At 71.3% G+C, this 188,213-nt stretch carries 166 protein-coding genes and 1 rRNA gene; 105 read left to right on the top strand and 62 right to left on the bottom strand.

Annotated elements, in window-relative coordinates; genetic code table 11:
• Positions 1 to 208: 208 nt before the first annotated feature.
• The 5 genes from J5Y10_RS18990 to J5Y10_RS18970 all read left to right on the top strand — a co-directional run bounded on the left by J5Y10_RS18990 (position 209) and on the right by J5Y10_RS18970 (position 3,666).
• Positions 209 to 793 (top strand): TetR/AcrR family transcriptional regulator, encoded by a 585-nt coding sequence (locus J5Y10_RS18990; protein ID WP_342452967.1) that lies wholly within the window; start codon positions 209 to 211, stop codon positions 791 to 793.
• Complete coding sequence (locus J5Y10_RS18985) at positions 790 to 1,491, top strand: SDR family NAD(P)-dependent oxidoreductase (protein WP_209375663.1); 702 nt, start codon at positions 790 to 792, stop codon at positions 1,489 to 1,491. Before J5Y10_RS18990 ends, J5Y10_RS18985 begins: the two co-directional genes overlap by 4 nt.
• Positions 1,473 to 2,024: a DUF1993 domain-containing protein gene (locus tag J5Y10_RS18980; protein WP_342452964.1), complete on the top strand. Its 552-nt coding sequence runs from the start codon at positions 1,473 to 1,475 to the stop codon at positions 2,022 to 2,024. Before J5Y10_RS18985 ends, J5Y10_RS18980 begins: the two co-directional genes overlap by 19 nt.
• Positions 2,025 to 2,089: 65 nt before the next feature.
• Positions 2,090 to 3,262, top strand: coding sequence for a thiolase family protein (locus J5Y10_RS18975; RefSeq protein WP_209375662.1), 1,173 nt, complete (start codon positions 2,090 to 2,092; stop codon positions 3,260 to 3,262).
• Between the two features lie 5 nt (positions 3,263 to 3,267).
• Positions 3,268 to 3,666, top strand: a complete 399-nt coding sequence (locus tag J5Y10_RS18970) for a Zn-ribbon domain-containing OB-fold protein (protein WP_209375661.1) — start codon at positions 3,268 to 3,270, stop codon at positions 3,664 to 3,666.
• A gap of 27 nt (positions 3,667 to 3,693) precedes the next feature.
• Here J5Y10_RS18970 and J5Y10_RS18965 read toward each other — a convergent pair whose 3' ends face one another.
• Positions 3,694 to 4,575: a LysR family transcriptional regulator gene (locus J5Y10_RS18965; protein WP_209375660.1), complete on the bottom strand. Its 882-nt coding sequence runs from the start codon at positions 4,573 to 4,575 to the stop codon at positions 3,694 to 3,696.
• A gap of 137 nt (positions 4,576 to 4,712) precedes the next feature.
• Between J5Y10_RS18965 and J5Y10_RS18960 the strand changes: the two genes are divergently transcribed.
• From J5Y10_RS18960 to J5Y10_RS18940, 5 genes are read left to right on the top strand one after another with little or no spacing between them, the layout of a single operon-like run.
• Positions 4,713 to 5,552 (top strand): amidohydrolase family protein, encoded by an 840-nt coding sequence (locus J5Y10_RS18960; protein ID WP_209375659.1) that lies wholly within the window; start codon positions 4,713 to 4,715, stop codon positions 5,550 to 5,552.
• 11 nt (positions 5,553 to 5,563) lie between these two features.
• A complete protein-coding gene (locus tag J5Y10_RS18955; RefSeq protein WP_209375658.1) occupies positions 5,564 to 6,457 on the top strand; it encodes an HpcH/HpaI aldolase/citrate lyase family protein in 894 nt (297 codons plus the stop codon).
• A 24-nt stretch (positions 6,458 to 6,481) separates the two neighbouring features.
• Complete coding sequence (locus tag J5Y10_RS18950) at positions 6,482 to 7,462, top strand: Bug family tripartite tricarboxylate transporter substrate binding protein (protein WP_209375657.1); 981 nt, start codon at positions 6,482 to 6,484, stop codon at positions 7,460 to 7,462.
• 2 nt (positions 7,463 to 7,464) lie between these two features.
• Complete coding sequence (locus tag J5Y10_RS18945; protein WP_209375656.1) at positions 7,465 to 8,703, top strand: CaiB/BaiF CoA transferase family protein; 1,239 nt, start codon at positions 7,465 to 7,467, stop codon at positions 8,701 to 8,703.
• Between the two features lie 25 nt (positions 8,704 to 8,728).
• A complete protein-coding gene (locus J5Y10_RS18940; RefSeq protein WP_209375655.1) occupies positions 8,729 to 9,697 on the top strand; it encodes a Bug family tripartite tricarboxylate transporter substrate binding protein in 969 nt (322 codons plus the stop codon).
• A 48-nt stretch (positions 9,698 to 9,745) separates the two neighbouring features.
• Here the strand turns inward: J5Y10_RS18940 and J5Y10_RS18935 are convergent, their stop codons facing one another.
• The 4 genes from J5Y10_RS18935 to leuC form a co-directional block, all read right to left on the bottom strand.
• Positions 9,746 to 10,519, bottom strand: coding sequence for an enoyl-CoA hydratase/isomerase family protein (locus J5Y10_RS18935; protein ID WP_209375654.1), 774 nt, complete (start codon positions 10,517 to 10,519; stop codon positions 9,746 to 9,748).
• Between the two features lie 75 nt (positions 10,520 to 10,594).
• Complete coding sequence (locus J5Y10_RS18930) at positions 10,595 to 11,839, bottom strand: NAD(P)/FAD-dependent oxidoreductase (RefSeq protein ID WP_209375653.1); 1,245 nt, start codon at positions 11,837 to 11,839, stop codon at positions 10,595 to 10,597.
• A gap of 179 nt (positions 11,840 to 12,018) precedes the next feature.
• On the bottom strand, positions 12,019 to 12,654 hold the full coding sequence (gene leuD / locus J5Y10_RS18925; protein WP_209375679.1) for a 3-isopropylmalate dehydratase small subunit: 636 nt from the start codon (positions 12,652 to 12,654) through the stop codon (positions 12,019 to 12,021).
• Positions 12,654 to 14,069: a 3-isopropylmalate dehydratase large subunit gene (leuC, locus tag J5Y10_RS18920; RefSeq protein WP_209375652.1), complete on the bottom strand. Its 1,416-nt coding sequence runs from the start codon at positions 14,067 to 14,069 to the stop codon at positions 12,654 to 12,656. Before leuC ends, leuD begins: the two co-directional genes overlap by 1 nt.
• Positions 14,070 to 14,201: 132 nt before the next feature.
• Between leuC and J5Y10_RS18915 the strand changes: the two genes are divergently transcribed.
• The 13 genes from J5Y10_RS18915 to J5Y10_RS18855 are packed head-to-tail and all read left to right on the top strand — an operon-like array spanning position 14,202 to position 28,418.
• Entirely contained in the window at positions 14,202 to 15,056 is an 855-nt protein-coding gene (locus J5Y10_RS18915; protein WP_209375651.1) for a GntR family transcriptional regulator, read from the top strand.
• Entirely contained in the window at positions 15,053 to 16,270 is a 1,218-nt protein-coding gene (locus J5Y10_RS18910; protein ID WP_209375650.1) for an ABC transporter substrate-binding protein, read from the top strand. The genes J5Y10_RS18915 and J5Y10_RS18910 overlap by 4 nt, the downstream gene beginning before the upstream one ends.
• Positions 16,271 to 16,272: 2 nt before the next feature.
• Positions 16,273 to 17,142, top strand: coding sequence for a branched-chain amino acid ABC transporter permease (locus J5Y10_RS18905; protein WP_342452963.1), 870 nt, complete (start codon positions 16,273 to 16,275; stop codon positions 17,140 to 17,142).
• On the top strand, positions 17,139 to 18,104 hold the full coding sequence (locus tag J5Y10_RS18900) for a branched-chain amino acid ABC transporter permease (RefSeq protein WP_209375649.1): 966 nt from the start codon (positions 17,139 to 17,141) through the stop codon (positions 18,102 to 18,104). Before J5Y10_RS18905 ends, J5Y10_RS18900 begins: the two co-directional genes overlap by 4 nt.
• Positions 18,101 to 18,850, top strand: coding sequence for an ABC transporter ATP-binding protein (locus J5Y10_RS18895; protein ID WP_209375648.1), 750 nt, complete (start codon positions 18,101 to 18,103; stop codon positions 18,848 to 18,850). The genes J5Y10_RS18900 and J5Y10_RS18895 overlap by 4 nt, the downstream gene beginning before the upstream one ends.
• Positions 18,843 to 19,544, top strand: a complete 702-nt coding sequence (locus J5Y10_RS18890) for an ABC transporter ATP-binding protein (RefSeq protein WP_408901590.1) — start codon at positions 18,843 to 18,845, stop codon at positions 19,542 to 19,544. The genes J5Y10_RS18895 and J5Y10_RS18890 overlap by 8 nt, the downstream gene beginning before the upstream one ends.
• 7 nt (positions 19,545 to 19,551) lie before the next feature.
• Positions 19,552 to 20,445, top strand: coding sequence for an isocitrate lyase/PEP mutase family protein (locus J5Y10_RS18885; RefSeq protein ID WP_209375646.1), 894 nt, complete (start codon positions 19,552 to 19,554; stop codon positions 20,443 to 20,445).
• Complete coding sequence (locus tag J5Y10_RS18880) at positions 20,442 to 22,091, top strand: hydantoinase B/oxoprolinase family protein (RefSeq protein WP_209375645.1); 1,650 nt, start codon at positions 20,442 to 20,444, stop codon at positions 22,089 to 22,091. The genes J5Y10_RS18885 and J5Y10_RS18880 overlap by 4 nt, the downstream gene beginning before the upstream one ends.
• Complete coding sequence (locus tag J5Y10_RS18875; RefSeq protein WP_209375644.1) at positions 22,088 to 24,148, top strand: hydantoinase/oxoprolinase family protein; 2,061 nt, start codon at positions 22,088 to 22,090, stop codon at positions 24,146 to 24,148. Before J5Y10_RS18880 ends, J5Y10_RS18875 begins: the two co-directional genes overlap by 4 nt.
• Entirely contained in the window at positions 24,145 to 24,750 is a 606-nt protein-coding gene (locus tag J5Y10_RS18870) for a cysteine hydrolase family protein (RefSeq protein WP_209375643.1), read from the top strand. The genes J5Y10_RS18875 and J5Y10_RS18870 overlap by 4 nt, the downstream gene beginning before the upstream one ends.
• Positions 24,747 to 26,147, top strand: a complete 1,401-nt coding sequence (locus J5Y10_RS18865) for an FAD-dependent oxidoreductase (RefSeq protein WP_342452962.1) — start codon at positions 24,747 to 24,749, stop codon at positions 26,145 to 26,147. The genes J5Y10_RS18870 and J5Y10_RS18865 overlap by 4 nt, the downstream gene beginning before the upstream one ends.
• Complete coding sequence (locus J5Y10_RS18860) at positions 26,144 to 27,130, top strand: Bug family tripartite tricarboxylate transporter substrate binding protein (RefSeq protein WP_209375642.1); 987 nt, start codon at positions 26,144 to 26,146, stop codon at positions 27,128 to 27,130. Before J5Y10_RS18865 ends, J5Y10_RS18860 begins: the two co-directional genes overlap by 4 nt.
• A 1-nt stretch (position 27,131) precedes the next feature.
• Positions 27,132 to 28,418 carry an MmgE/PrpD family protein gene (locus tag J5Y10_RS18855; RefSeq protein ID WP_209375641.1) on the top strand — a complete coding sequence of 429 codons (1,287 nt, stop codon included), beginning with the start codon at positions 27,132 to 27,134 and terminating at the stop codon, positions 28,416 to 28,418.
• A 101-nt stretch (positions 28,419 to 28,519) separates the two neighbouring features.
• Here the strand turns inward: J5Y10_RS18855 and J5Y10_RS18850 are convergent, their stop codons facing one another.
• Positions 28,520 to 30,319, bottom strand: a complete 1,800-nt coding sequence (locus J5Y10_RS18850; RefSeq protein ID WP_209375640.1) for a thiamine pyrophosphate-requiring protein — start codon at positions 30,317 to 30,319, stop codon at positions 28,520 to 28,522.
• A gap of 192 nt (positions 30,320 to 30,511) precedes the next feature.
• Between J5Y10_RS18850 and J5Y10_RS18845 the strand changes: the two genes are divergently transcribed.
• The 10 genes from J5Y10_RS18845 (at position 30,512) to J5Y10_RS18800 (ending at position 44,613) form a co-directional block, all read left to right on the top strand.
• Positions 30,512 to 31,819, top strand: coding sequence for an erythromycin esterase family protein (locus tag J5Y10_RS18845; protein ID WP_209375639.1), 1,308 nt, complete (start codon positions 30,512 to 30,514; stop codon positions 31,817 to 31,819).
• Positions 31,820 to 31,826: 7 nt separating this feature from the next.
• On the top strand, positions 31,827 to 32,876 hold the full coding sequence (locus J5Y10_RS18840) for an MBL fold metallo-hydrolase (RefSeq protein WP_209375638.1): 1,050 nt from the start codon (positions 31,827 to 31,829) through the stop codon (positions 32,874 to 32,876).
• A 122-nt stretch (positions 32,877 to 32,998) separates the two neighbouring features.
• Positions 32,999 to 34,171, top strand: coding sequence for an MFS transporter (locus J5Y10_RS18835; RefSeq protein ID WP_209375637.1), 1,173 nt, complete (start codon positions 32,999 to 33,001; stop codon positions 34,169 to 34,171).
• A gap of 75 nt (positions 34,172 to 34,246) precedes the next feature.
• On the top strand, positions 34,247 to 35,161 hold the full coding sequence (gene cysK, locus J5Y10_RS18830) for a cysteine synthase A (protein ID WP_209375636.1): 915 nt from the start codon (positions 34,247 to 34,249) through the stop codon (positions 35,159 to 35,161).
• A 125-nt stretch (positions 35,162 to 35,286) separates the two neighbouring features.
• Complete coding sequence (locus tag J5Y10_RS18825) at positions 35,287 to 36,522, top strand: MFS transporter (protein ID WP_209375635.1); 1,236 nt, start codon at positions 35,287 to 35,289, stop codon at positions 36,520 to 36,522.
• 32 nt (positions 36,523 to 36,554) lie between these two features.
• Positions 36,555 to 37,763 (top strand): M20 aminoacylase family protein, encoded by a 1,209-nt coding sequence (locus J5Y10_RS18820; protein ID WP_209375634.1) that lies wholly within the window; start codon positions 36,555 to 36,557, stop codon positions 37,761 to 37,763.
• 54 nt (positions 37,764 to 37,817) lie between these two features.
• On the top strand, positions 37,818 to 38,720 hold the full coding sequence (locus J5Y10_RS18815) for an alpha/beta hydrolase (RefSeq protein WP_209375633.1): 903 nt from the start codon (positions 37,818 to 37,820) through the stop codon (positions 38,718 to 38,720).
• A 127-nt stretch (positions 38,721 to 38,847) separates the two neighbouring features.
• A complete protein-coding gene (locus J5Y10_RS18810) occupies positions 38,848 to 40,476 on the top strand; it encodes a (2,3-dihydroxybenzoyl)adenylate synthase (protein WP_209375632.1) in 1,629 nt (542 codons plus the stop codon).
• An 11-nt stretch (positions 40,477 to 40,487) separates the two neighbouring features.
• Positions 40,488 to 40,751 carry a phosphopantetheine-binding protein gene (locus tag J5Y10_RS18805; RefSeq protein ID WP_209375631.1) on the top strand — a complete coding sequence of 88 codons (264 nt, stop codon included), beginning with the start codon at positions 40,488 to 40,490 and terminating at the stop codon, positions 40,749 to 40,751.
• Positions 40,744 to 44,613, top strand: a complete 3,870-nt coding sequence (locus tag J5Y10_RS18800) for a non-ribosomal peptide synthetase (RefSeq protein WP_209375630.1) — start codon at positions 40,744 to 40,746, stop codon at positions 44,611 to 44,613. The genes J5Y10_RS18805 and J5Y10_RS18800 overlap by 8 nt, the downstream gene beginning before the upstream one ends.
• Here the strand turns inward: J5Y10_RS18800 and J5Y10_RS28530 are convergent.
• The gene (locus tag J5Y10_RS28530; protein ID WP_209375629.1) at positions 44,541 to 45,230 is read right to left on the bottom strand and encodes an SdrD B-like domain-containing protein; all 690 of its coding nucleotides are present in this window, start codon (positions 45,228 to 45,230) and stop codon (positions 44,541 to 44,543) included. The genes J5Y10_RS18800 and J5Y10_RS28530 overlap by 73 nt on opposite strands.
• Positions 45,231 to 45,599: 369 nt before the next feature.
• Positions 45,600 to 46,682: a YncE family protein gene (locus tag J5Y10_RS18790; RefSeq protein ID WP_209375628.1), complete on the bottom strand. Its 1,083-nt coding sequence runs from the start codon at positions 46,680 to 46,682 to the stop codon at positions 45,600 to 45,602.
• 149 nt (positions 46,683 to 46,831) lie between these two features.
• Here J5Y10_RS18790 and J5Y10_RS18785 point away from each other — a divergent pair, with 149 nt between their 5' ends.
• The 8 genes from J5Y10_RS18785 to J5Y10_RS18750 all read left to right on the top strand — a co-directional run bounded on the left by J5Y10_RS18785 (position 46,832) and on the right by J5Y10_RS18750 (position 55,028).
• Complete coding sequence (locus J5Y10_RS18785) at positions 46,832 to 48,142, top strand: FAD-dependent oxidoreductase (protein WP_209375627.1); 1,311 nt, start codon at positions 46,832 to 46,834, stop codon at positions 48,140 to 48,142.
• A gap of 104 nt (positions 48,143 to 48,246) precedes the next feature.
• Positions 48,247 to 48,558 (top strand): hypothetical protein, encoded by a 312-nt coding sequence (locus J5Y10_RS18780; RefSeq protein WP_209375626.1) that lies wholly within the window; start codon positions 48,247 to 48,249, stop codon positions 48,556 to 48,558.
• Between the two features lie 148 nt (positions 48,559 to 48,706).
• Entirely contained in the window at positions 48,707 to 49,903 is a 1,197-nt protein-coding gene (locus J5Y10_RS18775; RefSeq protein ID WP_209375625.1) for a DUF1501 domain-containing protein, read from the top strand.
• 122 nt (positions 49,904 to 50,025) lie between these two features.
• Complete coding sequence (gene kdsA / locus J5Y10_RS18770) at positions 50,026 to 50,889, top strand: 3-deoxy-8-phosphooctulonate synthase (protein ID WP_209375624.1); 864 nt, start codon at positions 50,026 to 50,028, stop codon at positions 50,887 to 50,889.
• Positions 50,886 to 51,632 (top strand): 3-deoxy-manno-octulosonate cytidylyltransferase, encoded by a 747-nt coding sequence (locus J5Y10_RS18765; RefSeq protein ID WP_209375623.1) that lies wholly within the window; start codon positions 50,886 to 50,888, stop codon positions 51,630 to 51,632. The genes kdsA and J5Y10_RS18765 overlap by 4 nt, the downstream gene beginning before the upstream one ends.
• Positions 51,633 to 51,666: 34 nt before the next feature.
• A complete protein-coding gene (locus J5Y10_RS18760; RefSeq protein ID WP_209375622.1) occupies positions 51,667 to 52,662 on the top strand; it encodes a KpsF/GutQ family sugar-phosphate isomerase in 996 nt (331 codons plus the stop codon).
• Positions 52,663 to 52,786: 124 nt separating this feature from the next.
• Positions 52,787 to 54,736: an AsmA family protein gene (locus tag J5Y10_RS18755; protein ID WP_245214861.1), complete on the top strand. Its 1,950-nt coding sequence runs from the start codon at positions 52,787 to 52,789 to the stop codon at positions 54,734 to 54,736.
• A gap of 91 nt (positions 54,737 to 54,827) precedes the next feature.
• On the top strand, positions 54,828 to 55,028 hold the full coding sequence (locus J5Y10_RS18750) for a hypothetical protein (protein ID WP_209375620.1): 201 nt from the start codon (positions 54,828 to 54,830) through the stop codon (positions 55,026 to 55,028).
• 99 nt (positions 55,029 to 55,127) lie between these two features.
• Here J5Y10_RS18750 and J5Y10_RS18745 read toward each other — a convergent pair whose 3' ends face one another.
• The 7 genes from J5Y10_RS18745 to J5Y10_RS18715 all read right to left on the bottom strand — a co-directional run bounded on the left by J5Y10_RS18745 (position 55,128) and on the right by J5Y10_RS18715 (position 64,424).
• Positions 55,128 to 56,297, bottom strand: coding sequence for an isovaleryl-CoA dehydrogenase (locus tag J5Y10_RS18745; RefSeq protein ID WP_209375619.1), 1,170 nt, complete (start codon positions 56,295 to 56,297; stop codon positions 55,128 to 55,130).
• A 103-nt stretch (positions 56,298 to 56,400) separates the two neighbouring features.
• On the bottom strand, positions 56,401 to 58,686 hold the full coding sequence (gene xdhB / locus J5Y10_RS18740; protein WP_209375618.1) for a xanthine dehydrogenase molybdopterin binding subunit: 2,286 nt from the start codon (positions 58,684 to 58,686) through the stop codon (positions 56,401 to 56,403).
• Positions 58,686 to 60,059 (bottom strand): xanthine dehydrogenase small subunit, encoded by a 1,374-nt coding sequence (locus tag J5Y10_RS18735; RefSeq protein WP_209375617.1) that lies wholly within the window; start codon positions 60,057 to 60,059, stop codon positions 58,686 to 58,688. The genes xdhB and J5Y10_RS18735 overlap by 1 nt, the downstream gene beginning before the upstream one ends.
• A 66-nt stretch (positions 60,060 to 60,125) precedes the next feature.
• The gene (locus J5Y10_RS18730) at positions 60,126 to 60,488 is read right to left on the bottom strand and encodes a response regulator (protein ID WP_209375616.1); all 363 of its coding nucleotides are present in this window, start codon (positions 60,486 to 60,488) and stop codon (positions 60,126 to 60,128) included.
• A gap of 134 nt (positions 60,489 to 60,622) precedes the next feature.
• Complete coding sequence (locus tag J5Y10_RS18725; RefSeq protein ID WP_342452961.1) at positions 60,623 to 61,618, bottom strand: tripartite tricarboxylate transporter substrate binding protein BugD; 996 nt, start codon at positions 61,616 to 61,618, stop codon at positions 60,623 to 60,625.
• A gap of 94 nt (positions 61,619 to 61,712) precedes the next feature.
• Positions 61,713 to 63,518 (bottom strand): translation elongation factor 4, encoded by a 1,806-nt coding sequence (gene lepA / locus J5Y10_RS18720; protein WP_209375615.1) that lies wholly within the window; start codon positions 63,516 to 63,518, stop codon positions 61,713 to 61,715.
• A 102-nt stretch (positions 63,519 to 63,620) separates the two neighbouring features.
• A complete protein-coding gene (locus J5Y10_RS18715) occupies positions 63,621 to 64,424 on the bottom strand; it encodes a potassium channel family protein (RefSeq protein WP_209375614.1) in 804 nt (267 codons plus the stop codon).
• A gap of 187 nt (positions 64,425 to 64,611) precedes the next feature.
• Here J5Y10_RS18715 and J5Y10_RS18710 point away from each other — a divergent pair, with 187 nt between their 5' ends.
• Together J5Y10_RS18710 and J5Y10_RS18705 are read left to right on the top strand one after the other, a co-directional pair.
• A complete protein-coding gene (locus J5Y10_RS18710) occupies positions 64,612 to 65,175 on the top strand; it encodes a PadR family transcriptional regulator (protein WP_245214860.1) in 564 nt (187 codons plus the stop codon).
• Positions 65,175 to 65,993 carry a siderophore-interacting protein gene (locus J5Y10_RS18705; protein WP_209375613.1) on the top strand — a complete coding sequence of 273 codons (819 nt, stop codon included), beginning with the start codon at positions 65,175 to 65,177 and terminating at the stop codon, positions 65,991 to 65,993. Before J5Y10_RS18710 ends, J5Y10_RS18705 begins: the two co-directional genes overlap by 1 nt.
• 4 nt (positions 65,994 to 65,997) lie before the next feature.
• Here the strand turns inward: J5Y10_RS18705 and J5Y10_RS18700 are convergent, their stop codons facing one another.
• The 5 genes from J5Y10_RS18700 to rpmI form a co-directional block, all read right to left on the bottom strand.
• A complete protein-coding gene (locus tag J5Y10_RS18700) occupies positions 65,998 to 66,573 on the bottom strand; it encodes a peroxidase-related enzyme (protein ID WP_209375612.1) in 576 nt (191 codons plus the stop codon).
• 58 nt (positions 66,574 to 66,631) lie between these two features.
• Positions 66,632 to 69,127 (bottom strand): phenylalanine--tRNA ligase subunit beta, encoded by a 2,496-nt coding sequence (gene pheT, locus J5Y10_RS18695; protein ID WP_209375611.1) that lies wholly within the window; start codon positions 69,125 to 69,127, stop codon positions 66,632 to 66,634.
• A gap of 6 nt (positions 69,128 to 69,133) precedes the next feature.
• Positions 69,134 to 70,219 (bottom strand): phenylalanine--tRNA ligase subunit alpha, encoded by a 1,086-nt coding sequence (gene pheS / locus J5Y10_RS18690; protein ID WP_209375610.1) that lies wholly within the window; start codon positions 70,217 to 70,219, stop codon positions 69,134 to 69,136.
• Positions 70,220 to 70,336: 117 nt separating this feature from the next.
• Complete coding sequence (rplT, locus tag J5Y10_RS18685) at positions 70,337 to 70,711, bottom strand: 50S ribosomal protein L20 (RefSeq protein WP_209375609.1); 375 nt, start codon at positions 70,709 to 70,711, stop codon at positions 70,337 to 70,339.
• A gap of 20 nt (positions 70,712 to 70,731) precedes the next feature.
• Positions 70,732 to 70,932, bottom strand: coding sequence for a 50S ribosomal protein L35 (rpmI, locus tag J5Y10_RS18680; protein WP_209375608.1), 201 nt, complete (start codon positions 70,930 to 70,932; stop codon positions 70,732 to 70,734).
• Between the two features lie 157 nt (positions 70,933 to 71,089).
• Here rpmI and J5Y10_RS18675 point away from each other — a divergent pair, with 157 nt between their 5' ends.
• Genes J5Y10_RS18675 through J5Y10_RS18660 form a run of 4 tightly spaced genes read left to right on the top strand, consistent with a single transcriptional unit; the run spans position 71,090 to position 73,846 of the window.
• Entirely contained in the window at positions 71,090 to 71,878 is a 789-nt protein-coding gene (locus J5Y10_RS18675) for a metallophosphoesterase family protein (RefSeq protein WP_209375607.1), read from the top strand.
• A gap of 2 nt (positions 71,879 to 71,880) precedes the next feature.
• Complete coding sequence (locus J5Y10_RS18670; RefSeq protein ID WP_209375606.1) at positions 71,881 to 72,438, top strand: protein kinase domain-containing protein; 558 nt, start codon at positions 71,881 to 71,883, stop codon at positions 72,436 to 72,438.
• Complete coding sequence (locus tag J5Y10_RS18665) at positions 72,439 to 73,296, top strand: serine/threonine protein kinase (RefSeq protein ID WP_209375605.1); 858 nt, start codon at positions 72,439 to 72,441, stop codon at positions 73,294 to 73,296.
• A gap of 10 nt (positions 73,297 to 73,306) precedes the next feature.
• Positions 73,307 to 73,846: a deaminase gene (locus J5Y10_RS18660; RefSeq protein ID WP_209375604.1), complete on the top strand. Its 540-nt coding sequence runs from the start codon at positions 73,307 to 73,309 to the stop codon at positions 73,844 to 73,846.
• Positions 73,847 to 73,856: 10 nt separating this feature from the next.
• Here J5Y10_RS18660 and feoB read toward each other — a convergent pair whose 3' ends face one another.
• The 3 genes from feoB to J5Y10_RS18645 all read right to left on the bottom strand — a co-directional run bounded on the left by feoB (position 73,857) and on the right by J5Y10_RS18645 (position 76,686).
• Entirely contained in the window at positions 73,857 to 75,785 is a 1,929-nt protein-coding gene (feoB, locus tag J5Y10_RS18655) for a ferrous iron transporter B (RefSeq protein ID WP_209375603.1), read from the bottom strand.
• A gap of 7 nt (positions 75,786 to 75,792) precedes the next feature.
• Complete coding sequence (locus tag J5Y10_RS18650) at positions 75,793 to 76,074, bottom strand: FeoA family protein (protein WP_209375602.1); 282 nt, start codon at positions 76,072 to 76,074, stop codon at positions 75,793 to 75,795.
• A gap of 72 nt (positions 76,075 to 76,146) precedes the next feature.
• Positions 76,147 to 76,686, bottom strand: a complete 540-nt coding sequence (locus tag J5Y10_RS18645; protein WP_245214859.1) for a gluconokinase — start codon at positions 76,684 to 76,686, stop codon at positions 76,147 to 76,149.
• 126 nt (positions 76,687 to 76,812) lie between these two features.
• On the opposite strand from J5Y10_RS18645, the gene dapF reads away from it, so the two are divergent.
• From dapF to J5Y10_RS18630, 3 genes are all read left to right on the top strand, one after another.
• Positions 76,813 to 77,643, top strand: a complete 831-nt coding sequence (gene dapF, locus J5Y10_RS18640) for a diaminopimelate epimerase (protein WP_209375601.1) — start codon at positions 76,813 to 76,815, stop codon at positions 77,641 to 77,643.
• Positions 77,644 to 78,097: 454 nt separating this feature from the next.
• On the top strand, positions 78,098 to 79,123 hold the full coding sequence (ftsY, locus tag J5Y10_RS18635) for a signal recognition particle-docking protein FtsY (RefSeq protein ID WP_408901591.1): 1,026 nt from the start codon (positions 78,098 to 78,100) through the stop codon (positions 79,121 to 79,123).
• Positions 79,123 to 79,926 (top strand): creatininase family protein, encoded by an 804-nt coding sequence (locus tag J5Y10_RS18630; RefSeq protein WP_209375600.1) that lies wholly within the window; start codon positions 79,123 to 79,125, stop codon positions 79,924 to 79,926. The genes ftsY and J5Y10_RS18630 overlap by 1 nt, the downstream gene beginning before the upstream one ends.
• Here J5Y10_RS18630 and J5Y10_RS18625 read toward each other — a convergent pair.
• The 8 genes from J5Y10_RS18625 to ugpB all read right to left on the bottom strand — a co-directional run bounded on the left by J5Y10_RS18625 (position 79,920) and on the right by ugpB (position 87,922).
• Positions 79,920 to 80,174 (bottom strand): hypothetical protein, encoded by a 255-nt coding sequence (locus J5Y10_RS18625; RefSeq protein ID WP_209375599.1) that lies wholly within the window; start codon positions 80,172 to 80,174, stop codon positions 79,920 to 79,922. The two genes, J5Y10_RS18630 and J5Y10_RS18625, sit on opposite strands and share 7 nt — an antisense overlap.
• Positions 80,175 to 80,371: 197 nt before the next feature.
• Positions 80,372 to 80,947, bottom strand: coding sequence for an NUDIX hydrolase (locus J5Y10_RS18620; protein WP_209375598.1), 576 nt, complete (start codon positions 80,945 to 80,947; stop codon positions 80,372 to 80,374).
• A 65-nt stretch (positions 80,948 to 81,012) separates the two neighbouring features.
• Complete coding sequence (locus J5Y10_RS18615) at positions 81,013 to 81,210, bottom strand: hypothetical protein (RefSeq protein ID WP_209375597.1); 198 nt, start codon at positions 81,208 to 81,210, stop codon at positions 81,013 to 81,015.
• 116 nt (positions 81,211 to 81,326) lie between these two features.
• A complete protein-coding gene (locus J5Y10_RS18610) occupies positions 81,327 to 83,639 on the bottom strand; it encodes a glycosyltransferase family 4 protein (protein ID WP_209375596.1) in 2,313 nt (770 codons plus the stop codon).
• 43 nt (positions 83,640 to 83,682) lie between these two features.
• The gene (gene ugpC / locus J5Y10_RS18605) at positions 83,683 to 84,750 is read right to left on the bottom strand and encodes a sn-glycerol-3-phosphate ABC transporter ATP-binding protein UgpC (protein ID WP_209375595.1); all 1,068 of its coding nucleotides are present in this window, start codon (positions 84,748 to 84,750) and stop codon (positions 83,683 to 83,685) included.
• A 5-nt stretch (positions 84,751 to 84,755) separates the two neighbouring features.
• Positions 84,756 to 85,649 (bottom strand): sn-glycerol-3-phosphate ABC transporter permease UgpE, encoded by an 894-nt coding sequence (gene ugpE, locus J5Y10_RS18600; protein ID WP_209375594.1) that lies wholly within the window; start codon positions 85,647 to 85,649, stop codon positions 84,756 to 84,758.
• Positions 85,649 to 86,530 (bottom strand): sn-glycerol-3-phosphate ABC transporter permease UgpA, encoded by an 882-nt coding sequence (gene ugpA, locus J5Y10_RS18595; protein WP_209375593.1) that lies wholly within the window; start codon positions 86,528 to 86,530, stop codon positions 85,649 to 85,651. The genes ugpE and ugpA overlap by 1 nt, the downstream gene beginning before the upstream one ends.
• A 48-nt stretch (positions 86,531 to 86,578) precedes the next feature.
• Complete coding sequence (gene ugpB / locus J5Y10_RS18590; protein WP_209375592.1) at positions 86,579 to 87,922, bottom strand: sn-glycerol-3-phosphate ABC transporter substrate-binding protein UgpB; 1,344 nt, start codon at positions 87,920 to 87,922, stop codon at positions 86,579 to 86,581.
• Between the two features lie 166 nt (positions 87,923 to 88,088).
• Between ugpB and J5Y10_RS18585 the strand changes: the two genes are divergently transcribed.
• Both J5Y10_RS18585 and pcaF read left to right on the top strand, forming a co-directional pair.
• Entirely contained in the window at positions 88,089 to 88,304 is a 216-nt protein-coding gene (locus J5Y10_RS18585; protein ID WP_209375591.1) for a hypothetical protein, read from the top strand.
• An 84-nt stretch (positions 88,305 to 88,388) separates the two neighbouring features.
• Positions 88,389 to 89,597, top strand: a complete 1,209-nt coding sequence (pcaF, locus tag J5Y10_RS18580; protein ID WP_209375590.1) for a 3-oxoadipyl-CoA thiolase — start codon at positions 88,389 to 88,391, stop codon at positions 89,595 to 89,597.
• 22 nt (positions 89,598 to 89,619) lie between these two features.
• Here the strand turns inward: pcaF and J5Y10_RS18575 are convergent, their stop codons facing one another.
• Genes J5Y10_RS18575 through J5Y10_RS18565 form a run of 3 tightly spaced genes read right to left on the bottom strand, consistent with a single transcriptional unit; the run spans position 89,620 to position 95,857 of the window.
• The gene (locus J5Y10_RS18575; RefSeq protein ID WP_209375589.1) at positions 89,620 to 92,124 is read right to left on the bottom strand and encodes a DUF6212 domain-containing protein; all 2,505 of its coding nucleotides are present in this window, start codon (positions 92,122 to 92,124) and stop codon (positions 89,620 to 89,622) included.
• Positions 92,124 to 94,709: a glycosyltransferase gene (locus J5Y10_RS18570; protein ID WP_209375588.1), complete on the bottom strand. Its 2,586-nt coding sequence runs from the start codon at positions 94,707 to 94,709 to the stop codon at positions 92,124 to 92,126. The genes J5Y10_RS18575 and J5Y10_RS18570 overlap by 1 nt, the downstream gene beginning before the upstream one ends.
• Positions 94,706 to 95,857 (bottom strand): glycosyltransferase, encoded by a 1,152-nt coding sequence (locus J5Y10_RS18565; protein WP_209375587.1) that lies wholly within the window; start codon positions 95,855 to 95,857, stop codon positions 94,706 to 94,708. Before J5Y10_RS18565 ends, J5Y10_RS18570 begins: the two co-directional genes overlap by 4 nt.
• A gap of 170 nt (positions 95,858 to 96,027) precedes the next feature.
• Between J5Y10_RS18565 and galE the strand changes: the two genes are divergently transcribed.
• From galE to J5Y10_RS18550, 3 genes are read left to right on the top strand one after another with little or no spacing between them, the layout of a single operon-like run.
• Positions 96,028 to 97,047 (top strand): UDP-glucose 4-epimerase GalE, encoded by a 1,020-nt coding sequence (galE, locus tag J5Y10_RS18560; RefSeq protein ID WP_209375586.1) that lies wholly within the window; start codon positions 96,028 to 96,030, stop codon positions 97,045 to 97,047.
• 20 nt (positions 97,048 to 97,067) lie between these two features.
• Positions 97,068 to 98,117 (top strand): glycosyltransferase, encoded by a 1,050-nt coding sequence (locus tag J5Y10_RS18555; protein WP_209375585.1) that lies wholly within the window; start codon positions 97,068 to 97,070, stop codon positions 98,115 to 98,117.
• Between the two features lie 5 nt (positions 98,118 to 98,122).
• Positions 98,123 to 99,223 carry a hypothetical protein gene (locus tag J5Y10_RS18550; protein ID WP_209375584.1) on the top strand — a complete coding sequence of 367 codons (1,101 nt, stop codon included), beginning with the start codon at positions 98,123 to 98,125 and terminating at the stop codon, positions 99,221 to 99,223.
• Here the strand turns inward: J5Y10_RS18550 and J5Y10_RS18545 are convergent, their stop codons facing one another.
• Both J5Y10_RS18545 and J5Y10_RS18540 read right to left on the bottom strand, forming a co-directional pair.
• Positions 99,224 to 99,964: a hypothetical protein gene (locus J5Y10_RS18545; protein WP_209375583.1), complete on the bottom strand. Its 741-nt coding sequence runs from the start codon at positions 99,962 to 99,964 to the stop codon at positions 99,224 to 99,226.
• Positions 99,965 to 99,977: 13 nt separating this feature from the next.
• Complete coding sequence (locus tag J5Y10_RS18540; RefSeq protein ID WP_209375582.1) at positions 99,978 to 102,278, bottom strand: glycosyltransferase family 4 protein; 2,301 nt, start codon at positions 102,276 to 102,278, stop codon at positions 99,978 to 99,980.
• Positions 102,279 to 102,404: 126 nt separating this feature from the next.
• On the opposite strand from J5Y10_RS18540, the gene J5Y10_RS18535 reads away from it, so the two are divergent.
• From J5Y10_RS18535 to J5Y10_RS18515, 5 genes are all read left to right on the top strand, one after another.
• Positions 102,405 to 103,958 (top strand): hypothetical protein, encoded by a 1,554-nt coding sequence (locus J5Y10_RS18535; protein ID WP_209375581.1) that lies wholly within the window; start codon positions 102,405 to 102,407, stop codon positions 103,956 to 103,958.
• Positions 103,955 to 105,274, top strand: coding sequence for a glycosyltransferase (locus J5Y10_RS28780; protein ID WP_209375580.1), 1,320 nt, complete (start codon positions 103,955 to 103,957; stop codon positions 105,272 to 105,274). Before J5Y10_RS18535 ends, J5Y10_RS28780 begins: the two co-directional genes overlap by 4 nt.
• A 57-nt stretch (positions 105,275 to 105,331) precedes the next feature.
• Complete coding sequence (locus tag J5Y10_RS18525; protein ID WP_245214858.1) at positions 105,332 to 106,114, top strand: GDSL-type esterase/lipase family protein; 783 nt, start codon at positions 105,332 to 105,334, stop codon at positions 106,112 to 106,114.
• A 344-nt stretch (positions 106,115 to 106,458) separates the two neighbouring features.
• Entirely contained in the window at positions 106,459 to 107,442 is a 984-nt protein-coding gene (locus J5Y10_RS18520; protein WP_209375578.1) for an alginate O-acetyltransferase AlgX-related protein, read from the top strand.
• Positions 107,442 to 108,155: an alginate O-acetyltransferase AlgF gene (locus tag J5Y10_RS18515; protein WP_209375576.1), complete on the top strand. Its 714-nt coding sequence runs from the start codon at positions 107,442 to 107,444 to the stop codon at positions 108,153 to 108,155. Before J5Y10_RS18520 ends, J5Y10_RS18515 begins: the two co-directional genes overlap by 1 nt.
• A gap of 213 nt (positions 108,156 to 108,368) precedes the next feature.
• On the opposite strand, the gene J5Y10_RS18510 is transcribed toward J5Y10_RS18515, so the two are convergent.
• The 5 genes from J5Y10_RS18510 to J5Y10_RS18490 all read right to left on the bottom strand — a co-directional run bounded on the left by J5Y10_RS18510 (position 108,369) and on the right by J5Y10_RS18490 (position 117,360).
• Positions 108,369 to 111,059 carry a tetratricopeptide repeat protein gene (locus J5Y10_RS18510; RefSeq protein ID WP_209375574.1) on the bottom strand — a complete coding sequence of 897 codons (2,691 nt, stop codon included), beginning with the start codon at positions 111,057 to 111,059 and terminating at the stop codon, positions 108,369 to 108,371.
• Positions 111,060 to 111,188: 129 nt separating this feature from the next.
• Complete coding sequence (locus J5Y10_RS18505) at positions 111,189 to 112,316, bottom strand: alginate O-acetyltransferase AlgX-related protein (protein ID WP_209375573.1); 1,128 nt, start codon at positions 112,314 to 112,316, stop codon at positions 111,189 to 111,191.
• Between the two features lie 10 nt (positions 112,317 to 112,326).
• Complete coding sequence (locus J5Y10_RS18500) at positions 112,327 to 113,748, bottom strand: MBOAT family O-acyltransferase (RefSeq protein ID WP_209375571.1); 1,422 nt, start codon at positions 113,746 to 113,748, stop codon at positions 112,327 to 112,329.
• A gap of 247 nt (positions 113,749 to 113,995) precedes the next feature.
• The gene (locus tag J5Y10_RS18495; protein ID WP_209375569.1) at positions 113,996 to 115,795 is read right to left on the bottom strand and encodes an adenine deaminase; all 1,800 of its coding nucleotides are present in this window, start codon (positions 115,793 to 115,795) and stop codon (positions 113,996 to 113,998) included.
• Complete coding sequence (locus tag J5Y10_RS18490) at positions 115,792 to 117,360, bottom strand: ABC transporter substrate-binding protein (RefSeq protein WP_209375567.1); 1,569 nt, start codon at positions 117,358 to 117,360, stop codon at positions 115,792 to 115,794. The genes J5Y10_RS18495 and J5Y10_RS18490 overlap by 4 nt, the downstream gene beginning before the upstream one ends.
• Before the next feature lie 90 nt (positions 117,361 to 117,450).
• On the opposite strand from J5Y10_RS18490, the gene J5Y10_RS18485 reads away from it, so the two are divergent.
• Together J5Y10_RS18485 and J5Y10_RS18480 are read left to right on the top strand one after the other, a co-directional pair.
• Positions 117,451 to 118,632: a M20 aminoacylase family protein gene (locus J5Y10_RS18485; RefSeq protein ID WP_245214857.1), complete on the top strand. Its 1,182-nt coding sequence runs from the start codon at positions 117,451 to 117,453 to the stop codon at positions 118,630 to 118,632.
• Positions 118,629 to 119,561: a nucleoside hydrolase gene (locus J5Y10_RS18480; RefSeq protein WP_209375565.1), complete on the top strand. Its 933-nt coding sequence runs from the start codon at positions 118,629 to 118,631 to the stop codon at positions 119,559 to 119,561. The genes J5Y10_RS18485 and J5Y10_RS18480 overlap by 4 nt, the downstream gene beginning before the upstream one ends.
• Here J5Y10_RS18480 and J5Y10_RS18475 read toward each other — a convergent pair.
• The gene (locus tag J5Y10_RS18475) at positions 119,558 to 119,845 is read right to left on the bottom strand and encodes a hypothetical protein (RefSeq protein WP_209375563.1); all 288 of its coding nucleotides are present in this window, start codon (positions 119,843 to 119,845) and stop codon (positions 119,558 to 119,560) included. The two genes, J5Y10_RS18480 and J5Y10_RS18475, sit on opposite strands and share 4 nt — an antisense overlap.
• Before the next feature lie 194 nt (positions 119,846 to 120,039).
• On the opposite strand from J5Y10_RS18475, the gene J5Y10_RS18470 reads away from it, so the two are divergent.
• The 5 genes from J5Y10_RS18470 (at position 120,040) to J5Y10_RS18450 (ending at position 125,319) form a co-directional block, all read left to right on the top strand.
• A complete protein-coding gene (locus J5Y10_RS18470) occupies positions 120,040 to 120,780 on the top strand; it encodes a glycerophosphodiester phosphodiesterase (protein ID WP_209375562.1) in 741 nt (246 codons plus the stop codon).
• Positions 120,781 to 120,838: 58 nt separating this feature from the next.
• On the top strand, positions 120,839 to 122,023 hold the full coding sequence (locus J5Y10_RS18465; RefSeq protein ID WP_209375560.1) for a class I SAM-dependent rRNA methyltransferase: 1,185 nt from the start codon (positions 120,839 to 120,841) through the stop codon (positions 122,021 to 122,023).
• Positions 122,024 to 122,124: 101 nt separating this feature from the next.
• Entirely contained in the window at positions 122,125 to 122,580 is a 456-nt protein-coding gene (locus J5Y10_RS18460; RefSeq protein WP_209375558.1) for a MarR family winged helix-turn-helix transcriptional regulator, read from the top strand.
• The gene (locus J5Y10_RS18455; protein ID WP_209375557.1) at positions 122,577 to 124,232 is read left to right on the top strand and encodes an MFS transporter; all 1,656 of its coding nucleotides are present in this window, start codon (positions 122,577 to 122,579) and stop codon (positions 124,230 to 124,232) included. Before J5Y10_RS18460 ends, J5Y10_RS18455 begins: the two co-directional genes overlap by 4 nt.
• Positions 124,233 to 124,245: 13 nt before the next feature.
• Positions 124,246 to 125,319, top strand: coding sequence for an HlyD family secretion protein (locus tag J5Y10_RS18450; protein ID WP_209375555.1), 1,074 nt, complete (start codon positions 124,246 to 124,248; stop codon positions 125,317 to 125,319).
• Positions 125,320 to 125,359: 40 nt separating this feature from the next.
• Here the strand turns inward: J5Y10_RS18450 and J5Y10_RS18445 are convergent, their stop codons facing one another.
• The 4 genes from J5Y10_RS18445 to J5Y10_RS18430 are packed head-to-tail and all read right to left on the bottom strand — an operon-like array spanning position 125,360 to position 129,759.
• Positions 125,360 to 126,436, bottom strand: coding sequence for a sensor histidine kinase (locus J5Y10_RS18445; RefSeq protein WP_209375554.1), 1,077 nt, complete (start codon positions 126,434 to 126,436; stop codon positions 125,360 to 125,362).
• Positions 126,437 to 126,470: 34 nt separating this feature from the next.
• Positions 126,471 to 127,577, bottom strand: a complete 1,107-nt coding sequence (locus J5Y10_RS18440) for a patatin-like phospholipase family protein (protein ID WP_342452958.1) — start codon at positions 127,575 to 127,577, stop codon at positions 126,471 to 126,473.
• The gene (locus tag J5Y10_RS18435; protein ID WP_209375552.1) at positions 127,574 to 128,365 is read right to left on the bottom strand and encodes a 3-hydroxybutyrate dehydrogenase; all 792 of its coding nucleotides are present in this window, start codon (positions 128,363 to 128,365) and stop codon (positions 127,574 to 127,576) included. The genes J5Y10_RS18440 and J5Y10_RS18435 overlap by 4 nt, the downstream gene beginning before the upstream one ends.
• Positions 128,366 to 128,400: 35 nt before the next feature.
• Positions 128,401 to 129,759: an FAD-dependent oxidoreductase gene (locus J5Y10_RS18430; RefSeq protein WP_209375550.1), complete on the bottom strand. Its 1,359-nt coding sequence runs from the start codon at positions 129,757 to 129,759 to the stop codon at positions 128,401 to 128,403.
• A 317-nt stretch (positions 129,760 to 130,076) separates the two neighbouring features.
• On the opposite strand from J5Y10_RS18430, the gene rpmH reads away from it, so the two are divergent.
• The 6 genes from rpmH to argB all read left to right on the top strand — a co-directional run bounded on the left by rpmH (position 130,077) and on the right by argB (position 134,305).
• On the top strand, positions 130,077 to 130,211 hold the full coding sequence (rpmH, locus tag J5Y10_RS18425; protein ID WP_209375548.1) for a 50S ribosomal protein L34: 135 nt from the start codon (positions 130,077 to 130,079) through the stop codon (positions 130,209 to 130,211).
• A 50-nt stretch (positions 130,212 to 130,261) separates the two neighbouring features.
• Positions 130,262 to 130,597: a ribonuclease P protein component gene (gene rnpA / locus J5Y10_RS18420; protein WP_209375546.1), complete on the top strand. Its 336-nt coding sequence runs from the start codon at positions 130,262 to 130,264 to the stop codon at positions 130,595 to 130,597.
• Complete coding sequence (yidD, locus tag J5Y10_RS18415; protein ID WP_209375545.1) at positions 130,594 to 130,836, top strand: membrane protein insertion efficiency factor YidD; 243 nt, start codon at positions 130,594 to 130,596, stop codon at positions 130,834 to 130,836. Before rnpA ends, yidD begins: the two co-directional genes overlap by 4 nt.
• An 11-nt stretch (positions 130,837 to 130,847) precedes the next feature.
• Positions 130,848 to 132,605, top strand: a complete 1,758-nt coding sequence (yidC, locus tag J5Y10_RS18410; RefSeq protein ID WP_209375543.1) for a membrane protein insertase YidC — start codon at positions 130,848 to 130,850, stop codon at positions 132,603 to 132,605.
• Positions 132,602 to 133,273, top strand: a complete 672-nt coding sequence (yihA, locus tag J5Y10_RS18405) for a ribosome biogenesis GTP-binding protein YihA/YsxC (protein WP_209375542.1) — start codon at positions 132,602 to 132,604, stop codon at positions 133,271 to 133,273. Before yidC ends, yihA begins: the two co-directional genes overlap by 4 nt.
• A gap of 150 nt (positions 133,274 to 133,423) precedes the next feature.
• Positions 133,424 to 134,305, top strand: a complete 882-nt coding sequence (argB, locus tag J5Y10_RS18400; protein WP_209375540.1) for an acetylglutamate kinase — start codon at positions 133,424 to 133,426, stop codon at positions 134,303 to 134,305.
• An 8-nt stretch (positions 134,306 to 134,313) separates the two neighbouring features.
• Here argB and J5Y10_RS18395 read toward each other — a convergent pair whose 3' ends face one another.
• Complete coding sequence (locus J5Y10_RS18395; RefSeq protein WP_209375538.1) at positions 134,314 to 135,474, bottom strand: DUF2336 domain-containing protein; 1,161 nt, start codon at positions 135,472 to 135,474, stop codon at positions 134,314 to 134,316.
• Positions 135,475 to 135,647: 173 nt separating this feature from the next.
• Here J5Y10_RS18395 and dapD point away from each other — a divergent pair, with 173 nt between their 5' ends.
• From dapD to J5Y10_RS18380, 3 genes are read left to right on the top strand one after another with little or no spacing between them, the layout of a single operon-like run.
• Positions 135,648 to 136,484: a 2,3,4,5-tetrahydropyridine-2,6-dicarboxylate N-succinyltransferase gene (gene dapD, locus J5Y10_RS18390; protein ID WP_209375537.1), complete on the top strand. Its 837-nt coding sequence runs from the start codon at positions 135,648 to 135,650 to the stop codon at positions 136,482 to 136,484.
• On the top strand, positions 136,484 to 137,611 hold the full coding sequence (gene dapE / locus J5Y10_RS18385) for a succinyl-diaminopimelate desuccinylase (protein ID WP_209375536.1): 1,128 nt from the start codon (positions 136,484 to 136,486) through the stop codon (positions 137,609 to 137,611). Before dapD ends, dapE begins: the two co-directional genes overlap by 1 nt.
• Positions 137,599 to 138,165 (top strand): hypothetical protein, encoded by a 567-nt coding sequence (locus J5Y10_RS18380; protein ID WP_209375534.1) that lies wholly within the window; start codon positions 137,599 to 137,601, stop codon positions 138,163 to 138,165. Before dapE ends, J5Y10_RS18380 begins: the two co-directional genes overlap by 13 nt.
• A gap of 4 nt (positions 138,166 to 138,169) precedes the next feature.
• Here J5Y10_RS18380 and J5Y10_RS18375 read toward each other — a convergent pair whose 3' ends face one another.
• Positions 138,170 to 139,432 (bottom strand): DNA polymerase IV, encoded by a 1,263-nt coding sequence (locus J5Y10_RS18375; protein ID WP_209375532.1) that lies wholly within the window; start codon positions 139,430 to 139,432, stop codon positions 138,170 to 138,172.
• 41 nt (positions 139,433 to 139,473) lie between these two features.
• Entirely contained in the window at positions 139,474 to 140,370 is an 897-nt protein-coding gene (locus tag J5Y10_RS18370) for an ROK family protein (protein WP_209375530.1), read from the bottom strand.
• Between the two features lie 108 nt (positions 140,371 to 140,478).
• Here J5Y10_RS18370 and J5Y10_RS18365 point away from each other — a divergent pair, with 108 nt between their 5' ends.
• Genes J5Y10_RS18365 through dxs form a run of 5 tightly spaced genes read left to right on the top strand, consistent with a single transcriptional unit; the run spans position 140,479 to position 144,858 of the window.
• Positions 140,479 to 140,772: a sulfurtransferase TusA family protein gene (locus J5Y10_RS18365; protein ID WP_209375529.1), complete on the top strand. Its 294-nt coding sequence runs from the start codon at positions 140,479 to 140,481 to the stop codon at positions 140,770 to 140,772.
• Positions 140,772 to 141,695, top strand: a complete 924-nt coding sequence (locus tag J5Y10_RS18360) for a histone deacetylase family protein (RefSeq protein WP_209375527.1) — start codon at positions 140,772 to 140,774, stop codon at positions 141,693 to 141,695. Before J5Y10_RS18365 ends, J5Y10_RS18360 begins: the two co-directional genes overlap by 1 nt.
• 29 nt (positions 141,696 to 141,724) lie before the next feature.
• Positions 141,725 to 141,958, top strand: coding sequence for an exodeoxyribonuclease VII small subunit (gene xseB, locus J5Y10_RS18355; RefSeq protein ID WP_209375669.1), 234 nt, complete (start codon positions 141,725 to 141,727; stop codon positions 141,956 to 141,958).
• Positions 141,959 to 141,978: 20 nt separating this feature from the next.
• Positions 141,979 to 142,890 (top strand): polyprenyl synthetase family protein, encoded by a 912-nt coding sequence (locus J5Y10_RS18350; protein WP_209375668.1) that lies wholly within the window; start codon positions 141,979 to 141,981, stop codon positions 142,888 to 142,890.
• Positions 142,891 to 142,914: 24 nt separating this feature from the next.
• A complete protein-coding gene (gene dxs, locus J5Y10_RS18345) occupies positions 142,915 to 144,858 on the top strand; it encodes a 1-deoxy-D-xylulose-5-phosphate synthase (protein WP_209375525.1) in 1,944 nt (647 codons plus the stop codon).
• Positions 144,859 to 144,924: 66 nt separating this feature from the next.
• Here dxs and J5Y10_RS18340 read toward each other — a convergent pair whose 3' ends face one another.
• Both J5Y10_RS18340 and J5Y10_RS18335 read right to left on the bottom strand, forming a co-directional pair.
• Positions 144,925 to 145,893: a hydroxyacid dehydrogenase gene (locus J5Y10_RS18340; protein WP_209375523.1), complete on the bottom strand. Its 969-nt coding sequence runs from the start codon at positions 145,891 to 145,893 to the stop codon at positions 144,925 to 144,927.
• 10 nt (positions 145,894 to 145,903) lie between these two features.
• A complete protein-coding gene (locus J5Y10_RS18335; protein ID WP_209375522.1) occupies positions 145,904 to 146,908 on the bottom strand; it encodes a Bug family tripartite tricarboxylate transporter substrate binding protein in 1,005 nt (334 codons plus the stop codon).
• A 125-nt stretch (positions 146,909 to 147,033) separates the two neighbouring features.
• Here J5Y10_RS18335 and J5Y10_RS18330 point away from each other — a divergent pair, with 125 nt between their 5' ends.
• The gene (locus J5Y10_RS18330; protein ID WP_209375520.1) at positions 147,034 to 147,789 is read left to right on the top strand and encodes a TlyA family RNA methyltransferase; all 756 of its coding nucleotides are present in this window, start codon (positions 147,034 to 147,036) and stop codon (positions 147,787 to 147,789) included.
• Here the strand turns inward: J5Y10_RS18330 and J5Y10_RS18325 are convergent.
• The 4 genes from J5Y10_RS18325 to fabI form a co-directional block, all read right to left on the bottom strand.
• Positions 147,786 to 147,929: a peptide chain release factor 1 gene (locus J5Y10_RS18325; RefSeq protein ID WP_209375519.1), complete on the bottom strand. Its 144-nt coding sequence runs from the start codon at positions 147,927 to 147,929 to the stop codon at positions 147,786 to 147,788. The genes J5Y10_RS18330 and J5Y10_RS18325 overlap by 4 nt on opposite strands.
• A gap of 98 nt (positions 147,930 to 148,027) precedes the next feature.
• The gene (locus J5Y10_RS18320) at positions 148,028 to 149,137 is read right to left on the bottom strand and encodes a hypothetical protein (protein ID WP_209375518.1); all 1,110 of its coding nucleotides are present in this window, start codon (positions 149,135 to 149,137) and stop codon (positions 148,028 to 148,030) included.
• 161 nt (positions 149,138 to 149,298) lie between these two features.
• Entirely contained in the window at positions 149,299 to 150,405 is a 1,107-nt protein-coding gene (aroC, locus tag J5Y10_RS18315) for a chorismate synthase (RefSeq protein WP_209375517.1), read from the bottom strand.
• Positions 150,405 to 151,259 (bottom strand): enoyl-ACP reductase FabI, encoded by an 855-nt coding sequence (fabI, locus tag J5Y10_RS18310; protein ID WP_245214856.1) that lies wholly within the window; start codon positions 151,257 to 151,259, stop codon positions 150,405 to 150,407. Before fabI ends, aroC begins: the two co-directional genes overlap by 1 nt.
• 86 nt (positions 151,260 to 151,345) lie before the next feature.
• Between fabI and pdxH the strand changes: the two genes are divergently transcribed.
• The 3 genes from pdxH (at position 151,346) to J5Y10_RS18295 (ending at position 154,431) form a co-directional block, all read left to right on the top strand.
• The gene (gene pdxH, locus J5Y10_RS18305) at positions 151,346 to 151,978 is read left to right on the top strand and encodes a pyridoxamine 5'-phosphate oxidase (protein WP_209375516.1); all 633 of its coding nucleotides are present in this window, start codon (positions 151,346 to 151,348) and stop codon (positions 151,976 to 151,978) included.
• 10 nt (positions 151,979 to 151,988) lie between these two features.
• Positions 151,989 to 153,473, top strand: a complete 1,485-nt coding sequence (locus J5Y10_RS18300; protein WP_209375514.1) for a bifunctional aminoglycoside phosphotransferase/ATP-binding protein — start codon at positions 151,989 to 151,991, stop codon at positions 153,471 to 153,473.
• A gap of 82 nt (positions 153,474 to 153,555) precedes the next feature.
• Positions 153,556 to 154,431, top strand: a complete 876-nt coding sequence (locus J5Y10_RS18295) for a universal stress protein (protein ID WP_209375512.1) — start codon at positions 153,556 to 153,558, stop codon at positions 154,429 to 154,431.
• 25 nt (positions 154,432 to 154,456) lie between these two features.
• On the opposite strand, the gene J5Y10_RS18290 is transcribed toward J5Y10_RS18295, so the two are convergent.
• Positions 154,457 to 156,274, bottom strand: coding sequence for an ABC-F family ATP-binding cassette domain-containing protein (locus J5Y10_RS18290; protein WP_209375511.1), 1,818 nt, complete (start codon positions 156,272 to 156,274; stop codon positions 154,457 to 154,459).
• 173 nt (positions 156,275 to 156,447) lie between these two features.
• Between J5Y10_RS18290 and J5Y10_RS18285 the strand changes: the two genes are divergently transcribed.
• The 6 genes from J5Y10_RS18285 (at position 156,448) to bcsD (ending at position 167,815) form a co-directional block, all read left to right on the top strand.
• Positions 156,448 to 157,509 (top strand): family 8 glycosyl hydrolase, encoded by a 1,062-nt coding sequence (locus J5Y10_RS18285; protein ID WP_209375510.1) that lies wholly within the window; start codon positions 156,448 to 156,450, stop codon positions 157,507 to 157,509.
• An 85-nt stretch (positions 157,510 to 157,594) separates the two neighbouring features.
• Positions 157,595 to 158,578 (top strand): hypothetical protein, encoded by a 984-nt coding sequence (locus J5Y10_RS18280; RefSeq protein WP_209375508.1) that lies wholly within the window; start codon positions 157,595 to 157,597, stop codon positions 158,576 to 158,578.
• A gap of 16 nt (positions 158,579 to 158,594) precedes the next feature.
• The gene (locus J5Y10_RS18275) at positions 158,595 to 159,452 is read left to right on the top strand and encodes a cellulose synthase operon protein YhjQ/BcsQ (protein WP_209375506.1); all 858 of its coding nucleotides are present in this window, start codon (positions 158,595 to 158,597) and stop codon (positions 159,450 to 159,452) included.
• Positions 159,449 to 164,116 (top strand): UDP-forming cellulose synthase catalytic subunit, encoded by a 4,668-nt coding sequence (gene bcsA, locus J5Y10_RS18270; RefSeq protein WP_209375505.1) that lies wholly within the window; start codon positions 159,449 to 159,451, stop codon positions 164,114 to 164,116. Before J5Y10_RS18275 ends, bcsA begins: the two co-directional genes overlap by 4 nt.
• Positions 164,113 to 167,361, top strand: coding sequence for a cellulose synthase subunit BcsC-related outer membrane protein (locus J5Y10_RS18265; RefSeq protein WP_209375503.1), 3,249 nt, complete (start codon positions 164,113 to 164,115; stop codon positions 167,359 to 167,361). Before bcsA ends, J5Y10_RS18265 begins: the two co-directional genes overlap by 4 nt.
• Before the next feature lie 16 nt (positions 167,362 to 167,377).
• Positions 167,378 to 167,815, top strand: a complete 438-nt coding sequence (gene bcsD / locus J5Y10_RS18260; protein WP_209375493.1) for a cellulose biosynthesis protein BcsD — start codon at positions 167,378 to 167,380, stop codon at positions 167,813 to 167,815.
• A gap of 15 nt (positions 167,816 to 167,830) precedes the next feature.
• On the opposite strand, the gene J5Y10_RS18255 is transcribed toward bcsD, so the two are convergent.
• On the bottom strand, positions 167,831 to 168,718 hold the full coding sequence (locus tag J5Y10_RS18255) for a methyltransferase domain-containing protein (protein WP_209375490.1): 888 nt from the start codon (positions 168,716 to 168,718) through the stop codon (positions 167,831 to 167,833).
• A 98-nt stretch (positions 168,719 to 168,816) separates the two neighbouring features.
• Between J5Y10_RS18255 and J5Y10_RS18250 the strand changes: the two genes are divergently transcribed.
• The 3 genes from J5Y10_RS18250 (at position 168,817) to J5Y10_RS18240 (ending at position 170,431) form a co-directional block, all read left to right on the top strand.
• Positions 168,817 to 169,587, top strand: a complete 771-nt coding sequence (locus J5Y10_RS18250) for a ComF family protein (protein WP_209375488.1) — start codon at positions 168,817 to 168,819, stop codon at positions 169,585 to 169,587.
• A 31-nt stretch (positions 169,588 to 169,618) separates the two neighbouring features.
• A complete protein-coding gene (grxC, locus tag J5Y10_RS18245) occupies positions 169,619 to 169,876 on the top strand; it encodes a glutaredoxin 3 (RefSeq protein WP_209375486.1) in 258 nt (85 codons plus the stop codon).
• Between the two features lie 90 nt (positions 169,877 to 169,966).
• The gene (locus J5Y10_RS18240; protein WP_209375484.1) at positions 169,967 to 170,431 is read left to right on the top strand and encodes a DUF1178 family protein; all 465 of its coding nucleotides are present in this window, start codon (positions 169,967 to 169,969) and stop codon (positions 170,429 to 170,431) included.
• 44 nt (positions 170,432 to 170,475) lie between these two features.
• On the opposite strand, the gene ubiG is transcribed toward J5Y10_RS18240, so the two are convergent.
• Positions 170,476 to 171,192: a bifunctional 2-polyprenyl-6-hydroxyphenol methylase/3-demethylubiquinol 3-O-methyltransferase UbiG gene (ubiG, locus tag J5Y10_RS18235; protein WP_209375483.1), complete on the bottom strand. Its 717-nt coding sequence runs from the start codon at positions 171,190 to 171,192 to the stop codon at positions 170,476 to 170,478.
• Positions 171,193 to 171,322: 130 nt separating this feature from the next.
• On the opposite strand from ubiG, the gene J5Y10_RS18230 reads away from it, so the two are divergent.
• The 5 genes from J5Y10_RS18230 (at position 171,323) to J5Y10_RS18210 (ending at position 176,389) form a co-directional block, all read left to right on the top strand.
• A complete protein-coding gene (locus J5Y10_RS18230; protein ID WP_209375481.1) occupies positions 171,323 to 172,543 on the top strand; it encodes an aspartate kinase in 1,221 nt (406 codons plus the stop codon).
• Positions 172,544 to 172,617: 74 nt separating this feature from the next.
• The gene (locus J5Y10_RS18225; RefSeq protein ID WP_209375666.1) at positions 172,618 to 173,679 is read left to right on the top strand and encodes an NAD(P)H-dependent flavin oxidoreductase; all 1,062 of its coding nucleotides are present in this window, start codon (positions 172,618 to 172,620) and stop codon (positions 173,677 to 173,679) included.
• Between the two features lie 156 nt (positions 173,680 to 173,835).
• Positions 173,836 to 174,936: a helix-turn-helix domain-containing protein gene (locus J5Y10_RS18220; protein WP_209375480.1), complete on the top strand. Its 1,101-nt coding sequence runs from the start codon at positions 173,836 to 173,838 to the stop codon at positions 174,934 to 174,936.
• A gap of 110 nt (positions 174,937 to 175,046) precedes the next feature.
• Positions 175,047 to 176,210 carry a flavodoxin-dependent (E)-4-hydroxy-3-methylbut-2-enyl-diphosphate synthase gene (ispG, locus tag J5Y10_RS18215; protein ID WP_209375479.1) on the top strand — a complete coding sequence of 388 codons (1,164 nt, stop codon included), beginning with the start codon at positions 175,047 to 175,049 and terminating at the stop codon, positions 176,208 to 176,210.
• Positions 176,210 to 176,389 (top strand): hypothetical protein, encoded by a 180-nt coding sequence (locus tag J5Y10_RS18210; RefSeq protein WP_209375478.1) that lies wholly within the window; start codon positions 176,210 to 176,212, stop codon positions 176,387 to 176,389. The genes ispG and J5Y10_RS18210 overlap by 1 nt, the downstream gene beginning before the upstream one ends.
• 8 nt (positions 176,390 to 176,397) lie before the next feature.
• Here J5Y10_RS18210 and J5Y10_RS18205 read toward each other — a convergent pair whose 3' ends face one another.
• Entirely contained in the window at positions 176,398 to 176,670 is a 273-nt protein-coding gene (locus J5Y10_RS18205) for a hypothetical protein (protein WP_209375476.1), read from the bottom strand.
• Positions 176,671 to 176,753: 83 nt separating this feature from the next.
• Here J5Y10_RS18205 and hisS point away from each other — a divergent pair, with 83 nt between their 5' ends.
• The 4 genes from hisS to J5Y10_RS18185 all read left to right on the top strand — a co-directional run bounded on the left by hisS (position 176,754) and on the right by J5Y10_RS18185 (position 180,625).
• Positions 176,754 to 177,998, top strand: a complete 1,245-nt coding sequence (gene hisS / locus J5Y10_RS18200; RefSeq protein ID WP_209375475.1) for a histidine--tRNA ligase — start codon at positions 176,754 to 176,756, stop codon at positions 177,996 to 177,998.
• Positions 177,998 to 179,053 (top strand): peptide chain release factor 1, encoded by a 1,056-nt coding sequence (prfA, locus tag J5Y10_RS18195; RefSeq protein ID WP_209375473.1) that lies wholly within the window; start codon positions 177,998 to 178,000, stop codon positions 179,051 to 179,053. The genes hisS and prfA overlap by 1 nt, the downstream gene beginning before the upstream one ends.
• Complete coding sequence (prmC, locus tag J5Y10_RS18190; protein ID WP_209375471.1) at positions 179,050 to 179,916, top strand: peptide chain release factor N(5)-glutamine methyltransferase; 867 nt, start codon at positions 179,050 to 179,052, stop codon at positions 179,914 to 179,916. The genes prfA and prmC overlap by 4 nt, the downstream gene beginning before the upstream one ends.
• Positions 179,917 to 180,157: 241 nt before the next feature.
• Complete coding sequence (locus tag J5Y10_RS18185; protein ID WP_209375470.1) at positions 180,158 to 180,625, top strand: DUF4167 domain-containing protein; 468 nt, start codon at positions 180,158 to 180,160, stop codon at positions 180,623 to 180,625.
• A 44-nt stretch (positions 180,626 to 180,669) separates the two neighbouring features.
• Here the strand turns inward: J5Y10_RS18185 and J5Y10_RS18180 are convergent, their stop codons facing one another.
• From J5Y10_RS18180 to J5Y10_RS18170, 3 genes are all read right to left on the bottom strand, one after another.
• Complete coding sequence (locus tag J5Y10_RS18180) at positions 180,670 to 182,877, bottom strand: amylo-alpha-1,6-glucosidase (protein ID WP_209375468.1); 2,208 nt, start codon at positions 182,875 to 182,877, stop codon at positions 180,670 to 180,672.
• Positions 182,878 to 182,989: 112 nt separating this feature from the next.
• Positions 182,990 to 184,048 (bottom strand): glycosyltransferase family 4 protein, encoded by a 1,059-nt coding sequence (locus J5Y10_RS18175; RefSeq protein ID WP_209375466.1) that lies wholly within the window; start codon positions 184,046 to 184,048, stop codon positions 182,990 to 182,992.
• A gap of 126 nt (positions 184,049 to 184,174) precedes the next feature.
• Positions 184,175 to 184,954 carry an MOSC domain-containing protein gene (locus tag J5Y10_RS18170; RefSeq protein WP_209375465.1) on the bottom strand — a complete coding sequence of 260 codons (780 nt, stop codon included), beginning with the start codon at positions 184,952 to 184,954 and terminating at the stop codon, positions 184,175 to 184,177.
• Positions 184,955 to 185,080: 126 nt separating this feature from the next.
• Between J5Y10_RS18170 and clpB the strand changes: the two genes are divergently transcribed.
• Together clpB and J5Y10_RS18160 are read left to right on the top strand one after the other, a co-directional pair.
• Positions 185,081 to 187,672, top strand: coding sequence for an ATP-dependent chaperone ClpB (gene clpB / locus J5Y10_RS18165; protein ID WP_209375665.1), 2,592 nt, complete (start codon positions 185,081 to 185,083; stop codon positions 187,670 to 187,672).
• Between the two features lie 421 nt (positions 187,673 to 188,093).
• Positions 188,094 to 188,213: ribosomal RNA gene (locus J5Y10_RS18160) — 16S ribosomal RNA — on the top strand; the annotation flags it as partial.

Genomic DNA, 188,213 nt, shown 5'->3' with positions numbered 1-188,213 from the left:
GGCCGCCCAGGCCTCATCAGACAGCCAGAACAAACGCGCCATGTCCACCTCCTGATCAGCCAAACCCGATCAGGAGACAAAAACGCCAACGAACGTAGAGAGTTGTTTGGGTTCCCTACCTAGCGCCTCACACCCGCCGGTGGCGCCTCGGCTTGACAATGATGACGGTCGAAATCTTAATTCGTGGTGCAGGAGGTGCCGCTTGAGGGTGACCAGGGCACAGGCGGCCGAGAACCGGGCACGGGTGGTGGAGACGGCCGCCCGCCTGTTCCGCGAGCACGGCTTCGACGGCATCGGCGTGGACTCGCTGATGCGGGAGGCCGGGCTGACCCATGGCGGCTTCTACAAGAACTTCGAGTCGAAGGATGCCCTTGCCGCCGAGGCCTGCACGCAGGCGATGGACGCGGCGGCCGAGCGATGGGCGGCGCTGATCGAGGCCTCCGGGCCGGACGCGCTGGCCCGCCTGGCGGACCAGTACCTCTCCCCGGCACACCGGGACCGGCCGGGCGGCGGTTGCACCGTTGCGGCGCTGGCCGCCGAGGCCGGACGCCGCCCCGGCCCGCTCCGGGCCACCTTCGGCCGCGGCCTGCGCGCCACCCTGGAACGCCTGTCCCGCATCATGCCCGGCCGCTCCGAGGCAGCGAGGCGCGAGAGGGCCGTCGCGGCCTATGCGGGCCTTGTCGGCACGCTGGTGCTGGCCCGCGCCGCAGCCGACCACCCCGAGCTGTCCGATGAGATCCTGGCCGCCGGGCGCCGCGCCTTCGGCGGCGCCGCACCGAAGGCCGCTCCATGACCGCCATCCCCTATGCGAGCGCGTTGATCATCGGCGCCGGGCCGGGCATCAGCGCCTCCCTCGCGCGGCAGCTGGGCCGGGCGGGGCTCACGGTCGCCCTCGCCGCCCGCAACACGGAGAAGCTGGCGCCCCTGGCTGAGGAGACGGGCGCCGTGCCCTTCCCGGCGGACGCCGCCGATCCGGCTTCCGTGGAGGCGCTGTTCTCCGCCGTCGAGGCGCGGCTCGGTGCGCCAGAGGTCGTCGTCTACAATGCCAGCGCCCGCGCGCCGGGGCCGCTGGCCGAATTGGATCCTGAAGCGGTCCGCAAGGCGATCGAGATCACCGCCTTCGGCGCCTTCCTTGCGGTGCGCCAGGCGGCGCGGCGCATGGTGCCGCGCGGGCACGGCGCCATCCTGCTCACCGGCGCCACGGCGAGCGTGAAGGGCTTCGCCGGCTCCGCCGCCTTCGCAATGGGCAAGTTTGCCCTGCGTGGGCTTGCCCAGAGCGCGGCGCGCGAGCTGGGGCCGAAGGGCATTCACGTCGCCCATGTCGTGGTGGATGGTGGCGTGCGGAGCGAACGCCGGCCGGAGTCGCCCGGGAAGCCGGATAGCCTGCTGGACCCGGACGCGATCGCCGCGACCTATCTCGACCTACTCCGCCAGCCGCGCAGCGCCTGGTCGCTGGAAGCGGAGCTACGCCCGTGGACCGAGACCTTCTGAAGGACCGCAAGACCATGCCGCTCTCGATGTACCAGGCCTCCGTTCCCGTCTTGCTGCGCGGCCTCGGCGTGCTGTCCACCCTGCTCGAGAAGGGTGCCGCTCATGCGGCCGCTTCGGGCATCGATCCCGCGGAACTCGTGCAGGCGCGGCTCGCGCCCGACATGCTGACCCTGGCTGGTCAGGTTCAGCGCGCGAGCGACACCTCCAAGTTCGCGGCGGCCCGGTTGTCGGGGCTTCCCGCTCCCTCCTTTCCTGACGAGGAGGCCAGCGTCGACGACCTACTCCAGCGTGTCGCGGCAACGGTGGAGTTCCTGCAATCCGTCCCGGCGGAGGCTTTCGAGGGCAGCGAGGGCCGCAGCATCACCTACGGCCCGCAGAGCCGCCCGACCACGCTGCCGGGGGCGGACTACCTGCTCGGCTTCGCCCTGCCGAACTTCTACTTCCACGTGACTACCGCCTACGACATCCTCCGGCATCTCGGTGCGCCGATCGGCAAGCGCGACTACCTCGGGCCGCTCGGCACCAAGGGCTGAGGCGACTCCGGCGACAACACGGCAGGCCGCCCGGAATCCAGGGCGGGTGAGGAAGGAGAGTGCGCTTGAGCATCCGAGGGAAGGCCTGCATCGCCGGCGCTTATGAGCACCCGACGCGCAAGGCCGGGGACAAGAGCACGGCCCAGCTTCATGCCGAGGTCGCCCTCGGCGCACTGCGCGACGCCGGCCTGACCCGCGCCGATGTGGACGGCTACTTCTGCGCCGGGGACGCCCCCGGCATGGGGCCGCTCAGCATGGCCGACTATCTCGGGCTGGACCGGCTGCGCCATGTCGATTCCACGGATATCGGGGGAAGCTCCTACCTCGCTCACGTGGCCCATGCAGCGGGGGCGATCGCGCTCGGCCGCTGCGACGTGGCGCTGATAACCCTCGCCGGGCGCCCGCGATCGGAAGGCCAAGCCACCGGCACGGCGCCGCGCGCCGGCAACCCCGCGCAGCCCGACGTGCAGTTCGAATACCCCTACGGCGCCGCCATCGCGAACATGTACGCGATGTGCGCGCGGCGCCACATGCACGAGTACGGGACGACGAGCGAGCAACTGGCCTGGATCAAGGTGGCGGCCAGCCACCACGCGCAGCACAATGAGCACGCGATGCTCCGCAACGTCGTGACGGTGGAGGAGGTGCTGGCCTCACCCCTGGTCGCGGACCCGCTGCACCGGCTGGACTGCTGCGTCATCTCCGATGGCGGCGGCGCGCTCGTGGTCGTGCGGCCGGAGATCGCCCGCTCCCTCGGGCGCCCTGTCGTCTCGGTGCGCGGCGCGGGAGAGGCGGTGAAGCACCAGATGGGCGGGCGGCTGGACCTGACCTACACCGGCGCCCGCTCCTCCGGCCCCCGCGCCTTCGAGGAGGCGGGGGTCACGCCGGCCGACATCAAATATGCCAGCATCTACGACAGCTTCACCATCACCATGCTGATGCAGCTGGAGGATCTCGGCTTCTGCGAGAAGGGCAGGGGCGGCGCCTTCGTGGCGGACGGCAACCTGATCAGCGGCATCGGCCGGCTGCCCTTCAACACGGATGGCGGCGGGCTCTGCAACAACCACCCTGCGAACCGCGGCGGCATCACCAAGGTGATCGAGGCGGTGCGGCAGCTGCGCGGGGAAGCCCATCCCGCCGTCCAGGTGCCGAACTGCGATCTCGCGCTCGCCCACGGGACGGGCGGCTCGCTCGGGACCCGCCACGGCAGCGCGACCCTAGTCCTGGAAAGGGAATGACGGCGATGAGCGACAGCATCGCGCAGCGTGTGCCGCCGAGCCCCACCCCGGACCCCTCCACCCGCCCCTTCTGGGAGGCGGCGAAGCAGGGCCGGCTGCTGATCGGCCGCAACACCGCGACAGGCGCCTTCCACTACCCGCCACGCCCGGTCGACCCCTTCGACGATGAGGGCGAGGTTGAACTCGTGCCCGCCAGCGGTCGGGGCACGATCTACACCTTCAGCATCATGCGGGCGAAAACCCCCTACGCGATCGCCTATGTGGAACTGGAAGAGGGGCCGCGCATCATGACGAACATCGTCGATTGCGACTTCGCGACACTGAAGGTGGGCCAGCCCGTCCGCCTCGTCTTCGTCAAGAGCGAGGACGGCCAGCCCATTCCCATGTTCACGCCCGCCGGCTGAAGCGGAGCCACCGGCCGGCGCAGGACGTCATCCCGGCAGCAACATCCGGTAGAGCGCCGCCGATGCGGGGGTCAGCGCCTCTCGCCGTCGCCGGACGAGCCCCAGCCGGCGGTGGAGCACGGGTTCAACCAGCGGCACCTCGACCAGCACCCCTGGCAGCAGGCCGCGCCCGGCCGAGGAGGGCAGGATGGCGGCCGCCACCCCCGTCGCGGCCAGGGCCATGGCGCTCGGCGTGTTCTCCACCACGAAGCGGCCGCGCCCGGGCAGGCCGACATGGGAGAGCTGCATCTCCACCAGCGCGCGGTTGCCGCTGCTGCCGCCAAGGGTGATGAGTTCGTCGGCCCGCAGTTCCGCCCAGACCACCGAAGCGCGGGAGGCGAGGGCATGGCCGGGGTGGCAGACCAGAACCAGCGGATCGGCCGAGAGTAGGTCCTCCGCGAGATCCTCCTGCGGATCCCCCACGATGTGGATGCCGAACTCGGCGTCGCCCCGCCGCACCGCCTCCGTCACCAGCGCGCCGGACCGCTCCAGCAGCATCACCCGGTTGCCGGGATGCCGGCGGGCATAGGCCTCCAGCACGCCGGGCAGACGCTGGTAGGCAACGGCCGGCATGGTGGCCAGGGTGACATCGCCGGCGCTCAGCCGGGCGGTGGTCCGCAGCCGCTCCAGCCCGTGCGTCAGGTCTTCAACGACACGCTTCGCGAGCGGCAGGAACTCCCGGCCGGCGGCGGTCAGGCTCGTCCGCCGGCTGGTCCGGTCCAGCAGGGAGAGGCCGACGAAGCCTTCCAGCCGCTGAATCCGCCGGGTCAGCCCAGTCTGCGTCAGCGCCAGCCGCTCTGCCGCACGGGTGAAGCTGCCCAACTCGGCCACCATTACGAAGGCCTGCACGTCGTCCATGGGCAGGTGCATGACTGCGCCTCATCAATCGATGCCAGCATTGCATTATACGTGGCCGGCATTTGCCGCCATCCTGCGCGGGAAGGCGCGGCACAGCGCCGGAATGGGAAGGGACAATCCATGCGCGCCGGCCATACCGGTTCCATGCCATGACCGCCGTGCCGAACTCCACCGGCACGGCGCCTCCGCGCCACCCCGTGCCGCCGGGAGCCTGCGATTCCCACCTGCACGTCCTGGACGCCCGCTTTCCCGGCGCGGCGCTCACCTCGGGCATGACGCTGGCCGATTACCGGCTGCTCCAGCACCGCCTCGGCACCAGCCGCGCCGTGCTGGTGCAGGCCAAGCACCACGGCACCGACCCAGCCGCGCTGCTGGACGCGCTGGCGCAGCTCGGCCCGGACGGTCGCGGCATCGCCGTGCTGCCGCCCGACACGCCGGAGGCCGAGTTCCGCCGCCTGGACACGGGCGGCGTGCGCGGGCTGCGGCTAAGCCTCTGGAATCCGGCCGATGCGCCGCTCGCCATGGCCGACATCCCCGCGCTCGCCGCCCGCGTCGCGCCGCTGGGCTGGCACCTGCAACTGCACCTCATGGCGGATCAGATCGCGGCGGCCGCGGGCATGCTGGCGGACCTCCCATGTCCTCTGGTCTTCGACCACATGGCCCGGCTGCCGCCCGATGCGGGACCGGATCACCCGGCCTTCGCCGTCGTGGCACGGCTGCTGCAGGCCGGGCGGGCCTGGGTGAAGCTCTCCGGCGCCTATCTGAACACCCGCGCCGGCCCGCCCTATTCGGATGCCGGGCGCATCGCCCACGCCTTCGTCGCGGAGGCGCCGGAACGCCTGGTCTGGGGCAGCGACTGGCCGCACGTGACCAAGGTCCACAAGCCCGACGACGCCGAGCTGCTGGACCTGCTGGCCGAATGGGCCGGGCCGCGCCTGGCGGACCGCATCCTGGCGGACAATCCCGCCACCCTCTACGGCTTCGCCTGAACAGGAGCGCCATGACCCCCGCTTCCCTCGACGCCATGCGCAGCAAGCTGTTCCTGCCGGGCACGCGGCCGGAACTCTTCGCCAAGGGTGCCGCCTCGGCCGCCGATGCGCTGAGCTTCGACCTGGAGGATTCCGTTGCGCCGGAGCGCAAGGCCGAGGCCCGCGCCAATGTCGCCGCCGCGCTGCGCGATCCGGCCCTCCGCGCGGCGGGCAAGCTGCACATCGTGCGCGTGAACGCGCCGGGCACCCCGCACTTCGCGGACGACGTGGCTGCCCTGGTCGGCCCCGGTCTGGACGCCATCAACCTGCCCATGGTCGAGGACGCGGCCATGGTGCGGGAGGCCGTGGCCGCGATCGCTCGCGCGGAGGCTGCCACCGGCGCCGCGCCCTGCGGCATCCTGGCGAATATCGAGACGCCTCGCGGCCTGCGCCTGGCCGCCGAGATCGCCTGCGCCGATCCGCGCGTGACCGGCCTGCAGATCGGCTACGGCGACCTGTTCGAGCCCTTCGGCATTGCGCGGGACGACGAAACGGCGCTGCACCACGTGCGCCTGCAGGTGCGGATGGCGGCGGCGGAGGCGCGGGTGCCGGCTTTCGATGGTGCCCTGGCCGCTTTCGCGTCCCTCGATCGCTGCCGCACGGAGGCCGAAGCGTCGCGCCGGCTCGGCTTTGCCGGGAAGTCCTGCATCCATCCCAGCCAGATCGCCGTGGTGAACGCCGCCTTCCAGCCAAGCGAGGCCGAGATCGCCCGCGCGGCCCGTGTGGTGGCGGCGGCGGAGGAGGCTGAGGCGAAGGGGATCGGCGCCTACACCGTGGACGGGCAGATGGTGGACGCGCCCTTCGCCGCCAGTGCCCGCGCGGTGCTGGCCCTGGCGAGTCGTCTTGGTCTCCCAACTGCGGCCTGAGCAAGAACACGGAAGGAAACGACGATGGAGTTCACGATCCGGCGCCGCGGCGTCCTGGCCAGCGCCTTGGCCGCACCGCTCGTGCTGCCGGGGCTCGCCCGCGCGCAGGGCAGCTGGCCCAGCCGAAGCGTGCGCGTGGTGGTGCCTTTCACCCCCGGCGGTTCCAACGACGCCGTGGCGCGCCCGCTGGCCGAGCACTTCCAGCGCCGCCTGGGCCAGCCCTTCGTTGTGGAGAACAAGCCAGGCGCCGGCAGCACGGTGGGCTCGGGCGAGATCGCCCGCGCGCCCGCGGATGGCTACACGCTGCTCGTCACCTCCTCGACCTTCTCCACCAGCGCGGCGACGCAGAACACGCCCTACGACGCCGTCAACGACTTCGAAGGCGTGGCGCTGGCGGCCACGGCGCCGCTGCTGGTGCTGGCCACGAAGTCCTTCCCGGCGAACAATCTTCGGGAACTGGCGGAATACGTCCGCGCGAATCCCGGCAAGGTGGATTACGGCTCCGCCGGCCCTGGCAGCATCAACCAGCTCTCCGCCGAGCTCTTCGCGCAGAAGGCCGGCGGGCTGAAGCTGGTGCACATCCCCTATCGCGGCATGGGGCCGGCGACGACGGACCTCGTGGCCGGCACCATCCAGCTCCTGTTCACCACGGTCCCCTCCGCCGCCGGGCTGGTGAAGGACGGCAGCGTGAAGATCCTCGGCTGGACGTCGGAAGCGCGCCCGGCCAGCGGGCCGCAGGCGCCCACCCCGAAGGAGAGCGGGCTCGACTACAGTGCCGAGATCTGGTGGGGCCTGCTGGCCCGCCGCGGCACCCCGCGCGAGATCGTGGAGAAGCTGAACGCCACGGCCAACGAGGCGCTCGGGGAAGGCAGGCTGGCAAACTACCTGCGCGGCGAGGGCGCCGAGCCTTCCCCGCGCCCGCCCGGCGAGTTCGACGCCTTCCTGAAGGGGGACATCGCCCGCTGGAAGCAGGTTGCCACCGCCGCCAACATCCGGATCGATTGAGCATGGACGAGCACGCGCCTTCCCGCCTGCACCGCAAGGCGTTCGACCCGACAGCGTGCGGCCCGCTGGACGGGGTGCGCGTGCTGGACCTCGCGAGATTGGTGGCCGGCAACACGCTGACCATGGTGCTGGCGGACCACGGCGCCGAGGTGGTGAAGGTGGAGCCACCGGAAGGCGACACGCTCCGCGCCTGGAAGGTGCAGGGCGTGGAGACCTCCTGGAAGAGCTGGTGCCGCAACAAGAAGAGCATCTGCCTGGACCTGCGGAGCCCCGAGGCGCAGGGCGTGGTGCGCGCCCTGGTGCGCGACGCCGCCATGCTGGTTGAGAGCTTCCGCCCCGGCGTGCTGGAGGCCATGGGCCTCTCCCCGGAGTCCCTGCTGGCGATCAACCCGGCCCTCGTCATCATCCGCATCAGCGGCTGGGGACAGGACGGGCCCTACCGCCACAAGCCGGGCTTCGGCACCCTGGTGGAAGGTTATTCCGGCTTTGCCGCCGTCAACGGCTTCGCGGACCGTGAGCCGGTGCTGCCGCCGATGTTCATGGGGGATTGCTATGCCGGCATCTACGGCGCGGCCTCCGCCACCATCGCGCTGCGACACGCCGAGCGGACAGGGCAGGGGCAGGTCATCGACCTCTCGCTGATCGATCCGATGCTGGCGGTAATGGATCCGCAGACCGCCAACTACCGCCTGACTGGCCGCACGAAACAGCGCACGGGCAGCCGCAGCACCAACACCGCCCCCCGCAACGCCTATCAGGCCCGCGACGGCGGCTGGGTCTGCCTTTCCTCCTCCACCCAGGGCATGACGGAGAAGCTGCTGCGCTCCATCGGGCGGCCGGAGCTGATCGAGGACCCGCGCTTCCGCACTAACCCGGATCGGCTGCGGAACTGGCAGGAGCTGGACGGCATCATCGGCGCCTTCATCGGCGAGCGCGACAAGGCGGAGGTGCTGGAGCACTTCGACCGGGCTGGCGTCACCATCGGCCCGATCATGGACGCCGCCGACCTGCTGGAGGACGGTTTCGTCGCGGAGCGCGAGGCGCTGATCGAGGTGCCGGACGAAGACATGCCCGGCGGCTTCGTGCCAATGCACGGGATGGTGCCGCGGCTCTCCGCCACGCCCGGCGTGCTGGCCCGCCCTGCGCCGCGCCTCGGTGAGCACAACGACGAGATCCTCAACCCAGCCTTGGGCGAGGAGGAACTAGCACGGCTGCGCGCGGCCGGCATCGTGCGCGGCTGAGCCGGCGAAACGGGAGGAGACGGTGATGACAATGTCGCGCAGGCATACCCTCGTCGCAACGGTGGCCGGGCTGCTTCCGCTGCCACTGCGGGCGCAGGAGGCCTGGCCGGCGCGGCCGGTGCGGATGATCGTCTCCTACGGTGCCGGCGGTGCGGTGGACACGGTGGCGCGGCTGGTCTTTCCCCGGGTGACGGAAGTGCTCGGCCAGCCCGTGGTGATTGAGAACCGGGCGGGCGCGGGCGGTACCATCGCGGCCAATGCCGTCGCGCAGTCCAGGCCCGACGGCTACACCCTGCTCGACGATGCCAGCGGCTTCGCGATCAACCCGGCGCTGATGCCGCGCCTGCCCTACGATCCGCGGCGGGATTTCCTGCCAGTGGCGCGCATCGTCACCGTGCCCAACGTGCTGCTACTCGGCCCAAGCTGCCCGGCGCGGACAGTGCCGGAGTTGATAGCGCTGGCGAAGTCGAAGCCTGGCGAGATCGCCTGCGCGAGCACCGGCACCGGCTCCTCCCAGCATCTGGCGCTGGAGCTGTTCAATCGAACGGCCGGGGTCGAGATTACCCACGTGCCCTACCGCGACACCCCGGCCGCGCAGAACGACCTGCGCGGCGGGCGGATCGGCATGATCGTCTCCACCGCCACCTCCGCCCTCCCGCTGCACGGGCAGGAGGGGCTGCGCGTCATCGCCCATACCGGCCGGGATCCGGTGGCACGCCTGCCCGGCGTGCCGGCTGTGGCCGAGACCCTGCCGGGCTACGAGAGCCTGGAGTGGCATGGCCTGTTTGCGCCCGCCGGCACACCGCCGGACGTCGCCGCGCGCGTGGCGGTGGCCGTGGAAGGCGCGCTGAAGGACCCGGCCCTGGGCGAGAGGCTCGCGACACTCGGCGCCAGCCCGGGCCTCCTACGCTCCGACGACTTCCGCACCTTCCTGGAGGGCGAGATCGGCAAGTGGGGTCAGCTTATCCGCGCCGCGGGCATCCAGGCCGGGTAAGGGCAAGGCACCCCGGCCGAATGCATCGGCTCCGGCCTTTCCCGGTCCTCAGCGGCCGGTGAAAACCGGCGCGCGCTTCTCCGCCCAGGCTGCCTTTCCTTCCTGCAGGTCTTGCGAGTCACGGACCTGCCGGATCGTCGCCGCGACGGCCTCGGCATCCATGTTCCCACGGGCGATGCCGTTGAGCGCGGCCTTCATGCCCTGCACCGCGAGGGGCGCATTCGCACAGAGGGCGGCGGCCAGCGCTGAGGCGCGCGCCTCCAGCACATCCGGCGGTACGAGTTCCGTCAGGAAACCGATACGCAGCAGTTCCTCGGCCTCCAGCTTCTCCGCGGTGAGAAAGAGGCGCTTGGCCGCGTTCAGGCCGAGCCGGCTGACATAGCGTCCCAGGCCGCTCGGGTAGTAGTGCAGGCCGAGCCGCGCGGCGGGCATGAACATGGCCATGCCCGTCACGCCGATGCGGAAGTCGCAGGCCAGGGCGAGGTCGGTGGAACCGCCATAGACGCCGCCGTTCATCGCGCAGATCGTCGGCTGGCGCAGCGCCTCCAACCGGTCCGCGAGGCGCCCAAAGGAGGATTCGTCCGTGCCCTCGCCGGGCTTCAACTCCCCAATATGGAAACCGGAGCTGAAGGAACGGCCACTGGCGGTGAGGATGACCGCCCGCACCGCACGATCCGCCCCGATCGTGTCGAGAATTTCCGCCAGCGCCACCAGGTCACCCGGCTCAATCCGGTTGTGCACTGCCGGCCTGTGCAGGCGGATGGTGGCGACGGCACCGTTGATGCTCAGGCTCGGTGCCCGGGCTTCCCGTCCATCACTCAACGCGGTGCCTCCCGTTCAGCAGACCAGCTCTCGCCAGGGTGGATCCGCGCCCACCATCCCGCCACTGGCGCGGCATCAGGCGAAGCGCTCCGCCCGGTACGGGTTCGGGTCGATGAAGGGGGTCTGGCCGCCTATCATCTCCGCCAGCAGGCGGCCAGTCGTTGGGCCGAGGGTCAGCCCCTGATGGGCGTGTCCGAAGGCACCCCAAAGCCCGTCCTGCCCGGGGATGCGGCCGATCACGGGCAGCATGTCCGGCGTGCAGGGCCGCACGCCCATCCAGGGCTTCTGTTCCACGCTCTCCTCCAGCGGAAGGAGCGACCGGGCCACCGGCTCGGCCCGCTCCATCTGGATCGGCGTCTCCGGCGCGTCGGGCCGGGCGAACTCTGCGCCGGTTGTCAGGCGGATGCCGGCCCGCATGGGCACGAGACAGAAGCCGCTGGCCTCGTCGATGAAGGGGTGGTTCAGCACCGCGTTGCCCTTCATCCCGTAGTGAAGGTGGTAGCCGCGCTTCCCGAAGAGGGGAGGGGCGTAGCCGAAGCGCCGCGTCACATCGCCGGCCGCGGCGCCCAGGGCTACCACGGCCTGCGCGGCCTCCATTGGTCCGTCCTGCGTCATGACGCGCCAGCCCGAGCCGGCGCGGGCCAGGGTGGCCGCATCGCCCGTGGCAAAGCGGCCGCCCTCCCCCTCGAACAGGCGCGCGTAGGATGTGGTGAGGGCGTGCGGGTCGCTGACGGAATAGGGATCGGTCCAGTGCACCGCCCCGGCGCGGCGCACCAGCAGGTGCGGCTCGGCCTCGGCCAGGGCATCCCCGTCCAGGACACGGTAGCCGACGTTGTGCTCCCGGTGCGCCGCCTCCGCCTCCCGCCTCGCGGCGTCCAACTGCGCCTCCGTGCTGAACAGGCGCATCCAGCCGATGGGGCGCAGCAGCTCGGTGGAGCCGGCCTGCCGCGCCACCGCCATGTGCTCATCCAGGCAGGTGACGATCAGCTGCGCATAGGCCCGCGCCATCGCCTCGTACCGCTCCGGCGCGGAGTTCCACCAGTAGCGCAGCAGGGGATAGGCCAGGCCGGGCAGGGCATCCGCGTGGTACACCGCGTCCACCGAGCGGTTGCGGGCGATGCGCGCGATCTCCGACACGCTGCGCGGGAAGGGGTGGGGGAACACCGCCTCGCGCTGGATCAGCCCGGCATTGCCGAAGGAGGCACCCTCGCCCGGGGCGCGGCGGTCCACCAGCACCACGTCCCACCCGCGCTGGCGCAGGTGGAGGGCGGTGGAGACGCCCACCATCCCCGCGCCCAGCACGATCACCGATTGCGCCATGCCCTATCCCTCAGCCGCCCCGGTGCGGGGCCGATCTTGCGTGGTTCCGGTGTGCCGCGCCATCCGCGCCGCGTCCCTCCCGTTCCCGGGAATGGATCTCGGCGCGCGTTCCTCGTGCATTCGGGATTAGAGCCGCGCCGGGCGGCTGTCGAGGCCGGGGCTCCGGTCTGGCGGCGCCTTCAGCCCAGGGCGGCGGGACCGGCGGGACCGTCGAGCCAGGCCCAGGGGCGGCGGGCATGGTCGGCCTCCATAAAGGCATCGATGGCCGTGCGGTGGCTGAGGGTGAGGTCCAGGTCCGTCCAGCCGTTCAGCAGCTTCGTGCGCCAGACCGGATCGATGGCGAAATCCCAGCGCGTGCCGCCCGCGGCCAGGACGCGGGATTCGAGGTCCACCGTCACCTCCGCATTCCCCGCGTCCAGCCAGGCGAGGAGGGCTTCCACCGCATCCTCCTCCATTCGCGCAGGAAGCAGGCCGTTGTTCACGGCGTTGCTGCTGAAGATGTCGCCGAAGCTCGGCGCCAGGACGCAGCGGATCCCGTGGTCCAGAAGCGCGTAGGCAGCGGCTTCTCGCGAGGAGCCGCTGCCGAAGTTGCGGCGGGTGACCAGCACCGCGCTGCCCGCCCGCTCCGGCCGGTTCAGCGGGAAGTCCGGGCGGGGTACGGCGGCGGCGTCGAAGCGCAGATCGTAGAGCAGGAAGTCGCCGTAGCCGGCGCTGCGGGGGCGGCTCATGAAGCGGGCGGGAATGAGCTGGTCCGTATCCACGTTGCTCATCGGCAGCGGGCAAGCCTTGGCGGTGAGGCTGCGGAAGGGCTCCATCACGCGCGGCCCTCCAGCAGCGGGCGGACATCCGTCAGATGCCCGGTCACGGCGGCGGCGGCAGCCATGGCGGGGGACATCAGGTGCGTGCGCGCGCCCTTGCCCTGGCGTCCCTTGAAGTTGCGGTTGGTGGTGGAGGCGCAGCGCTCCCCCGCTCCAACGAGGTCGCCATTCATGCCCACGCACATGGAGCAGCCAGATTCCACCCATTCCAGCCCGGCCGCGGTGAAGATCCGGTCCAGCCCCTCCTCCTCCGCCTGCCGCTTCACGAGGGTGGAGCCGGGGGAAACAAGGCCGGGGATGCGCGCGCGCCGGCCGGAGAGGACGGCGGCGGCAGCGCGCAGGTCCTCGATGCGGCTGTTGGTGCAGGAACCGATGAAGACGCGGTCCACGACGATGTCGGCGATCCGCTGCCCGGCATGCAGGCCCATATAGTCCAGGCCCTCCCGGATCTGCGCCGCGCGCGCAGGATCGGCGGCGCGGTCCGGGTCCGGCAGGGTGGCGGTGACGGGGAGGGCATCCTCCGGGCTTACGCCCCAGGTGACGATCGGCGCAATCTCCGCGCCGTCCAGCACCACCTCGCGGTCGAACTCGGCGCCGGGATCGCCGGGGAGTGCGAGCCAAGCCTCGGCGGCGCGGTCGAAGGCGTCCTCCCGCGGCGCGAAGGGCCGCCCGCGCAGGAAGTCCAGCGTTGTCGCATCCGGTGCCACCATGCCGCTGCGCGCGCCGGACTCGATGGAAAGGTTGCAGAGGGTGAGCCGCCCCTCGACCGAGAGCGCGCGGATGGCGGACCCCGCATACTCTACGGCATGGCCCTGCGCCCCATCCGTCCCGATCCGGGCGATGATGGAAAGGGCGATGTCCTTCGCGGCGATGCCGGGGCCGGTGCTTCCCTCCACCGCGATCCGCATCCGCTTCGGCCGGCGCTGCCAGAGGGTCTGCGTCGTCAGCACATGCGCGACCTCGGAAGCGCCGATGCCGAAGGCCAGTGCCCCGAGCGCGCCGTGGGTGGAAGTATGGCTGTCGCCGCAGACGACCGTGAGCCCGGGCAGGGTCAGCCCCTGTTCCGGCCCGACGACATGAACGATCCCCTGCGCCGGGCTGTCCAGCCCGAACAGGCGCAGGCCGTGATCCGCGGCATTGTCGGAGAGCTGCTGGACCATCCGGCGGATGGTGTCGTCCGCGATGGCGTTGCCCCGGCCGCGCGTGGGCACGTAGTGGTCGGCCACGCCGATGTTCTGGGATGGTCGGGCAACCCGCGCGCCGCGGGCGCGCAACTGGTTGAACGCGTGGTGGGAGCCCTCGTGAAAGAAGTGGCGGTCGATCTGCAGCAGCGCCTGCCCGTCCTCCCGCGTCAGGATGACATGCGCTTCCCAGACCTTGTCGAAGAGCGTGCGTGGCCCGTTCCCCGCCATGTCCGGCCTCCCTTTTGCTGTGCGGAAAATAGGATCGCGGGTAGGCTTGATGCAATGGTCCTGTCCGATATCCTAGACAGCATGCTGTCCCGGACATAGGACAGGAGAGGCGGCGGCAGAGGGGGCAGGCGGTTGAGTGCGACAGTCGAGCCTTTCAAGGCGCGCCGCGTCTATCTCGTGCTGCGGGACCGCATCGGCTGCGGCGCCCTTCCGCCGGGCGCGCGCCTTCCCGGCGAGCCCGACCTTGCGGCGGAGCATGGCGTGGCGCGCGTGACCATCCGGCGGGCGCTGGATCAACTCGCGCGGGAAGGGCTGCTGGAGCGCCGCCCGGGCGTGGGAACCTTCGTGCGCGGCGTGGCGACCCTGCCTCCGGCCACCGCCGATTTCGCGGACGTTTTCACCCACCTGAAGGAAATGGGGCGGCGCACCGAGGTGCGGCTCCTCTCCTTCGGCTATGCCGTGCCGCCGCCAGCGGTCGCGCTGGCCCTGGACCTCGCGCCCGGCGAGGCCGCGCAGCGCGCCGTCCGCGTCCGGTGCATGGCGAGCGGACCCTTCTCCTACCTGACCACCCATGTGCCCGCGCGGATCGGCCGGACCTATTCGGAGTCGGAGCTGGCAAGCCAGCCGCTCCTCGTGCTGCTGGAGCGGTCCGGCCTGCGGATCGGCCGCGCGCGCCAGAGCATCGGCGCGACCCTCGCCGGGCCTGACCTAGCCGCGGTGCTGGAGGTGGAGATCGGTGCCCCGCTGATCGCGCTGACGCGGCTGGTACAGGACGAGGAGGGCAGGGCGGTGGAGCACCTGCACGCCCTCTATCGCCCCGACCGATTCTCCTTCGAGTTGCAGATGCAGCGCACCGGCGCCGAAGGCGAGCGCCGCTGGAGCCCCATGGCCCCGACGGGCGCCTCGCCCGCCAACGTGAACAGGACCCGCTCGACAAGGACGGGTCGCGGGCCGGACCCGCAGGACGATGAGAGGACAGGTTCATGAGGACGCTTCCGACGACCACCCGCCGCGCGCTGCTCGGCACCGCTGCCGGAGGCACGGCGCTGCTGGCCGCCCCGGGCCTGCTCCGCGCACAGCCCGCGCCCGTGAAGATCGGCCTGCTCCAGCCGTTGACCGGCGCCCTGGCGCAGGACGGCGATCTCGGCCGGATCGGCGCGGAGGCGGCGGTGGCCAAAATCAACGGGGATGGCGGCCTGCGGGCGCTGGGCGGGGCGAAGATCGAGCTGGTCGTCGCCGATGCCCGCTCAAACCCCGAGGCCGGCGTGCAGGAGGTCGAGAAGCTGCAGGGCGAGGGCGTGGTGGCGATCGTCGGCGGCTTTGCAAGCCCGATCTGCCTGGCCGCCAGCCAGGCCGCGGCGCGCTACGACCTGCCCTATGTCGTGGATGTCGGCGTGGCGGACAGCATCGTCTCGCGCGGGCTGACCAACACTTTCCGCCTGGCCCCGGGCTTCGGCACCGTCACCTCCGCCGCTGTCGAGAACCTGATCCGGCTGAACGACGGCGCCGGCAAGCCCTGCAAGACGGTGGTGCTGGTGCATGAGGACGGGCTGTTCGGCTCCGGCCTCGCGAAGCTGATGCAGACGGAGCTGCCGAAACACGGCTTCGAGGTGCTGGAGACCATCGCCCACCCCACCCCCGCGCGCGACATGAACAACATCGCGCTGCGCCTGCGCTCCCTCCGGCCGGACCTGCTGATCCCCTCCTCCTACTATGGCGAGTTCGTCCTCCTCTCCCGCACCATGCGGCAGCAGCGCATCCGGCCGAAGGGGATCTACGCCGTGCTGAACGGCGCCGCCTCGAACTACCGCTTCGTGAAGGAATTTCCGGACGCGGCGCTGGGCGTGATGGACTGCAACCACTGGCACGACCCGAAGAACGCGGAGGCCATCGCGCTGAAAGCCCAGGTGGAGGCGTCCGGCAAGTTCTGGGCCTACAACATCCCGCTGAACTATTCCTGCGTGAAGCTGGTGGCCGATGCGGTCAACCGCGCCGGCGCGGCGGACCGCGCGAAGGTGCTCCAGGCGCTCACGACCTCCGACTATTCCGGCCATATCATGCCGTACGGGCCGACAAGGTTCGTGAACGGGCAGAACGCGGGGGCGCGCCCGGTCAATACCCAGGTGCAGGACGGCGACATCAAGGTGATCTTCCCCACTGAGGTGGCAGATTCCCGTCCCGTCTTCCCGATCCAGGGCTGACCGTGCCGATCGAGCTGATCGCGGAGGCCGTGGCGAACGGCCTGCTGGCGGGGGCGGCCTATGCGCTGGTGGCGCTGGGCCTCACCCTCGTCTACGGCGTGCTGCACATCGTGAACTTCGCGCACGGGGCGCTGCTGACCCTGGCGATGTTCGCGGCCTGGGGGCTGAACGCGGCCTTCGGGCTGGACCCCTACCTCGCCATCCTGCCGATGGCCGCGGGCTTCATGGCGCTGGGCTACGCGCTGCAGCGCTGGGTGATCGGCCCGGCGAGCCACGGGGATGACGGCAACACGCTCCTCGTCACGCTCGGCCTCTCCATCGTGATCGAGAACGCGATGCTGGCCCTGTTCCGCTCCGACACCCGCACGCTGGGCACGGACTCCGGCTTCGACGTGGTTGAGCTGGGCCCGATGCTGCTCTCCCGCCCGCGCCTGATCGGCTTCGGCGTCTCCCTGCTGGCTGCTGCGCTGCTCTGGGCACTGCTCTCGGCCACCGACACGGGCAAGGCCATTCGCGCCGTTGCGAAGGAGAAGCTGGGCGCCCAGCTCTGCGGCATCGACCCGCGCCACATCTACGCAGTCACCTTCGGGCTGGGCTGCGCCTGCCTGGCCGTGGCCGCGTGCCTGCTGCTGCCGACCTTCTACGTGAACCCGCGCGTGGGCAATGCCTTCGTGCTGATGGCCTTCACCATTGTCGTGCTCGGCGGGATGGGATCGATCCCCGGCGCGCTGCTCGGCGGCCTCATCGTCGGCGTCGTGGAGAGCCTGGGCGGGCTGCTGCTGGGGGAGAGCCTCGGGCAGCTCGGCATCTTCGTGATCTTCATCCTCGTGCTGCTGCTTCGGCCGACCGGCCTGTTCGGTGCGCGGGCATGAGCGCGCGGGACCTCTGGCCGGGGCTGGCGCTGCTCGCCCTGATCGCCCTCCTTCCGTTCGTGGCGTCCAACACCGCCCTGAACTTCCTGCTCTCGGTGCTGATCGTCGCGCTGGCGGCGCAGGGATGGAACATCCTGGGCGGCTATGCGGGGCAGCTCTCCTTCGGGCACGCGGCCTTCTTCGGAACCGGCGCCTACGCCACCGCGATCCTGCAGCTCCGTTTCGGAGTGAACGCCTGGATCGGGCTGGCGGCCGGCATCGCGCTCGGCGCCCTGGTGGGCTGGGCCATCGGCGCACTCTCCTTCCGCGCTCGGCTGAGGGGGTCCTACTTCGCCCTGGTCACCCTGGCCTTCGCGGAGGTGCTGCGGATCCTGGCCAATGCGGCGGATGTCACGGGCGGCGCGGCGGGGCTGCTGATCCGCCTTTCCCCGGGCGTGGCGAACCTGCAATTCCCATCCCGCGCCGTGTTCCTGTGGCTGGTGGCCGCAACCGTGGCCGGGGTGCTGGTGCTGACGGCCTGGATCGCTCGCGGCCGCTTCGGCGCGCAGCTCGTGGCGGTGCGGGAGAACGAGGACGCGGCCCGCGCGCTGGGCGTGGACGTGCTGGGCGTGAAGCTGCGCGCCATCGCCCTCTCCGGCGCCATCACGGCGGCGGCGGGCTGCCTCTACGCGCAGAACTTCCTCTACCTCGACGCTAACATCGCCTACGGCACCTGGATCTCCGTGGAGGTGCTGATCGCCTGCGTGCTGGGCGGCGCCGGCACGGTGCTGGGCCCGGTCCTCGGCGCCCTGGCGCTCCATGGGGTAGGGGAGATCGCGAAGATTGCCCTCGGCCATATCGTAGGACCGGTGCCGGGCGTCGATCTCATCGTGTTCGGCGCGCTCCTCGTGCTCGCCATCGCCTTCCTCCCGCGCGGCGTCATGGGCGGGCTGCGGCGGCTTGGGCAGGGGCTGGCACGATGAGCCTTCTGCGGGCGGAACACCTCTCGCGGCGCTTCGGCGGCCTGCTGGCGGTGGACGGGGCCTCGCTGGAGGTGCCGGAGGGCGGGCTGATCGGTCTGATCGGGCCGAACGGCGCGGGGAAGACGACCCTTTTCGCCCTCGTTTCCGGCTTCCTGTCGCCGAGCGGTGGGCGCGTGCAGTTCCAGGGCGAGGACGTGACGAGGGAGCCGCCGCACCGGCGCGCCGCGCTCGGAATGGCCCGCACCTTCCAGATCGTGCAGCCCTTTGCCGGATTGAGCGTGCGCGAGAACATCCTGGTCGGAGCCTATCTCCGCCACGCCAGGCGTGAGGAGGCGGTGCGCGTCGCGGATGCCGTTGGGAACGAGGTCGGGCTGGGACCCATGCTGGACCAGCAGGCGTCCGCGCTGACCGTGGCTGGGCGCAAGCGGCTGGAGCTGGCACGAGCACTGGCAACCCAGCCGAAGCTGCTTCTGCTGGACGAGGTCCTGGCCGGGCTCAACCCCTCGGAGGTGCGGGACATCATCCCCGTCATCCGCGCCATCCGCGACCGTGGTGTCTCCATTCTGATGATCGAGCACGTCATGCAGGCCGTGATGAACCTCTGCGATCACGTCCACGTCCTGGCGAGCGGGCGCATGATCGCCGATGGCCCTCCGCGCGAGGTTACGGCGAACCCGCAGGTGATCGAGGCCTATCTCGGCCATGGCGCGGCCGCGCGCATCGCGGCGGGAGGCGCCGGTGCTTGAGGTAAGGGGCCTGCGTGCCGGTTACGGGCCGGTGGAGGTGCTGCGCGGCCTCGACATGGCGGCTTCGACCGGCGAGATCGTAGCCGTGCTCGGCGCCAACGGCGTGGGCAAGACGACGCTGAACAAGGTGCTCTCGGGCGTGGTGCCCGCGCGCGCAGGGGAGATCCGGTTCGACGGAACGCGGCTGGACGGCATGGACCCTGCCGCCATTGTCGAGGCAGGGCTGGTCCAGGTGCCCGAGGGCCGGCGCATCTTCCCGAACATGAACGTGCGGGAGAACCTCGAACTCGGCTCCTACCGCCGTGCCCGACCCCGCCGCGCGGCGAACCTGGAGCGCGTGTTCGAGACCTTCCCCCGCCTGCGGGAACGGGCAGGGCAGGCGGCGGGCACGCTCTCCGGCGGCGAGCAGCAGATGCTCGCAATCGGTCGCGGCATGATGGCCGAGCCGCGCCTTCTGATTCTAGACGAGCCCTCGCTCGGGCTCTCCCCGATGCTGGTGGAGGAGATGTTCGCGCTGATCCTGCGCCTAAACGCGGACGGGCTGCCGATCCTGCTGGTGGAGCAGAACGTCGTGCAATCGCTCGAGATCGCCGCGCGCGGCTTCATCCTGGAAAACGGCACCTTCGCGATGAGCGGCCCCGCCGCCGCCCTGCGCGACGACCCGGAACTGCGCCGCGTCTATCTCGGCCTGTGAGGACACCATGACCATGATCTCCCTCAAGCGGCGCCTGGCGGAGCAGAGGCCCGTGACCGCACCCGGCATCTACGACGCGCTGACCGGCCACCTGGCGGAGGAAGCGGGGTTCGAGGCGGCCTATGTCTCCGGGGCCGCCATCGCCTACACGCGCCTGGGACGGCCGGACATCGGCCTCGTCTCCATGGCGGAGGTTGCGGAGACGATTGCCCTGATCCGGGACCGCGTTTCCATTCCGCTGGTCGTGGACGCGGATAACGGCCACGGGAATGCCCTCAACGTCCAGCGCACGGTACGGATGTATGAGCGCGCCGGGGCGAACGCGCTGCAACTTGAGGACCAGACGCTGCCCAAGCGCTGCGGCCACCTGCAGGGCAAGTCCATCGTCTCGGCGGGCGAGATGGCCGGCAAGATCCGCGCCGCCGTGGATGCGCGGGCGAGCGAGGAGACGCTGATCATCGCCCGCACCGATGCCGTGGCGGTGGAGGGCATCGAGGCCGCAATGGACCGTGCCGCGCTCTATGCCGAGGCCGGGGCGGATGTTCTCTTCGTCGAGGCACCGCGCGATATCGCCCAGATGGAAGCGATCAACGCGCGCCTGGGTGGACTGCGGCCGCTGATGGCGAACATGGTGGAGGGCGGGGACACGCCCATCTCCACCGGCGAAGAACTGGGGCAGATGGGCTTTCGCCTGGTGATCTTCCCCGGCGGCATCGTGCGCGCGCTGGCCCTGACGGCGCAGGCCTATTACCACTCCCTCGCGGCGCATGGCTCCAACAGGCCCTTCTCGGACCGCATGCTGGATTTCAGCGGGCTGAACGCCCTGATCGGCACGCCGGAGATGCTGGAGCTCGGCGCGCGCTACGACGCCCGGGACGCCGCAAGGGGCGCCGCAGAATGACTCCCGATCCCGTCACCCTCGCCATCTTGAAGGGTCGGCTGGAGGGCATCGCGGACGAGATGGACGCGACCCTGTTCCGGTCCGCCTTCAACCCCATCATCGCCGAGGCGAAGGACGCCTGCCACGGGCTCTACCACGCCACGACCGGGGAAACGCTCGTCCAGGGAACGAGCGGGCTGCCTATCTTCGTTGGCGCGATGGCCTTTGCCGTGAGGGTGGTCATCGACAAGGTGGCGCACGACGGCGACCTGCGCCCCGGCGACACCTTCCTGTTCAACGATCCCTACGACGGCGGCACGCACCTGAACGACTTTCGCCTCGTGCGGCCGGTGTTCCGCCGTGGCGAGTTGTTCTGCTGGATCGCCTCCGTCGGCCACTGGCTGGACGTAGGCGGCAATGTGCCCGGCGGCTATAACCCGAAGGCGACGGAGAGCTTCCAGGAGGGATTCCGCCTTCCGCCCGTGCGGCTGATGCGCGATGGCGCGGTGAACCAGGACATCGTGGACATCCTGGCCGCCAATTCCCGCGTGCCCGCCTCCAACTGGGGCGACCTGAACGGCCAGATCAACGCGCTGGATCTTGGCGAACGCCGTCTCGCGGCGCTGATCGACGAGCACGGCGAGGATGTGGTCCAGGGTGCCTTCACCGCCTTCTCCACGCGCGCAGAGGCGCTGATGCGCTCCGCCATCGCCGGCCTGCCGGACGGCACCTACGCCTTTGAAGACGTGCTGGACAACGATGGCATCACCGACGAGACCCTGACCATCGCCCTGGACCTGACGATCAGCGGCGAGGAGATGGTGCTGGACTTCTCCCGCTCGTCCCCGCCGGCGCAGGGACCGGTGAGCATCAGCCGCGCCACCACCATCGCTGGCTGCTACGTCGCGCTGAAGCACGTCTTCACGGAGGTTCCGGCGAATGCCGGCTGCCTGCGCCCGATCCGCTTCGTTGTGCCGGAAACCACGCTGCTCGGCGCCGGGGCGCCGCACCCGATGGCCGGGTATACGGAAACCGTGCTGCGCCTGATCGGCGTGATCTTCGGTGCGCTGGCGAAGGCCGATCCATCCCGCGCCACGGCCGCGCCCTTCGGCACAATCAACGCGCTCTCCATGGCCGGTCACCGCGGGGACGGCTCGCGCTGGGTGATGTTCTCCTTCTTCGGGGGCGGCCTCGGCGGCAACCCGGAGAGCGACGGGCTGAACCACGCCAACAACCCCATCTCGACGGCCACCATCCCGCCGGTGGAGATCCTTGAAGCCGCCTATCCCGTGATGTTCACGCAGTGGGCGCTGCGGCCAGACTCCGCGGGCGCCGGGCAGCATCGCGGCGGGCTGGGAGCCGTCTACGAGATCGAGGCGCTGGTCCCGGCCAGCGTTTCGCTGCTCGGCGAACGCGGGAAGGTCGCGCCCTTCGGCGTCGGCGGTGGAGGCTCCGCGGCGCCGAACCGCTTCCAGTGGGAGACGGAGGAGGGGATGCGCTCCCCGCCCATGGTTTCGAAGGTGACGGATGTCCGCATCACCGCCGGACAGCGCGTACGGCTGGAGACGCCGGGTGGCGGCGGCTGGGGCGATCCCGCGGCACGCGACGCGAGGGCGGCGGAGCGCGATCGGCGGATGGGTTACGTGACAGGCGGGGCAGCGGAATGAATGGCTCGGCCAAGGTCGTCGGTGTGGATGTCGGCGGGACCTTCACGGACCTCTTCCTCTTTGACGAGGCGGCGAAGACCTTCCGCACGGCCAAGGTCCCGTCCAACCGTGGCGATGAGGCGGTTGGCTTCCTCAACGGCCTCCGCCAGTTCGGCGCTGTGAGGGATCTGGCCTCGGTCGTTCACGGCACCACCGTCGGCACCAATGCGCTGCTGGAGCGGAAGGGCGCGAGGGTCGGCCTCATCACCACGCGCGGCTTCCGCGACGTGATTGAGATGCGCCGTCGTGACCGCCTGCGGACCTGGGGCCTCTGGGGCGATTTCATCCCCGTGGTGGACCGCGACATGCGCCTGGAGGTCACGGAGCGCACCCTGGCCGACGGTTCGATCCGCGAGCCGGTGAACGAGGAGGAGGTGCGCGCCGCCGTGCGCCAACTCCTGGCGCAGGGCGCAGAGGCGCTGGCGATCGTCTTTATCAATGCCTACGCCAACCCGGCGAACGAACGCGCGGCGCTGGTCGCCGCCGCCTCGGTCTGGGAAGGCGAGGCGATCGGCTGCTCCACCCAGATCCTGCCGGAGATCCGTGAGTTCGAGCGCACCTCGACCACCGCGCTCAACGCCTATCTCCAGCCGGTCGTCGGCTCCTATCTCGGCAAGCTGGACGCGGCGCTGCGGGAGGACGGCTTCACCGGCCGCTTCCACATCGTGCAGTCCAATGGCGGCGTCATGTCCACGGAATCCGCCCGCCGCGTGCCCGTGCGCACCGCGCTCTCGGGCCCGGCCGCGGGCGTGATTGCCGCCGCCGCCATCGCGCGGGAGGCCGGCTTCCCCGACGTGGTGACGGGCGATCTCGGCGGCACCTCCTTCGACGTGTCGCTCGTCGTGAACGGGGAAACAGCGCTGGCCGCGCAGACCACGATCGACTTCGGCCTGGTGATCCGCACGCCGATGATCGAGATCACCACCATCGGCGCCGGCGGTGGCTCCATCGCGCGCGTTGATGCTGGCGGGATGCTGCAGGTCGGGCCGGAGAGCGCGGGCTCGCGCCCCGGTCCGGTCTGCTACGCCGGCGGCAACACGCGCCCGACGCTGACGGACGCCAATGTCGTGCTCGGCCGCATCAACGCGGAGCGTCCGATCGGCGGCAGCCTCAAGCGCCTGGATGTGGAGGCGGCCAAGGCCGCCATCCTGGAGCATGTGGGCGTGCCGCTCGGGCTGGGCGCCATGCCGGCGGCGGAAGCGGTGCTGCGCGTCGCGAACGGCCATATGGCGAAGGCCATCCGCCTCGTCTCGATCGAGCGCGGACACGATCCCGCCCGCTTCGCCGCCGTGCCCTTCGGCGGCGGCGGCGCCCTGCATGCCGGCGCGCTGATCCGCGAGGTCGGGCTGAAGGCCGCGCTCGTGCCGCGCTTCCCCGGCATCAACTCGGCGTTGGGCTGCGTGATCGCGGATATCCGGCACGATCAGGTCCGCACCGTGAACCTCTCGCTGGAGGGAATCGACGCCGGGGCGCTGGACCGGCTGATGGTTGAGGAGGCATCGGCGGTGCGCGCCGTTGTCGCCGATGCCGGGCTGCCGGTGGAGCGGATCGACACCGTCTTCGCGCTCGACATGCACTACACCGGGCAGACCCACACCGTCGCGGTGACCTTGCCCCTGGAGGTCGTGGAGGGCACGACCGGCGTTACCGAGGCCACCATCCGTGCCGCCTTCGAATCCGCCTATCAGGCGAGCTTCAGCCGCCTCCTCACGGGCGTGCCGGCGCGCATCGTGAACCTGCGCACCGCCGCGATCGGCCGCCGGCCGCATTTCGATCTCGCGGCGCTCGCGCCCGAGGCGGGCACGACGCTGGAAGGCGCGCGGCGCGGCTCGCGCCCGGTCTGGTTCAGCGGCGGCTGGCACGAGACGGCGATCTTCTCGCGCCTGGACCTGCCGGTCGGCGCGGTGATTGCGGGCCCCGCCATCCTGGAGCAGCCGGATGCCACCACCGTGGTCGATCCCGGCCTTACCGCGCGGGTGGACCGGCTGGGCAACGTGATCGTGGAGAACGCTGCGTGAATCCCATCCCCGCCACGAACACGGCCCTGCTCCTCTTTGACCTTCAGAACGACTTCGTCCACCCGGACGGCGCCTATGCGCGGGGCGGGCAGGGGGATTCTTCGATCGCCGCGCTCCCCGCAAAGCTTGCACCGCTCGCGGAGGCCATGCGCCAAGCGGGCGGCTGGATCGCTTCCACGCACTTCACCCTCTGGCCGGGCCGTGGCGGCGAGCCGATCATCGCACCGCACCTAAAGGCGCTCCGCCCGTTTCTGCGCCGCGGCGATTTCGCGCCGGGAAGCTGGGGGCAGGCCCTGCTGGACGAGCTGGGGCCGAGCGACATTCCGATCGAGAAGGTGGCCTATTCCGCTTTCTACATGACGCGGCTGGAGTGGATGATCCGCAAATGCGGGATTGAGCGCCTGATCGTCGGCGGCATCGTCACCAATGGCGGCGTCTCCACCACGGTGCGGGACGCGCATGTCCGGGATATCGAGGTGACCGTCCTCTCCGATGGCTGCGCCGCCTTCGGTCGGGAGGCGCATGAGACGGCGATCGCCGCGCTGCGCCCCGTTGCCCGCATCGCGACCGTCGCGGACGTGATGGCGGAGCTCTCCGCGTGATTCTGCCGGCGCTGGAGGCCTACGACGTCTCCGTCCCCGTCGTCATCGTGGGCGCCGGCGCCGCCGGCCTCTGCGCGGCTCTGGCCGCGAAGGAGGCGGGCGCGGAGGTGCTGGTGCTGGAGCGCGACCCGGTGCCCCGCGGCTCCACCGCGCTCTCGGCGGGGTTGGTGCCTGCCGCGGGCACGCGCTGGCAGCGCGAGGCGGAGATCAAGGACAGCCCGGACCTCTTCGCCGCGGACATCATGGCCAAGGCCGTCGGCGAGCCGGACGCGGAGGAGGTGGGAACCGTCACGCGCGCCGTCGGCCCCGCGCTGGAATGGCTGGCCGACGCACATGGCCTCGCCTTTTCCGTCATCACCGATTTCCGCTACCCCGGCCACTCCGCCAACCGCATGCACGGCTTGCCCAGCCGCTCCGGCGAGGAGTTGGTCGACCGGTTGCGCGATGCGGCCGAGAGGGCGGGCATCGACATCCTCTGCGACGCACGCGCCATCGCGCTGCACGCGGCGGGAGATGGGCGCATCGCCGGGCTGACGCTGCGCCGGCCGGATGGCGCGGAGGATACTCTCGGCTGCGGTGCGCTCGTGCTCGCCTGCAACGGCTATGGTGGCAACAAGGGCCTTGTGCGTCAGCATGTCCCCGCGCTCTCGGACGCCCTCTATTTCGGCCATCCCGGGAACCAGGGCGAGGCGATCCTCTGGGGCGAGGCGCTGGGGGCAGCCACGCGGCACCTGCCGGGCCACCAGGGCCACGGCTCCGTCGCCCATCCCGTCGGCATACTCATCACCTGGGCGACGATCACGGAGGGTGGCGTCCAGGTGAACCTGCAGGGCCGCCGCTTCTCCGATGAGAGCCATGGCTACTCCGAGCAGGCGGCGAAGGTGCTCCAGCAGCCCGAGGGTATCGCCTGGACGGTTTTCGACGCGCGCATTGCCGGCATCGCCGGCCAGTTCGAGGATTTCCGCCGGGCCGAATCAGCCGGCGCGATCCTGGAGGCGGAGAGCGTTTCCGCCCTGGCCGCCGCCACGCGGCTGCCCGAGGCCGCGCTGACCGAAACCCTGGCGGAGTTGCAGCGTCTCAAATCCGCGGGCTCCACCGATGCCTTCGGCCGCAGCTTTGCGGGAATTCCCCAGCTCTCGCCCCCCTACCGCGCTGTCCGAGTCACCGGCGCGCTGTTCCATACGCAGGGCGGGTTGGTCGTGGATTCCAGTGCGCGGGTCACGCGGCCGGATGGCAGTGCCTTCCCCAACCTCTTCGCCGCGGGCGGCGCGGCCTGCGGCGTCTCGGGCCCGCAGGCCTCGGGCTATCTCTCGGGCAATGGCCTGCTCACGGCGGTTGCGCTCGGCCGCATCGCCGGGCGCGGCGCCGGCGCCCTGGCACAAGGGGCATGCGCATGACGATCACCCGCCGGCATGGCCTTGCCTTCAGTCTCGCGGCCATCCCGGTCATGCGCACCGCCCGAGCGCAGCCCGCGGCGGGCTGGAAGCCGTCCCGCCCCGTGCGGCTCGTGCTGCCCTTCTCCCCGGGCGGGCTGACGGACATCCTCGCCCGCCAGGCGGCGGAGGCGCTCACCCCGATCCTCGGCCAGTCGGTCGTGGTGGAGAACCGTGCCGGTGCGGGCGGAAATCTCGCGGCGGAGAACGTGGCCCGCTCCGCACCCGACGGACACAGCCTCCTGATCGCCACCCAGGGCATCATCGAGATCAACAAGGCGCTCTACACCCGGCTGGGCTACGATCCCGATGCGGATTTTGTCCCGCTGGGAATGCTTGGCCAGCAGCCCAACCTGCTCGTCGTCAGCGCGCAGCGCTACCCGCGGGAAACCCTGGCCGAGGTTCTTTCCGCGGCCCGGGGGCGTGCGGGTGGCCTTTCCTATGGCTCCAACGGTGCCGGCTCCTTCACGCATCTCTCGATGGAGCTGCTCCGCAGCCGGGCCACGGCGGAAATGACGCACGTCCCCTATCGCGGCAGCGCGCCGATGCTGACGGATCTCGTCTCCGGCACGCTGGACATCGCCTTCGACGGGCTCGGAACCTCCCTGCCGCAGGTCCAGTCGGGCGGGCTCCGCGCCCTGGCCGTCTCCTCGCCGGGGCGGAGCGCATTGTTGCCGGAGGTGCCCGCCGTGGCCGAGACCCTGCCGGGCTTCGACGCAACGCCCTGGTACGGCGTCTTCGCCGCAGCTGGCACGCCGCCCGCGATCCTGGCGGCCTGGGAAGCGGCGTGGCAGGCCCTGCTGACCGGCCCCGCCTGGGCACGCATCCTGGTTGAACGCCAGGTGGACCCGCTCCCCGGCGGTCGCGACGTTCTGATTGCCCATATCGCGGCGGAGCGGGCGGTTTGGCGGGAGGTGGTCCGCAGCACCGGTGCGCGGGCGGACTAGGGTGTTCGGCCCGACCGTGGATTGGGCCTGGAACGGCCCGCCGCCCGGTTCCGCCGCCGAGCACGCGGCGCGCCTCCTGCTGCTGGACAGCCTCGGCTGCGCGCTGGCAGGGCTGGCCCATGGGCGGCCCCGCGCCATGGCCGCTGCCCTTGCCCCGAGTCATCCCGGCGTGCTGCGCCTGCCCGGCTGCCCGCCGCTGGGACCGGCCGGCGCGGCCGCCGTCCTCGCCGCCGCGATGCCGTGGGACGAGGCGAATGAAGGGCTTGCCCGCTCGCATGGTCGGCCTGGGCTCGCAGTCGCACCGCTCGCGGTCGCCGCCCTGCTCGGCGGAGCGACGCTCGGCGAGGGGCTGTCGGCTTACGCGCTCGGCTATGAGATAGCGGCACGCGCCGGTGAGGCATGGCGCATCCGCCCGGGGATGCATGTGGACGGGGCGTGGCACAGTCTCGGCGCCGCCGCCGCCTCGGCCCAACTCGGGGGAGGGGACCCGGCGGCCGCATCTCGCGCCGTGCGGATCGCGGCCTGCCAGATTCCCTTCAGCCTCTACGCCCCGATCAGCGCGGGCATGGATGGGCGCAACACCTACCCCGCGCATGCGGTGATGCTGGGCAGCCTCGCCGGCGCCGCCGCCGTCGCGGGACTGGACGCACCGGAGTCCGGCTTCGCAACCGCACGGGAAACGGCTCTCGGTCTTTCGTCCCCGGCCGAAGTGGAGCCGCCGGGCATCTGGCTGCTCGAGGAGGCCTACATCAAGCCCTTTGCCGGTGTGCGCCACGCCCATTATGCGGCGGCTGCCGCACTCGCGCTGCGTCCGCACCTGGGCGGTACGATGCCGCGCAGCATCCGCCTCCATACCTATGCCGAGGCGCTGCAATACGCAGGGAACCGCGCCCCGGCTGCACCAATCACGGCCCAGTTCAGCCTCTCCTGGGCAGTGGCGGCCGCTCTGTTGCAGGGCGACCTTGGACCCGCCGCCTATACGGAAGTCGCCTTGGCCGACCCCCGCCTGCGCGCGATGGAGGCTGCCGTCGAACTGCTGGAAGACCACGCCCTGCCGCCGGGCCGGCGCGGCGCACGGCTGGAACTGCTCATGCCGGACGGCCGCTCGCTGGAGGAGGCGGTCAACGGCGTGACGGGCGATCCCGATCGCCCGATGACCGCCAAAGAGGCAGCGGCCAAGTTCCGGCGCTACGCCGGCACCGTCCTGTCAGATGCGGCAGCGGAAGCCACGCTCGCGGCGTTGCTGGGTCCCCTCGACGCCCGGCCGGGAAACGCCCTGATCGCCTGAGCTGGCGCGCTCTGCCGGCAATCCGCGAGGACCCTGCCAGCACCGGCCTCATGCTGGCCCAGACCCGGCCAGCGTTGCAGCAAAATTACCGTCGCGCCGCGTCACGACCCCCCGGGGAGGATCGCGCTCGCCACCTGCCGCACGGTGTTCCGCAACACCCCGCCAAGCTCCGGCTCACCCGCCATCGATTTCGCGAAGGCCAGCGCCTGCTTCATCGTGATGTGCGGCGGAAGCGGCGGCACGTTGGGATCGGCCCGCACCTCGATCACCACGGGACGGTTGGCGGCGAAGGCCTCCTCCCAGGCGGGGCCCAGGCGCTCGGGGTCACTGACCTCGATCCCCTTTAGGCCGAGAAGTTCGGCGTAGCGGGCGTAGGGGATGTCCGGCAGGCTCTGCGTCGCCTCGAACTTGGGGTCGCCCTCCATCACCCGCTGCTCCCAAGTCACCTGGTTCAGGTCGCGGTTGTTCAGGACCATGCAGACGAAGCTCGGGTTGGACCAGCCCTGCCAGTACTTCGCAACCGTGATCAGCTCGGCCATGCCGTTCATCTGCATCGCACCGTCGCCGCAGATCGCCAGCACCGGCCGGTCGGGGTGCGCGAACTTCGCCCCGATCGCGTAGGGCATGCCCGATCCCATGCTGGCCAGCCCGCCGGAGAGAGAGGCCATCATCCCCCGCCGCAGCTTCACGTCCCGCGCGTACCAGTTGGTGTGGGACCCGCTGTCGCCGGTGATGATGCAGCGCTCGGGCAGGCGGGAGGAGAGCTCCCAGAACGCGCGCTGGGGATTGATGGGATCGGCCGGCTGCATGGCGCGATCCTCCAGCGTCTTCCACCAGCCGCGCACGTCTTCCGTCAGCCCGTCGCGCCAGCTCGTGTCGCTCTTCTGCTCCAGCATCGGCAGCAGCGCCCGCAGCGTCTCCGTGGAGTCACCTTCCAGGTTCACCTCCATTGGGTAGCGGATGGAGAGATTGCGCGACTGAAGGTCGATCTGCACGCCGCGCGCCTTGCCGACCTCCGGCAGGAATTCCGAATAGGGGAAGGAGGAGCCGATCATCAGCAGCGTGTCGCAGCCGGTCATCAGCTTCCAGCTCGGCTCCGTGCCGAGCAGGCCGATGGAGCCCGTCACCCAGGGCAGCTCGTCCGGCAACGCCGCCTTGCCCAGCAGCGCCTTCGCGCAGCCGGCCTGCAGCCGGTCCGCCACCGCGATCACCTCGTCCGCCGCGCCCATCGCGCCCGCGCCGATGAGCAGCGCCACCTTCTTGCCGGCGTTCAGCACCTCCGCCGCGCGCCGGAGGTCGGCCTCGGCCGGGACAACGCGCGGGAAGGAGTAGCCGGAACCGGAGGGGATATAGCCGTGCTGGCGCGGCATCTCCTCCACCGCCTCCAGCTCCTGCAGGTCGTTGGGGAAGATGAGCGTTGTGATGGTGCGCTCCGCGATGGCGATGCGTGCCGCGCGGTCGATCAGGTGCGGCACCTGGGCCGGCACGGCGGCCATTTGCACGAAGTCCCGGGACACGTCCTTGAACAGCGTGACGAGGTCGACCTCCTGCTGGTAGTGCCCGCCGAGCGCGGCGCGTGCCTGCTGCCCGACGATCGCCAGCACGGGCTGGTGGTCGGCGCGCGCGTCATAGAGACCGTTGAGCAGATGGATCGCGCCGGGGCCGGAGGTGGCGATGCAGACGCCCAACTCGCCCGTGAACTTCGCGTGCGCGGCCGCCATGAAGGCCGCCATCTCCTCGTGGCGCGCCTGCACGAAGGCGATCTGCTTCGACTCGTCCTTGTTGTGGCGGTTCAGCCCACCGAGCAGGCCGTTGATGCCGTCGCCCGGGTAGCCGAAGACCCGCTTCACCCCCCAAGCCGTCAGCTTCTCCCAGAGCTGGTCACCCACCGTCTTCGCCATGCCGAACCCTTCCGCGCGAAAGCCAGGTTCCGGCCGCATCGACAGGCCGGTGGCCGGTCAACGCCGCCCCTGCCACGGGTGTTGCCACGGTGGCCGAAGGTTCATCGGGCCACATCAAAGGTTAGCGGGCAGCCCCGGCCGCGACTGCCATTTTCAACGGGCGTTGTTGAGTGGAAAGAGGGAGGCAGCCAGATGACGACGGACACCATCGTCGGCCTGATCCGGGACGCGGCGGAACCGTTGCCCGAGCCGGGCGAGCCGGGCTTCGCGGAGGCCTTCGATCGCTTCGGCGAAGCGCGCGTGGTGCTGCTGGGCGAGTGCAGCCACGGCACCTCCGAGTTCTACCGGTCCCGGGCGGCCATCACCCGTCGGCTGGTCGAGCGCCACGGCTTCACGGTCGTGGCTGTGGAGGCGGACTGGCCCGATGCCGCCGTGCTCGACCGCCAGGTGAGGGGCGGCCCGCCGAAAGAGGGTGCGGAGCCGCCTTTCCGCCGCTTCCCCACCTGGATGTGGCGCAACACGGATGTGGCCGATTTCCTGGGCTGGATGCACGCCTGGAACGCGGACCGGGCGGACGGCGCGCAGGCCGGCTTCTACGGGCTAGACCTCTACAATCTTGCCGGCTCGATCGAGGCAGTTCTCGGCTACCTGGACCGCGTGGACCCGGAGGCAGCGAAGGTCGCGCGGGAACGTTACGGCTGCCTCATGCCCTGGATGAATGAGCCGGAGCGCTATGGCCGCATGTCGCTTTCCCGCGGCTATGCACCTTGCGAGGAGGCGGCGGTGAAGACGCTGCGCGACATCCTGGACCGGAGGCTGGACTACGCGCGCGGCGACGGCGAGGACTTCCTGGACGCGACGGCCAGCGCACGCCTCGTCAAGAACGCGGAGGCCTACTACCGGGCCATGTACTACGGCGGCGCGACGAGCTGGAACCTGCGCGACACCCATATGTTCGAGACGCTCTGCGCCCTGCTGGACGCGAAGGGCCCGGGATCGAAGGCCGTGGTCTGGGCGCACAACTCCCATATCGGCAACGCCGCCATGACGGAGATGGGGCGGGACCGCGGCGAGCTGAACATCGGTCAGCTCTGCCGCGAGCGCTTCGGGGATCAAGCTGCGCTCGTCGGCTTCGGCACCCATGCCGGCACCGTCGCCTGCGCCACGGACTGGGACGAGCCTATGGAGGTCAAACGCGTGAATCCCTCCCGCCCCGACAGCTACGAGCGGCTGGCGCATGACAGCGGCGTGCCGCGCTTCCTGCTGGACCTGCGGGAGGGCGTCCACGAGCCGCTACGCCGGGCGCTTGCGAAGGATCGGCTCGAGCGGTTTATCGGCGTGATCTACCGGCCTGAAACGGAGCGCTGGAGCCACTACACCGAATGCAGCCTGACCGGGCAGTTCGATGCCTATGTCTGGTTCTATGAGACCAAGGCGGTGACGCCGCTGCCCACGCGAGCGGAGGAGGGGCCGGAGGAGACCTTCCCCTCGGGCCTCTGACCCCGCCATGAGCCCGACCCTGCACCCGCGCCTGCTGAACGGGCGCACGGGCGACGCGGGCGTGCTGGTGGAGGCGCTGCACCGGCCGGGCGTCGTGCTCCTCGACTGCGGCGACCTCTCCGCCCTCTCGCCTCGGCACCTGCTGCGGGTTGAGATCGTGGCCGTCTCACACGCCCACATGGACCACTGGGCGGGCTTCGACACGCTGCTGCGCCCGCTGATCGGGCGGGAGAGGCGGCTGACGCTGGTTGGGCCGGCGGGCTTCGCGCAGCGCGTCTTCCATCGACTGCAGGCCTATACCTGGAACCTGGCGCCCCGCATCCCTGCCGACTTGGTCTTCGACGTCACGGAAGTGGTGCAGGGACCATCCTGGCCGCGCACCCGGCTGCGCCTGCATGGCGATTTCCAGCCGGAACCCCTGCCGTCCCTCCCAGTAGACCCCGAGGGAACGGTGCTGCGGAGCGGGGTTCTGCGTCTGCGCGCTGCCGTGCTGGACCACGGCACGCCCTGCCTCGGCTTCGCGCTGGAGGAGGAGGCGCACCTGAATGTCTGGCGCACCCGCCTGGAAGAGCGCGGCCTGCCGACCGGCCCCTGGCTGGCCGGGCTGAAGGCGGCCGTGCTGGAAGGGCGCCCGGACGATCACCCCATCCCCATCTTCGACCGGCCCTCGCCCGCGCAGGGCGCGCCGGCGATGTCGCTGGGAGCGCTTCGCGACCTTGTTTCCGTCACCCCAGGCCAGCGCCTGGCCTACCTGACCGACTTTTCGGACCGGCCGGAAAACCGCGCCGCCGCCACGGCCCTGGCCAAGGGCGCCGACACCCTGTTCATCGAGGCGACCTTCGCCGCCGCGGACGCCGCCATCGCCCTGGACCGCGGCCATCTCACCACCCGGGCCGCCGGGGAGATCGCGCGGGCAGCAGGGGTGCGGCGGGTGGAGCCTTTCCACTTCTCACCGCGCTACGCCGGGCAGGAGGCTCGACTCCTCGCGGAACTGGCCGATGCTGCCGGGCCAGGGATCATCGTGCCGGACCAGGCCGGCTCCCCCGCGGAGCCCTGACCACCCTTCTGCGACGCCTCCGGACGCGGCAAAATCGGCGCGAACCGGAGAATGCCCTTGGTCCCGCCATCCGCTCACGCCGCTTGCCAGCCAATAGGGGGCGCAGCAGCCCCGAGCCGGCGATGAGCGCGCCGGGCCTGCCCTGGCGCGTGCCGGCGGCGCTCTGCGTCACCCAGCTCATCCATTGGGGCTCGCTCTTCTACGCCTTTTCCGTGCTGATGCCTGCCTTGATCGCGGAGACCGGCTGGGCGCGGGAAGCCGTGGTCGGCGCCTTCTCGGCCGGCCTGCTCGCGGAAGCGGCGGCCGCCATTCCCATCGGCGTCCTGCTGGACCGGATCGGCGCGCGGCGTGTGATGGTGGCGGGTTCGGTTGCCGCTGCCGCGGGGCTCTTCCTAGCAGGCAAGGTGGCCGCGCCCTGGCAGCTTTACGCCGTGTGGATTGGCCTCGGCGCGACCATGGCCGCGGTGCTGTACCAGGCGGCCTTCGCGGCCGTGACGGCCGCCTTCGGCAGGGAAGCGCGGCGGGGCATTGCCGTGGTGGCCTTCGTCGGCGGGCTGGCGAGCACCGTCTTCTGGCCGGTGACGGGATGGCTGGTGGATGCCGTGGGATGGCGGGGCACTTGCACGGCCCTGGCCCTGCTCAACCTCGCCTGTGCCGTGCCGCACGCCCTGCTGCCCCGGGCAAGCGGCCGGAAGGCAGCCACCGGCGCCCCGGTTCCGGCGGATGGACCGGCCCTGGGCTGGCGCTTCGCCGGCCTGGCCTTCGTCTACGCCGTGATCGGCGCGGCAAGCGCCGCGATCGCCGTCCACCTCGTCCCGTTCCTGCAGGAGAGGGGGCTCGGCGCCTCCGCCGCGCTGCTCGCCTCGCTCGTCGGGGTGGCGCAGGTGGCCGGGCGCGTCGCGGAGTTTGCCGCCGGCGGGCGCCTATCCGTCCCCGCCGCGACGCTGCTCGCGCTCGGGACCCAGGCCGCGGCCTTCGCCCTCCTGGGGCTGGGATGGGGCGCGCCGCTGCTGGGGTTGGCCGTCGCGCTCTACGGCGCGGCGAACGGCGTGCTGACGATCATGCGGGGGGCGTTGCCGGTCCATCTGTTCGGCACGGCGCGCTACGGCACGATCTCCGGCGCGCTCTCCTCGGCCAATGCGCTGGCACGGGCGGCCGGGCCTCTGGCGGTGGCCTGGGCCTGGGGCGTTGCCGGCGGCTATGCCCCGGCCTTCCTCGCCCTCGCCGCGCTGGCCATCGCGGGCATGGTGGTCTTCGCCGCCGTGGCCTCCCGCAGGCCCGTCGCGCCGCCCTGAGGGAGCCCCTCGTTGCGCCAGGCCCTGGCCCGTGCTGCAACCCCCGCCCGATGCGGAACCGGGCCGGAGGATGGCATGCGCGCTGACAGCGTTCTCGAGACGATCGGCGGCACGCCGCACATCCGGCTGCGCCGCCTTTTCCCCGAGGCCGAGGTCTGGGTGAAGTCGGAGCGGTCGAATCCCGGCGGGTCCATCAAGGACCGCATCGGGATCGCGATGATCGAGGCGGCGGAGCGCGACGGACTGCTGAAGCCCGGCGGCACCATCATCGAGCCGACCTCCGGCAATACCGGCATCGGGCTCGCCATGGCGGCCGCGGTGAAAGGCTACAAGCTTGTCCTCGTCATGCCGGAAAGCATGTCGGTGGAGCGGCGGCGCCTGATGCTCGCCTATGGCGCCAGCTTCGACCTGACGCCGCGCGAGAAGGGCATGAAGGGTGCCATCGCCCGCGCTGTGGAGCTGAAGGACAGCACCCCCGGCGCCTGGATTCCCGGGCAGTTCGAGAACCCCGCTAACGTGGAGGTCCACGTCCACACCACCGCGCGCGAGATTCTGGCGGACTTCCCGGAAGGGATCGACGCGCTGGTCACCGGCGTCGGCACGGGCGGCCACATCACCGGCTGCGCGCGGGTGCTGAAGGCGGAGTGGCCGGGCCTGAAGGTCTTCGCCGTGGAGCCCGCGGCCTCGCCCGTGATCTCCGGCGGCCAGCCGTCTCCGCACCCTATCCAGGGGATCGGCGCGGGCTTCGTGCCGGGGAACCTCGATACCTCGCTGCTGGACGGGGTGATCCAGGTCGGGGCCGACGAGGCGAAGGACTATGCCCGCCGCTCCGCGCGCGAGGAGGGGCTGCTGGTCGGCATCTCCTCCGGCGCCACGCTGGCGGCGATCGCGGCGAAGCTGCAGGAACTGCCGGCCGGCGCCCGGGTGCTCGGATTCAACTACGACACGGGGGAGCGCTACCTTTCGGTGCCGGACTTCCTGCCGGAATAGCCGCCGGCCGGCGTTCCGCAGGGCGCTGCCGCCCTCGCCCGAGCGTATTGCGATTCACACGCAACGGCCGCAATAGGGCGCGGGGTGGCCCAGGCCGATCGCCCTGGCAGCGAGCGGAGGCGGCAATGGCGCGCGACGGCGATGGGAGGGGCGAGCCATCCCTGCTGAGGACCGAGAAGGTCCTCCTGCCGCTGATGGTCACGACCTTCGCGGGCAGCCTAGCGATGATGGCCTTCGTGGCCCTGATCGGCCCGATCGCGCGCGTCGCCGGCCTGCAGCCCTGGCAGGCCGGGCTGGCCGTCACCGCTTCCGGCGTGATGTGGATGCTGGGCGCCCGGCCCTGGGGCCTGGCCAGCGACCGGCACGGCCGCCGGGCCGTGCTCCTCACCGGGGCGATCAGCTTCGCCATCGCCTACTCGGCCCTCTGCCTCTTCATCCACGGCGTGCTGCAAGGCGCGGTGCCGCCGCTGGCGGCCTTCATCGGGCTGGTGATCGGCCGGGCGCTGGTGGGCGGTGCCTATGCGGCGATCCCGGCGGCCGGCGGCGCGCTCGTCGCGGACCGGGTGCCGCCGGGACGGCGCGCATCGGCCATGGCGCTGCTCGGCACGGGCAGCGGGGCAGGGCTGGTGCTCGGCCCGGCCATCGCGGCGCTGCTGGTGCCCTTTGGGCTGAGCGCACCCCTGATCGCCACGGCCGCCCTGCCGTTCCTCGCCCTCCTCTTTCTCCTGTGGCGCCTGCCCGCCGAGCCGCCGCAACTGCGACCGGCGCGGAAGGCCATCTCCCTCCTCGACCCCCGGCTGCGTCACGCCCTGGCCGTGGGCTTCACCGCGATGTTCAGCGTGGCCATCGCGCAGGTCAGCATCGGCTTCTACGCCCTGGACCGGCTGGGCCTGTCGCCGGAAGCCGCCGCGCGCGCCGCGAGCACCGCGCTGATGCTGGTGGGCGTCGCGCTCGTCATCTCCCAGTCCATCGCCTCCCGCCTGCGGCTGGCGCCGGAACGGATGATCGCCGCGGGCACACTTGTCGCCGGGATCGGCTTCGGTGCCGTCGCCCTCGCGAACCAGCCTTGGATGCTCAGCGCCTGCTACTTCGTCGCCGCGGCCGGGATGGGATGGGTCTTTCCCGGCTTCACCGCCATGGCGGCCAACTCCGTCGATGCGTCGGAGCAGGGCGGGGCGGCGGGCGCCGCGGGCGCCGCGCAGGGGCTCGGCATGGTCGTCGGCCCGGTGGCGGGAAGCCTGCTCTACATGGCCGGTCCCGCACTGCCCTACCTGCTCGTCGGTCTCATGCTCCTGGGCGTCTCGCTCTCCGTCGGGCTGCGTGCCCCGCGCGCCGCCGCGGTGCAGGGGCCGGTGGAATGACGGCTCGCTCCGGCCCCAAGGAACCTTCCGCTATGAAGAACCTGATCGACCGGCTCGCGGAGGGGCAGGACGACCTCGTCGCCATCCGCCACGATCTCCATAGGCACCCGGAGATGGGCTTCGAGGAGAGTCGCACCGCCGCCCTTGTTGCATCCCGCCTCAGGGAGTGGGGCCTGACCGTCGCGGAGGGAATCGCCGGCACCGGCGTCATCGGCACGCTGAAGGGCCGCCGTCCCGGCCAGCGCGCCATCGCCCTCCGCGCCGACATGGACGCCCTGCCGATCCAGGAGGCGACGGACCTGCCCTACGCCTCCGCCAACCCCGGCGTGATGCATGCCTGCGGGCATGACGGCCACACCACCATGCTGCTCGGCGCCGCCCGGCACCTTGCGGAGAACCCGGATTTCGCGGGCACCGTCCACTTCATCTTCCAGCCCGCCGAGGAAGGCCTGGGCGGCGGCCGCCGCATGGTGGAGGAGGGCCTGTTCGATCGCTTCCCCGTGGAGGCGGTCTTCGGCCTGCACAACGAGCCCGGCCTCCCCCTGGGTCGCTTTGGTATCCGCCCCGGCCCGATGCTGGCGAATGTGGACACCTGGTCCGTAACCTTCCGCGGCACGGGCGGACACGGCGCCGTGCCACACCGCGCTACCGATCCCACGCAGCCGATGGCGGCTTTCATCACCGCCCTTCAGGGCGTGATCGGCCGCAACCTGCCTGCGCGGGAGACGGGCGTGCTCAGCGTGGGGCATGTCGCAGCCGGCGACGCGCGTGCACCGAACGTCATCCCCTCCGAGGCGCGGGTCTCCGGCACCGGCCGTTCCTTCCGGCCGGAGGTGCGCGATATCATGGGCCGCCGCCTGCGAGAGCTGGCCGGAGCCCTCGCCGCCGCCCACGGCTGCACGGCGGAGGTCGACTACCGCCACGACTATCCGGCACTGGTGAACACGGCGGAACACGTCGCCCTCGCCGCCGGGGCCGCGGGCGCGCTGGCAGGCATGGGCATGGTGGACCCCGACTTCCCGCCCATCACGGCCGGCGAGGACTTCGCCTACATGCTGCAGGAACGGCCGGGCGCCTTCATGCTCGTCGGCAACGGCGTGGCGGAGGATGGCAGCTTCCACCACGTCCACACGCCGAAATACGACTTCAACGACGCCCTGATCCCCATCGGCGCCGCCTACTGGGTCAGCCTTGTCGGGCACGTCCTGGGAGATGCGGGGACAGAAGGGCAGGGGGCATGAGGATGCGGCGCAGCGCCGCTGCCATCAGCGCCCGCAGGTGCCGATGAGGCTGCATTGAACCTCAACCTCGCCCGACGGGCGGTGCTGGCCGCGCTGCCCACTCTCGCTCTCGCGCGCGACCTGGCAGCCCAACCCGGCCCATCGCCGCAGCCCGCCGGCGTCGAGACTTTCGACCTCGGGAACGGGGAGGGGCCTGAGTGGCGGATCCGCCTGGCCCGGCCGGAGGGGCCGGCACCGGCCGGCGGGCATCCCTCCCTCTGGCTGCTGGACGGAGACATCACGTTTCCCATGGCCTTGCGCGCGCGGCAGGCGGTTGGCGCGGAGGGGGTGGCGCTGGTCGGCATCGGTCATCCCGGGGACGGCCGCCTGAACCTGGCCCACCGTTTCCTGGACCTGACCCCGCCGACGGTGGCCGAGACCTTCGGCGAGCGGCGGCGGGAGAACCCGCCGGAGACGGGCGGGCGCGACACCTTCCTCACCTTTCTCGACACGATCCTCCGGCCGGAACTCGATCGCCGCATGCCCCTGGATCCCGGGCGGAGGACGCTGTTCGGCCACTCGCTCGGCGCCCTCTTCGGGCTGCACGTCCTGTTCACCCGGCCGGAGATGTTCGAGGCCTACGCGCTGGCGGACCCCTCCATCTGGTGGAACCGGCGGTCGATCCTGGACGAGCAGGCGGCCTTCCTGGCGGGGATGCGGCTCGCCGGCGGCCGCGTGGTCCGCCCGCTCCGCCTCCTCGTTTCCATCTCCGGCCGCCCTGGTCAGGCCGCGAGCCTTGCCCGGATGGGCCCGCCGAACGGGCGTGAGACGGCGGCGGCCCTGGCCGTGGTCCCTGGGCTGCGGGTGGGCTTCCGCGACATGGCCGAGGAAAACCACGGCACCATGATCCCGCTTGCCATCGCGGACGCGCTGACACTGGCCACCGGCCGGCCGCCCGAGGAGATCGCGGCCGGGTGAGGGCGGGCCGATCGGTCTTGCCCCATGCCAGCACCCGCCGTATTGAGAATGCGTATCAAGAAATGCTGGGCGTCGCGGCGGCCATGACCCATGCCGCCCGACCGAGCAACGCCAGGACCCCGCCGACGTGATCCCCCTCCGACAGGAATGGCCCCTCGATGTCGCGGCGCGCTACCGCGCGGCCGGGTACTGGCGCGGCGAGACCTTCCCCGCCTTCCTGCGCCAGCGCGCCGCGGAGCGGCCGGATGCCGTGGCAGTGGTCGCTGGCGAGGCGCGCTGGACCTATGCGGAGCTGCACGCGCGCGCCGAACGGGCAGCGGCGGGCTTCCTCGCGCTCGGGCTCCGGCCCGGGGACCGGGTCGTGGTGCAACTCGGAAACATCCCGGAGTTCTTCTCCGCCGTCTTCGGCCTGTTCCGGGCAGGGCTGATCCCCGTCTATGCCTTGCCAGCCCACCGCCTGACGGAAATCGCCCACTTCGTCGGGAAGTCCGAGGCGTCCGCCTATGTTGCCGCCGAGCGCGGCACGGACGGCTTCGACTACCGCACCCTCGCGCGCGACCTGCGAGCCGCCACGCCAGGACTGCGTCACGTCATCATCGCCGGCGATGCGGCGGAGTTCACCGCCTTCGAGGCGCTGGACGGCGACAGTGCCCTGCTGCCCGGCGACCCGGATCCGGCGAGGGTCGCCTTCCTGCAGATCTCCGGCGGCACCACGGGCCTTTCCAAGCTCATCCCGCGCACGCATGACGACTACATCTACAGCTTCCGTGCCAGCAACGAAATCTGTGGCGTCACGCAGGACAGCGTCTTCCTCTGCGCGCTTCCGGCCGCGCACAACTTCCCGATGAGCTCGCCCGGCCACATGGGCGCGCTCTATGCCGGCGCCCGCGTCGTCCTCAGCCCCGTGCCGAGCCCGGACACGGCCTTCCCGCTGATCGAGCGGGAGCGCGTGACGATCAGCGGCCTGGTTCCGCCCCTCGCCCTCCTCTGGGCCCAGGCAGCTGCCACGACGAAGCACGACCTCTCCAGCCTGGAGGTCCTGCTCGTCGGCGGCGCGAAGCTGACGCCGGAGGCGGCGCGCCGCGTCGCGGCCGCGCTTCCCTGCACGCTGCAACAGGTCTTCGGCATGGCCGAGGGCCTTGTGAATTACACGCGGCTGGACGATCCGGAAGCGATCATCCTCGAGACCCAGGGCCGCCCCATCAGCCCCGACGACGAGGTGCTGATCGTGGACGACATGGGCGAGCCCGTGCCGGAGGGCGAGCCCGGCTACCTGCTGGCGCGCGGCCCCTACACTATCCGCGCCTATCACAACGACGATGCCGCGAACGCGCGCTCCTTCACGCCGGACGGGTTCTACCGCACCGGCGACATCGTGCGCCGCACGGCCGAGGGGTACCTCGTCGTGCAGGGCCGTGCGGGGGACCACATCAACCGCGCAGGCGAGAAGATCTCGGCCGAGGAGGTGGAGGACCATCTCCTCGCGCATCCCAGCGTGTTTGACGCCGCGGTGGTCTCCATCCCCGACGAGTTCCTGGGCGAGCGCATCTGCGCCTTCGTCATCCCGCATGGGGAGCGCCCGCGCGCGGCCGCCCTGAAGGCCTGGATGCGCACGCGCGGCATCGCCGACTTCAAGGTGCCCGACCAGGTCGTGCTGGTGGACGCCTTCGAAACGACGGCCGCCGGCAAGATCAGCCGGAAGGAGCTGCGCGCCCGCCTGCGCGCGCGGCTGCTGGCCGAGGAAGCTGCGGGCTAGAGGAGGCGGAGATGGCCGACGGAACGAATCCGCCGATGACGCGGGAGAGGATGCGTGCCGACATCGCGCGCGCCCTGCGGATGGACCCGGAGGAGGTCGGCGGAGATGACGACCTCAACGACCTGGGGCTGGATTCCATGCGCGCCATGAACATGGTGCTGCGCTGGACCGAGGGCGGCCTGCAACTCGATTTCGGGGAACTGGCGGAGAGGCTGACCCTGAATGCCTGGTGGGCCGTGGCGGAGCGCGCCACGGAAAAGCGCGCGAATGGCTGACGGCGGGCACGCCTCCACGCCCGACCTGCCGCTGACCGAGGCCCAGGAGGGCCTGTGGTTCGCGCAGCGGCTGGATCCCGGCAATCCCGTCTTCAACACCGGACAGTACCTGGACTTGCGCGGCCCGCTGGACCTGCCCGCCTTCCGCGCCGCCGTGGACGGCACCGTGGCTGAGGCGGACTCGCTGGCGCTCCGCATCCTGGAAGCCCCAGGCGGGGTGGTCCAGCGTCCCGACCCGGCGTTACGCCCCTGGCTGGAGGTGGTGGACGTCTCCACGGAGGCTGACCCGCTCGCCGCCGCGCGGGAGGCGATGCTGCGCGACATGCGCCGCGCCGTGGATCCCGCGCGCGGCGGCATGGCGTCGGAGCGGCTCTACCGCCTCTCGTCGAGCCATCACCTCTGGTACCAGCGCGCGCACCACCTCGTGCTGGACGGTTTTGGGACGGAGTTGCTGGTCCGCCGCGTCGCGGCGCTCTATGCCGCGCGGCTGACGGGCGCCGATCCCGGCCAGCCCCTCGGGCCCTTCGCCGCCACCGTCGCGGAGGACGCGGCCTACCGCGCCTCGCCGAAGCGGGCAGTGGATGCGGCCCACTGGCGCAGGGCCATGGAGGGCGCCCCCGAGGTGACGGGCATTGCGGAGGGTGCGGCGATGACCGCGCGCTCCGCCCACCGCGCGGAGTCCGCCATCGGCGCGGAGGCCGGCGGGGCACTGCGCCGCCTTGCCGCCGCCCACGACATCGCCTGGCCGGATCTGCTGACCGCGCTTCTGGGCGCCTATTGTTGCCGCCTGACCGGCGAGGCGGAGACGGTGGTCGGCGTCACCTTCATGAACCGCTTCGGCAGCGCCGCCGCGCGCGCGCCCTCTACCCAGATGAACGTGCTGCCGCTCCGCATCCGCCCGGACGAGAGCGCCCCGCTGCACGAGGCGGTGGAGGACGCGGTGACCCAGCTGGCCCGCCTGCGGCGCCACGGCCGCTACCGGGGCGAGCAGCTCCGCCGCGACCTCGGCCGCCTGGGCGCCGGGCGGCGGCTGCACGGCGCCATCGTCAACATCCAGCCCTTCCACGAGATTCCGGCCTTCCCCGGCCTGACGGCGGAGCTGCACCTGCTGGGCACCGGCCCGGTGGACGACATCACCTTCGATCTCCGTACCGATCCCGGCGCCGCGACGCTGCGGCTGGATGTGGAGGCGAACCCGAACCTCTATTCGGCAGAGGAGGCCAGGGCCCACGCCGTGCGCGCCGCCCACTTCGTCACCGCCGCCCTCGCCGCCGGGCGCCTGGCCGATGTGCCGACCGCAACGCCGGATGAGGCGCAACGACACGTCTTCGAGGTGAACCGGACGGAACATCCCGTCCCCGACACCACCCTCGTCGCGCTCATCGCCGCCACGATGCAAGCGGGGCCCGACGCGACCGCTCTGCGCTTCGAGGGCCGCTCCGCGACCTATCGCGAGCTGGACCGCAGAAGCGCCGCCCTCGCCGCGGCGCTGGCCGCGCGCGGCGTCGGGCCGGGCGACCTCGTCGCCGTCTCGCTGGACCGCTCCCCGGAGCTCGTCGTCGCGCTGCTCGGCACGATGCGCGCCGGCGCCGCGTACCTGCCGCTGGACCCCGCCCACCCGGCCGAGCGGCTGGCCCGCATCCTCGCTTCCGCCAAGCCGCGCATCGCGCTGGCGCCCGCGGCTCTTCCGGGCGATGTGCCCGTGCTCCCGCCTGCCGACTGGCCGGCGGTGGGCACGGTGCCTGCCGGACCATCGCCGGACGACGCCGCCTACGCCATCTACACCTCCGGCTCCACCGGGGAGCCGAAAGGCGCGGTGATCGGCCACCGGGCCATCGTGAACCGCCTGGAATGGATGCGGCAGCACTACGGCTTCACCGCCGGGGACCGTATTCTGCAGAAGACTCCCGCCACCTTCGACGTCTCGGTCTGGGAGTTTTTCCTGCCGCTGATCGCCGGCGCCACTCTCGTCCTCGCACCGCCCGGCGCGCATCGCGATCCCGCCGCCATCGCCCGGCTCCTCCGGGAGGAGGGGATCAGCACCGCGCATTTCGTTCCCTCCATGCTCGCCGCCTTCCTGGCGCATCCGGACTCGCGCGGGCTGGAGATGGCGCGCGTCTTCTGCTCCGGTGAGGAGTTGACGGCCGATATCCGCGACCGCTTCCACGCCACGATGCGCGCGCAACTGCACAATCTCTACGGACCGACTGAAGCCGCGGTCGACGTTACCTTCTGGGATGCCTCGCAGGGCGACGGCAGCCGCCCCGTCCCGATCGGCAGGCCTGTCTGGAACACCCGCCTCTACGTGCTGGACGACGCCCTGCGCCCCGTGCCGCCCGGGGTCACCGGCCACCTCTTCATCGCCGGCGTGCAGCTCGCCCGCGAGTATCTCGGCCGCCCGGACCTGACGGCGCGCGCCTTCATCCCCGACCCCTTCCATGCCGGGGAGCGCATGTACCGCACGGGCGACCTCGCGCGCTTCCGGGCGGACGGTGCGATCCTCTATCTCGGCCGCTCCGACGGCCAGGTGAAGCTGCGCGGCTTCCGCATCGAACGGGGCGAGATCGAAGCGGCCATCGCCGCGTCGCCGATGGTGCGACAGGTGCGCGTGATCGCGCGGGAAGACCGGCCGGGCGACAAGCGCCTCATCGCCTATCTCGTTCCCGCGCGGGATTACGATGTTGCCGCGCTGCGCGCCGGTGTCGCGGCGCGCGTGCCGAACTACATGGTCCCTTCCGCCTTCGTGGCGCTGGACGCGCTGCCAGTGAACACCAGCGGCAAGCTGGACCGCGCCGCGCTGCCCGCGCCGGATCTCGGGCAGGGCAGGGGCCGCCCGCCGGAGACGGGGACGGAGCGCCGCCTCGCCGCCCTCGTCGCCGAGGTGTTGAACCTGCCGGAGATCGGGGCGGAGGATGACTTCTTCGCCCTCGGCGGCCATTCCCTCCTCGCGGTCGATCTCATGCTGCGCGTGCAGCAGGAATTCGGGCGCGATCCCGGCCTCGGCGCGCTCTTCGAGCACCCGACCGTCGCCCGCCTCGCCGCTGTGATGGATGCCGCCTCCCTCCCGCCGGGCGATAACGGGCTGCGCCCGCTGATCCGGCTGGGCCGGGGCGACGAGTCGCGCGCCCCGCTCTTCGTTGTCCACCCCGCGGGCGGCATCGCCTGGTGCTACGGCAACCTCGCCCGCGCCCTCTCGCCGGAGCGGAGCGTGCTCGGCCTGCAGGCGCCCTCGCTCGACGCCGAGGTGCTGCCTCCCAGGACCCTGGAGGCCCTGGCGGCCGATTACGCGGCGCGGGTCGTCGCGGCCGGCCAGCCCGGCCCGGTCCACCTGGCCGGCTGGTCCGTGGGCGGGATCATCGCCCAGGCCATGGCGGTGCGCCTGCGCGAGATAGGCAGGGAGGTGGGCGCGCTCGCCCTGCTGGACGCCTATCCCGCCGATGCCTGGCGCGCCGAGCCGGAGCCGGATGCGGGCGCGATGCTTCGCGCCCTGATCGCCATTGCCGGCCACGACCCGGCGCAGCACCCGGACCTTCCGATGGAACGCGGCGCGGTGATGGCCTTCCTGCGCCGCGGCGGCACCCCGCTCGGGCGCCTGCCGGATGCCGTGCTGGACGGCGTGGTGCGTGTCGTCGAGGGCAACAACCGCCTGGTGCGCGGCCACCATCACGGCCGCTACGACGGTGTCCTCACGCACTTCCGTGCGGCGCGCGACCATGCCGGCCGCGCCTTGTCACCCGCGATGTGGACGCCCTACGCGAGGAGGGTGGAGGTCGTGGAGGTGCCCTGCCTTCACGGGGAAATGGTGGGCGCCGCGGCGACGGACCTGATTGCCCCGGCGCTGCGGCGGGTCATGGGCGGCTGACGCCCGTCGCCCGGAAGTCTCGCCTCGCGCCGCGTGCGACCCTGTCCTGATGGGCCACCTGTCCGACCCCGTGCCTGAGACGAGGACTCCTCCCCCCTGGCATCGGTGATCCCCTTCCGCGCGGCCGCCACCGGCCCGGCCGGGAGCGCGGTTTCGGGAACCCGGAACAAGGCCGTGCGGAGAGGTGTGCCGCCCTCCTGAGCACTCCCTGTCGAGGCGGAGATCTCGACGCGGTACCAGCCAGGGGCGATCCCGTTAAACGCGTAGGCCCCGCCCGCGCCCGCGATGGTGACGGCGACCCGTGCCCCCGCCGCGCTCAGCAGCCGGACAGTTGCACCGGCCATCCCGAACGCCTCGTCGCAATCGTGGAGGTCGGTCGAGCCGATAATCGTCCCGGGGGCGTGGATCGTCGCAGCACCGCTGGTCACGGTGCCGCCTGAGGCGAGAGTGAAGCAGGCGCTCCGGCCGGCGCTCTCGGCCGTTTCCACGCCATCGGGCGTCGCGGTATCAAGCTGGTACGGGCCGGGCAGCAGGCCCGTGAAGCTGTAGGGCGCGCCCCTGGGGACGACCATGCTGGCCAGGTGGCCACCCGCTCCATCGAGGAGCCGCACCGTCACAAGTGCTTCCACATCAGCGCGCAGCGATCCAAGGCCGGTCAAGCCGTCCGTGTCGTCCGAGGCGCATGAGGGAAGAGGGGCAGCCTCAGGGCCGGGCACACTGGGTCTCACATGAGGTTGGGTGGGGAGAGAGGCAACCTGCCAATGCATTCCGGGCCTTCCTCGCTCTGCCTACACCCGCCGATCTCCGCGACCAGCTAACACCCGAGTAACAATTACACCAAAAAGTTGCAATTTCGACCCGTTCACATATTCGAGAACACGCATAACGAGCATCGGCCCGCGCCGGAGGGCGCGGGCCGAACTGGGACGCTCATTGCTCGCGGGAGAGTGGACCCGGCCTAGGCCGGCGTCCCCGGTCGGCGCGTGTCAGGCGCGGAGCAGGCTCACCGTGTCACCGTTCGGGTCCTCCGCCGCCGGCTGCGGCTGCCCGCGCGGCGCCATGCGGGCCTTGTTGGTGACATAGGCGAGGCCGGACCGCCGATCGACCGCCACGGTGTTCGGGTGCGTGCCGGTCTCCAGGCTCGCCAGCACCGTCAGGTTGCGCGCGTCCACCACGCTCACGGTTCCAGCGCCGCGATTGGCCACATAGGCCAGGGCGCCGTCGGCGGAGAGGGTGATGCCGAGCGCGCCGGCGCCCGTCTCCAGCACCTTGATCGGCTGGCCGGAGGCGGCGTTCAGAACCGCAAGCCCTCCGCTCTTCTGGTTGGCGACGAAGAGCCGCCCGCCGGCCGCATCGTAGGCGATGTTGATGGGGCCTTCGCCGCCGGCCGCGAAGCGGCGCACCGCGGCGCGGCGGGGAAGGCTCACCTCCACCACCTCGTTCGACTGCAGCGCCGTCGCGAAGAGCCGATCGCCGGCTCGATCATAGGCGAGGCCTATGATCCCGCCCTCCAGCCCCTCAGTGATGACCGTGGCGATCGTGTTGGCGGCGGTATCCACCACCCAGATCGCGCTCGGCTTGTCCCGGCTGCCGAAGGCCGAGACGAAGGCGCGGTTCCCCGCCTCGTCCACCACCACCTGGCGGAGATGCGCGCCCTCGCCCTCGGCGATGCGTGCCTTCACGGCGCCGCTGCGCAGGTCAATGGCCATCAGCCGCCCGCCGCGCGTCTCCGTGCCGAAGAGCGTGCCAGTGGCGTCGTTCACCGCCAGCCCAAACACGGCGTCAGCGCCCAGCTCGACCGTGGAGCGCACCTCAAGCGTGCGCGGATCGAGGCCGATCACCTTGGCATTGTTCGCGCCGCGCGCCCCGGCGCTGGCGACGTGCACGAGGTTTGTGGTCGTGCTGACGGCGAGCTCATACAGGCCCGGCGCGACCTTCACGGACTTCTCGACCGCCGGCGCGGCCATGGCGGGCCGGATATGCGTGGCGACGCCCGCCGCGCCGAGCAGCGCGAGGAGGTTCCGCCGGGAGAGCGCCGGATGGCGGCGGCTTGCTTCGATGGTCGGCATTGCTGGCCTTGCCTGTAGGAGGTCGCGGTCTTGCGAGTGGCTCTCAATAGCAGGTCTCCCGGCAAGCGGGCAATTGCATCGCTCCGAAGGCGCTTGGTGGACGCGGCTGGCCGGGCGCGATAGCCCGGGGACAGGGAACAGGGGACGCCATGGCGATGCCGGATCGGTACGACGTGCTGGTGGTGGGCGGCGGCTCGGCCGGCGTGGGCGCGGCGGTGGGAGCGGCCCGGCAGGGTGCGCGGGTCGGGCTGGTGGAGGCCGCGGGCTGCCTTGGCGGCGCTTCCACGATGCGGAACGTCCTGACCTATTGCGGCCTCTACACCCTCGGCGAGAGGCCACAGCAGGCCGTGGCCGGAGTGGCGGAGGAGGTGATGGCGAAGCTGCGCCGCTGGGGCGCGGTGACGCCGCCGCAGCGTCACCGGGGCGTCTTCGTGGTCTTCGATCCCGAGGGTGTGAAACGCGCTCTGGACGTGCTGTGCCGGGAGGCGGGGGTGGAGGTGCGGCTGCACTCCTTTGTCGCGGCGGCGCGGCGGGAAGGAGGGCTGGTGCGCTCGATCGAGGTGGCGGACCATTCCGGCCTTCACACCCTGGAAGCGGCCGTCTTCGTCGATGCCAGCGGCGACTGCGACCTGGCCCAATTCGCCGGCGCCTCCACCCGCTACGGCAACAACGGCGCGGTGAACCTCGGCACGCTCGGCACGCGCTTCGGCGGCGTGGCCCCGGACGCCGATGTCTCGGCCGCTGCCGTCACGCGGGCCGTGCAGGCGGCGATGGCGCGCGGCCTCGGGCCGCTGACGAAGAAGCGCAGCGTCGTCACCCGCCTGCCGATCTCCGGCGACGTGGTCTGCTATCTCGCGAGCGAGGATTACGACGCGCGCGACGCCCTGAGCACCAGCCGCGCGGAGATGGACGGCCGCGCCCAGGCCTGGGTGTACCTGGAGGCCCTGCGCGGCCTGCCGGGGTGGGAGCGCGCCTATCTTGCCTCGACCGGCCCCGATTTCGGCACGCGGGAGAGCCGCCACATGGACAGCGTGCTCGGGCTGTCATGGCAGGACATCACCGCGGGCCGCCGCTTCGAGGACGCCGTCGCCCTCGGCGCCTGGGGCGTGGAGTGGCACGACCGCACCACTTACGAGAGCAGCTTCATCTATCCTCCGGGGCGGGAGCGGGAGGGGGGCGGGACCTACGACATCCCGCTGCGCTGCCTCATCAGCGCGGACACGCCGAATCTCTTCGCGGCCGGGCGAACGGCCGACGCGGACCGAGAGGCGGGTGCCTCGCTCCGGGTCATGGGGACGGCCTTCGCCACCGGGCAGGCGGCCGGTGTCGCCGCCGCTCTCTCCGCCGCAGAAGCTGGGGGCCCCGGCCTGGTGGATGCGGCCGCGGTCCGCCGGATCCTCGCCTCCCAGGGCGCCATCCTCGATCCTGCGGCGATGCCGCCGCCTTCCCCGGTCGGCTGAGCCGATACGGCCCTTGCACCGGCACGGGCGCGGCCACAAATTCCCGGGATGCACGCGATAACCGGGCGCCGCGAGGCCGGCGCTACACGGAAAGGGCCGGGCGCATGAGCGGGACGGCCGAGGGGGCGCCTGCCGCTCCCGTCCTCAATCTGGCCCGGGCGCGCGAGGACCGGCTCTGGGCCGTGGTCGCAGCCATCGGCCGCAAGACCCGGGTCGCCGAGATCCATGCCAGCCGTGCCGCCGCCGATGCGGACCGGAGCTGGCGGGAGCAGCAGGTGCGGGCCTATGCCTCGTTCCTGCGGGGCTCGGGGATGCCGCTGCCGAATTACAGCGTTTCCGCCATCCGCCGGGCGGACCTGCCGCGCAGCTGGCAGCCGCTACCTGCCCTGGGATTCCTGCGCGGCCAGTTCATCTGAGGCCCGGCCCGCGAGTCCCGGCGTTGCGGATTGCATCGCCCGGCAGCCGGCGCTTGCAACCGCACGGGTGGTGGCCGCATGTCTTTCAGGTTGGCAGTGCCCGGGGCGAGCCTCTCGCCTTGCCCTCTTCCCGGAGGTCCTGAAGGCCATGACCCATCCCGTGATGCGCCGCGCCGTGCTCGGCGGCCTCGGCTCGCTCTTCGCCTGGCCCTATCTGCCCCGCCTGGCCCATGCCGCGGGGCGCGACCCCCGCCTGCTGGTGGTGATCCTTCGCGGTGGGCTGGACGGCATCTCCATGCTGCAGCCGGTCGGCGATCCGGCCTTCGCGGCCCTTCGCGGGGCGGAGGCAGGCGAGTCCGTGCGGCTGGACGACATATTCGCCCTTCACGCGAACATGCCGAAGCTTCTGGCCATGTTCCGGGACGGCGAGGCCCTGGCCATGCACGCCGCGCACACGCCCTACCGCGGCCGTTCCCATTTCGACGGCCAGGACGTGTTGGAGAGCGGCCTGCCGCGCGTGACCACGGGGGAGCGCACGGGCTGGCTGAACCGCGCGCTCGTTTCCCTGCCGCGCGGGGGGCGGGTCGCGCCGCCGAAGGGCCTCGCCGTTGCGCCGGTGGTCCCGGTGATCATGCAGGGGCCGGCCCCGGTGGAGACCTGGCAGCTCCAGCAGTTCCGCTACGCCAACGAGGACCTCGTTGCCCGGCTGCTGGACCTCTACGAGGCCCGTGATCCCCGACTGGCGGAGGCACTGCGCTCCGGCGCCATGCTGGACCACATGATGCAGGAGACGCCGCCCGGCCAGCCCGGCGCCGTCCGCGTTCCCGGCCGCCCGGACTTCGTGACGGAGGCCGCGGCCGCTGCCCGGATCATGGCCCAGCCGGATGGCCCACGCGTGGCCGCCCTAGGGCTGAACGGCTGGGACACTCATGCCGCCCAGGGCACCGCCCGCGGCAATCTTGCGAACCGGCTGGGCGCGCTGGACGACGCGCTGGGTGCCTTGCGGACGGGCATGGGCCCGGTCTGGCCCGATACGGTTGTGGCTGTGGTGACGGAGTTCGGACGCACCGCCCGGCTGAACGGCACCGGCGGCACGGATCACGGCATGGCCACGGCGGCGCTGCTGCTTGGCGGGCGGCTGAAGGGCGGGCGCGTGCTGGCGGATTGGCCGGGCCTGGGACCGGGACAGCTGAACGAGGACCGGGACCTGCGCCCGACCACTGACCTGCGCGCCGTGCTGGCGGGGGTCATGGTGGAGCACCTCCAGCTCGCCCCCTCCGCGATCGCGCAGGTCTTCCCCGATACCGCCGCGGTGCGCCCCTATTCCGGCCTGATCCGCGCCTGATCGAGGGGGGCTCCCCGGGCGCGGGGGAGGTCCTCTCGCGGCGCGGGGCGCCTCGATTGTGCTGGTCTTCGGGGCTGGGCTACAAACCGCGCCCGCCGCAAGACCGCCGAGAGGGCCCCCATATGTCTGAATCCGCCCCCTCGGAGACGCACGCGATTGTCGAGACGCGCTCGGCCCGGTTCGGGAACAGCCTGCCGGTTTCCGTGATCGCCGGCCCCTGCCAGCTGGAGAGCCGCGCCCATGCGCTGGAGACCGCGCAGGCGCTGAAGGAGATCGCGGCGCGGGTCGGCTTCGGCCTTGTCTACAAGACCTCCTTCGACAAGGCGAACCGCACCAGCGCGGAGGCGGCGCGCGGGCTCGGCATGGAGAAGTCCCTGCCGATCCTGGCGGAGATCCGCGACAGCCTCGGCCTTGCCGTGCTGACCGACGTGCATGACGCCGCCCAGTGTGCCCCCGTGGCCGAGGCCGTGGACGTGCTGCAGATACCCGCCTTCCTCTGCCGCCAGACCGACCTTCTCCTGGCCGCCGCCGCCACGGGCCGGGCGGTGAACGTCAAGAAGGGGCAGTTCCTGGCGCCCTGGGACATGAAGAACGTGCTGGCCAAGCTGACCAGGGCCGGCAACCCCAACGTGCTGCTGACCGATCGCGGCACGAGCTTCGGCTACAACACCCTCGTCTCCGACTTCCGCGGCCTGCCCATCATGGGCGCGATGGGCGCGCCCGTGGTGTTCGACGCCACGCATTCCGTGCAGCAGCCCGGCGGGCTGGGCGGCAGCTCCGGCGGGCAGAGGGAATTCGTGCCGGTGCTGGCCCGGGCCGCAGTGGCCGTGGGCGTCGCCGGGCTCTTCATCGAGACGCACGAGGACCCGGACCGGGCGCCCTCGGACGGGCCGAACATGGTGCCGCTCTCGCAGTTCGAGGGGCTGATGCGCGACCTCGTTGCCCTGGACCGGCTGGCGAAGTCGCAGCGGGAGCGCGCTGCTTGAGGCCGCTGGTCCTCATCCCCTCGCGCCTCGCCTCCACGCGCCTGCCGCGCAAGCCGCTGGCGGACCTCTGCGGGGAGCCGATGATCGTCGCCGTGTGGCGGCGCGCGATGGAGGCGGATGTGGGCCCGGTCTGGGTGGCCACCGATACGCCGGCGATCGCTGAGGCCGTTCGCGCCGCCGGCGGTCAGGCCGTGATGACGCGGGAGGACCACCCCTCCGGGTCCGACCGCATCTTCGAGGCGCTCGGGCACATCGACCCGGAGCGGCGCTGCGACCTGGTCATCAACCTCCAGGGCGACCTGCCGACCGTCAGGCCGGAGACCGTCCGCGCCATTTCCCGGCCGCTCGCCGATGCCGAGGTGGCGATCGGCACCGCCGTCGCACCCATCCGCAGGGCAGAGGAGCGGGAGGCCTCGAGCGTGGTGAAGATGGTCGGCACGCCGCTGGGGGAGGGGCGCTTCCGGGCCCTCTACTTCACCCGCGCGACCGCCCCCTGGGGCGAGGGGCCGCTCTACCACCATATCGGCCTTTATGCCTGGCGTCGGGCGGCACTGGAGCGCTTCGTGGCCCTGCCACCCTCCTCGCTCGAGACGCGCGAGAAGCTGGAGCAGCTGCGCGCCCTGGAAGCGGGCATGCGGATCGACGCGATGGAGGTGGGGGAGGTGCCGCTCGGCGTGGACACCCCCGAGGATCTGGAACACGCCCGGCAACTCCTGGCCGGGCCATCGTCCTTCCGCGCCTGACCCCCTGCGGGGCCGGGCCGGAGGAGGAGGCTGCATGGATCAAACCCTGGATGTCGCGAGCGACGTGCTCGCCAATGCCCGCTGCACGGTGGAGCTGGAGGCCGATGGCCTTGCCGCGCTCCGCGCCGCGCTGGACGGACCGCTGGGCGCCCAGTTCGAGCGGGCGGCGGCCGGGATCCGGCGCGTGCAGGACGCCGGCGGGCGGGTGATGGTCACTGGGATGGGCAAGTCCGGCCATGTCGGCAGAAAGATTGCCGCCACGCTCGCCTCCACCGGTACGTCCGCCTATTTCGTGCATCCCGGGGAGGCCAGCCACGGTGACCTTGGCATGATTCGGCCGGAGGACGCGGTGCTCGCCCTGTCCTGGTCGGGCGAGGCCCCGGAACTGTCCGACATCGTCGCCTATACCCGCCGCTTCGGCGTGCTGCTGATCGCCATCACCTCCCGTGCCGAGGGTACGCTGGGCGCCGCGGCGGACCTGCCGCTGGTTCTGCCGGTGATGCCGGAGGCCTGCCCGAACGGGCTTGCGCCCACCACCTCCACGACCATGCAGATGGCGATCGGGGATGCGCTCGCCGTCGCCCTTCTCTCCATGCGCGGCTTCACCGCCAGCGACTTCCGGCAGTATCACCCCGGCGGGAAGCTCGGTTCCCGGCTGCGGAAGGTGCAGGACCTCATGCATTCCGGGGACGCTGTGCCGACGGTCTCGGAGGGCGCTACCCTCTCCGACGCGATCGTGGAGATGACGCGCAAGCATTTCGGGGTAACAGCGGTGCTGGACGCGGCCGGCACCCTCGTCGGCGTGGTGACGGATGGCGACCTGCGCCGCGCCTTCGCCCGGGGCTTCGCGAATGAGCGGGTGGTGGATGTGATGGGCCGCGCCCCCCGCGTGATCGGGCGCGACGCCATGGCCGAGGAAGCCCTGGCCAGGCTCCAGGACGCCAAGATCACCAGCCTTTTCGTCGTGGAGAACGATCGGCCGGTCGGTATTATCCACCTGCACGACCTGCTGCGGGCAGGGGTGATCTAGCCCTTCGGTTTTCCTTTCGGCCACGGCCCGGTGAACCCTGGGCCGCCTCGCGCGCTATAGGCGGAGGCCGTGCGGCCGTTAAGGATGGAGGGGCCGCATGGCAGCGCGACGGATACCCCGATGGATGATCTGGACCGGGGTTCCCCTTGTCCTGGTCATCCTCCTGGTGATTTTCTGGTCCTGGGACTGGTTCATTCCCCTGGCCGAATCTCGCGCCTCCGCCGCGCTCGGCCGCAAGGTGACGATCGAGCACCTGCATGTCCGGCTGGGCCGCGTCACCGAGGTCTCGGCGGACGGCGTGCGCGTTGCCAACCCCGACGGGTTCCCGGACGACCCTCCCTTCGCTCGCGCCGAGCGGCTCTCCGCGAAGCTCGACGTGATGGCCTATTGGCATGAGCGCGCCATCGTGATCCCCGCTATTGAGGTGACCCGCCCGGTGGTGGAGGCCCGCGCACTGGAGGATGGCCGGGCCAACTACGAATTCAGCACGGGAAAGCCCGCCGGCGAGAGCCAGCCTGCCCCGCCGCCCGCCAGCCCGTCCGCTGCGCCCCGGATCGGGCTGCTGCGGATCGTGGAGGGGCAGGCGCATGTGGCGATCCCGAAGCTGCGGGCCGACTTCCAGATGGCCATCGCGACGCGGGACGAGGACAGCGACCAGCCCCGCATCGCCGTGGAGGCGAAAGGAACCTATGCCGGGCAGCCCATCACGGGCACCGCGCTCGGCGGCGCCGTGCTGGCCTTGCAGGAAACGGGCAAGCCCTGGCCGATCGAGATGCAGATCGCCAACGGCCCGACGCGGGTGAGCCTGAACGGCACGCTGCAGAACCCGCTGGAGCTGCAGGGCGCCAATATCCGGCTGGATCTGCGCGGGCCCGACATGGGACTGCTGCAGCCGCTGACGGGCGTGCCCATTCCGAAGACCCCGAACTACCAGATCGCGGGCATGTTGGACTACGTGGACGGCCGCGTGCGCTTCCGCGACTTCAACGGCCGGATGGGCAACAGCGACCTGTCCGGGACGATCACGGTCACCACCGGTGACGAGAAGCCTTTTGTGGAAGCGGATCTCCGCTCCCGCCGCGTGGACTTCGCCGATCTCGGCGGCTTCATCGGCGAGGAGCCCGGGCGTGCCACCACACCCGGCCAGAGCACGCAGCAGCGGCGTGAGGTGGCGCGAAATGAGTCTCGCGGCCGCGTGCTGCCGGACGATCCCATTAACTTCCCCAAGATCGACGCCGCCAACGTGCGCCTGAACTACCGGGCGGATAGCATCGTCGGCCGCAATATTCCCTTCGACAGCATGCGCGCGGCAATGGAGGTGAAGGACGGCGCCATCACCCTGCACCCGCTGGCCGTCAGCGTCGGAACCGGGCAGATCTCGGGTGACATCGCCCTGACGCCTCAGGATGGGGGGCGCCTGCACGCTCGCGCCGACGTGCAGTTCCAACGGCTGGACGTTTCCCGCCTGATGCAGGCGACCAACACCTTCGAGGGCGCCGGCCGCATCAACGGCCGCGCGCGGATCGACGGCACCGGCAAGTCCTTTGCCGACATCCTCGGCAGCGGTAATGGCGAGGTCACGCTCGGCATGTCCGGCGGCAACCTCTCCGCTCTGCTTGTGGACCTGTCCGGCCTCCGGATCGGCAATGCTCTGCTCTCCGCACTTGGCGTGCCCGGGCGAACCACCGTGCAGTGCTTCGTCGGCAACGTCGTCCTGCAGCGAGGCGTGGCGAACCTGCGGACCGTCATCGTCGATACGGAGGACGTGATCGTGAACGCCACGGGCAACGTGAACATCGCGCGGGAAGCGCTGAACGTGCGCCTGCGCAGCGACTCCAAGTCCTTCACGATCGGCGCCATTCCCACCTCCATCCTCATCGACGGCAGCTTCCGCAATCCGGATATCGGTCCGGACATGACGGAACTGGCGGCGCGTGGCGGCATCATTGGCGGGCTTGCCGCGCTGGTGGCGCCGGTTGCGGGACTGCTGCCGACCATCCAGTTCGGTACCGGCGAGGATAACCGGTGTGAATCCCTGGTGCGCGGTGGCCGGCCGGCGCGCTCTGCGCGCTGACTTTCACCTTCTGAAGGGGCTGGGGCGAAGCCCGGCATCTCCGGCGGCGTTATAGGGGATGGAACGCGTAGCTGCTCGAGAGGAGACGTCGGTGACCACCGAGAAGAAGGCGAACGAGCGGGCGGAAAAGCAGGGCTCCGGCGAGGGCGGCATCAGCAATGAGACCGGCCCTTCCGCGGGTGCGGGCACCGCGCCGGCCCAGGGACCGAAGCACGACAACCAGCGCAGCATCGGCGGAAGCGGCTCCGCGACAGCGGCGGGCAGCAGGCCGGGCCACAAGACGAGTGGCTGATACCTGGCACCGGGGTTGAAGTGCAGGGGTTTCCGTTACCCCAACAGTGCATGCTCTCTTTGCACGGTGTCGCGCCGGTGCCTACAGGCCGCTGAGCTCTCAGGCCGTGTCGTTGAAGAGCTCGCGGCCAATCAGCATGCGGCGGATTTCGCTGGTTCCCGCGCCGATCTCATAGAGCTTGGCATCGCGCAGCAGCCGCCCGGTCGGGTAGTCGTTGATGTAGCCATTGCCGCCAAGACATTGGATAGCCTCCAGCGCCATCCAGGTCGCCTTCTCCGCCGCGTATAGGATGGCGCCGGCGGCGTCCTTGCGGGTGGTCTGCCCGCGGTCGCAGGATTTTGCGACCGTGTAGACGTAGGCCTTCGCGGCATTCATCACGGTGTACATATCGGCCAGCTTGCCTTGCATGAGCTGGAAGGTTCCGATCGGCTGGCCGAACTGCTGGCGCTCGTGAACATAGGGGATCACCACGTCCATGCAGGCCTGCATGATCCCGGTCGGGCCGCCCGCCAGCACCGCGCGTTCATAGTCCAGCCCGGACATCAGCACGTTCACGCCCCGGCCCTCGGCGCCCAGCACGTTCTCCGCCGGCACCTCGCAATCCTCGAAGACGAGCTCGCCGGTATTGGAACCGCGCATGCCGAGCTTGTCCAGCTTCTGCGCGGTCGAGAAGCCCTTGAAGCCCTTCTCGATCAGGAAGGCGGTCATTCCCTTGGGACCGGCTGCCGGATCAGTCTTGGCATAGACCACCAGCACATCCGCGTCCGGCCCGTTGGTGATCCACATCTTGCTGCCGTTCAGAACGTAGCGGTCGCCCTTCCGCTCCGCCCGCGTGCGCATGGACACCACGTCGGAGCCGGCGCCGGGCTCGCTCATCGCAAGCGCGCCGACATGCTCGCCGGAGATCAGCTTCGGCAGGTAGCGCCGCCGCTGCTCCTCGTTCCCGTTCCGGGTGATCTGGTTGACGCAGAGGTTGGAATGGGCCCCGTAGGAAAGGGCGACGCTGGCGCTGGCGCGGCTCAGCTCCTCCATCGCCACCACGTGGTCGAGATAGCCCATCCCGGCACCGCCATACTCCTCCGGAGCCGTGATCCCCAGCAGGCCGAGGTCGCCGAACTTGCGCCAGAGGTCCATGGGAAAGTCGTTGCTACGGTCGATCTCGGTGGCGCGCGGGGCGATCTCGTCCGCGGCGAAGGCGGCCACCTGCTCGCGCAGCGCATCGGCCGTCTCGCCGAGGCCGAAATCGAGTCCGCGGAAGCTGTTGCTCATGACGTTCCCCTGTCCGCTCGGCGTGGCGGGTTCGGTGGAACGGTATGGGGCCGGCACGCGGGCCGCAAGCGGCCGGTTCAGCGCCCCGCGACGGACCGCGTCGTCAACGCCTGCCGGCGCGCGCCGCCATCAGGAGCCGCTCCGGCGTGGCGGGCAGGTCGAGCCGATCCGCCCCGGCCGCGTCCCGCAGCGCGTTCCACACGGCGGTGGCGAGCATCAACGGCGGCTCGCCCACGGCCTTGGAGCGGAAGACCGTATCCGCGCGCGCCGGCGCGCCCTCCAGCAGGCGCACGTTGAAGACGGGCGGCACGTCGCGGGAGCCGGGGATCTTGTAGGTGGACGGGCCGAGCGTCCGAAGCCGCCCCTCCGCGTCCCACCACAGCTCCTCGCAGGTCAGCCAGCCTAGCCCCTGGACGAAGGCCCCCTCGATCTGCCCGCGATCGACGGAGGGGTTCAGGGAACGGCCGCAATCCTGGACCATGTCCGCGCGAAGCAGCCGGTGCTCCCCGGTCAGGAGGTCCAGCTCCACCTCCGCCACCGCGGCGCCATAGGAGAAGTAGAAGAACGGCTCGCCCTTCATCGCCGCCGGGTCCCAGTGGATTCCGGGCGTCTTGTAGAAACCGGTGGAGGAGAGCGAGACGCGGTTCTGCACGCAGCGATGCGCCAGCTCCCCGAAGCCCGTGCGGTGGTTGCCCGCGAAGACCTCGTCCTCCTCGAACCGCACCTCGTCGGGCGTCACGCCCCAGTCGGCCGCGGCCTGCTCCGCCATGCGGGTGCGGATGGTCGAGGCCGCGATCTGCGCGGCCCAGCCGTTCAGGTCCGTGCCCGTGCTGGCGGCGGTGGGGGCTGTATTCGGAACTTCGGCGGTGGAGGTCGCGGTGATCCGAACCCGCTCCACTGGCACCCCGAACACGCCGGCCACGATCTGCGCGATCTTGATGAACAGGCCCTGGCCCATTTCCGTGCCGCCGTGGTTCAGGCGGATGGAGCCGTCCTCGTACACATGCACCAGCGCGCCCGCCTGGTTCATGGACATGATGCCGAAGGAAATGCCGAAGGCCAGCAGGAAGCTGCCCAGGCCGCGGCGCACCACCTCATGCCCGGCATTGAAGGCGTCCACCTGCGCGCGCCGACGATCCCACTCCGCCCCGTCCCGGCACTCTGCCCAGACCTGACGGAGCAGGTCGCCCTCCAGCGCCTGGCCGTAGGGGGTGATGGCGTTGTTCTCGCCGCCCGCCAGGTTCCGTTCGCGTACCGCCTCCTGCGTTGTGCCCAGGGCGCGGGCGATGCCGTGGGTCACATCCTCCATCAGCAGCACGCCCTGCGGCCCGCCGAAACCGCGGAAGGCGGTGTTGGAAACGGTGTTGGTCTTGCAGGCCACGCCGGTGATCGTCACGTCCGGCACGTCGATCACGTTCAGCCCGTGGGTCACGCTGCGGAACACCACCCCGCCGGAGAGGTCCACACTGTGCCCGCCATCGGCGGCCATGGTGGCGTCCAAAGCCAGGATGCGGCCCGTATCGTCGAAGCCGGCCTGCCAGCGGTAGAGGAAGGGGTGGCGCTTGCCCGTGGCCGCCATGTCCTGCTTGCGGCCGAGGCGCAGCTTCACCGGCCGCCCGGTGCGCCGCGCCGCGACGGCCGCGCAGGCCGCCACCCAGGAGGCATTGCTTTCCTTGCCGCCGAAGGCCCCGCCCATGCGCCGCACCTGAACGGAAATCCGGTTGTGGTCGCAGCCCAGCACGCGGGCGACCATCACCTGGACCTCGGTGGGGTTCTGGGTGGAGGAGTGGACGGTCAGTTCCCCATCCTCCCCAGGCACGACGAGGGCGATCTGGCCCTCCAAGTAGAAGTGTTCCTGGCCGTTGGCTTGAAAGGTGCCGGAAAGGCGGCGCGGGGCGGCGGCCAGGGCCGCGGCCGCATCGCCGCGGGCCATCACCATGGGCGGAAAGAGGAAGGAACCGGCGTCCAGCGCCTCCTCCACCGAGAGCACCGGCCGCAAGGGCTCGATCCGCGGGCGCACGGCCGCGGCGGCGGCAAGGGCGGCGTCGCGCGTCTCCGCCACCACGATCGCGAGCGGCTGGCCCCAGTACTCGACCAGCCCTTCGGCCAGCATGTGCTCCTGCGCCCGCCTGGGCTGGGCGATGTCGTTGCGCCCGGGAATGTCGCCGGGCCCGATAGCCGCCACGACACCGGGGGTGGCGAAGGCAGGGGAGAGGTCGATCGGCGCGAGCCGACCATGCGCGACGGGGGAGAGAACGAGAGCCGCGTGCAGCAGGCTGGGCGGCATCGGGAGATCGTCGGCGAAGCGCGCCTCGCCCGTCGCGTGCTTCAGGGCGCTGTCCTGACGCAGCGAGGCGCCGGGGCCGGTGTGGCGGGGGAGGGCGTCCATCACGCCGCCTCCGCCTGCCGGTGCCAGAGCCTTCGCAGCAGGTTCCCGGCCGCGATGCGCCGGTACTCCGCGCTGCCGCGCCAATCCGAGAGCGGCGTAATGGCCGCTTCCAGCGCCGAGGCGGCCGCCTCCACGGCTTCCCGGCTCCAGCTCTGGCCGGTCAGCGCCTCCTCGGCCGGCGCGCAACGGGCGGCGCGCGGGCCGGTGCCGCCGAGCGCGATCCGGGCCCAGGCCACGCGCCCACCCTCCATGGTGATCACGGCGGAGAGGCCGACCGTGCTGATATCCTGATCCGGCCGCTTGGAGAGCTTCTCGGCGGCGAAAAGGGCCGCCTCCGGTGGGCGGGGGATGAACACGTCCCGGATCACCTCGCCGGGCAGCAGAGCATTCGTGCGATAGCCGGTGAGGAAGTCCTCCACCGCCATCTCCCGCGTGCCGTCTAATCCGGCGAGGCGCAGCGTGGCTCCGAGAGCGATCAGCGGCGGCAGGGCGTCGCCGATGGGAGAAGCGGTGCCGAGATTGCCGCCCAGCGTTCCCATGCCCCGGATCTGGCGCGATCCCAGGCGCCGGAGCAGCCCCGCAAGCGGCAGGAAGGCGAGGTCCGCCGAGCAGGCGTCCAGCAACCGGCGATAGCTCTCGGCGGCGCCGATCCGGATGCCCACTGCCGTCGGCTCCAGCCCGCGCAACTCCGGCACGTCGGAGAGGCAGATCACCTCCGCCGGCACCTCGCGCCGCTCGGAAACCCGCAGGCCGAGATCCGTGCCGCCGGCCAGCAGCCAGGCATCGGGATGGGCGGCGCGGAGGGCAACCAGCGCGTCCAGCGTCGCCGGGCGATGGAAGACCTGGCCCGGCGCCTCCAACCGGGTGGGGGGGGCGGAAGGCGGCGCTGCGGGCGGCGTGTCGTCGTCGCGAAGGGCGCCGAAGGCCTCCACGATCGGGCGGTAGCCCGTGCATCGGCACAGGTTTCCCGCCAGAGCCTCGTGCACGTCCCCGCCCTCCCGCGCATGGGCCCAGGCGGTCATGACGATCCCCGGCGTGCAGAAGCCGCACTGCGTGGCATCCGCTTCCGCAAGGGCACTCTGCACGGGATGGGGGCCGCCATCGCGGCCGCGCAGCCCTTCGACGCTACGGAGGCTGCGGCCATGCACCTGGCCCAGCAGGGTGAGGCAGGCATTCACCGGCACGCGGGCGCCATCCGCCTCCTCAATCACCACGGTGCAGGCCCCGCAATCACCCTCAGCGCAGCCCTCCTTGGTGCCCGTCAGCCCGGCGGGGCCGCGCAGCCAGTCCAGAAGGGTCATGGTGGGGGAGGTGCCCGGAGGCAGGGTGCGGGGTGTGCCGTTCAGGGTGAAGGCAATCGGGCCAGCGGTCATGCGGGATAGGTTAGCAAGACCCGCGCCGGGGCAGAACGGCGAAGCCTGGCCCGTCCGGGCCGCAGGTCAGCCGACCGGCAGCTTCGCCAGGGCGGCCGTCAGATCCTCGGGGGCATAGGGCTTGGCGAGCACGGGCACCCCGGCCAGCCGCTGCGGCAGGCCGGCGGCGCCGTAGCCGGAGGCGACGACGAAGGGCACGGACATGGCCCCCAGCCGGTCCGCCACGGGCTCCGAGGTCTCACCTGCCAGATTCAGGTCCAGCACCGCCACATCCGGGCGCTCGGATTCGAGAAGGGAAAGGGCCTCCGCCACTGTGGCGACGGGGCCCAGCACCACCGCGCCGGCATCGGCCAGCGTGTCCTCCACCAGCATGGCGACGAGGGTCTCGTCCTCGACCACCAGAACGCGCCGCCCGGCCAGACTCGCCATGCAGACTCTCCCACTCGCCCGCGCACCGCGCGGCTCGTTCCCCGTTGGTGCCGGGGTGACGCCCGCCCGTCACCCTGTCAAGGGTGGCGGGATTTCGTTACGATGCGCAACGCGCTCCGGTTGATTCGCGAGTGTTAGTCTGCGTACTGGCCCGCCGCCTGGATGATCGGGCGCCACTTGGCGATGTCCGCCTGCCAGTAGCGGCGATGGAACTCCGGTGTCGCCTGCTCCGGCGGCACGGGGGCGGTGCCCAGCTCCGCGAAGCGGGCCTTCAGCCGCTCATCGGCCAGGGCCGTCTGCAGCGCCTTTGAAAGACGGTTGGTGATCGCGGCATCCGTGCCCTTGGGCGCATAGAGCCCGTGCCAGACCGAGACCTCGAAGCCCGGCAGCCCCGCTTCTGCGGCGGTGGGCAGGTTCGGAAGGGCGGCGTTGCGCGTCCCTGTCGTGACGGCGAAGGCCTTCACCGAACCGGCCTGGATCGCCTGGGTGGTGTTGGTGGTCTGGTCGCACATCACGTCCACCGTGCCGCCCATCAGGTCCGTCATGGCCGGGGCCGTGCCGCGGTAGGGGACAGTGGTGAGCTGGGTCTGGATCGCGGACTGGAACAGAAGGCCGCAAATGTGGGAGGCGGCGCCGACGCCGGCATTGGCGAGGTTCACGCCATGCCCGCGCTCCTTCAGCACCCGCACCAGCTCGGCGAGGTTGGTCGCCGGGAAATCCTTCTTCGCGATGATCGTCATCGGCACCTCGGTGATGAGGCCGATCGTCTCGAAGCCGTTCACCGCATCATAGGCGAGGCGACGGTAGAGGGAGGGCGTGGTGCCCATGCCGATATGGTGGCAGAGGATCGTGTAGCCGTCCGGCCGCGCCTGGGCGACACGCTGGGCGCCGAGCGTGCCGCCGGCCCCGCCCACATTCTCCACCACGATGGTCTGGCCGAGCTCGCGCCCCATGACCTCGGCGCAGAGGCGGGCGACCACGTCCGTCGGGCCGCCGGCCGCGAAGGGGATGATCATGCTGATGGGCCGGTTGGGATAGGCGGACTGGGCGCCGGCGAGACGAGGGGCGAGGGCAGGGGCGGCCAGGGCGGCGCCCGCGAGAAGAGCGCCGCGGCGCGTCATTCCGGTCATGAACGTGAACTCCCGTTTATGAACGGGCGGTCGCAGGATTCGGGGCGCGCTGTCAAGCAGGTTCCGGGGGCGCAAAGGCGCCCCCGGGACGGGCTCAGGAATCCATCTTCAGCGCGGCGATGAAGGCGCTCTGCGGGATCTCCACCTTGCCGAATTGCCGCATGCGCTTCTTGCCCTCCTTCTGCTTCTCGAGGAGCTTGCGCTTGCGGCTGATGTCACCGCCGTAGCACTTGGCGGTGACGTCCTTGGACATGGCCCCGATCGTCTCGCGCGCGATCACGCGCCCGCCGATCGCGGCCTGAATGGGGATCTTGAAGAGCTGGCGGGGGATCAGGTCCTTCAGCTTCTCGCAGATGGACCGCCCGCGCCGCTCCGCCTGGGAACGGTGCGCCATGAAGGAGAGGGCATCCACTGGCTCGTTGTTCACGAGGATGCCGATCTTCACGAGATCACCCTCCTCATAGCCGTCCATCGCGTAGTCGAAGCTGGCATAGCCGCGGGAGATGGATTTCAGCCGGTCGTAGAAGTCGAAGACCACCTCGTTCAGCGGCAGGCGGTACACGGCCATGGCGCGGCTGCCGACATAGGTCAGCTCCACCTGCTGCCCGCGCCGCTCGCTGCAGAGCGTCAGGATGTTGCCGAGATACTCGTCCGGCACGAAGATCGTCGCCTTGATCCAGGGCTCCTGGATCGTGTCGATCGAGACGACGTCCGGCATGTCCGCCGGGTTGTGGAGGTCGCGCTCCTCCCCGTTCGTCATTTTCAGCTTGTAGACGACGCTCGGCGCGGTCGCGATCAGGTCCAGGTCGAACTCGCGGGACAGGCGCTCCTGGATGATTTCCAGGTGCAGCAGCCCGAGGAAGCCGCAGCGATAGCCGAACCCGAGCGCCGCGCTGCTCTCCGCCTCGAAATGGAAGGAGGCGTCGTTCAGCCGCAGCTTCGCCAGGCTGTCGCGCAGCTTCTCGAAATCGTCCGCGTCCACGGGGTAGAGTCCGCACCACACCACCGGGATGGAAGGCTTGAAGCCCGCCAGCGCCTCGGCCGCCGGATTGCGGTCGTCGGTGATGGTGTCGCCGACATTGGTGTCGGCCACGGTCTTGATGGCCGCGGTGATGTAGCCCATCTCGCCCGGCCCGAGGCTCTCCACGGCCTGCATCTTCGGGCGGAACACGCCGACCTGCTCCACGACATGGGTGGAGCCCTCCGCCATCATGCGGATCTTCTGGCCCTTGCGCAGGTGCCCGTCCTTCACCCGCACGAGGATGACGACACCGAGATAGGGGTCGTACCAGCTGTCCACCAGCAGCGCCTTCGTCGGCGCGCTCGCATCGCCCTTCGGTGGCGGCAGGCGGGTGACAATCGCCTCCAGCACGCCCTCGATGTTCAGCCCGGTCTTGGCGGAGATCATCACGGCATCGTCGGCCGGCAGGCCCACCACGTCCTCGATCTGCTGCTTCACCCGGTCCGGCTCGGCCGCGGGCAGGTCCACCTTGTTCAGGATGGGGACGATCTCGTGCCCGGCATCCAGTGCCTGGTACACGTTGGCCAGGGTCTGCGCCTCAACGCCCTGGGAGGCATCGACCACCAGCAGCGAGCCCTCGCAGGCCGCCAGGCTGCGGGAGACCTCATAGGCGAAGTCCACGTGGCCGGGCGTGTCCATGAGGTTCAGGACATAGTCCTGGCCATCCGCGGCGCGGTAGTTCAGGCGCACGGTCTGCGCCTTGATGGTGATCCCGCGCTCCTTCTCGATGTCCATGTTGTCCAGCACCTGCTCCGTCATCTCGCGGGAGGAGAGGGCGCCGGTGTTCTGGATCAGGCGGTCCGCCAGGGTGGACTTGCCGTGGTCGATATGGGCGATGATCGAGAAGTTGCGGATGCGGTCGAGGGGCGTGTCGGTCATCTGGTTCCGGGCCGGGGGGCGGAAAGGGCCGCCCCGGCCACTCCGGGTGCGATTTCAGCCCTCAGATAAGCCAGGCGGGGTCCCAGGCCAAGCTTGCCGCTCTCAGTTGCCCTCATCCGGGATACCCAGGATGTGGCCGCAGGCCTTGCAGTGTACCGCATCCGGCTCGTGCCGCTGGAGTCCGCATTCCGGGCAGGGATAGCGCACTTTGGAGGGCCGGAAGAGCGATTGGGCCAGCCGCAGGAACAGGGTGACGCCGCAGAACATGATCAGCACCGTCAGCAGCCGCCCGCTGCGCCCGGGCAGGGTGATGTCCCCGAACCCCGTGGTGGTGAGGGCGGTGACGGTGAAGTACAGCGAGTCCGCGTAGTCCCGGATGTTCTCGTTGAACCGGTGCTGGGTCTCGTAGACCAGCCCGGTCATGATGAAGATGAACACCGCGAGGTCCGTGGCGGCGATCACGGCATCCTCGTTGCGCCGGAAGGCCGGAAAATCCCTGCGCAGGCGCATGAGGATCCGGCGGGAGCGGAGCAGCCGAAGCACCCGCAGGGCCCGCAGGAACCCCGCCGCGGCCCCCAGCCCGGGGATGAGGAAGCAGAGCACCGCGACCGCGTCGGCCAGGGTGACGGGCTGGATCAGCTCCCGCCAGGGGCGCGGGCTGGCGCGGAGCCGGGCGACGAACTCGGCCAGCAGGACGATCCCGAAGACCGTGTCCGCCACCTCGATTGCCGTGCTGCGCCCGAGGAAGGAGGTGGCAACGATGAAGACCAGCGTCACCGCGTCCAGGACGAGGAGGCCGTAGCGGAAGCGCACCGCGCGGTCCGTGTCCCGGTAGTAGAGTTCCCGGAACAGCCGACGGTCGGCCGGCAGGCCCGCGAGGCCGGCCCCTGTGCTCGGCAGCTTCATGCGCGTCCGCCGTGAGAGGCAGGGGTGACGCCGGGAAGGCTGGACTCGGGGGCGGGATGCCGCATCCCCTTTGATAGGTTCCGTTGGGTCGGGGACCAAGCGCAATGGAAGCTCTTGAACAGGGAATAGTCCCGATATATCTAATCGGAAGTTCGATATATCGGAACTATTCAGGAGAACCCTGGGCTTGAACCCCTTTCGTCACCATTGCGGCCGCCATGAGCGCCGCCGCTTCCACCGGGACCCTTCCTCCTCGGCCGACCACCGCCGCCACGGGCGCGGCGGACGCGGTGGACGCTTCTTCGAGGCGGGCGACCTACGCCTTGTAATTCTTCGCCTGATCGCGGAACGGCCGCGGCACGGCTACGAAATCATCAAGGACATCGAGGAGCGCCTCGCCGGCGCCTATTCCCCCAGCCCAGGCGTGATCTACCCGACCCTGACGCTGCTGGAGGAGCTGGGCCAGATCGCCGTGCAGTCCACCGAGGGGGGCCGCAAGCTTTACGCCGTGACGCCTGAGGGGGAAGCGGCCCTGGCCGCCAGCCGGGAAGAGGCGGACACGCTGTTCGCCCGCATGGACGCCCTGTCCGGCGAAGGGCCGGACGGCTCGGTCCTGCAGCTCAAGCGGGCCGTGCACAACCTGCGGAACGCGCTACGCATGCGCCTCTCGCGCGGGCCGCTGACCGAGGAGCAGCTGCACGGGATCGTCGCGATGATCGACGAGATGGCCCTGAAGGTGGAGCGGACCTGATGAGCGCGACGCAAGGCAGGCTGGGCCGCCGGGTCCGCCACGAACTCCGCCGCCGCATGCTGACAGTGCGGCGCGTGGAGCGGATCACGCCCCGCATGGTCCGGGTGACCCTGGGCGGCGAGGATCTCGCGGGTTTCGCCAGCCCCGGCTTCGACGACCACGTGAAGCTGTTCTTCCCCGCCCCGGGCGAGGCGGAGCCCTCCATGCCGGATTTCGGCCCGAACGGGCCGGTGATGCCGGAGGGCAAGCCGCGCCCAATTGCCCGCGACTACACCCCGCGCCGCTACGACCAGGCGGCGGGCGAACTCTCCATCGACTTCGCCGTGCACGAGTCGGGCCCGGCCACTGAATGGGCCGCGGCCGCGACGCCGGGCCAGAAGCTCGGCGTCGGCGGGCCGAAAGGATCCTTCATCCTGCCGGACGACCTGGACTGGTACCTCCTCGCCGGGGATGAGACGGCTATTCCCGCCATCTCCCGCCGGCTGGAGGAGCTGCCGGCCACCGCGCGGGTCATCGCCGTCATCGAGGTGGCGGACGAGGCGGAGCGCCAGCCCCTGCCGGAGCGCGCGGGCCTGGACCTGGTCTGGCTCAGCCGCGACGGCGCGCCGCCCGGCGGTCCCGGCCGGCTGGGCGCCGCGCTGAGGGCGATCCCCCTGCCGCCCGGCAGCGGCCACGCCTGGGTCGCCGCCGAGATCGAGGTGGCCCGGAGCCTCCGCCGCCTTCTGATGGAGCATCACGGCCTTTCGAAGGACCGGGTGAAGGCCGCGGGCTACTGGCGCCTCGGTGCGGCCGGGGCGCACGAGACGGTGGAGGACTGACGGCCTAGCGCCCGAGGCCGTGGAACTCCCGGTTCGGGCGCAGGTCCGTGGCGTTGGCCAGGCGGTTGGACATAGAAAAGAAGGCGGCGATTGCCCCGATGTCCCAGGCTTCGTCCTCGGTGAAGCCGGCCTCGGCCAAAGCGGCGTGGTCGGCGTCCCCGACGAGATGGGACTGGGTGCCGACCTTCAGCGCATAATCCAGCATGGCGCGGTGTCGGGGCGGCAGCCCGGCCTTGCGGTAGTTCGTGGCCACCAGGTCCGCGATGAACGGGTCCTTCGCCCGCACGCGCAGGATCGCCCCGTGCGCCACAACGCAGTACTGGCAGGAATGCGCGGCGGAGACGGCGACCACGATCATCTCGCGCTCCGCGATCGTCAGCCCCTCCCGCTTCTCCATCAGCGCGTCATGGTAGGCCACGAAGGCGCGAAACTCCGCCGGGCGGCGGGCCAGCAGCAGGAAGACGTTGGGGACGAAGCCCGCCTTCTCCTGCACGGCCAGGATCTTCTCCCGGATGTCGTCCGGCAGCTCCGCCAGATCGGGCACGGGATAGCGGAAGGGGCGGGCGGCGTCGTTCGGCATAGGCGTTTCCGTTTCCTGGGCGCCTTGGCGGGCGCCCAGGAAGCCTAGCACGCCGGGTTCAGCCCCGCAGGGTCGCGCCCGTGGCCTTGGTCACGGCCGCGACGACCTTGGCGATCACCGCCTCGATCTCCGCATCCGTCAGCGTCCGCTCGCGCGGCTGCAGCACCACCTCCAGCGCGAGGGAGACCTTGCCCTCGGGCAGGCGGTCGCCGGCGTAGAGGTCGAAGAGCGATACCTCGGCCACCAGCGCTTTCTCCGCGTTCCGGGCTGCGCGCAGCAGCGCGTCGGCCTGTACCGTGGCGTCCACGAGGAAGGCGAGGTCGCGGCGCACGGGCTGGAAGGCGGCCAGGTCCGGGGCCGATTTCTTCCGCCGCTTCGGCTCAGGGATCGGATCCAGCAGCACCTCGAAGGCAACTGCCGGGCCGTCGATGCCGAGTGCGGAGAGCACGCGCGGGTGCAACTCCCCGAAGCGGGCGAGCGGCAGCTTCGGGCCGCTCCGCAGCACGCCGGAGCGGCCGGGGTGGTAGTAGCCCGGCGCGTCCGTGGTGACGCTCAGCGCCGCGGGCGAGACGCCGAGCGCCAGCAGCACCGCCAGTGCATCGCCCTTGGCGTCCAGCGCGTCGAAAGCCCGCGGCTTGGCTTCCCAGTGGCGCGGCGTCTGCCCGAGCCGCACGCCCGCGGCCGTGGCGAGTTGCCCTTCCGGCGTGGGCGCGGCGTAGGAGGCGCCGATTTCGAAGAGCGACACGTCCGCGTAACCCCGCGCCGCGTTCCGCCCAGCCGCCAGCAGCAGCGTTGCGACCGGGGTCGGCCGCATCTGGTCCAGGTCGGCGGCGATCGGGTTTTCCACCCGCAGCTCCTCCGGTGCCCCGCCGAACAGGGCGGCGGTGCCGCGCGCGGTGAAGCCAAAGGTCACCGCCTCCGCCAGCCCGCGGGACGCCAGCACGCGCCGGGCCAGCGCCGCGCGGCTCTGGCGCGGGGTGAGGGCGGGCAGGGGGAGACGGCCCTCGGCGGGGAGGGACACGGCCGGGATGGCGTCCAGGCCCTCCAGCCGCAGCACCTCCTCCAGCAGGTCGCACTCGGCCTCCACCGCATCGGCGCCTTCCGCGGCTGCCCGGGCGCGGGCCGGATCGATCCCCGGCTCCTGCGTCAGCTCCGTGCCGCCGGCGCGATAGGCGGATCGGGAGGAGGCGATGTCGTTCCGCCAGGAGGGAACGGCCACCGTCACCTCGGCCCCATCCTTCGCGACGATGGCGAAGCCCAACCGCTCCAGCGAGTTGACCGCCGCCTCGGCCGGGATGCCGGAGCCGCCGAGACCCGCGATCCGCTCGTAGCGCAAGGTCGCCTCGCGCTGCCAGGCGGGCTCGGCGCCCGCCTCGCTGACCGTGCTCGCCTCTCCGCCGCAAAGGTCGATGATCATCCGCGTGGCCGCTTCGAGCATCACGCGCTGTGCGGCCGGGTCCAGCCCGCGCTCGTTCCGCGCTCGCGCGTCGCTGTGCACCCCGTGCCGGCGGCCGGTGAGGGCGATGCGCACGGGGTCGAACAGCGCGCACTCCACGAAGACCTCGCGCGTGTTCTCGTCGCAGCCCGTGGACTCGCCGCCGACGATGGCCGCGAGGCTTTCCACCCCGGCCTCGTCGGTGATGACGATGTCTTCCGGCGTCGGGCGATAGGTCTTGCCGTTCAGCGCCAGGTACTCGTCGCCCTCGCGCCCCAGCCGCATGGTCAGGGTCGTGCCGCGCACCTTCGCCACGTCGAAGACGTGCAGCGGGCGGCCGAGGTCGAAGGTGAAGTAGTTCGTCACGTCCACCAGCGCGTTGATCGGCCGCAGCCCGATCGCCGTCAGCCGGTCCTGCAGCCACTTCGGCGAGGGGCCGTTCGTCACGCCCCGCACCGCGCGGCCGAGCACCTGGATGCAGGCGCGCGGGTCGTCGATGGTCCAGTGCAGCGGGGTGTCGTAGGCGGGGGTCACCGGCACGAGCTCGCGGGCCTTCAGCGTCCCCAGCCCTGCGGCGGCGAGGTCCCGCGCGATGCCGCGCACGGCCAGCGCGTCGCCACGGTTCGGCGTGACGCTGATCTCGATCACCGGATCGCCCAGCCCGGCCCATTCGGCGTAGGAGGCGCCCACCGGCGCGTCCTCCGGCAGCTCCACGATGCCGGAATGGTCGTCGCCCAGGCCCATTTCCCGCGAGGAAAGCATCATAGCCTCGCTCTTCACGCCGCGGATCTCGCCCTGCTTCAGCGTGATACCCGTGCCCGGCACGAAGGCGCCGGGCAGCGCCGCGACGCCCGTCATCCCCGCGCGCGCGTTCGGCGCGCCGCAGACAACGCTGCGGAGGGTGCCGTCGCCCACATCCACCTTCAGCGCGCGCAGCCGGTCGGCGTTCGGGTGCGGCGTAGCCTCCACCACATGGGCGATGCGGAAGGGCGCGAGGGCGGCGGCCCGGTCCTCCACGCCCTCAACCTCGAGCCCGATGGTGTTGAGGGTGGCGAGGATCTGCTCGAGCGTCGCCTCGGTCTCGAGGTGGTCGCGCAGCCAGGAGAGGGTGAACTTCATCGTCTCTTACGCCGCGTCGTGCAGGGTGAAGGGGGAGAGTGGGCTGGTGGCGTAGTGACGCAGCCAGCGCAGATCGGCCTCGTAGAAGGGCCGCAGGTCGGGGATGCCGTGCTTCAGCATGGTGATTCGCTCGATCCCCATGCCGAAGGCGAAGCCCTGCCACACGCGCGGGTCCAGCCCGACATTGGCCAGCACCTTCGGGTGGACCATGCCGCTGCCCAGGATTTCCAGCCAGTCGCCGCCACTGCCGAGCTCGCCCGTCTTCCGGCTCCATCCGATATCCACTTCCATCGAGGGCTCGGTGAAGGGGAAGTAGGAGGCGCGGAAGCGCACGGGCAGGTCGGCGATGCCGAAGAAGGCGCGCAGGAAGTCGATCAGCGTGCCCTTCAGGTGCCCCATGTGGATGTCGCGGCCGATCACCAGCCCCTCCACCTGATGGAACATGGGGGAGTGGGTCGCGTCGTGGTCCGCGCGCCAGGTGCGGCCGGGGACGATCACGCGGATCGGCGGTTCCTGGCTCAGCATGGTGCGGATCTGCACGGGGCTGGTGTGGGTCCGCAACACCGGGCGGCGCCCACCCGGCTCCGGCGGGGTCAGGTAGAAGGTGTCGTGGTCCTGCCGCGCCGGATGGTGGTCGGGAATGTTAAGGGCGGAGAAGTTGTGCCAGTCGCCCTCGATGTCCGGGCCTTCCGCCACCTTGAAGCCCATGGCGCCGAATAGCGCGATCAGCTCCTCCATGGTGCGGGAGATCGGGTGGATGGACCCGGCCTCCGGCCCCGTAGGCGCGAAGGGGCGCGGGGGCAGGGAGACGTCCATCCGCTCCGCCGCCAGCCGGGCGTCCAGCGCGAAGGCCTCCAGCGTCGCGCGCCGGCTCTCCAGAGCGCGCTCGATCCCGGCCTTCAGGACGTTCACCTCGGCGCCGCGCGCCTTGCGCTCCTCCGGCGGAAGCGCTCCCAGGCCCTTCAGCAGGCCGGTGACCTCGCCGCTCTTGCCCAGGGCGGAGACGCGCACGGCGTCCAGGGCGCGGGGGTCCGCCGCCTCCGCGATCGCCGCCTCGATGGAGGCGCGCAGCATGTCGAGATCGTCAGCCATTCCCGGCCCTGTCCTCTGTCGGGGTCCAGATAGACCAAGGGCCGCGCCGCCGGGAGTGGTCCCGGCGGAAGCGGCCCTTGGCGTATTCAGTCCGGGCGCGTTAACGCCCGGCGGTGCTCAGGCGGCGGGAGCCTGGGCGGGGAGGGACGCCTTGGCCTTCTCGACGAGGCCCGCGAAGGACGCGGCGTCGTCATAGGCGATGGCGGCCAGGACCTTGCGGTCCAGCTCGATTCCCGCGGCCTTCAGGCCGGCGATGAAGCGGGAGTAGACGATCCCGTTCTCGCGGCAGGCGGCGTTGATGCGCTGGATCCACAGGCCGCGGAAGTCGCGCTTCTTGTTGCGGCGGTCGCGGTAGGCGTACTGCAGCGCCTTCTCGACCCGCTCAAGCGCGGGGCGGTAGGCGGTGGAGGAACGACCCACATAGCCCTTGGCGAGCTTGAGGACCTTCTTGTGACGGGCGTGGGCGGTGACGCCGCGCTTAACACGAGCCATTTATCTGTCTCCTCTCTCGCTTACAGGCCGTAGGGCAGCCACTGCATGACGGTCTTCGCGTCCTGATCGCGCAGCACCTGATTGCCGCGGTTCTGGCGCTTCACCTTCTGCGAGCGGGCGGAGAGGTTGTGGCGCTTCTTGCCAGGCCCGGCGAGAACCTTGCCGGTGGCCGTGATCTTGAAGCGCTTCTTGGCCGAAGACGTCGTCTTCATCTTGGGCATTTGGTCCTCCTCATGGTCGGGGGATGGACGGCCCCACCTTGCGCCGCTTCCTTGCGGGAGCGGGCCGCACCATGCGGCGGGGGCCGGGACCACGGCCGGGCAGCCCAGAGAAGCCCGGGGCGCGTGGGAGCGCGGGGTATAAGGGGTGCCCCCCGGAATGGCAACGCCCTTTCAGGAAGGCGAGGAGAGGGCCAAACTCCGCGCTGCGATGATCGCCATCCTCTCCGACATTCACGCCAACCGCGAGGCCCTCTCCGCCTGCCTCGAGCATGCGGACCGCGCCGGTGCGACCCGCTTCATCTTCCTCGGCGACTATGTCGGCTACGGTGCCGACCCGGCCTGGTGCCTCCGCACCGTCATGGACCGCATCGCCCATGGCGCCGTCGCCATCCTCGGCAACCACGACCAGGCCATCCTCACCGGCCCCAGGGGTATGACCGGCCGCGCGGCCGCCGCCATCGCCTGGACCCGCGAGCAACTCTCCCCCGATGCCGCCGCCTTCCTGAAGACCCTGCCGATGGAGCACGCGGAGGGCGATACCCTCTACGTCCACGCCGACGCCTCCGCCCCCGAGGAGTGGCGCTACGTCACCAACGCCGAGGAGGCCCGCCGCAGCTTCGAGGGCAATCCGGCCCGCGTCACGATCTGCGGCCACGTCCACGTCCCCCGCCTCTTCGGCCTGACGGCGGCGGACAAGTGCACGGCCTTCGCCCCCACCCACGACTCCCCCATCCCGCTCTCCCGCGCCCGCCGCTGGCTGGCCGTGATGGGCTCCGTCGGCCAGCCGCGGGATGGTGACCCGGCCGCCTGCTACGCCCTGCTGGACGAGGAGACGGCCGAGATTCGCTGGATGCGCGTGCCCTACGACGTCGAGACGGCCGCGGCGAAGATCCGCCGCGCCGGACTGCCGGAATCGCTCGCCACCCGCCTCTTCTCCGGCACCTGACCATGGCCCCCCGCCGCCCGCACCAGGGCGAGACCGTCGACGGCTTCACCCTCGGCAGGCCGATGCGCGAGAGCGGCATGGCTTCGGTCTTCGAGGCGACTCATCCAGACCACCCCATCCCGCTGGTGATCAAATTCCCCCACCTGGAGGGGACGGACGCCGCCCACATCGTCTCCTTCGAGATGGAGCAGATGATCCTGCCCCGCCTCACCGGCCCGCACGTGCCCCGCTTCGTCGCGGCAGCCGGGTTCGAGGCCCCGCAGACCTACCTGGCAATGGAGCGCATCACCGGCCCCAACCTGGAATCCTGCCTGCGCCACCTCCCCCTGAGCATGGAGGAGGTGGCGGCCGTCGGCGCGAAGGTCGCGCTGGCGCTCGCGGCCATCCACCGGCAGCGCGTCACGCATCTCGACGTGAAGCCCGCCAACATCCTGTTTCGTGAAACCCCGGACGGGCTGCGGGGCGAGGCGGTGCTGATCGACTACGGCCTGGCCCATCATGGCCGCCTGCCGGACCTGATCGCGGAGGAGTTCCGCCTTCCCTACGGCTCCGCCCCCTAAATGTCGCCCGGCCAGGCGATGGGTCGGCGGGACGATCCGCGCAGCGACCTCTTCTCCCTCGGCGTGGTGCTCTACCAGCTCGCCACCGGGCATCTTCCCTTCGGGGAGCCGCTGCACCTCTCCGCGGTTCGCAAGCGCCTGTGGCGGGATCCGCACCCGCCCCGGCGCCTGCGCCGCGACATCCCGCCCTGGCTGCAGGAGATCATCCTGCGCTGCCTGGAGGTGGAGCCGGCCCGCCGCCATCCCGGTGCAGCCCAGCTCGCCTTCGAACTGCGGAACCCGGAGGCGGTGCGCCTGACCCCGCGCGCCACGAAGGCGAGGCGCGACGGCTGGCTGACGGTGCTGGAGCGCCGGGTGAACCTGGACCGCACCCCCGGCACCGCCCGCCCGCCCGCGCCCACCGCCCATTCCGCCCCTATCATCGCCGTGGCGCTGGACCTGCGGGAGGGCAGCCCGGCCCTGGCCGATGCCATCAGGGCCAGCCTGCGAAACGTGCTCCTCTCGCTGCCCGGGGCGCGCGTGGCGTGCCTGAACGTGCTGCTGGACGGCTTCATCACCGGCGACACGCCGCATGACGAACAGGGCCGCTCCGCCCGCGTGCAGCGGCTCGCCGAGCTCAGCCACTGGGCGGCGCCTTTGGGGCTGGAGGAGGGCCGCATCACCTACCACGTCCTGGAGGGGTCTTCCGCCGCGGTGGCCCTGCTGGAATACGCGGAGGCCAACGGGGTGGATCACGTGGTGATGGGCGCGCGGGCGAACTCGGTGCTGCGGAGCGTCCTCGGCTCCGTCTCCGGCGAGGTGGCGGCGCGGGCGCCGTGCAGCGTCACCGTGGTCCGGGCAAGGGAGGGCACATCGTGAGGGACCGGGCATGACGCAGGACCAGGACACCGGCCTGGGGCGCTGGGACCGCCGTTATCTCGGCCTCGCGGCCCATATCCGGGAGTGGTCGAAGGACCCGCGCGGCCGGGTGGGCGCCGTGCTCGTTGCGCCGGAGCTCAACCGCATCGTCGCCACGGGCTTCAACGGCTTCCCCAACCGGATCGAGGACGACCTGGACCGCCTCTCCGACAAGCCCACCAAGCTCGACATGATGGTCCATGCCGAGCAGTCCGCGCTCCTCTTCGCGGGAAGGGAGGCGAGGGGCTGCACGCTCTATGTCGTGGGGAAGCCGGTCTGCAACCACTGCGCCGTGCTCTCCATCCAGTCCGGGATCCGGCGCGTGGTGGCCGCGGCGCCGCGCAACGGCACGAAGTCGGAGTGGGATCGGCGCGGCCACATCTCCGCCCGTCTCTTCGTCGAGGCCGGGCTGCGTTTCGACGCCGTGCCGGACGAAGTCCTCCGCCAGATCATGCCCGGGGAAGCCGGTGCGGCCGCGACGCTGGATCCCACGCCGACCCCGGCCCGCTAGGGGCGGCGCCTCAGCCCGCGCCGAGCAGGACCGCGATCTGGTAGGTCGCGAAGGCCGCGAGGTAGGCCAGCGCGAGCATGTAGCCGAAGCTCACCAGCATCCAGCGCCGGCTGCCCGTCTCCCGCCGGATCACCCCCAGCGTCGCCGCGCATTGCGGCGCGAAGACATACCAGGCGAGGAAGGCGAGGGCCGTGGCGAGGCTCCACTTGCCCGCGAGCGCCTGGCCCAGCCCGGCCGAATCATCCTCCCCGCCCGCCACGGAATAGACGGTGCCGAGGGAGGCCACCGCCACCTCCCGCGCCGCCATGCCGGGGATCAGCGCCATGCTGATCTGCCAGTTGAACCCCACCGGGCTCAGCACCGGCTCCACGGCGCGGCCGATCATCGCGGCGAAGCTGTATTCGATGGCCGGTTCCGTCGCGCCCTCCGGCGGCCGCGGGACGGAGGAGAGGAACCAGATCAGCACCATCATGGACAGGATCGTGGTCCCGGCGCGCCGCATGAAGACCAACGCCCGCTGCCACAGCCCGATGGCCAGGTTCCGCGCGCTGGGCAGCTTGTAGTCCGGCAGCTGCAGCATGAAGGGCTCGGTCGCGTGCTGCCGCCAGAGGACCTTCTTGATGACGAAGGAAACGAGGAGGGCGGAGGCGATTCCGGCGGCGTAGAGCCCGAACATCACCAGCCCCTGCAAGTTCACCCAGGCCAGGGCGCCTTCGCCCACCGGCCGGTTCGGGACGAAGGCGGCGATGATGAGCGTGTAGACGGGAATGCGGGCCGAGCAGGTCATCAGCGGCGCAACCAGGATGGTCGCCAGCCGGTCGTGCCGGCTGTCGATCACCCGCGTCGCCATGATGCCGGGGATGGCGCAGGCGAAGGAGGAGAGCAGCGGGATGAAGGACCGGCCGTGCAGCCCGGCGCCGCCCATGATGCGGTCCATCAGGAAGGCGGCCCGCGCCATGTAGCCGAAATCCTCCAGCAGAAGGATGAAGAGGAACAGGACCAGGATCTGCGGCAGGAAGACCAGCACGCTGCCGACGCCGCCGATCAGCCCGTCATGGATGAAGCTTCGCAGCAGGCCGAGCGCGCCGCTTTCCGGCAGCATCGCGTCGGTCAGCCCGCCCAGCGCCGAGAAGCCCGCGTCGATCGCGTCCATGGCCGGGGTCGCCCAGGCGAAGACCGCCTGGAACATCAGGAACAGCACCGCCAGCAAGATGATCAGGCCGAGGACCGGGTGCAGCAGCACCGCATCGATCCGGCGCGTGCCGGAGGACGGGTCGGCCGGGGCCGCGACGCAGGCGGCGAGGATGCGGTCCGCCTCGCGCTGGGCGGCGCGCACATTGCCCGCGGCTCCCTCCTGCCAGGTGACGGGACCGGGCGGCGGGAGATCGGCGAGCATCCCGTCCAGCCGCGCCAGGAGCGCATCCGTCCCCTGGCGGCGCACGGCGACGCTCTCCACCACTGCCACGCCCAGTTCCCGCGAGAGCCGGTCTAGGTCGATCCGGAAGCCGCGGTGCCGGGCGATGTCCATCATGTTGAGCGCGAGCAGGATTGGCCGACCGGCATCCTTCAGCTCCAGCGCCAGCCGAAGGGCGGGGCGCAGGTTCGTCGCGTCCGCGACGAGGAGCAGCAGGTCCGGCGCCACCTCGCCCTTCAGGCGGCCCAGCACCACGTCGCGCGTCACCGCCTCGTCCGGGCTGCGGGCGCGCAGCGCGTAGGTCCCGGGAAGGTCGATCAGCCGCAGTTCGCGGCCGCCCGGCGTCATGGAGCGGCCGACCTTCCGTTCCACCGTTACGCCGGGATAGTTCGCCACGTGCTGGCGGCTGCCGGTGAGCGCGTTGAAGAGCGCCGTCTTGCCGCAGTTCGGGTTGCCGACCAGCGCAACCCAGGGGGCGGCGGCCCCGGCGGGGGCAGCGGTGTGCGCGAGGAGGGACTCGCTCATGCCGCGGTCAGGCCGGCTCGACGATCACGGCGCGGGCCTCGCGGCGGCGCAGCGCCACCGTGCTCCCGGCCACGCGCACGGCAATGGGATCGCGGAACAGGCCCTGGTGCAGGATCTCCACCGGTGCGCCCTCGGTGAAGCCGAGCTCCAGCAGCCTCCGCTCCAGCTCCGGCCCGGGAAGCGGCCCGCCCGGTCCATCCACCCGGATCGCGCGGATGCGGCCCTGGAAACCGACCGGCAGGGCGCCGAGGTCGGCGGCCTGACCGGGAATGTGGGAGGCGGGGTTCATGGGCCCGCTATAGGCCCGCTCGTTCGCGGATGCGAGCCGCTTGCAAGCGGCCCGAGCCACCGGGCGGGCGGACTACCGCCCCAGTGCCTGAATCACTTCCTCGACCAGCGCCTCCGGCGGGCGGTCCGGGACGACGACGATGGGGTGTTCATCATCCTCGGGCGGTTCCAGCGCGGCGAACTGGCTTTCCAGCAGGCTCGGCGGCATGAAATGCCCCGCCCGCACGGCAAGCCGAGGGGAGAGCAGGTTCGTTCCGCCCTTCAGGTAGACCAGCCGCACCCCGCCTCGCCCGCCGATGAGGATGTCGCGGTAGCGGCGCTTCAGGGCGGAACAGGTCACGACGCCCGAACGGCCCGCCGTCAGCAGTGCGTCGATCTCCGCGGCGATGGCGCGGAGCCAGGGCCAGCGGTCCTCATCCGTCAACGGCGTGCCGCCCGCCATCTTCGCGACGCTGGCGGGCGGGTGCATGTCGTCCCCCTCCAGGTAGGTCCAACCCAGCCGCTGCGCGAGAAGACGGCCGACCGTGGTCTTCCCCGCCCCGGAGACGCCCATGACGAGCACCACCTGCGCCGGCATGGTCGCCGATCCCGCCCCCGCGGCCCCGTTCCCCATGGCGTTCTCTCCCTGGCTCCCCATCGGCCCTTGCCCCAAGTTAGACCCGTCCCTCAGGCATATCGGGTCCTCGGGCAAGGGCCACCGCTTCCGGCGCGCGCCCGCGAAGCCTATATCGGCGGCGCGATGATCATCCCCTTCCGCAAGATGCATGGCCTCGGCAACGACTTCGTCGTGCTGGATGCGCGCGCCACGCCGCTTCCCGTCAGCCCGGACCGCGCCGCCGCCATCGCGGACCGCCGCACCGGCATCGGCTGCGACCAGTTCATCGTCATGGAGCCGGGCGAGGGCGGGGCGGAGGTGTTCATGCGGATCCGCAACCCCGACGGCTCCGAGGCCGGGGCCTGCGGCAACGCGACCCGCTGCGTGGCGGAGCTGGTGATGACGGAGTCCGGGCGGGACGCGCTCTCCGTTCGCACCATTTCCGGCGAGCTGCCCTCCGAGCGCCTGCCGGATGGCACCATCCGCGTGGACATGGGGCCGGCCCGGCTGGGCTGGGACGAGGTGCCGCTGGCCCGGGCGATGGACACCCTGCACCTGCCCCTCTCGGCCGAGGGCGTGTCCGATCCGGCGGGCCTCTCCATGGGCAACCCGCACGCCACCTTCTTCGTGCCGGACCTCGCGGCGCTGGACATCCCGCGCATCGGCCCGGCGCTGGAGCACGACCCGTTCTTCCCCGAGCGTGCCAATATCGGCTTCGTCCAGGTCCTGGCGCCGGACCACCTGAAGCTGGTGGTCTGGGAGCGCGGCGCCGGGCTGACGCTCGCCTGCGGCACTGGCGCCTGCGCCGCGCTGGTGAACGCGGCGCGCCGAGGCCTCTCCGCCCGCGCGGCCACCGTCTCGCTGCCCGGCGGCGACCTGCGGATCGAGTGGCGGGAGGACGGCCACGTGCTGATGTCCGGCCCCGCCGCCACCGCGTTCACCGGCATGATCGACCTCGACGCCTATCCGGCGTGAGGGGTCCCACCGCGAAGGAGAGCGCATGGCCCTGAAGGACTTGTGGGGGCGGCTGACGGGCCGCCTGGCCACCCCCGAGCCGGTCTCCCCGCCGCCGGCCACCGAGCCGGACGCGCCGGCTATCCCGCCCACGCCCTCCGAGCCGTCCGCCCCGGTGCGGGAGCCGGACCCCGAGCCGCAGGTCCCGGAACCGGATCCGACCACCGGCGACCCGCCGGCCTCTCCCCCGCCGATCCAGGCCCATCAGCCGGATCACCTGCTGCCGCAGGTCTCTGGCATTCCGGGCTTCGTTCTGCCGCAGCCGGTCCCGATGCCGACGGGGGAAGCGGGCTTCCCGCCACCACCCCGCCCGATGATGCCCGGCATCCCGGAGGAGCCCGACCTCGGCGAGCCCGAGGTCGCGCAGCCGGTGCCGAAGGTCGTGCACCTGCACGCCCCGCCGCATGCCCCTTCCATGCTGCGCGAGGAGCCGGCCCCGGCGCCGGCGGCGCCCCGGGCGGAAGTCCCGCCGGCGCCGCCCGCCCCAGGGCCGGAGGCCCTGGCAGAGGAGCCTGCGACGACGGGCGGCTTCTTCTCCCGGCTGAAGGCGGGCCTGTCCCGTTCCACCGCGCGGCTAACGGAGAACCTCACCGGCCTGTTCCGCAAACGCCGCCTGGACGATGCGGCGTTGGAGGAGCTGGAGGAGACGCTGATCACGGCCGATCTCGGCCTGCCGGCTGCACAGCGCATCGTCGCCAGCTTCCGCCGCACCCGTTTCGGCAAGGAGGTGGGCGAGGACGAGGTGAAGTCCGCCCTGGCCGAGGAGATCGCCGAGATCCTGGCCCCCGTCGCGCAGCCTTTCAGGCCGGACTGGGGAAGGAAGCCCTACGTAGTGCTCGTCGTCGGCGTGAACGGCACGGGGAAGACCACCACCATTGCAAAGCTGGCCCAGAATTACAGCGCGGAGGGTCGCCGCGTGATGATGGCGGCGGGCGACACCTTCCGCGCCGCCGCCGTGGAGCAGTTGCAGATCTGGGGCGAGCGCACCGGCAGCACCGTGGTCGCCCCCGCGAAGGAGGGCGCCGATGCGGCCGGCCTAGCGCATGAGGCCCTGCAGCGCGCCCGGGCCGAAGCCGCCGACATTCTCCTGATCGACACCGCCGGCCGCCTGCACAACAAGGCCGGGCTCATGGAGGAGCTGCGCAAGGTCGTCCGCGTCCTCCGCAAGCTGGACGCGGAGGTGCCGCACGCCGTTCTTCTCGTGCTGGACGCCACGACCGGCCAGAATGCCGTGCAGCAGTGCAAGGTGTTCCGCGAGATGGTGGATGTGACCGGCCTGATCGTCACGAAGCTGGACGGCTCCGCCAAGGGCGGCGTCGTCGTGGCCCTGGCAGAGGAGTTTGGCCTGCCCGTCCATGCCGTGGGCGTAGGCGAGACCGCCGCCGACCTCCGTCCCTTCGAGGCACGGGACTACGCGCGATCCCTGGTGGGTCTTTCCTGATGGCGGAAGTGCGCTGGGAGCGGCTGACCGCCGCCGAAATCGGCGATTGGGCCGCCCGCGACGCCACCGTGATCCTGCCCGTTGCCGCGCTGGAGCAGCACGGGCCGCATCTGCCGGTCTGGACGGACAGCCTGATCGGCCACGCCACCGCCATCCGCGCCGCGGAACTGGTGGCCGCGGACGCGCCGGCGATCGTGCTGCCGCCGATGTGGCAGGGCATCAGCGAGCACCACCTGCCCTTCGGCGGCACGATCAGCCTGGATTTCCGGGCGATGCAGGCGGTGATCGCCTGCGTGGTCCGCTCCATCCAGGCCTGCGGCTTCCGCAAGCTGCTCCTCTCCAACTCCCATGGCGGCAACGTGGAGCCGCTGATGGTGATTGCGCGGGAACTGGGCGCGGAGACGGGGATCCCGGTGGTCACGGTGACGATCCACAACGCCGCAGCGGCAGCGATCGCCGGCATCCTGGAGACGCAGTCCGGCACTTTGCACGCCTGCGAGGCGGAAACGAGCCTCTACCTGGCCCTGAACCCGGAGGGTGTGCGGAAGGACCGCATCGCCGGCGCGATCTCCGAGAACGCCCGGTCCGTCGGCAGCAGCGCCTTCCAGCGCTTCTGGTCTTTCGCGGAGCGCGCGCCCGGTACGGGCGTGCGCGGCGACCCGCGCGCGGCAACGGCGGAGAAGGGCGAGCGCATCCTGGCCGCCATGGCCGAGGCGCTGGCGAAGGGGCTTCGCGATCCCCTTCTCTGGTCGGTTCCGGACGACGTCTGGACGCCCGGCCGTGCCGGGCGCCCGCCTCAGTAGGAGAAGGGAATGTTCAGCCGCGCGCCTGCCGCCGGGTCGCGGTAGAGCCGGTCCTGCCGCTCCGTGTAACCGCGCGTGCCGGACTGGGTACGGGCATCGGGCAACGAGCGGGGCTCGATCAGGTCCGGGCGGATCGTCGCGGTCTCGGGTGCGGGCGGGGGCCGCGGCGCCTCGATGTTGCGGTTCGGCATCGGGGCGATGTCGGCCTGCGGCGCCGGAGCGGGCGCGGGGGCCGGGATGGTCAGCACCTCCTCCTGGGGTGCCGGGGCCACACGGCGCCGCACAGGACGACGCCGGGCCGGGCGCCGGCGAGCGGCCGGAGCGGGCGCTGCCTGCGGGGCGACCTCCGGGGCCGCCTCCTGTACGAGCTGGATGCCCGCTCCTGGCGGTCCGCCATCCAGTGGCGCGGCACCGAGAAGGAACGTGGATAGGGCAAGGGTTGCGATCATCCGGCACCTCCGGCCAGGGCGGGCCCGGGCAGGGGGCGCGTACCCCGCGCATCCTCGGGCGGATTGAGAACGGCGGGGCCTGGATAACCGGCCCCCTCGCGCCAGGCGTGGAGCGCCCATCGGACCGTCGGGAAGGCGATATCGTCCCAGGGGATCTCGTCCCAGGCGAAGGCGCGCACCTCCAGGCTCTCCGGCCCGGCCTCGAAGCCGGGCTCATCCAGCCGAGCACGGAACATCACCTGGACCTGGCCGATGCGGGAGACGGAGTAGACGGCCAGGACCCCTTCCGTCCGGATCCGGGCGCGGGCTTCCTCCCACGCCTCGCGGCGGGCGCCTTCCTCCACCGTCTCGCCCATTTCCATGTAGCCGGCGGGCAGGGTCCAGAAACCGCGGCGCGGCTCTATGGCGCGGCGGCAGAGCAGAACGGCCTCGCCACCCAATCCATCGGGCAGGGCGACCACCGAACCCACCACGATCTTAGGGTTCTCATAGGCCACGTAGCCGCAGTCCCGGCAGACCAGCCGGTCGCGGTCGTCATCGGCCTGCCGTACCCGTTCGAACTGCCCGGACATGGGCGGAAGAATGGCGTCGGGCCTTTCCGGTCACAACCCCTTAACAAGTCCCCGGGGGTGGCAGACTAGACCCGGAGGTCGAGCAGGGAGCCGCGTGGTAGAGGGGTGGCTGGCGCGGCTGGCACGGCTTCCAGCACGCGCTGGGGCGGGGCGGCGGAGCGCTCCGACCCGCCCGCGGCGGCGCGGACCGGGCGAACCTCCCCGATGCCGGCGGCGCGGGAAACGTCCTGCGTGAAGGCGGCAAGAGAGTTGCTGCTGATCATGCGCAGGATCATACCGGAGAGCCGTGAATCCCTGGTTAAGCGGGAGGGTCGGATGGCGTGCATGGCCCAGCCTCGCCGGCCGGGCCGTTAACACTCCAGCAACCAGTGGCTGTATTTCAGCCGATCCGCGGCGAGGGCAGCCCCTGCGCCTCCAGGAAGGAGAGCCGCGCCAGCAGGTCGTCGTCGCGGCAGAGCATCAGGCCGCGAAGTCCCGTCCCCTCCGGTGCCTCGATCTCCAGTTCCAGCGCCACGGTGCCCTGGGCGACCGTCACCGGAAAGGCGGTCGCGAAATCGCCGGCGGGAAGGTCGGCGACGCGGGCCCCGCCTGCCGGGGCGGAGTCGGCGAAGAGTGCGGCGGTCAGCCCACCCCCGCCCTCCGCCCGGAACTCGAGGTGAAGCCGCAGCAGCCCCTCCGTGCCCGGCGGCAGGGGAAGGCGTAGCCGGGCGGGACCGCCCGCCAGCGCGGTGCCCCATTCTTCCGGCGGCCGCCATCCCGCGCCGTCCCGCACCAGGTCGCCGAGCGCGATGGCCGGGTCCGGCACCGCCGAGTCAGCTCGCCCCAGCGGGAGGTGCAGCCCGAGCGGAAGGGAGAGCCGCTCCGCTACCGGCGTCACGGCGGCCTTTCCGAAGTCTTCGAGCGCCGCGACCACCTGGGCCAGCACCGCGTCCCAGCGGCGCCGCGCGGGCAGGGCGGCGACCGAGGCCTCCGCTGTGTCCAGCGCCCCGGGCTCGAAGAGCAGCCGCTCCACGGCGGCCGCCATGCTCGCCTCGCTCTGCGGGTCCACGTAGACGGCCGCGCCCTCGCCCGATTCCAGCAGGGCGGAATGGCTCGGCACCACCGGCACCTTGCCCCAGGCGAGGCTCTCCGTGACCGGTAGCCCCCAGCCCTCGTAGTGGGAGTTGTAGAGCGTGAAGAGGCAGTCCCGGTACAGCGCGGCCAGCCCGCCATCGGAGATGCCGTGCAACAGCACCACGTGGCGGGACAGCTCCGCATTGCCCTCCAGCAGGTTCATCGCCGCCTCGGCGTGCCAGCCCTGGGCGCCGACGCAGACCAGCCGGGGCACGCGCGCCGGCCCGTGCCGGCGCAGCAGGGCCAGCCAGGCGCGGAAGGCAGTCAGGTGGTCCTTCCGGCTCTCGACCGTCGCGACGAACAGGACGTAGGGCTCGGGCGGGCGGGGTGCGCGCGTCCCGTCCAGCGCCGAGGGATCGGGGGCCGCGTTGCCGCGCGGGTCGGCATCCAGCCGCACCACCTGCATCGGCAGTTCCAGCCCGGGGAGAAGCGAGTCGAGGAAGCGGTGACCATCGGCCCGCGTGCACTCCGAATTGCAGAGTACCCCGTGCGCGTGGACGCCCATGGAGGAGAACCAGCGCACATAGTCCTGCACCAGCGTCCGCACGCAGTGTTCCGGCATCACAAGCGGCACGCAGTCGTGCAGGAAGGGCACGAAGCGCAGGCCGGCACCCCGCTGGGCGGCGCGGAGGCCGCGGAAGTAATCGGGAATGCCCCAGGAATTGCCAAGGTTCACCAGGGAGGTGCCGGGCGCGAAGACATGTGTCCGCCCGCGCCTGGCGGCCTCCAGCACCGGGTCCCGCGCCGCGATCCAGGCCGGATCCTCGGCGTCACTGCCGGCCGCCGCAGCAGCAAGGAGCAGGGACAGCGCCTCCGCCGGGACCGCCCGCCAGGCAACCCTTTCGCGGTCGAAGGCCAGGTAAGCCGCGTCCAGCCCGGCCCCGAGCGCCGCGCCGACGAGGCTGGCCTGCACGCGCTGGATCCCAGTGAGCGTCCGCCGCCCCTCGAAGTGGAGGAGAAGGTCGCTGATGTCGAAGGCGATGCCGCCCCCGGCCGGCACCGGTGCGCGCGGGCCGGCGGCACCGCCGGCGCGCAGCATCGCCATGCGGGGGCGTGGCGGCGGGGCGAGCATCGTGGGCATCCGCGGCACCGGGCGCGCCGGGGCTGCGGCCGCCGCCGTGGCAGGGCGGGGCGCCGGGGCGGGCAGGTCGGCGGCGATGGTGACCGGGCGGGCCGGGCGCGGCGGCTCGGGCGGGCCGGGATCCCCGGCCATCAGCGCGGTGATGGCCGCCTGCACCCCAGGGCCCGAGGTGGCCCCGGTCTCCAGCGCCACGGCCATGGCGTAACGCTCCCAGGCCTCCTCCGGCCGGCCGCTGAGGCGGAGCGTGTGCCCGGCATGGCGGTGCGGCGCGGGGTCCGCGGGGGCTTCGGCAGCGGCGCGGGAATAGACGGTCAGGGCGGCGGCGGGATCGCCCGCCCGCCGCAGGGCGTGTCCCTGCCACAGCAGCGCGCCAGCCGGGTCCGGCAGCTGCGCCGCGAGGGCCGCGTAGCGCAGCGCGGCCTCCGCGAAACGGCCCTCATGCCACAGGCGGGCAGGCTCATCCGAGGGGGCGGGGGGCTCGTTCGGCCAGGCATCCATCACCCGATGGGTAGCGGGCGGCGGCGCCGGCCGGAAGAGGCGATCAGGGGTCCAGGCGACGCCCGCTGCCCGCATCAAAGACGTGAAGATGCCCGGCTGGCAGCTGGACGGGCAGGACGGCGCCGGAGAAGGCACCGGGGAGCCGCGCGGTGACGGCCAGCCCGCCGGGGGCGCGGCCATGCACCACCGTCTCCGACCCCAGAGGCTCGATCAGTTCCACCGCCAGCGGCAGCGAGTCGGGCCCGTCACCCGGCTCTATGTGCTCCGGCCGCAGACCGAGGATCAGGGGCATGCCGGCCGGGCCGGGGCGCGGGCCGTCGGCGAACTGGATCGCGGAGCCCTCGGCCAGTCGGGCCGCGCGGCCGCCCTCCTCGAGCGTTGCCGGGATGAAGTTCATGGAGGGGCTGCCGATGAAGCCGGCCACGTAAGTGTCCGCGGGGCGGGAGAAGATCTCCATCGGCGGAGCGACCTGAGCGGGCCGGCCGGCGTTCATCACCACCAGCCGATCCCCGAGCGTCATGGCCTCCACCTGGTCATGCGTGACGAAGAGGGAGGTGACGCCGAGCCGCCGCTGCAGCCGCCGGATCTCCGCCCGCATCTGCACGCGAAGCTTGGCGTCGAGGTTCGACAGCGGTTCGTCGAACAGGAACAGCGCGGGCTCCCGGACAATGGCGCGGCCCATCGCTACGCGCTGCCGCTGCCCGCCGGAGAGCTGCTTCGGCTTGCGCTCCAGCAGCGCGCCAATTCCCAGGATCTCCGCGGCGGCCTGCACGCGCTTCTCGATCTCCGCGCGCGGCAGGCCACGGATCTTCAGGCCGTAGGCCATGTTCCCGAAGACGCTCATATGCGGGTAGAGCGCATAGTTCTGGAACACCATCGCAATGTCGCGGTCCGCAGGCTCCAGCCCCGTCACGTCGCGGTTGCTGATGACGACCTGGCCGGAAGTGGGCGTCTCCAGCCCCGCCACGATCCGCAGCAGGGTGGACTTGCCGCAGCCCGAGGCGCCGACGATCACCACCAGCTCCCCGTCCGCCACCTCCAGCTCGATGCCGTGCAGAACCTGGGTCGCGTTGAAGGATTTGCGGACGTCGCGGAGGGAAAGGGTGGCCATGGAGCTTACTTCTCGGTTTCGGTCAGGCCGCGCACGAACCAGCGCTGCATCAGCGCCACCACCAGGACAGGCGGCAGCAGGGCCAGCACGGCGGTCGCCATGATGGTGTTCCAATCGTTCTGGCTGTCACCCCGCCCGATCATCTTGGACAGCCCCACCACGATCGTCTCCATGGAGCGGTCGTTGATGATGAGGAGCGGCCAGAGATACTGGTTCCAGCCGTAGATGAAGAGGATGACGAAGAGCGCGGCGATGTTCGTCAGCGAGAGCGGCAGCACCACGTCTTTCAGGAAGCGCAGCGGCCCCGCCCCGTCGATCTTCGCCGCCTCGACGAACTCATCCGGGATGGTCAGGAAGAACTGGCGGAAGAGCAGCGTGGCGGTGGCGGAAGCGATGAGCGGGATCACCAGCCCGGCCCAGGTATTGCCGAGATTCAGGTCCACGATCACCTGGAAGGTCGGGATGATCCGCACCTCCACCGGGAGCATCAGCGTGATGAAGATGGCCCAGAATGCCGCCATGCGGCCGGGGAAGCGGAAGAACACCACAGCATAGGCGGAGAGGATGGAAATGGCGATCTTCCCCACCGCGATCAGTACCGCCATCAGCAGGCTGTTCCACAGCATGAGCGAGGCGGGGGTGGTGCGCATGACGCCGCCGCCCTTGCCCCAGGCCGTGGCATAATTTTCCACGGCGTGGGTGCCCGGCAGCAACGGCACCTCACCGCGCCCGATGGTGCCGGAGTCATGGGTGGAGCCGACCAGCGTCATCCAGATCGGGAACGCGACGATGAGCACGCCTAGGATCAGCGCGGCATGCGCCACCACGCGGGAGACGAGCCGGCGGCGGCGCGTGGCACGCAGCAGCGCGTCGTCCCGAATGAGGGGAGGTGCCTCCATCAGTAATGCACCTTCTTCTCGACCGCGCGGAACTGGAAGGCGGTGAGGAGGACCACCAGCACCATCAGGATCACGCTCTGAGCGGAGGAACTGCCGAGGTTCAGGTTCTCCACGCCGTCGATATAGACCTTGTAGATCAGGGTCTCCGTCGCCTTCGCCGGGCCGCCGCCGGTGAGTGCATGGATGACGCCGAAGGTCTCGAAGAAGGCGTAGGTCAGGTTCACCACCAGGAGGAAGAAGGTGGTGGGGGAGAGGAGGGGGAAGATGATCGTCCAGAAGCGCCGAGCCGGCCGCGCCCCGTCGATGGCCGCCGCCTCCAGCACGGAGGCCGGGATGGACTGCAGCCCGGCGAGGAAGAAGATGAAGTTGTAGGCCAACTGCTTCCAGGCCGCCGCCACGATCACCAGGATCATCGCGTGCGTGCCGTTCAGCCGGTAGTCCCACGGGATGCCGATGGCGTTCAGCCCGCGTCCGATCAGCCCGATCTGCGGCTGGAACAGGAACAGCCAGAGCACCGCGGCCACGGCCGGCGCCACCGCGTAAGGCCAGATCAGCAGGCTGCGGTAAACCGTGGCCCCGCGCAGCGACTTGTCCGCCTGCACCGCGAGGAACAGCGCCAGGCCAAGCGCCAGCCCGGCCACGCAGCCGGAGAAGACAAGGGTATTGAGGGCGGCGTGCACCCAGCTGGGGTCCGCCAGGACCTCACGGAAGTTCTCCAGCCCGACGAACTCGCTGGAAAGGCCGAACGCGTCCTCCCGCAGCATGGACTGGTACACCGCCTGCCCCGCCGGCCAGAAGAAGAAGACGACGGTCACCACAAGCTGCGGCGCCAGGAGCGCGATCGGCAGCAGGGTGCCGCGGAAGATAACCTTTTTCTGCATGGCGCCTTTCAAGCTGCCGGGCGGGTCACCCCGCCCGGCGCGGGTAAGTCAGTTGGCGCGGCTATTCGCGCGCTCGAAGTTACCGAGCACCTGGTTGCCGCGGGTATTGGCGCTCTGCAGCGCCTGCTCCGGCGTCGCCTGGCCCTGGAAGGCCCGCTCCATCTCCTCCTGCACGATGTTGCGAATCTCAATGAAGCCGCCCAGGCGGATGCCCCGGCTGTTCGGGGTCGGGTCGCCGCCGCGCAGCATCTGCTCGATCGGCACGTCCGCGCCGGGGTTGCGCCCGTAGAAGCCGGCGGCCTTGCTCGCCTCATAGGCCGCGCGGGTCACAGGCACGTAGCCCGTGTCCTGGTGCCACTGCGCCATCACGGCGGGGCTGGTGGCGTAGCGGAAGAACTCGGCCACGCCGCGCAGCTCCTGCGGGGAGCGCTGCGTGTTCGGCCCGCGCTGCATCACCCAGAAGGCCGCCCCACCGATGATGGAGTTGCGGGGGCGCGTGCCCTCGTAGAAGGGCAGCATCGCCGCGCCCCACTTGAACTGTGCCTCGCGCTCGATCCGACCGCGCAGGCCGGAGGAGGCGAAGGAGATGGCGCACTGGCCGGCTGGGAACATCGGATCGGCGGTCGAATCGCGGCCGCCGTAGCGGAACAGCCCTTCCTTCTGCCAGTTCACCAGGTTGGTCAGGTGGCGCACGAGCAGCGGGTTGGTGAGGTTAAGCTGCGTGTCCAGCCCCTCGAACCCGTTGGCCTTGCTCGCCAGCGGCACGTCGTGGATGGCCAGCAACTCCTCCACCATGAGCCAGCTCGGCCAGGAGGTGGTCATCGGGCACTCGATCCCGGCGGCCTTCAGCTTGCGGGCGGCCTGTTCCACGCCTTCCCAGGTTGCGGGGAAGCTGTTCACATCCAGGCCCGCGCGCTGGAACATGTCCTTGTTGTAGAACGTGATCGCCGTGCTGCTGTTGAAGGGCAGGGCCATCATCTTGCCGTCGGCGGTGCTGTAGTAGCCGGCGACGGGCCCGATGAAGTCGCGGGTGTCGATGGCGACGCCCGTCTCCGCGATGATTTCATGCAGCGGCTTGATGGCGCGGCCGGCGCTCATCATCGTGCCCGTGCCGACCTCGAACATCTGGACGATGTGCGGGGCGGTGCCGGCGCGGAAGGCGGCGATGGCGGCCACGGCCGTCTCGGGATAGCTGCCGCGGAAGGTCGGCACCACGCGGTACTGCGCCTGGCTGGCGTTGAAGTCGGTGGCGATCTTCTCCAGCAACCCGCCGGCGGGCTGGCTCAGCCCGTGCCAGAACTGGATCTCGACGGGCTGCTGCGCGCGCGCCGAGAAGGGGGCCGAGAGGCTCGCCAGCGCGAGCGCGCCGGCGGCAAGACTGCGTCGCCGCATGGTGGTTCCTTCCTTGGTGGAGGCCCGATGGAGCCGTTGCCCGGGGTTAGACGCCCCATGTTGAGACGAGACTACAGATCAATGACCGGTTTGTGGAAGGGTGCTCGTTCGTGTGGAGGGCCTGTCATCAACCCTCCCTTCAGGATTTTGCCGGAGAGTTGCGGACATGGAACACGAAACCACCCTTCGTCCGGACATCCTGCCTCCGGGTGCCCGCCCCGCGCAGGGCCCGGTCAAGGCGACTTCGACGGCCGGGCGGCCGGGCGGGGCGGGGCTGCCCTGGCAGGCTGTGGGGCGACTTCGCCTCGCGCTGGATGGCCAGGCGAGGCGGCTGGCTGCCGGGCCGCTGGCCGACCCCCGTCGCGGGCTGAAGCCGGAGTGATCCGGGGAAGCCCTTACCTCGCGGAACCCCTTGCCGAGGCGCGCGCGATGCGCTTCCTCTGGCGTCGGTAAGAGGGGAACCGCCATGGCCGATGCTTTCATCTGCGACGCCGCCCGGACAGCCATCGGCCGCTATGCCGGCGGGCTCTCCGCCGTGCGGGCGGACGACCTCGGCGCGGTGCCGCTGAAGGCGCTGATGGAGCGCAACGCCGGCGTGGACTGGGCAGGCGTGGACGACGTGATCTTCGGCTGCGCCAACCAGGCTGGCGAGGACAACCGCAACGTGGCCCGCATGGCCCTGCTCCTCGCGGGCCTGCCTGAGACGATCGGCGGCAGCACGGTGAACCGCCTCTGCGGCTCCGGCATGGATGCTGTGGGCACGGCCGCCCGCGCCATCAAGGCGGGGGATGCCAATTTCATGATCGCCGGCGGCGTGGAGAGCATGACGCGCGCTCCCTTCGTGCAGGGTAAGAGCGCGGAGGCTTTCGGGCGCACCGCCGAGATCTACGATACCACCATCGGCTGGCGCTTCGTGAACCCGCTGATGAAGAAGACGTACGGCACGGACTCAATGCCGGAGACGGCCGAGAACGTCGCGCAGGATTTCCAGGTGAACCGCGCCGACCAGGACGCCTTCGCCCTCCGCAGCCAGCAGCGCGCCGCCGCTGCCCAGGCCGCCGGCCGCTTCGCCGAGGAGATCGTTCCCGTCACCATCCCCCGCCGCAAGGGCGACCCGGTGGTGTTCCAGCAGGACGAGCACCTGCGCCCGGAGACCACGGCAGAGGCCCTGGCGAAGCTTGGCACGCCCTTCCGCAAGGAGGGCGGCTCGGTCACCGCGGGCAATGCCTCGGGCGTGAATGACGGCGCCTGCGCCATCCTGGTAGCCGATGAGGCATCAGCCCGCCGCTATGGGCTGACGCCTCGCGCCCGGGTGGTCGCTACGGCCACAGCCGGCGTGCCGCCCCGGATTATGGGCTTCGGCCCGGCGCCGGCGACCCGCAAGGTGCTGGAAAAGGCGGGGCTGAAGCTCTCCGACATGGACGTGATCGAGCTGAACGAGGCCTTCGCCGCCCAGGCGCTGGCGGTGACGCGCGACCTCGGCCTGCCCGACGACGCGGAACACGTGAACCCGAACGGCGGCGCCATTGCGCTCGGCCATCCGCTGGGGATGAGCGGTGCGCGGCTGGTGCAGACCGCCGTGCACGAGCTGCACCGGCGCGGCGGTCGTTATGCCCTCTGCACCATGTGCATCGGCGTCGGCCAGGGCATCGCCATGGTGATCGAGCGGGTCTGAGCGGACCCGCCCCGCCGCGCGGTCACGCGGCGGGGCGGCTCTCCGCCTGCAGGGCTTTTGCCGTCTCCATCCACTCCCCGGTCTGCACGACGGAGAGGCCGGCTTGGCGACAGGCATCCTCCAGCGCGCGCGGCAGCACGGCCAGCAGCGCCTGTATCATCGCAGCGTCGCGCTCGTCGGTCATGCAGTCCAGGAAGGCGCGCAACTCGGGCGCGCTGATGCGCAGGAAGGGGCCGAACTTGTCGCTGGCGCGGCCCAGCCAGTCCCGGAACATCTGCGGCCAGCCGGTGGCTTGCCGGAACTCCATCCGCGGCTCGCCGTCCTTGCTCTGAACCTTCACCCGCACGGCAGGCCAGCGGGTCGGGCCGGAGGCGAGGCTCACAACCGTCACATCCAAGTGCCTGTAAGAGGCGCCGGGCAGGTGCTGATGCAACCGCACCACCTCGTAGCGTGCTGGGGCGCGGCCGGACAGCACGTTGGTCGGCATCACGCGGACCGGAGGCTGGGCGGGCGCGGCGGTGGCCTGGGCTGCCGTCGGGGCAGCCGTCTCCCTGGGCAGGGCCGGTGCAGGCTCAAGGGGCGGCGCGGCCGCGACCGGCGCGGTCGTGGCACGAGGGGGCTCCATGGCCGGCCTCACAGGCGCCAGGGCCGCGGGCCCGGCCGGCGGGGCCTCGGCAGGGGCTGGCCCCGCCTGCGGCGCGAAGAGGCGTTGATCGACCCTCGTCACCGGCAGTGGGGCAGGGTCGGCAGGAAGCGCGGCAGCTGGCGGAGCGACGGAGGAGGCGGGGGTGCCGCCCGTCCCGCCCGCGACCAGCCCGGGGGGGGGCACGGCCAGACTGGGCAAAGGAATCGAGAGCGCCACCGCGGGGCGAAGCGCCTCGGCTACGCGGGGGACGGGGGCTGGGGGCTCGGGGCGCGAAGCGGCCGGGGACACGGGCGCGGCCGGCGCAGGCTCCGCCGCAACCGGCGGGCTGACGGGAGCCGGAACGGACGCGGCCGGCACGGCATCGGCAGCGGCCGCATTGGTTTCCCGCGTCGCGGGCGCGGGGAAAGCCGAGGCTGCGGGCCGCGCAGCGGCAGGCGCCGTCTCCCCCGCATCCTCGCCCGGCGCAGGGGCTACGGGCTCGGGCGTGCCCGCACGCGAGGCGGAAGCCGCGAGCCGCTCGATCTCGACGGAGGCGGCCGCCGGTCCGGCCCGAAGCGCGATGGCAAGCCCCGCGCGCCCGCCAAGGCGGACGGAGAGCGGCAGAGAAAGCTCAAGCCCCTCCTCCGGCACGCCGCGCCACCCCGTGCCCGCCGCCCCGGGCGGCAGGCGATCCAGCCCCGCGACGTCGCCGGGCAGCGAATCCAGGGGGTAGACCCAAGCGGCCGCCTCGGCCCCCGCGCCGGCATTCCCCAGCCCGATCCGCAGCCGGTCCAGCCCCGGCAGGTGAAGGTGCGGCAGCAGCAGCACCGCTCGGCCCTTCGCGGCGGCGCGCAGCATGGGGCGCGGGGTTTCCTCCCCCAGCGCCACGGTCTTCGCCTCGCCTTCCAGCGCCCGGGCCTCGGCCCAGACCGAACTCGGCAGGGCCAGGGGCACGTCGTTCGCGGGTAGGACCAACCCGACCTCCTCCGGCATCCAGTGAGCCGGGGCGAGGTAGCGGCTGCCCGGCGTGCCGGCCCAGGCGCTGAAGGCCACGCCGTGCTCGCCCTCAATCCCGGACCACCGTGCATCGCGGGAGAGGCCGGGCAGCCCTGGTCCTTGCGGCGTCACCTCCAGCACCGCCGTCTCCTTCACGGGGCCCAGCGGCGTCGGTAGGTCCAGCGTCAGCCAGCCCGGCGACAGCGCGCGGGCGGGCACGGCCCAGCACCCGACCACGCGTCCGCTCTCGCCCCCGATCAGGCGAAGGCGCAGCATGCCCTGGCCCGTTCCCGCCCCGGCGGGGTGCACGGCGATAGCGGCCAGCCCGGCCAACCCGGTCCCCAGCGGCTGGCGGAAGGCGCCGAGGATGGGGGGGCCATCCCCCACCTCCCCCGAGAAGGCGAGCCGCGGCTCCGCCGGGGGGCGGTGGGCCAGGTAGGGCGTCGCCTCGGACATGGCCTCGCGCAGCAGCTCCATCTCCTGCCGCGCGGCCACGATGGCCTTCGACGCCTCGGCCTCCCTGGCTCGGGAGGTGGTGAGGGCCTCGGTGACGAGGGCGAGCACGCCCGGCAGCGCCGCCTGGCCGGTCGAAGCCAGCACGAAGGGCGGGGCCGGCAGGCCCGCAGCCTCCTGCCACCAGCGGCTCAGCGCCCCGATCCGCAGCCGCTCGCTCGCAACAAGGGCGAGGGTGGCGGCAGGCGGCGTTTCCACCGGCACCGCGGAGGAGGGGTCCGGTGCGCGTGTGCCGGCGGGATGCAGCAGCGTCAGGCCCTGCCGCTGGGAGACCATCCAGACATCGAGCGAGGGGGTGGCGAGCGGGGAGGGGTCCATCACCCCCTCCGCCACGATCACCAGGGGGCGCCCGCTGGCGAGGCGCGGCAGGTGCAGGGGGTCGGCGTGCAGCATCACGGGGCGAGGACCTCTGGTGTCACGTCGGAGGGTTCGGCTGGGCCATTTTGGCCGGCCTGGAGCCAGTCGAGGAGGGGGCGCGTGCGCGTCGCCAGGTCCGGCAGCGCGGCGGCGCGGGCCGCGGCGCCACGGGCCAGGGCGAGCAGGAGCCCACGGTCGACAGACAGGGCGGCAAGGCGGTCGGCGAAGGCAGCGGACACGGCAGGGTCCGCGCGCACCTCGACCAGAAGTCCGTCCACGCCATCCGCCACCATCTCCGCCACGGCGCCGGTTTGCGTGACCAGCGGCACGCAGCCCATGCGCTGCGCCTCCAGGATGATGAGCGGGGAGCCCTCGAAGCGGGAGGGAAGGACGAGCACGTCGGCCCAGGCGAGCAGCGCGTCCACCCCGTTTCCATCGGCCGGTGGCTCGATATCGAGGCCGGGGATCGGCTCCGGCTCCCGCCCCAGCACCGCGCGGCCGGCAGCCCGCCATTCCGCCCAGGGGGTGAGGGCGACAATGTCGCGGAGCCGATCCAGCCCCTTCTGCGGGTCCAGGCGGCCGAGGAATAGGGCGCGCAGCCTTCCGTCCCGGCCCTCGCGCGCCGCCAGGGCGGCCGCGGCGGTGCCGGGTGCTGCCTCATGCCCCGGGCCGTTGGGGAGGAGGAGGATCTTCGAGGCGGGGATGCCTTGCGCGATCCCCCAGTCCCGCAGGCCCTCGGAAACCACGGCCACCGCGTCGTAGTCTCCCTCATGCGCGAGCAGCGCGTGGGGGTTGCCCATGGGTGCTCCCGCCGCCTCGCGCTCCACCACGTGCAACCCCGCGACGGTTCGGATGCCGATGCCCCGCAGCGCGCCGGCGATGGCGTGGACGCCGCGGGCATGGGTGGCCAGCACTGCCGCCATGGGCGCCAGCTGGCCCACCGCGTCGCGCAGCGTGCCCTCGCCCAGGCCGGAAGCGCCGGGCAGGGGGGCGCCGAGATGGGCCGTGTTCGGGTCCACCCCCTCGATGCCGCCGCGCGCCGGGAACTGCACCGTCTCGAAGGCGGCGAGCGCGTCGGCCGGCACCAGCGCCGTTCCCGCCCCCGTCACCACGAGATGCGGCCGCCACCCGGCCTGCCGCAGCGCGCGGGCATAGCCGACCAGCACGCGCTCCACCCCGCCCATCTCGAAGACCGGGGCCGCAAGGGCCACGTCGCGGGCGTCCGCTGTCACCCAGGGCAGTACGGCGCCCGCACCGATCAGCTCGCCATAGCCGAGATGGGCGCGGGCGCGCGGGCGACGCCAGTCGCCGCGCCACTCGCCGCGATCGGGATGGCGCGTCGCGAAGGTCTCCGCCAAGGCGGCGTACTCGTCCTCGGCTTCCGCCAGCGGATCGGAGGGCGTGGGCACATCCGGCAGGATGACGCGCAGCCCGGCCCGGCGCCGCGCCGCGGAGGCCACGGGCGCCCCCAGGGCAGCCGATTCCTGCCAGCTCTCCGTGCGGTAGAGCAGCAGCGCCGGCCCCTCCGGCATCCCCTCCACGCGCTCCAGACCCAGCCGCCCGGCCGGACCGGCGGCGAGGGCGATCCCGACCGCATCCGCCCCGCGCAGCAGGATCTCGGCCTGCCACAGCACGTTGTGCAGCAGTCGCCCGGCCGCCAGCGCCTCCAGCGCCCCAAGGGCGGCGAAGAGAAGGAAGGGCGGCGCGTGGACGGCCTGCGGGTGCCGCGACGCTTCAACGATCTGGCGGCGGGCGGCGGCACGGTCCAGCGGCGCGCGCCCCGGGCGCAGCGGGTCCACCACTGGCTCCGCAATGGGGGAACCCGCCCGGTACAGGAGGAACCGGGGCACCTCCGCCGATTCCAGCGCCAGCAGGCGCTGCGGCCGGGCGAGGGGCCGCAAGGCCGCGCGCATCCCGGCAAGGATCGCCGCCCGGCGCCGCTCTGCCTCCACCCGCATTCCCCCGGCACGGCGGCGATAGGCGAAGCCGGACATGGGCAGGTGCCGCCCGCGGAACCCCGCCGCCCCGGCGCGCAGCCAGAAGTCCCAATCCTCGAAGCCCTGCCGCATTCCCTCGTCGAACCGGAGGCCAGCGTCGAGCACGCGGCGGGAGACGAGGCTGCCCGCGTCGCTCGTATTCTCCAGAAGGTGCATGAAAAGGGAGTGCTCTCCCGCCGCCGAGGCGTGGCCGGGGATGCCGAAGAAGTCGAAGTCCGGGTAGATCCAGCCCGTCTCGGGCCCGGACGCCTCGAGGAGCGCCGCCGCGCGATGGATGAGCAGCGGGCCGAGCCGGTTGTCCGCGTCCAGGAAGAAGACCGCGCGGCAGCCCGGCCAGGCACGGAGGACGAAATCGATCCCCGTGTTGCGCGCCGCGGAAAGGCCGCCATTCGCCTTCCGCAGCAGGAAGACACGGCCGGGATGGGCGGTGGCGAAGCGAAGCGCCGCCGCGCGCGTCTCCGGCATCGGGCATCCATCATCGACCACCACGGCCGCCACCCGGCGCGGGCCACGCTGGGCCAGCACGGAGAGGATCGCCTCCTCCAGCAAGGCCGGTTGGCGCCAGGCCGGGATGACCACGGCAATATCCGGGGGCAGCTCGGGCGCGATCTCCGCTCCCGTCATGCGGCGGGCGCCCTGGGTGCCCCGAGCAGCAGCCCGCGGAGCCGGGCGAGGTAGCGGTCGGCCATCGCCGCCCCGTCCCAGGATGCAGCGAGGCGCCAGGCGGCCTCGGTCCTCGGCCCGGCGATGGCCGGGTCCAGGCATGCGGCAAGCGCGTCCGCCATGGCGGCCAGGTCCTCCGGATCCGCGAGGAACGCCATGCCCGGCGCGGCATTGCCCAGCGCCTCCAGGGCGGCCGGGCTGGCGGCCACGGGGAGCAGGTGGCCCGCGGCCTCCAAGAAGGCGAGCGGCGCCCCTTCCAGACGAGAGGGCAGGGCAAGGAGGTCAGCACCGGCCAGGAGCGGCGCCGGATCCGCCAGCCGGCCGAGAAGCCGCAGCGGGTGCCCCACCGGCGCCGCGCGCCGCAGCGTCTCCTCCAGCGTGCCCGCCCCGGCGCAGGCGATGACGCCCCCGGTCCGCCGCGCGAAGGCCTGTGCCAGCTCCGGGAGGTGGTCTGCGCCCTTCGCCGCATCCAGCCGCCCCAGGAACAAAGCGACCGGGGTTTCCGGGGAGACGCCGAGCAGGGCGCGCAGCGCCGTGCGGGCGGCCGCGCGGTCCAGCGGTGCCGGGGGATCCACGCCGTTGGGGATCGTCGTCACGCGGCCGGGCGGCAGGCGGAGAAACCGCTCCAGCCGCGCGGCTGTCGGAGCCGAGACCGCCACCCAGTCCGCGCGCATGGCCGCGGCAGCTGCCAGCGCCTCCGGGTCCAGCCCGGCCGGTGCCTGATCCCCCGGCGGGGCAAGGTGGGAGACGACGAGGCTGGGCGTGCCGGCTTCGGCCAGTGCCTCCATCGCGCCGCCGGCCTGGTCCGGCCAGGGCAGGGGCAGAAGGGCGAGCTCGGGGGAAGAGGCCACGAGCGCGGTCCGCGCGGCCTCCGCCTGGGTGCGCCGCGCCGTCTCCGGCAGGCCGCGGCGCCAGGCGAGAGCGGCATCCATAATCCGGTGCCCGCGCCCTTCCAGCACCGGGTGCAGGGCCGACCCGGCGGCGAGCGTGACGGCCATGCCAGCGGCGGCGGCGGCATCGGCCACCCGGAGGGTATGCGCCTCGGCCCCACCGAAGCGACCGCTGGGAAGAAGCACGAGCAGCCGGCGCGCGCGGGAAGTCGTCAGCATTGCCTCATCTTACCTCGGCCCGCCGCGCCAGCCCATGCCCCATGCTCCGGAATGGCGGCCGTCCCGCGCTGCAACATGTGTTCTTCGGCCGCCAGGTTATTTGGGCTAGGGTGGCGACGGTGCTGCGAAACAGGCTTCCCCCGGGCCTCGGCGGGCCGCGAGGATGACAGATGGCTCGATATCTTGTGACAGGCGGTGCCGGCTATGTGGGTAGCCACGTGGTTCTGGCGCTGTTGAACCGTGGCGACGACGTCGTGGTGCTGGACAACCTGCGGCAGGGTCACCGTGAGGCGGTCTCCCCCGGGGCCGAGCTGGTGGTGGGCGACCTGGCCGACCATAAGCTGCTCCGGGACACCCTTGCCCGCGGGCAATTCGACGGGGTGCTGCACTTCGCCGCCCTCTCGCTCGTGGGCGAGAGCATGCGGGATCCCATGCGCTACATCGCGGAGAACCTGAGCCACACGATGTGGCTGGCCGATGCGGCGGTTCGCGCCGGGGTCCGCCGCTTCGTGCTCTCCTCCACCGCCGCCCTCTTCGGCCTGCCCACGCGGATCCCGATCGACGAGGCCGAGCAGGTGGCGCCGGTCTCGGCCTATGGCGAATCCAAGCTGATGGCCGAGCGCGGGCTGGAATGGGCGGACCGCATTCACGGGCTGCGCTCCGCCTCGCTTCGCTACTTTAATGCGGCCGGCGCTGATCCTGGTGGTCGGCTGGGCGAGGATCACAATCCGGAGACGCACCTGATCCCCAATGCGGTGAATGCCGTGCTCGGCCTCGGCCCGCCGCTCACCGTCTTCGGCACGGACTACGACACGCCGGACGGCACGGCGATCCGCGACTACGTCCATGTGGCGGACCTGGCGGACGCGCATCTGCGCGTGCTGGACAAGCTCGTGGACGGGCCGTCCTGCCGCTACAACGTCGGCAGCGGGACAGGCGCCTCCGTGATGGAGGTGATCGCGGCGGTGGAACGGGCGGCCGGACGCCCCGTGCCGCACACGCTCGGCCCGCGGCGGGAGGGTGATCCCCCGGTGCTGGTGGCCTCCAACGAGAGGCTGCGCCAGGAGACGGGCTGGTCGCCCCGCCTGGGCGCGCTGGACGACATCGTCGGCACGGCCTACGCATGGCGCGCCCGCAACCCGAGCGGATACAAGGGTATGGCGGTGAAGAAGGAGGCCGTGAGCGCCTGACGATGCGGATCGCCCTGCTGATGAGTCACGCCGACCGCTCCATGGCCGGCGCGTTCCGGGACATGCACTTCATGCGCTTCCTGGCGGCTGGCGGGGCGGAGGTCGCGGTGTTCCGCCTGCATCCCGGCGCCGCGGTGGAGCACGAGGTCTTCCTGGACGGCGCGGTGCCCGTGACCTTCACCCCCTCGGACAATCCGGGGGAGATCCCGCACCGGCAGGTCTCGGCGGCGCTGGTGCAGGCGGTGCGCGGCTTCGCGCCGGACGCGATCCTGTTCAAGGGGCTGAGCTACCGGATCAACGCCGCGCTGCACGAGGCGCTCCGGGAGTTTGGCACGGCCCCGCTCACCGGTTTCGTGGTCGGCGGCAGCGTGACGGACCCGGTTCTGGACCGCGCGGACTTCGTATTCGGTGAGTACACGGAGCAGCTGAACCGGCACTTCCCGCGCTTCGCCGGGGCCGGGCGCGCCTTCATCATGCCGAAATACGTGGACCTGGAGGCTACCCGCCCGGATCCCATGCCGGCCCCGCCGCTGCACGACATCGTCAATGTCGGCGGGCTGCACGAGAAGCGGAAGAACCAGGAGGATGTGGTTCCCTTCACCGACTCCTGGCGCGTCGCCCTCGTCGGCGGCGGCTCCCCTCGGCCCGAGGTGAAGGCGGCGGTGGCCGATCCGTCCCGACTGACCCTCACCGGGCGCCTGAAGCCGCCGGAGGTGATGACGCTGCTGAAGCGGTGCCGGATCATGGTCCACACATCCCGCATGGACGGCCTGCCGCGCGCGGTGGTGGAAGGGATGGCCTGCGGCCTCCCCGTGATCGTCTACTCCGCCACCGTGAACGGCGGCTTCGTGCAGGGGCAGCACGGATTCATGGTCGGGCCGGACGGGCTTCGGCCCGCCGTCGAGCTGCTGCTGCGGGAGGAGGGGCTGCGCCGGATGATGAGCCGTCGAGCCCGGCGCCACGTGGAGCAGAACCACGGCCTGCCGGCGTTGGAGCGGGCCGCGCGGGGCTTCCTGGAATTCTTGGCCGGGGCGCCGGCGCGCCTCGTGAGCGCCCCGGTGGCGGGCTAGCGCACTTGGCCGGTCCAATCCGCCGGATCGTCTTCACCGGTGACGTGCTGCGCCCCGGCGAGACCGGGTTTCGCCCGGGGCAGACGGAGAACATCCTCTGGTTCCACCGGCTCGTGCGCGCGCAGGCCGCGGCGGCCGCGCGGTGCGAGGTGCCGGTCGTCACATGGGGCAGCGGGATCGACACGCCTGGCCTCTATGAGATGTGGGGCGCCGAAAAGAGCTGGCGGGGTTGGGCCCGGATCTTCGACGCCGGCTTCGCGCCGGAGGGCGTGGTCGCGGCGGTGGAGCGCGCCTTCGCCGATTCCGTCGTGATCGGCTTCGAACTGGCCGAATCGATGAAGCGCATCCTGAGCCTGCTCGGCATTCCCTTCATCGACTTCGGCGTGCACCCCGTGCGCTTCATGGACGATGTCTTCTTCGCCGTGCAGACGAATGACGCGGCGGTGTTCGAGGCGATGCTGCCCGACCACGCGGAGGACGGCGCCTTCTACGGCGCCGCAGGCCTGCTTGCCGCCACGGCGCTGAAGGCACGGCCGGACCTGCGGCTGGGGGCGGAGACGCTGATCATCGGGCAGACCCGGATCGACCGTTCCCTGATCCGCGGCGGCCGGGTGGTGGACCTCTCGGATTTTGTCCCAGCGCTGCGTGCGGCGGTCGGGAACGGCGGGGCGGCCTTCAAGCCGCACCCCTATTCCCACACGGATTTCGGGACGCTCGCGGCGGGCTTCCCCTTCCAGGCGCTGCGCCTCACCTACGAGAACGTCTACGTCCTGATGGCGGCGGAGGAGCTGCGACGGGTAGTGGGCGTCAGCTCCTCCGTGCTGCTGGAGGCGCGCTACTTCGGCGTGGAATCCGTGGTCTTCCACGAATCGCCCTTCGACATTCCTGACCGGCGGGCGGAGGCCGTCCCGGGCCAGCACCTCAGCGTCGTCGATGCCTGGGGCGACACGGATTTCTGGCGGCGCATCCTGGCGCCCCTCATGCCCGTGACGCGGATGGACCGGCAGGGCTTCCGGCGCGCTCCGAACGCACTGCGGACCTCTCTGCGGAACTTTTGGGGCTACAACGAGCTGACGACCGACTTCCAGGTGCACCTGGCCTGCTGATCAGCCTTCAAGGGCGGCAGGCGCCGCTATCAGGCGGCGGAAGCCGACGCCGAGGCGGCGCGTGTCCCGTCCGCCCGGGTCAGCATGGACTGAGCCCAGCAGCACAAGCCCGAGATTCGCGCCCGCTGCCTCGAACCCGTCCCACCGGGCCCTGAGGACGGCGCGGTTCGCATCCGCCTCCGCCATGGTGATGTCCAGCGGCTCGCCGTTGGCGAGAACGGTAATCGAATCCTCCGCGAAGGGCACGCCGAAGGGCAATTCCAGGTGGATCTCCAGCGCGATGGCACCGGGGCCGAGATCGGGAATGACGATCGAGGCCGCGGCCGCCTGCCCGCTCCAGCGCCGGCTGTCCCGCCCCTGTCCCTCGGGACCGTACCAGCCATAGCCGACGAAATCCGGATCGGCAGCGTTCAGCTCGAAGCGTGCGGGGGGCGGGGGAGGGGTGACGCCGCGATCCTCGGGGATGTGACGGAGCGGGTCGATTTGCAGCCAGTCGCCGCGGTCCCGCCTGAACTCCGTGGCCACCTGCCGGGCCGCCTCCACGCCCGCGGAGACCTCGCCGATCGCGTCGATCAGTCGCTCGACCACATCCCGCATGGGCGGGGGCAGGGCGTCCAGTTCCGTCTCCATGCGCGCGCGCAACGCGTCCGCCCTGGCGCGGGCGGCGGCGGCGGAAATCGCGACGTCGGCCTCCTGCAGCAGCAGCAGGTTGAGGCCGTCATTGGGAAGGTCCGGTGGCATGAGGTCTCCGGGATCAGGCAGGACGCGGCGCAACATCGGGCCGGACGCTCTCGGCGAGGGCGGCCAGGGTGCGGCAGGCGGCGCGCGCGGCGGCAGGGCCGAAGCGCGTCCGGCCAAAATGGAAAGCGCCCTCGCCCAGGTGCCGCCGCAGCTGCGGGTCCCGGATCAGGGCGCGGAGATGGGCGACATAGGCGGCGCGGGAGCGCGCGACGAGATAGGCGCTTCCCTCGCCGCCATGCAGGCCGAAGGCCCCCTCCTCCGTGAGGACAGAGGGCAGGCCGCGGCAGAGGTATTCCACCGTCTTGATCTTCAGCCCGCCGCCAAAGAACACGGGGTTGATGCCGATATCGGCGGCGTCGAGGAAGGCGTCGGTATTCCCCAGCTCGCCGTGCAGCACGAGGCCGGGGATGCGAGAATTCGCGAAGGCGGCGCAGACCCGCCCGGCCACGTGCAGTTCCGCCCCGAGATCCGCCACGGCGGGCCAGGCCTGGTCGAGGAACCAGCGCAGCCCGTCCCGGTTCATCGGGCTGTCCCCGCCAAGGAAGACGATCCGCCGCACCCCCTCCGCGCTCTCCTGGCAGGGCAGGTCCGGCAGGGCATGGGGCAGCAGCAGGGATCGGCCGGGCAGGGCACCGCGCAGCAGCGCGTGTTCCGACTCCTGGATCGCCAGCACCTGCTCGAAGCCGTTCATAATGCCCAGCTCCTCCAGCATGCTGATTTTGAGGAAGTGGTCGCGGTCGAAATGCTCGAAGTTGCGGACGCGCAGCGCCATGACGTCGTGCGTGTCCAGCACCCGCAGCGGCGCTGCCGGCCGGGCATGGAGCAGGTAGGACAGGCGGATGTACTCCAGAATGACGACCGCGTGGCGCCCCTCCGCCAGCACCGATTCCAGCGCGGTGAAATGCGGGGCGTCGAAGTGGTTGCGCTCGAAGGCGGTCAGCCGCGCATGGGGCGGCACGGGCGAGGCCTGCCGGCCCGTCGGGTCTCCGGGTGAGGCAATGAGGGCACCGCGCCGGCCGAGCACCGCCGCCGCACGCTCCTCGTCCCCCGGCTGCAGGTCACCGAGGAAGAGGGTCTCCACATCCATCTCGGCGCGGAGGAAGCGCAGCATGGCGGAGATGCGCGCCTGGTTGCCCAGGGCTTCCCGCCAGAACGGAATATCCGTCACCAGCAAGGCGGCGGGGCGGTGGATCAGCGCCGTCAGTGCCTCGCGGGACCGGAAGGGGGCGAGCTGCCGGCGGACCTCCCGCGCGTAGCGGGCAGCCAGCGCCGCGCTCTCCACCGCCACGTCCCGGCGGAAGCGCGGGTCGCGTGCCCAGCGGCGGGCGTATTCGGCCGTGCCGGCGGCGTCCGGGGCAGCGTGGAAGGCGGCGCGGGCGCCGAGGCCCCGGAAGGCTTCCGCCGTGCCGATCACCGGGCGGCCATGGGCCAGGGCCTCCACGGTCTTGATCTTCAGCCCCGTGCCACCCTCATGCGGGTTCACCACCAGATCCATGCCGGCGTAGAAGTCCGCCGGCTCGCCGATGCCCCCCATGGGGACCACGCCCGGCCGTGCCGGTCCGGCGAAGCGGGACGCACCGCCGGCCACGTGCATCGCTGCCCCCGCCGCCCGCAGGCCAGCGATATCCAGCTGCTCCAGGAAGCGTGTCAGGGCATGGCCGTTCAGCGGGTTGCCGCTGCCGAAATACCCGATCCGCAACCCCTCATGCGTGCCCGGCGGCAGGGGCGCCGCGTCCGGCATGAAGCCGAGGGTGACGACGGGGGCGCGCGTCATCGCCTCGAAGACCTGGCGCTCGTCGTCCTGGATCGCGAGGACGAGGTCGGCCCGGTCGAGCCCGCGCGCCTCCTCCTCCGGCGTGGTGTGGAAGAATCCGATCGGCAGGCCAAGCGCCTGCAGGCGCAGGTGGCGGTCGGCGAAAACGTCGTGCGTATCCAGGACCCGCAGCGTCTGCGCCGGGAAGAGGTCCAGTGCCCGGCTGAGGAAGACGTACTCGACGAGGACAAGGTCGTAAGTCTCCGCCCCCGCCAGGGCGGCGATCGCCTCCTCCAGCGCCGGCGGGAACCAGTCGTCCAGGGCGTGGGTCACGCCGAGGCTCTGCCGTTCCGCTGAGCGGTCATAAGGGATGAGGTGGAGGGCCTCCCAGGCCTCCTCCATGGCCGCCACGGCCGCGTCGTCCACCGCCTCGCGCCGCACGAAGGCGAACTCCACGCGGTGCCCGAACCCCTGAATTGCGCGTAGCAGCGCGTGGATGCGCTGGCGGTTCCCGGCATCCTGCGGATGGGTCGGGGTCGGCGAGATGACAAGACAGCGCATCAGGGAAGGTGCGTCACGGGAGAGTAGGGTCGGGAGGGATGGGCGGGTCTCCGGGTCGGGCTGCGCCAGTTTAGGGGGCGCGAAGGGGCCGGGAAAGGCGGCGCCGGTCCGTGCTTGCACCGCAGCATGCCCGCACGGCATCTTGGGCCGGGCAGCCAGCCCGGGCAGCGAGGGGGTCTCGGCCGCGTGTATTTCGAGTTCGGACGGAGCTTGCAGGCAGGACTGGACTGCGCCGGCGACCTCACCCCGGAACAGGGCGCCATCTTTGGCTGGATGCGCCACCGCGTGGACGAGACGCCGGAGCTTCGCGTGGAGGGGAGCCCCGGCGAGCCGCTGACGATCCTGCTGCGCGACCTGCACCCCCGGCTGGACGTGGAACAGATCGAGGGTACGGCCGTGACCGGCTTCAGCCTCATCCACGAGATCCCCCGCCACCTCCGCGGGCGGATCCTGATCCTCGGTACCTCCGGCGGCCCGGCGGGGGGGCAGGAAGTGGCGCTTGACCTCCTCGCCTATGATCTGCCGGCGGACGTGCAGGCGATGTCGATGAACCGCGACTGGGGCGCCAGCTACCAGCTGTTGCGGGCCTCGGCCCTGGACGCCGGGCGGATCCGCACCCTCTACACGGAGGAGGGGCCGGCCGGCATCTTCGCGGGATGGCTGGACCGGCTGCCGCGCCTGGCCGGGACGGCCGATTTGTTCCTGGAATTCCGCGACGTCCGCGCCGCGATCCTGCCGGACGGGGAGCTGGTGGTTTCCGGCGGCCTGAACCTGGCGGATGCGCCGCCCAGGCGGATGGAGGCAATGGGCTGCGCGGTGGTGCGCGCGCCGGGCGGCGCCTCCGCCGTGGTGCCGCTGGTCGCCGAGTCCTACGCGCCGCTGGAGGGTGGCTTTGTTCTCGGTGGCATCGTCGCGGCGCCGCCGGACTCCACGATCGAGGTCGTGGTGCAGCTTCGCCGTGGTGACCGGGCCTGGTGGTTCCTGGCGGAGGTCTCGCCGGCCCCGCTGCCAGATTTCCTCTCCGCCCTTTCCCTGCCGCGTACGGAACTCTCGGCCCCGGACGCGGCGGCGCTGCAGGCCTGGCTGCGGGATGCGCTCTCGGAGCGGTCGCGGGCGCTGCAGGGCTATCTTTCGGGCATGTCCCTCTCCGGCAGCCCCGCCGAGCCGGGCGGCACGGCGCTGCTCTTCGGCGTGAATGACGAGTACGCTGCCCGGGTGCTGGCACTGCTCGCGCCAGACTTGGAGACGCGTTTCTCCCGGATCGTGCTCAGCGGCGCCGCCGCCGGGCGCGCCGCCGCCGCCCTGCTGCGCCGCGGCGCCATGGAGGTGGTGGTGGAGGGGGATGCGGAAGGGGCCCTGGCCGTGGCCGCGAGGGGCAGCGGGACGGTCGCGCCGATCGATACGGCCGCCCTGGTGGACGCCGCGATCGAGGGGAACCCCGGGCGGCTGACCGCCAATGCCCTGCGGGCGGAGAGCCTGCCCTGGATCGCCGGCCTGCACGCGGTGGCCGGCACGGGAACGATGGAGGCGACGATGGGCCGGGTGGTTGCGATGATGGCAGGCGTGGACGCCTCTGCCTTGCCGATGCCGGCCCAGCGGCCGGACCCGCTGGGCGGTCTTCTCTCCGAGCACCTGAGAGGATTGTGGGAGATGGTGCCCGTAACGGGGTCCCCGCGGTGAGCGGCATCGCCAGGGGACCGGGCCAGGCACCGGGGCTTGCGCGCGCGCCTTCCGCCCGCCCGTCTGTCTGCATCATCTCGCACGCCCATCCCGATTTCTCGAAGGGCGGCGGCGAGACGGCTGCCTACCGCCAGTACCAGACTCTGGCCGGGGAGGGATGGCGGGCCAGCTTCGTCTCGGCGATCGAACTGCCGAACGGCCAGTCGCCCGCGGATCGCGGCGAGTCCTTCGCCCGCTACGGCGAGAGCGAGTACCTCTATGCCGTGGGCGGGATGGAGGACGACCGGCTGTGGTGGCGTTCTGCCGAGGAGAGGCGCGCCCTGGTGCGGCTGCTCGCCGGGCTGAAGGCCGATGTCTATCACTTCCACCACTACTGGCGCGTGGGGCTGGACCTGGTGGCGGAGCTGGCCGAGGCGCGGCCTGATGCGCGGATGGTTGTGACGCTGCACGAGATGCTGGCAATCTGCAGCCATCACGGCCAGATGATCCGCACCCGTTCGCGCGAGCTGTGCCGCAAGGAGACGGCGCAGCGCTGCCTGACCTGCTTCCCCGACCAGACGCTGGAGCGGCTTCGGCTGCGCAAGGCGCTGATGCTCTCCGGGCTGCGGCATTTCCAGCAGTTCATCTATCCCAGCCACTTCATCGCGGAGCGTTACCGCGCCTGGGGCCTTTCGCCGGACCACGCGACGGTGCTGGAAAACTATCTCGGCGACGACCTGCTGGCGCAGCCCCGGCGCCGATCGGACAGCGCCCGCCTCTCCGCCCGCTTCGCCTTCTTCGGGCAGCCCACGGAGTTCAAGGGCCTGGACGTGCTCATCCCCGCCTTCGCGACGGCCGTGGCGGAGGATCCTTCCATCGGCCTCCTCGTCTACGGCGCGACGGAGGCGGAGACGCTGCGCTTCTTCCCGCATCTGGAGAAGGCGATCGAGGTGGCAGGGGACCGGCTGACCTTCGCCGGCCGCTACGACGCCGCCGACGTACTGGGGCTGATGACCGGCGTCGGCTGGGTGGTCATGCCCTCCATCTGGTGGGAGAACTCGCCCGTGGTGATCCAGGAGGCGCGACGGGCCGGTACGCCGCTCATCGTCTCCGGGATCGGCGGCATGGCTGAGAAGGTGCAGGAAGGGGTGGACGGGCTGCATTTCCGCGCCGGGTCCGCGCCGGACCTCGCCCGCGCCCTGTTGCAGGCCGCAGAGCCGGAAACACATGAGCGGCTGGCTGGAAGCGTGCGCGACGTGATCGGCCGAGACGAGTTCGTGGGCGCGCTGCGCGCCATCTACGACGGAGAGGAGCGGCGCGATGTTCGTGCGGCCTGAGGGGTTGAGAGGCGCGACGGCGCCGCAGCAAGACGGCGGGTGCGGGTGGGTCCTCTGATGCGCCTGCGGGTTCCACTTCTCGCCTCCGCCGCGGTGGCGGCGGCGTTCGGGGCCGCGCTGCTGGGCGCCATGCCCGCGCGCGCCCAGCAGGCGCCGGAACTGGCATGTCCGTCGCTCCCTGCGCGCCTTCCCATGCCGCGGGAGGCGAAGCCGGAGCAACTCACCGATCCGTACTGGCGTGCGCGCACGGCGGAACTCAGCCGCGTGGCCGGGCGGGGCCTGGGCTATGCCCAGACCATCTTCCTCGGCGATTCCATCACCCAGTCCTGGGATCCGCCGATCTGGGAGACCTATTTCGGGTCGCGTGGAGCCGTGAACTTCGGCGTCGGCGGCGATTTCGTGCAGGGCCTGCTCTGGCGCCTGCAGGAGGGCGGGCAATGGCCCGCGACGCTGCGGCCGAGGGCTGCCGTGCTGCTCATCGGCACGAACAACGCCAGCTACAACTCGCCGCCGGAGGACACGGCGCTGGGGATTGCGGAGGTGATCCGCGTGATCCGGCGGCGTTCGCCCGGCACGCGCATCCTGCTGCTCGGCCTGCTGCCGCGCGGCGCGGACGCGTCCGATCCGGCCCGGCAGATCAACCAGCGCGTCAACGCGCTGATCGCGCCCTGCGCGGACAACCGCTCCGTCTTCTACGCTGATCTCGGGCACGTGCTGGTGGACCAGGCAGGGCGGGCCTTGCCGGGCGTCTTTGTCGATGGGCTGCACCTGACGCCAAACGGATATGCGAGGCTCGTCGCGGTGCTCGAGCCGCAGATCGCCAACATGGTCGGGCGCTGAGGCCCGGCGGACCGGCAGTGCCATTGCTGCCGCGCCTTGCGGCGAATAGATTTCGTTAGACCCCCGCTGATCCGAGAAGGCAGCCGAGATGATCTCCGTAACCCCTTCCCGGCCCGAGGCCGTCCGTGGCGGGGTCGCCGCCGTCTTCCCGCTGCTGTCCCGCGTGACCACCTCCTGCCCACCGCAGCCCTGGCATGGACGGATTGCTCTGCAGCACTCAAGAAGCTGCCATCTGCGACTCCGTCCTGGCCTGAACGTGCTGGCCCAACCGGGCCAGTGATCCGGTCGCCGCGGCCGCAGGACGCGCTGGCGCCATGTCCCCTGATCGACTTCGGAGACCAAGAATGACCTCCTTCCGCTTGCCGCCCGGGCCTGGAGCCACGCGCCGGGCGCTCCTCCTCGCCGCGGCCGGCGCGGCGGCTGCCGCCGGCGCGGCCGAGGCGCAGACCATGCCCGTCACCGTGGGCCGGGAAGGCTGGCTCTTCGCGCAGTGGGACAGCGTGGACGCCCGCATCGCCGACGTGCAGCGCACCTTGCCCGTGATCAGCCAGGCCATCAGCATCATCAAGGGCGCGGGGATCGGCGTCGCCGTTCTCCTCATCCCGTCCAAGACGAGGCTCTACCGGCAATACCTGCCCCCTAACCTTCGCGTCTCGGCAGATCTGGACCGGCGGTACGGCCTGGCGCTGGCCGAGTTCCGCAAGGCCGGAGCGATCGTCCCGGACCTGGACACCGTGTTCCGGGACCGGGCGAAGACCGTGCAGATGTGGTTCAAGTCGGACACGCACTGGACGCCGATGGCGGCAGAGATCGCGGCCGTGGAGATGGCGAAGGCCGTCGGTCCGACGATGCCGCCCAGCAGCCGGCCCGGCACGCAGGTGACGCCGCTGATCACCCGCCAGCACGCCCGCGGGGACCTCGTCCGCTTCCTGCCGGACAACCAGCGCGGCAGCTACGACATGGAAAGCTATCAGGTCCGGGACGTCGTCAATGCGGGTGGGCAGAATGCGCTCATCGCGGACGATACCGCCGACGTCGCCCTGATCGGGAACAGCTATGTGGAACCGCGCTACGCGTTCCAGCCCATTCTCTCCAACCAGCTCATGCGTCCTGTCACGCTGTTCTGGAAGCCGAACAATGTCGGGCCCTATTCTAGCCTCGTGCAGTTCCTGAACAGCGACACCTTCAAGCAGCAGAGGCCCAAGATGATCATCTGGACTCATTTGGAGCTCGACCTGGAAACCACGCCCACAAGCGGGAGCTGGGGCCAGAATGGAATGAGCGTGGACAAGTTCCTGGGCGACGTGCGCCGGGGAGTCGGCGCGTGATGCCCGCGATGACGTTCCGCCGCGGCCTTGCCGCCGCCATCCTGTCCTTCAGCGTGCTGGGTGCCGGCACCGTTCCGGCCATGGCGCAGGGTCAGGCCGCGGTCTACGACCCCCAGCCGCCGCCGGATTCCGCCTATATCCGGTTCGTCAACACGCTGGGCGAGGAGCTGGCGGTGCGCCCGGCCTTCCTGCCGGCGCAGCGGCTCGGCACGAAGCCGGAGGAGCGCGTGACGCAGTTCGCGGTCGCACAGCGCGTCGGCGGGCGTGAGTTGACGCTGGAGGCGAGCGCCGGCCGCCGCACCGGCCGCGCGACGTTGAAGCTCAACCCGGGCTCGTTCAACACGATCCTCGTCCAGGCGCAGGGCGATGGTGGCCTGGAGATCAAGGCCATCGTGGACGAGTCCGAGTTCAACCGGGCGCGGTCCCGGCTGAGCTTCTACAACGCAGTGCCGGACTGCCCCACCGCCTCCGCGCTCCTCGCGCCCAGCGGCCCGGCCGTTCTGGAAGGCGTTGCGCCCGGTACCGCGAAGGCCCGCAGCGTGAACCCCGTCACCGCAGCCATCCGCGCGCAGTGTGGTTCGCAGGCGGCTCCGGACTTCCAGATCTCGGGTCTGGAGGCCGGCGGCATGTACAGCATCTGGCTCATGCGGCCGGACGGAAAGAACCTGATGTCCTTCATCAGCCGCGATACGACGGCGCGCTGGCGGGGCTAGGCCTGCTCTGACCGGATAAGGTCACGGCGAGGCCAGGAGGGAGGTGGATGCCTCTCTCCTGGCCTTTTTTGATGCCGTCTTGACGTTGAGGCCGCCACCCCCGAACGGCGCCTCCATCCGGCAGGCCGCTCAGGTCGAAAACGTTGGACTTGGCGCCGCTCCGGCGGTGCTGAGGTGTCGTCGGACCGCGTCAACGCCGGCTGGGGACGACCCCTAGGGCGCGCTCGCGCGAAGCTGCGCGCCCCGCAGGCGTGCCGCCTCCTCCAGCGCGTTCCGGGCGCGCAGCGTGTCGCGCCGAGCCCGGGCGATCCGCGCTTCCAGAAGAGCCATCTGCAGCTCATCCGCGTTCCTGGCCCGGCCTTCCCTCAGGATTTGCTCCGCCCGGCCAATATCACTGTTCAGGACGGCGGCCTCGCCCGCCACGGCGCGCGCCGCGACGTTGTCGGGGTCGCGGCTCAGGATGCCCTCGGAAATGCTTTGGCCCTCGGCCGCCCGCCCGGACAGGGAATAGAGGCGAGCGAGTGAGAGCTGGACCTGCGGGTTATCCGGCGAATCCCGCAGCGCGCGGGACAGGCGGCCCATGGCTTCGGTCCGGTCGCCCCGCTCGTTCAGGTTCTGCGCGGCCTGAGCGGCGGAGTTGGCGCGGAGGGTGGCGACCTGCTGGCGCTGCTCCCGCGTCAGCCGCGTATCCCCGTCCAGGGAACCGATGAGCGAGTCCGCATCGTTGTTGCGCCCCGCCTCCACCATCGCGAAGCCCACGGCCACGCGCGCCGCCGGCGCTGCGGGCGGAGAGGCCAGGATGGTGCGGGACGCCGCCTGGAGATTGCCGGTCTGCCGCAGCCGACTGAAGGCGCGGATGACGGCGGCCTGGGTCTCCCCGGTCTGGTCCCCTTCGCCGGCCAGAGCCAGCAGGCGCCGTGCGGCCGGGGACTGCGGATTGCCCCGCGCCGCGCGCTCGAGCTGCCGCACCTCAAGTACCCGGCGGTTCTCATCCAGCAGTCGGTTGCCGTCGGCCGTGCGCGCGCGGTCGGGGATCGCCTCGAGCCGGTCCACCGATTCCGAGATCCGCCCGTCCGCGTTCGCCAGCAGGGCGGAGGCGAAGAGTGCGTCCGACGCGCCCTGCCGCGCGCTCAGCTGTGCCTCGATCCGGCGGGCCTCGGCTGTGTCGCCGCTGGCTTTCAGCGCGCGGGCGAGATCGAAGGCCACCCAGACGTTGTTGGGATCGGAACTGAGCGCGCCGCGCAGCAGGGCGATCTTCGCCGCAGGGTCGCGGGTCTGCTCGGCCTGCTGGCGCAGCGCCGCGGAACGGGACCCCAGCGCACCTTCCGGCGGGCGGAAGCCGCTGTCAGCGAGGAAGCGGTCGGCATCGGCCTGCCGCCCCTGGCGCTGCAATGCCTCAAAGAGTCCGGCCTGGGCCGCCGGCACGTTCCGGCGAGCGGCGAGGATGCGGCGGAAGCGGGCCTCCGCATCCGGAAGGGCGTTCCGGCGCAGCGAGACGAGGCCCAGGACGATCTCGCCCTGAAGCTTCTCGTTCGCATTCCCGCGGAGGGCGCGGTTCGCGTTCTCGGTCGCGCGTTCCAGCTGCCCGCGCTGCAGGCTCTGCCAGGCGAGGTAGGAGGCCGAGGGTGGGCCCGCGTTGCCACCGCCGCTGCGGCCACCATTGCCGCCGGTTCCACGCCCGGCCGTGGCGGGCGCGGTCTCCCGCCCGCTCAGGTCGCCGAGGCGGGAGCGGAAATCCTCCTCCCGGAACGGGGCGAGCTGGACGGCCTTGTCGAAGAACTCGCGAGCCTCCGCATACCGGCCCTTGATCTTCCGAAGCAGGGCGAGACCGGCATAGGACTCGGCATCCTGGGGATCGCTCTCGATGGCGGACCGGAAGTCCCGCTCGGACGCCTCGTAGTTCTTGGCCTCCATCGCCGCCCATGCGGAGAGGCGGTAGGTGATGGAGGGCGAGATGCGGGTGGCCTTCGCCTCCTCGTACTTGGCCTCCAGCTCGGCGTCCCGGTTTCCGGTGTTGCTCTCCAGATAGGCCTGCAGCTCGTCCGCGGTATCCGGATCGCTCGGAAGCCACAGCAGCGCCTGGCGCCAGGCGGCGCGGGCGGCCGCACCCACCGTCGGCTCGTTCGCCAGGGCTCGGAGCCGCCGGGCTCCCTCCTGGCGGTAGGTTTCGTTGTAGGTGAGGAGCTGGGCATAGGCGAGCTGCAGGGGCCGGTTCTCCGGCACGCGGGCCACGGCCCGCTCCAGCCCCGAGCGCGCTTCCTCGAAGTACTCGGCCGAGCTTCCGGCGAGCGTCTGATAATATTCGGCAGCGAAGATCGCCGGCACCTCCCCATTGGGAAACAGCTGGCGGTAGCGCTGCATCGCGGCTTCCCGCTGGCCGGCCTGGGCCAGGTTGCGCGCCTCGTTCAGCACGGCCTGGTCGACGGAGGCGGCGCGCAGCGCAACCTCGGCCTGGGCCCGCTGCGGGCTATCCGGAGCCATCTGCCGGAGCCGCGCGACATAGATTTCCGCCGTGGGCCTGTCGCCGTTCTGCGCGGCCACCTCGGCCGCTGCCAGCAGCACGTCCGAGCTGTTCGGGTCTACCGTCAGCAGCCGGTCAAGCGCCTGCTGCGCCAACTCGGGCCGGCCCTGGGCACTCCAGAAATTCGCCTGATCGATCAGCACGGCGATGCCGCGCGGGCCGCTGCGCCCAGCATCGGCCGCGGCAGCCGGAACCGGGGAGGCGGGGCGAGGGGACGACGCGGCTGTCGCGGGGCCGGGGGCGGGAGCGGTCGTCTGGGCCAGGACGGGTGCCCCGCCAAGCGTGGCGAGCAGAAGAACGGTCCCGCCGGGCAGAAGGCGCCGCCCGCCGGGCCGGGTGGCCGCGGGGGCAGCCAGGGCCGGAAGGGGATGGCGAGTGGACATCAGACGGTGATTCCCGGGACGAAGCGGCCGCACGAATTTCTCATAATTTATCTCGGATGCGCAGGATTAAAAGCGTTTCGTCAGCGGTGGCTTCCCGCCGAGCCCGATGCCCTTTTCTCACCGCGATCCTCACCAGCGGGCCGCCAGGTCACGTTCGCCCTGGCCGAGTGGCTGCCCGACGACGCGCTCCGGAATCTCCCAGACGACGATGCGCGGCGGCGTCTCCCGGAAGGCTTGGCCGGCGAAGTACTCGTTGGCACTGCCGGCGAAGCCGCCGCCTGCCTTGGCGGCGTTTACGACCGCGGTGCGCAGCAGCTCCTGCAGGGCACCGTGGAAGTTGGCGTTCACGGAGTAGGAGGAGCCGACCAGCGCCACCTCCGGCGCCGGGGTCTCGTCCAGCAGCCCGCCGCCGCCGGAGCCCGCCTCCGCGGCCTCCGTGTGCTCCAGCCGCTGGCGGTCCGGCGCCGGGCGCAGCGCGTCCGGCACGCGGTCCAGGCTCATCAGGCGGAGCAGGTCGCCCGGGCCGTTCGTCTCCTCGGCGGCAGAGGTCGTGCGGAAGGTGGTGGAGCGGGAGAGGGGGTAGACGCGGAGTGCCGCGGCGATGGCCGCGGCGGCCGCGCGGGCGCCTTCCTGGCTCCAGTGCGTGTCGGTGCGCCACCATGCGCCGCCCTGTGCCTCCCGGGCGGCCAGGGGGCGCAGCAGCAGCAAGGGCTGGATGCCCTGACCGCGCAGCGCCTCCGCGAAGGCATCGTAGCGCGCCGTGGCCTGCTCGGAGCGCGGCGCGCCGCAGAGCCGGTCCCGCTTCACCCGCGCCTTGTCCGGGACCAGGGCGACGGAGAGCAGGACTCCCCGCTGCGCTAGCCCGTCACGGACGCGCCGCACGATCGCGGCGCGCTCCGCCATGGCGGCCTCAGCGCCCGGCCAGGGGCGAAGCTCCTCCGTCAGGAACAGGGTGTCGTCGCAGCCCACCCGGACCAGCGGCCCGCCGGAGCGGAACAGGTCGTAGCGGAAGACGCCGCCGCTCGCTCGGAGCAGCGGGTCGGCCGGCAACTCGTGCGCCATCACGTGGTTCACGGCGCCCGTCAGCTTGCCGGAGAGGAAGGACCCGAGGTTCAGCGTGGGCCGCAGCCGCTCCTGCCCCGGCTCGCTGGCGATGGCCGCGATGCCCTGCCAGGCGGCGAGGGCGAGGAGTACGGCCGCTGCGGCGCCCTGGAACACCGCGGCGGCGTGGGCGCCTTTCCAGGAGGTCTCGGTCATCGGCCCTCTCTCAGAACTGGAAATACAGGAAGGGCACGGCCGCGCGGCTGTAGAGCAGCACGACGCCGAGGAGGAAGCCCAGCAGCGGCCCGACGATCCACAGGCTCCGCCAGAAGGTCCCCATCGCCTCCGGCGGGCGCTGGAAGGGCAGGCGCGGGCCGAGCAGGGGCAGGTAGACCACCACGATCGCGATCAGGATGGTCCACCACTGGTCCGGCGTGACCTGCCAGGCCAGGGCGTCGCTCAGCGGGGCGCCGTTCAGCCCGACCATCCCGCCATACATGGTCATGGCGTTGTGGATGTCGTGGGCGCGGAACACCACCCAGCCGATGGTTGCCGCCAGCATCGTCAGCGCGTTGCCGAGGATGAAGGGCATCGGCCGGAAGCCGGCCTGCTGCAACAGGCGGTGGATCGCCAGCAGCCCGCCATGCCAGGCGCCCCAGACGATGAAGGTCCAGTTGGCGCCGTGCCAGAGGCCGCCGATCACCATCGTCAGGAACAGGTTGAGGTAGGTGCGGAAGGCGCCCTTCCGGTTCCCTCCAAGGGAAATGTAGAGGTAGTCGCGCAGGAAGCGCGACAGCGTCATGTGCCAGCGCTGCCAAAAGGCCTGAATGCTGCTGGACAGGTATGGGTGATTGAAATTCTCGGGGAAGTGGAACCCGATCATCAGCGCCAGCCCGATCGCCATGGCGGAGTAGCCGGCGAAGTCGAAGTAGAGCTGCAGCGTATAGGCGATGGCACCCGTCCAGGCATCGGCCAGGGTGGGGTTCGGCAGGGCGAAGGCGGCATCCGCCACCAGCGCCACCGTGTCCGCCAGCACCACCTTCATGGTGAAGCCCGTCATGAACCGCCGGGCGCCGAGGCCGAACTGCGCCAGGGTATGCGGGCGATAGACCAGCTCGTCCTTGATCTCGGCGTAGCGGACGATGGGGCCGGCGATGAGCTGGCTGAAGATCGCCTTGTAGGTGGCGTAGTCCAGCAGCTTCTTCGTGATGGGCACCGTGCCGCGCCAGATGTCCACGAGGTAGGACACGGATTGCAGCACGTAGAAGGAAAGGCCGATCGGCAGGATGATCTCGACCCAGGGGATGGGCTGATAGCCCAGCGCGGCCCGGAAGTCGTTGAAGATCCCCACGCCGAAATTTGCGTATTTGAAATAGGCCAGCACGCCGAGATTGCCGACGAGGCCGACGATGAACAGCGTCGTGCCTTTGCGGGTCTTCGGCCCGGCCCGGTCCATGGCCTTCACCGTGTAGAAGGTGAAGATTGTGCAGAACATGAGCAGCAGCAGGAAATCCACCCGCCACCAGGCATAGAAGGCCCAGGACAGGATCAGGATCGGCCAGTTCCGGAACCGGAAGGGCGTGAGGAAGTAGACCGCGAAGAACAGCGGCAGGAACAGACAGAGGAACTCGAAGGAGGCGAAGATCATGGGGCGCCGCGCGCCCCGCCCCGGCCATTCCCGGGCCGCCCGTCAGGGCCCTTCAGCTCCGCCATACCATCCCCCAATGCGCCCGGCCGTCCTGGCCTTCATCACCGGGCCCGCGCACCGTCTCCGCAGGGGGTGAGCCGCCCCGGGCGGGTGGAATCGGCCGTTGCGGGTGTAGGGGATCATCTAAACCAACCGCAACAGTTCAGGGAATTGAGACGCATAGAGCGACAATTTGCTTCGCCCCGCGTTACTCTGCCGCCACACCCGCCAGCGGCATGGCCGGGTCGCGCAGCGCACCTGTTCCTCCGTCCGAGATGCCGAGGTCGGTCGGGTGCGGGCCGGGGTTGCAGGCCAGCGAGATGCCGGTGACGCCGCGGAAGACGCGGAAGGGCGGCTTCCAGTCCATCACGGCATCGGCTGCCTCCCGAAGCCGGGCAAAGGCGGCCGCGGTTTCGGCCGGTGGGGTTTCCGCAAGCAGGCCGGCGACGGGCAGGGGCATCACCGCGATCGCTTCCCCGCCGCGCGAGACGGACATGCCGCCCCCGCAGGCGATGAGCGCGTTGGCCGCCGCGGCCATATCCGCCGGGTCCCGCCCGATCACCAGCAGGTTGTGGTTGTCGTGGCTGATGGTGGTGGCCACGGCCCCGCGCGGCTCGCCCCAGCCATCCGCGAGGCAGACGACCGGAGAGGGATCGCGCCTTCCGTGGCGGTGCAGGATGGTGATCAGGGCATGGCCGGGCGGGACCTCCGCCACGCCGCCATGCACCGCCACCTCGGCCTCCGCCCAGCGGACCACCCGTGCACCGCCCACCACGGGCAGGCGGACGGTTCCGTTCTCCACGCCGTGCGGACGCAGGGTGAAGGCCGGGGCGGATTGCCGGGGGATCTTCACCGTATCGCGCAGGGTGCCGGGCGGGAGATCGCGGAGGAGGGGGGAGAGCAGGGCGCCGCCCCGCGCCACCAGCCGGCCGGCGACATAGACCCGCTCCACCACCATGCCCGGCAGGTCGGAGAGCACGACGACCTCCGCCCGCCGGCCCGGGCCGATCAGGCCGATGTCGTCGCGCTTCAGGCGCAGCGCGGCGTGCAGCGTGGCCATCTTCAGCGCGTGGATCGGCGACAGGCCGTGGCCGACCAGGCGCGCCAGGGTGTCGCGAAGCCCACCTTTCTCCACCAGCTCGTCCGGGAAGACGTCGTCCGTGCAGGTGACGAGGTTCGGCGGCAGGGCGGGCAGGGCGTTGATGGCGGCCACCACGCCCGGCAGCACGGTGTCGTGGCTGCCGCGCAGCTCCACGGTCAGCCCGGCGCGGAGCTTCTGCAGGAAGTCTTCGGGCCCCATGATCTCATGGTCCGAGGTGACGCCGGCGGCGGCATAGGCCTGCAGCGCCGGGCCTATCAGGTCCCGGGCATGGCCGTTCACGTTCTTCCCGGAAGCCATTCCGGCCCCGACGATCCCCTCCATCCGCGGGGCTGAGGAGAGGACGCCCGCCATGTCCATCACCTCGGCAACGCCCGAGACCTCCGGCCAGGACAGCATCTCCGCCATCTCCTCCGGCCCGATTTCGGCACCGGCCAGCTCCAGCCCGGGGGCGGAGGGGACGCAGGACGGGGCAGCGACAAGGACGCGCAGCGGCAGGTTCCGCGACCTCTCCACCGCCCAGCGCACGCCGGGCACGCCCAGCACGTTCGCCAGCTCGTGCGGGTCCCAGACGGTGGTGAGGGTCCCGTGAGGGACGACGACGGAGGCGTAGTCCGCCGGCGCCATGAAGGAGGATTCAAGATGCAGGTGGCTGTCCACGAAGCCGGGCGAAAGGAATCGGCCCGTCAGGTCATGGACCTCCGCCGCGTCGCTGCGGCTGCCCGGCGGGTGAACCGATGCGATGAGCCCGCCGACAATCCCGACATCGGCCATGCGAAGCTCGCCCAGGGCCACGTCCACCACCGTGCCACCGGTCAGCAGCAGGTCGAAGGGCGCTTCGCCCTTGGCGGCGCGGATCGCTGCGCGGCGGGTCCCGGCGGGGATGGGCGCGTCGATGGTGCCGCTCACTTCGGGGCGATCCCCACGGACTGGGCCAGGGTCATCTCATCCGTCCGCGCCTCGTAGGTGAAGCCGCGGCGCATGGCCCAGGTGTTCACCTGGAAGTAGAGCGGGACCAGGGCCGTCCGCTCCCGCATCGCCTGGTGCGTGGCCTGCCGGGTTAGCCGGGCGCGTTCCTCGTCGTTCATCGTCTGGCGGGCCTGCTCGATCACCCGGTCGATGGCGGGATCGCTGAAGCGGCCGCGGTTCTGGGTGCCCAGGCCCTGCACGGTGTCGAAGCTGTGCACCTGGGTCTCCAGCATCCCCAGCACCTCGGGGTTGGGGGAGAAGCCCGCGAGGTTCACGCTGTATTTCAGCTGCGCCGCCTCGCTCAGCCACACGCCGCGGGGCTTCGTCTCCACCGTCGCGGCAATGCCCAGGCGGGTCCACATCTGGGCGATGGCCTGCACCACCTGCTCATCATTCACGAAGCGGTCGTTCGGGCCGTTCACCTGCAGGGAGAAGCCCTGCGGCAGGCCAGCCTCCGCCAAAAGCCGTTTCGCCGCATCCAGGTCCAGCCGCTCCGCCGTCAGGTCCGGGGAGGTCCCGAAATATCCGGGCGGGCCGAGGTCGCCGGAGGGCAGCGCCTGGCCGCGCAGCACGCGCTCCGCTAGCGCCTGCCGGTTGATGGCCAGTGAAAGGGCGCGGCGCACCCGCGCGTCCCGCAGCGGGTTCGGGATGGGCGAGCCGTCCTTCGCGCGCACGAAGGGGCTGTTCTCCCGGTCGCTGTCGAGGGTGAGAAAGATGAGGCGGTTTGACGGGCTCTCGCTGGTCGAGAAGTGCTGGGCGTCGCCCTTCAGGCGTTCGAACTCCTCCGGCGGCACGATCTCCACCATGTCCACATCCCCCGCCCGCAGCGCGGCGACGCGGGAGGCAGCGGCGGCGATCGGGCGGAACTCCACGCGGGCGAAGGCGGGAGCGATGCCGTGGAACTCCGGGTTCCGCTCCGCGACAAAGGGGCTGCCGGGCTGCCAGGAGAGGAGGCGGAAGGGGCCGGTGCCGATCGCCGCCTTGCCGGAGTTGTAGTCCTGGGTGGAGGCCCCTTCGCCGTGCTTCCTCGAGACGATCATGACGAGGGCGAGGTTGTTCGCCAGCAGCGGCGTCGGCACGCGGGTGCGGATGCGGACCACCCCGTGCCCCGTATCCTCCACCGCCGTCACGACGCGGGTGGCATAGGCGAAGGAGGAGGGCGAGTTCGGCACGTTCCCCGCCCGCGCGATGGAGAAGGCCACGTCCTCCGCCGTCACCGGCGCGCCGTCGCTGAAGCGCGCCCGCGGGTCGAGGGTGAACTCCCAGGTCAGGTCGTCCACCACGCGCCAGGCGCTGGCAATCGCAGGCCGCAGGTTCTGCCGGGAGTCCTGCTGAACCAGCGGCTCGAACAGGTGGCGCGCGAAGGCGATGTTGGTGATGAGGCTGGCGTAATGCGGGTCGAGGCTGGTCGGACCGGATTCCACGCCGATGCGGATCGCCTCCTGCGCCACCGCCGCCGCCGGCAGGAGAAGGGTGGCGGCGAGAAGGGTGGCGCGCAGGCGCATGGGAAACCTCGGAGGGGCGGGGGTCGAACTGGCGGAAAGGGGGCCAAGCTGCCATGTTCGGCCCACCCCCCGCAACGGAGCCGCCCCCCGATGCCCAGCGCCAAGGCCCTGGAGCCGCTCGCCGATTCCATGATCGCTTGGCGCCGGGACCTGCACGCCCATCCCGAGCTCGGCTTCGAGGAGCACCGCACCGCTGCCCTCGTCGCGCGGGAGCTGCGGGCGGCCGGGATTACGGTGGAGGAGGGCATCGCGGGCACCGGCGTGGTCGGTACTCTCCAGGGCGTTCGGCCGGCCAACCGCGCCATCGGCCTGCGCGCGGACATGGACGCGCTGGCGATGAGCGAGGCGACCGGCGCGCCCTACGCCAGCCAGATGCCGGGGAAGATGCACGCCTGCGGGCATGACGGGCACACGGCCACGCTGCTCGGCGCCGCGAAGTGGCTGGCGGCGAACCGGGACCGTTTCGCCGGCACCGTCCGCCTGATCTTCCAACCCGCCGAGGAGTCGCGCGGCGGGGCCCAGCGCATGCTGGAGGACGGCTTGTTTGAGCGCTTCCCCGTGGATGCCGTCTACGCCATCCACAACCTGCCCGGCCTGCCGCTCGGGACCGTCGCGGTGCCGAAGGGGGCCGTCCTCGCCTCCTCCGACACCTGGGAGGTGCGCTTTCGCGGTCGGGGCACCCACGGCGCCAAGCCGCATCTCGGCACTGACGCTACCCTGGCCGCCGCCGCCTTCATCCAGGCCGTGCAGACCGTCGTCTCCCGGGAGCTGGACCCGATGGAGGCCGGCGTGGTGAGCGTCGGCCACATGGCCGCCGGCCACCCGGAGGCGCCGAACGTGATCCCGGCGGAGGTGCTGCTGCGCGGCACCGCCCGTGCCCTTTCCGCGCCCGTGCGAGACCTGCTGGAGGCGCGGATCACCGCCATGGCGAATGGGATCGCCGCGCTGCACGGCGTGGAGGCCGCCCCGGTCTATTCCCGCCGCCTGCCGCCCACCGTGAACCATGCGGCGCAAGCGGCGGTGATGCACCGCGCCGCCCTGGCCACCCTCGGCGCGGAACACGCGCGGGACGACCACCCGCCCATCACGGCCGGAGAGGACTTCGCCTGCATGCTGGAGGCCCGCCCCGGCGCCTATGCCTGGCTCGGCACGGGCGCGCCCGCACACCCCGAGGGCTTCCACCACAACCCGCATTTCGATTTCAACGACGCGGCCCTGGTGCCCGGCGCCGCCTTCCTCTGCGGCGTGGTGGAGGCGGAGCTGGGGGCATGAGCACGCGCCGCGCGGTGATCCTGGACTGCGATCCCGGAACGGACGACGCCATCGCCCTCTGGCTCGCCCTGGCCTCGCCGGAGATCGACCTCCGCATGGTCACGGTCGCCGGGGGCAATGCCGGCCTGGACCGGACGGTGCAGAATGCCTGCGCCATCACCGGCCTTGCCGGGGCCGTGGTTCCCGTGGTGCCGGGCGCGGACCGGCCGCTGCTTGGCGGCTTCCGGGGCGATGGCGCGGTTCACGGGGCGGACGGACTGGCCGGGGTCGGCCTGCCGCCCGGCCCGCCGCCCGTGCGGGCCATTGCCGCGGACGCGATCCGCGCAACGTTGCGGGAGGCGCGGCCGCGCTCCGTCAACCTCGTCGGCATCGCGCCCGTCACCAACCTGGCCCTGGCACTGGCCACGGAACCCGCCCTTGCCGACCGGGTCGCGGAGGCCGTGCTGATGACCGGCGCCTGGGGGGAGGGGAACTGGACCCCCTCCGCCGAGTTCAACGCCGCCAGCGACCCGGAGGCGCTGGCCGTCCTCCTCGCCGCCGGCATCCCCGTGACTCTGGTGACGCTGGAACTGACGGCGCAGGCCCTGGTGACCCCGGCGCGGATCGTCGCCCTGCGTGCCCTGGGTGGAGGCGCCTGCCTGAAGGCGGCCTGCGACATCATGGCCGCCGTCCCGCCCTCCCGCCGGCTGGGCGGGGAGGGGCATCCGCTGCACGATCCCTGCGCCGTGGCTTGGCTACTGGCGCCGGAACTGTTCCGCGCCGTGCCCGCGGCGGTCTCGGTGGATCTCGGGCCGGGTCCGGCGCGGGGCCGCACCCATATCGACCGCTGGGGGCGGAGCACCGCCGCGCCGAACGCCACTCTGGCCGAGGCGCTTAACGCGGATGGCTTCTTCGCACTGCTGGGCGAACGGCTGGCGCGGTTGCCCTAGCCGGCGGCCTGTTCCAGCACCCCGCGCACCCAATCCGCCGCATCCGGCCCGAGTCCCGCGGCGTAGAGTTCGTCCGTCACCTCCGTGACGACAAGGCTGCCTTGCTGCGTGGCCCGGCGCAGCGCCCGGTCCAGGTGGGCGAGCAGGTAGCGCGCGGAGACGCTGGTCTCTACCAGCATGCCGCCGCCCAGCATCATGTGGCTCTCGCTCAGCTCCCACACCGCGGCCTCGAGGGTCTCGGGACCCCCTTCGGGCAGCTCGTGCAGCACCAGGCACAGCGTCATCGGTTCATGTCCGCCAGGGTTTGCGACTAGGGTTTGCGACCAGGGTTTGCGACCCGGGCCCGCCGCCCGGATACGCCCGGCCGATCCGTCCTCCCTTCCCGAAGAAAGGAGCGAGGCTTAAAACCCCTGCATCCGCCGCGTGGCAGCATCCCAGCGCCGCGCGCGCGAATCAAGCGTTGCGACGGGAGAGCGGAATGACCGAGATCATTGCCCATCGCGGCGGCGCGATCCTTTGGCCGGAAAACAGCCTCCAGGCCTTCCGCCAGTCCATTGCGGCCGGGGTGGATGCCGTGGAGTGCGACGTCCATCTCTCGTCCGACGGCGTGCCGATCGTCATGCACGACGCGACGCTGGAGCGGACGAGCAACGGCACGGGTCCGGTCGCCAGGTGGACCGCGGCGGAACTGGCGGAGATGAAGCTCGTCTCCGCCGATGGCGAGCCCCCGCCCCGCCTCTCGGACCTTCTCTCCCTCGTCGCGGATAGCCGAGTCGGACTACAGGTAGAGGTGAAGGCGGACGCCGCTGGCCGCCCGGACCTCGCCCTGCTGGAGCGGACGCTGGTCGAGCTGGACCGGCACGGGATGCGCGGCCGGACGGAACTGATCACCTTCGAGGCGGAAATCGCCACCGCCGCCGTGGCCGCGGGCGGGCTGCTGAACGTCGCCTGGCTCTTCGCGCCTGTCATGCTGCGCTACCTCGGCCCGGACGGGGTGGTGACGGTCGCGCACCGGACGGGCGCAACGATGGTGGAGACCCATGAGGCCGTGCTCGACGCGGAGCTCCTTGGGGTGCTGCGCGGCGCCGGGCTGCGCGTCGGGGCCTGGGGGGTGAACCGGTCGCCCGCCATCCGGCGCATGCTGGAGCTCGGGCCGGACGCCCTGGCGACGGACGATCCCATCCTTGCCCTTGCGATGCGCGTCTCGGCCGGGTCATAGCCGCCGGGCGGTGCTGGCGGGGTGCGCCGGGGCACGATCCGCTCTATCTCCCCCGCCCATGTCAGACCTGCCGCTCCTCCGCCTCCTCCCCGGCCGCGACCGGCGCGCCAAGGCGGGCCATCCCTGGGTCTTCTCCAACGAGGTGACGATGACGGCGGAGGCCCGCGCCATCCCGCCGGGCAGCCCCGTGCGGGTGGAGGGGGATGACGGCGTCCGCCACGGGATCCACCACTTCAACCCGCATTCCCTGATCGCCGGCCGGCGGCTGTCGCACGACCCTTCCGTCCCGATCGACGACGCCTTCTGGCAGGCCCGGATCGGTGAGGCCCTGGCCCTTCGCACGCGCCTTTTCCCCACGCCGCACTACCGCCTGGCCCATGCGGAGGCGGACGGGCTGCCCGGCCTGATCCTGGACCGCTACGGCGACCTGATCGCGCTGCAGGCGAACACGGCGGGTATGGAGATGGCGACGCCGGCCATCCTGCGCGCGCTGGACGCCCTGATCCGGCCCCGCGCCGTGGTGGCGCGGAACGAGGCTTCTGTCCGTGCCCTGGAGGGCCTGCCCGAGGCGACCCTGCTGCTGCGCGGGACCGAGGCGACCGGCACGGTGGAGGAGGGCGGCGTGAGCTTCGCCGTCGACCCGCTGGGCGGGCAGAAGACGGGATGGTTCTTCGACCAGCGGGAGAACCGCGCCCGCGTCGCGAACCTCGCCCGGGGCGAGACGGTGCTGGACGCCTTCTGCCACACGGGCGGCTTCGGGCTGCAGGCCGCCGCGGCCGGTGCGGCACGGGTCACCCTGCTGGACCGTTCCGAGCACGCCCTGGCCACCGCGATGGAGACGGCCCGGCGCAACGGACTGGAGGACCGGGTGGAGGCGGTGCGGGGCGAGGCGATGGAGACGCTGGAACGCATGGGGCAGTCCGGCACCCGCTTCGGCGTCGTGGTGGCGGACCCGCCGGCCTTCGCGAAGTCCCGCAAGGACATCCCACAGGCCGTGCGCGCCTATTCCCGCCTGGCGCGGATCGCGGCGGGGCTGGTGGCGCCAGGCGGCATCCTCTTCATCGCATCCTGCTCCCACCACGTCCCCTCGGGCGAGTTCACCGACACCGTGTTGGCGGGGCTGCATCGCGCCCGGCGCGATGCGCGGATCCTGGCCATCACGGGGGCAGGGCCGGACCATCCGATCCACCCGATGCTGCCGGAAAGCGTGTATCTGAAGGCCCTGACGATCCAGCTTTCATAGGGCCTGCTGCGCGTGGGACGCCCGTCCAGGGAAGCTTGAACAGGGCTGTCCCGCGCTTACGTAGCTTGCTAATGTTAGCTTGCTACAATAGATCCCGTGCCATGAGCCTCAATGCCGAGTTCGTCACGGCCCTGCGCCGCGTCACCCAGCGCTGGCGCACCCTCTGGGACGCTGAGCTGCGCGGGAGCGGGCAGACCCTCGGACGGTCGCGCGCCCTGCTGATCCTCTTCCAGTCCGGGGGTAGCGCCATGCAGCGCGACCTGGCCGAGGCGCTCTCGGTGGAGCACCCCACCCTTGTCCGCCTGCTCGACGGGCTGGAGCGCCAGGGGCTGATCCGGCGGGAACCCGTGCCGGGCAATGCCCGCGCCAACCAGATCGTGCTGACCGAGGCCGCGAGCGCCGTAGTGCGGGAGGTGGACAGCGTCTCCGAGGCGCTGCGCGAGCGCGTGCTTCGCGACGTCCCGCGCGCGGAACTCGAAACGGCGCTGCGGGTTCTGCATATGGTGGCAGCCCGCCTGGATGAGCTGGGCACCTCGGCCGAGGGAGGGCAGGGATGAGCGACAGCGGAACGGCTCCCGCCGCCCCGGCTCAGCAGCCGGCGCCGCCTGCTCCTCCGGCCGGGCCTACAACCATCTCCTTTCCGACGCTGGCGCTCTACATGCTGGCCTCGCTGACCTTCGGCCTGGCGCAGGGCATGGGGAACTACCTCATTTCCGGCAATCTCCAGGCGGTGCAGGCCACCTTCGGCGCGACGACGAACGAGGCCATCTGGCTGATGGCGGGCTACAGCTCCACCAGCATCACGGCCTCCATCCTGCTCTGGAAGCTGCGCACGCAGTTCGGGCTGCGGCGGGTGGCGAAAATCGCGCTCGTGTTCCTCGTCATCGTCTCCCTGGCCCATGTCGCCGTCGTGGACCTGCGCTCGGCGGTGCTGCTGCGCGCGGTGGCCGGCTTCGCGGGTGCCATCCTGAACACCCTGGCCTTCCTCTATGTGCTGGAGGCGCTGCCGCCACAGCACAAGCTCACAACCGGCATCGCCCTCGGCCTCACCGGCTCCCAGGTTGCCGTGCCCCTGGCCCGACTCATTTCGCCCCAGCTGCTGGAGATCGGCCTGTGGCCGCAGCTGAACATGGTGGAGCTGGCACTCTCCTTTGCGTGCCTGTTCTGGATCCTCGTGCTGCCGATCACCCCGCCGGTCTCGGCCAAGGTGTTCGACCGGGTGGACGCGATCAGCCTGCCGCTGCTGATCGTCGGGATGGGGCTGATCGCCGTCGTGCTCAGCCTTGGGCGCTACTACTGGTGGACGGAAGCGACCTGGCTCGGCCTCTGCCTCGCCGCCGGTCTCGCTTGCCTGACCGTGTTGGTCATGATCGAGCTGAACCGGGAGAGGCCGCTGGTGAACCTGCGCTGGCTCTCCTCCGCCGACATGATCCTCTTCGGCGGCTCCATGTTCTTCTCCCGCTTCATCCTCTCGGAGCAGACCACGGGCGCGATCGGCTTCTTCCAGAACCTCGGCCTACTGAATGAGCACATGTCCGGGATGCTCTGGGTGATCTTCTTCGCTACCGCGGGCGGATTTCTGGGCGTCGCTTTCATCAACCGTCCGGAAAACCGGGCGGCCATCCAGGGCGTGGCCCTGGCGCTGATCGCGGTCGGCGCCTGGATGGAGAGCTACAGCACCAACCTGACCCGGCCGCAGGATGTCCTGCTTTCTCAGGCGCTGGTCGCCTTCGGGGGTGCGATCTTCCTGCCGCCGGCGGTGGGCTGGAGCTTCGCCCATACCCTGAAATGGGGCATCCAGCACCTGACGAGCTTCTTCGCGGTCTTCCTTGCCTCGCAGAACCTCGGCGGCCTGCTCGGCGCGGCAGGGCTCGGCACCTTCATGGTGATCCGTGAGAAGTTCCATTCCAGCCAGATCGTCGAGAACCTGACGCTGTCGGACCCACTCGTCGCCCAGCGCGTGCAGCAGTACGGCGCCTCCTACGCCCGCGTCCTGAATGATCCGGCGCTGCGGGGCGCGGAAGGCAACACCCTGCTCGGGCAGGTTGCGACCCGCGAGGCCTATATCCTCGCCTACAACGACCTGTTCCTCGTGGTCGCCGTGGTCTCGGTGCTCTGCCTCCTCGGCCTCCTCTTCCACCAGCTCCTCCTCTGGCTCGGCCGGCGGCGCGCGCGGGATCTCGCGGCGCGCACGGCCCAGCCCGCCTGAACAGACGGAAACCATGGCCTTCAACTCAACCCTTTCCCGAGCCACCATCCCGGCCCTGATCGTCGGGGTCGCGGCCGTCCTCATGGTCCTCTACACGTGGCGCCTGCCGCCCTTCACCTCCACGGTAGAGGTGACCGACGATGCCTATGTGCGGGGCCAGGTCACCGTGATCAGCCCGCAGGTGGCGGGCTACGTGGTCGATATTCCCGTGCACGACTACGCCACGGTGAAGCAGGGCGACCTCCTCGCCCGCATCGACGACCGCATCTACCAGGCGCGGGTCGCCCAGGCCCGCGCTCAGCTCGCCTCCTCGGAAGCGGCGCTGCGCAACCTCGATGTCCAGCGCGGCACGAAGGAGGCACAGGTCCAGGTGGCGCGGGCCCAGGTGGAGAATGCCGAGGCGGTGCTCGCCAAGGCGCGTGCGGACCTGCGCCGCATCGGCCCGCTGATCGAGCAGAACATTCAGTCCCGCGCCTCCGGCGACCAGCTGAACGCCGCGCTGCGCCAGGGCGAGGCCGGGCTTGACCAGGCCCACGCAAACGAGGCCGTGGCACAGCAGTCGCTCGCGGAGACCCTGGCCAGCCGCGACAACCTCCAGGCCTCCGTCCAGGCCGCGGAGGCCGCTGTGCACCTGGCCGAGATCGACCTGCAGAACACCCGGGTTACCGCCCCGCGCGACGGCATGCTGGGCGAGGTGGGCGCGCGCGTCGGCCAGTATGTCAGTGCCGGAACGCAGCTCACCTCCCTCGTGCCTTCCCTCCGCTGGGTGGTCGCGAATTACAAGGAGACGCAGCTGCCGGGCATGCGCGTCGGCCAGCCCGTGACCTTCCGGGTGGATGCCCTTCAGGGCGCAACGCTGACCGGCCGCGTGGAGCGCTTCTCCCCCGCCACGGGCTCCGAGTTCAGCGTGATCCGCGCGGACAACGCGACCGGCAACTTCACGAAGGTGGCACAGCGCCTGCCCGTCCGTATCGCCATCGACCCGGGCCAGCCGCTGGCGGACCAACTCTCCCCCGGCATGTCCGTGGTGGTCAGCATCGATACGGCTGCCGCGCCCGCCGAGGCGCGGCGGGTCGCGGCGGAGTGAGGGGCGACTGAGGTCGGGTCGCGGAGGGCGAAACCGGCGATCAGGCCGCCCGCAGGGTGAAGCGGGCCGTCGTTCCGCGGCCCGGGGCGCTCTCCAGCGCGAACTCCCCGTTCTGCAGTTCCACCAGGGTCCGTACCAGCGGCAGGCCGAGGCCCGTGCCGCGCTCGCCGGTGCCCCGGACCCGGCCGAAGGGCTCGAGCGCGACCGCCAGATCCTCGGGGGTGAGGCCGGGCCCGGTATCGACCACACGCACGGTCACGGTGCTGCCCGTCCGTTCCGCCGCCAGGGCGACCCTGCGGCCTCGCCCGGCGTATTTCACCGCGTTGCCCAGCAGGTTGAGCAGGATCTGCAGGAGAGAACGGGAATCCGCCATGACGCGGAGGCCGTGCGGGATCCGGATCTGCAGGTCCATGTCGCGGCCCGCGGCCTCCGCCCGCAGCAGCCGCGCGGCGCGCTGGCCGAAGGCGGCCAGGTCCACGGGATGCAGATCCAGCGCGGCCGGTCCGTCCCGCAGGGCGGCGAAGCGCTGCACGTCCTCGATGAGGGTGAGCATGTGCTGGCCGCCATCCGCGATATCGTTCACGAACTCGGCGTAGAGCTTGTGGCCGAGCGGGCCGTGCGGCTGCATCTGCAGGAGCTCCGCGAAGCCGAGGACGGCATTCAGGGACGTCCGCAGCTCGTGCGTCACCTCGGCCAGGGCGCGCTCGCGGCGCCGCACGGCCTCAATGGCCTCCTGCCGGGCTCCGCGGGCGGCGGTGAGGGCGGTGTCGAAACTGGCGAGGGTCTCCTGCGTCGTGGTCATCAGGCGCCCCGCCAAGTCGGGAAGGCCGACCGGCAGGTCCGGCAGCGCTTCGTCGGCCTCGTAGGCCCGCAGCGCTCCCTCGCTCAGCCGCACCGGCGCCAGGAGGGCCCGGAGCGCCAGGAGCGAGAGGACCGTGCCGAGCAGCGTGGCGGCGAGGAGCACGGTAAGGAGCGTCCAGTCCGCCGGCCGGTCACGCAGCAGCAGGATCAGCGCGGCGGTCAGCGGCAAATGGATGGCCACGAAGGCGACGATGAAGAACTTGCCGATGTAGCCGAAGGGAACCCGGAGCCGATGGAGCAGGAGGTAGAGGCGCATGGCCCCTCATGCTACCACCAATTGTCGTTGCGGCTCAGAGGAATTGCGCCCGCAGGTCCACGCTGTCCCGCTGCCCCAGCGCTTCCCGGTGCTCGGCGAGCCAGGCCTCGGCGGCGGCACGCCCGTCTTCGCGCAAGCTGCAGAGGAAGTTCCAGTCCCCGTTGTACTTGCTGGTCATGCCGAGGCGGCGCATCCGCTCCTCGTCCTCGATCAGGTGGACGTAGAGCCGCTGGTAGCGCGGCGGCTGCAGCACGCCCTGGTCCACCAGACGCTGGACGAACTCGATGGCCCGCATCTCGTACATGAGGGAAGCGTTGAAGCTGATCTCGTTCACCCGTGTCTCGATCTCCTGCACGGTGCGCGGGACATCAGGGCGGGATAGGGGGTTGATGCCGACCAGGACGATGTCCTGCGGGCTGCCCGGGCGCTCGTAGAGGGGCCAGAGGGCGGGATTGCCGAGGAAGCCGCCATCCCAGTAGGCCTCGCCCTCGATCTCCACCGCACGGAACAGGTTGGGCAGGCAGGCCGATGCCAGCAGTGCCTCCCGCGTCACCTCCTGGCGGGAGAAGATCCGTGGCTTGCCGCTGCGCACGTTGGTGGCGGTCACGTGCAGGCGCGGCGCCTCCGGGTGGTGGCACAGCACATCCAGGTCCAGCACCTCCTCCAGCACCCGCCGCAGCGGGTTCATGTCGATGGGGAAGGGGTTGAGCTGATAGGGTGAGAAGACCCGCGTGAGCATGTCGAAGCTCTGCCAGGCCAGGCCGTGGCTGAGGTCCGGGCCCCAGACGAGCTGCTCCAAGGGCGTGTTCCGAAGGGGGCTGAAGGCGTAGCGCGTGCCGATGGCCGTCCAGAGCCGGTCCAGCACCGCCTTCGCCCCGGCCCGCCCGCCCTCGGCAAGGCCCTGGGTGAAGGCGGCACCGTTGAGGGCGCCGGCCGAGCTGCCGGAGATGGCGGCGACCTCGATCGACTCCTCCTCCAGAAGGCGCAGCAGGACGCCCCAGGTGAAGGCGCCGTGCGAGCCGCCGCCCTGGAGGGCGAGGCTGATCCGTTGCGGCTGCGCGGGGCCGGAGACGGCCGGTGCGGCGGGCGTCCCCTCGATCGGGGGAAGCCCCTCCGTGCCGTCCTTCCCGTCCTCGATCACGAGGCGGTCCAGGCGCCGTCGATGGAGAGGGCCGCACCGTTCACCGCGCCGCTGTTCGGGCCGCAGAGGTAGAGGGCCATCTCCGCCACCTCGTCCACCTCGACCCAGCGCTTGCTCGGCTGCTTCTCCAGCAGGAAGTCGGTCAGCGCCGCCTCCTCTGAGACGCCGTGCTGCTTCGCCAGCGGCCCGACCTGGGCCTCGGCCAGCGGTGTGCGGACGAAACCCGGGCAGATGGCGTTGCACGTGATCGGGGTGCGGGCGACCTCGATCGCCACGGTCTTCGTCAGTCCCACCACGCCGTGCTTCGCCGCGACATAGGCCGCCTTGAAGGGCGAGGCGACGAGGCCGTGGGCGGAGGCGACGTTGACGATCCGCCCCCAGTTCCGGGCCTTCATGCCCGGCAGCAGGGCCTTGATGGCGTGGAAGTTGGAGGAGAGATTGATCGCGAGGATCGCGTCCCACTTCGCCTCCGGGAACTCCTCAACCGGCGAGACGAACTGGATCCCGGCATTGTTCACGAGGATGTCCACGTGGCCGAGCGCGGCCTCCGCTTCCGCGCACATCTGGCGCACGCCCTCGGCCTTGGACAGGTCGGCGCCGGTATAGGGGGTCTCGCCCCCGGCGACCGCGGCCACCTCGTCGCGGGCGGCGACGATGGCCTCCGGCGTGCCGAATCCGTTCAGCATCACCTTCGCCCCCTCCCGCGCGAAGGCGAGGGCAATGCCGAGGCCGATGCCGCTGGTGGAGCCGGTAACGAGGGCCGTCCGGCCCTCAAGGGACTTGCTCAAGGCGAAATCTCCAGGTGGTCGGGCGCAGAGAACGCCTAGGGCAGCCGCTTCGCAATCCCTGCAAGCAGCCGCAGGGCGGGGTTGGCCAGGGCCGGCGCCCGGTGTTCCAGGGCCGCACGGGCGATGGCCGCGGAGAGGGCGGGGTGGGGCAGGGCGGCGCCGCCGAGGTCGGAAACCGGGCGTCCGAGACCCATGGCGAGCATCCCCGCCATTTCCTCCGCGCCCGGTGCCAGGAGCGTCGCGCCGGAGAGTCGGCCGCCACGATCAACAAAGAGTGTCACCAGCCCGTCCCCGATCCCCTCCGCCATGCCCCGCGCCGTGTCGGCCAGCGGCCAGCGCAGCCGATGCGCCGGCTCAGCCGTGCTGCCGAGGCGGACCAGGGCGGGGGTCGTTCGGATGGCGAGGGTCGGTTCCGGCGCCGTGGCGGGTGAGGGCAGGCGGAAGAGCATCGACCGTGCAACCGACCCAATATCGCCGCCGCCGGGTCGCCCCAGGACGCCGCCGGCCGCCCAGATCCGCCGGTTCCCCATCACACGCAGCCCACCATCCACGGCGAGAGGGCCTTCCGCGATGCCGGCTGCGACCAGGTCCAGCCCGGCCAGGCGCGGTGCGCGGCCAAGGGCAAGGAGGAGGTGCGAGCCTTCGATCCGCCTGCCATCGGCCAGCAACAGTGCAAGGCCGGTGCCGGCCCGCTCCGCCCGCGCTGCTTCCACTCCGTCGATCACCGTCACCCCGTCCCGACGCAGCGCCCGGGCCAGGCCCTCCGCCATGTCGCGATCGAACCCGGGGGCGAGGGGACCGGGGGAGACCAGGGTCACCTGGGCCCCGAGCCGGGCGAAGGCCTGCGCCATCTCCAGCCCGAATCCCTCGCCGCCGAGAACGAGAAGATGCTCCGGCCGCTCTTCCAAGCTCGGCAGGGTGTCCTCGGTCAGGTAGGGCAGGACTTCCAGCCCTTCCAGGGCAGGCACGACGGGAAGGGCACCTGTCGCGATCACTGCCCGATGGAAGCGCCACTCGCGCCCGGCGGCGCCAACCCGGTCCGGGCCGGAGAGGCGGGCGGCGCCGCGCACCACCTCCACCCCCATGGCCTCGTATCTTGCGGCGGTCGAATCGGGGGCGGCATCCGCATCGGCGGCGGCGAGATGGGTCCGGAGGACCAGCCAGTCCACGGGAACGGGCCCGTTCCCGAGCCCGAAGCGCTGGGAATCGCGCATCAGCGCCACCCGCGCGGCCATGCCCCGCAGCGCCGCCGCGGCGATCGACGGGTCCGGCGCCTCGCCGCCCATGGCACCCCGCTCGAAGAGCGTGACCTGAAGGCCCAGGGCGCGGGCGAGGGCCGCGATCCCCCGGCCGGCCTCGCCCGCGCCGATCACGGCGATATCGGTCTCCGGCATGGTCCCTCCTTCGATGCGGTGGCCCGGCCAGGGGCCGGATGGTTGCTTCGGCCCCTGGCCGGGCGATGCCACGCATAACGCGATGCGCCGGGAAGGGTAGGGGCCTGCCCCGCGGAAAGGCTTCGGTTGACGCGGGCGCACACGCCTTCCTATACAGCGCCACCCGCGCCGGGCGTCCCGCCGCGGCTGCCCGTGTCTGCCTGCTCCCCCATCCGGGCGCATCAGAGAGGGTGGCCGGGACAGACCGGGCACCAGACCACCTCTCGCCGAAGCCCCAGAGATCCGGGCCGGCCAGCACCCAGACGGAGCGCCTTGCCGTGAAGCGTACCTACCAGCCCTCCAAGCTCGTCCGGAAGCGCCGGCACGGGTTCCGCAGCCGTATGGAGACGGTGGGCGGCCGCAACGTCCTGGCCAACCGCCGCGCCAAGGGCCGCAAGAAGCTCTCTGCCTGAGGATGCCCTCCGGGGCGGCCTGATCCTATGCCCCGGACATGGTTTTCCGCATGAAGCTACCCCGGATGAAGAAGCGGCGCGATTTCCTTCGCGCCGCCCAGCGCGGCAAGCGCGCCGCCCGGCCGGGGCTGGTTCTCCAGGCCCTGCCGGAGACGGGCGGGCCAATGCGCCTCGGCTTCACCGTGACAAAGAAAGTTGGCAATGCTGTGGTGCGCAACCGCACCAAGCGCCGCCTCCGCGAGGCCGCGCGCCTCGTGCTCGGTGAGTCCCCGCCGCAGGGTTGGGACATCGTGCTGATCGGCCGGGACGAGACGCGGGGACGCCCCTTCGTCCAGCTCCAGGGCGACCTGCGCGGCGCCATGAAGCAGGCCGGCGTGCCGATATGAGCAGCGCCAGCTTTGCCGCCGAGGCGCTGAAGATCGGGGTCCGTACCTACCAGTTCACGCTGCGCCCCTTCATCGGGGCGCATTGCCGTTTCCACCCGCATTGCAGCGCCTATGCGATCGAGGCCCTGTCAGAGCACGGCGCGCTGCGCGGCACCGCGATGACCGCGCGCCGCATCCTCCGCTGCAATCCCTGGCACCCCGGGGGCTACGACCCGGTGCCCGCCGCCAAGACGAGCTGAACGCCGGACCGATGGACAACAAGCGACTCCTTGCCGCGATCGCGATCTCGATCGGCATCCTGCTGCTCTTCGACGTGTGGAATCGCCCCGCGCGCGAGGCGCAGCGGCAGGCCGCCCAGAACGTGCAGCAGAGCCAGACCACGGGCCAGCCGCTGCCCCAGGGCAACACCGCGCTGAACCCTGCCGGCGTCGCCAGCACCAGCCCGAACGACGGTGCCCCGACCACGCCGGCCCCGCGCATCCGCATCCAGAGCCCGCGCCTCGAAGGCAGCGTGAACCTGCGCGGCGCCCGCATCGACGACCTGGTGCTGCGCGACTACCGCGAGACGATCCTGCCGGGCAGCCCGAATGTCCGCATCCTCGCCCCGCGCGAGGACAACGCCTCCTACTTTGCCCAGTGGGGCTGGACGGCCGCAGACGGCCGCACCGCCATCCCTGGCCCGAACACGGACTGGACGGCGGATGGGACCTTGACCCCCACCACCCCGGTCACGCTGCGCTGGGACAACGGCGCGGGTCAGCGCTTCGAGATCGCGCTCTCGCTGGACACCAACTTCATGGTCACGGCGGAGCAGCGCGTGGTGAACACGGGCGCCGAGCCCGTGCAGGTGCTGCCCTGGGCGCGTGTTCGCCGTGAGCATACGCCGCATCTGGCCGGCTATTACATTCTGCATGAGGGCTTCGTCGGCGTGATCGACGGCCGCCTTCGCGAGTGGAAATATGCCGATGCGAAGATGGAGGCGCAGCGCCGCAACGGCGCGCCGGCCTTCGAGAGCGACGGCCCCGGCGGTTGGGCCGGCTTCACCGACAAGTACTGGCTGGCGGCGGTGCTGCCCGCCGACCAGTCCGCGCCCAGCCACGCCGCGTTCCGCGCCACGCAGGAGAACGGCCAGGACCGCTGGCAGGTGGACGTGACGCCCACCGGCGCCATGACGGCCGCACCCGGCGCCACCGCCGCCTACGGCACCCGCATGTTCGCTGGCGCGAAGGAGGTGAAGTTGCTGGACGCCTACACCACCGACCTGCACATCAAGGATTTCTACTCGGCGGTGGACTTCGGCTACTTCTGGTTCCTCACGAAGCCGTTCTTCTACGCGCTCGACTGGATCTACGGCGTGGTCGGCAATTTCGGCATCGCCATCCTGATCTTCACGGTGGCGCTGAAGGCCCTCTTCTTCCCGCTGGCCAGCAAGTCCTACCAGTCCATGGCCCGCATGAAGGCCCTGGGCCCGAAGATGCAGGAGATGAAGGAGCGGAATAAGGACGATCCTGCGAAAATGCAGCAGGAGATGATGGCGATCTACAAGGCGGAGAAGATCAACCCCGCCGCGGGCTGCCTTCCCATCCTGATCCAGATCCCCGTCTTCTTCGCGCTGTACAAGGTGCTGTTCGTCACGATTGAGATGCGGCACGCGCCCTTCTTCGGCTGGATCCGCGACCTCTCCGCCCCTGACCCGACCAATCTGTTCACGCTGTTCGGGCTGATCCCCTGGGACGCGCCGGCCTTCCTGCACATGCCGGCCTGGGCGATCATCATGGGCATCACCATGTTCATCCAGTTCAAGCTGAACCCGACGCCGCCGGATCCGATCCAGGCGAAGCTGTTCAGCTTCATGCCCATTATCTTCACCTTCATGCTGGCCAGCTTCCCGGCCGGGCTGGTGATCTACTGGTCCTGGAACAACCTGCTTTCGGTGGCGCAGCAGTACTACATCAGCCGGCACGACCGGCAGACGCAGCGCCTCGAGAAGGCGGCGGCACGGCCGTGAGCGGGAGCGCGGATGCGGCGGCGGAGGAGGCCGCCCGGATCGAGCGGGGGCGGCTTCTCTTCGCGCGCCCTGTCCGCTTCTTCTTCGCTGCCGTGAAGCTTGAGGGGCTGCCCCCGGCCGAGGCGCCGGAGGTGGCCTTCTGCGGCCGCTCCAATGTCGGCAAGTCCTCCATCATCAATGCCATCGCCGGGCATCACGGCCTGGCCCGCGTCTCCCATACGCCCGGGCGGACGCGGCAGCTGAACTTCTTCGCGGCGGGCGAGGGGACCGAAAGCCCCCTGACCATCGTGGACATGCCGGGCTACGGCTTCGCCCAGGCCAGCAAGGCGGTGAAGGCCGAGTGGCAGGGGCTGATGTTCGACTACCTGCGCGGCCGCCCCACCCTGCGCCGCGTGATCCTGCTGATGGATGCCCGGATTGAGACGAAGGACGGCGACCGCGCCGCGATGGATCTCCTCGGCGAGGCTGCCGTGCCCTTCCAGATCGTGCTGACCAAGTCCGACGACACGAAGCCCGCCTCCCGCCTGGAGAAGCGGCAGGCGGAGATGGCGGAGATCGTGCGCAAGCGCACGGCCGCCCACCCTGTCGTGCTCACCACCTCCGCGGCCAAGGGTACCGGCATCCCGGAGCTGCGCGCGGCCCTGGCCGAGATCGCCGCCGGCGGCTGAACCTGCGCGGGTTGCCGCCATGCGCCGGGCCGGGTTGACCGGGCCGGGGCGGCCCCATTACCACCGCCGCCGATGCGCGCGGCCCCGGAGACCCCGGTGGGGTCCATCCCCGCCGGGCGCAACCTGACGCGCCGCCCACGGGAACCGCCCATGACCGACCCGCACGACCAGATGGCGATCCTCGCCGGCGCGCTGCCCTATTTGAAGCGCTACGACGACCAGATCATCGTGGTGAAGTACGGCGGCCACGCCATGGGTGAGGAGGACACGGCCCTTCGCTTCGGCCGTGACATCGCGCTGTTGGAGCAGGTCGGCGTGAACCCCGTGGTGGTCCATGGCGGCGGCCCGCAGATCAACGCCATGCTCAAGCGCCTGAACGTTCAGTCTACCTTCGTCAACGGGCTGCGCGTGACGGATGAGCAGATGGTGGACGTGGTGGAAATGGTCCTCGCCGGCACCGTCAATAAGCAGGTCGCGGAGGCGATTACCCGCGCCGGCGTCATCGCGGTCGGCATCTCCGGCAAGGACGGCAACCTCATTCGCGCCCGCAAGGCGGAACGCACCATTGTTGACCCGGAGACGAAGCAGGAGCGTCCCCTCGACCTCGGCTATGTCGGAGAGCCGGCAGAGGTGGACACGAAGGTGCTGCGCCTGATGATCGGGGCAGACATCGTGCCCGTGGTGGCCCCGGTTGGCGTGGGCGCCGACGGCCAGACCTACAACATCAACGCCGACACCGTGGCGGGCGCGATCGCCGGGGCCCTAGGCGCCGCGCGTCTGCTGATGCTGACGGATGTGGCGGGGGTGCGCGGCCCCGACGGGAAGCACATCCCGGAAATGACGGTGGCCCAGGTTCGGGCCGGCATCGCCGAAGGGTGGATCTCGGCCGGGATGATCCCGAAGGTGGAGACCTGCATCTACGCCATCGAGCGGGGCGTGCAGGGTGCCGTGATCCTGGACGGCCGCGTGCCGCATGCGGTCCTGGCCGAATTGTTCACCGAGGGCGGCTCCGGCACTCTCATCAAGCCCTGATCCCCGGTTCAGGAGGGTTGCAGGAGTCCCGCCACGAGGCCCTGCATTGCTTCCGTCGGCAAGGCCCAGGCCCCGCCTGGCAGGATCAGCAGATCCTCCGGCTGACTTCCCGCGAGCCGCATCTGGGCGAAGGTGGCGGCCCGCCCGGACAGCCCGGCTTTCCAGCAAAGCGAGACGAGCAGCCGCGCGTCCCGGCCCTCCAGAGCGCGGGTCACAACGCCGCCGGGTAGCCCGCTGAGCGCGGCCAGGATTCGCGCGCATTCCGGCAGGCGCGACTGCCGGGCGGCTGCAACAAAGCTTTCCTCGTTCACCGGTCCGGGGGGAGGTTCGCCCACCAAGGCGGCGTTTACGGAAGCCGGCCTCCCCACCGCTCCAACGGGAGCAGCCGGAAGGTCCGGCCGCGAGAGCAGGATTCGGAGCGCCTCGCCCGCCACCACCTCCTGCAGCCCGCGCGCCACCGCGGCGCTGAGCCCGGGGCGGCGCACCAGCGCCGACTGCCAGCTCGGCTGGGTGCCGCAGCGCGCGGTCAGGGCCAGGAGCGTGCCCTCCCGGATGCGGGCCGTCGCATTGGCCAGCAGGGCCGTGACGGAGGCCTGCTCCTCCCGTTGTGCGATGGCGTCCGAAGGGGCCTCGGCGAGGTAGGGGCGGCGCGCGATCGCGCCCAGCGTCTCCGGCACCGGAGGGTCAGCGATGAGGCGGAGGAGGTCCTCCTCCTCGAGCACCGGGGAGCCGCGCAGCACCGGTTCAGCCACCGCCATCGCCACGTCCCGCGCCAGGCGGAGGATGAGAGGGCGGGGAATGTGAGCCAGTTCCGCCACCAGCTCCGTCACCGCCGCCCGCACGGCCACCGCATCGTCGTCGCTGAGGAGGAGCAGCGCTTCCCAGGTGGCGCGGCGGTGCCGGTCTGTCGTGTCCGGGTCCAGCATGGGGGCGAGGGTGGCCAGCTTGCGCGCCAGGACCCGGCGCACCCCCGGCTCCGCATCGCGGGCCAGCAGGTGGTCCGCTAGGGGCGGGGTGGCGGCGTTCGCCGCGATCGCGGCCCGCACCGCGATCATGGGATCATTGGACAGGAAGAACAGCATTTCCGGCGGGGTATCCGCCCGTTCCGCCATCCTCGCCCGCGCGGCATCGTCCATGCGGCGGGGCCAGACGGCCAATTCGGCTTCCATCACGGCCTCCAGGTCCGGGCGGTTGCCGGCCCGTGGCGCGGGAACCTTGCCCGCCGCCCAGGCTGCACCGGGGAGGTTAGGGAATGCTGAATCCCGGGGCCGCCCCGCGTTGACAGCCCGCGCCGCGCGCGCGATGGGGGCCGCCACCCTCTGCCGACGATCAGGACCTCACGATGGAACTCGCTGCCCTCCAGCCCCGAATCGAGGCCCTCTGGGAGCGCAGGGCCGAGCTGAGCCCGGCGACGCAGGGTGAGGAGCGCGAGGCTGTCGAGGCGGCGCTGGAGGCACTGGATTCCGGAAAGGCCCGCGTGGCGGAGCCCGACGGGCAGGGGGGCTGGCGCGTCAACCAGTGGCTCAAGCAGGCGGTGCTGCTCTCCTTCCGGCTGGAGGACAGCGCACCGATGGATGTCGGCCTCGGCGCCTACGACAAGGTGCCCCTGAAGTTCAAGGACTGGGGCGAGAACCGCTTCCGTGAGGCCGGGTTCCGCGCCGTGCCTGGCGCGGTGGTCCGCCGCTCCGCCTTCATCGGCAAGGGCGTGGTGCTCATGCCCTCCTTCGTAAACCTCGGTGCCTATGTCGACGAGAACACGATGATCGACACCTGGGCGACCGTCGGCTCCTGCGCGCAGATCGGGAAGAACTGCCACATCTCCGGCGGCGCTGGCATCGGCGGCGTGCTGGAGCCGCTGCAGGCCAACCCCGTGGTGATCGGTGACAACTGCTTCGTGGGCGCCCGCTCCGAGGTCGCCGAGGGGGTGATCGTGGGCGAGGGTTCGGTCCTCGCCATGGGCGTCTTCCTCGGCGCTTCGACCAAGATCATCGATCGCGCGACTGGCGAGGTCTTCGTCGGCAAGGTCCCGCCCTATTCCGTGGTGGTTCCGGGCAGCCTTCCGGGCAGGCCGCTGCCGGACGGCACGCCGGGGCCGAGCCTCTACTGCGCCGTGATCGTGAAGCGGGTGGATGCCCAGACCCGCAGCAAGACCAGCATCAACGAACTGCTGCGAGACTGATGCCCACGGACCCCCTCCCCATCGCGCAAGCCCTGATCCGCTGCGCCTCCGTCACGCCCGCGGATGAGGGCGCGATCGCGGTGCTGGAGGGCGTGCTGGCGCCGCTCGGCTTCCAGTGCACGCGGCTGCGTTTCGGGGAGGTGGAAAACCTTTTCGCCGTCCGCCGCTCCGGCGGGAACGGCCCGCATCTCTGCTTCGCCGGGCATACGGACGTGGTGCCGCCGGGTGAGGGCTGGACCCATCCGCCCTTCGCCGCGGAGGTCGCGGATGGAACCCTTTACGGCCGTGGCGCCGTGGACATGAAGGGCGGCGTGGCCGCCTTCGTGGCGGCCGCGGCGGACGCTGTGGCGGACGGCACAGCGGATCGCGGCACGCTCTCCTTCCTCATCACCGGGGACGAGGAGGGCGTGGCGACGGACGGCACCACGAAGGTGCTGGACTGGATGGCGGAGAACCACCTCGTCCCCGACATGTGCCTGGTCGGCGAGCCAACGAGCAAGGAACGGCTGGGCGACACGATCAAAATCGGCCGGCGCGGCAGCTTCTCGGCCGAGTTCACGATCCACGGCATCCAGGGCCACGTCGCCTACCCCGAACGGGCGGACAACCCCATCCACCGCATGGCCCAGGTGATCCACCGCCTGACAGCCGAGCCGCTGGACGGAGGGACGGAGTGGTTCCAGGGCAGCACCCTTCAGGTGACCACGGTGGACGTGGGCAACCCCACCAACAATATCGTTCCCGGCCAGGCCTTCGCGCGGCTGAACATCCGCTTCAACCCAACCCACAGTGCCGCGAGCCTGGAAGCCTGGATCCGCGGCATCCTGGCCGAGGACGCGCCCGGCCACGAGGCGCGCTTCTCCTCCTCCGGCGACGCCTTCCTGACCGAGCCAGGCCCCTTCGTGGACGCGCTGCGCCGCGCCGTGGCGGCCAGCACGGGCGAGGAGGGCGCGCTGGACACGGGCGGCGGCACCTCGGACGCCCGCTTCATCACCCGGCTCTGCCCGGTGGCCGAACTCGGTGCGGTCGGCACCACCATGCACAAGGTGGACGAGCGCACGCCGGTGGAGGAGCTGCGCCGCCTTTCCGCCCTTTACGGCGCCGTCATCAGGGAGTGCCTGGGCTGAGCACGCCCGTCACCCTCGAGACGCAGGTCGTCGCCGGACTGAATGCGGCCTTCCTCCTCGCCAGGGGGAAGGAAGAGGGGCTGCGCTTCGCCCTCCTGTCGATGGAAGGCGCGACGCGCTCCTTCTGGGCCGGCGCCATCTGCCTGGTCCCTTTCCTGATCATCCGCACGATGGGGGGCGACGCCCTCCGCTCCAGCGGCCTGGAACTGGAGCTGATCGGCTACGTGCTGGGCTGGGTGGTCTTCCCTCTCGCCTCAACCGCCCTGGCCGATGCCTCGGGGCGCGGTTCTCTGTGGCCGCTTTTCATCGCTGCCTGGAACTGGACCAACCTCGCCCAGTACGCGGCGCTGCTGGCGGCTTCCGTTCTCGGGCGCCTGCTGCCCGGCGGCCTCGGCGGGCTGCTCAGCCTCCTTGCCTTCGCCTATGCCCTCTGGCTGGAGTGGTTCGTCGCGAAGTCGGCGCTCCGCATCAGCGGGGCTCGGGCGGCAATCTTCGTCCTGATGGACATGGCGATCGGGCTCTCCATTGCCTCGATCGTGGACCGGCTGGGATAGGGCGTCAGCTCCGCGCACCGATCCCGCGCCCGACCGCCACCGCCCTGTCCCCGAACTTGCCGCGCAAGGCTTCCATAGCCGCCCAGCGGGCCGCGCGGCGGGGCGCCTCCGGATCGGCCAAGTCGCCGTGATCTGCCGCGGAGGCTTCCACCAGGGGCTGGGCGCCGATCCCGATCAGGCGGAAGGCTGTGCCGTCCGCTTCCCGGGCAAGCAGGGGCCGGGCGGCGTGGAACAGGGTTTCCGGCACGGCGCTAGGGCCGGGCAGGCGGGCGTTCCGGGTGCGCAGGGCGAAGCGCGCCGTCTTCAGCTTCAGCACCACGCCGCCCGCCGCGAAGCCCTTCTCCGCCAGCCGCCGCGCCAGCTTCTCGCAGAGGCGCCAGAGCATCGGCTCCAACTCCTCGGGCCGAGCGATGTCGCGGTCGAAGGTGGTCTCGGCGGAAACCGACTTCGTCTCGCGCTCCGGGCGGACGGGGCGAGAATCCTCGCCGCGCGCCCGGGCGACCAGGGTTGGCCCTTCCTCGCCAAAGCGCCGCATCGCCTCCCGCATGTCCAGGGAGGCGAGTTGGCCGAGGGTCGAGAAGCCCATGCCGCCGAGTTTTGCCGCAAAGGCAGGGCCGACTCCCGGCAGGATCGTCACCGGCTCAGGTGCCAGCAGGGCGCCGGCCTCGGCGGCGCCGATCACGGCCATGCCGCGCGGCTTATCCCGCTCCACCGCAATCTTGGCGAGCAGCCGGTTCGGGGCGAGTCCCATAGAGACGGTCACGCCCACCTCTTTCTCGACCTGCCGGGCAAGGCGGGCGAGGGCGACCGCGGGCGGGGCGCCATGAAGTGCCTCGGTGCCTGAGAGGTCGAGCACCGCCTCGTCGATCGACATGGCCTGCACGAGCGGCGTTAGCGATTCCATCAGCGCGCGGATCTGCCGGGAGGCGGCGACGTACTTCGCGAAGTCCGGCTTGATCACCACCGCGTCCGGGCAGGCGGCCAGGGCCTTGAACATCGGCATGGCGGATTTCACGCCGCGGGTGCGCGCGAGATAGCAGGCCGTGGAAACGACGCCGCGCTGCCCGCCGCCGATAATCACGGGCCGGGCGGCCAATTCCGGCCTGTCGCGCTTCTCAACGCTGGCAAAAAACGCGTCGCAGTCGATATGGGCGATGGAGAGGCCGAAAAGCTCGGGATGGGAGACCATGCGCGCCGAAGCACAGGCGGGGCAGCGGCGCGGCGCGTCCGCGGATTGGACGAAGCAGTCCCGGCAGAGGGAGGGCATGGTGCCAGCCTAGCACGGAAGGTGAACGGGAGCGCGAGTCGTCAGGCGGAATCCCAGAGGCGGGCGGCGCCGAATACACCGGAACTGTCCCCATGCCGGGCCCGGACGAGGTTCACCGCCTTCGCATCCCCGAAGATGTACGGCGCCATCAGGCCCGGCACCGCCGTGTAGAGCCGGGCGAAGTTGGAGATGCCGCCCCCCAGGACGATGACGTCAGGATCCATCAGGTTCACCAGCGCCGCCAGGGCGCGGGCCAGCCGGTCCGCGTATCGGTCCAGCGCGGCGGCGGCTGCCGGATCGCCGGACGCCGCGCGCGCCTCCAGCCCGCTGGCGTCGCGCGCCCCCGGCCCGTCCGCGTCGGCGGCCAGTGCCGGGCCGCAGAGGAAGGTCTCCAGGCAGCCGTGCAGACCACACCAGCAGCGCGGGCCCGGGAACTCCTCCGGCCGCATCCAGGGCAGGGGGGTATGGCCCCATTCCCCGGACACCCGGTTGAGACCTTCCAGCGGGCGCCCGTCCACCACCCAGCCGCCGCCCACGCCCGTGCCGAGGATCGCGGCGAAGACGGTGCGGTGCCCGGCCCCGGCCCCGTCCGCCGCCTCGCTCGTCACGAGGCAGTTGGCGTCGTTCGTCACCCGCACCGGGCGGCCCAGCGCAGCCTCCAGGTCCCGGTCGAAGGGCCGCCCGTTCAGCGCCTGACTGTTGGCGTTCCGCACCAGGCCGGTCCTGGGATTGATGCTGCCGGGGATCCCCACACCCACTGTACCCCTGGCGCCGAGTTCCGCCTCGGCCTCAGCCACCAGGGCGGCGATCGTGTTGACCAAGGCCTCGTAGCCGGTCCCGGTCGGGCGGCGGCGGCGCAGTAGGACCCCCCCGTCCGGCCCTAGAGCCGCGATTTCCGTCTTCGTTCCGCCGAGGTCTACGCCGAGCCTGATCGTCATGCGGCGATAGATGCCGGTGCACCGGGGACACGTCCAGCGGAGCATCGCGAGGGAAAAGCCCCGGGGCGCTGGACTTGCGGCGTTCCCGGTGGTGGATTGGCCGGCTCTATGGCAGCGCCGTCCAACGCCTCCCCCAGCGGGACCACAAAAGAGACCCTGCTCGACGTCCAGGGCCTGACCTGTCCCTTGCCCGTGCTGAAGGCCAACAAGGCCCTTCGCGGGCTGGCGCCGGGCGCGCGCCTGACCGTCCTGGCCACGGACGCGGCAAGCGTCGTCGATTTCCAGGCCTATTGCCGGGAGACCGGGCACGCCCTCGTCTCCTTCAGCGAGAGCGCGGGTGTGTACCGCTTCACCCTCCGCAAGCGCGACGAGAAGTCGGGCGAGTCGGGGAAGGGGGGCTGATGCTCCTCCTCACCCACCCCGCCTGCCTGCGCCACGACAATGGCCCGCACCATCCGGAGGCGCCGGCGCGCCTGCGGGCGGTGATGCAGGTGCTGGAAACGCAGGAGTTCTCCGCCCTCGTCCGCGCCGAGGCGCCGCAGGCAACGCGGGAGCAGCTGCTTCGCGTTCACCCTGAGGCTCATGTGAACCGCATCCTCTCGATCCGTCCGGCGGAGGGGGAGACGGTGCAGTTGGACGCCGACACCGCCATGAACGCCCATTCGGCCGAGGCGGCGCTCCGCGCGGCGGGCGCCGGGGTGGAGGCGGTGGATGCCGTGATGCGCGGCGAGTTCCCCCGCGCCTTCTGCGCCGTGCGTCCCCCCGGCCACCACGCCGAGCCGGACACGGCCATGGGGTTCTGCTTCTTCTCCAGCGCCGCGATCGCCGCGCGGCACGCCCAGGCGGTGCACGGGGTGGAGCGGGTGGCGGTGCTGGACTTCGACGTCCACCACGGTAACGGCACCCAGGCCGCTTTCTGGGGCGAGCCGTCCTTGATGCTTGCGTCCTCGCACCAGATGCCGCTCTACCCCGGCACGGGGGCGGCCTCGGAGGTCGGGCAGGGGAACATCCTCAACGTCCCCCTCGCCTCCGGGACGGAGGGACCTGCCTTCCGTAAGATTTGGGAGCGGGAGATCCTACCGGCCGTGGCCGCCTTCGCGCCTGGCCTAGTTATCGTCTCTGCCGGCTTCGACGCGCACCGGGCCGATCCGCTCGCCGGGCTGCGCTTGGTGGAGGAGGATTTCGGCTGGGTGACGGAGGCAATCTGCGAGATGGCGAACGGCACCTGCGGCGGCCGGGTGGTCTCTCTGCTGGAAGGGGGCTACGACCTCGGCGCCCTTGCCCGGTCGGTGGCCGCGCATCTGCGCGCCCTGATCAGCGCGTGACCCGGAACCTACCAGCCATGCCCGACACCATGACCGATACCCCTTCCGAAGTTGACGGACTCTCGTTTGAGGAGGCGATGGCCGAGCTTGAGGCCATCGTGCGCCGCCTCGAGGGCGGGCAGGCGAAGCTAGAGGAAGCGATGGATTCCTACGCCCGCGGCACCGCCCTGCGCGCGCATTGCCAGCGCAAGCTGGACGAGGCGGAGGCGCGGGTGCAGGCCCTGGTGCCCGGCCCCGTGCCGGCCCTGCGGGACGTGGAGTAGTGGCGACCATGAACGAGACGATGACGGACACCGCCTCCGCGGAGACCCTGAAGACGGCGATGGCCGAGGCCGCCTCCGAGGTGGACGAGGCGCTGGACGCGCTGCTCCCGAAGGAAGAGGGGGACGAGCGCAAGCTCTTCGCCGCCATGCGCTACGCCACCATGGGCGGCGGCAAGAAGATGCGCGCCTTTCTGGTGCTGGAAGGCGCGAAGCAGTTCGGAGTAGGCCGCGAGTCCGCGCTGTGCGTGGCCGCCGCGGTGGAGATGCTCCACGCCTACTCCCTGGTCCATGACGACCTGCCGGCCATGGATGACGACGACCTGCGCCGCGGCAAGCCGACCGTCCACAAGGCCTGGGACGAGGCCACCGCTATCCTCGTGGGCGATGCGCTGCAGACCCAGGCCTTCGCCACCCTCGCCGCGCCGGAGACGCACCAGGACCCGGCCGTGCGCGCCGACCTCTGCCTCGCCCTCGCGCTCGCCTCCGGGGCGCGTGGCATGGTGGGCGGCCAGATGCTGGACATGATGGCCGAGAGCGCAACGGCCCCGCTGGAGGAGGCCGCGATCGTGCGGCTGCAGCAGCTCAAGACCGGCCGGCTGATCGAGTTCTCGGCCGAGGCCGGCGCCATCCTCGGCAAGGCGCCTGCCCATTCTCGCCAATGCCTGCTCTACTATGGGCGGGAGATCGGCGCCGCCTTCCAGATCGCCGACGACCTGCTCGACCTGACGGCCACGCCGGAGGAAACCGGCAAGGCCACCGGCAAGGATGCCGGCGCCGGCAAGGCGACCCTTCTCGGCCTGCTCGGCCCTGAGCGCGCCCGCGCCCAGGCGGAGCGGCTGGTGGAGCAGGCCAAGGGCCATCTTGAGAGTTTCGATGAGCGCGCGGACATGCTGCGCGCGCTGGCCGACCACGTCATCCGCCGCCGGAACTAGGCGGCGATCGAGAGAGCACGACGCATGTCACCCCCGCCCGCCACACCCCTTCTCGACCGCGTCCGCACTCCCTCGGACATGCGCAATCTCTCGCCGGAGCAGCTGAAGCAGCTGGCCGAGGAGTTGCGGGCGGAGACGATCCATACCGTCTCCACCACCGGCGGGCACCTCGGCGCCTCGCTCGGCGTCGTGGAGCTGACGGTCGCGCTGCACGCCATCTTCGACACCCCGGACGACCGACTGATCTGGGATGTCGGCCACCAGGCCTATCCCCACAAGATCCTGACCGGCCGGCGCGACCGGATCCGAACCCTGCGCCAGGGCGGCGGCCTCTCCGGCTTCACCCGCCGCAGCGAGAGCGAGTACGACCCCTTCGGCGCGGCGCATTCCTCCACCTCCATCTCCGCCGGCCTCGGCATGGCCGTGGCGCGGGACCTTCTCGCGCCCCTCGGCAAGGGCAAGGGGGTTGGGCAGAACGTCATCGCCGTGATCGGCGATGGCGCGATGTCCGCGGGCATGGCCTATGAGGCGATGAACAACGCGGGCGCGCTGAAGTCGCGCCTCGTCGTCGTCCTCAACGATAACGACATGTCGATCGCCCGCCCGGTGGGCGCGATGTCGGCCTATCTCTCCCGCCTTATTTCCTCGCGCCCCTTCCTCTCGATCCGGGAGGTCATGGGGCGCTTGGCCCGGCGCTTCCCGCGCCCGCTGGCCCAGGCCGCCAAGCGTGCGGACGAGTACGCGCGCGGCATGCTGACGGGCGGCACGCTTTTCGAGGAAATGGGGTTCTACTATGTCGGCCCGATCGACGGGCACGACCTGGACCACCTGCTGCCCGTGCTGCGGAACTTGCGCGAGGCCGATGAGGGTGGGCCCATCCTGCTCCACGTCGTCACGCAGAAGGGCAAGGGCTACGCCCCCGCCGAGGAGAGCGCGGACAAGTACCACGGCGTGGTGAAGTTCAACGTGGTGACGGGTGAGCAGGTGAAGGCGCCTCCCGGCCCGCCGAGCTACACCAAGGTCTTCGCCCAGGCGCTCATCGCCGAGGCCGAGGCGGATCCCACGGTTGTTGCGATCACCGCGGCGATGCCGAGCGGCACGGGGCTGGACGCCTTCGAGAAGAAGTTTCCGCGCCGCATCTTCGATGTGGGCATCGCCGAGCAGCACGCCGTGACCTTCGCGGCCGGCATGGCGACGGAGGGGCTGAAGCCCTTCGTGGCGATCTACTCCACCTTCCTCCAGCGCGCCTATGACCAGGTGGTGCACGACGTGGCGCTGCAGAACCTGCCCGTGCGCTTCGCCATGGACCGGGCGGGCCTGGTGGGCGCCGACGGCGCCACCCATGCCGGCGCCTACGACGTCGCCTTCCTCAGCTGCATTCCGAACATGACGCTGATGGCCGCCGCCGATGAGGTGGAGCTGATGCACATGGTCGCGACCGCCGCCGCCCATGATTCCGGCCCGATCGCCTTCCGCTACCCGCGCGGTGAGGGCACGGGGCTGGAGCTGCCGGCGCGCGGCACGGTGCTGCCGGTCGGCAAGGGGCGCGTGCTGCGGGAGGGGAGCACGATCGCCATCCTCTCCTACGGCACGCGACTGGCCGAAGCGATGAAGGCCGCGGAGGAGCTGGCCGCCCAGGGCCTGTCCTGCACCGTTGCCGATGCCCGCTTCGCCAAGCCGCTCGACACGGAACTGGTGGAGCGGCTGGCCCGCAACCACGCAGTGCTGCTGACCGTGGAAGAGGGTTCGGTGGGTGGCTTCGGCAGCCTTGTCGCCCAGCACCTCGCCCATGCCGGGCTGTTGGACGGGGGCCTGCGCTTTCGCCCGCTGGTCCTGCCGGACATCTACATCGATCACGAGTCGCCGAAGAAGCAGTACGATCTGGCCGGGCTCAATGGGCCGCAGATCGCGCAGGCAGCGCGCGACGCGCTTGGCCGGGAGACGACCGCGCGGCCCGCACGGGCCTGACGCGATGGCCCGGGACCGGCAACTCCGGTCCCGGGTCCTGGTTCCCGCGATCCGTTCCTGCCGGGGTCAGCGCCCCCGCAGCACTTCCCGGTTGACCACCGCATCCGGGTCAGGGCGCCCGGCCAGGAACTCCAGCACGTTGCCAGCCGCATCCCAGGCCATGCGCTGCAGGCCCTCCGCGGTGCTGGCCGCGACGTGGGGGGTGACGACGAGGTTCGGGCAGGAAAGGAGCGGCGGCGGGGCGATCATCGGCTCCACGCGCAGCACGTCCAGCCCGGCTCCGCCGAGACTCCCGTCAGCAAGCGCGGCGGCCAGCGCATCCTCGTCCACCAGCGTGCCGCGGGCGGTGTTGATCAGGACCGCACCGGGCTTCATCGCCGCGAGAAAGGCGGGATCCACCATGCCGCGCGTCGCGTCGCTGGCGGGCAAGTGGAGGGAGACGATGTCGGCGCGGCCGAGCGCGGGAAGAAGCTCCTTCTCGACCATGTAGCCCGCTCCACGGATGGTGCCGGCCGGCAGGAAGGGATCGTGGACCGCGACCTGCATCCCGAAGGCCGTGCAGAGCCGTGCCACCCGGCTACCGATCCGGCCGAAGCCGAGGAGGAGCACGCGGCGGCCGCCGAGTTCGAAGGTGCGGGACTGGCCCTGGACACGCCAGTGGCCCGCGCGGACGCCGGCGTCCACCGGCAGGACCTGCCGCGCGACCGCCAGCATCAGCATCAGCGCGTGCTCGGCGACAGAAGCGGCATTGGCCTCCGGCGTGATCATCACGGCCACGCCGCGCGCGGTGCAGGCCGGCACGTCCACCAGGTCGTAGCCGACCCCATGGCGGCAGGCCATGCGGAGCCGGGGCGCCATGTCCAGCAGCGCCTGATCCACCGCGGTGCCCCGGACGATCAAGGCCTCCGCGTCGCGCAGCCGCTCCGGCAAGGTCCCACCCGACGTCCCGGGATGGTCCAGGGTGACCCCGGGCGCGCCCTGCAGACGGGCGATGCCGTCGGGGTGGATGGGATCGAGGACGACGACGTGCGGCATGCGGAAGCCTTCAGTTCGCGGAGGACCAGGGCGTACGGTCATAAAGGGCCCTGGTGTTCCCCGCCTCCCGTGCCACGTCGGCCTTGTATTCGGTGCCCAGCAAGGGGCGCAGGGGCAGGTTCAGCCGCTCCGCCTCCGACAGGAAGGCCGGGTCTGCGAGGATCGTGCGGAAGGCCGAGACCAGCCGCTCCGTGATCTCCGCCGTCAGGCCGGGCGGGGCTACGAAGCCGCGGGCCGAGCCGCCGAGCACGTCCACGCCCTGCTCACGGAAGGTCGGGATCTCGCCCATGGCGGACCAGCGTGCGGGGGCGGCCTGGCCGAGGCAGCGCGTGCGCCCCTCGCGAAGGAGGGAGAGGCCCTCGCTATCGTTGTAGGAAGCGACGTCCAACTGCCCGCCGAGCAGGTCCCGCACGGCCAGGGCGGTGCCATTATAGGGGACGTGCAGCGCCTTCGCGCCTGTCGCCTGCTGGAAGGCGAGAAGCAGCAGGTGGTCGTCCGAGGCGGTGCCGGCCGCCGTGCCCACGGAAACTGCCTCCGGCTTCTTGCCCATGGCCTCCCGCAGGTCGGCGATGGTCTTCAAGGGCGAGTCCGCACGCACCCAGAAGGCGCCTGGGTCGTCCACCACGTTGGCGAGGTAGGTGAAGTCCTCCGTGCGCCAGCGCACGCTGCGCTCCAGCGGGTGGGTGATGAAGCTGAGCGTCGCAACGGTGCCGAGGGTGAAGCCGTCCGGCTTTGCCGCGAAGAGCGCCTCGTTTCCGATCTGCCCGCCGGCGCCGGCGCGGTTGGTAACGACGAAGCTCGCACCTGAAAGCTGTTGCGGCAGGTATTTCGTCATCAGCCGGGCAATGATGTCGATGCCGCCGCCAGGCGGGTAAGGGACGATGATCTCGATCGCACGCCCTGCCGGCCAGCCTCCCTGTGCGAGGGCCGGGCGGGAAAGGACGAGCGCGCCGGCCGTGGCTGCCAGGGCACCGATCGCCCGGCGGGTGGGCGCGGGGAGGGGGCGTCTCGTCATGGCCGTCTCCTTATGCGCGTGTATTCCGCGCCTGGCGCCCTGTTTCGTCCTCCCCGGGCACCGCGGCAAGTCCCGCCGGAGGACGGGGGCTGCTATCCTCGACAGCCCTTTTCAGAGATTCCGCCTTGCCCCAGCCCAAGCCCGCCAAGCAGCGTGCCGATGCCGCCCTCGTCGAGCGCGGCCTTGCCGAGAGCCGCACGCGGGCCCAGGCGCTGATCCTCGCGGGCAAGGTGTTCAGCGGGGAGCGCCGGATCGACAAGCCCGGCCAGGACCTGCGGGAGGGCGACCCACTGGAGGTGCGCGGCCAGGACCATCCCTGGGTAAGCCGGGGCGGGTTGAAGCTGGCGCATGGGCTGGAGGCGTTCGGGCTGGAGCCGACGGGCCGGGTCTGCATCGATGTCGGTGCATCCACCGGCGGGTTCACCCATGTGCTGCTGCACCACGGTGCGGCGCGGGTGTACGCCGTGGATGTCGGCCACGGGCAGCTGGCCTGGAGCTTGCGGAACGATCCTCGGGTGGTGGTGCTGGAACGGGTGAACGCCCGCTATCTCGAGCCGGCACAGATCCCGGAGCCGGTCGGGGTGGTGGTCTGCGACGCATCCTTCATCGGCCTGTCCACCGTCCTGCCGGCGGCGCTGGCGCTGGCGACACCGGGCGCCTTTGCTGTCGCGCTGATCAAGCCGCAGTTCGAGGCAGGGCCGGGAGTGGTGGGGAAGGGCGGTGTTGTGCGCGACCCCAATATCCATCGGGCGGTCTGCGCGAAGGTGAAGGCCTGGTGGTCCGGCCTACCGGGATGGGAGGTTCTGGGGATCACCGAGAGCCCGATCACCGGGCCCGAGGGCAACAAGGAATTCCTGATCGGGGCCCGAAAACTGGCCTAGCGAGGCGTCCCAGCGCCGCCCGACTGCTGGGAAAGCCGGCTGGCAAGAGCCCAGACGCGGGCCGGATCCATGCGAACCTCGGGATCGTTCAGCAGCCGGTCGAGTTCCTCCTGCGCGCGCTCGATCTCGGCTTCCGTCATGGCCTACCTCTTTGTCTTGCAGTGCAGCATGGCAAAGAACGAAGTTGCCGGAACCGGGTTTCCTTGATCCTCCCGGCATCGTGCGAATTGTTACGGTTTCAGGCGGTCGAAACCAGGGATGGCAGCAGGCCCGGCTCCCGGGTGTGCGGGCGGGCAGGGTTCCGGAAGCGCAGCTCGCCTTCGGGCACGGAGTCCGGCGGTGCCATCCCGAACAGCTCCATGCGGGAAGCGCAGGAGACGGCCGAGACGCGGCGCGCCTCCGGGGTTGTCAGGAAGCGGCGCACTGCCCCTTCCAGCTCCCGCCTGTCCCGCAGGCCGCGCCACTCCTGGCGGCCGATGTCGTCCAGGAACATCGCGAGAATGCCGGCACGCTCTCCGCCTAATCGTCCGGAAGCGGCGACCATGCGGCGGCAGACGGCACGGGCGATGTCGCTCGCCTGGCCCGCGCGGGCAGCGAGGACGAGCATATTGCCGTTGCCCTGCTGGGCGACCGCGAGCTGCGCCTCAGGCCCGAACAGCGCGCGCAGGGCCTGGGCCGGCACGGCCGCCTGAGCACCGGCGAGGACCAGCGGATCCAGTTTCAGCACGGCCGAGGTGTTCAGATCCTGACGGCGGTGCTCCCGGAGCATCTCCATGATGCGGCGCTGCAGGGCCGGTCCGTCCAGCGCGTCACCGCCGAGCCCATCCGGCAGGGTCATCTTCAGCACGTAGCGGCCGGGATGGGCGGCGAGCCAGGTCTGGAGGTCCGGATTGATCCCGTCCACGAAGGCGCACCATTCCTCGCGTAGGAGAGGGCGTCCCTCCTCCGCCGAGAGCGTGTCGCAGACCACTTCTGCCTCGGCGCCACCGCGCGAGATGAGGAGGTCATGCGGGGTGCCCTCGGCCAGCCCGGTGAAGCGCACCTCGAAGCCGCGTTCCCGGTGCAGGGCGGCGACACGGAGGAGGTGGAAAAGGGGGATGAGGTTCGCCTCGCCTGTCAGGCCTGAGAGGACGAGGGCGCAGAGCCGCTGCCGTGGGGCCTCGGGCAGCGTGTCGGCCAGCCGCGCCGCGGTCTGGGCTAGGGCGAGGAGGGCCCGCTCCGCCACGCCCGCTCCGGCCATGGCGCCTGGGGCTGCAAGGCGCTGGAGCGTGAGTTCAAGCGCGTGCCGCTCCTGGGCGGCACGACCGGCCAGGGTGGCCGCGCGAGTGCGTCGGCCGATCTCGGCCATGCGCTCCTCCCAGGACCGGGGCCCGGCAAGTCCGAGGAAGCCGGTCAGGTCAGCGGCGTCACCGGTGGGAAGCTTCGGGGGGCTGGCAGGAGTCTGCATGGGGCACCTTCAGGCGTCCCAGAAGTAACCGAGTGCAGCAGTCGGATAAAGGAAGTCGCTGTTCAGTTTCTCGGGAGGCGGGTGGACAGGGGGGCGTCCGGCACCTGGGCCCGGTGCCGCAGCAAGGCATCGGCGAGAGCGCAGGCCACCATCGCCTCTCCCACCGGCACGGCCCGGATGCCAACGCAGGGGTCGTGCCGACCCTTGGTGACCAGCTCCCGGTCCAGGCCGTGCCGGTCCACCGTGCGCCGGGGCACCAGGATCGAGGAGGTGGGCTTCACTGCGAAGCGCACGACGAGGGGCTGGCCAGTGGAGATGCCGCCGAGGATGCCGCCGGCATGGTTCGCCAGGAACTCCACCGTGCCGTCGGGGGCAATGCGCATCTCGTCCGCATTCTCCTCCCCGGTGAGGGCGGCCGAGGCAAAGCCGTCCCCGATCTCGACGCCTTTCACGGCATTGATCGACATGAGGGCGGCTGCGATCTCCGCGTCGAGCTTGCCGTAGAGCGGGGCGCCCAAACCGGGCGGCAGGCCTTCGGCCACGACCTCGACCACGGCGCCGACGGAGGAGCCGGACTTACGGAGGGCCAACAGCCGCTCCTCCCATCGCGCGGCGGTGGCGCGGTCCGGGCAGAAGAAAGGATTCTCCTCAACGGCCGCCCAGTCCCAGGTCGCCCGGTCCACGGTGTCGCCGCCCATGGCGACCAGCGCCCCGCGGATACGGACGGCAGCCCCCAGGACTCGACGCGCAACGGCGCCGGCCGCGACCCGCACCGCCGTTTCCCGGGCCGAGGATCGGCCGCCGCCGCGGTAGTCGCGCACGCCGTACTTCAGATGATAGGTGAGGTCCGCGTGACCCGGCCGAAAGCTCTCCGCGATCTCTCCGTAATCGCGCGATCGCTGGTCAGTATTCTCTATCATCAAGGAGATAGGCGTGCCGGTTGTCACGCCTTCGAAGATGCCGGAGAGGATGCGGACCTGATCCGCCTCCTGCCGCTGGGTCACGAACTTCGATTGCCCGGGGCGGCGGCGGTCCAGGAAGGGCTGGATATCTGCCTCGGTCAGCGGCAGCCCGGGGGGGCATCCATCCACCACCCCGCCGATCGCCGGGCCGTGGCTCTCGCCCCAGCTCGTGACACGAAAGAGGTGGCCGAAGCTGTTGTGGGACATCAGCCCTTCTCGATAGCGATGTCCGGTGCCTCGGGGTGCTTCATGCCGACGATGTGGTAGCCGCAATCCACGTGGTGGACCTCGCCCGTCACGCCGCCGGCGAGCGGCGAGAGAAGATAGAGGCCCGCCCCGCCCACCTCCTCAAGCGACACGTTGCGGCGCATGGGCGAGTTCAGGGCGTTCCACTTCAGGATGTAGCGGAAGTCACCGATGCCGCTGGCTGCCAGCGTCTTGATCGGCCCGGCGGAGATGGCGTTCACGCGGATCCCGGAGTCACCCAGGTCGGCCGCCATGTAGCGCACACTCGCCTCCAGCGCGGCCTTGGCCACGCCCATGACGTTGTAGTGCGGCGTCCAGCGCTCGGCGCCGAGATAGGAGAGGGTGAGGAGCGATCCGCCCGGCTTCATCATCGCCGCGGCCCGGCGGGAGACGGAGACAAAGGAGTAGCAGGAGATGTCGAGCGCCTGGAGGAAGGCCTCCTTCGGCGTGTCGAGATAGCGACCGCGCAAGTACTGCTTATCTGCAAATCCAATGGCATGGACGAGGAAGTCAATCCCGTCCCACCGCTCCGCCACCTTCTCGAAAGCCGTATCCACCGCCGCCTCGTCCGAGACGTCGCAGGGGATCAGCAGGTCGGAGCCGATGGAGGCGGCGAGCGGCCGCACCCGCTTCTCGAGCGCCTCGCCCTGATAGGTAAACGCAACCTCGGCGCCCTGCGCCGCCACGGCCTGGGCGATCGCCCAGGCGATGGACCGATCGTTCGCCACGCCCATGACGATGCCGCGGCGGCCCTTCATCAGGTCGCCCCTCATCGGCAGCACAGGGGCATCGGCCACGGTTTCGACGTCATCCATGGGGTGTCCTCCACGCTGCGGGGGTTCGGTTGCGACGGGGGCGGAGGGGTGGCACATGGCATGGAACCGAACAAGGGGCCGAACGCATGAGCCTGACCACCGAGGTTCCCGCCGGCGAGGCCCGCTCCGCCGGCATTCCCGACGCTTCGGAGCCCCTCGGCCTCTTCGCGGCCTGGTTCGCGGAAGCCGCCGCACGGGAGCCCAACGATCCCAATGCTATGTGCCTTTCCACCGCGACGCCGGAAGGCCGGCCCTCCTCGCGGATGGTTCTGCTGAACGGGCGGGACGAGCGGGGCTTCATCTTCTACACGAACGAGGAGAGCCGGAAGGGCGGCGAACTGCTGGCGAACCCCTGGGCCGCGCTGCTCTTCCACTGGAAGTCGCTGCGCCGGCAGGTTCGGATCGAGGGCGCGATCGAGCGGGTCACGAAGGCGGAGTCGGACGCCTATTTCGCCTCCCGCCCCCGCGGCTCACGCCTCGCCTCCGCCGCCTCGGACCAGTCCCGCCCGCTTCCCTCCCGCGCCGTCTTCGAGGCCCGGATCGCGGAGTTGGACGCCGCGTATCCGGGCGACGCCATGCTTCGCCCGCCGCATTGGGGCGGCTTCCGCGTGATTCCTGAGGCGATCGAGTTCTGGCAGGACATGCCCTTCCGCATGCATGACCGGCTGGTCTTCCGGCGCGCGGGCGAGGCTTGGAGGACGGAGCGCCTCTACCCGTGAGTGAGGAACGGTGAGCATACCAGCCGCCCAGGCGCGGGCGGCGGCGCTGCTCTCGCGGCTGACGGGCGGGGCGGCACCGGCAGAGACCCATATTTCCGCCGTCTTCATCGGCCCGGACCGTGTGCTGAAGCTGAAAAAGGCGGTGGATCTCGGCTTCCTCGACTTTTCCACCCCAGCGGCCCGGCACCGGTTCACGGCCCGGGAGTTGGAGATCAACGCACCCGGCGCGCCCGGCCTCTATCGCGGCCTGCACGGCATTTCCGTCGTCGCGGACCGGCTCCTGCCGCCAGATGACCCGGATGCCGTTGAATGGGCCCTGGAGATGGCGCCGGTCCCGCCCGGGCACTTCCTGGATGCCGTGGCGGAACGGGATGGGGTCGACGGGGCAATGCAGGACGCGCTGGGCGACATGGCCGTTGCCCTTCGTGGCACCTATCCCGGGGCTGCGCCGGGGATGGATCCCGTCGCGGCCTTCCGGGCTGTGCTCCGCGGCAATGCACGCGCGGCGCTGGGTGCCGGGCTGGACCCGCGCCGCGTCATCCATTGGCGGCGCCGGGCCGGCAAGATGCTGCGCCGCCTCGCCCCCCTGCTTCGGGCACGCGCGGCGGAGGGTCGCATCCGCCGCTGCCACGGCGATCTGCACCTCGGCAATGTGCTTCTCTGGCAGGGCCGCCCCGTGCCCTTCGACGCGCTGGAGTTCGACGAGGCCCTGGCGACGATCGACACGGGCTACGACCTCGCCTTCCTGATCGCTGACCTGCTGCATCGCTGCGGGCGGGCGGCGGCCTGCCGGGTGTTGGCGCGCGCCGTGGCGGTCGGGGGGGATGCGGGGCAGGTGGCGGCCCTGCCGCTCTGGCTTTCCACCCGCGCCCTGATCCGGGCCCATTGCCTGTCGCGAATGGCGGGACAGGGGGAGCGGGCGCTGGCTTTCCTCGCGGAATCCGAGGCCTTTCTCGCCCCGCCGGCACCGCGCCTGCTGGCCGTGGGCGGGCTGCAGGGGACGGGTAAGACGCGGCTGGCACGGCTTCTGGCCCCGCGTTTCGGTGCGGCGCCCGGTGCGCTGCACCTGCGAAGCGACGAGGTTCGCAAACGCCTGGCCGGCGTGCCGCCCGAGGCGCCGCTGCCGCCGGATTCCTACACGCCGGAGGCGAGCGACGCCGTGCATGAGGCGTTGTTCACCGAGGCCGAGGCGGCGTTGCGCGGCGGCCATTCCGTCGTCGTCGACGCTGCCTTCCTCGATCCCGTGCGGCGCGCCGGGGCCGAGGCCCTGGCCCGGGCGGCGGGGGTGCCCTTCACAGGGCTCTGGCTGGAGGCGCCGCTCGATGTGCTGCGCGCCCGGATCGTCTCACGGCAGGGCGACGCCTCGGACGCGACGCCGGCGGTGCTGGACCATGCCGCCTCCAAGCCGGTCGGTGCCATTTCCTGGCACCGCCTGGACGCCGTGGAAGACCCCCTGGCGGCGGCGCTTGCGGCCGCCCACCTGCAACTGTGCTAGACATGACCCTGCCGTGCCGGATTCGGTGCGGCATGGAGGAGGGGGCGGTGCCGCCTCCGCCGGATCACGACGAGGTTCCGCCATGGCCTACCGCCGCATCCTCCTGCCCCTGACCGGCACCGCCGCCGGCGAGGCCGCACTCCAGACCGCGGTGATGACCGCGCGTATCTGGCACAGTCACGTCCACTGCCTGCACGTGCGCGTCGACGCGCGCGATGTGGCGCCGCTGGCGGGCGAGGGCCTGTCCGGCGCGATGATCGAGGAGATGATGGCCGCGACGGAGCGGGAATCCGGCGATCGCGCCCACCGCGTGCAGTCCCTCTTCGAGCGCTTCGTGACGGATAAGGACGTTGTGCTCGCCAGTTCCGCCGAGGCGGCGGAGAAGGCCGACTCCGCCACCCTGTCCTTCGCGTCTGTCGCGGGGCGCGAGGAGGACCTCGTGGCGCAGCAGTCGCGCCTCTACGACCTGGCCGTGGTCCCGCATCCTGATTCGCGGGAAGACGTTTCCTCCTCCGACGCGCTGCACGCCGTGCTGTTCGACAGCGGCCGCCCCGTGCTGATCGCCCCTCGCCTGCCTCCGGAGAGCATCGGTTCCCGCGTCTGCATCGCCTGGAACGGCACGGCCGAGAGCGCGGCCGCCGTCGCCGCCGCGCTGCCCTGGCTGCACCGGGCCGAGGCTGTGCAGGTGCTGCACAGCAAGGATTACCAGCGGCGCGGCCCGGATGTGCAGGGCATTCTGGCCTATCTGCGCTGGCACAGCATCACGGCGGTGCCGGTGGAGTTCTCCCCCGTTACGCGGGAAGTGGGCGCCGGGCTGCTGGGCGCCGCGCGGGACTTCGGCGCCGACCTGCTCTGCATGGGCGCCTACAGCCACTCCCGCATCCGGCAGCTCATCCTCGGTGGCGTCACCCGGCACGTTCTGGATAACTCCGACATGCCGGTGATGATGTGCCGCTAGGCCGGGGCGCGGCCTTGCCGCGTCCCTAGGACGCGGCCTCGATCTCCTCGCGCCGCATCTCCAGCTCAAGCCAGCGTTCCTCCGCCTTCGCCAGGGCGTCCTGGCGACCGGCGAGGAGTTCGCTGGCCTTTCCGAAGCGGACGGGATCGCGGGCGTAGAGCTGCGGGTCGGCCAGGATCTCGTTCAGCTTCGCGATCTCGGCGTTCAGTTTCTCCATCTCGCCCGGCAGGGTCTTCAGCGCCTGCATCTCCGCCATGCTCAGGCGCGGGCGGGCTGGGGGCGGCGGGGAAGGGGCCTCTGCCGCCCGCTTCGGCACGGTGGCAGGGGCAGCGACGGCGGCACGGGCCCGTACGCCGTGGCCGCGCTGGGCCACCATGTCGGAATAGCCGCCGGCATAGTCCTGCCAGCGCCCGTCGCCCTCATAAGCGATCACGCTCGTCGCCACGCGGTCCAGGAAGTCGCGGTCATGGCTCACCACCATCACCGTGCCCGCGTACTCCGCGATCATCTCCTGCAGAAGGTCGAGCGTCTCGAGGTCGAGGTCGTTGGTCGGCTCGTCCAGCACGAGAAGGTTGCTCGGCCGCGCCATGGCCCGCGCCAGCATCACCCGCGCGCGCTCACCGCCCGAGAGGACGCCGAGCGGCGTGCGCGCCTGCTCCGGCAGGAAGAGGAACTCCTTCATGTAGCCGATGACGTGCCGCGGCGAGCCGCCCACATGCACCATGTCGCCTCGCCCCTCCGTCAGCGCGTCCGACAGCGTCATGGAATCGTCCAGGCTTGCCCGCCGCTGGTCGAGCGTGACCATCTCGATTCCCGTGCCCAGGCGGATCTCGCCAGCGTCGGGCGCCAGGAGACCGGTGAGCATGTTCAGCAGCGTCGTCTTGCCCGCGCCGTTCGGGCCGACGATCCCCACCCGGTCGCCGCGCATGATGCGGGTGGAGAAGTCCCGCACCACCGCCCGCCCGCCATAGGATTTCCCGACCTGTTCCGCCGCGACGACGAGGGTGCCGGAACCCTCCGCCTCGCTTGACGCCAGGCGCACGCCGCCCTGCGGACCACGGCGCTGCCGATGTTTCTCCCGCAGGTCCTGCAGCTCGCCAACGCGCCGCATGTTCCGCTTGCGCCGGGCGGTGACGCCGTAGCGCATCCAGTGCTCTTCCCGGACGATCTGCCGGGCGAGCTTGTGGTGCTCCCGCTCCTCTTCCTCCAGCACCGTGTCGCGCCAGGTCTCGAAGTCGGCGAAGCCCTGGTCCAGGCGCCGGGTGGTGCCACGGTCCAGCCAGACCATGGCGCGGGAGAGCGACTCCAGGAACCGACGGTCGTGGCTGATAAGGACGAGCGCCGCGCGCATCCCCGCCAGCTCCGCTTCCAGCCATTCGATGGCCGGCAGATCGAGGTGATTGGTGGGCTCATCGAGCAAGAGGATGTCGGGGGAGGGGGCGAGCACGGCGGCCAGCGCCGCGCGACGGGCCTCGCCGCCCGAAAGTCGGTCCGGCTCCTCCTCTCCGGTGAGGCCAAGCTGCTCCAGGAGGTAGTGGGCCCGGTAAGGGTCGTCTCCGGGCCCGAGCGCCGCCTCCACATAGGACAGGGTGCTGGCATGGCCGGAGAGGTCGGGCTCCTGCGGCAGGTAGCGCAGCGTCGCGCCGGGTTGGAGGAAGCGCGTGCCGCCCTCGGGCGTGACGAGCCCCGCGGCGACCTTCAGGAGGGTGGACTTGCCGGAGCCGTTGCGCCCGATCAGGGCCAGCCGCTCGCCCTGCCCGACGGAGAGCTCGGCGTCGCGCAGCAACGGGGTCTGCCCGAAACCCTGCCGGATGCTCTGAAGAAGAAGGAGAGGGGGTGCCATGCGCCGCATATGGCATTCCCAGGGGCTCGTGGCACGGGGTGAAGGGGCAGCGACCAGGCCCGCGAGTTTTCTGGCATCGCGAGATCGTGATGCTATAATGGCGCCGCCGGGACACCCCTGCGCCGCGGGGCGCGTCAACGGGCTGTTAAGTCCTGGCATGCAGGCTGAGGGGCATGCCGATCCACATCCCGCGCCGAACCGCACTGGGCCTGCTTGCCGGGGCCGCGGCCGCAGCGATGCGCGGCGGAACCGCCGTCGCGGCCGAGGAGACGCGCGCCTGGGGGGGCTTCAAGGCACGCTTCCTCTCGCCGGATGGGCGGGTCATCGACAACAACAACGGCAATCAGTCCCACTCCGAGGGGCAGGGCTGGGGCCTTTCCCTCGCCGAGCATTTCGACGACCGCCCTGCTTTTGACCGCATCCTCCTCTGGACCCGCCGGAATCTGCGGCGCGATTCGGACTTCCTGCATTCTTGGCGCTGGCTGCCTGACCGGATGCCCGCGGTGCAGGACAGCAACAACGCGACGGACGGCGACCTGTTCATCGCCAGCGCCCTGCTGAAAGGAGGGCGGCGCTGGTCGGATCCGGCGCTGACGGAGGAGGGGACGGCAATAGCTCGGGACGTGTTGCGGCTCCTTGTCCGCCGCGCCGGCGGGCACTTGGTGCTCCTTCCCGGTGCCCGCGGCTTCGAACACCAGAATCACGTTGTGTTAAACCCTTCTTACTACTCTTATCCCGCCATCGCGGTGGTCGCGGAGGCAGTTCCGGACCCGGCCTGGCTTCGGGTTGCCAGCGACGGGCTGCGGCTGCTTCGCTCGGCACGGTTTGGCCGGTGGGGACTTTCGCCGGACTGGCTGACGGTTTCCCGGCTGAACGGGCAGGTCGCTCCCGCCGCGGGATGGCCCGCGCGGTTCTCCTACGACGCGGTGCGCGTGCCGCTTTGGCTGGCCTGGGCCGGCCTGTCGGATGAGGCCGCCGTGGGCGCCCCGCTTAGCTTTTGGTCCGATTCTACCCTGCAACAGATGCCCGCCTGGGCGGACCTGTCGAACGACAGCGTGGCGCCCTATGCGGCTGGGCCGGGGATGAGGGAGATCGGGCGCTTCGCGGCCGTCCAGCGCGGCCTGAAATGGGAGCGCGGTGGCGCTGAACCCGTGCTGGGCGACCGTGATTATTATGACACAGCCCTGGCCCTGCTCGCACGCATGGGCGCCGCCGAGCAGCGTGTGCGTCTCTAAAACCACTTCGGTAAGCGAAAAAATAAGATACACTCCTTACCCGTCGGTACCCCGATTCAGGTGCCGCTGCGATTGGGGTGGTTGAATGGCGCAGGACACGGACGTTGCCCGGATGGCAGCCGCGCTGAGGACTCCCTCCATGCGCTACCGGAGCTTCGGGAATGAGGCGGTCCGAAACCCCGTGCCGCCTACGCCCGCGCCGCCGGCCGAGGACCCTGCCTTCAGCGTCCTCGGCGACGCACTCTCCGGGGCCGCCGACCTGCCGCCCGACACCGTCATGGTCGACCCGGCGCCGGTCCCGACCGAAGCGCCGATGCTGCCGGTGCGCGATTCCTACCCGAGCTACTCCGCCGGCTACTCCGAACCGGAGCCAGAGCCGATGGCCCCGGATCCCTACGCGGTTCTGGAACGGGCGCCGCCGCCGGTTTCGCCCCCGCCTGCCCAGCCCGCACCCATCGTAGCCGCGCCTGTTGTGACAGCGCCGCCCGCCGCGAGCTTCGTCGCCCCGGTGCCGCCGCAACCGGTCGCCGTCCTGCCGGTGGTGGCGCCCGCCGCCGTGGTGCCGCCCCGCCCCGTCGCGGTGTCGTCGGAGCCGCCAAGTTCCAGCCTTCTCCAGGTGCTGCTCGGCGGCCCGGTTCAGCCGCAGCCGGCACCGCCGCCACGGCCACTCGAGCCGCCGGCGCTTCCGGCCGCGCCAGCCGCACTCCCCATGGCGCCCTCCGTTCCGGTCCAGCCCGCCGGGTTCCCTGCGCTGCCCGTGGTGCCACAGGCGCTGCCGATGCCGATGCCGATGCCGATGTTCGCCGGTCTGTCGACCTCGTCCTGGCCGCCGGGCGGCCTCGTCGGCGGCACGGGCTCCTCCCTGCTGGATACGCTGATGGGCGTGGGTGCCGGCGCCTCTTCGGCGACGATTCACTACCCCTTGCTGGATGCGCTTGGGGATGCGATGCGCGGCACCGCGGCCGACCCATCGCCGCGCCACTGGCCTGCCGCGCGGGTGGACATCGCGCTGCCGGAACTTCTCCGACGCATCGCCGCCGGTGTCCGATTCGCCAGAACTGCCGCCTGAGTCCAGGAGCAACGTCGTGCCCCTCATTTGCTTCGCGTCGCCCAAGGGTGGGGTCGGCAAGACCACGCTCACCGCCAATATCGCCGACGCGTTGCAGCGCCTGGGCCATCGCGTCCTGGCCGTCGACCTGGACGCGCAGAACGCGCTGCGGCTGCATTTCGGCGTTCCGCTGACGGATCGGAGCGGCTTTGTCTCCGACCTGCTTCAGGGCGGTTCCGATTGGCGCGCCCATCTGCGCCAGACGCCCTCCGGCGTCCTGCTGCTGCCGCATGGGGCGATGGACCTGCGCGGCGCGCTGGACCTCGCCGCCGCGCTGGACCGCGATCCGGAGCTGCTCGGCGCGCCGATGCGCGAGATGCTGGCGGAGCCGAACCTCGTGGTGCTCGCCGATCTTCCGCCCGGCCCCTCGCAGGCGTTGGCGCTTCTCGCGCCACTCGCCACGATGGTGATCGGCGTGTTGCAGGCGGAGGCGATCAGCGCCGCGCTCGTCCCGGAAATCGAGAGCGGGCGCTTTCTTGGCACCGGAACAATGGCCGCGCTGCTGGCCGGGCGCCTGCGCGTGGTGCTGAACGGGGTGGACCTCGCCTCCCGCCTCTCGCGGGCTTCGGCCGAGGCGGTAGCGCGGCACCTCGGCTATCGCATGCTCGGCGCGATGAGCCGCGAGGAGACGGTGGCCGAGAGCCTGGCCTGCCAGCGCCTGCTGCTGGACCACGCGCCGGAGAGCCGGGCCGCTTCCGATCTGAAGGAGGTGGCACGGCTGATCTCGGCGGCGCTGCCGCCGCCTGTCGCGGCCACGCCGCCGGCGCCAGAACCCGTCGTGTCGCCCGAGGCGGCGCCGCTCTCGCAGCAGCCGACGGTTGAGGCCAGCCGGTGAGGGGTTTCAGGCGCACGCTGGGCGGGAGCATCTGGCTGGCGCGGATTGCCGTGCTGCTCGGCTTCATCATCGCCATCCCGTTCATCATCGCGCCGCTGGAGCCGCAGCAGCAGGCCTGGGTCGCCGTCGGCGGCCTCCTGGTTTTCGCCATTTGCAGTTTGGTGCCGGGCAAGGGTGCGCTCGTGTTCCTGGCGCTCCTCTCCGGCGTGATCTCGTCCCGCTACATCTACTGGCGCATCACGGACACGCTGGATTACACGAACTTCTTCTCGACCTTCCTCGGCACCGGCCTGCTGCTGGCCGAGATCTACGCCGTGATCGCGCTCTTCCTCTCCTACCTCCAGTCGCTCTGGCCGCTGGACCGCCGGCCGGTCCCGCTGCCGGACGACCCGGAGGAATGGCCGATGGTCGACGTGTTCATCCCGACGTACAACGAGCCGTTGGACGTGGTGAAGCCGACGATCTACGCGGCCTTGGCGATGGATTGGCCGCGCCACAAGATGAACGTGGTGCTTCTGGACGACGGGCGGCGCGAGGAGTTCCGCGCCTTCTGCGAGATGGTCGGCTGCGGCTACATGATCCGCCCGGACAACAAGGGCGCGAAGGCCGGCAACATTAACCACGCGCTGTCCCGCACGGACGCCGAGTACGTGCTGATCTTTGACTGCGATCACGTGGCCACCCGCGCTTTCCTGCAGATGACCGTGGGCTGGCTGCTGCGCGACGCCGGTCTGGCCATGGTGCAAACCCCGCACCACTTCTACTCGCCCGATCCCTTCGAGCGTAACCTGGCCTCGGGCACGCGCGTGCCGAACGAGGGCCTGCTCTTCTACGGGCTGATCCAGCAGGGCAACGACCTGTGGGACGCGGCCTTCTTCTGCGGCTCCTGCGCCGTGATCCGGCGCACCGCGCTGGAGCAGATCGGTGGCGTGCCGACCGAGACGGTGACGGAGGACTGCCACGCCTCCCTCAAGATGCAACGGTTGGGCTGGCGCACGGCCTACCTGCGTCTGCCTCTGGCGGCGGGTCTGGCGACGGATCGCCTCATCGCGCATATCGGTCAGCGCATGCGCTGGGCGCGCGGCATGGTGCAGATCTTCCGCATCGAGAACCCGCTTCTCGGGCCGGGGCTGAGGCTGACCCAGCGGCTGTGCTACGTGGCTTCCATGTGGCACTTCCTCTTCCCGGTGCCGCGCTTCATCTTCCTCACCGCGCCGCTCGCCTTCCTGCTCTTCGGGCAGAACATCATCGCCGCCTCGCCGCTCGCGATCATCGCCTATGCGGGTTCCCACGTAGTGCACGCGGTTCTGACGAACTCGAAGCTGCAGGCGCGGGTGCGCCACTCCTTCTGGTCCGAGATCTACGAGACGGTGCTCGCGCTCTACCTCCTGCCCGTCGTGCTCACGACGCTGCTGGACCCGAAGCGCGGCAAGTTCAACGTGACGGACAAGGGCGGCACGCTGGAGGAGGGCTACTTCGACTTCCGCGCGACAGGCCCGAACTTCGTCCTCGCCGTCGTCCTCGTGATCGGCCTTCTGTCCGGCATCTACGGCATGGCGGCGAACCCGCCGGAGAGCCTGGAATTCCAGGCCAATGCGCTGAACACCGTGTGGGTCGTGCTCTCGCTGCTCACGGTGCTGGCGGGCCTGGCCGTGGGGCGTGAGCGGCGCCAGGTGCGCGAGCGCGCGCGCGTCGGCGCGATCATGCCCGTGAGCGTGGGCCTGCCCGATGGCCGGCTCGTGCCGGGTGAGACGCTGGATCTTTCACTTGGCGGGGTGGCTGTGGCCGCGCCTCGGCCGGACGGCCTGTCGGAGAACGTCCTTGTGACACTGGAGATCGACTTGGGTCCGGAACGCGTCGCGATCCCTGCTGAGGTTCTGCGCTGGCAGAATGACCGCCTGCAGATGCGCTTCATGCCGCAGGATGCCCGTGACGAGGGCAACATCACCCGCGTGGTGCTCGGCCGTGCCGACGCCTGGGTGGATTGGGACGACGTGCGCGAGGACCGGCCGATGCGCTCCCTCGGCGAGGTGGTCCGCAGCATCGGCGGCCTGTTCCGCGGCGACAGCCAGTTCTCCCTGCGCGCCCGCCGCGCCCGTCGCCAGGCCGCCGCGCGCGCGGCGCGGGCCGGGACGGCGCGCCCCGCCGTTCCCGGCGCGCCCCATCCTGTCCGTGGCGTGGAGGCGGCCTCGCGCCGCGCCGCGGAGCGCGCGCGCCGATCCGCCGCCATCCTGCTCGCCCTCGGGCTGGGCCTTCCGGTGACGGCGACGGCCCAGAACAGCTTCACCCCGCCGCCGCTTCCTGGTGGTGGGCCGACCGCCGCACCCGCGCCCACGCCCGCGGCGCCCCCGGTCTTCACCCCTGCAGCCCCCTCTCCCAGCGCGACCGCGCCGGTGCCGCAATATGCGCCGTCCCCGCTGCCCGCCGCCGCGCCTCCCGCGGCCGCGCCGTCGGCTCCCCTGCCGCCCGCGCAGATCGCCCCGTCCGCCCCCGTCACCTTCGGTGGCGACACCACGCCGGGCGCAGGGTCCCGCACGGAGACGCGGACGCTTCGGCAGCTCGGCCTCCGCAGCCCGATGCAGCTTCGCGGCCTCGCCGACCTGCAGGGCATCCTCTTTGGCATCCGGTCCGATGAGGTGGTGACGGGCGCCAAGCTGACGCTTCAGGGCGCCACCAGCCCGGCGCTGATCCCGGAGCTCTCGCAGATCGCGATCACGATCAACGAGCAGTTCGTCGGCACCATCACGCCCGACCGTTCCCGCCCGGCCTTCGGCCCGGTGGAATTCCAGATCAACCCGGTCTTCTTCGCGGACAGCAACCGGCTGAATTTCCGCTTCACCGGCCGCTACGCGGTGGAGTGCAACGATCCGCTCTCGGGCCTGCTCTGGTCCACGGTTTCCGACCTTTCAACGCTTCAGCTCACGTTGGAGCGCCTGCCGCTGAACCGCGACCTGGCCCGCCTGCCGGAGCCCTTCTTCGACCCGCGCCTGCTGCGCGAGCCGCTGGTCCTGCCGGTGGTGATGGCGGAGGGCGCGGGGAACGACGCGGTGCGCGCGGCACTGGTCGCCTCCTCCTGGTTTGCCGTGCAGGCGGACTACCGGGGTTCCAGCTTCCCCGTTAGCGCCGTGCTGCCGGCGCGCGGGAATGCCATCGTCATCGCGACGGGCTCGGACTCGGTTCCCGGCCTGACCCTGCCGCGCATGGACGGCCCGACCCTCGCCATCCTGCCGAACCCGAACGATGCGAACTCGGTGCTGCTGCTCGTCGGCGGCCGCTCCGGTGCGGAGGCGGCGACCGCCGCCCAGGTCCTGGCCACGGCGAAGGAGGGTCTCTCGGGCGAGACGGCGACGGTGCAGGTGCAGAACCTGCCGGCGCGCGAGCCCTACGATGCGCCGCGCTGGATCCGCAACGACCGCCCCGTGCGCTTCGGCGAGCTGGTGGATCCGGCGGAGCTGCAGTCCTACGGCTATGCCCCGGGCCCGGTTTCTATCCCCTTCCGCACGGCGCCGGACCTCTACACCTTCCGCGACCGCAACCTGCCGGTGGATGTCCGGTTCCGCGCTCCGCCGGGCCCGATCCTGGACCTCGCCGTCTCCCGCCTCGATGCGGCGCTGAATGACGTCTACCTGAAGTCCTTCCCGCTTCGTGAGGGCGATCCGGGCTGGCCCTGGAACTGGGTTTACCGCACGGTCGGCACCACCGGTTCCGAGCGGGCTGAGGGTAGATTCGGCTTGCCGCCCTACCTCGTCTTCGGCCTGAACGAGCTGCAGTTCCGCTTCGACCTGCGGCCGCTTCACCGTGGCGACTGTGTGAGTGTGCCGGGCGACATCCGCTCCTCGATCGATCCCGACAGCACCATCGACCTCTCCGCCGCCTATCGCTTTACGGAGTTGCCGAACCTCGCCTACTTCGTGGGTTCGGGCTTCCCCTACACGAAGATGGCGGACCTCTCGACGACGGCGGTGGTCCTGCCGGACCGCGCCTCCGCGCTCGAGGTCTCCTCCGCGCTGAACCTCGTCGGCCGCATTGCCGCGATCGTCGGCTACCCGGCCACGCGGATCGACGTCGCACGGCCGGGTGGGCTGGATGCGGTGAAGGACCGTGACCTGATGGTCATTGGGCCGCTCAACCGGCAGCCGGCGCTCGCGCAGCTGCTGCGCGACGGACCGATCACGGTCGACGGCAACCGCGTGACGGTCGCGCTGCCGGACGCGATGGAGGGCTTCCGTAACATCTTCATCTCCGACGACCGACGGCTTGAGCGCGAGCGCCTGACGGCGACGCTTGGCGGCCAGAGCGGGGAGGGGAGCGGGCTGCTGATCGGCTTCCAGAGCCCGCTGAACGGCGACCGCTCGGTCGTCGCCCTGACCGGCTCCACCCCGCAGGGAATGGAGGCCATGCTCGGTGCTCTGCGCGATCCCGACCAGCAGCCGCGGATCCAGGGCGATGTCGCGACGATCACCAATGGCCGGGTTGAGGCCTTCAAGGTGTCGCGCAACTACGGGGTGGGCAGCCTGCCCATCACCCTGCTGCCGCAGCGCTACCTGACCACCCGGCCGGACCTGATGCTCGGCCTGCTGGTGATCGCGGCGCTGATTATCGCCATCCCGCTCTACTGGGCACTTCGCCGCCGGGCCATTCGCCGGCTGAGGATCCGGACATGACCTCGCTTCGCCATCGACTCCTCGCCGCGGCTGCGACGGCGGCCGTGACGACGGCTTCCCTGGCCGCGGTGCCGGCCCTGGCGCAGGGCGCCGGGGTGCAGGTGTTGATGGAGCAGGCGAACTACTGGCGGGCGCAGGGGCAGCCCATGCGGGCCGCCGCGGCGCTGGAACGGGCCCTGGCCTCCCAGCCCTCCAATCCGGACGTGCTGGCCGCGGCGGCTCTGCTGCATCTGGAACTGGGTCAGCCCGGCGTCGCGCAGGACATGCTCGCGCGGCTCCTTCAGGTGGCGCCGGAGGATGCCAAGGTGGCCAAGGTCGAGGCGGCGCTGAAGGCCGCCGGCGACCGTTTCGCGCCGGCCGCGGCGACGCAGGAGCGCCAGGCCGGCCAGCAGGCTTTTGATCTCGGCGATCCCGCTCGGGCCGCGCGCGCCTTCGAGGCGGCGCTGGCCCGGGACCCGGCCGATCCCGCTGCGCTCGGCGGGCTCGGCGTCATACGCCTGCGACAGGGCCGGGCGGAGGAGGCTTCCGGTCTTCTCGCCCGTGCCGTCGCTGTCTCGGCGGCCGAGGCGCGCCGCTGGGCGGCCCCGCTGGAAGAGGCCGCCTTCGCGGCGGAACTGGCCGCGGCGCGTCGCCTTCTTGGGCGCGGCGAGGCGGAGCGGGCCGAGGCAGTGCTCCTTCGCGCCACCCGGCGCGAGGCACTGGACCGGGCCGAGGCCGAGGCTCTCCTGGGCGAGATGGCCTTGCGCGCCGGCGATCTGACGGAGGCGGAGGCCCGCTTCCGTAGCGCGCAACTGCGCCGCCCGGCCCTCCCCGCTGCGCGCGACGGCCTGCTTGAGACCCTGCGCCAGGGCAACCGGATCGCCGAGGCCGAGGCGCTGGCCCGGCAGGCGGCTGCGGTCGCCTCGCCGCGCGCCGATGCGCTGCGGGCCGAGGCGGCTCGTACGGAGGATCCCGAGGCCGCCATCGCGCTGCTGCGGAAGGCTGCCGAAGCGTCGCCCGCACCCTGGGCGAAGCTCGACCTAGCCCGTCTCCTCGCCCGCCAGGGTCGCGGGGCGGAAGGGCGCGCGGTGCTGGAGGGCGGGCTGCCCGCCAGCCCGGCACCGGAGGCCGTCCTCGCTGCCGCCCTGTTCGCCTCCGATGAGGGGCGCTACGCCGACGCCATGCGCCTGCTGGACCGCGTGCCGGACCGGGTGCGTGGACCGACCGGAACCCGTCTTCTCCGCACCCTGCGCTGGCAGGCCGAGGTCACCGCGGCGCTGGCCCAGGACCCGGCCGGCCTGCGCGGCGCGCTTCTCGCCATGTCCGGCCGGCCTGACCCCACGGGTGAGGCCGCCCTCCTGGCTCTGCGTGGCCTGCTGCGCGCCGGCGACCGCGACGGCGCCACCGAGGCCGTGCGCCTGGCGACCGCCGGCAACCGGGTCGGAACGGCCGCCCTCCGGATCGCGCTGGCCGGCGCCATGGCCGATGCCGGGATGTCGCGGGAGGGCGCGGACCTTCTGAAGCCGCTCTCCGCCGATGCCGGCATTCCGGCAGCGCAGCGCCGTCAGATCCTGGCGCTGGGTGGGCCCGCCGCGCCGCGCCTTGCTGCTGCCGTGCCCTCCGTGCCTCTCGAGGCCGAGCCGCCCCGGATCTACCAGGGCGCGCGCGACCCCCGCGTGGCCGGCCGGATTGCCGAGGCGGTGCTGCGGCGCGATCCACGCAATGTGGAGGCCCGGCTCGGCGCCACCGAGGCCGCGCTGATGCGGCGTGACATCGACGCCGCCGAGGCGCTGGTGGTCGAGGGCCGATTTCTCAACGCCAGTGATCCGCGCATTTCCGTCGCCGAGGCGCAGCTCGCCCGCGTCGCCGGGGACCGCCGGCGGGCGCAGACGGCCCTGCAACTGGCGGCCGACCAGCGCCTGGCCCAGATCGGCACGGCGGCGACGCCCTATCGCCGCACGGTCCTGGCGGGCTCCACCGCAGCGGACGGGCAGGGCTCGTCCTTCGTGCCGTTGGATTCCAATCCGGCGAGCGCTACCCAGGTCGGCGTGACGCCGAGCCAGCTTCGCGCCTCCGACGACCCGCTGCTCAGCGAGATCGGTCGGCAGCTGGCCGAGGTGAACCAGGAGGCGACCGGGCGCGTCGTGCCGAACTTCGCCTTCCGCGCCCGCTCCGGCGAGCGCGGCCTGGAGCGGCTGCGGGAGTATGGCGGCGGCGTCGAGGCCGGCGTGCCCCTGCCGGGGATCGGCGGCGATCTGAGCGCCCGCGTGCAGGCCGTTACAATCGATGCGAGCGGTGCGGGATCATCGACGGACAGGCTCCGGCGTTTCGGCACCAACCCGCTGCACCTGCCGGGCATTGGTGATCCCGCTGCTGCGAACCAGTTCCCGGATTCACGCATCCGCGACACATCGGCGACGGGCACCAGCCTCGGGCTGGCCTACGCGCGCAACGGGGTGACGGTGGACATCGGTTCCACCCCGCTCGGATTCCGCGAGACGACCGTCCTGGGCGGCGTCGAGGTCACGCCGCGCCTGGCCGAGAACTTCCAGCTTCGCCTGCGGGGCGAGCGCCGTTCCGTGACGGACAGCGTGCTCTCCTGGGCGGGCGTGCGCGATGCGCAGAGCGGCCTCACCTTCGGCGGTGTGACGCGGAACACCGGCATCGCGCAGCTGGAGTACTACCCCGGCCGGTTCGGCGGCTATGTCGGTGGCGGCTACTCCTACATCACCGGCAACAACGTGGCGGACAACCAGCGCTGGCAGGCCCAGGGCGGGGTCAGCTACGCCATCATCCGCAACCCCGAGCAGGAACTCGTGACGGGACTGGATCTCGTCTACTTCAACTACCAGAAGAATCTGCGGAACTTCACGCTGGGGAATGGCGGTTACTTCAGCCCGCAGACCTACGTTTCTGCCGCCGTCCCCATCGACTGGCGTGAGCGGCGCGGCAATTGGGCCTATAGGGTGGGCGCCAGCGCCGGCGTGGGCTACTTCCGGGAGCGGGGGACGGCGGTCTTCCCGAACAATCCGAACCTCCAGAGCGACCTGGAGCAGGCGGCCGGCCGTGAGCTCGCCAACGGCTTCATTATCCCGACACGCTACAGCGGCCAGAGCACCACCAACTTCGTCTGGGGCGCGCGGGCCGACCTGGAATATGCGCTCACGCCCACGCTGCGCGTCGGGCTTTCCGGCCGCTACGACAAATCCGCCGACTTTGAGGAGGCGCGGGCTCTGGTCTACGCCCGTTACCGCTTTGACCCGTGAGGAGGCGACGCGCCTGATGACTGCCAAGGCCGACTCCCGTCCGGACTGGGAGGCCTTCCTGCGCGCCCTGCTGGACACGCTGGACGCCCATATGCCCGCCGATGAACGCGCCGTCCTTCTGCGCGCGATCGGTGCCCAGATGGCCGCGCTCTCCCCCATCCCGCCGGAGGACACCCTTTCCGGCCTGGAGGCGCGGATCAACGAGCGTCTCGCCGAGCCGCACTGGGGCAGCGTATCCATTGCCCTCGATTCCGGCGGGCCCGCCCTCGTGCTGACGCATGAGACGGCACCGGTGCTGGGAACGGGGCAGGACAACGAGGGAAGCTGGATGGGGCCGGTCTTGGAGGGCCTCCACGCCGGATGGATCGCTGCTCAGCCGGGCGCGGAGCCCGAGATCCAGGCGCATCTCGTCAGCGCCGAGAGGGACCGCTTCGTCCTGCGCTACGGCGCCTGAGGCGTTCCGGCCGGGTCAGCCCGGCCGCTCGCCCGCCTTCCTCTCCACCGTGCCCAAAGCATCGGCCAGCCGGGCGGTCGCACTGCCAGGCCGGGCAGCTTTGGGCTGGTCGGGGCCGGGGCTCCACCCCGTCAGCGTGAGCAGGCGCAGGGCCGCCTCCACGCCCTGAGGCCCGGCGGGCAAGGCCGCGAGCGCCGTCGGAAAGAGCGCGCGGGGCGGGATGCGGCCATCCCGGGCGAGAACGGCATTGCCTTCCCCTGCGGCCTGCAGGTCCCGCAGCAGCAGCAGCGGGTCCCGATAAGCCAGCGTGATCTCCTCGAGGTCCGCCACCGGCAGGGCGAAGCCGGCGCGCTGCAGCAGGGCCGCCCCGTCCCGCAGTTCCGGAAACGGCGACACCCGGGGTGCCGCACCGCCGCGCAGCGCAGAGTCGGCGGAGGTCAGGGCTTCCCGCAGCGGCTGCAGCGTACCCAGCGCCGGCATCGTGGCGAGGAACAGCCCGTCCGGCGCCATGGCGCGCCGGATCTGCGCCAATGCACCCGGCAGGTCGTTCACCCAATGCAGGCTGAGATTGGCGACCACCAGGTCGAAGGTCCCCGCCGCGAATGGGAGCCACTCCTCGTCCCCGGCGACCGGCAGGCCCCTGGCCCCGGCCGCCTGCCGCGCCGAGAGGTCCATCGAGACCACAAGGTCCACGCCCCGTTCGCGCAGGACCGGCGCCACGATGCCCCGTCCGCCGATCTCTAGCGCGCGGGCGAAGCGGCGGGTCGTGTCGTCCAGCCGATCCAGCAGCCGCTCCGCCGCCGCTTCCAGCACAGGCGCCACCCGGTGCTGGGTGGTGGCGGCGCGGTCGCGCCGGCGCCGCAACAGGGCACGGTCGAAGACGAGGTGGGGCGATCCGCTCATCGCGAGGATATGTCGTGCCGGCGCCTCCGCCGCCAGTGGCTCTTCCGCACCCTGCCTTGCCCTGCGATGATTCGGGGCAACCGGAGAGGAGAGGGGGCATGCAGGCCCTTTCGGGCGCGCTGCGCCGGGGCGTGACCGGGCTGCTGGATGCGGTCCTGCCGCCGCAATGCCTGTCCTGCGACCGGCCGGTGCTGGAGCAGGGGGCGCTTTGCCAGGACTGCTTCGGCGGGCTGCACGCGATCGTCGCGCCGATGTGCCTGATCTGCGGCGTGCCCTTCGAGCATGACGGCGTGGGGGAGGGCGGGCTCTGCCCGGCCTGTGCCGCCGGTCCGCCGCTCTATGCCCGGGCACGGGCCGCTTTCGCCTACAACGACGCGGTCGCCCGGCTGGTGCTGCCCCTGAAGCACGCTGACCGGACGGAGCTGGCGGGACCCCTGGCCCGGCACATGGCCGTTGCCGGCGCGGCGCTGCTGGAGGGGGCGGAACTCCTGGTGCCCGTGCCGATCCACCGGCGCCGGTTGCTGGCGCGGCGCTACAACCAGGCGGCGCTGCTGGCGATGCGGCTCGGCCGGCTTGCCGGGCGGCCGGTGCTTCCGGACGCGCTGCGGCGGGCGACACCCACCCCGTCGCTTGGCCGCCTTGGTGCCGAGGCCCGACGCGCGGCGTTGGCAGGCGCGGTGGAAGCCTCGCCGCGTGCCCTCTCACGCCTTCAGGGCCGGAGGGTGCTGCTCGTCGATGACGTGCTGACCAGCGGCGCCACGGCGGAGGCCTGCGCCGCGGCGCTGCTGGCGGCCGGCGTGGCGCGGGTGGAGGTGCTGGCGGCGGCCCGCGTGGCCGATCCCCGCCTATCCGGCACGCGGATGCCTTGAAGCGCGCCGCTCCGTTACCGAGATGGGCGGAATGCCCGAGATCGAGATCTACACCATCCCCTTCTGTCCCTATTGCGAGCGCGCGAAGGCGCTGCTCACCCGCAAGGGGGCCAGCTACCAGGAGATCGACGCGCCGGGCGGCTCCGCCGCCCGCAAGACCGCGATCCAGCGCTCGGGAGGGCGCACGACCGTGCCGCAGATCTTCATCGGCGGGCAGGCGATAGGCGGCTCGGACGAGCTGGCGGCGCTGGAACGCGCGGGCAAGCTGGACGCCCTTCTGGCGGCCTGATCCGGCCAAAGGGACGCCCGCAAGGCTGGCACTTCCGTCTCCGGGGTGCCAGAAGGGGCGTTCTGCCTGACGCTAACCAACAGAAACGAGATGATCCACTACCAGCTTCGCTGCAGCCAGGACCACGGCTTCGACGGGTGGTTCAAGGACAGTGCCGCCTTTGACAAGCTGGCATCCGCCGGCCTGGTCGATTGCCCGGTCTGCGGCGACACCCGGGCGCGGCGCGACCTGATGGCGCCGGCCATCGCGAAGCCTCGGGCCGAGGCTGTGCCCGTCGTCCCGTCCGAGCCCCAGCAGCTTCCCCAGGATAAAGCGGCGACCGCCGGTCCGATGCCTGCCCAGCTCATGGCGCTGCTCCAGCGCATGCGGGCCGAGGTGGAGAAGAACTGCGACCATGTCGGCCGCGACTTCGCCGAGGAGGCGCGGAAGATGCACCGGGGCGAGAGCGAGCACCGCGGCATCTACGGCGACGCGACTCCCGAGGAGGCCGAGGCGCTGGCCGACGAGGGGATCGAGATCGGCAGCATTCCCTGGGTGCCGCGGGCGGACGGCTGACGGAGCGGATCGCCGGGCCTCGGGGCAGCCCGCTGCAGGAACCCTCAGCCCTTCTCCGCCATTGCGATGTAGTTGACCGCCAGGTCCCGGCTCTCCCGCCACTGGCCGGAGAGCGGGTCGAAGCTCATCCCGGCGATGTCGGACACCCGCATGCCCGCCCTCCGCATGCCCGCACCCAGTTCCGCGGGCGTGACGAACATCTTCCAGTCGTGGGTGCCGCGCGGCAGCAGGCGCAGCACGTACTCCGCCCCTAGCTTGGCGATTAGGAAGGACCGTGGGGTGCGGTTGAGGGTGGAGAGGAACACCGCCCCGCCCGGCCGCGCCACCCGCGCCAGGGCCGCGAGGAACTCAGCCCGCTCCTCCACGTGCTCGATCACCTCCAGGGACACCACGGCGTCCCAGGTGCCGGAGAGGTCCTCCGGCCGGCCCTCCCGGTAGTCGATGGAGAGGCCGCCAGCCTTCGCATGGGCGCGGGCGGCGGAAAGGGCGGCGCCGGCGGCATCCAGTCCCGTCACCTCTGCGCCGAACCGGGCCAGGGCCTCGCTGGCCAGCCCGGCGCCGCAGCCCACGTCCAGCACGCGCAGGCCCGAAAGGTCCCGCCCGGCGCGGCCGTGGCGCGCGGCCAGGCGGTCCGCGATCCAGCCGGTGCGGAGCGGATTCATGGCGTGAAGCGGGGCCATGGGGCCGCGCGGCTGCCACCACTCCGCCGCCAGGGCATCGAACTTGGCGACCTCGCTGGCCCGAACGGTGCCCTGCTGCATCGGAATCCCCCGTGAATGCGCCCCGAGGTTGCCCAGGGGGGCCGGGGCCGGTATCTGTGCCGCCCCGCGCCGGGGCGCAACCCGCGCGCGCCCTCTCGCGCCCACAGACACGGCAGTCACCCAACCTCCGATGGCCCGCATCGTCATGAAGTTCGGCGGCACCTCCGTCGCCGACCTGGACCGCATCCGCAACGTCGCCACCCGCGTGAAGCGCGAGGTGGACGCCGGCCATGAGGTGGCGGTCGTCGTCTCCGCCATGTCCGGCGTGACCAACCAGCTGGTGAAGTGGTGCTCCGACCTGTCGCCCCTGCATGACGCGCGGGAGTACGACACGGTGGTCGCCACCGGCGAGCAGGTGACGATCGGGCTGCTCTCAATCGCCCTGCAGACGATCGGCGTCGATGCCCGATCCTGGCAGGGCTGGCAGATTCCCATCACAACGGATGGCGCCCACGGCAAGGCACGCGTGGAGGAGATCGACGGCTCCCGCCTCGTCTCCGCCATGGGGCGGGGCCAGGTTCCCGTCATCGCGGGATTCCAGGGTATCGGGCCGGAGGAGCGGGTGGCGACCCTCGGCCGCGGCGGCTCCGACCTCTCGGCGGTCGCGATCGCGGCGGCGGTGAAGGCGGACCGCTGCGACATCTACACGGACGTGGACGGCATCTACACGACCGACCCGCGGATCGTGCCGCGGGCGCGCAAGCTGCCGGCCGTGGCATATGAGGAAATGCTGGAACTGGCCTCGGTCGGCGCGAAGGTGCTGCAGACCCGGTCGGTCGAGCTGGCGATGAAGCAGAAGGTCCGGGTCCAGGTCCTGTCCTCCTTCGAGGACAGGCCGGGCTCGATGGTGGTGGACGAGGACGAGATCGTGGAACAGCCCCTGGTGACGGGCGTGGCGTACAGCCGCGACGAGGCGAAGGTCACGCTGCGGCGGGTGCCGGACAAGCCCGGCATCGCGGCAACGGTGTTCGGCCCGCTGGCCGATGCCAACGTGAACGTCGACATGATCGTGCAGAACCTGGCCTCGGACGGCACGACGGACATGACCTTCACGGTGGGCAAGGCCGACGTGCCGCGCGCCCGCGAGGTGCTTGAGAAGGAGCGGGCCAGCATCGGCTATGCCGAGGTGCTGGCCGACCCCGAGGTCACGAAGATCTCCATCGTCGGCATCGGCATGCGCAGCCACGCGGGCGTGGCGGCGACCATGTTCAAGACGCTGGCGGAGAAGGGGATCAACATTCAGGTCATCTCCACCAGCGAGATCAAGACAAGCGTGCTGGTCGGCGCCGAGTACACGGAACTGGCGGTGCGCGCCCTGCACACCGCCTATGGCCTGGACGCCCCGGCCTGATGACGGGCGCCGTGACGGACCTGTCCACGATCCCGCCGGCCCAGGGTGACACGCCCGGCACGCGGGCGGCCGAGATGGCGGGCGGCCCCGTCCCGCCGCCTCCCGCCGGTCCGTCGGATGAGGCGGCGCGGGCGCGGTTGCGGGCGCTGATGGCGCGCGGTGCGGCCTTCCTGGGTAGTGAATACGCGATCCTCGGCGGCGCCATGTCCTGGATCAGCGAGCGGAACCTCGTTTCTGCCCTGTCCAATGCCGGCGCCTTCGGGGTCATCGCCTGCGGGGCGATGGAGCCGCCGCGGCTGGCCGAGGAGATCGCGGCCACCCAGGCGCTGACCGACCGGCCCTTCGGCGTGAACCTCATCACCATGCATCCCCGGCTGGACGCGCTGGTTCAGGTCTGCCTCGACGCGAAGGTCGGCCATATCGTCTTCGCCGGCGGCATCCCCCCCACCCCCGCGATCCGCAAGGCGAAGGAGGGCGGCGCCAAGGTGGTGTGCTTCGCCCCTGCGCTCGCCCTGGCAAAGAAGCTGGTCCGCTCCGGTGCCGACGCGCTGGTGATCGAGGGATCCGAGGCGGGCGGGCATATCGGCCCCGTTTCCCTCAACGTGCTGGCGCAGGAGATCCTGCCCGCCATGGCGGCGGAGGTGCCGGTCTTTGTCGCCGGCGGCATCGGCCGTGGGGAGGCGATGGTCTCCTACCTCGAGATGGGTGCGGCGGGCGTTCAGATGGGCACGCGCTTTGTCTGCGCGACAGAAAGCATCGCCCACCCCCGCTTCAAGCAGGCCTTCATCCGCGGCGCGGCGCGCGACGCCTTGCCGACGGTGCAGCTGGATGAGCGGTTTCCCGTGATCCCCGTCCGTGCCCTGCAGAACGACGGCACGAAGCAGTTCCTCGTGCATCAGGCCGAGGTGATCCGCCGCCACCAGTCCGGCGAGTTGGACAAGACCGCCGCCCAGCTCGACATCGAGCACTACTGGGCCGGCGCGCTGCGCCGCGCCGTGATCGAGGGCGATGTCGAGAACGGCTCCCTCATGGCCGGGCAGAGCGTTGGCATGGTGACGAAGGAGGCCCCGGTGGCCGAGATCCTGGCGGAGCTGACGGCCCAGGCCGCCGCCGCTCTCACGGCCCGCGCCGCCTGAGGTCTGGCGCTGCGCCGCGGCGGCCCGTCGCGCCCGGGCCGTGCCGTTCCCAGGCCCCGGGCGGGGCCGAGACAACGTGATGGGGTGGGGCTTCCACGCCCCCGCCCCGCGCGTTAGGACTGCCCCCGTTCCACCCCGAGAAGTTCCGTTCCCACGATGGTGAAGCCCGAGATGATGACGGCGGAGGCAGCCCGCGTGGGCGAGGAGCTGCGGGACGCCCGGCTCGCGCTGGGCGCCACGCTCGAGGAAGTGGCCGACGGCCTTCGTATCAACCGCCGCTACCTCGCCGCGCTGGAGGAGGGACGCAGCCGCGACCTTCCCGGGCCGGCCTATGCGGTGGGCTTCGTGCGGACCTATGCCCGGGCGCTGGGCCTGGATGCCGACGACATGGCCCGCCGCTACCGCGAGACCGGCGCGCCGGGGCGGGGCAGGGACCTCGTCTTCCCCGAGCCGGTGCCGGAGCGGGGGATCCCCGCCGGCGTGGTCCTGCTGCTCGGCGTCGTCATCATGGTCGGCGCCTATGCTGCCTGGTGGCGATGGAGCGGATCGGCTGACCGTACGGTGGACGGGGTTCCGCCCGTGCCAGCCCGGATCGAGCAGGCGGCGCGTGACGCTCGGCAGGCCGCCGGGCTGCCCCCCGCGGACACCGCCCCGGTCCTTCCGCCCACGCTTGGCCAGGCGACTCCCGGCGCCGCGGCAGGCCGCCCGGGCGTGACCCCCGCTGCTCCCGGCGGTCCGGCCGGCGCGCAGGCCCCTGCACCCACTGCCCCGACCTCGGCGGCCGCCTCTCCGCCCGCCGGGTCCTCGCCCGCCAGTGGCGCGGCCCAGGGCGGATTCCGCCCGCCGGCCCTCCCCGGGCAGGCACCTGCGGCGCAGGGCCCGACTCCGACGCCGACGCCGACTCCGGGACCGGTCGCCTCCGCGCCAGCCGCCCCGGCGCCCCCGCCGCCAACCACTCCCACAGCGCCGGCGGAGCCGCCGAACCGCCTGACCCTGCGCGCGACGGACGAATCCTGGGTTCAGATCCGCGACCCGCGCTCCGGCCAGACGGTGCTGAACCGCGTGCTGCGCCCCGGGGAGACCTACGCGGTTCCGCGCGAGGGGCTGGTCCTGACCACTGGCAAGGCGCAGGGGCTGGAGATCGTGGTGGATGGCCAGGCCAGCACGGTGCTTGAAGGGCGGACCGGCGTGGTGCGCGACGTCCAGCTCAACCCCGACCAGCTGCGCCAGCCCCGGCCCGCGCCCCCGGCGCGGTGACCGGCTAGACCCCGCCCCCGGGGTAGGGGGCGGGCGCGTCATTCGATCTTCCCTTGGCCGGCGGCGCGACGCCTGCCATATCGGGGAGACACTTCGGGAAAGTCCCGCCAATGTCCTCCTATCGCCCGTACCAGCACATCGAGCGCCGGAAGTCCCGCCAGATCATGGTGGGCAAGGTCCCCGTGGGCGGGGATGCGCCGATCACCGTCCAGACCATGACCAATACCCCGACCGAGGATGCGGAGGCGACGATCGCCCAGATCCGCCGGGCGGAGCTGGCCGGGGTGGACATCGTCCGCGTCTCCTGCCCGACGGAGGAAGCCACCGCCGCCCTGGCCGAGATCGTGCGGGAGGTGAACGTCCCGGTCGTGGCCGACATCCACTTCCACTACAAGCGCGCCATCGAGGCCGCGAAGGCCGGCGCCGCCTGCCTGCGCATCAACCCCGGCAACATCGGCTCCGCGGAGCGGGTGAAGGAGGTGGTGAAGGCGGCGCGCGACCATGGCTGCTCCATCCGAATCGGCGTGAATGCCGGCAGCCTGGAGAAGCACCTGCTGGAGAAGTACGGGGAGCCCAACCCGGAGGCGCTGGTGGAAAGCGCCCTCTGGCACGCCGACCACCTGCTGCAGAACGACTTCGACCAGTTCAAGATCAGCGTGAAGGCCAGCGACGTCTTCCTGGCCGTGGCCGCCTATACCCAGTTGGCCGAGGCCTGCGACCATCCCCTGCACATCGGCATCACCGAGGCGGGAGGCAAGCGCGCCGGCACGGTGAAGTCCTCCATCGGCCTGGGCAACCTGCTCTGGGCCGGCATCGGCGACACGCTGCGCGTCTCCCTCTCCGCCGAGCCGGAGGAGGAGGTGCATGTGGGTTGGGACATCCTGAAGTCCCTCGGCATCCGCCACCGCGGCGTGAAGATCATCTCCTGCCCCTCCTGCGCGCGGCAGGGCTTCAACGTCATCAAGACGGTCGAGGCGCTGGAGGAGCGGCTGGCGCATATCGAGCAGCCCATCACGCTCTCCATCATCGGCTGCGTGGTGAACGGGCCGGGCGAGGCGCTGATGACGGATATCGGCCTGACCGGGGGCGGCTCCGGCACGCACATGGTCTATTCCGCCGGCAAGACGAGCCACACGACGAAGACGGGCGACATGGTCGACCACATCGTGGAACTGGTTGAGACCCGGGCCGAGAAGCTTGCCGCGGAGAAGGCGGCCGCGAAGGCCGCGGAGGCCGTGGGCGACATCCCCCTCGTCGTTCAGGCGGCCGAGTGATGCCCAGCGCCGAAGAGGGGGAACAGCACCCCGTTCTCGCTGCCATGGAGCAGGCCATCCTCGACCTCCTGGAGGAGTTCGAGGAGGGGCACGGCCCGATGGACGAGTCGGATGCCGAGGTGTTCCAGGAGGCGAAGGAACACCTCCACCGCGCCGTGGCCGCGCTCAGGGGAACCTGAGCGGCTCCTCAGTGATGGGGGCCGAAGCCGACCGCGCTGATGTAGGCGGCCGCCGCCACGGCGAGCAGGCCCGGCAGGACGAGGACCAGGAGCAACAGGCAGGCCAGGGCCGTCCTTCCCCGCCGGGCGAGGGCATGGCTGCCGTAGAGGACTCCGGCCGCCCCCGCCAGGATGAGGACCTCCCAGGGGCCGATCCCGTCGAACATGCCCAGGCCGACCAGGGCCAGGTAGGCGAGGGCGGCGAGCGCGCCGAGGACGAAGAGGATACGATAGCCGATCATGCCCACCCTGTAGGGGCCGGCGGGCCGGCGCGCAAAGCGGGGTAGGGACATCGCCTTCCGGCGGTGCTAATCCGCCCGCCACCATGGCCAAGCCCGATCTTCAGCCCGCCCGCGGCACGCACGACCTGATCGGCGAGGAGTTCCGGCGGCATCACCACGTCGTCGACACGGCCCGCCGCATTTCTTCCCTCTATGGGTTCGAGGAGTGGGCCACCCCGATCTTCGAGGACACCCGCGTCTTCTCCCGCAGCCTCGGCGAGACCTCGGACGTCGTCTCCAAGGAGATGTACACCTTCACCGACCGGGGCGGGGAGAGCGTGACCTTGCGGCCGGAAGGCACGGCGGGGGCATGCCGGGCGCTGGTGACCAACGGCCTCACCCAGGCCAACCTGCCGCGCAAGGTGTTCTACGCCGGGCCCATGTTCCGCTACGAGCGGCCGCAGAAGGGCCGCTACCGACAGTTCCACCAGATCGGCGCGGAGGTCATGGGCGCGGCCGAGCCTCTCTCCGATGCGGAGGTGATCGCCTGCGGCTGGCACATCCAGCAGGCCCTCGGCATCACCGAGGGCACCGTGCTGGAGATCAACACGCTTGGCGACGCCGAGAGCCGGGACGCGTATCGCGCCGCACTCGTCGCCTACTTCCAGGCATCGGTGGACAAGCTCTCCGACGAGAGCCGCGGGCGGCTGGAGAAGAACCCGCTGCGGATCGTGGACAGCAAGGACCCCGGCGACCGCGCCCTGGTGGCCGATGCCCCCACCATCCACGCGCACCTGACGGTTCACGCCGCCCGGCACTATGCCGAGGTGAAGCGCGCCCTGGAGCGCTTCGGCGTGCCCTTCCGCGAGAACCCGCGCATCGTTCGCGGCCTGGACTACTACAGCCACACCGCCTTCGAGTTCGTCACCGGGCGCCTGGGGGCCCAGGGCACAGTGATGGGCGGCGGCCGATATGACGGGCTGGTGGAGGAGATGGGCGGCCCCGCCACGCCCTCCGTCGGCTGGGCCGCGGGGGTGGAGCGCCTTTCCATGCTGCTGGAGGCTACGCCCGCCGCGCCGAGGCCCGTGGCCGTCATTCCCGTGGGCGAGGCGGCAGAAGGTGCCGCGCTGGACGCCGTGCAGGCGCTCCGCCGGGCCGGCATCACCGCCGAGATCGCCTATAAGGGCAACCTGAAGCGCCGGATGGAGCGCGCGAACCGGCTGAATGCCCGCGCTGCCGTCATCATCGGTGATCAGGAGCTGGCCGAGGGCCTGGCCCAGCTGCGCGACCTCGATTCCGGCACGCAGGACCGGGTGCCGCTGGCGGAACTGGCCGCCCGGTTGGGCTGATGGCGCTTCCCGCGAAGCTGGACCGTATCCTCACCCGCGCGGAGGAGCTGCGGCACGAGCTCGGCACGGCCGATGGCAGCCGCTTCGGCGCGCTGTCGAAGGAGCTGTCGGAGATCGAGCCCGTGGTCGCGAAGGTTCAGGAGCTGCGCGAGGCCGAGCGCGCGCGCGACGACGCCGAGGCGATGATGGCCGATCCCGAGATGCGGGAGCTGGCCGAGTCCGAGTTCTACGAGCAGCGCGACCGCGTGCCCGCCCTGGAGCACGAGATCCGTATCATGCTGCTGCCGCGCGACGCGGCCGACGAGCGCTCCGCCATTCTGGAAGTCCGTCCGGCCGCGGGCGGCGACGAGGCCGGCCTGTTTGCCGCCGAGCTGTTCCGCGCCTACCAGCGCTATGCCGAGACGCAGGGCTGGCGCTTCGAGATCCTGGAATGGGATGAGAGCGAGGCGGGCGGCATCAAGGGCGCCAGCGCCAACATCTCCGGCCGCGGCGTCTTCGCGAAGCTGAAGTTCGAGAGCGGGGTGCACCGCGTCCAGCGCGTGCCGGCCACCGAGACCCAGGGCCGCATCCACACCTCCACGGTCACCGTCGCCGTGATGGCTGAGGCGGAGGAGGTGGACGTGCAGATCAACGAATCCGACCTTCGCATCGACACCTACCGCGCCTCCGGCGCCGGCGGGCAGCACGTGAACAAGACGGACAGCGCCGTCCGCATCACTCATATTCCCACGGGAACCGTGGTGGCGATGCAGGAGGAGCGGTCCCAGCACAAGAACCGCGCGAAGGCGATGAAGGTGCTGCGCGCCCGTATCTACGAGACCCAGCGCCAGGCCCTTGCCGGTGCGCGCGCCGCCGACCGAAAGGGGCAGGTGGGGACGGGTGACCGCAGCGAGCGGATCCGCACCTACAACTTCCCCCAGGGGCGCGTGACCGACCATCGCATCGGCCTGACCCTGCACAAGGTGGAGCGGGTGATGATGGGCGAGATGGACGACATCATCGATGCCCTGATGGCCGAGGACCAGGCGGCCCGCCTAGCGGCCGAGGAGGCGTGAGCGGGTGCGAGCCCGGTGAATCGGTAGGGGCCTTCCTCTGCCAGGCCGGGCAGCTTCTCCGCGCGGCGGGGATCGAAGGACCGCGGATGGAGGCGCGCCTCCTTCTCGCCCACGCCATGGGCTGCCGTCAGGAGGACCTGCTGCGCGACCCGCGCGCGCCCGTGCCGCCTTCGGCCCAGGCCGTCTTCCGAGGGAGCCTCGCCGCCCGGGCGCGGAACGTGCCTATGGCGCGCCTCCTCGGCCATGCCGGCTTCTGGACCCTGGACCTGCTGGTGGACGGTTCCACCCTCATCCCGCGCGCCGATACCGAGACGCTGTTGGAGGCCGCCCTCGATGCCCTTCCGGAGCGGGGCGGCGTTCGTCGGGTGCTGGATCTCGGGACGGGAACGGGGGCGGTGCTCCTGGCCGCGCTCTCAGAGTTCCAATTCGCTTTCGGGGTCGGGGTGGACCGCGAGCCTGCGGCAGCCGCCCTGGCGCGCGCCAATGCCGCCCGGAACGGGCTGGCCGGTCGCGCGGCGTTTCTCGCGGGCGATTGGTCTGCGCCCCTTTCCGGGCGCTTCGACCTCGTCCTCTCCAACCCGCCCTATATCGAGAGCGCCGCCATCCCCGCCCTCATGCCGGAGGTGGCGCTCCACGAACCCGCCCTGGCGTTGGACGGCGGGGCGGATGGGCTGGACGCCTACCGGCAGCTGGCGGCCGCCATCCCCGGCCTCCTGGCACCGGGCGGACGGGCCGTGCTGGAATTGGGGCAGGGCCAGGAGGCTGGCGTCGCCGCCCTGGCCCGCGCCGCCGGCCTCCGGCCGCTGGAATGCCGCCCGGATCTGGGCGGGGTGCCCCGCGCCCTGGTTCTGGCAGGCCCGTAAAAAACCATTTGGCGGAATCGCGCAGGCTCACTAGGTTTCCATCGCGGCCCCTATCGCGCGATGCGCGGCGGGTCCGCCGGAGCCCCTGGCACCCTCTCTGGGATATGCCGCGCGCCCGGCCCGCCGCCAGGCACAAACACTCCCCGGTCGGGGACAGCACCCGCTACCCGGCAGCGTATGGGCGCAAGGCGCCCGTCGCGAACGCCGTCAGCGCGAGCATGGAAGTGCGAACCAGATCCAGATGAACATGAAGCGTATGCGCGGCCGCGGGAACTTCCGCCAGGGTGGCCACAACGGCGGTGGCGGCGGTGGTGGGGGCGGCGGTCCGCGCCCGCAGCACAACGGCAACCAGCCGATGAACCGGAACCACGTTTTCGACTCGATCGGGCCGGACATGCGGATGCGCGGTACCGCGCAGCAGCTCTTCGAGAAGTACCTCCAGCTCGGTCGGGACGCGACCGGCTCGGGCGACCGCGTGATGGCGGAAGGCTACTTCCAGCACGCGGAACACTACTTCCGCATTCTCAATGCGATGAACCAGGCCCAGCAGCAGCAGACCGGCGGCAGCGCCGGCCCGCAGCACGGCGGCCGCCGCTATCAGGGCAACGAGGGCGGGGACGGCTTCGCAGAAGCCGAGGGGGAGGCGCAGATCACCGGCTCTTCCGGCTACGACGGCGCTGACGGCGAAACCCGAGAGACCCTTCAGTAACGGGCAGCGGAGAGGCGGTCAGTCCATGACCGCCTCCCTTCCTTTCAGGTAATGACGGCCACTTCCACCTGACCGCGGCGGCGCAGCACGTTCAGCGAGACGCCGCCATCCGTGTCGTGCCGGCGCAGCCGCACGTCCACCGTCGCGGCACCCAGGCGCAGGTTCTCGATCCGCAGTTCCTCCAGCCAGGACGGCAGGAACGGACGGACGAAGCGGATCACTCCCTCCTCCGGGCGGAAGGACACGCCGAGCATCGCGCCGAGCGAGGCGTAGACCGTGGCCGCCGCCCAGGCCTGCGGCAGGCAGGCCACCGGGTACGCGGTAGGCCCCTCGCCATGACGGCGGGGGAAGCCGCAGAACAGCTCTGGCAGACGGTACATGTCGACGGCCAGGGCCGAGTCGTAGATGCCCGTCAGCAAGCGCTCCAGCTGGGCATTCAGCCCGTAGCGCTTCATCCCCAGCGCGATCAGCCCGTTGTCGTGCGGCCAGACCGACCCGTTGTGGTAGCTCATCGGGTTGTAGCGGCTCTCGCCCTCGGCGATGGTGCGGATGCCCCAGCCGCAGAAGCTCTCCGGCGTCATCAGCGTCTGCGCGATCCGCCTCGCCCGGTCGGGGGAGGGAAGCCCTGTCAGCAGAGCGTGCCCGGCATTGGAGGAGCGCACCCGGCAGGGCCGCTTCTCGCCGTCCAGGGCCAGGGCGTAGGTACTCAGCTCCTCAACCCAGAAAGCCTCCTCCACCCGGGCGCGCAGCGCGTCCGCACGGTCGGTCCAGAGAGCGGACTCGTCCTCGTGCCCCAGCGCCTTCGCCAGCCGCCCGGCGCCGCGCCAGGCGGCCTCGCCATAGGCCTGGACCTCGATCAGCGCGATCGGCGCATCGGCCAGCTTGCCGTCGGCGTGGAATACGCTGTCCCAGCTGTCCTTCCAGCCCTGGTTAACCAGGCCGTTCAGGGACTGGCGGTCGTACTCCAGCAGCCCGTCCCCATCGATGTCGCCGTGCCGCTCGATCCAGCCGAGCGCGGCGACGATATGTGGCCAGATCTCCCGGATCAGCGCGAGATCGCCGGTGCGCTCCGCGTATTGCGCGGCCAGGACGACGAAGAGCGGCGTGGAATCCACCGATCCGTAGTAGCGGCCGAAGGGGACCTCGCGCAACGCCGCCATCTCGCCACTGCGGCTCTCATGCAGGATCTTGCCGGGCTCGGCGTCCCGCGCCGGGTCCAATTCCGTCGCCTGCAGCTTGGCGTGGTAGCGCAGCACCCCGCGGGCCAGCTCCGGATCGGCCCAGAGGCACTGGATGGCGGTGATGAGGCTGTCCCGGCCGAAGGGGCAGGAGAACCAGGGGATGCCGGCATATGGGAAAGGGCCGGCCTCCGTCTCGGTCGTCAGCATGGCGAGGTCGGAGGCGGAGCGCGCGAACCAGTCGTTGAAGGCCTGGTTGGAGGAGATGACGCCAGCGCGCTGCCTCTCCCGCACGTCGCCCCAGTTCCGGATCCCGGCCAGCAGAGCGTCAAAGGCGGGGGGCGCGGGAACCTCGGCTGCCTCGGGCCCGGACTCGCAGAGGGTCGTCACCTCGATGACCACATAACCGCCCGGTTCAAGCTCCACCGGCCACCGGTTGTCGCGGGCTGGGCTGCCCTGCGGCGTCGGGTCGAAGCGCAGGCGGGTGCGGCGCTCCACCTCATCGAGGCCGCGATAGGCGAAGACCAGGTCTCCATTCGGCCGGACCTCCGGCGCGCGGCGCTCCCCGCGCCGGGTGCGCTTCTGCCCGCGCACCTCGAAGATGTCCGCAAAATCGGTGGCGATGGAGAGCGAGATCTCCGTGGAGAGATGCGCGTCCCCGAAGTTCCGCACGGAGATACGCTCCCGCAGCAGCCCGGCGCCGAGCACCATCTGGCGCTCCACATGGATCGTGTCCCTCGGCAGCTTGCGATCCGGCGCGACCGCTAGGTCGGGGTTCGTCATGTTCACCGTCAGCACGGTGTTGTCGGCGCTCACCGCCGAGGAGAGCAGCAGGGGCCGCATCCCGGCCACGCGGAGGGAAAGGCGGGAGACGAAGCGCGTGTCGTCGTGGAACAGCCCCTCGGCGGTTGATCCGATCGCCTGGGCGTCTCCGAAGTGGTCGAGCACTACGAAGGATGGGCCGTTCTTCAGGGTCCGGGGCCGATAGAGGGCCAGCGCCGTGGCCGCCGTCGCGGCAACGCTCCAGCCACTCTCTTCCTCAGCCCGCGGCAGGCCTGCGCCTTCATCATCCATGCAAAATTCCTCTGGCGCGGTTCGCTCGGGTTGAATGCCCCGCCGGCCCCGGGGTTGCCCAGGGCCGGATACGCCCGGGCCTCTCGCCCGGGTCGCAGGCCGGCTCGGGGCTCTAGACCGCGCGCAGGATGGTGGTGCGCTCCTGCCCGAGCAAGCGGCGGTAGAGGGCGAGGTGGTCCTCCGCCATGCGGCGGGCCGTGAAGCGGGCCTCGAATTCCCGGCGCACGCGCGCGCGGTCCATGGACTGGACCTTTTTCAGCGCGGCCAGCGCGCCCGTCTCGTCCTCGACGATGAAGCCGGAGGCGTCGTCCTCGATCACCTCGGGCACGGAGCCGCGGTTGAAAGCAATCACTGGGGTGCCGCAGGCCATCGCCTCGATCATCACCAGCCCGAAAGGCTCTGGCCAGGCGATGGGGGTGAGGAGGCAGAGGGCGTTGCCGAGGAATTCGGCCTTCTGGGTTTCGTTGATCTCGCCGATGAACTCCACGCCGGGGAGGGAGAGCAGGGGCTGCACCACCTCCTCGAAATAGGCCTGGTCGGCGCGGTCCACCTTGGCGGCGATCCGGATGGGAATGCCGGCGGCCTGGGCGATACGGATGGCGGTGTCCGGGCCCTTCTCCGGGGAGATGCGGCCGAGGAAGGCGATGTAGCCGCCCTGGCGCGGGCTGAAGGGTAGCAGGTCCTGCGGCAGGCCGTGCAGCACGGTGCCCGCCCAGTTGACGTCCACATGGTGCAGGGGACGCCGCTGGCTGTCGGAGATGGAGATGAAGGGTGCGTCGGGGAATGCGGAGAGGAGGGGCTCGATCTCCGGAAGGTCCAGGCGGCCGTGGAAGGTGGAGACGAAGGGCAGGCCGCGTCCGCGCATGGCCGGCAGGTGCAGGTGGTCGATATGGAAATGGACGATGTCGAATCGGGCAGAGAGATCCAGGACGCGCTGCACCATCAGCATGTGCGGGGCGGTCGCGTCGCGGATGGAGGGGTCGAGGCGGATCGCCTGCGGCAGGATCGGCTCCAGCCCGGCGGAGGTGAGGCTGTCCCCGCTGGCGAAGAGGGTCACCTCATGGCCGAGGGCGACCAGTTCCTCGGTGAGGTAGGAGACGATGCGTTCCGTGCCGCCGTAGAGCTTGGGCGGAACCGCTTCGGCGAGCGGCGCAACCTGGGCGATGCGCATGGGTCGGGGGCTTCTCCTGGCCCCTCAACCTCCCCGCCGGCCCCGGCCGGCGCCCCGGTCAGGGCCAGGGCTAGAACTTACAATTGTTGGTCTGGTTGCAGCGCAGCAACGGGCTTGCCGGCGCTGTCACGCCGCCTCCAGCGCGTCCCCGACCGCCACGCGGCCTCCTTCCGCCACGGTGGCGTGGACGCCGAGGTCCATGTGCCCGAAGTGCTGGCGCAGCAGCCGCGGCAGGTCCACGTCCCGTTCCCCGGTCGCCAGGTCCACCTGGGTCGCGGGGCAGCGCTGGGTCCGCTTGAAGACGGAAATCCGGGCACCGCCGAGCAGCACGTCGCGCCCGACCCACTCATGCTCCGCCCAGGCCGGCAGGCCGGAGAAATAGATGTTCGCCCGGAAGCGCAGCGGGTCCAGCCGGCGGCCGATGGCCTTCTCCACCGCCGCCAGGCTCGCCAGATTGAGGAGTGAGATCCCCTTCAGGCGCTGGTCGGTGAAGGCGTGTCCCGGCGCCTCGGTGAAGCGGGGCGGGCGGGGGGTGCCGTCGGGCGCCGTGCCGTGCCGGGCCTCATCGCCGAGGAAGCGGATCAGCCAGTCGCCGAGGGCCGTCTTGCCCTCGGCCGTGCCGGTCGGGGCCACCAGCGGCTCGAAGCCTTCTGCCGCCAGGGCAAGGGTTCCGCTTCGGGGGTCGAAGGCCGAGCGGACCAGCACGACCTTCCCGTTCTTCATCATGCAGGCGAAGTTCTGCTTCGGCAGGAAAGCCGGGGCGCTCTCGTCGAAAGGGGCATCGCCCTGAGCAAGGGCGAAGCGCCGGTCATGGGGGACCGTCTCGCCCGGAACCAGCCGGATCTCCTCCAGCGCCTCGGCCGTGAGTCCCTTCACCGGGTAGCGGTAGAGGTGTTCCACCCGCATGTGCAAATCCTCTGAAACCAACCCCTTGAAGGGTACGGAAGAGCGTTACCACTTTCCACTCAAACGCCGAACCCGTCGCCGTCAGGGGCGGGGAGGGCGGTCGCCTCCATGAGGGACATGAGAGATATGGACATCGAGAAGCTTACTGAGCGGGCGCGCGGCTTCCTGCAGGCCGCCCAGACCATCGCCATCCGGGAATATCACCAGCGCGTCACCCCGGAGCACCTGCTGAAGGCCCTGCTGGACGACGAAGAGGGCGCGGCCTCCGGCCTGATCCGCGCTGCCGGCGGCGACGCGGCCGCGGTGAAGCAGGGGGTGGATGCCGAAGTTGGCAGGAACCCCCGCGTCTCCGGGGGCGGTGCCGGGCAGCCCCAGGTCACGCCGGATTTCGTGCGCGTGCTGGACTCCGCCGAGCGCCTGGCGAGCAAGGCGGGCGACAGCTTCGTCGCCCAGGACCGGCTGCTCGTGGCGATTGCGGCCAGCGATACGCCGGCCGGCCGCCTGCTGGTGAAGGCTGGCGCGACGGCGCAGGCGCTTGAGGCGGCCGTGGATGCCGTCCGCAAAGGTCGCAAGGTGGACAGTGCGAGCGCGGAGCAGCAGTTCGACGCGCTGAAGAAGTACGCCCGCGACCTGACGGATGCGGCGCGCGACGGCAAGCTGGACCCGGTGATCGGCCGTGACGAGGAGATCCGCCGCACCATCCAGGTGCTGGCCCGCCGCACGAAGAACAACCCCGTGCTGATCGGCGAGCCCGGCGTGGGCAAGACCGCGATCGTCGAGGGGCTGGCCCTGCGCATCATCAATGGCGACGTGCCGGAGGCGCTGAAGAACCAGCGCGTGCTGGCGCTCGACCTCGGCGCGATGGTGGCCGGCGCGAAGTACCGCGGCGAGTTCGAGGAGCGCCTGAAGGGCGTGTTGACGGAGATCGAGTCCGCGAACGGCGAGATCATCCTATTCATCGACGAGATGCACACGCTCGTGGGCGCGGGCAAGGCGGATGGCGCCATGGACGCCTCCAACCTGCTCAAACCCGCTCTCGCCCGCGGCGAATTGCACTGCATCGGCGCGACCACCCTGGACGAGTACCGCAAGCATGTGGAGAAGGACGCGGCCCTGGCCCGTCGCTTCCAGCCCGTCTTCGTGGGTGAGCCGAGCGTGGAGGACACCATCTCCATCCTCCGCGGCATCCGCGAAAAATACGAGCTGCACCACGGCGTGCGGATCGCGGACAGCGCGCTCGTCGCGGCGGCGACCCTGTCCAACCGCTACATCACCGACCGGTTCCTGCCGGACAAGGCGATCGACCTCGTGGACGAGGCCGCTTCCCGCCTGCGCATGGCTGTGGACAGCAAGCCTGAGGAGCTGGACGCGATCGACCGCGACCTCATGCGCTCCCGCATCGAGCGGGAGGCGCTGAAGCGCGAGACCGACGCGGCGTCCCGCGACCGGCTGGAGAAGCTGGAGCGGGAGATTGCCGCGCTTGAGGAGAGCTCGGCCGCCCTGGCGGCGCGTTGGCAGGCGGAGAAGAACCGGCTCGGCGAAGCCCAAAAGGCAAAGGAGGAGTTGGACCGCGCCCGCACGGAGGTGGAGCTGGCGCAGCGGAAGGGTGACTATGCCCGCGCCGGCGAGCTGACCTACGGCGTCATCCCTGGCCTGGAGAAGAAGATCGCCGAGACGGCGGATGATGGCGGACGCCTAGTGAACGAAGCCGTCACGGAGGAGGGCGTCGCCGCCGTTGTCTCCCGCTGGACCGGCGTTCCGGTAGAGAAGATGCTGGAAGGCGAGCGGGCCAAGCTGATCCGCATGGAGGACGAGCTGCGCAAGCGGGTCGTCGGCCAGGAGGAGGCGCTCGAGGCCGTGTCCAAGGCGGTGCGGCGCGCCCGCGCTGGGCTGCAGGATCCCTCACGTCCGATTGGAAGCTTTCTGTTCCTCGGCCCGACGGGCGTCGGCAAGACGGAGCTGACCAAGGCGCTGGCGAGCTTCCTCTTCGACGACGAGCGCGCCCTGCTGCGGATCGACATGTCGGAGTACATGGAGAAGCACGCGGTTGCCCGCCTGATTGGTGCGCCTCCGGGCTATGTCGGTTACGAGGAGGGCGGCGCCCTCACGGAAGCGGTTCGGCGTCGGCCCTACCAGGTCATCCTGTTCGACGAGGTGGAGAAGGCGCACGACGACGTCTTCAACATTCTCCTGCAGGTGCTCGACGACGGGCGCCTGACGGACGGGCAGGGGAGGACGGTGGACTTCCGTAACACCCTGATCGTGCTGACCAGCAACATGGGCAGCGAGATCCTGGCCGCCCAACCCGAGGGCGAGGACGTGGACCTTGTGCGTGGGCAGGTGATGAACGTGGTCCGCACGCGTTTCCGGCCGGAGTTCCTGAACCGGCTGGACGAGGTGGTCTTGTTCCGCCGCCTTGCACGCGGCGACATGGGCTCGATCGTCGACATCCAGCTCGGGCGCCTGCGCAAGCTGCTGGCTGACCGCAAGATCGTGCTGGAACTGGACCAGGAAGCTCGGGATTGGCTGGCGGAGGCCGGGTACGATCCGACCTACGGTGCACGCCCGCTGAAGAGGGTGATCCAGCGTAACCTGCAGGATCGCTTGGCCGGGATGCTGCTTGAGGGCTCGATCCGCGACGGCCAGTCGCTCGGCGTTACCGTGGGGCCTGATGGCCTCGAAGTGTCACCGAACGGAACGGTTGCGGAAACTGTGTGACACCCCTTTGACAGGTGTGGGAGCGGCCCATATAAGCCGCCCCACACCGAGGGCGCCGACGAGGCCGCCGCGGTGGCCCGGAAAGAAGTGGACGGGCAGGGTTGACAAAGCGGTCATAGATCGCTAAATACGTTGCCCCGCTAGCCACTTCGGTCGCGGTTCCGATCAGAGGTTGGGCCTGCCCAGCCGGGGAAGCCCGGATCCTCCGATTGTTGTTCCTTGACATGAAAATCTGTTTTCCTGAAGACGAGGAAGAGTTTTTGCGGCTCTTGGCCTTGATGGTTTGGGGAGGGATGCGTGGCTGGTGTCACGTGTTTTGATCTGATTGTTGGGCGATGGGTTTGCAGGAGAGAGAGTAGCGAGCGAGTTTTGGCTTGGGTCTTCTCTGAGATGTTGGCAGCTTTTGGGCTGCTGCATTGATGAACTTGAGAGTTTGATCCTGGCTCAGAGTGAACGCTGGCGGCATGCTTAACACATGCAAGTCGCACGGACAGCAATGTCAGTGGCGGACGGGTGAGTAACGCGTAGGAACATGTCCAGG

The organism is Roseomonas indoligenes, from assembly GCF_017813365.1.
In the GTDB taxonomy this organism is placed as follows: domain Bacteria; phylum Pseudomonadota; class Alphaproteobacteria; order Acetobacterales; family Acetobacteraceae; genus Roseomonas; species Roseomonas indoligenes.
Note: the sequence above shows the minus strand (reverse complement) of the source record. Positions and strands in the feature narration are given on the sequence as shown.

Excerpts from the sequence above, each read along its gene's own strand:
- J5Y10_RS18985 (WP_209375663.1), top strand. The coding sequence starts at position 790 with ATGACCGCCATCCCCTATGCGAGCGCGTTGATCATCGGCGCCGGGCCG.
- J5Y10_RS18970 (WP_209375661.1), top strand. The coding sequence starts at position 3,268 with ATGAGCGACAGCATCGCGCAGCGTGTGCCGCCGAGCCCCACCCCGGAC.
- J5Y10_RS18965 (WP_209375660.1), bottom strand. The coding sequence starts at position 4,575 with ATGCACCTGCCCATGGACGACGTGCAGGCCTTCGTAATGGTGGCCGAG.
- J5Y10_RS18960 (WP_209375659.1), top strand. The coding sequence starts at position 4,713 with ATGACCGCCGTGCCGAACTCCACCGGCACGGCGCCTCCGCGCCACCCC.
- J5Y10_RS18955 (WP_209375658.1), top strand. The coding sequence starts at position 5,564 with ATGACCCCCGCTTCCCTCGACGCCATGCGCAGCAAGCTGTTCCTGCCG.
- J5Y10_RS18950 (WP_209375657.1), top strand. The coding sequence starts at position 6,482 with ATGGAGTTCACGATCCGGCGCCGCGGCGTCCTGGCCAGCGCCTTGGCC.
- J5Y10_RS18945 (WP_209375656.1), top strand. The coding sequence starts at position 7,465 with ATGGACGAGCACGCGCCTTCCCGCCTGCACCGCAAGGCGTTCGACCCG.
- J5Y10_RS18940 (WP_209375655.1), top strand. The coding sequence starts at position 8,729 with ATGACAATGTCGCGCAGGCATACCCTCGTCGCAACGGTGGCCGGGCTG.
- J5Y10_RS18930 (WP_209375653.1), bottom strand. The coding sequence starts at position 11,839 with ATGGCGCAATCGGTGATCGTGCTGGGCGCGGGGATGGTGGGCGTCTCC.
- leuD (WP_209375679.1), bottom strand. The coding sequence starts at position 12,654 with ATGGAGCCCTTCCGCAGCCTCACCGCCAAGGCTTGCCCGCTGCCGATG.
- leuC (WP_209375652.1), bottom strand. The coding sequence starts at position 14,069 with ATGGCGGGGAACGGGCCACGCACGCTCTTCGACAAGGTCTGGGAAGCG.
- J5Y10_RS18910 (WP_209375650.1), top strand. The coding sequence starts at position 15,053 with ATGAGGACGCTTCCGACGACCACCCGCCGCGCGCTGCTCGGCACCGCT.
- J5Y10_RS18900 (WP_209375649.1), top strand. The coding sequence starts at position 17,139 with ATGAGCGCGCGGGACCTCTGGCCGGGGCTGGCGCTGCTCGCCCTGATC.
- J5Y10_RS18895 (WP_209375648.1), top strand. The coding sequence starts at position 18,101 with ATGAGCCTTCTGCGGGCGGAACACCTCTCGCGGCGCTTCGGCGGCCTG.
- J5Y10_RS18885 (WP_209375646.1), top strand. The coding sequence starts at position 19,552 with ATGACCATGATCTCCCTCAAGCGGCGCCTGGCGGAGCAGAGGCCCGTG.
- J5Y10_RS18880 (WP_209375645.1), top strand. The coding sequence starts at position 20,442 with ATGACTCCCGATCCCGTCACCCTCGCCATCTTGAAGGGTCGGCTGGAG.
- J5Y10_RS18875 (WP_209375644.1), top strand. The coding sequence starts at position 22,088 with ATGAATGGCTCGGCCAAGGTCGTCGGTGTGGATGTCGGCGGGACCTTC.
- J5Y10_RS18860 (WP_209375642.1), top strand. The coding sequence starts at position 26,144 with ATGACGATCACCCGCCGGCATGGCCTTGCCTTCAGTCTCGCGGCCATC.
- J5Y10_RS18850 (WP_209375640.1), bottom strand. The coding sequence starts at position 30,319 with ATGGCGAAGACGGTGGGTGACCAGCTCTGGGAGAAGCTGACGGCTTGG.
- J5Y10_RS18845 (WP_209375639.1), top strand. The coding sequence starts at position 30,512 with ATGACGACGGACACCATCGTCGGCCTGATCCGGGACGCGGCGGAACCG.
- J5Y10_RS18840 (WP_209375638.1), top strand. The coding sequence starts at position 31,827 with ATGAGCCCGACCCTGCACCCGCGCCTGCTGAACGGGCGCACGGGCGAC.
- J5Y10_RS18835 (WP_209375637.1), top strand. The coding sequence starts at position 32,999 with ATGAGCGCGCCGGGCCTGCCCTGGCGCGTGCCGGCGGCGCTCTGCGTC.
- cysK (WP_209375636.1), top strand. The coding sequence starts at position 34,247 with ATGCGCGCTGACAGCGTTCTCGAGACGATCGGCGGCACGCCGCACATC.
- J5Y10_RS18825 (WP_209375635.1), top strand. The coding sequence starts at position 35,287 with ATGGCGCGCGACGGCGATGGGAGGGGCGAGCCATCCCTGCTGAGGACC.
- J5Y10_RS18820 (WP_209375634.1), top strand. The coding sequence starts at position 36,555 with ATGAAGAACCTGATCGACCGGCTCGCGGAGGGGCAGGACGACCTCGTC.
- J5Y10_RS18805 (WP_209375631.1), top strand. The coding sequence starts at position 40,488 with ATGGCCGACGGAACGAATCCGCCGATGACGCGGGAGAGGATGCGTGCC.
- J5Y10_RS18800 (WP_209375630.1), top strand. The coding sequence starts at position 40,744 with ATGGCTGACGGCGGGCACGCCTCCACGCCCGACCTGCCGCTGACCGAG.
- J5Y10_RS18790 (WP_209375628.1), bottom strand. The coding sequence starts at position 46,682 with ATGCCGACCATCGAAGCAAGCCGCCGCCATCCGGCGCTCTCCCGGCGG.
- J5Y10_RS18785 (WP_209375627.1), top strand. The coding sequence starts at position 46,832 with ATGGCGATGCCGGATCGGTACGACGTGCTGGTGGTGGGCGGCGGCTCG.
- J5Y10_RS18780 (WP_209375626.1), top strand. The coding sequence starts at position 48,247 with ATGAGCGGGACGGCCGAGGGGGCGCCTGCCGCTCCCGTCCTCAATCTG.
- J5Y10_RS18775 (WP_209375625.1), top strand. The coding sequence starts at position 48,707 with ATGACCCATCCCGTGATGCGCCGCGCCGTGCTCGGCGGCCTCGGCTCG.
- kdsA (WP_209375624.1), top strand. The coding sequence starts at position 50,026 with ATGTCTGAATCCGCCCCCTCGGAGACGCACGCGATTGTCGAGACGCGC.
- J5Y10_RS18760 (WP_209375622.1), top strand. The coding sequence starts at position 51,667 with ATGGATCAAACCCTGGATGTCGCGAGCGACGTGCTCGCCAATGCCCGC.
- J5Y10_RS18755 (WP_245214861.1), top strand. The coding sequence starts at position 52,787 with ATGATCTGGACCGGGGTTCCCCTTGTCCTGGTCATCCTCCTGGTGATT.
- J5Y10_RS18745 (WP_209375619.1), bottom strand. The coding sequence starts at position 56,297 with ATGAGCAACAGCTTCCGCGGACTCGATTTCGGCCTCGGCGAGACGGCC.
- xdhB (WP_209375618.1), bottom strand. The coding sequence starts at position 58,686 with ATGGACGCCCTCCCCCGCCACACCGGCCCCGGCGCCTCGCTGCGTCAG.
- J5Y10_RS18735 (WP_209375617.1), bottom strand. The coding sequence starts at position 60,059 with ATGACCGCTGGCCCGATTGCCTTCACCCTGAACGGCACACCCCGCACC.
- J5Y10_RS18730 (WP_209375616.1), bottom strand. The coding sequence starts at position 60,488 with ATGGCGAGTCTGGCCGGGCGGCGCGTTCTGGTGGTCGAGGACGAGACC.
- J5Y10_RS18725 (WP_342452961.1), bottom strand. The coding sequence starts at position 61,618 with ATGACCGGAATGACGCGCCGCGGCGCTCTTCTCGCGGGCGCCGCCCTG.
- lepA (WP_209375615.1), bottom strand. The coding sequence starts at position 63,518 with ATGACCGACACGCCCCTCGACCGCATCCGCAACTTCTCGATCATCGCC.
- J5Y10_RS18715 (WP_209375614.1), bottom strand. The coding sequence starts at position 64,424 with ATGAAGCTGCCGAGCACAGGGGCCGGCCTCGCGGGCCTGCCGGCCGAC.
- J5Y10_RS18705 (WP_209375613.1), top strand. The coding sequence starts at position 65,175 with ATGAGCGCGACGCAAGGCAGGCTGGGCCGCCGGGTCCGCCACGAACTC.
- J5Y10_RS18700 (WP_209375612.1), bottom strand. The coding sequence starts at position 66,573 with ATGCCGAACGACGCCGCCCGCCCCTTCCGCTATCCCGTGCCCGATCTG.
- pheT (WP_209375611.1), bottom strand. The coding sequence starts at position 69,127 with ATGAAGTTCACCCTCTCCTGGCTGCGCGACCACCTCGAGACCGAGGCG.
- pheS (WP_209375610.1), bottom strand. The coding sequence starts at position 70,219 with ATGGCTGACGATCTCGACATGCTGCGCGCCTCCATCGAGGCGGCGATC.
- rplT (WP_209375609.1), bottom strand. The coding sequence starts at position 70,711 with ATGGCTCGTGTTAAGCGCGGCGTCACCGCCCACGCCCGTCACAAGAAG.
- rpmI (WP_209375608.1), bottom strand. The coding sequence starts at position 70,932 with ATGCCCAAGATGAAGACGACGTCTTCGGCCAAGAAGCGCTTCAAGATC.
- J5Y10_RS18675 (WP_209375607.1), top strand. The coding sequence starts at position 71,090 with ATGGCAACGCCCTTTCAGGAAGGCGAGGAGAGGGCCAAACTCCGCGCT.
- J5Y10_RS18670 (WP_209375606.1), top strand. The coding sequence starts at position 71,881 with ATGGCCCCCCGCCGCCCGCACCAGGGCGAGACCGTCGACGGCTTCACC.
- J5Y10_RS18665 (WP_209375605.1), top strand. The coding sequence starts at position 72,439 with ATGTCGCCCGGCCAGGCGATGGGTCGGCGGGACGATCCGCGCAGCGAC.
- J5Y10_RS18660 (WP_209375604.1), top strand. The coding sequence starts at position 73,307 with ATGACGCAGGACCAGGACACCGGCCTGGGGCGCTGGGACCGCCGTTAT.
- feoB (WP_209375603.1), bottom strand. The coding sequence starts at position 75,785 with ATGAGCGAGTCCCTCCTCGCGCACACCGCTGCCCCCGCCGGGGCCGCC.
- J5Y10_RS18650 (WP_209375602.1), bottom strand. The coding sequence starts at position 76,074 with ATGAACCCCGCCTCCCACATTCCCGGTCAGGCCGCCGACCTCGGCGCC.
- J5Y10_RS18645 (WP_245214859.1), bottom strand. The coding sequence starts at position 76,686 with ATGGGGAACGGGGCCGCGGGGGCGGGATCGGCGACCATGCCGGCGCAG.
- dapF (WP_209375601.1), top strand. The coding sequence starts at position 76,813 with ATGATCATCCCCTTCCGCAAGATGCATGGCCTCGGCAACGACTTCGTC.
- ftsY (WP_408901591.1), top strand. The coding sequence starts at position 78,098 with ATGCTGCGCGAGGAGCCGGCCCCGGCGCCGGCGGCGCCCCGGGCGGAA.
- J5Y10_RS18630 (WP_209375600.1), top strand. The coding sequence starts at position 79,123 with ATGGCGGAAGTGCGCTGGGAGCGGCTGACCGCCGCCGAAATCGGCGAT.
- J5Y10_RS18620 (WP_209375598.1), bottom strand. The coding sequence starts at position 80,947 with ATGTCCGGGCAGTTCGAACGGGTACGGCAGGCCGATGACGACCGCGAC.
- J5Y10_RS18615 (WP_209375597.1), bottom strand. The coding sequence starts at position 81,210 with ATGATCAGCAGCAACTCTCTTGCCGCCTTCACGCAGGACGTTTCCCGC.
- J5Y10_RS18610 (WP_209375596.1), bottom strand. The coding sequence starts at position 83,639 with ATGGATGCCTGGCCGAACGAGCCCCCCGCCCCCTCGGATGAGCCTGCC.
- ugpC (WP_209375595.1), bottom strand. The coding sequence starts at position 84,750 with ATGGCCACCCTTTCCCTCCGCGACGTCCGCAAATCCTTCAACGCGACC.
- ugpE (WP_209375594.1), bottom strand. The coding sequence starts at position 85,649 with ATGGAGGCACCTCCCCTCATTCGGGACGACGCGCTGCTGCGTGCCACG.
- ugpA (WP_209375593.1), bottom strand. The coding sequence starts at position 86,530 with ATGCAGAAAAAGGTTATCTTCCGCGGCACCCTGCTGCCGATCGCGCTC.
- ugpB (WP_209375592.1), bottom strand. The coding sequence starts at position 87,922 with ATGCGGCGACGCAGTCTTGCCGCCGGCGCGCTCGCGCTGGCGAGCCTC.
- J5Y10_RS18585 (WP_209375591.1), top strand. The coding sequence starts at position 88,089 with ATGGAACACGAAACCACCCTTCGTCCGGACATCCTGCCTCCGGGTGCC.
- pcaF (WP_209375590.1), top strand. The coding sequence starts at position 88,389 with ATGGCCGATGCTTTCATCTGCGACGCCGCCCGGACAGCCATCGGCCGC.
- J5Y10_RS18575 (WP_209375589.1), bottom strand. The coding sequence starts at position 92,124 with ATGCTGCACGCCGACCCCCTGCACCTGCCGCGCCTCGCCAGCGGGCGC.
- J5Y10_RS18570 (WP_209375588.1), bottom strand. The coding sequence starts at position 94,709 with ATGACGGGAGCGGAGATCGCGCCCGAGCTGCCCCCGGATATTGCCGTG.
- J5Y10_RS18565 (WP_209375587.1), bottom strand. The coding sequence starts at position 95,857 with ATGCTGACGACTTCCCGCGCGCGCCGGCTGCTCGTGCTTCTTCCCAGC.
- galE (WP_209375586.1), top strand. The coding sequence starts at position 96,028 with ATGGCTCGATATCTTGTGACAGGCGGTGCCGGCTATGTGGGTAGCCAC.
- J5Y10_RS18555 (WP_209375585.1), top strand. The coding sequence starts at position 97,068 with ATGAGTCACGCCGACCGCTCCATGGCCGGCGCGTTCCGGGACATGCAC.
- J5Y10_RS18545 (WP_209375583.1), bottom strand. The coding sequence starts at position 99,964 with ATGCCACCGGACCTTCCCAATGACGGCCTCAACCTGCTGCTGCTGCAG.
- J5Y10_RS18540 (WP_209375582.1), bottom strand. The coding sequence starts at position 102,278 with ATGCGCTGTCTTGTCATCTCGCCGACCCCGACCCATCCGCAGGATGCC.
- J5Y10_RS18535 (WP_209375581.1), top strand. The coding sequence starts at position 102,405 with ATGCCCGCACGGCATCTTGGGCCGGGCAGCCAGCCCGGGCAGCGAGGG.
- J5Y10_RS18525 (WP_245214858.1), top strand. The coding sequence starts at position 105,332 with ATGCGCCTGCGGGTTCCACTTCTCGCCTCCGCCGCGGTGGCGGCGGCG.
- J5Y10_RS18520 (WP_209375578.1), top strand. The coding sequence starts at position 106,459 with ATGACCTCCTTCCGCTTGCCGCCCGGGCCTGGAGCCACGCGCCGGGCG.
- J5Y10_RS18515 (WP_209375576.1), top strand. The coding sequence starts at position 107,442 with ATGCCCGCGATGACGTTCCGCCGCGGCCTTGCCGCCGCCATCCTGTCC.
- J5Y10_RS18510 (WP_209375574.1), bottom strand. The coding sequence starts at position 111,059 with ATGTCCACTCGCCATCCCCTTCCGGCCCTGGCTGCCCCCGCGGCCACC.
- J5Y10_RS18505 (WP_209375573.1), bottom strand. The coding sequence starts at position 112,316 with ATGACCGAGACCTCCTGGAAAGGCGCCCACGCCGCCGCGGTGTTCCAG.
- J5Y10_RS18500 (WP_209375571.1), bottom strand. The coding sequence starts at position 113,748 with ATGATCTTCGCCTCCTTCGAGTTCCTCTGTCTGTTCCTGCCGCTGTTC.
- J5Y10_RS18490 (WP_209375567.1), bottom strand. The coding sequence starts at position 117,360 with ATGCGCCTGCGCGCCACCCTTCTCGCCGCCACCCTTCTCCTGCCGGCG.
- J5Y10_RS18485 (WP_245214857.1), top strand. The coding sequence starts at position 117,451 with ATGCCCAGCGCCAAGGCCCTGGAGCCGCTCGCCGATTCCATGATCGCT.
- J5Y10_RS18480 (WP_209375565.1), top strand. The coding sequence starts at position 118,629 with ATGAGCACGCGCCGCGCGGTGATCCTGGACTGCGATCCCGGAACGGAC.
- J5Y10_RS18475 (WP_209375563.1), bottom strand. The coding sequence starts at position 119,845 with ATGACGCTGTGCCTGGTGCTGCACGAGCTGCCCGAAGGGGGTCCCGAG.
- J5Y10_RS18470 (WP_209375562.1), top strand. The coding sequence starts at position 120,040 with ATGACCGAGATCATTGCCCATCGCGGCGGCGCGATCCTTTGGCCGGAA.
- J5Y10_RS18465 (WP_209375560.1), top strand. The coding sequence starts at position 120,839 with ATGTCAGACCTGCCGCTCCTCCGCCTCCTCCCCGGCCGCGACCGGCGC.
- J5Y10_RS18460 (WP_209375558.1), top strand. The coding sequence starts at position 122,125 with ATGAGCCTCAATGCCGAGTTCGTCACGGCCCTGCGCCGCGTCACCCAG.
- J5Y10_RS18455 (WP_209375557.1), top strand. The coding sequence starts at position 122,577 with ATGAGCGACAGCGGAACGGCTCCCGCCGCCCCGGCTCAGCAGCCGGCG.
- J5Y10_RS18450 (WP_209375555.1), top strand. The coding sequence starts at position 124,246 with ATGGCCTTCAACTCAACCCTTTCCCGAGCCACCATCCCGGCCCTGATC.
- J5Y10_RS18445 (WP_209375554.1), bottom strand. The coding sequence starts at position 126,436 with ATGCGCCTCTACCTCCTGCTCCATCGGCTCCGGGTTCCCTTCGGCTAC.
- J5Y10_RS18430 (WP_209375550.1), bottom strand. The coding sequence starts at position 129,759 with ATGCCGGAGACCGATATCGCCGTGATCGGCGCGGGCGAGGCCGGCCGG.
- rnpA (WP_209375546.1), top strand. The coding sequence starts at position 130,262 with ATGAAGCTACCCCGGATGAAGAAGCGGCGCGATTTCCTTCGCGCCGCC.
- yidD (WP_209375545.1), top strand. The coding sequence starts at position 130,594 with ATGAGCAGCGCCAGCTTTGCCGCCGAGGCGCTGAAGATCGGGGTCCGT.
- yidC (WP_209375543.1), top strand. The coding sequence starts at position 130,848 with ATGGACAACAAGCGACTCCTTGCCGCGATCGCGATCTCGATCGGCATC.
- argB (WP_209375540.1), top strand. The coding sequence starts at position 133,424 with ATGACCGACCCGCACGACCAGATGGCGATCCTCGCCGGCGCGCTGCCC.
- J5Y10_RS18395 (WP_209375538.1), bottom strand. The coding sequence starts at position 135,474 with ATGGAAGCCGAATTGGCCGTCTGGCCCCGCCGCATGGACGATGCCGCG.
- dapD (WP_209375537.1), top strand. The coding sequence starts at position 135,648 with ATGGAACTCGCTGCCCTCCAGCCCCGAATCGAGGCCCTCTGGGAGCGC.
- dapE (WP_209375536.1), top strand. The coding sequence starts at position 136,484 with ATGCCCACGGACCCCCTCCCCATCGCGCAAGCCCTGATCCGCTGCGCC.
- J5Y10_RS18375 (WP_209375532.1), bottom strand. The coding sequence starts at position 139,432 with ATGCCCTCCCTCTGCCGGGACTGCTTCGTCCAATCCGCGGACGCGCCG.
- J5Y10_RS18370 (WP_209375530.1), bottom strand. The coding sequence starts at position 140,370 with ATGACGATCAGGCTCGGCGTAGACCTCGGCGGAACGAAGACGGAAATC.
- J5Y10_RS18365 (WP_209375529.1), top strand. The coding sequence starts at position 140,479 with ATGGCAGCGCCGTCCAACGCCTCCCCCAGCGGGACCACAAAAGAGACC.
- J5Y10_RS18360 (WP_209375527.1), top strand. The coding sequence starts at position 140,772 with ATGCTCCTCCTCACCCACCCCGCCTGCCTGCGCCACGACAATGGCCCG.
- xseB (WP_209375669.1), top strand. The coding sequence starts at position 141,725 with ATGACCGATACCCCTTCCGAAGTTGACGGACTCTCGTTTGAGGAGGCG.
- J5Y10_RS18350 (WP_209375668.1), top strand. The coding sequence starts at position 141,979 with ATGACGGACACCGCCTCCGCGGAGACCCTGAAGACGGCGATGGCCGAG.
- dxs (WP_209375525.1), top strand. The coding sequence starts at position 142,915 with ATGTCACCCCCGCCCGCCACACCCCTTCTCGACCGCGTCCGCACTCCC.
- J5Y10_RS18340 (WP_209375523.1), bottom strand. The coding sequence starts at position 145,893 with ATGCCGCACGTCGTCGTCCTCGATCCCATCCACCCCGACGGCATCGCC.
- J5Y10_RS18335 (WP_209375522.1), bottom strand. The coding sequence starts at position 146,908 with ATGACGAGACGCCCCCTCCCCGCGCCCACCCGCCGGGCGATCGGTGCC.
- J5Y10_RS18325 (WP_209375519.1), bottom strand. The coding sequence starts at position 147,929 with ATGACGGAAGCCGAGATCGAGCGCGCGCAGGAGGAACTCGACCGGCTG.
- J5Y10_RS18320 (WP_209375518.1), bottom strand. The coding sequence starts at position 149,137 with ATGGCCGAGATCGGCCGACGCACTCGCGCGGCCACCCTGGCCGGTCGT.
- aroC (WP_209375517.1), bottom strand. The coding sequence starts at position 150,405 with ATGTCCCACAACAGCTTCGGCCACCTCTTTCGTGTCACGAGCTGGGGC.
- fabI (WP_245214856.1), bottom strand. The coding sequence starts at position 151,259 with ATGGATGACGTCGAAACCGTGGCCGATGCCCCTGTGCTGCCGATGAGG.
- pdxH (WP_209375516.1), top strand. The coding sequence starts at position 151,346 with ATGAGCCTGACCACCGAGGTTCCCGCCGGCGAGGCCCGCTCCGCCGGC.
- J5Y10_RS18295 (WP_209375512.1), top strand. The coding sequence starts at position 153,556 with ATGGCCTACCGCCGCATCCTCCTGCCCCTGACCGGCACCGCCGCCGGC.
- J5Y10_RS18290 (WP_209375511.1), bottom strand. The coding sequence starts at position 156,274 with ATGGCACCCCCTCTCCTTCTTCTTCAGAGCATCCGGCAGGGTTTCGGG.
- J5Y10_RS18285 (WP_209375510.1), top strand. The coding sequence starts at position 156,448 with ATGCCGATCCACATCCCGCGCCGAACCGCACTGGGCCTGCTTGCCGGG.
- J5Y10_RS18280 (WP_209375508.1), top strand. The coding sequence starts at position 157,595 with ATGGCGCAGGACACGGACGTTGCCCGGATGGCAGCCGCGCTGAGGACT.
- J5Y10_RS18265 (WP_209375503.1), top strand. The coding sequence starts at position 164,113 with ATGACCTCGCTTCGCCATCGACTCCTCGCCGCGGCTGCGACGGCGGCC.
- bcsD (WP_209375493.1), top strand. The coding sequence starts at position 167,378 with ATGACTGCCAAGGCCGACTCCCGTCCGGACTGGGAGGCCTTCCTGCGC.
- J5Y10_RS18255 (WP_209375490.1), bottom strand. The coding sequence starts at position 168,718 with ATGAGCGGATCGCCCCACCTCGTCTTCGACCGTGCCCTGTTGCGGCGC.
- J5Y10_RS18250 (WP_209375488.1), top strand. The coding sequence starts at position 168,817 with ATGCAGGCCCTTTCGGGCGCGCTGCGCCGGGGCGTGACCGGGCTGCTG.
- grxC (WP_209375486.1), top strand. The coding sequence starts at position 169,619 with ATGCCCGAGATCGAGATCTACACCATCCCCTTCTGTCCCTATTGCGAG.
- J5Y10_RS18240 (WP_209375484.1), top strand. The coding sequence starts at position 169,967 with ATGATCCACTACCAGCTTCGCTGCAGCCAGGACCACGGCTTCGACGGG.
- ubiG (WP_209375483.1), bottom strand. The coding sequence starts at position 171,192 with ATGCAGCAGGGCACCGTTCGGGCCAGCGAGGTCGCCAAGTTCGATGCC.
- J5Y10_RS18230 (WP_209375481.1), top strand. The coding sequence starts at position 171,323 with ATGGCCCGCATCGTCATGAAGTTCGGCGGCACCTCCGTCGCCGACCTG.
- J5Y10_RS18225 (WP_209375666.1), top strand. The coding sequence starts at position 172,618 with ATGGCGGGCGGCCCCGTCCCGCCGCCTCCCGCCGGTCCGTCGGATGAG.
- J5Y10_RS18220 (WP_209375480.1), top strand. The coding sequence starts at position 173,836 with ATGGTGAAGCCCGAGATGATGACGGCGGAGGCAGCCCGCGTGGGCGAG.
- ispG (WP_209375479.1), top strand. The coding sequence starts at position 175,047 with ATGTCCTCCTATCGCCCGTACCAGCACATCGAGCGCCGGAAGTCCCGC.
- J5Y10_RS18210 (WP_209375478.1), top strand. The coding sequence starts at position 176,210 with ATGCCCAGCGCCGAAGAGGGGGAACAGCACCCCGTTCTCGCTGCCATG.
- J5Y10_RS18205 (WP_209375476.1), bottom strand. The coding sequence starts at position 176,670 with ATGATCGGCTATCGTATCCTCTTCGTCCTCGGCGCGCTCGCCGCCCTC.
- hisS (WP_209375475.1), top strand. The coding sequence starts at position 176,754 with ATGGCCAAGCCCGATCTTCAGCCCGCCCGCGGCACGCACGACCTGATC.
- prfA (WP_209375473.1), top strand. The coding sequence starts at position 177,998 with ATGGCGCTTCCCGCGAAGCTGGACCGTATCCTCACCCGCGCGGAGGAG.
- J5Y10_RS18185 (WP_209375470.1), top strand. The coding sequence starts at position 180,158 with ATGAACATGAAGCGTATGCGCGGCCGCGGGAACTTCCGCCAGGGTGGC.
- J5Y10_RS18180 (WP_209375468.1), bottom strand. The coding sequence starts at position 182,877 with ATGGATGATGAAGGCGCAGGCCTGCCGCGGGCTGAGGAAGAGAGTGGC.
- J5Y10_RS18175 (WP_209375466.1), bottom strand. The coding sequence starts at position 184,048 with ATGCGCATCGCCCAGGTTGCGCCGCTCGCCGAAGCGGTTCCGCCCAAG.
- J5Y10_RS18170 (WP_209375465.1), bottom strand. The coding sequence starts at position 184,954 with ATGCGGGTGGAACACCTCTACCGCTACCCGGTGAAGGGACTCACGGCC.
- clpB (WP_209375665.1), top strand. The coding sequence starts at position 185,081 with ATGGACATCGAGAAGCTTACTGAGCGGGCGCGCGGCTTCCTGCAGGCC.